This is a genomic window from Enterococcus sp. AZ120 (assembly GCF_050546165.1).
GTDB lineage: Bacteria > Bacillota > Bacilli > Lactobacillales > Enterococcaceae > Enterococcus > Enterococcus faecalis.
Window position 1 is genome coordinate 2,327,672 of record NZ_CP172950.1, and the last position, 230,686, is coordinate 2,558,357.

The window sequence follows — 230,686 nt, forward strand, 5'->3', positions numbered from 1 at the left end:
CTTGCTTAAACGGCCACACTTGTTGTTCATCTTCTTTCAAGACCGCTTTTCCTTCAAAAATATAGGTTCCTGGACGAACATCTTCTTTCCCGAAATCTAAATGGAAGTTCATCGTCGAATTTGGCGCAAAACGAACACTTGGTAAAATCCGTTTGGCATATTCTTTCGTTTCGCCTTTTTTCGTTACTTTTCCTTCTAAACGTACTTCAGGAAAAATAGCGGATGTCGGATTCTGAATAACCGCTTGGACCGATTTATTTCCTAAAGCAATGGTCGGAACTAATTTAACTAATTGAAGAGTCTCTGCTAGATACATCGGTGTATCTTCTGACATTCGTAAAGCAATTGCTACATTAAATCCATATCGACTGGTTAAACCCGTTGATTTTCCTTTTTCTTCCTTTTCATCTTCTGCAAGCGAAGCATAAACACCACCCAAAACTAATCCTTGGAAACCATTCGCTGGAATTTCGACAGTCATTTTGGCTGTTACGGTTTTCTTAGCGGGAACTTTTACATGTTCCTCAGGTAATTTAATTAATGTTGTCAAGGGTACTTTTAAACTTGAATCTGGTTTTTTCTCGAAATCATTGTACACAATTAAACCATTGTCATTCGTCACAGCATTCGCCAAATTTAAATCAATCGTCAATTCTTCATCTGTTTTATTAATTAAAGATAATTCGACTTCTTGTTTCTGTCCTGGTTTTACAATGAGATCGTAGTAGGATTGCGTATTTTTCGCTTGATTCTCAGGAATATTGGGTTTAACTGTAAATTTTGTATTCATGTTGTCATCCGCTTCTTCTGCTTGTACAGCAGAAGGGATGCTTAATGCCATCACACAAATAAAAACTGTGACGATTAGCCAGCGCATTGTCTTCATTATTTGTTCCTCCTATGTATCGAAAAGGAGCCGTGCACCACTGCGCAGCTCCTTTTCTAGTAATGCAGTATTCTCGTTAGTAACTTTTTATGGCGCAGCCACTAATGTCCAAGTTACGTTACCTGTATACGCACCATTTGTAATTTGTGAACTAGGTGTTGTAATGTTTAATTTTACATTTGATAATTCAGAATCCCATGTACCTTGACCTTTACCAACTGCTGCTGTAGCAATTGATACAGCTGCTCCACCTACTGGAATAGTTGTTCCAGCAAATTCAGGACTTCCTGGATCTGCTGCAAAGGCAGCTACATCACGTGAGTATGTTTTTGCTGTTTCATCGTATTTCGCTACTGCTCCTGTTTGTGCAAAGGTAATTGAGCCTTCTAAAGTAGCAGTGCCATTTTTCATTTCAGCAACGCCGGCAGTAACTGACCAACCCGCTTGTGTTCCACGAACATCCCCAACGGCATAACGTTTTGTTTGGGTACCTGTCGCATCTAACGAAATCGCTGATAAATCAGAACTAACTTCTGTCGAAGCAAATTTGAATTCTGTTGGAACATATAACAAATCAAAATTTGTATTCGAGCCTGGTTCTGGTTCTTGTGTGCTTCCGTCATCTCCATCACCCGTACCGCCTGGTAATGAACCACTTGTCATCTCTACGTTTGCTGGTGTTGTACCAGTCGTTGTTGCATGTGCTGCTGCAGGAGCGATGCTTGCCCCTAAAATTGCCGTTCCTGCAAATAAAGTTACCAATGTTTTTTTCTTCATTTTACTCTCTCCTTTATATCTTGGTTAATTAATGAATAAAAAAGTGAAAAACTTTTCTATCTCAGTAGAACGTAAACTAAGTATAGCGAAAAAAAGACTGCTTGTGATTTCAAATTTTAAACACCTCATGCAAAAAAAATGAATTTACTATAACAGCAAGGTTCCAACGACTTTTTGTGTCTTTGAAAACGTAATTTTCAAAAAAGATATTGTTTTTTTTCATATATAAAGTGGTAATTTTATAAAAAAACAGCGAGAAAACGTCAAAACATTAGTAACAAACACTAACATTTTGACGTTTTCTCGCATTTATTAAATCAAAATTTCCTCAATATTTTTAAAAAAAATAGTGAAAACTAAAATTATATCGTTTTCATAGACAAAACGTACATTTTTTCTTACGAAAATTGATAATCACTCGCTGACTATTCTCTAATCAAAGCTTGCGTTGTACAGCGGAAGGAACCACCTAACATTCTAGAAACATGGTAATCAATTGCCTCAACTTTGATACCTTTTGCTTCTATTTGAGGAATTAAAGTTGTAAACGATTGGTCCGTTATATACGTTTCTTCGTTAAGCGGTAGACCATTTGTCACTAAATACGCTGCTTCTTGCAAAGTAACGTGAATTTTTTCCCAGTTTGCTAATTGCGCAGGAAGTCCATCCAAAAAGGCCTCTTCACAAACAATCATCAAGCCTTCTCTCAATAAGCTCAACGCACAATCTAAGTGGAGAATATGCGGATGTAACCGAACCGGCACCACTTCATAACCAAAATGACCAATCATATTGGCTAACCACTGAATTCCTGCTAGGTTACTTGCCAAGCCAGAGTAGCCCACAAAAATTGTTTTTCCTAGAACTAAAACATCGCCGCCTTCAATAAAGGGACCTGCTTCACTTAAAGCCCCTTCAGAAATGTCAGGTTGTGGCGCAGCAAAATAATAGCCTTCTGCTTCTTGTGTCCACTGCTGAATAATCGGACGAATTGGTAAAATTTCTTGTCGACGGTGTTGAAATCTTAAGTTTCCTTCTATTAAGAGATTGCCAATTGTAAAAAAAGGGTCCCGTGAAAAGAAGTTACTATATCCTACGCCCAATTCCTTGCCATGTTCTTTTTCATAGGTTGTCAATAAACGTGGACGAAATACTTCTACGCCATAAGATTCTAATACTCCTTGCATGACTTCTTTTTCTTTTTCCCAACGCACTTGTTGTTCTGGTGCAAAGTCTGCTAAATCACGCCCTTCATTATTCTGTGTTAAACGGGCATTTTCCTCTGTTAAAAAAGTCGTATCCGCTTCATCAAATTTATCTGGTAAACAAAATTGCGATTGTGCTAAAACAACTGAACGCAACGGTGCAAATTCACTTTCAACATGCATTTTTTTCATTATTTGACCTCACTTTTATCTGGTTACCTTCATTATAACAGAGATAAAATTTTTATGCCTTCAATGAAGAAAAAGCAGAACTTCTATACGTTCTGCTTTTTCTTCATTTTGTTATTTACCAATACCTTTATCTTTAATCTCAGCTTTTTGCCCGGTGCCATCTACTAAGCCAAAAATAATCTTCGCTTGGTCTGTATTATCAATTTGTCCTGAAAAAGCTTCTGCTTGTGGGCCATAAGCATAGACATTTACATCTTCTCCTGTGTGTCCGCCAGTAGTCCAACCAGTATTCGAACGTTCATCAAAAATCTTTCTTAATGCCTGAGCGATTTTTTCAACATCTTTTGACTCCGCCGCTGTTTTCACTGCTTTCAATTCAGCCTCACTTAATTGAAAATCAATATACTCAGTCACTGTTTTTTCCACATTACCATTTTTAATAATTTCTTCTGCCATGAAATCAGGCGTGCGTTTTGCCGCATGTAAAGGCTCCGTCAACCAGTTGTATTGATCTCCTTTGCCTAAAGACAAGCCACCTGTTGAATGATCTGCAGTTGTAACCACCAATGTTTCACCATCTTTTTTGGCAAAATCGATGGCCTTTTCAAACGCCGCTTCGAAGTCTTGCATTTCGCTCATCGCGCCAACAATATCATTGCTATGCCCGGCCCAATCAATTTGACTACCTTCAACCATTAAAAAGAAACCTTTTTCATTTTTATCTAACCGTTGAAGAGCCGCTTCTGTCATATCAGCTAATGAAGGGACTTCTTCCGTTCGGTCAATCATTTTAGGTAGCCCGCCTGGTGCAAACAAGCCTAAAATTTTGTCGTCTTGGTTCTCATTTAACGACTTTTTGTCTGTGACATGACCATAACCCGCTTGGGAAAATTCTTTGACTAAATCACGATCTTTCCGGGCAAATAATTCGGAGCCGCCGCCAAGTAACACATCGACTTTGTGTTGTCCGTCGATTTGATCATCAAAATAGTCATCGGCGATTTCTGCCATGTTTTTGCGTGAAACATTATGTGCGCCATATGCAGCAGGGGTTGCATGTGTTATTTCAGATGTTGCTACAAGCCCCGTTGATTTCCCCACTTTTTTCGCACGCTCCAGCACTGTTTCTGTTTTGGACTTGTCATTATCGAGTGCTATAGCATTATTATAGGTTTTTACTCCGGCAGCCATCGCTGTCGCTGCGGAAGCTGAATCGGTGACATTCTCTTCTTCATCTTCTGGATAAGTGGCTTGCTGTCCGACTAAATAGGTATCAAAAGCTGTTTGGGGAACACGCTTGTCTGAGTGATTGGCTTTGAAATAGCGATAGCCCGTTGTATACGGATTCCCCATGCCATCTCCAATCATAAAAATAACATTTTTTACTGGTGCTTTTTCGGATTCAGTTGCCTTCGCTTCAGCAACCTCTGTTTGTTTTTCGCCGCTTTTTTGTTCAGATAAATTTGTACAACCCGCTAATGTTGTGAATGTTAATAAGGTAACCCCTAGCAAAGCTCTTTTCTTCATTTCCTTGTTTCCTCCTTCATATCTACCCATACATTGACTATAACAAGTCTTAGTTGATTTCTGATAAATAACAAGTAAACAAAGTGTTAAGTTGTTGTATTGCTTCTGTTAAGTTCCTTATTTGTCGCGTCTTGCTGCTCTTTTTTCGGCCTCTTTGCGTAATTGTTTCTGCGCTTTTTTTGAGCCGCGTTCAATATCTTTGAGTTTCTTTCGTTCATGGAAATCTGTAAATAAACTTTCTAAATCATAGTCTTGCGGATATAGATCTTGTGCTTTCGCTTGTAATTTCAACCGTCTTCGTGGTACATTTTCAATTTTATCATTCACAAATACTTGGATTTCTTGTTCACCCTCATCTGTAAAAACCAACCCAATTTGTTGTGTTTCTGTCAATAGGACACGATCACCTTTTTGATAACGGTCTGTTTCTTCTACAAACGTGGCAAAGGTCGTTTCTTTTGCTTTCAGGGGTTTAAATAGACTTCGATTAGTAGGGTATTCTTTCCGCTGAATATAATGAGCCGCCTTTTCAATGAGCTGTGGCTCCATCTTCATTTTACGTGCAATCCAAAGAGCCTGACTATCGCCAACTTCACCAATTTTCAATTGATATTTGGGCGTTAATGTTTCACGATCGAAGGCCATTGCGGCGGGCACAAAATCGTCATGCTCTTGGGCAAAACGTTTAATTTCACCATAATGGGTCGTTGCAACTACCAAGGCTCCCTTTTGATACATCGTTTCCATGATAGCAATCGCTAAGCCAGCTCCTTCGTTCGGCTCGGTACCACTGCCAATTTCATCTAATAAAACAAGCGTGTGTCGCTTAACATTACGCAACATTTCCGCAATATTTTTCATGTGCCCAGAAAAAGTGCTTAACGCATTTTCCAGATTTTGCTGATCACCAATATCGACAAAAATTTCATCTAATACTGGAATCTCTGTGCCTGCTTGTGCTGGAATTTGCAACCCAAATTGTGTCATGACAGTCAATAAGCCAACTGTTTTCAAGACAACCGTTTTACCACCAGCATTGGCACCTGTAATGACAAGTCCTCGATACTCTGCTCCTAAAGAAAACGTCAATGGTACTGCGTGTTCTAATAAAAGAGGGTGTTTTCCTTGAACAATGCGCAAGCGTTCTTCTTTGTTTACTTTTGGCGTAATCCCACCAATTTCGCGACTATACTTTCCTCGTGCAAAAATAATATCTAAGGTGGTCATTGTATCGACGGCTTGATCGACAAGTCGTTCTTGCTCATTAATTAACCCAGTTAGTTCCGCCAAAATTTGATATTCTTCCGCTGTTTCTTCCGCTTTTAAGAGTGTCAATTGTTCATTTAATTTACTAATTGCTACAGGTTCAATAAAGACCGTTTGTCCTTTATTGGATTGCTCAATGATTGTGCCTGAAACCTTATTTTTATAGCTAGCTTTGATTGGTACCGTGTAATGTTCCCCTTTTTTCACCATCATATTTTCTTGAATATACAGTTGATTATTTTTATTACGTAAAAATTTGGTGACTTTTGTTTCAATGTCTTGTTGGCATTCATTGATTTGACGCCGGATTTTCCGAAGTTGTCGAGAAGCATCGGTGGCAACTTTTTGATTATGGATTTTCGTATAAATTTGTTCTTCAATTGCTCTGAAATCAGCTAAGTGCTGACTGTAACTAAATAGGCGTGGTGTTTGGTATTGATTTTTTTCAAAAAACTTCTGGATTCGCTGACTACTTCTTAAAAAGTCAGCCACCTCAATCAATTCGTTTGGTGTAAGGATTAAGCCTTTTTTCACTTGTTGAAGCAAGCGGGTAATTTGGCTCAAGCCCATGAAAGGGACGTGTTGTCCGCTATCAATAATTAAGCGGGCCTCGGTTGTTTCCGTTAAGCGGGACTGCACTGTTTCTAAACGTGTTGCAGGGACCATTTTCGCCAACCGTTCTTTACTATACTCGCCAATCGCACGTGTTTGAACTTCTTTAAGAATTGTTGTAAATTGTAATTTTTGAATGGTTTCATGATTCATTTGTTTTTTCTTCCTTTCTATCACGAAAAGAATACCTGGCGCCTTTAAATAAAAACCAGTTTCTACAGAAAAAAGAGGACAGCGTTCTACCGCTGTCCTCTTTATCATTGGATAAAGGTTACTAAAGAAACCTCTTCTAAAGGAGGTATTTAGTAAATGAGATGACTAACAGGTATCACTTTCTAAGCACACCAAATAAACCTTGCTTGGTTCACTGGTTATTCAACTTATCAATTAGATACCTACGACACTCACCAAAATACCCCACATTCATTTGTTGGTTTTTATTTATTCTCCACTTGAGAGTAGCAAATCTGGTGGAGAAAGTCAACTAAAGATTGGCCCTTTACTTATTCAATGTGTTTTTCATCATGGTTAGTAACGTTTTCACGTCTTCTGTTCTAGTGTCCCCTGTTTCTTGATCGATAATTGAGCTGTAAACATGAGGAATGATTTTTTTAACGCCGGCATCCACCGCAATTTGAACAATTTCTTCAAAGTTTTCTAAATCAATGCCCCCTGTTGGTTCTAAATAAAAGTCATACTTGGCACAAGCTGCTGCTACTGCTTGATATTCTTCTTTGTGAGCCAAGCCTTTCATTGGGAAATATTTAATGGAACTGCCCCCCATGTCTTTCAACAATTTGATGGCGGTTTCGATAGGCACTTCCGCCGCTGGCGCACCCGAGCTTAACGGACCTGTCGCAATGTTGACATAGCCAACTTTGCCTGTGGGTGAAACCAAGCCATTAATCACTGTTTCGTCTTGACGCAGTAAGGCCCGCGAAGCGCCGACACCTGTGAAGACTTGGTTCACGTGTTGCGGTTGTAGAACTTCTGATAAGCGAGCCACCATTTGACTTTGATTAGGATCGCCAGCCCCTAAGCCGACAGATAAAGCGTTGTTGGTTGCTGCTTGGTATTTTTTCATATCGTCAATGGCTGCTTCATCGGTTTCATAGTTTTTTGAAAGGACGCCTAACACAACATGCCCTTCTGCTGCTTCATAACAGGCTTGGGCATTTTCTACTGAATTGGCTAAGACATTTAAACAAATGCGTTCTTCTAAATAATTAGGTTTTAATGACATGACTTATTTCTCCTTTGTGTCCATAATTTCTTGTAATCGTTGCACGATTTTGTTCATTTCTTCTTGATTGACAGAACGAATGTCAAATTCAATGATGCCATTGTTGGCTTGATATTCTCGCGTATAAATGGCTGGACTTTCTGCTTTTAATGCTTGGATGACTTCCTTAGCGGTTTTTCTGCCGTCCACTTTGACACTGGCGCGATAAATGTCTCGTCCGGCGCCATCTTGGACGATTTTAGCGGTTAAATCTGACAGGTTGTTGATGGCTTCAACAAACGGTTTTAAGCGCTCTTGCATCGAAGCCCCTGATTCACTGCCATGTGCCAAGTATTCTTCCACTGCTTGCGTAAAGCCCAGGATATTGTCTTTGCCAATTTTCATTGCTCGACCAATGCCTTTGCCTTGTAGGCGCACCCAGTCAATGTATTCTTTTTTCCCGACCACTAAACCAGCACTTGGCCCTTCAATGGCTTTGGCGCCGCTGTAAATCACCAAATCAGCACCTGCTTCGGTGTATTTGAAAAGATCTTCTTCTGCTGCCGCGTCAACAATTAGCGGCACCTTGTGGCGTTGCGCCACTTTGGCCGCTTCGGCCACCGTCAGCATACTTTTTTGCACGGTATGGTGGCTTTTGATGTATAGAATGGCCGCTGTTTTTTCGGAAATCATCATTTCCACGTGTTCTGGACTGCACATGTTGGCGTAGCCAGCTTCCACCACTTGGCCGCCGCCTTGCGCTACCATGACTTCTACAGGCGTGCCGTAGTCCACGTTGTGCCCTTTAGGTAAAACAATCTCCCGTTGTTCGATCTTTTCTGTATAGGGATGATACGCGTGGTACAAGCTGCCTTTTCCAATCAATGCAGCCACCGATTGGGCAATCCCCGCCGAAGCCGAGGAAACGATTTGGGCATCTTCTACCTTCAACAAGTTGGCTAAAAAGGCCCCTATTTGCACACTAAGTTCACTCATTTCAAAGAAATGTTCGCCGCCGAATCGTTGAGCTGCTAGGACTGCCTCCGAAACTTTGGAGACACCTAGAATGGTCATTTTGCCAGAAGCATTGATGACTTCTTTTAAGTGAAATTTTTCGTAACTATTCATTATTTTCTCCTTTATAACAAACCAAAGAATGAAGTGACCAAACTAACTAAGACAATCGTGCCGATAATGATACCGTAACGTGGGCCTTTTTTTACCATGAAGAAATAAATAGCCATGACTGCTGCTAAAGGAAGTAACCCTTTCATAATTTGATCTAGAATATCTTGTAAAACAATCGTGGCACCGCCAGTAACTTTAAACGTCATCGGGCTAGCAATTTTAACATAACTCGCACTTAAAGCGCCCATCATCATCATTCCTAAAACATTTGCTGAATAAATGACTTGCTTAATTTTGCCGTCTTTTAACAAACTTAAGATTGAATTACGCCCTAATGTATAGGACTTATTCACTAACGTCCAACTGATGTATAATGTAATGGCTGTGTACAGAACCAACGGACCGATACTTCCAATCACGTTACCTCCTTTAGCCATTGGAATAAAAATGGAAATGATTAACGGCATTAATGCTGCCCAAATAATCGAATCGCCAATCCCAGCCAGCGGACCCATCAGCCCAGTTTTAATCGATGTGATCGCCGTATCAGAGATCGCTGCGCCATTGGATTTTTCTTCCTCCATAGCAATTGCAATCCCTTGAATGGAAGCCCCTACTGTTCCTTCAGTATTAAAAAAATTCAAATGACGTTTCAGAGCTTCTTTTTGTTGTTCTTCATCGTCTGCGTAAAGTTTTTTAATTGCAGGAATCATCGATGCACAAAAAACTAAACTTTGAAGACGTTCATAAGAATTTGATAATTCACAGCCTAGTTGATAAATCCAAAAGGCTTTGGATAATTCTTTTTTAGTAATTTTTTTCTGTTCCAATTGTTGTTCATTTGCTTGTGTCATTTGTTCCATTATGCTGCCTCCTCACTCAATGCCTTGTTTCTAACTAAAAAGGCAATACAGATTCCTAAAATAGCGACGGCCATAACTTCTGCGCCAAAATATACTACTGCAACAAAACCAATTAAAAAATAAGGAATCAAATTTTTCTTGCCAATTACCATAATTGTTAAGGCGAAGCCTAACGCTGGTAAAATACCACCCATTACTTCAAAGCCGTGCATCAACCATGCTGGGATAACTTCTAAGACTTTATTCACCACGGATTGACCAAAAAAGTTCGCCGCAAAAACCAAAGGAAAGCGAATTAAAAATCCCGCTAAAGCTGGATAAACAAACGCAGCTCGGTAAATCCCCCCATAATTTAACTCTTCCGCATATTTATCAGCCATATGCACCCACGTCGCATTGATGGTGCGCCGTAATTGATCCATAAAGACGCCTAACACACCAAAAGGAACAGCTAGTGCAACAGCCGCCTCGGCATTCATTCCCACACCTAAAGCAATCGGAATCGCGATTGCTGAAGCTAAAGCCGGATCACTAGGCACATTGCCGCCCGGTGTGGAGGTGACTCCGAGATAAACAAGTTGAATCCCCGCCCCCACAACCATTGCTTCACTAAGTTTTCCTGTTGCTAAACCAGCCACCAACGCTGCGCCTAATGGCTGAGACAGCATGCCTGAAAATGTGTACCCAAAACGCAAACGTGCAAACCAATAATAAAGTCCCATAATAATTGAAACACCTAAAACGCCCATATGATTCTCTCCTTTTTCTCTGATTATAGTGATTGATATTTTTCAATTAATTTTTGAATTGGTAGGGGATTTTCTTCGGGAATCGCTTGGAAGAAAACATGGATGCCCTTCGTTAAAAGTTCAGTCAAAATTGCAACATCTTCTTCAGATAAATTGATATTTTTTAAAACATTTTTCCGATTTGGTCCGCCACCTAAGCCACCAACTTGAATCTCCTCTTTAATAATTTCTTGGTCCACCATCGCTTTTAAGGTCGTTAAATCTGGCACTAAAAATAACACCTTTTTCTCTTCCTTTTCTTGCGATTCCCAATATTCTTTGGCACTTTCAATCCCTTTAATTACTACAGAAACCCCTGGAGGCGCTGCCATTAAATAAATACTTTGTAAAAATTCATCTTGCTCTAGTTCATCACTCACTACCAAAATTTCATTTGCACCTGATTGTTGTAACCATTTAGTCACTACTTGTCCATGGATTAAACGGCTATCAACTCTTGTTAATACGATTTTTGACATTCTGTTCACCTGTACTTTCTTATTTTGGAATTTCTAAAATTTGACAACTGTCTACTGCTGCTTGTTGAATCATCTCTGCATCTTGTAAACGAAACCCAGGACCACTTTGTTTCATGACGGATTCTAATAATAACGATGTGCATAATCCTGACACGATCAGGAGGTCATAATCTTTTGATAAACGTAATGCAACGTTACTAGGTGTGCCACCTTTAACATCTGTTAAAATTAGCAGTTGGTTGTGCCACGTTAACTGGTCAATTTTTTCTGTGACTCGTTCTAAATAATCCCCCAGTGAATCCTCTGCTTGTAATGCAACTTCATGTACATTTGTGACTTCTCCAACAATCATCTGGACGCTTTTGACTAATTCCAAGCCCCAACCATTGTGTGTTAAAAGTAAAATTGGTTCATTTTCCATAAACAAACTCCTTTGCTAATTAATCATTTTATTAAAAGCAATAAGTGTGCCAACTTTCATTTCCGTTTGAATTAAGCCTTTTCAAAGAGCAATTCATAAATATAGCGCACTTCCAAAGGTGGAATCAACAGATTATAGGACACTTCAAGCGGTCGAAACGCCATTTTTATGACAGATACAGCTTCTGGCAACTCTCGATATGACACTTCATAAGCTGTCGGGTCATATTCTGGATTCAACAATTGCCGTTCTAACATACAAGCACAATGAATGATAAAACGAAGTAAAATCTTTTCGTCACTTTTTATTTTAGTTTGCAAGCAAATGTCTGAATAAATCTTAGCTAATTCGATTGAAATGGTTGTAGGATTCAAAACCGTTAGTAAGTCTGTAATAGCTTCGATTGATAATCCTTGAATATATTTAGCTGAAACTTTTTTTAGTAACTCTTGGTTTTGTTTTTCTTCTAAATGATGGCCTAATAATTCGAAAACTAGCTGAATGCCCCGCTTCGATAGTAAATCTTGTAAAGAAATAAACGGAATATCTGGCACTTCTGTCTTTACGGTGCCAATGATACCAACGATTTTCTCTTCTTTCCGAACAAAAGAATGCAAGCGATCAATGTCTTCCACTTCTCTTTTCTCTAAAGTAATGATGCGTACATTCGTTAGTAATTCATTGGGAAAAGTTTTTAGTAACAACTGTTCAATTTTAATAGCAGTCCCCATGCCAGTTAGACAGGAAATAATGAGAACTTTTGCCTCGTTGAAGCGACCTTTACTGCAAATCAAGGCGCGATGATTTTTTTCTTTTAAGACTGGTAATAGATACTCAAATGCCGTCGATTCATAAATGACTTCTCGGGCCACTTCTAGCAATGTTAAGAGATTGATATTGCTAATTAGCAGCACTTCCATTTGAAACGTTTGACTGATAGCATTACCAAAGTAAACCAGGGAACCGATGTCCACCATTAAAATAATTTTTTTATACTGATTTTGCTTTACAATTGCACGGACTTTTTCTAATGTTTCTTCCACTGATTGATTAATCGGCATATCAACTGCACGCATGACCGTTGTTGAAAACAGAAGGTTGGTGTACTCAACCATGCTGCTGGCCGTCGCGGCACCATGTGCAACGACGATAACGCCACAGTTTTCTTCAACTGAGTGCGCTCTTTTTTTAGCTGTGACTTTACGAATAAATAGATCAAAAAAGAGGATTTCCGTATCAGCAAAAGAAATCCCAAACAATGTTTGTAGAAAGTCCACCATGGTCTTAGCAGCTTGATACTGGGTTACTTTGCCAGAATAGATATTTTTGGTATCTGAATAAAATGTTTCATTCATTTGTGCAGAATAAAAAACAGCAGAATAAAGGTGGACAATTAAAATATTCTGGAAATCCTCTGTCAATTTTTCTTGGATTAATTGTTCAAAAAAGACAATGGCTTCTTGAATTTTTGGCTGCAATGTTTCGTCAATGGCCTCTATGGCTAGCGGTTCTTGAGCAAAAATATCCATATCATAAAGTTGCTCGACTTTGTTTTGCATGATTGCTAGCGCATCCTCTGTCGAAAGAGTTAATTTTTTCAAATCCGCATATTCTTTCAATAGAAAATTATAAAAACGATCATTTTTCAGACTTTCCGATTTGAGTAACTCTTGACTGCTTAAATAAAAATGGTTGTATTGAATCGTGAGGCCATCGTTAGGTATCCACTCATTAAAAGCCAGCAGACTTTCTACATCAGGTTGCTCTTTGACTGTTCCCTCGTTTGCTTCAATGCAAATAGTTTCCGTTAATTGATCGAACACTTCTAAATAGGCTTGTGCGCTCATAAATTGAATCGCCGCTTTCAATTCGCCAACGTTGGCTTCAAAATGAGTAAATGTTAATTGTTTCAACGCCTCATAACGAATATGGATATTCTTTTGAATCCGTTGACTTTCTTCTAAGAAAAAGGACAAAATCAATTGAATTTTTTCTTTCAAAGAGCGCTCGGCTAAAGCTGGAATGGCTAATGTCACAGGGATCCTTCTTAAAAACGTTTTCAAAAAATGTTGATTGACGGCTTCGGTTGTTGCAAAAATAAATTTTATCGATACATTTCTTTGTTTTTCGGCTTCGCCCATCCGTGTAAAATACCCTTTATCCAAAACTGTAAACAATTTTTCTTGGCCTTCGCTCGTTAATCGATGGACTTCATCTAAAAATAAAAAACCGCCATCTGACAACTCCACTAAACCTTTTTGGTCATTGACGGCACCAGTGAAACTGCCTTTTTTATAGCCAAACAGATGCGAAGTTAATAATTCTGGATTGTTGAAATATTCTGCACAATTAAAATAAATAAACGGAACTTCTTGGTTCATTTTAACTTGATAAAATTGGTGTAATTGTTCTGCAATTAAGGTTTTCCCCACCCCAGATTCTCCAGTAAGTAAAATATTCAAGCCATTAGGCGGATATAAAATAGCGGCTTTCAACTTCTTGATGACGTCTGCTAAGCTCCCATCAAAACCAATTACGTTCGCAAATGGATTCATTTTCAGTAGCTGCTTTTTCTTATGTATCTGTTCTGTCTGTTGATAAATATCCTCTTGCAGCGAAGCGAGGGAATCATAGCACGTGCTACTTTTAAAAAAAGGAAACTGTTCCTCTAAGTAGTCTTTATCAAAAAATAACACTGGTCTAGATTTAACTTTAACGACTTGGTCTTTTCTCACTAATTCTGAAAGCTCTTCACTAACAGCGGTTCGGGTATAGCCAGAGGCCTGACTTAATTGCGAAGCCGTTGCGGGTAACAAGGTTGCTTTGCTACTTGGATTTTGTACGTGAAACTGTTTTAACGCTTGATGAATATTATCAATTCTCATAGTCTTTTCCCCATTTCTTTTTTTATCCAAAAGTTAATTTATTATACATTAAAACGGAAGCGGTTTCTTATCTACCATAAAAAAAATCAAGTCTTTAACCAAAAGATTAAAGACTTGATTTTTATTCTCCGTATTGTACAAGTTGTGTATTTTCACAATGAAAGTCCAAGAAATCTTGGATTTTTTTACCATTGAAGTAGTTATCAATGACTCGCATGACCGCATTGTGGCAAACAAATAGGTAAGTTTCCTCTGAAGCCAAGGCTTCCTCAATCAGGGGATAAATTCGACCCGCGACATCTAGGACTGATTCCCCTTCTGGAAACGGCAAGGAAATCTCAGAACGATTTTCTTGGAAAGCCGTTGTTTCAATCGGTTCACCATCATAAATGCCAAAATTCATCTCAATTAAACGAGGTTCTGTTTCAATCGTCAATTGATTTCGTTCCGCAATTTTACGGGCTGTTTCTTGCGCCCGTTTTAAAGGCGACGCCAGTAAACGGTCGATTTGAATTCCTTGTTTGGCAATTTTTTCAGCTACCAATTCCGCTTGTTGATAGCCTTTTTCGGTCAATTGCGCTTCCGCATGACCACAAATTCTACGGGCCACATTATAATCTGTTTCACCATGTCTCACTACGTACAGCATTTTTCCACCTCAGTTTTTTGTCTTGTATCTATTTTATCTGAAATTTGGTCACAATAACACCCTATTTAGCGGTAACTTTCTGGTAATTTAAATTTGCCTTCTTGCTCAAACTGTTCGCCTACTTGGAATAAGAGATCTTCACGTCCACGAGCAGCCAGCAATTGAATGCCTAAGGGTAACCCCGTTGCCGTAACATGTGTGGGCAAGCTGATGGCTGGTTGTCCTGTCAAGTTAGCTAGTTGAGTATACGGTGTTAGCTGTAAACTTTTATCAAAATAATCATAGATTAATTCAGCTAGCTCTGCTTCTGTTAATTCTGCTGCTTGCTCCATTCGTTGACGAATGTGCTCACTTTGCAAATCTTCGTTAATTTTTGGTGCTGAAAAAGCCGTTGTTGGTGATAAAAACAGATCAAATTTTTGAAAAAGTTCTTCCATCGTTACTGCTGCTTGATCCCACAACTGTAATGAATGAACATAGGTGGCTGCTGGAATCTTTTGGCCGAATTGATGCATGGTCCATGAAAAAGGTTCGATTTCTTCTTTACGAATTGGGCGCCCGAGCCCCTGTTGAATGCTGTTCATCATTGCTGTAGTTTCTGCGCCGTTCATTTGATAATAGGAGCGAATCAGCGCTGCACCATCGACTGGATAAGGAATCTCAATGATTTCATGACCAGCGGCTGCCAGAAAATCAGCCGCTTGTTTCGCCGCTTGTGTTGCTTCTGGCGAAATCATTGAGCCGATAGGCGAAGCGGTACACAGAGCAATTTTTAGCCGTTGTTTTTTAGTGTGTGTTTGCCATTCTGCCAAGGGCGCTTGGTAGGGGGCGCCACTGTGGCTACCACGTAGGCCATAGAATAACGCTTTGGTGTCTCTCATAGAAATAGTCAACGCAAAGTCAATCGAGGCACCTTGCCAGCCTCGCCAGCCTTCTGGGCCGACAGGCATGGAGCCACGGCTAGGTTTTAAGCCAATTAAGCCACTAAAAGAGGCGGGAATTCGGATGGAGCCACCGCCATCGCTAGCGCCGGCTATAGGAACAATCCCGCTAGCGACAACTGCGGCAGCGCCGCCACTGGAACCGCCTGGCGAATGTTCCAGGTTCCAAGGATTGCGGGCTGGCCCGTAAAGCGCAGGGTCCGTAATATTTTTAAAGCCAAACTCTGGGGCGTTGGTTTGTCCTAAAGGCATCAAGCCAATCGTTTCTGCTTGTTTGACAAAGTTAGAGGTCGTTGTTGCAGTACTATTTTTAAAAAGTTGCGAGCCGGCCGTTGCCGACCACCCCGCTTTTTCTTGGCCTAACATTTTCAAAGGAAATGGCAAACCAGCAAATAGTGTGTCCTGCTGTTTATTTTTTTGATAAGTTGCTTCTGCTTTTTGGCTGTCAAAGGTTACAAAGCCATTGATCTTTGGATTTAACTTTTGGACTTTTTTCTCAATATCCTTTAAGAGTTCTGTGCGACTTACTTTCTGTTCTTTTAATTGTTGTACCCAATATAGTCCGTCTTTCATACAGACCCACCTCCTATACTATTCCTTATTAGTATAGCATGGTTTTTAGGGGTCATCCTGTGATGGTGATTTTCATTCGTCAAGTGCTTCTCTAATTTAAGTAAATAATTCGCCAATGTAAGGAAGCAACTGCGGATGCAGTTTGTAGCCTTTATACCGTGTATTTTGGATACCTTGTTTTTTAAAGCCCCCTACTTGAATTTTTTTATTTAATTTTGTCAGCTGTTTGGTCATTTTTTTTCGATTATTGGCTGTTTCTTCTGTGTCATATATTAATTTACAAAGGCGTTCCATTGGTAAGTGTTCTTTTGGCGTACTATACAAGACAGCCAGTAGTGCACGTTCTGCGGCTGTTAGCTTTATCCCCTCTACATCTAACTTTTCATCTTCTCGTTGGATGGGTTTATTTAATTCTGCCAAAAGGAGATTTTCTCTTAATGTATCCAAAGTCGCATCCAATCGTAACCAATTGAGAATGCCATATTGATAGCTAATGCTCAATTCTTCCGAGGTAGGAATATCTTCCGAGCGAAGAAACAACGGCGTTTTAACTCTGGCTAATTCCTTTAGATATAAATATTGTTCTTTGCGAGGAATCGTTTCGCTGAGAATGATGGCATCAAATTTTCGATAAAACAAATGACTTTCCTTAATTTCACCAATCAGACACGTCGTACAAAAAACTTGGTGATCTAAATGCTGTAAGCGGTTTTGAAAAGCAGTTTCTGATAAAATATTTTTTGTGATGACCATTATTTTCATTCTTGATTCCTCCTTAATTCTTTTTTGGTTCAAAATTTTCTCAATTTTCGTGTTTTGTTTTGATATATTTAGTATACTGGAATTTTTTCGAATTAAAATTTAGAAATTTACAAGCAAATCAGTCATTAACAGTCATTCCTGTAATCCCCGATTTATAAAGGATTTCCAATAGTCTTATTTAAAAAATGTTTGTTATTTAATCCTCAACGTGCTATTTTTTTAATTTTTTTCTTTTTTATTTAGCTGACAAACGTCAAAAGGTTGGTAGCTAATATCAACCTTTTGACGTTTGTTAGCTACTTTCTCTTGAAATCTTTGGATTTTTTTCTACTTTCACTAAAAAAAACAGCCAAAAATGGCTGTTTCTTTGCTATTTATATTTATTTCATAATATCGATTAAGTCTTTTTTTGAAGCTGCCGAGGCAGGGAAATAGCTAAATACAACCCCGATAAAGACAGAAATCCCAATGGCTAATGAAACGGTCATTAAATCTGGTCGAACAGAAAACGGTAGTGCCATTGAGGCTAAGTAGGCAATAATCATTCCTAAAAGATAACCAGTAATTCCGCCGATTAAGGTCAAGGCAATCCCTTCTGTTAAGAATTGCTTTTTAATATCACTGGCTGTCCCGCCCAATGCACGTCGGATACCAATTTCCTTAATCCGTTCTGAGACCGAAATGTACATCATATTCATAACGCCGACCCCAGCAATTACCAGTGAAATAGCCGCAATTGCGGAAATAAACAAGGTTAAATTATTTAATAAAGAGCCCATTTCTTTGATGGTATCTTTAACATTATATTCTTGATACGTCCCGCTGTTTTTCATGGTTCCTTGTTGAGAGAGAGTTTTTATTGTTTCTTTCAATACTTGATCTGGTTGGTAGCCAGGTGCCACTGTTAGCTTCAACGTAGATGTATCTTTTAGCTTGCCGAAATAATGTTCATAGGTCTTTTTTGGAAAATAAAGTAATGAGTCATCATTACCTGGACCAATGGCACCGCTGGTATTGGTTGTCACGCCAACAATGGTAAAAAGTTGCTCTTTATATGGAAAAGTTCGATTAACTGCTGCAGTCGGGTCTTGGTAGAGTTCTTTGGCAACCAGTTCATCCACCACCACTGTTTTATCCATTTTTGCATTGTCTCCATCATTCAGTTGGCGTCCCGCCAACAATTCTTTGGTGGTTTTGTTGGCAAGTTCATAGGTTACGGAAAGATTTTTCGGTCCTGCTTGAAAATTCAGTGTGCCTTTTTGGGCGCCATCAACTTCTCTTTGATCAAAATCAATTTTTTCTACGCCAGGAACCATGCGCACGACCCCTAAATCATTGTCGGTAAACATCGCTTGGTCACTAAACATATCCGAAGTGTTGTAGGCCGAAAAAGAAATCTTTTTCACATTTTCTTTTTGTTTTTCAGCAGATAATTTATCGACCATGTCTTCTTTAAATCCGTTACCGATAGCCACGATGGTAATCACCGAAGCGATCCCGATGACAATCCCTAGCATCGTTAACAAGCTGCGTCGCTTATTTTTCAAAATGGAACGGAAGGCGGTTTTCCAAATAATTGAACGTTTCATGTCAGCACCTCCTCTAAAATCTTTCCATCACGAACTTTAATCAAACGATTGCAGTATTCAATTGTTTCTTCATCATGTGTCACTAAAATAATGGTGACACCTTCATTGTTTAATTGCTGAAAGAGCGTTAAAATTTCTTCCGATGTTTTACTATCTAAAGCCCCAGTTGGTTCATCTGCAATAATAAAACTTGGCCGATTGACAATCGCACGCGCAATGGCCACACGTTGTTGTTGTCCGCCCGAAAGTTGTTTTGGATGCTTCTTGCCTTTATCTGGCAAGCCGACTTTTGTCAGAACTTCGTGGACACGATCTTTGGCTTCTTTTGGGGTTAACCCACTATATAAAAGAGGTAATTCAATGTTTTCTTCAACTGTTAGTGTTTCAATTAAACTAAAATTCTGAAAGACAAAGCCGACTGCTTCATTTCTAATTCGGGATAGTTCCTTATCAGAAAAGTCGCCAATTTCACGGTCTTCAAATAAATACGTTCCTTCAAACTTTTTATCAATAAAGCCTAGCAAATTAATCAAAGTCGATTTCCCAGAACCAGAAGGACCCATAATCGCTAAAAATTCTCCAGCGTCTACTTGGAGGTTAATATCATCTAACACATGCAGTGTTTCTTCTTCGGAATAATAATATTTATGAATATGGGCTAGCTTAATCATTGGCAGCTACCTGAACATCTTGATTATCTTTTAATTCTTTATTGGGATTGGCAATCACTTGGTCTTTCCAATTCAAGCCACTTTTGACAACTTTACGACCTAAATTTGTTTCTGTTTCAATCGGTGTTTTTTTCGCTTTGCCCGCTTTGTAAACATAGACAAATTCTTTTTGGCCTTCTTTTTGGATTGCTGCTGTCGGTATAATCATTTGCTTTTGCGGCACAGCGATGCTAGTAGACAAGCCTTCTGCCCAAGGAAAATCACCTTCTACTGTAAATTGATAACTCACTACTGGATTGCCTTCATTTTTAGCTATTGGGGTTTGCGCAATGGAAACAATTTTGCCTGGTGCTGATTTGCCTGAACCAACGGTCGTCACTGTTACTTCTTCCCCTGTCTGTAATTTATCGTAATCATATTCGGTTACTTTTCCTTGAATATTTTTCTTTTGTGTTGCAATTTTAATGACTGGTTTGTCGGTACTACTCATGGCACTAGCATCAACAGTGACTTGGCCATCAATTGGTGCTGTAACAACTGTGTTGACTTTGCCACGTGTTTGTTCAAGCGTGTTTGCTGCTCCGACGGCATCACTGTTGGCTAATTGAAGGGCTTGGTTAGCTTGGGCGACTTCACTATTCGCAGCACTAACGGCTTCATTCAATTGCTGAATTTCCGCATTTAGTGTTTCTTTCTCTTCAGCCTCTTTTGCGGTGTTTAATTTTTGCTTGGCTGCAGCAACTTTGTTTAACGCTTCATTGTATTTTTGAGTGGCTAAGTTAACGTTCTCTTGTGCTTGTTGAACTTGAAGATTGTTCCGATTAACGGCATTCGCTTGTTCTGTTTCTGTGGCTTGGATGTCTGAGTTATTGTACGTTAACAATGGACTATCTTTCTTGACTTCTTTACCATTTTCAACATTTATTTCGGCAATTTTTCCTAGAGAAGGATCAAAGAAAATATCCCGAGTATCTAGAAAACTCACTTGACCATCTAATTTTAATGAGGCCATTTCTGTAATGGTATACGTTGTGTATTCAGGTTCAACTTCTTTTGAAGAAAAAACTGTTTTTGCTCCGATAAATCCGACGACGACCACTGCGGCACCAATACCGAACCACACTTTTTTATTTCGCTTCTTCTGGCCTGACTTTTTCATTTATTTGTTCCTCCTTGATTTCTGTTGACGAGTTTGTCATTTTATTTAGTATATAATGAATAAAAAAACTGGTCCCTTCATCTTCCTATCATTCCTCTTACAGTTTTGACACATCTTTATCTAACAAAAAAACGTTTATCCTGTGTAAAAGGATAAACGTTTTTTGTTATTTTATTGTTCTAATTGACCCAACCAGCCAGATGTACCACCTAGAACATTGGTTACTTGATACCCTTGTTGACTGAGAAACGCACACGCTTGTGCGGAGCGCGATCCCATTTGACAAATCAGATAATAGGGTTGGTTTTTATCTAATTGCTGATAATTTTCGGTTAAAGTACTTAAAGGTAAGTTGATGGCCTGAGGGACATGCCCCAGTTGGTATTCCATTTCTTCTCGTACATCAATAATCGGTAATTTTTTTCGTTTTGCTTCCTGATAAAATTCAGGCATGCCAATCGTGTTATACATTTTCTAGTTCCTCCGGTTTTACCATTCGATATAGCGCAAAAGCACCATCTAAATTTTTGGCTGAGATGCCTGCTTGTTTTAGCATCCGTTCTGCAATATAACTACGCAAACCGCTGTGACAACTAACAATGTACTCCGTTGACTTGTCTAATTCCTCCAAACGTTCTCTTAACTCATTTAAAGGAATAGAGACAGCATTTTTAAATTGACCATTGGCTTGTTCAGCGGGATTACGGACATCTAATAAAACAGCCCCATTAGCTAATTCGTTGGATAACTCATACCATTGAACGTTTTCACTCAATCCTTCTGCAAGGTTCATCGCTGCATAGCCTAACATGTTCACAGGATCTTTCGCTGAACCAAACGGCGGAGCATAGGTAAACTCTAATTCAGGCAAATCAAAAATAGTTAACTGTCCTTTAATAGCGGTCGCAAGAATATCAATCCGCTTATCTACGCCCTTTGCCCCAATTCCTTGTGCGCCATAAATTTCCCCTGTCGTAGGATGGAAAACTAATTTTAACTGAAGATCTGTTGCGCCAGGATAATACCCCGCATGGTCTTTTCCACTGATATGCACAACAGCTGTTGTTAGTCCAGCAGCTTTAGCAGCCCGTTCGCTTAAACCAGTTGAAGCAGCGGTTAAATCAAAGACTCGCACAATGGCGGTCCCAATGCTTCCTTGATTTTTTCTCTCTAACCCAGCAATCACATCCGCTACTTGACGTCCTTGGCGATTGGCGGGAGAAGCTAAAGAAATCAGCGCATCTTCTTGAGTGATTTGTTGTTTCACTACAATAGCATCCCCAACCGCATAAATATCGGGTTGATTCGTTTGATAGTGTTCATCAACAACAATACCGCCACGTAAACCAGTTGCTACACCTGCTTCAACTGCTAAGGTATTTTCTGGTTGGACACCCACCGACAAAATGGTTAAATCAGAAGCTAATGTTTGACCGTCTTCTAAGCGAATCACTTGCCCTTCTTCTTCAAAAGCAACCGCAGATTGTCCCGTAATTACTTGAACATTGTTTTTACTTAATTCAGCTTTGACAAAAGCGGCCATTTCTTCGTCTAAGGGCGGTAAAACATGAGGCGCTTTTTCCACGAGAGTGACTTCTAATCCGCGTTTTTGTAAGTTTTCTGCCATTTCCAAGCCAATGAAGCCTGCGCCAATCACGACGGCTCGTTTTGTTTCTGGTGTCAAGGCTGTCATAATTTGATCTAAATCAGGAACATTTCTTAATGAAAAAACATTTTTGGCTTCTGCCAATCCTGTAATTGGTGGCACAAAAGGTTTCGCCCCTGGTGATAAAATTAATTTGTCATAGTGTTCTGTTAAAATTTCTGTTTCATGTTTCACTGTGATCACTTTTTCTATTGGATCAATCGCTACGACTTCATGGTGAGGACGAACATCTAAATTAAACCGTGCCTTTAACGCTTCGGGTGTTTGAACAAGCAGTTGCTCTCTTTCTGCGATTTCGCCAGAAACGTAGTAAGGCAAACCACAGTTTGCAAATGAAACAAAAGGGCCTTTTTCCATGACAACAATTTCAGCATCTTCCATTAAGCGACGTAAACGTGTCGCTGCTGACATGCCACCAGCCACGCCTCCGATAATTACAATTTTCATTTATTTTCCTCCTTTAATTTGACCAAACCATTGGGACATCCCGCCACGAACGTTAATCACGTGATAGTTTTTTCTCGCTAAAATTTTGGCCGCATTTTTGCTGCGCATGCCGGACTGGCAAATCACATAGACTTCGTTAGCGGATTTGTTGTAGGCGGGAATTTTGTTAAGTGGGACATTAATCGCTTGTGGAATATGCCCTGCGCGGTATTCGCTAGGTGTCCGGACATCTAATAACGTTATCTCTTTAGATAAACGTGACTGCAATTCCTTTGTTGAAATACTTGGCGTTTTTTTAAACAATTGAAATAACATCTTTTTCTCCTTCTCTTATATACCTTACGGGGTATATTTAACATGAAAAAGTTAGACTTGTCAACTGAAGAGATTTCTGCCATTTTTAGATTCAAAGAAAAGATAGTTGACAAAAATACCTCGTGTAGGTATATTTTAAACCAATCACTACTCTTAAGGAGGGGCAAAATGACTGAAGAAAAAAAGAAAGTGCTGAATCGTTTACGCCGCACAGAAGGTCAAATTCGCGGGATTCAAAAAATGATTGATGAAGAAAAAGAGTGTATCGATGTTATCACTCAGTTGAGTGCGGTCCGTTCTAGTATTGATCGCGTAATGGGGATGATTGTTGCGGAAAATTTAAAGCATTGCTTTGAAAATCCTGAAAAAGATCCTAAAGAACAAGAAGAGCGATTAGCACAAGCGATTAATATGATTGTCAAAAAGTAAAACAACGCAAACTTATTCAGCGAAAGATAAGTTTGCGTTGTTTTTTTATTTATTAGACGAATCTGCCCCGCGTTTTTTTAAATTGACAAGCATAAAAAGAATCGTGCCAATTAGTAAAATCACGACGGCGATATAAAAGCCCATGACTTTCGAACCCGTTGTGTCTGAAATTTTCCCAGTTAAAGCTGGGGCAATCACAGATGACATCATGCCGAAAAAGTTAAACACGCCCAAAGTAGTGCCAATTCCAATTTTTGGTGCATTTTCACCTAGCCAAGAAATAATAATCGGTTCTACAGCTAATTTTCCTAAGAACCCATACATAATTAAAGCAATTAATAACAACGTCGCATTACTTACTTGTACAGTTAACAAGAGCATGGCTGTTGCTAAAAATTCTAAAACAACGATGAATTGAACTTTTTTATGCATGTACTTATCCGCCAACCGACTAAAAAATAACGCTCCTGGAATAGAGGCAAATGCGACCAGTGAAGAGGACAACCCTATTGCTGCTCCTTGGAAACCACGTTCGGTACTTAAAAAATTAGGTAACCAAGTCACAATCATATAATATGCATAACAAGTGCCAAAATATAAAATGTACGCAAATAGCATATGTGGCGCAAACAGTTTTTTAAAGGGCACTTTTTCTTTTACCGCTCCGTTATCTTTTTCATCAACAACGGTTGGCTGAATCAAGGCCATGTCTTCTTTATGATTGCGAATAATCACTTGAAAAGCCACTAACATACAAATAATCATAAAGGCGGAAATGTACATCATCACTTGCCAAGGTAATCCTTTTTGGGCAACTAAATAACTAGATAAAATCATCCCTAAACCTGAACCAACTGCTGAACCACTGTTGACAATAGCTGTTGCAAAACTTTTTTTGGCTTGAGGAATGTTTTGCGACGTCAACGAGTAAGCCGAGCCATAGAAAGAACCACATCCTAAGCCTGCCAATAAGCTACCTAAGTAAATTGTTCCAATCGTTTGGGCTTGGGCAATCAGTAATGCTGCCAGCGCAAACAAGATAAATCCTGGAATTAATACACGTTTTTTCCCAATTTTGTCTACCAAGAAGCCTGCAGGAATCTGCATGACTACGTAACCGAGAAAATAAAAGCTAGAAATGGACCCTAGGGCCGTATCGGAAGCGTTACCATTTAGAGACGCGCGAATTTGTGGATAAACGGGAGAAAGCGCGGAACGATAAATCCAGATTGTTACCCAGCCCATACATAGTAAAATAACGATTTTTTTCCAATAAGCCAACGAACTTTTTGTCTTGTCTGTCATTTTCTTTTCCTCCACCAATCATTTTTTTGGTTAACGTTTCACAAGGAACAAAAGCACTACGCTTTTTTACGTAGTGACCTTTGCCTTACCTTCTTTTTTAGTTTAAATACTCAGCCAATGCATGAGTACTACCGCTACCGCCTTCAAATTGATAACCTTGGTGTTTCAATACAGTCTCAAAGGCACTTAAGAAATGCAACACATTGTCTTCGCGACTGCTGTAACCCATATTACCGACCCGCCAAATTTTTCCTTTTAAATCACCGAAGGAAGAGGCAATTTCAACTTTAAAATGATCCAGTAATAAGCTCCGCACTTTTTCACCATCAATTCCTTCTGGAATGACCACAGGAATGACTGTTGGTGTTTTTGTGTCTAACTTCCCGAAAATTTCTAAGCCCATTTTTTGCAGACTTTCAACTAAAATACGATCGTTTTTCCGATGGCGTGCGTAGACATTTTCCATGCCTTCTTGAAGTAACAAGCGCAGCCCTTCATGTAGCCCATAAATCATTGTAGTCGCTTCTGTATGGTGATTTAAGCGCTCTGGTCCCCAATATTTTTCTAATTGCGATAAATCCAAGTAGTTACTTTGAATGAACCGTTCATTCCGCGCATCCGCGCCAAGCCCTAACTCTTTTTGGTAACGGCCCGCCAGATAATCGGCTACACGTTGGTTGTAGGTAATCAAAGAAAGGCCTGAAGGTACGCTGACACATTTTTGAGTGCCTGCTACCGCAATATCAATCTTCCAATCATCGACCTTTGTTTCGACACCGCCGTAAGTCGCCACCATATCTACTACGAAGAAAATTTCATTTTCCCGACAAAAGGCGCCAATTTGATCCAGCGGTTGCATTTGTGCATTCGCCGTTTCGCCGTGGACCATCGCAACAATTTTTGGTTGATGTTCTTTAATCGCTTCAATCACCGTTGTTTGTTCAAACGGTGCGAGCCAGTCCTTTTCTAAATAAATGACTTCGGCCCGGGCGCGTTCGCAAATTTCACCTAATAAATAAGCAAACCGGCCATACGCAGGCACAAGCACTTTGTCGCCTGGCTCAATCAATGCAAATAACCCCGCTTCTAAGCCTGAACGTGACGTGCCATCAATGGCAAAGGCTTGTTGATTCTTTGTGGCAAAAGGTACTTTAATCATTTCCCGAACTTCGTCCATGATCTGTAGAAATTCTGGATCAAATTGCCCTAAAATTGGTTGACCCATTTGACGAAGTACCGATGGATGGGCTTCGACTGGTCCCGGCGTCATGATTGTTCGCCGTACAAAATTTGGTTGTTGATACATAGTAATCCCTCACTTCATTTTTAATTCTTCTCTTTTATTATCTTTGGAAAAACTCAGAAATTCATTGTTCAATTTGCACTATTTTGACTTTGTTTTTTAGACATATTCAATAACTATCTTTTGTACTCCTTTTTATTCTTCGCTATACTATAAAAAAAGGAGGTTGTTGTGATGAAAATATTAGCTGAGGTCTTGGCTTTACCAAGATTTTCTGACTTACAATTATTATCGTCTCACTCAAACTTAACACAGCCCTTGGAAAGTGTAGAAATCACGGAAACACCTGATGTGGCTGATTTTATCCCTAAAAATGTCATGATTTTAACAACGGCAATGATTTATAAAGATGATCAAGAAAAATTGAAACCTTTTATTGACTCGCTAAAACAAGCAGAGTGTACGGCTTTAGGAATCAAAGTTGGGCGGTTCCTTGACGAAATTTCACCAGAAATTGTTGCCTATGCCAGTGCCGTTGATTTGCCCCTGATTAAAATTCCTAGCACACAGCCACTAGGCGGGTTGTTGCATGAAATTGTAGGCTATCTTCGTGATAGCAAAACCGAACAGATGTCTGTAGCATTTGACATACAAAAGCGTTTTTCAACATTATTAATGCAAGATGTTGATGCTACGCGCTTCATCGCTGAATTTGCGAAAATTTTAAATGCGCCAATTATTTTATTAAGTCCTTGGCAACAGGTGATTGCCCACTCGAATTATTTTTATGGCAATCAAAAATCGGCGGAGTTTTTCATCGAACAATTATCAAAAGACCACTTTCAACAATTGGCACAAGAAAAGAAAATCTTTCGTTTACAGGATGAGCGACAAGAAAACATTCAAGTAGCTGGCTTTCCAATTCGTGTGAACGATTATTTTCCCTATTATTTATTGGTCTTATCTCCTGAACAGATTCCTTATCCTATTTCTGAATTTGCCATTGATCAGGCCATTTTAGTTTTGACTTTTATGTTATTTAAAAACCAGAAAATTGCTGAATCTTTTGAACATCTCAAAACAGACTTTTTGGACCGCTTGCTTGATACACATCAAGAAACGCTGAGTAAACATCAAAATTGGTTGGAACTTTGGAAAAATTATCGTTTAATCAACAGTGATTATTATCAATTAGCGATTGTCTACGGCGTGACTAAACCAGAAAATGAAACCCATATTCGTTATCAGCAAGCGGAAGGGCAACTAATTTTCCAATGGCTCAAAGAACAATTGCCGGAAATCCTGCCAGATGTCGCCTTGTTTAAATTAAAAAATCAAAATAAAAGTATCTTGATTTTTCAATCTAAAAAAAATGACCATTTGATGATTTTGCAAAACCTCGCTGAACGTTTGCAACAGGCTTTGCCTATTACCATTCGCTTTGCTTTAGGCAATGCTTATGAAAACCTAGAAGATTTGCCTAATTCTTATATTGAAGCTTCTTCGACATTAGAGGCTTCTTTACACGCTCAAAAACCAGCAACTGTGCAATTGTTCCATCCCAAAGGCCTAGCTGGACTTTTTGAAAAGATTGGCACTGAAGATGTTGAATACTTTTGCCAGCAACAATTGAAAGAGTTGGCCTATCCGACGGAACCGACGTTACAAGAATTACGAAAAACCTTGAAAGTTTTTTTAGATTTCAATTGCGAAATTACTAAAACGGCCAACGCTCTTTACCTACACAGAAACACCATTAAATATCGCATGAATCAATGTGAAAAATTATTAGATACCTCTATTCAAGAGCCTGAGACGAGTTTACTCTTACGGGTAGCGTTGGAACTTTCAGAAAAATAATTAACAGGAAAATAGCCGAATAAAAGTAACGTCTACCAAGAAGAAGGACTCTACCGTTCACCACTGCGTGTTCAAATCCTATTGTTCCGAGGTCATTACTTTACATTCGGCTTTTCTTTATAATTCTGGTTCACGATTGGCATCTTTGGAATAAACGTACATTAGCGGTTCTTCACGACCAACCGCATAGGCTGCTTGTGGCACATAGGCACTCATGAAAATATAGTCCCCTTTTTCCACTGGATACCATTCGTTGTCCAAATTGTACATCCCTTGGCCACTAATTAAATACGCGCCATGCTCTTGGACATGCGTTTCAATGTAGGCATGACTAGCACCTGGTTCAAAAGATAAGATATGCATATTCATATCAAAGTCAAACTCTTTCGGCAATAAACTCCAAAGTAAAACGTCTGTCATTCCTTCATATTCTTCGGGTTGTTGGTCATGAATTGACCCAACCACTTTATAAGGTTGATGGCCTGCCAACGGCTGATAGCGTTTTTTATATAAGAAAACTTCTGTGTCCGCTTCCTGTGCGTTCGCTAAATACATTTTCATTTCAGGCGTAAAGTAGGCGTAGCCCCCGGCTTCAAGTTCATGAGTTTCTTGACCATCTGAAACGCGCAAACGACCGTCAATGACATAAACCAACGTTTGGATCCCGTCGCCACCAAAACCAGTTGTTTGTTGACCATTTTTATGAAACGTAGCAATGTAATCCACAAATGTCGCACCTAATTTAGGCGATCCCAAAATGGAAATATCGACATTTTCAAAACCAGGTACTGCATTTTGCACCAAACCATCATGGGGAATAATGGCGTAATTGTCTTTTTTTATCACAGCTCTTGATGTTAACAATTCTTTTTGGTAACCAACTCGATTATTTTTATAACCCATCACAATTCTTCCTTTTCTATCTTATTTATACGCTAATTCATATAAGGTATCTGCTAAAAGCTTGACGCCTTCAACCAAATCTGGAAATGCCGTTGCTTCTGCTGGATTATGACTAATCCCACCAATACTTGGCACAAATATCATCGCTGTCGGGTAATGGGGCGCAATAATTTGCGAATCATGCCCAGCACCACTATGCATCATACGATACTGATACTTGCCTTCTTTGGCTTTTTGTTCAATAACTTCTACAATTGCTTGATTCATCGGTACAGGGGCTTCATCCATCCAGCGGTCAATCGCAATCGTCAAGCCTAATTCTTGAGCAATTGTTTTCATCCGTTCTTCTAATTCACCGGTAAAATGTCGTAAAAAAGCAGCGTCGGTATGACGGCAGTCAATTGTAAATTCCACTTCTCCAGGCACCACGTTGACTGTATTGGGTTTCGGAATGACTTTACCGAATGTTAAAACTAACGGATCCCCAATTTCGTTCGCACGATCAATGGCTTCTGCACAAATTTTAGCAAAGCCGTACACCGCATCATGACGGTAACTCATTGGCGTAGTGCCTGCATGATTGGCTTGCCCTTTTAAGTTAACCGTGTAGCGACGTTGCCCTACAATACTATGAACAACACCGACTTGGAGCTTTTCGTTCTCTAAAATATTGCCTTGTTCAATATGAATTTCGACAAATGCTTCAATGTCCTCACGTCTAGTTTGCTCCTGCCGAAAATCAAAGCCTTGGCGATGCATCTCATCAACAAACTTTTTGCCTTCGTTGTCAGAGATATCGACTACTTCTTCACGTTTGGCTTCACCAACGACATTTTTGCTTCCCCAGAAAACCGTTGGAAAACGACTCCCTTCTTCTTCAGCCATGGAAAGCACTTCTAAAGAACGCCGTGGTTTCCCATATTTATCTAATAAATATTGAACAGCCGTCATGGAAGCAATGACACCATATTGACCATCTAATGTCCCACCATTAACTACTGTGTCGATATGTGACCCAGTTAAAATCGTTTCCTGAGGAAATTCCGTTCCTGCCACTCGACAAAACAGATTCCCGACTTCGTCAAATTGCGTTTCCAGTCCAAACGCCTCAGTTTGGCTTTGCACATACTTTTGTGCTGCCAACCACGAATCTGTATAAAGTAAGCGTGTCATCCCTCCAGCAGGATCACTCCCAATTGCTGACAACTCTTCGATTCTTTGTTTTAAAACTTTTTCCAAGTCCATCACAAAACCTCCTGACTGATTACACTCTGATTGTAAACGTTTCCCTAGTCATCTTCATTGTACTTATCAAACAAAATCAAGCCTTTTTTTGTGCAAAATAACCAACGAACATCCTCTAACTCGTGGACAGAGGCGCTAATTCAATCACGCTTCTGTCCTTTTTCATTTCTAAAATAGGTGTTTAATTTTTGATAAATACGCCGTTAAACGCCTCGGTTACCCCAGTTTCTTGTGCGTAAATTGTTTCGCCTCTTAAAATTGTTTGAATCACTTGGGCCCAAATTTCACGACCAATGTAAGGACTAATTTTATTTCGGTATTCTAAATCTTCTGCTTTTAAGATATACGGCGCATTAGGTTTAATTAGTACAAAATCGGCATCCTTACCAATGCTGATGCGGCCCTTTTGTGCTAAGTGATAACGGTCAGCTGGGTTTGCTGCAATCATATCCGCGAATTGTTTCAAGGATAAACCACGTTTTTGGACGGCTTCATCGAATAACACATCGACGTTATTTTGAACACCAGAAATGCCGCCCCAAGCTTCAAAAGCATTGGTTGTATCTTTTAAGTCTGGCGTACAAGGAGAATGGTCAGAGGTTACAAACGCGATTCCGCCTGTTTGCACGTGGTTCCATAAGGCGGCTTGTTGGTCCGCGTCACGAATCGGCGGCGAACATTTGACAACTGGACCAATGGCATCAAGTTCATCCGTGGTAAAATATAAATAATGCGTACATGTTTCACAAGTCACATCTATCCCTTCTGCTTGGGCTTTTAAAACTTCTTCCACACCTTCTTGACAAGCCACATGACAAATATGAATCCGACAACCTGTTTCTTTGGCAAATAAAATAGCTTTTTGAATCGCTTCAACTTCGGTAAACACAGGACGTGTAGCTACATATGCTGCTAAAGTCGTTTCGCCATTTTGATAAGCTACCGCGCCTAATTTATCCGTAATTGGCGCATTTTCTGCATGGATTGCTAGCACTTTGCCAGTTTTGGCGACTTGTTTCATTCCTTCATATAGTGAATAATCGTCGACATTTTGAAAATCTCCTTCAATTGAACGATCGCCGCACGTTCCTAAAAAGCATTTATAGCCGGAAACGCCTCCTTCATCAAGTTCCTGAATCCCGCCAGCCAAGTTGGTCGGGACCACGCCCCCAAATGACCCTACATCTACTTTTAGTTTATTTTCTCCTGCCTTGTATTTGATCTCAAGAGAGGTCTTATCCACAGTTGCTGGAATCTGATTTAAAGGCATTTCCATAAAGGTCGTCACGCCCCCTTTGGCACAAGCGGCCGTTCCTGTGACATACCCTTCCCATTCATCGCGGTAACCACCACCAGGATCGGTAATATGAACATGGGCATCCACCATCCCAGGACTAACGACTAAACCCGTCGCATCAATCACACGTTCTCCTGACAAGTCTTGCCCAATCGCTACGATTTTTCCTCCTTGAACGGCGACATCCGTAATGACTTCTCCAGTTTCTAAAATAACTAACCCGTTTTTAATCACTAACTCTGCTTGCATTTATTTTCCCTCCTGATAAGCTGTTTCTTTCACTTTTTTTGAATCCCAAGTCCATTTTTTTAACACTAAGTACAGCACAAAACCTGTGGCAAAGCCCACAAACCACGAAATATCAGCAATGATTTTAACCTGTGGAATAAATTGACCACTTAAGGAAAGAACCAACGCCAGAATAGTAGCGACATACGCCGGCTTGTTTAATCCGTAAAAAGGATTGGCTTCCTCTTTTTTGTATTTGTCTACGTATAAAGCATTTAAATCAATTTGTTGCTTTTGAACAAAATAATAATTCGCAATCATCACACCAGCGACTGGTCCTAAAACAGCCCCAATTGCGTTCAGAAAAATAAAAATACTATCGGCGTTTTCCATCAGTTTCCAAGGCATAATAAGAAAGCTGATAACACTGGCAATCATGACGCCTTTTTTATACGTCATTTTTTTAGGAAACAGCGCCGCCAATTGATAACCTGCCGGAATGATGTTCCCCGTTGCATTCGTTGAAATAGTCGTTAATAAGAAAACCGACATGGCTAAGACCACCACTGCCACATTATCTAAACGATCAATAATGTTTAAAATATTCCATTCTTGAATTCCAAAATACAGCGAACCACCTAACAGAATCACCACACTGGAAAAAGCGAAAATCCCATAACCAACAACTAAACCTGCTGTTTGCCCCACAATCTGAGCACGTGTCGAGCGCGCATTCTTAGTAAAATCCGCCACACTCGCACCAGGCGCTGACCAAACGGCCACAACCGAGTTAAAAATAATCAGATACGCCACAAGTGGATTGACTGAACGAATCGCACCAGAAACTTGATAGGACAAAATTGGTGTTAAACCGCCCCCAGCTCGAATGGCCCAAATCGTTAATCCAATAATAACGACATAAATCAACGGACTTAAAATGGCGGTAAACCGGTTCAAAATTTTGCTACCACCGAAACCTATTGCCACATTTAAGAGCCAGAAAAGAGTAAACGCCATTAATTCAGGTAGCCTGAGACCAAAAAACTGGAATGATCCACCAATTTCTAAAAAGTTCGGCCAAAATTTCCCGAGAATAATTAATAAAGCCAGCGATCCTGTAAATGTTTGCAGACCAAACCAAGCAATCGCGGCCACACAACCTCTTAAGAACCCTGGCAGTTTTGCCCCGAGACTACCGTAAGTAGACTGTAAGTGCATCGCAAAAGGAATGCCATATTTAGAGCCAGCCACGCCATTCAAATTCATGAAAGTTGCTACAATGAATGAGCTTAACACAACTGCCAACATAACTTGCAGCGGCGATAAACCTAAGAAAATAAAGCCGCCCACTGCTGCATAATTCGGGATATTATGAATCGAACCCATCCATAATGTAAAAAAATTGCGCGCGCCCATTGTCCGTTGTTTCGGGCTACTTGGCAACAAATCCTCATTGTAGCCACGTGCTTTCATCGCTGTTTCTTCTTGAGCTGTTACTTGAGACACATTTTTCTCCACGACAAACTCTCCTTTTTATTAAAAATTTTTTTCTATTAAAACACCCTGCCTTCTCTTTTTTGTCACTTTTGCACAAACATGCGTACTACTCTCATCACACAAATTGTAAGCGCTTTTTATAACAACAATCATTAGTTACCCCAACTAAATAACAAACGATTCTTTGTTCACTTTGAACGAAAAAATAGCAACCTTTTTTATATCGTCCTCTCACTCTAGAAAGTAAGAAACAAATCTTTTTATTCACATATTATGTACAACTTCTCTTTTCAAATGCTGAAATACGCTTATTATTAAAAATGACATAAATAAATTATACAGTTAAATGAAATCCAACACAACATTTTTTAATCAAACACACACAAATCAGATAAACTGAAGTGGATTTTCAGGAAGAGACCCATCCTGAAAAAAGACACTGACAAAAGAGTTTTCTCACAAGATCGACAACTTTTCACAGATTCAAAATCTTCTTTTTCAATTTTTACGTTTTAAAAAATAACATTTTGAAAATAAAAAATTGCTTAATTTTAGTCAAAAAAATAAACAAAGATTTCTGATTTTATCAGAAATCTTTGTTTATAAATTTTCTTGCTACAATTCCTTTAACAAAATAAAATCCGTCTGTTCATCGTCTCCCATAAAAAACGAATGTTGACTATAATAACGGTAGCCAATCGTTTTATAAAATGCCCGCGCCGCATCATTGTGTTCCCAGACACCTAGCCACAGTGCGTTTTTACCAAATTCACGAGCTTTTTCTTCCGCCAGTTCTAACAATTGTGTTCCCAGCTTCTTTCCTTTAAACGCAGGCAAAATATACAATCGCTCAACCTCGAGCTTTTCTGGCCCCATCGGTTCCGTTTGTGCCTTCTCACGATTTAATTTCATGTAGCCAGCTAATTGATTATCGACAAAGATAAAATAAAAGTCAGAGTGGGGATTAGCCAATTCCTTTTGTAATTTTTCTAAATTGTAGGCTTCTACTAAATAGGCTTGCATATTTTCTGGGGTATTATATGGTCCGAAAGTATCTGTATAAGTTTCAATGCTGATTTCTTGTAACGCTGGTGCATCTTCTATTGTTAATTTTTTTATTTCTCCCATCAATCAGTCGTCCTTTCCTTAATAATTTCGAGTGTTCCCTTTTTTGACAAATTCCCAATCTTCGCTGACATTTTTACGCATCCGGACTAAGTACTCTGCCAATTGTGAAATTTCCACTTCTGACAAGCCTTGCAAAGCAACTTGATTCGAGTGTTGATTTTCGCGCACAATGATTGGATAAACGTTTTTCCCTTTTTCTGTGGCATAAATCCGCTTAATTTTTTTGTTGCTTGCATCTTCTTGACGATAAATGAAGCCTTGTTCTTCCAAACGCTTAATCGCCCGCGCCGCTGTGGTTCGATCAACTTTAATCAGTTCGGCGATCTTTTCTTGGATAATCCCAGGATTTTCACAGATCCTGACCAAATAAAGATATTGTCCTCGTGTTAAAGATAATTCCTTAAATTCGATATTACTGATTGAATCTAAGGCGCGCGCAATCATGCCAATTTCTCTTAAAATATCTATCACTAGGACACTTCCTTTCGCTAATATTTTATGATTGTCATTACTTTAACTTATTTTTGTTGCAAATGCAACAAAAATAAGTATAAAAACTACAGATTTAAACAATTTGAGCATTCGTGAAAATAAAATAATTATTTCTTTTGTTATATTAACAAGTAAGATAAAATTAGTTATAGCGTCTATAGGAGGAATAGTATGAAAAAATTATTTTGTGTTATTTTAGTTATTTTTTTAACAGGTTGTAGTTCTCAAAAAGCGAATGAACCTAAAAAACAAGAAAATTCTACCAATCATACAACATCAATGAAAAGCAGTGCTAATCATTACAGTTCTAGCACAGAAACAAGCTCTAATAATAAACTAAAAGAAACTTCAGAAAGTGCCAGTACCACTCAAGCTTCGGCAAAGTCTAAAAATGAAGTATCCACAAATGTCGAAGAAGCAAATTCTTTAGAAGCAACACCTTATGCTGTCGATCTTAGTAGTTTAAACAATCCACTCGTATTTAATTTTAAAGGAATGAATGTGCCAACTTCAATTACGTTAGAGAACTTAAATTCAACACCAACTGCTACCTTCCGAACTAAATTGTTTGGGGCTGAAAATGGTCAAGTGAAAGAAGCCATTAATAAATATGAGCTATCGATAAATACAATTCCTACAAAAGAGATTAGAATATTTTCAGCGGCCGATAACAGTATTCGCACCGTTAAAGTAAATACAGAATTAATTTTAGGAACTAATATTTCTTCAAACGATGAACAAAATAGATCGGGCACTTTATACTTATTCAACAATAAAAATGGTTCGATATCTTTAATCACTCCTAACTACGCAGGCAATGTTACGGATGATCAAAAAGACGTTATGCTAGAAGTAATTCAATAAATAACAAAAAAAATAATAAAGAGAAAACTTCATACTTAGAAGTTTTCTCTTTATTATTTTTTTAGGAACTCCTCTAGAAACTCGTTTTAGTCCCCACTTATTTTTCTTATTTCTTCACCCATTAAGCCCGCGATAGAAAATAGAACATTTTATTTGAAAATGAATTATTGTTCTGCAATATGCACCGTTTGTAAAAATTCTGCGACTGAGAAATGGTATTCTTTCTCTTGATTTCCTTGAATGGTTCGAATCATTTTTTCAACTTCTGGTTGCAGAGCGGCAAATTGAACTTGTTGTCCACGACCTTCTGCTGCAAGACAAAATTCTTCTAAAATATCTAACGCCGTACTATCAATGCTAGGAACTCCTCGCATTGAAAATACTACACCACTTTTTGTTTCCAATTGCAGTAACGTTTGTTTCAATCGTTCAGAAGACATGAAAAATAACGGGCCACTCAAATAAACCACCACCCAATTTTCCGTACAATCGGTCGGTACTAGCCCCATTCTTGACCAATCAACTTCCTCGACATTAATCGTAATCACGGCACTTTTCGCAATGAAAAACAGGCAACCCGCTAAGACCCCTAAAACAATCGCTAAACTCAAGTCAAAAATAACGGTCGCTACCATCGTTAAGAAGAATAAACATAAGGCTGTGTGGAAACGTTTCTGGAAGAATTCTTTAATCACCGACCATTCATTCATTCGCCACGCTGTCACCACTAAAACACCAGCTAACGCAGGCATGGGAATTTTAGACATGACTGGCGATAAAAGCAACATCGATAACAATAAAAAGACTGCATGAAAAATACCCGCTAAACGTGTTTGCGCACCAGATTTAATCACTACGCTCGTGCGGGCAATCGCTGCCGTCGCAGGCACGCCACCGAAAAATGGCAAAATTAAGTTGCCAATTCCTTGTGCCACTAGTTCCTGATTACTGTCTAATGGTTTCCCTGTCATGCGACCAGCCGAAGCGCCACAAAGCAAACTTTCAATCATACCTAACATAGCAATGCTAATCGAAGGCACCAAAATATCCTGAAACGCACTTAATTGAAGCGAACCAAGTTCCAAACGTGTATCACTAAAAATACTTGTCGGAATTTTCCCTACAGTGGCCACTGGCAGTTGAAAAACCACTGTTGCTAAAGTAGCTAAAATAATCATCACCAATGAAGCTGGTATCATCGCATTCCACTTTTTCGGAAAGAACACTAATCCAAGCACCACTAAAATCGACATAACCGTCGTTGGTATACTTAAATCAAAGCCCAATGAACGATAACTGCTGATTTTCTCAATTAAATTGTGGCCTTCTGAACGAACCCCAAAGAAATTATCAAGCTGCCCCAACGCAATAATAATAGCAATTCCTGAAGTAAACCCGGTAATGACCGGTGACGGAATAAAAGAAGTCAAGCTCCCTAAACGCAAAATCCCTGCTAAAAGCAAGAAAATTCCCGCCAAAAAGGTGGCCAACAAAATCCCTTGCATGCCATGCACTGCCGCAATTGACATTAAAATAGCTGCCATCGCACCTGTTGGTCCTGAAATTTGATAAAACCCACCTGAAAGGCTCCCAATCACAATTCCAGCGATAATCGCCGTGATCATGCCAGCTGCTGCAGTGGCGCCGCTAGAGACCCCAAACGCTAACGCTAACGGCAACGCGACGGCTGCGACAGTCAAACCTGCCAAGAAATCTTTTTTCAATTTTTTTTGATTATACCCTTTAAATTCATCCCTTATCATTTGTGTGTACTTTTTAAACATTCGCATCCTCTTTTCATGAAATTTCCATTCTAAAGATATCATATTTTCGGAAAGATAATAAGGTGTTTTGTGAAGGAAATCGCTAAAAAATTTTTTTCACCTCATTTAGACAAAATTGTCTAATATTTTAGGAATTTAGCCACCGCTGTTTCCTAGAGTATGATATGCTTAACTAGTAAACAGGCTTCACAAACTTACATTAATTGGGGGAAACTATTATGTGTACAGGCATCAAGATTATTTCCAAAACAAATGATATTTTTTATGGACGTACGATGGATTTTACGTTTGACTTTTTTGGCAACGAAGATCCAATTGCACCAAAAATCCCTACTCTAATTGCTCAATTTCCAAAAGGTACAGTTCTAAACAGCCAACTAACTCCTTGGACGGCAAAATATGCCTTTATGGGACTAGCAATGTCAGGCACAGATCAACCAGCGAACGATGGTAAAACCGTCAGCCTTGCTATCACAGATGGTATCAACGAAGCCGGCTTATCTGGTGATATTCAATATTTAATGGAATCTTCAACAGCACCTGCTGAAAGTTTAGCAGATCGTGGTTTAACACCTCATATTGCAGAAGAAGTACTCGCTTATATTTTGAGTAATTTTGAAAGCGTTGACGAAGTAAAAGTAGCTTTTGAAAAAATCGGCCTGTTAGATCAAAAATTCCAACTTGATTCATTGGGGGAAGTTCATTTTACCTTACACTGGACCATTAATGATAAAAATAATAATAGTATCGTTTTGCAACCAACAGATAACGGAGCGTTCGTCATTTATGATTCGCTTGGCGTAGTCACAAACAGCCCAGAATACAATTATCATTTAACCAATGCACGAAACTATATCGGGATGCGCAACTATGCTATTAAGGAACCTTACACTTTAAAATCAGGCGCAACACTTGACCCAATTGAAGGTGGGACTTCTTACGGACTATTAGGAATCCCAGGAGACTTCACTTCGCCGTCACGCTTCATTCGTGCGTTATACTATTCTGACAATCTCCAAGAATTTGATAGCTCTGAAGGGATTATGCAACTCTATCGCGCCTTCCAAACAGTGATGATTCCTCGGGGGATTGGCCATTTAGGTCAAAGTAATTCTCTGTCTGATTTCACACATTATTGGTCAGGATATGATGTGACTAATCTAACCATGTATGTCCAACCAGAAAGTACTACCTCATTTACAAAATACACTTTGGATCCAGCTGTAACAGAAGTTACTACTTTTGCTGTTTCTAACGAGCTACTACTAACAGATTTAAATCAATAAAAACACAAACAACGTCTCTGACCAGGTAATTGGTCAGAGACGTTGTTTCGTTCATTTTTCAGATAATGCGTTATACAACGGCGCTAATTCTTGAAGCGCCTGACAACTTTTTTCTTCAATCGTTTCAAGCTTTCCCGTCGCGAACCACAACTTACCAATCTGAAATGAGCGATTGCCTATCCGCTCTTCTAGAATTTTCCGTTGTTTTTCATCTGCTAAATAATCTTTTAAAGGCAAATGGTCCACTAGTTCATGCTCTTCCTGCGGCCAAATATAATAGCCTTCGCAGTCGATGGTTTGACTCCAAGCTTCTAAACGATTAAGCAATTGATTGTAAGCGACGACTGAGCCTGTCCGCTCCTCACTTTTGTAATGTTGAAACATCAAATATACTTGAAATTGCTTTTTATTTAATAACAACGCCAGACAAGCATTTTCCGCTTGGCGTTGCTCACTGCGATACGCAGCCCAGAAATGACTGCGTAAATTCCAGCCGTTGGTCCAGCTTTCGATTTTCGGCTTAGTGATGCCGAGTTCAGCTGGTAAACCTTGAGCGATTGCGAGGTTTAAGGCTTTCCACTTTTCCCAATGTTGCTTGTAGGTTTGCTTTAAGGCATCGATTTCTGCTGATGTTTGTTGCTCTTTGAGTTGTTTAAATGTGAAGATTTCTCGGTTGAATAGATTGAAGTCTTGATGAGACAAATTCATGTGATTCTTCCTCCATCATCGTAATTCATCCTCCAACGGTACTAAATATTCATCTAACGTTTGACGCCAAGCACGCTTCATTTGTTGCGGGTATTTAAATGGTTTTGCTTCTGGGTGCGTCGCTTTATATGACTCGAAGTCTTTGCTGCTGATAATATCCCCCATGTTTGGGATTGGGTTCATACCAATCATATATTGAATAGCGGATGAATGAAGTTGATCTTCTGAAACAAACCATTCTTGCGCAAATTGTGCAATCACTTGATTTCTAGTCCCTGTGAAGTAGCGTCTTTTCAAAACAAATACATCTTCTTTTTGATCTACTTTCTCATTATCCATTGCATTTAAAATTTCCCGATACACTTCTTTAACACATTCCGTTTTATTCAATTTTTGCAAAGCCTTTTCAATTTCTTCACGAACGCCTTGGCTATTTGCAGAATAATTTCCTAATAATTGATCAATATAAGAAGAGTCAATGTCGTACATTTTGGCATGATTATCGCTGTAAAATTCAATCTCCGAAAAATCATTCTCTGGTTTTGGCTCTACTTCTATTAAGGAGCCTTTGATTGTTTCGTATGTTCCTATCTGTTCTTCAATCAAATGGACTTGCTCAGCTAAAGCTGGTGATTTTTCCATTTCATCATTATATTCATCATAGGTCACTAATGCTTCATAGCTATTACTTAACGCTTGAAATGATTGAACATAATCAATTCGCACATCAATCGGCTGATTCTCATCTATCTCTTCTGGATTAAATTCTTGCATTTTACGAAAGGCTTTTTTAAAACGTTGTTTTGATTCTTTATAGGTTGGATAGATTAATCCAGATTCTTCTTTTGCTTCTGAATAAAGACGAGTCGCATTTGCGACATTTTGTTCCATTGTGTGAGGTTTTCGGAAAGTAACCACTAGGCCTTTTGTTTTATCAGGATAGGTACGATTAGTTCTTGAAAATGCTTGAATCAAATTGGCGTATTCTAAATTACGATCGACAAATAACGTTTGAATCGTAGGTGCATCAAAACCTGTTAACAGCCGATCAACCACAATAACCAAATCAACATGACGGCCAAATTCTTTAAACTCTGCTTTTTTACGAGCTAAGCGATTGTTGATGTCTCCGTTATAGCGCTCAATGTCTTGTAAGGTCCATGAAGTACCATAGTACGCATTATATTCGGCCATAATTTTTGCTAACTCGTCTTGCTGTGCGCTACTATTCTCAGCGTTTTCTTCTAATGAATAAGTAATGGCAATTCGAGGAAAATCAGGGTCTTCCATCGTTCTCCCTTGACGAATCTGATGCTTAGGAAATTCTTCTTCTAACCAATTTTCTTTCGCTGTCATTTTTTTAATGGCATGATAATAACGTTTTGCCATATCAATTGAACTTGTTGTTAAAATTGCTGATTTTCGAGGGCGACCATTCCCAAAATCAAATTTAGTATAAGCATTATTGGGGCGGAACATTTTATGAATGACTTCTTGAATATGCTTATCATTTTCATAAATAGAACGATCCAACATTTTCTCTTTTTGAATGTTGTCCATTGCTTCTACTTCATTCGCTAACTCTTCTGGCGTGTATTCTGCATATTTGGTTTCGTTAGACAAACCATCATAGATTTTTTTATACAACGACTCGCTATCAATCGTATCTTCATGTTCCACTTGAAAGCCCAAAACAGCTTTATCTTCTAACGCATTTTTGATTGTATACGTATGTAGAACTTCTCCATATTGGTCGTGTGTCGTTCTGGCTAGTTGTCCTTGCGCTTGCTTTTTATTTTCTTCAAAAATCGGTGTTCCTGTAAAGCCAAACCAAGTAGATCTAGGAAATACTTTTTTAACATCCATCATATTTTCCGCACTAACTGCTCGGTGGCATTCATCAACAATAAAAACAATATGTTGCCCCATTAATTTTTGAAAACGATTTGTCCCCTTCTGCTCTTCTTGTTTTCGTGCATATTTCAAAGCAGCATCCAGCTTTTGACGCGTTGTCACAATGACTACGTTAGAGTTCGCATCGGCCAACAATGTTTTACTCAATTCTTTGGCACTGCCTGTCCCGACAATCAGACTATTAGCTTTACCATCACCTGATGAAATCCCTGTGTTAAACTCCGAAGCAAATTTAGTAAACTCACTAGTTGTCTGATTATCTAAATCTTTTCGGTCCAAAAGCATAATCGTCCGATCAATCCCTGGTTTACGCGCTAATAATTTAGTAGAAACGAAACTGGTTAATGTTTTTCCAGAACCTGTAGCATGCCAAATATAGCCGGAGGTGTGCTTACTAGCGGCAACATATAAGGCTTCAATCGCATGAATTTGATAAGGATGTAAAACCATTAATACTTTGTTGTCTTGTTCTTCACTAACAATCGTATAATCGGCAATTAAGCGATGGGCATCTGGTATATTTAGCACTTGGCGACAGAACTCATAAAGATTTTCAACTTTTTTATTGTCTTTTGTTCGCCAACTAAATAAGAATTTTTTATGCATAAATTGTGGTAGCGCATTCGCAAAATAGCGAGTGGTTTGTTCATTGGAAACAACAAATAATTGCAAAGTTGAAAAAATATTATTACGAAACATACCTTCCTCGGCATACTTTTTAATTTGATTAAATGCTTGAAATACCCCATCTTTCGCTGTCACTTGTTTCAATTCGATTTGGACAATAGGCAACCCATTAATTAATAATGTCACATCAAAACGACTATCATGCTTTGCAGAATTAGTGTTCTTTTTTGCAATTTGATTCACGACTTCATAACTAGAAATCCCCCCACCAATATCACGATTCGAATATAAAATCAAGCTCATCGTTCCTAGAGAAGCATCTTCTCGTTCGATGGTAATTTTCGCAATACCATTTTCCCCTTTTAACCATTTGGCTGCTTCAAAAGGCGTACGTGTTCGTTCTAATAATCCTGTTTTTATGCGTTCAAATTCTTGGTCTGTTAAAGGGTGTTCCCCAATTGCGGCTAAATTATTTTGAATGATTTTTTCACGTAAATTACGCCATAAATCTTGTTCCGATTTTAAATCTGCTCGATACGTCCACTGATTGCGATCTTCCCCAAGAATCGCAATTAACTTGTTTTCCACTGTTGCTTCATCGTTGACACTTAGCTTCATAACCTGACCCTCACATTGTTTTATTTAATTAAATTATATCATTTTGATAAATTTATAACTATATTTTGGTGAAAAAACTTATGATGATTGGGAACTGTGTAAATTAGATGATTTGCTCAATGAAGTTAAACGCCCTGTTAAAATAGAAGATCATAAAGAATATCAATTGGTCACTGTGAAACGAAGAAATGGTGGAGTTGTATCACGTGGAAACTTTAAAGGGGAAAATATCCTTGTAAAAAATTACTTTGTATTAAAAAAAAATGATTATCTAATTTCGAAACGTCAAGTTGTACATGGAGCTAATGGAATTGTTCCTGAAAACATGGATGGAGCGGTTGTTTCAAATGAATACCTAGTTTCAGTTGGAAATGAATCTATTAAAACAGACTATCTAACGATTATCTCTCAACTACCGCAAATGTATAAGTTGTTTTTTCTTAGTTCATATGGAATTGATATAGAGAAACTTGTTTTTAATGTTGAAGATTGGAAAAAGCGAACTATGCTTGTTCCAAATATAGATGAACAAGTCAAAATAGCTTCTTTTTTTAAGATAATCGACGATACCATCACACTTCATCAGCGTAAGCTTGATCAGTTGAAAGAGTTGAAGAAAGCGTATCTACAAGTAATGTTCCCAGGAAAAGATGAACGAGTGCCGAAGTTACGGTTTGCTGCTTTTGAGGAAGGATGGGAACTGCGTAAGTTAGGAGATATTACTAAAATCAGTACAGGAAAACTTGATGCTAATGCTATGGTCGAAAACGGTAAGTATGATTTTTATACTTCTGGCATTAAAAAATATAGGATTGATGTACCAGCTTTTGAAGGCCCTGCAATTACAATTGCAGGCAATGGAGCCACAGTCGGCTACATGCATTTAGCAGATAATAAGTTCAATGCTTATCAGAGAACTTACGTGTTGCAGGAATTTGTAGTAGATAGAAGCTTCTTGTTTTCAGAAGTTGGGAATAAACTGCCTAAGAAAATAAATCAAGAGGCTCGGACAGGGAATATTCCGTATATTGTTATGGACATGTTGACTGAACTAAAGTTATCTATTCCACAGGATGAAGCTGAGCAATCAAAAATCGGTTCATTCTTCAAACAAATCGATAAGACTATCGCTCTTCATCAAAATAAATTAGAGCAATTAAAGGACTTGAAAACATCTTACCTCCAAAACATGTTCATCTAATTCAATCCCAGTTACTTCTACATGTAGCAGTAACTGGGATTGTTTACACAAACGATTGTTCAAAGTTGTACAATGTCATCGAAAGGAGTATCCTTGTTATGAGAAAGAAAGGAGGACTATCATTGGCAAATAGCTTGCAAGAAGAATATCAAAAACTTGTGAAAATGAACTATCCTGAACTTGTCACGTACTTAAATAATAAGTATGGTCCAGTTCCGGGTTCTTATTTCAGGACTCCAACTTGTAAATCTAAAAATCCTAAAATTACTCGGTCAATGGAGGGATTGGAAATTCATCATGTTGGAGAGGATAACTATCCGAATTTATCAACTACAGATTATGCTCTAGTTGCGCCATGGGAAGAACAATTACCTGACCGTTTAGTTTATTGTAATTTATTGGAACATACTTTACTACACACTTTGATTTCAGAAAAATACGGAACGGCTCAGCCTTATTTTACGTTTAAAGCTCAGCTTGTTCAAGATATTATTAATGATTATGAATTTCAAAAAGATTGGATAAAAGTTGTTTATTCGCAAATGAAAGACAATAAAGAATTGTTAATCGAATTGTATGATCGTGTAAATGCAAAATCTTTACTTAACTTATAACGAAAGAAGCACTCCGAAATTTGGAGTGCTCTTTCTACATCAACATCGCCAAATGGCGCATAATTTTATCGTTATCCTGATTCTCTAATTCCTGAATAATATGCAGATAAGTTTCTTGCGTAGTTGTCATACTAGAATGGCCTAATCGAGTCGCCACGCTGGCAATTGAAACACCAGCAAATAATAATAACGAGGCATGTGTGTGGCGTAAGCTATGGACAGTAATCACTGGAATCTGTGCACGTCTACATAAGACTTTTAAGCGACTATTAATCGTAGAATTAAAGACACGTCCTTTCACAAAAATTGGTTCCATTGGCGGCATATTTCTTATCAATTGAGAAAATTGCATTGCTGTTTGCCAGTCAATTTGTACTTTGCGTTTAGAAGATTCATTTTTTGTTGATTGGAAAAAACCAGTAGGGTTCTTATAATTCCATGTTTTTTCAATGGTTATTTTTTGCTTAGAAAAATCAAAATCTTTTGGCGTTAGCGCCAATGCTTCGGAAAAGCGTAGGCCCGTTTTAACTACCAATAAAATAAACCAATCCCAGTTTAGCTGCTCACCTAACTCTAATTCTTTCAAAAGAGCTTGAACTTCAAATTGATTTAAAAATTTTGATTTTTTAGGACGTGGTGCTTTTCCTTTAATGACAATTTTTCGTGTTGGATTTTTTGAAATAAGTCCTTCATCGACTGCATCTAAAATTGCTCCTTTTAATTGATGATGAAAATCCATGGTTGTCTGCCGTTCGTGGGTTAACGCATAGTCATTTAATAACTGCTGATACCGTTGCCTATCCAAATGTTTTACTTTTAAACCAGGTGCCAACTCAGCAAGCCGTTGTTCCGCAATATAATATTTTTGCAACGAAATATCCCGAATCGCCCCGACTTTATAAAGCTCCACCCACTCACTGAAATATTCATGAAATAACTGCTCTGTTCTCTTTCTCTTAACCAAAATAAAACCTCCTTGATAATTGTTGATGAACGAATCATCTTTTTTATTATCTCGGAGGTAGGAAAGTGTGTAAATATTCAGTTTTATATGAACATATTTTGGAGATAGGATTTTTTTAAAGAAATCATCGTGTCAGTTAGATTTTGTTGCAAGATAATTCTATTATCTAAATTTGATAAAATATCAGCCATCTGACTCTGTTCTTCAAAAGAAGTCATCCATATAGGAAATATTGAACTAAAGTTTTTAACTACATGAGGAATATTAGGTGTTCTATAATTATTATAGATATTATTTTGATTATCCAAAAGCTGTTGATAGATAAATTGGGAATTAGCACATTCTTTTAATTGATATGCTTTTAATGTCGAACCTAACACACCTTTAAATCCATAATAAACTTTTCCAGCTTTAGAACCATCCCATAATATTATGATATCCCTTTCTGAAACGTCTGGTAATGCCTTAGTATAGATTGGTTTTCCACCGTTTAACCTATTAGCATCTAAATATTCTACACTACCATTACAAAGATTTTCCACTTTTGCTTTACCTTTAATTTGCTTCTCTATAATATTCTCTAGCTTACACAGTTCCCAGTTTTCCTCAAAGTTAGCAAATCTTAACTTAGGAACTTTATTATTTTTAGTATTTGTTGGAACGAACATCAGCTGTAAATACGCTGTCTTCAACTCTTTCAACTGCTCTAACTTACGCTGATGAAGAGTGATAGTATTGTCAATTTTACGTAACAAATTACTAATTTTTTTCTGTTCATGAATATGTGGAATATTTATTTTTATATTTGAAAAATCGTCATAATTAATATTGAGTAAACCGTCCATGCGTGCACCTGATGAAACCAATTTTCCTAATTCCTTATCAGGTTTTTTTGTGGCAAATATATATTCTAAAAAGTCAGGATCTGAATTTTTTGTGGATTTGAAACTATGATACACTCGGGGCACTAATGCTTCTTCATAAGTTTTAAGTGAAAAAACGGCTCCATATTTAGCAAGTTTAGAATTGCCATGATTGTAAGAAAGTTCATTCTTCAATAGTAATGTATAATTTTTTTGTTCTTTTCCAGCGATGTTGCCAGAAAATCTATCTTTTTGATTTAGCCATCCTTGACCGGCAGATATAGTTAGGGTCGGCAAATCCATTCTTCCGTCATTGCCTTTTACACGTTCAGTTATTTCTTTCAACTTACACAGTTCCCAATCTTCCTGAAACCCACGGAAACGGAGCCGAGGGACCTTTTTCATCTCGTCCCTCATCCTCCAAACACCTCTTTCGTAGCATCAATCAGTGCTTGTGTTTCTTCCGTTACCACTAGGTCATCAAGCATAGCTAATAACTCAGCTTCTACTTTTTTTATTTCCTGGTTTGTGGATTTGATTTCATTATTTAATGCCACCAAATCTACAGGCGGTTCCTCCTCGAATGTATCCACGTAGCGCGGGATATTCAAGTTATAATCATTTTCAACAATTTCTTCAAAAGTCGCTACATGCGCATATTTTTCTACATCTTGACGTTCAATATAAGTTGAAACAATTTTGTCAATATGTTCGGTTGCTAATTTATTTTGGTTTTTCCCTTTTGTGAATTCTTTACTTGCATCAATAAATAAAACATCTCGATTGTCACGATTTTTCTTAAGAATAATAACCGTAGTCGGGATTGATGTACCAAAGAATAAGTTGGCAGGCATGCCAATAACTGCGTAAATACTACCATCTTCTAATAATTTTTTACGAATAACACCTTCGGCAGCACCACGGAAAAGAACCCCATGCGGCAAGACAATCGCCATAGTTCCTGAATCTTTTAAATGATAATAACCATGCAGTAAAAAGGCGAAATCTGCTTTCGATTTCGGTGCTAATTTGCCATAACGGTTAAAGCGTGAATCATCTAAAAATGAGGCATCTGCCGACCATTTTGCCGAATATGGAGGGTTCATTACTACTGAATCGAAGGTGTACGGCTCATCGGTTGGCCAATCTTTATTGAGCGTATCTCCATTTCGTAAGTTCATATCTTCTGCTTCCACACCATGCAAAATTAGGTTCATTTTTGCAAGATTGAAAGTAGTCGTATTCAGCTCTTGTCCATGATACTTGACACTTTTTGGATAATTCAAGTAGTTACGGACATTCAGCATTAACGAGCCCGAACCCATCGTTGGGTCAAAAACACTAAACAACTTTTTATCTTCCTGACCCAACGCTACAATCCGCGCCATCATATCCGAAACTTGATGCGGAGTGTAAAATTCCCCTGCTTTTTTTCCAGCTTCAGACGCAAATTGCGAGATCAGGAACTCGTAAGCATCGCCAATCACATCGCCTTCATGGGCAGTGACATCAATATCATTTAATTTTTTTAATACTTCCGTAATTGTTACATTTCGTTGTTGGTCATCGGAACCTAATTTTTTCGATTGTAAATCAACATCATCAAATAAGCCATTAAATTGTTTATAATTTGAAGATAAATAAACAAAGGCTTTTTTCAAGTCATCTAATTGGAAAATATTTTGTTTTGCCTGTTCTGCTAAACTGCTAAATAAATAATCTGGCTCAATATCATAACTTAATGTATCGACTAAGGTATCAACTAAGTCTTGACGAGAGTCCTCATCTTCTAGCAATTCTTTATACAGCTCTGTTTGTTTTGTTGGCGTATCATATTCTTCTAGCGACTCATCTGCTAATGTCACTACTGTTTGTAATAATTTATCAGATAAATATTTATAAAAGATTAATCCTAATAAGTAATTCTTGTACTCAGACGCATCCATTTTACTTCTAAGATTGTCTGCAGCGCTGAATAACCGTTGATTTAATTCTGCTCCCACATTTATAACCTCCTATTTATTCAAGACAAATAAAAAAAGACTTACACAACCTTACAGTGTAAGTCTTTTTTGATAGAAAAGCAATATCATCGACAAATTTTCACTACTCGAATTCCACAAACAACGCCACTTCCAGCGCCAACAAGTCCACTTCCTTATCAAAATCCAACAGCACTAGCTGTTCAATTTTCTCCAATCGCTGTAACAAAGTATTACGATGAATAAAGAGTTTTTTGGCTGTTTGAGACAAGTTTCGTTTTGATTGAAAATAGACATTCAGTGTATGGACAAAGTCGGTATGTTGCTGTTGATCACTTTTCTGCAATGGTTGAAGATATTTTTTTCTGAGGGTTGCTTGTCCTTCTTCTAAAAAATAACGTTGCAATGTCTGTCTAAGATGAAAATTCGCGTAGGAAGCAATCCTCATTTCAGGTTTTTCTGCAATGAATTGACGTTGAAAGGCTAAAACGTCAATCGCTTGTTGATAAGATTCATGAATCTGGGTCAGACCTTGAATCTTAGGTCCTATTGTTAGGAAAAGTTCCACATCTTCTTGTACTTTCATTAACTGATTTATGCTACTTTGTGCTAGGCGTTGCATCATTTTCAGATAATCGCCTTCTTTTTCAGGTGGATCTTCAACTAATAAGACAAAGGAACTGTCAATTTCAATACAAACAATTTTTTGTTTGTCCCCTAAAATAACTTGGTTTAGCTGGTTACCTAAAATAGACATTCTTTCTTGCCTTTGGCGTTCATTTAAGGTTAATGAAATTAGCAAAATTGCATAGGGCTTATCTATTGCCAAGCGATAATACTGTTGAAATTGTTGGAAAACAGCTTGATCCCTCTTTTCATGCGCAATCAGCTTAAAAAATAATTCGTTTCGTTGTTGGTATTCTTCAAATTTCCGTGAGTATTCCAATTGCAATTGTAAAAGTAAGTAATGAGCTGTGATTTTAAAATGAGCCACATCGACTGGCCGTAATGGGGCCAAGGTGTTCCAGACGAGTAAATAATATAAAATAACATTTTTCTTTTTAATTGGATAAATTTCAATTGGCACCACTTGGTTCTGGAGTTTCAACTGTAAATGAATCGGTTCTTGATAAAAGCGTAATGATGGATGACTTTGTTCAAGTAATTGTTTTTGGAACTCTGAGGTTTCTTTTCTATCTTCTAAAATGCTAGAAATACGAATTGGATTTTTAGGCAAGTCAAAAAAATTAACTCCTTCAAAGTGGTCATTCAATAACAAGACAGGATTTTGAATGGTTTCTGCTAGATCCTGCAGCAAATGAAAACTGCTACTTCCCGTTTCTAAGATTTGATAAATTTTATTATGCAATGCGGTTTCTTGCGCATTCATGTCAAATTGTTCTAACGTGACACGACTTTTCAACACGTCAGCAATTTGCGAAAAGGTGTAATTGTAAGGAATTGCTAAAATAGGAACGTTCATTTCATCTGCTAATTTGATTAGGTCTGGTGGAACTTCTTCAAAATAACGTTGGGTTTTAAATCCTAAGGCAGCACAATGGTGTTTGGCTAGTTCTTTCAAAAAATTTTTCTGTAATTTCCGATCATCTTTAAATATGTACCCTGTCGTTAACAGCAGCTCACCTGCTGTTAGCCAATCTAAAATATCAGGATTTTCTAAAATATTGACTTTTAAAATCGGTTGGTCCTGATTTTTATGTCCTGCCACTAAGGTAATGCCAGGTAATTCTTCTAACGTTAATAAATCACTCACTTTTAACATCATTTATCCTCCCAATGTACAAATTGTCCATTCAAACTTGTAAATCAATGTCATTTTTAGCAATTGTTTAGCGTGCTGGATTCTTTTATTATGAAGTCGTGAAAGCGCTATTAAAAAGGAGGTCGTTGGAATGACAAAAATTTTAGCTTATGACCAAACGATTTTATCGAAACTCCCTCATCAAACATTGACTAGTTTGCAATGTTTTACGCACGCTATTAATTATGGTCATGTAGACACCCAAGAAATTCTCTTGACCATTTCAACGCATCCCGAACATATAGCACCTAACACGATTATACTCGATGAAAAAAAACTTAGCCATTTCGCTGATTTACCTGTCCAAATTGAGCCCCTGTTTATCCGGTTAGGCCGACGACAATTAACACTAGCCGATGCCCAAATTTGGCAACCAACGCCACTTTATTTAACACCCAGTAAAACAAAAATAGCTATTTTTTTAACGTATATTCAGCAAACTCGTTTCAATCCTTGGCAAGCGCTTTTTCCTGCTTCGCCGTCAACCTTTCTTTTTGATTCTTATAGTCGGACCCAGATTCAAAAAGAAATGATTCATTTTCAACAGGCTTGGGAGCAAAAATCTTTTAAAATAGCTCTTGATTGTTTAACGAAGATTTTGGGATTGGGGATTGGTTTAACCCCCACTGGCGATGATTTTATCACAGGATTACTTGCTAGTTTTTCTGCATTACAGCAACTTCCCTCGAATTTCCAACAGCTGGCTGTGCTAGCCAAGGAACGAACGAATGCGGTCAGTTATGCGGAAATCCATGAAGCAGTGAACGAGCGGTTTTCTCAGCTAGTTCAGCGTGTTTTTTTATCAATTGAAAGTGGAAATACAAACGAAATGGCTCAAGCGGTTTCAGCTTTAGAGGAGGTGGGCTCAACTTCAGGAAGCGACATACTTTGCGGCATTATTTTTGGTTTAAAACTATTTTGTGAGGAGAATAATCATGACAATTCAAACAGTAATTAAAGAGAACGCCTATTTTGATTCAGTTACTTTAATGACCATTTCAACACGAGCCAATGAACTGGCTGGAGTTAAAACCGCAATGATTGGGATGGGAACCGACATGAATCTTGAAGTGATTCGGAATGTTGGTTTATATACACCCGCCTTGGATCATGTTACAACGGGCGATTTATTAATTGTTTTAGATCTTGATGACCAAGCGAACTCAGAAGAAATTTTACAGCAAGTCGACGAGTTATTTACGAAGAAAAAGAAAACCGCTTCTTCTGAAGTAACCTATAAGACGTTAGATTCAGCCCTTCATGAAGAGCCTGATGCCAACTTAGTTGTAATTTCTGTCAATGGAAAATTTGCTGCACGAGAAGCGCATAAAGCTTTAGATCAGCAAAAACACGTCATGCTCTTTAGTGATAACGTGACGGTTGACGAGGAATTAGCGTTAAAACAAAAAGCACACGAAAAAGAACTGTTTGTGATGGGCCCTGATTGTGGAACAGCGATTATTAATGGCGTCGGGTTATGTTTTGCTAACGAGGTACGTTCAGGAGATATTGGAATTGTCGGCGCTTCTGGTACAGGCAGCCAAGAAGTTAGTGTTCAAATCCATAAATATGGTTATGGGATTTCACAATTAATTGGTACTGGTGGCCGTGATTTGTCTGCTGAAATTGGTGGGCTGATGATGCTTGACGGGCTGGATGCTTTAATGGCTGACGAACAAACTAAGGCAATTTTGCTTATTTCTAAACCGCCTGCTCCAGAAGTAACAGAGAAAATTTTAAAAAAATTAGCTGTTTCAACTAAACCAGTTGTTATTTATTTTATCGGCAGTGAACAAACGGAACGAAAAATAGACAACGTCACTTTTGCTACTTCTTCTCTGGATGCAGTTCAAAAAGTGATTCAATTTAGTCAAACACAGGAAGCGGAAACCAGCCTCTATCAAAATCCGACAGGCGCAACGTTAACAGCCATCCAACAGCAACAAGCCCCTTCTCAAAAATTTGTTCGTGGGTTGTTCTGTGGTGGCACTCTTTGTGATGAACTTTTATATGCTTTAACAGAAGTCTCTGATGATGTTTATAGTAATATTCATAAAATTCCTGAACGACAATTAGCAAATCCTGACCACAGCCAAGCACATACATTGATTGATTTCGGTGATGATCGTTTCACAGAAGGCCGCCCACATCCAATGATCGATCCGACTTCTCGGATTACTCGCATTCTTCAAGAAGCCAAAGATCCTGAAGTGGCAGTTTTAGCGTTAGATTTTGAATTAGGTTATGGTTCTCACGAAAATCCTGTTGGCGTGTTAGCGGAGGCGTTAAAGGAAGCCAAAGCAATAGCGAAAGCAGATGGTCGTGAGTTAGCCATTATTGGCTATGTTTTAGGGACCGAAGAAGATCCACAAGATATTCATGAACAGCGGAAAATTTTAGAAGATTTAGAGGTTCTCGTTGTCGACAGCAGTCATCAACTTTGCGAAGCCACCAAAACTTTTGTAAAAGGAGCGAACGAACATGAGCAGAAATGATCTTTTTAAACAGCCTTTAGATACGATCAATGTAGGCATTGACTTTATTCATGAAGATATGAAAAAACAAGGGATTCCTTCACATCAAGTAAATTGGGCACCGCCAGCCAATGGTGACCCAGAGCTATTAAAATTATTGGATCAATTAAAAAATCCAACACTTTATGAAAAAATCCAACAAGCCAACGAAGAAGCGGTTACCCGCATTATTCAATCAAAACCTATTTTAGTGGGATTTGATAAAGCAATTAATGTCATGCCCGATATGACTGAAACGACCATTTTACATGCTGGGCCACCCATTACTTATGAAAATATGTGCGGACCGATGAAAGGTGCCGTTCAAGGAGCGCTTGTTTTTGAAGGATTAGCAAAAGATCTAGCTGATGCCGATCGGGTTGCTCGTTCTGGCGCGATTACGTTTTCTCCTTGTCATGAACATGATGCCGTTGGTTCTATGGCTGGCGTGACTTCTCCGAATATGTACGTTCATATTATCAAAAATGAAACGTACGGCAACACGGCTTTTACTAATTTAAGTGAACAATTGGCGAAAGTTTTACGATTTGGTGCAAATGATCAATCCGTCGTGGATCGCCTGATTTGGATGCGCGATGTTTTAGGTCCATTACTTCATGATGCCATGACTTTTTGTCCAGAAGGCATTGATTTACGCTTAATGCTTTCGCAAGCCTTGCATATGGGCGATGAGTGCCATAATCGCAATGTAGCCGGAAGTACGTTGTTAGTCCAAGCATTAACACCTTACATGGTTCAAACTGATTTTTCTCGTGAACAATTAAAAGAAGTATTTGAATTTCTTGGCAGTTCTGACTATTTTTCTGGTCCAACTTGGATGGGTGCCGCTAAATGTGCGTTAGATGCTGGTCATAATGTGGAGAATAGTACAATTGTCACCACCATGTGTCGCAATGGGGTCGAATTTGGAATTCGTGTCAGTGGAATTGGCGGAAATCACTGGTTTACGGGGCCTGCCCAACGGGTGATTGGTCCGATGTTTGCTGGTTACACACAAGAAGATGCTGGTTTGGATATGGGCGATAGTGCTATTACAGAAACGTATGGTGTTGGCGGATTTGCTATGGCAGCTGCACCAGCAATTGTCCCATTAGTTGGCGGAACAGTGGCAGAAGCATTGAATTATTCAAAAGAAATGCTGGAAATTACTACGAAAGAAAATCCCAATGTCACGATTCCTGTTTTAGATTTTATGGGGATTCCTTCAGGCATCGATGTCTTAAAAGTCTTAGAAACAGGGATGCTGCCTGTCATTAATACTGCTATTGCTCATAAAGAACCGGGGATTGGTATGATTGGCGCTGGATTGACTAATCCGCCAGCAAATGTCTTTAACGAGGCACTAAAAGCTTTAGTAGCTAAAATAAACTAATTTCAAAAACTTAGTAAAATGTCATTTTTTTGGAGCGATCATATGAAAAATAAATCGATCAATTACGAAGCCGTTTTAGCTCTTGTTGTAAAAATTTTTTTGGGAATGTTCCTGTATTGGATCATGAATGGCTTTCGACATGTGTCTAACTTTTTTCCTTACAATGACGTAGTTACCAAAGTGAATCAGCAGGGATTTTACAAATTTATCTATTTTGTTATGAACTTCACGGAAGGGGAATTTTACGGTGGACTTTTTACAACGCTTTTCTTACTAATCGGCGGTCTGATTGCTTGGCAACTTTATCGGAAAAATTCAAAATGGCAGGGATTTGCAATTGCTGGTGGCTCTGGTGCTTGGCCTTGGGTACTTGCTTCTCAGCTACTTTCCCTCTTTTTAACTATTTATGTTTTTGATTTTACACGCTTTTTTACAAAAGAAGTGTTGTGGTTACCAACGTTTATTGTGGTTGTCGGCACGCCGCCAGCTTTAACGCTCGTTTATGGTCCTGGCTGGAAAAAATTAGGAACGATTTCTCTGTTGAGTGCGCTTTTCACCTTTCCGTTTGCCAATTGGCTGAATGCGCAATTGATGCCCCTTTTAAATGTACCTGGGACAGTTTCCAACGTTACCACAATGGCTTTTGTTGGCTGGATTGTTTCAGCCATCTGTCATCAACTTCCTTGGATGGTTCCTTCTGTTGCACCAATCGCTCAGAAGCGGCAAAAACAACCTAAAATTGAAAATACGCAAACCTTTCAATGGTCAATACGACGCACTTTTGCTGACTTCTCCGAAGCTTGGTTTTATGGAAATGAGTTAGTTGGAGGTTTGGTAATTCTAGGCGTTTTAACAGATTGGTTTGTCAATATTAATCATATTACAAATGGTTCTGGCTTGGTTCCTGACATTTTAATGGGACAAATGATTGCTTCGGCTGTTGGTGTTTTTCTTTATCGAAAACATTTCGCTGAAGAAGGTTGGTATCCAACGTTTATGCCACTGGTCAGCATTGTTCCTGGTGTGATTTTAATGATGGGTGGTGGCTTTTGGCTTTCCCTGACCATCGCCGTTTTAGCAGGAATTAGTGCGGCCCCTGTCGGTAGCTATATTGCTAAACGATTACCTCCGTTTGTTCCTGGTGCTGTCGGCTTTGTATCAGGAATGGCTGTTGTAACCATTTTATTGTCAGCCGTTTTGCATACATTTGATATTTTTGTATAGTGGATAAAAAGAAGCGAATGACGATTCACTTCTTTTTTTAATTGACCAATCCCCTTTTTATCCGTATTCTTAAGCAAAAGGAGGTTTTGCCATGTACTCCATGTTAAAACGTGTGATAACGGAAAAAGATTTGCTTCGGCAAATTCGTTTGTTGGAACAGTTGTTAAATGTTCCCCAGCTGACAGCCAAGCGTTTAGCCGCGCAAATCCAAACAACAGAGCGAACCGTTTTTTCGGATTTACAGTATATTCGCAGTCAATTACCCGCCGACTGGTCCATTGAAACCGATAGCAGTGGTATTCGGTTACGCAATCAGGGGAATGCGCAAACCAATGAGCTTTGGTCATTATTTTTACCTCAATCCATTAGTATTCAACTATTAAAAGAGCTACTATTTACGAAAGAGTTAGTGACAACTTCTTTTTTGAGCACTAGTGGTGTTTCTTATGAAACTTTGAAGCGACATATCAAAAAAATGAATCAGGCCTTACGTGATTTTCATTTAACGATTCAATTAACCACAACGACCATTCAGCTAATCGGGGCAGAAAGCAATATTCGGATTTTTTATCATCGCTTGTTGGTGCCTTTTACTCATAATAATTATTTTTTTGACGATTATTCTATTCATGAGGAGCATTATTTTCAATTTTTGAAACAAGTTTACAATAGTGAGTTGACGGTGGAAACGGAAGAAATTTTTGGCGCTTGTTGGTTTTTTATTAACACGATTCGCAACAAAGCCAATTGCCGAGTGAGTCAATTTTCTTTTGACTCAAAAGATGTCTTGTTTCAACTTTATCAACCGTCCTTGGCAAAACTTTATGCTTCTGAAGGCATCTATTTGCAAGGAGAAGAAAGTTTTTTCGCCTTCTTTTGTTTCTTAGAAAGTTGGAATTACGATAATGTCTATGGCGAAACGTTGGCTTCTGCGCTCCACACTCATTACAGTCAGCTGCGAAAGTCGTTACAACAGTTTGTCACTAATTTGTCCACTGAAGAAGCCCGGCCTGATTTAATCCAAACAAATTTATTGGATAATCTGTTATTGTTATTCATTAAATATACCGAGTCCCCAACACTTTCTGAGCAATTTCAATTGGAATATCAAGAATTAATGACTGAACAAGCCGCGGAGGACCTTGCGTTATCAAAGAGCAACCAAGAACTTTTGGAGATTTTATCTCGCTACACCACGATTGAAGAACCAACTTATTTTCTTAGTTTGGCTTCTTTGTTAGAAAAACAAGCCAGTTATTCTATTCAGGCGCAAACGATGACTGCCTATTCCCTCTTTCAAGGGGAACCTGCTTGGAAAGCTTTTTTACAACAAGAATTAGCTGCTTATTTAGGTACTCGTGTGAAATTACAAGCTATTGAATATGTGGAACTAAGCCAGTTGACGTTAAATGAAGCCGACATAATTATTTCCAATTTCCCCTTGGATCATCTTGATCTTCCTGTCTTTTATCTCTCTTTAATTCCAACAAAAAATGAACTCCGCCGACTAGCAGAGCTCACTCTTCATTCTTATTTTTAAAGGAACTAGCGAGGACATTCGCTAGTTTTTTGGCTTTCTTTCGTCATGAATCGTTTGGTTATATATTTTTCCCCTTCAACAAGGAAAAACAGACTCACAACATGGACGAAAATCATTGCTAATTGAAGGCCATTTAAAGAAGTTGTGCCAATTAATTGCTGCGCTACTGGCCAGTAAACTACTAGCGCTTGTAGTAAAAAGAGGATTCCTAATGAAGCAAACAACACTTTATTTTGGAAAAAGCCTGTGCTTAACGACGGATCAACCAACTTACGACAGTTGATCATATACGCTGCTTGCGCTAAGACGATACTTTGTAAGAGGAACGTTTGCTGTAAGGCTTGGCCCTCAAATTGTAATGCCATAAGGTAACCTGGTACCATAATGAGTACCGACACATAGACGATTCTAAAAATACTGTACTTTGTTAAAATGCCTTCGTTGACATCTCTTGGTGGTCGTTTCATGGTATCAGCACTCGCTTTTTCAAAACCTAATGCATAAGACAAAGTAATCGTAGTTACCATGTTTACCCATAATATCTGGACAGGTGTCAACGGTAGAGGATGATTCATTAAAAGCGCCCAGACAACAATTAAACCTTGTGCCAAAGAAGTTGGCAAGAAGAAAGTAATCGTCTTTTTCAAGTTATCAAAAATGCGGCGTCCTTCTTTCACGGCCTTAGCAATCGTATGGAAATTATCATCTGCCAAAACCATATCTGCGGCTTGTTTGGTTACTTCACTTCCTTTAATTCCCATGGCAATTCCGACATCGGCTTTCTTTAGTGCTGGCGCATCGTTTACACCATCGCCGGTCATTCCGACAATTTCGCCATTGTTTTGTAACGCCGTGACAATTCGTAATTTATGTTCTGGCGTCGTTCGTGCAAATACATCGACTTTTTGAACGTGCTGAGCTAATTCTTCATCTGACATAACATCAATTTCTAATCCTTCAAGGACTTTTTTCGTATGCTTTAAACCAACCTGCTCGCCAATGGCTTGCGCTGTATCTTTATGGTCTCCGGTAATCATTTTGACGGAAATACCTGCTTCTTGAGATTCTTTGACGGCTTGAATGGCACTTTTTTTTGGCGGATCGATGATGCCTGCCAGTCCAGCAAACGTCAATCCTGACAATGTTTCATGTGTCAGTTCCTGTTGTGACGTAACTGTCTTATAAGCGAAACCTAATACCCGTTGTCCTTTTTGCGCTAATTGCGCAGCTTGTGCTTGCCAAGCATCTTTTTGATTATCAGATAACGTAGAAAGTTGTAACAATACTTCTGGCGCACCTTTGACATAAATAATTGAACCTTCTGCTTGCGGATGGCGAGTGGCCATGTATTTATAACTTGAACTAAACGGAATTTTCTTTTCTACAGGGCGTAAAGACAGTTGATCCTGATCAACATATTGTAGTAAAGCTAACTCGGTAGGATTCCCCTGCAAGTCGGCGATTTTTTGTTGGTCTTGTAATTTCAATTCTTGACAGTTGGCCATAATCTCTTTGACAATGGTCATTTCTTCAGTCACTACATCCATTACCGTCATTTCATTTTTAGTTAGCGTTCCTGTTTTATCTGAACAGATAACTGTCATTGAGCCTAATGTTTCAACGGAAGGCATGCCTTTAATAATCGCATTTTCTCTAGCCATCTCATGAACACCCATCGATAAAATCATCGTTAACACAGCAGGTAAGCCTTCTGGAATCATTGCTACAATTAATGCAATCATCGCAGAAAATAAGAGGCTCCATTCCATGCCATGACGAAAAGTGGTAAAGAAAATCAGGAACAAGATCAAGACCATAATCCCTTGGAAAATTTGCTTGTTTAATTGGTGCATTTTCCGTACGAGCGGCGTTGTTTTTTGATCTACTGACTGCAACGCGTGATTAATTTTTCCAACTTCAGTGGAATCTCCTGTTTCTACTACAACACCTAAGGCCGAACCTGCTTGGACAAGTGTTCCTGAAAAAGCCAAATTCTTTTGATCGCCTGTTGGCAATTCCTCATTCAAGGAACCGGTAATTTTCCCCACGGCTTCTGATTCGCCTGTCAAAATTGATTCTTCAATCATCAGATTATGAACATCAAATAAGCGCAAATCTGCTGGGACTACATCGCCAGCTTGTAACGTGACTACATCTCCTAGAACCAATGTTTCAGAAGAAACGGTTGTTTTTTGTCCATCAATTAGAACGACTGCCTCTTGGCCCATCATCTGTTTCAGGCCGTCTAATGATTCTTCTGCTTTACGCTCTTGCCAATAACCGACAAAGCCATTGACAAGTACCACTAGAAAAATGATACTTCCTTCGACCACTTCGCCTGTGGCAAATTTTAGAATTGCGGCAGCGAGTAAGACCACCATTAGTAAATCTGTAAAATGTTTGGCTAGCTTTTGCCATGTTTTCAGTTGTTGTTTTTCTTCAATTTTATTTGGACCATTCGTTTGTAAACGTTGCTGACGTTCTTCACTAGAAAGACCCGTTTGCTTCGTCTTATTCTGCTCGATTACTTTTGTTGAGGAAAGTTGATACCATTTCATTTCGTGTACCTCCTATTTACTTGATACCTTTATTATAGAGAGGATTTTCTTCACAAAATGGTCGATAATTTCAGTGGCCCCTGAAAAAAATGGGGCCGAGATTATTAAAGAAAGGAACAACCCGCATTTTAGCGGGTTGTTCCTTTCTTTTAAATATTTTCTTGTTCGACCACCAATTGACTTTTGCCAATTAACGCTTTGACATCAATAATTTCACCATTTTTACGTCGGTCTGCTAACTCAACTGAGGTGGTAAACAACAAGTCACTAGAAGAGTTCAACGCTGTTTCAATGGAATCTTGGACTACGCCGACGATAAAGCCAACGCCGACGACTTGCATGGCAATGTCATTGGAAATGCCAAACAAACTACATGCAAGCGGAATTAACAACAAGGAACCACCAGCAATTCCTGAAGCCCCACAAGCAGAAACAGCGGCGATGATACTCAACAATAATGCTAAATAGATTGGCACGGACATGCCTAATGTGTGGACTGCCGCCAATGTCATAATGGTAATCGTAATGGCTGCGCCGCCCATATTAATCGTTGCGCCCAGCGGAATAGAGACCGCATAAGATTCTTCATTTAAATCCATTGCTTTCGCCAATTCCATATTAATGGGAATATTGGCCGCAGAACTGCGTGTAAAGAATGCGGGAATCGCACTTTCCTTTAATACAAAAAAGACTAACGGATACGGATTTTGCCGAATATTCCAAAAAACAATCGCTGGATAAACGACTAAAGCAACCACGGCCATCGTACCAATTAACAATAATAGTAACTGACCATACTTGGCTAACCCTGCAATGCCTGTTGTTGCCACCGAATGAAACACCAAACCTAGAATTCCAATTGGCGCAATGCCGATAATCATTTGAACGACCGTGGTAATCCCTGTTGAAAGATTGGCAATCACATCCTTGGTAGCGACCGAACTTTGACGTAACCCAATACCGATTAATGAGGACCAAAATAAAACAGATAAATAATTGCCTTCAATCATCGCTTGAATCGGATTTTGGACAACGCTTGTTAACACATTACTTAAAACATCACTAAGTTGCGTTGGGGCTGCTTGCGCTTCCTGCGCCGCCTCCAAGACAATCTTAACGGGAAACAGATAGCTTGCCGTCACGGCAACAACAGCTGCCAAAAATGTCGCTAACAGATACACAACTAAAATTGATCCAACATATGTTTTCGCCCCAGCCTTTTGTTGGGCTAGCGACGCAATAATTAAAACAAAAACTAAAATCGGCGCAATTGCTTTTAAGGCGCCCACAAACAATTCACCAAGAACGCTGATGAAGGTCCATTCTGGCACCAAGAAACCCAAGGTGGTTCCAATCACAATCCCTATCATGATTTTTTGAATTAACGATAATTTCCGAATCGCTTTGACCATTCACTTCACGCTCCTTTAAAATAAAATACAGTTTGGGACATACTACCATAATTATTAAGATAAAAAAAGAGTGTTTCTCAAAAAACTTTCATTTTTCGAGAAACACTTGGTCAACTCATCAATTTCGTCTATTTTTCTGAAGACTTTTCCGCTGAATGTTCTTTGTTTTTATGGTGATGGTGGTGATGACTTTGTTTAGAATACAAGTAGGATTTTGCTACGACCGAAATAAACATAGCCATAATCCCCAAGCCTACTGTAGCATAAACCATGGTGAAAATTTTTCCCAAGTCAGTAACTGGATGCACATCTCCATAACCAATCGTGGTTAACGTCATGAAACTTAAATATAACGAATCTAATGGCGACAATTTTTCCACTGTTGAATAAAAAATAGTCCCACTCAACAACGTGGTTGCCAGTAAAAAGAACAAGGCACGAGTGTCTTCTTTTTTTAAGATACCTAAAAAAGATGAAAATAATTTTTTGACAGAAATAAGTAAAGATAGCAAAAAAATGACCTCTTTCTATTGTTAATCTCTTCTTAACGTTAGCACTTTTTAGATGAAGTTCAACTTTTTAATTGGTGTGGTTAAAGAAAATTTATTTTTTGTTATTTATAATACACTTCATCTAAAAACAACCCTTGTGCAGGAGCCGTTTCACCTGCGCCTTCTCGGACTTTTGTTGCGAACAATTCATCAATTATCGCTAATTCTTTGGTGCCTGCACCAATTTCTAAAAGTGTCCCAACGAGGATGCGGACCATTTTATGCAAGAAACCATTGCCCACAAAAGTGAACTGTAACATTTCGCCGTTTCTTTCAATCGTAATCTTTTCAATCGTTCGAGTAGTCGATTTTTTGGTTTTTTTCAATGCTGAAAAACCAATAAAATCATGGGTCCCTATTAATTTTTGGCAAGCTTGTTCCATTTTTTCTTGATCCAACGCTTTGGGAAAGTGAAAACTATGATACCGTTCAAAGGCATTAGGAATTGGGCTATTCCAAACATAGTAGCTGTATTGTTTGCCTGTGGCGTTATACCGTGCATGAAAACGTTCAGGCATTTCTGTAACTTCTTTAACAACAATATCGCCAGGTAAATATCGATTTAAAAAGGATAACATTTCGGTTGTTGTTAGTGAACTAGTCGTTTTAAAATTCGCTACTTGACCACGTGCATGTGTGCCGGCATCCGTTCTGCCTGAGCCAATAATTTCAATCGGTTCACCCGTCATTTGTGTTAAAATACTTTCAATTTTCCCTTGAATCGTTTTCTCTGAATTACCTAGTCGTTGCCAACCTGAGTATCTTTTACCATCGTATTCAATGGTTAATTTTATGTTGCGCATGGGCGAAGCTCCTTCGTATTCTTTTTCTCTCTTATCATAGCAGAAATAAGTGGATTTTTCTTCTTTTCCAAGAATAAAACACCTCTTTTCTATAGAAAAGAGGTGTTTTATTTAGTTTAATCCTGCAATTTTCAATTCTTCAACATTCGCTGCTTTAGCATTTTCAGTCACTACGGCTTTAAATGTCACTTGGTCGCCCTCTTTTAAGAATAGCGCCAGCGGACTGTTATTAGTCGTTACGCTAAAAATGGTTTTTTCATCTTCTAGTAAAAATGAAACTACCGTTTGCGCTTCCCCAGCTACTACTGAGACACGAGCTACTTTACCTTGCATCGTTTTCAAGTTGGCTTTGTCTGTATTTTCATTGTTACTTCCTTTGGTTACTAACTCAATTCGATAAGCGTCTAGTGCGCCTTGTGCCGTGTCTGCATCAATTACAATATCATTATCTACAGCATTTATATAGACATATTTTTTGAAAATCCCTTTACTGTCCATTAACGAAACAATCCACGTTGGCACGCCATCAATGTTATAAAGGACTGGCATACTAGCTTTCCATTTCTTTTCTGGATAAATTTTTGAGGCGATAGAAATGGCGCCATCACTATCCATAATGCCGACTTTAGTATCACGATAATACGTAACTTGACCTGTTCGGGCATTGATTAAGGAGTAACCTAAAGCGGAATCTTGGTCTTTTTCACTACTTGTAAAGTCCGTAAAATAAAGCAACTGGTTCCCTTCCTTGTTCATCATCGGCGTAATTTGTCCTGATGCATAAATACCATTTTCAGTTGGAATTTTAACATCTTTTTTGGCACCAAACATTGTCTGGTTCCACCAGCCTTGACTGTAACGACCAAAGAATTCATTTAAGCTATTCGCCGCTGAACTAGTAATCGGCGCATCAACGAAACTTGGGGCTTTTTTACTGTCATAAACTTTAACTTCTCCTGTTGTAGCATTTAATACCGCCGTTTTAAATTCATTATAGTGCATGCGACCAGAAACCCCATACTCTTTGTAAAGCGTTTGAATATAGTAAGGATTCCCTTGGTCGTCCAGCTCTAAATTGATTGTGCCAGTTGCTGCATAACCTGGATAAGCGGAATAAATTTTTCGTGCGGCATCTTTGCCAAAGTAAGCTGAAGGAGTATAAACAATTGGTTTTTCTACAAATTCTGGCTGTGCGTTGATATCTGTCGCACTAATGATGAAATAGCCAGGTACTTCCCCCAGTTTTAGCCATTTAAAGAAGCCATTAAATTCGACTGTTGCTACATAAACATACTCGCCATTGACAACTTGTGCCGTTATACCATCCAAAGTAAACATATTGGAATTGGGAATGACAGAAAATTTCTGTAACATTTTTCGTTTCGCCGTTTGTGGTGCAATCGCAATAGGTGTTTCTTTCGCCGAAGTTAAAACTTCAGCTTTTTCTTCCGTTTTTAAAGGAATCGTTTGATAAATTTCATCAATAGAAGAAATTCTGGTAATACTACTGACAATGGTCAACAAAATCATTGCCAAAACGGCAACACCCAAAATTTTGCCAGACCAGTCTTTGTTAGCCGTTTTGTTGGTATTCTTTCCTACTTCTTTGCGGCCCTTTTGGATACCAGGAACTTCGACTTTACTAGCTAAGCGTGTACTTAATAACACCCCACTAGCAATCACTGCGCCAATCAGATTAATCCATAACACGGTTGAAAGATTTTTACTTGGCAAAGTCACAAATAAAAAGATACCTAACAAGAGCAATTCAATCGCCATTAATAGAATGGTCCCCTTACTCTTTTTCCCTTTATTCGCTACAATTTTGGCGCCATTCGCAACTAAGATCCCGATACCAAAAAATAACGTTAACCCAATAAAATTAAAAAACATTCACTTGCCCTCCTCATAGATAAGTAAAAAAAGTGCTCCCACGCATTGTAGAAGCACTTCCTGTGATCCATTCTATTATAACGTTTTCTATTTTTACTGACAATATCGTTGAAGCAAAATCAGTCGGAAGGCTTAGAGTTCTGAAAAACGTTTATTTCTCTGGCTGAATATAAGGAACGATAGGTGCGGTCACGCCAATTGAAGCCCCACGAACAAAAGGTTCATTTTGTAAGGCTTTGAAATTTTTAGTTTGTCCGGTGAGCATGACTCCCCAAATAGGTAATTTTTCGACTTTTTTATTTTTATTTTGTTGGATAAACTTTTGGCCTTCTTGGTTGTCAGCAAACAAGGGGGATTTTTCTAAGGTTTCAAAAAAGTGTTGCTTGTCGTTTTCAGGATCAAATATTTCGTTGTGATCGTCCATGCTTAATTGAAAACCATAAGGCAGCGTACCAGAAGGACCTTCTGCTTCATTAGCCGTTTCGGAGTAAACATAGAGCCAAACTAAGTTGACATTGCTCGGTAACATTTTGCGGACTTCTTCATATGGATAAGGTTTATCAAAAGAAATCGCCACTTCCGCTACTTGGTTTTCCATTTTATCTAATTCACTTAATTCGTTTTTGATACCACCATAGTAATTGGTAATCGCTGGGTTATAAAAAGATGCTACTTTCTGCTTGGTTTGTCGGTTGTATTCATAAAAATTCTTAGAAGAATAATAGCTACCAGGATAGACTTCATTCCAGTCAATCGAATTTCTGAAAAAGCTATATCTGCTACGTAAATTACTCCACTCCACCGTGTAACCATCAATATTTTTTGAACGATTGGTCACAACTTCGCCCCCAAAAGGCGAACTATTAGCAATTACTTGGGAATCTAATTGAGTGTTTGGTGAAGCAATCATTTCTTGATCATTAATTACTTCTAGTAGGGTATGATAGTTTTTCGTCGAAAGTTTATCCATTCCCACAAAAAAACCGACAAACAATACGGCAAAACTAACAACGGTTATTGCACCAATCACGATAAATTGTTTTCTTTTCGCTTTACGAATACTTTTTTTTAAATCCACTTCTATTCCTCCAGTTCTTTTTTTAGTTTTTGACGTGTGCGATACAATTTTTTGCGAACATTTTCAACAGATAATTCTAAAATCAACGCAATCTCGGCATACGATAATTGATAATAATATTTCAAAAGCAATAGTTCTTGTTCCTCATCTTTTAAGGAATCGATCAATAATAATAACTCTTGCCCTTCCATTTTTTCTATTGATTGCACAGGATGACTGTTTGCCACAAAAGTGCGTTCTCGTTTCTTTTTTCGATACATCGTAATGTAGTAATTAAATGTTACTCGGAAAAACCACGGGCGTAGATTTTCTGATGTAATTTCAGGTAATATTGAAAAAATCGTTGTATACGTTTGCGACACTGCATCTTGTGCATCTTCAAGACTTGCTCCTCGGCGAATCAAGACTTGGATGACTTCTTGCCCCAAAGAAAATAGTACTTCGTCAAAATTTGCCTCCTTTTTCATCTGATTTCTCCTTTCACTTATACAACGTTTCAACTAGGGAAAAAGTGGACAGTCCTTCGTTCATTATTTTTATGTATTTTTTCTCTCAATAAAAAATACTCCTGCTTAGGCAGAAGCATTTTTGTTTTTGCTTATTTATCATTTTCCAATGACTAATCTTCGTGTATAAACGGCTTGCCCAGAATGCATCACTGCATCATCAATCGCTGAAACTAAACGGACTTGTCTAGTCACCGGCGGGGTCCAATTTTTATCAATCACGTCTGACAATTGTTCTTCTTTGATTTGGTCTAAATAGCTTTTGGTAAGTGCCACACTAGCAGCCAAATAGTCACTAAGCAATTGCTTTTCTGCCACCACGACTTTCGCCGCTTCTTCTGGTGTGTGATGCCAGTCTTCTGTCTCATCTGGCAAATCCAAGGCAAATTTTTCTGTCCAGTGTTGGCTAAGCCATAACGGCTCACTATGATTAAGTGCGGAAATTTGTAGGTCTAATTCTCTGGCTGTGTGCCACATCAGCCAAGTAACAGACTTGATTAATGGAGCGGGCATCGTGTTTGCTTCGGCAACGGTCATTTGCGCAAGTGTTTCTTCAAAACGTTCATGCGCTCGGTCAAGGGTTTCACTAGAAAGTTGAGTGACTTTCATAAAAATACCTCCTTTGTGTTGGTGCCTGTTCTTTCGTTTCTATTTTCTATTATACTGCAAAAGAATCCGTTGTAGTTCTTTTTTGGCTGCGGTATCTGCGGAAAGGGTAAAGATCACTTTCTTTCTTCAAAAATAACACCCCCCTAAGTAAAAAAGAATTGACAATTCTCGTAGTTTCCCTTAGTATGTGGAAAAGTACCTTTAAGATAGTCCGAGAGGCTAACAAGGCAAAGTTCTGTAAAATTCTGTATTTTTGTATAGTGAATGATACGAGATGTCTTGCCCTTTTTTTGTGTGCAAGGCTTTTTTTGCGCGGTGCTTAATCAATTTATTTGGGAGGCAACAAAGTGGAAAAGAAAAAACGTGAAGTGAAAGGTATCTCATTTACCAAAAAAATGGTGATTTCATTGGTGGGAGGGTTAATCGTTGGGCTCGGCTTTTTATTTTTAAGAGAGCACCTTATTCGCAGCAATCAAGGCGCTGTGTGGCAGACAATCAATCAGATTCTTTTCCAAGATATTTCAGATCTTGAAAAAGGACAATCTGCGATTGGGCTTTTCTATATTATTGGTCAACTATTTATCAACGGCCTACAATTAGTGATTGTGCCGATGGTCTTTACTTCAATTACTTTAGCCATTTGTCATATTACCGATACGCAAAAATTAGGACGAATTTCTTATAAAACAATTTTTGGCTTTTTATCGATGTCACTGATTGCGCTATTAACGGCTGGAATTGTGGGCTATAGCGTATATTTAACTGGTGCTTTTAATGTGTCGTTATCTGAAACGCTAGCTCCTATCGAAGTAAGTACGAGCGGCAACCCATTAATGGTGATTGTCAATGCTGTCACGAAAAATATCGGTTCTGCATTTAGCGACAATGGTGCGATTTTAGCCGTTGTTGTGTTGGCAGTGATTACTGGTTTATGTATTAATGCATTAGGAGATAAAATTCGTATTTTCAAAAAATTAATTGAAGAAGTCAATGCGATGGTCACGTTATTTTTAACCTTTGTAATTACTAAATTTGCTCCTATCGCCGTCTTTATGTTGTTAGTTCGGACGTTTGCTTCTTACGGGATTGATTATTTAAAACCAGCGTTAGTCTACGTCGTAACAACGACAGCGACGCTCTTAGCCTTTTTGATGATCGGTTACCCATTATTTATCTTATTTGCGACAAAATTAAATCCTGTTCCTTTTATTAAAAAGATTATGAAAGTTGTGGTCTTTGGATTTTCTACTTCTTCTTCGGCAGCCACTTTACCGTTAAATACAAAAACAACGGTTGAAGAGTTAGGTGTCGACAGCGATGTTGCCGCCTTTGTCTTGCCGTTAGGAATGACTATTAATATGAACGGCACAGCGATTATGCAAGTAATTGCGGCTATTTTTGTGGCGGGCGTAGCTGGTTATGAAGTGACACCAGCTAATATTGCCTTGATTGCCATTTTAGCTTTAATGTCATCTATTGGTACACCGGCGGCACCTGGCGCTGGCGGAATTATCCTTTTCACTATTTTAACTGGTTTAAACTATAACAATGAGATTGCGATTGCGACGTATTCATTGATTTTAGCCATTAATCGTCCAATCGAAATGCTCGTTACTAGCCTAAACGTGGTTGGTGATAGCGCCACTGCGATTTATGTCGCACATTCGGAAGATTTGTTGGATGAAGCCACTTATCTGACTGATGTCGCTGACTTGCAAAATGCGGAAGCGGAGTAATTAATGAAAAAGCAGACTTCTTGTATGGAAGTCTGCTTTTTTATTATGTTTTTAGTGAATCCGTAATTTTTTACTTCTTCGATTTACTTTTACGAAAAACTAAAAGACACCCACTGGCGATAACTAGAAGACCAATAATCACAAGCGCGATCGATTTCTTTTCTCCTGTGCTCGGTAAAAATTGGCTAGCTTTTCTGAAACCACCTTGGCTTGATGGCTTAACTTGTTTCGTACCAGTTTGATCAACTCCTGTACTAGTATTTAAGTGTCCATTATTCCCCCCATTTTTTTGCTCCTTTTTATTTTCCCCACTATTTTTCAATGTTAATTGCTTCACTGCCGAACGTAGTTCTGCTTCTGCTTGGTCTACTTCTGCTTGCGTTGCTGTTGTTTGATCTGCCACAGTTTGTGCTTGCTTCAATGCTTCGCTGTAGGCTTTCCAGCTACTTGCGGTGTAGTCTTTTTCTTGGTGTTTCTCGTTTTCTTTGATGATTTTCAACAAGTTGGTTTTATCTACTTCTTTAGTTGGCACTTTTACCAATTGCTTCACCGCCGAACGTAGTTTTGCTTCTGCTTGGTCTACTTCTGCTTGTGTCGCTGTTGTTTGATCTGCCACAGTTTGTGCTTGTTTCAATGCTTCGCTGTAGACTTTCCAGCTGCTTGCGGTGTAGTCTTTTTCTTGGTGTTTCTCGTTTTCTTTGATGATTTTCAACAAGTTGGTTTTATCTACTTCTTTAGTTGGCACTTTTACCAATTGCTTCACTGCCGAGCGTAGTTTTGCTTCTGCTTGGTCTACTTCTGCTTGCGTTGCTGTTGCTTGATCTACCACAGTTTGTGCTTGTTTCAATGCTTCGCTGTAGACTTTCCAGCTGCTTGCGGTGTAGTCTTTTTCTTGGTGTTTCTCGTTTTCTTTGATGATTTTCAACAAGTTGGTTTTATCTACTTCTTTAGTTGGCACTTTTACCAATTGCTTCACTGCCGAACGTAACTCTGTTTCTGCTTGGTCTACTTCTGCTTGTGTCGCTGTTGTTTGATCTGCCACAGTTTGCGCTTGTTTCAGTGCTTCGCTGTAGGCTTTCCAGCTACTTGCGGTGTAGTCTTTTTCTTGGTGTTTCTCGTTTTCTTTGATGATTTTCAACAAGTTGGTTTTATCTACTTCTTTGGTTGGTACTTTTACCAATTGCTTCACTGCCGAGCGTAGTTTTGCTTCTGCTTGGTCTACTTCTGCTTGCGTTGCTGTTGCTTGATCTACCACAGTTTGTGCTTGTTTCAATGCTTCGCTGTAGACTTTCCAGCTGCTTGCGGTGTAATCTTTTTCTTGGTGTTCTTTTTGTTCCTGAATTAATTTTTCTAACGCTTCTTTCGTTACTTCAGGAGTTGTTTTAACTGTGATTGAACGCGAGCTGCCATTTAACCCCGCACTATTTAAAGTGATAATATTTTGGTCAACAGAAATTTCTGGGTCCGCTGCGACTACTTCAAGAATGCCCTTATCAAATTCAATAGAAACGGATGCATTATTTTGTAAAGGATTCGCAAGAGTTAAGCGATAAACACCGTTATCAATTTTTTCTGAAATAACCGACATTGGATCATACGCATACAGTCCTGCAATTTCTTGGTCATTATTCCATGTATTCATCATGACATAATTACCTGCTTCAATGGCTTGTAAGTTTGCTGTATTTTCTAGAACAGTATAGCCTTTGTTTTTAGAAAGAGCTGCGATTTCTTCATTCGTTTTCCCAACCACTGTTAAATATTCGTAAGTACCATTTTCAACAGTCTTGCCATAATTTTTACTAATTTTAGCAAATGTATTTGTATAGGTTTTATCATTAACAAAGTATTCGTTAATATCTCCGTAGCGACCAGAGCGTTCTTCTATTTGAACATCAAGCGTATTCATTGAATTAGGAAAAACATAGCCAATGTTATTCAATGGATTCGCTGCGCTTAAACTAATCCAAGAATTATCTTTGTCTGAACCTTGGTTAAGCTTCACTTCCTGTGGATGAATCATCCGATTATCGAGGATTGTTTCAATCGAAGCATCTGTCGTACCAGTAATGCCACTTCCCAAATTAATGATTTGACCATCTAATAAGAACCAAGATTTTTTAGCAACTAAGTTCATTCCTTCATTACTTTTATCTAAAAACATTCCTATAGAGGCAACCTGTCCATTATTTGAGCCACCTACCCATGACTGGGGACTGCGTTTCCCTGTATAAGCACCATTTACCAATTCTCTTGTGTCAACTGTCGTTCCTGGTAATCGATATGGATCGATCGTTGCCCAGTATCCTTCATCAAACTGAGCAAAGTCTTGATTGTATAAATAAAGCATGCCGTCTGCTGTATGCCAGCCTTTTTTATTTTCCGTATTCCCAAATTCATAGTTTCCGACACGTTGTGAATACATACTGATACCCACCGCATATTCGTTATTTTTCTGTAGGACTCGATCCATCGAACCATATACATTTAAAGATTGCATTGGTGTCGCTTGGGCAGGTGACGCACTATTCACCACATTTTTCAAGTCAATTAACGCTTCAAAATCTCTTGGTTTTTTAAAGAAATGATAGTATGACCCACTTTGTTGAAGCCACGTTTGGATAGATGTATAAATGTCATTTCTTAAATTTTCTGGTGCAAATTTTGCAATTAAGGTTAAATTAGCTATTGTTTCTTTACCCGATTCAAACTCTGTAGTAAAAGGATTCGTTTCTGGCGCTCTGGAAATACTTCTACCAGAAACCATCGATGGCATTTTTCCATTTACCATCAATTGTAAGTAACCTTTATCAACAACATTAAATAAATTACTAATGTTAGGGTCATTCATCTCCCAGTCGGAACCTTGTAAAATAGTCTGAATTCGTCCAAACCCTTTTAGCAACTCATTCCCGTAACTGCCGTTGTACGGAAAATAACCATGTTGAATCAAGGAACCATCAGGATATAAGCCATCACCAGAGGAAACACTTTTTAAAACGGACGGAACAGCTTCTTGTACTTGTACTAGGCGTTGATTATCTTCTAACAAAAGTCCAGTACCTAAAACGGTGATTGAAATATCTGTTAAGTTAGCTCCTGTTGCACGATAAATTGGCCATTGTATGTTTGGATCTTTTGCATACAGCATCAGCGGAGCAGTAAATTTATTTAATTTTTCTGCATCTGTATTCAATAGGTCATCATGTAATAAAATCAATGTATCTGTTAGCGGCTGCGCGGAACCAATTTGCCAATCCCACCAGTTACCTGTGTAATACGTTCCATTGTATTTTTTTGTATCAATCATAAATTCAATGCCTTTAACAATCGCATCATAAACTTCCGGTTTTTCAAAAAGCTCACTTGATGGTTCATAGTAGCCTAACGCTAATTTTTTAATATTGGTAAATTGAGTCGTGTAATCAGCAGACACTGTATCCGATGGTTTTCGTTCCCACAGATACCCACGATCTGCTGCTTGATTAAGCGTTTGCCACAATGCTAAACTCTCCGTAGCAATCTGGGCACGATACTGTTGCACATCTGCATCGTTATCATACTGCGTTGTACCTAACAATCGCATTTTCCATTTTGCTCGCATTTCCGCATATTGTTTATTTTCTGCTACAACAGTCACAGGAATTGTATCACTAATTTCTGTTCCTTTAATTTTGACTGTTACTTTCGCTTCACCACTCTTAACTGCTGTTAAATTACCCGTTTGGTCAACCGTCACAATAGTAGGATCACTACTTGACCACTCAATCTGATCCTCTGTGATATCTACTCCAGCTGGTGACACTTCAAAGGCTAGCTGTTGCTTTCTTTTTTCACTAATAGTCAGGTTCTCTGTTAAAAGTTTAATCGCTTCTGGCAGTCGTTTTTTTTCATATGCTTCAAACGAAATAATACTTGAACTGTAAAATTGCTTATTTGTGTGTTGCCACATTTTCATCTGCTGATATTTTACAAAACGTGCTTGTACATTATTGCCATCAATATATTTTTTAGTAGGTTGGCCACCTTTCCCATTCTCTTCTTTAAAGATAGATTGATAGCTTTCACCATCTGTTGAAACTAAGATTTCATACACAGGACTTTCTGCATGCAACTGTAAAACGAGTTCGCCAATGTTTTTTACTTCACCCAAATCAACAATTAACCATTGTTCATCTTGCTTATCAGCGGACCAGCGTGTTGTTTCATCGCCATCGACAGCTTTTTCGCCAACAAATTGAGGGTATTTCCAATTCTCTCCAATTTTTCCTCCTTCCACACCAGAATATGTCACTTCTTTTTGTAAAAATAAATCAGTTATTTCTTCTGCAGATGCACTCATCGCAGTTAGCGAGAAGCCTGTAAGCATGAAAGCAACAACGACTATTATTTTTTTTATCATATTTTTCCCCATATCTTTCTATTTTTAAGCAACCAATCCGACTTTTCCAAACACTTTTTTCTGATAATTTAATCAACTTCCTCCTCTACTAAGTATTCTATATAAAAATTAGGCATGAAAAGACAACCTAAAGTAATTACTTCAGACAGACTTTTCATGCCTAGTTTTCCCTAGTCACATGAAATATTATACATGTTTACGCTTTCACTTTAAGGTAATTTTTGGTTACTGTCAATAGCGTTTTCTTCATTAAAGAGCTTATTCAACTTTTCACGTTAAAAATATTGATTTTTATGATAATCCCTTAATTTTTTCTCATTTTAAAATAATAATCATGGGTGCTGAACCTGTTTCTGAGGCACAACAATCGGACAATTTTAAAAAAAACGAGAGGAATGACCATTGTTTTTTGCCATTCCTCTCATTTTTATTTATTGTTTGAACGGTAACGTTTCTCTCAATCCAGTTTGATTGAATTTTTTTATTTTCTATCAAACAAACAGACTAAAGATATTTTACTTCATATGTTTTTCAAGCAATGACTTGATTCATAGAACTTACTGAGCAACCAGCCTACTTCCTATTTATGATACGGTTCCCCTTTCATAATCCGAAAACCACGATAAATTTGTTCAACTAATACCAAACGCATTAACTGATGTGGATAAGTTAAGCGGCCAAAAGAAATTTGTTGGTTACTTCGCTGAAGGACTGAATCACTGAGACCTAAGGAGCCACCAATGACAAAGGTTAGATTACTTTTGCCACTAATCCCTAATTGTTCAATTTCTTTTGAAAATTCTTCACTAGATAATTGTTTGCCCTTAATGGCTAAAACAAAGACGTATTCGTTGTCATTAATTTTCCCCAAAATACGTTGGCCTTCTTTTTCTTTGACTTGAAGCATTTCAGCGTCACTGAGTTTTTCTGGGGCTTTTTCATCTGGTACTTCAATGATTTCCATCTTGGCATAGCTATTTAAACGTTTCAGATATTCATTAATGCCTTGAATCAGGTATTTTTCTTTCAGTTTTCCGACTGTTACTAGTTTAATTTTCACCTATTCCACTACTTTCTCGTTTTCTCTTCTTTCTTATTTTAGCACGAAGTTTGGCTACTTTCCACAACGTTTCCACATACTTATACACATATACACAGAGTTATCCACAGAACAAACTAAAAAATTACTTTATTTAACAGCTTTTTCAATACAAACACATATTCGCCACTGATTTGTCCACATTATCCACATTCTGTGGATAACTTTTCTGAAAACTGTACACAGAGTTATTCCCGATTTGTTCACATTTTTCTGTGTATAACTTTTTCATTCGTATTTTTTCTGTAATTTTTCCCTAAGTTGTTCATAAAAAATTCAAAGCTATTCGATAGACTAAAGGAGTAGGAAACAGATATACTTAATATAGAAAATTCAGATGCACTTATTGGGAGGTTATTTTATGCAACGAAAAGATGTTACACCTAATTCAGATAAAAAAAGTTTATTGCAAAAATTTGGGATTGGTTTAGCTGGCGGCTTACTTGGTGGCGCCCTTATTCTAGGAGGCGCTTATTCTGGGATTATTCCCACACCCAACGGCGGAAATAATGCGGCGACGACGACGTCCACTAATCACGGCGACACAAAAGTCAGCAATGTAAGTTACAATGTGTCTAGCGATGTCACAAAAGCCGTGAAAAAAGTTCAAAATTCTGTGGTTTCTGTCATTAATATGCAAAGTGCTAGCAACAATTCTTCGGCAGATGATCCTTTTGGGGGATTGTTCGGTGGGAATGAAGGTACTCAAGACTCTTCCGGCAACAATGGTAACGATTTAGAAGCAGCCAGTGAAGGTAGTGGGGTTATTTATAAGAAAGATGGTAAAACGGCTTATGTCGTGACAAATAACCACGTCGTAGATAAAGCGCAAGGATTGGAAGTTGTTTTATCTGATGGTACCAAAGTGAAAGGCGAATTAGTCGGAACCGATGCTTACACGGATTTAGCCGTGATTAAAATTTCTTCCGACAAAGTTGATCAAGTCGCTGAGTTTGGAAATTCTAGTAAAATCACAGTCGGTGAGCCTGCTATTGCAATTGGTTCCCCTCTAGGCTCTGATTATGCTAACTCTGTCACACAAGGAATCATCTCTTCTGTGAATAGAAATATTACCAATAAAAACGAGTCTGGTGAAACCATCAATATTAATGCCATTCAAACCGATGCTGCCATTAATCCAGGAAACTCTGGTGGTCCACTAATCAATATTGAAGGACAAGTCATTGGAATTAACTCAGTAAAAATTGTGCAATCAACTAGTCAAGTGAGCGTTGAAGGGATGGGCTTTGCCATTCCAAGTAATGACGTAGTCAACATTATCAACCAATTAGAAAAAGATGGTAAAGTGACGCGGCCAGCTCTCGGGATTACGATGTCTGATTTAACAGGTATCTCTTCACAACAACAAGAACAAATTTTAAAAATTCCAGCTTCTGTAAAAACTGGCGTAGTGGTTCGTGGTGTTGAAGCAGCGACCCCTGCTGAAAAAGCTGGATTGGAAAAATACGATGTTATCACGAAAGTTGACGGCCAAGACGTAAGCTCTACTACAGATTTACAAAGCGCGCTTTACAAGAAAAAAGTTGGCGACAAAATGGAAGTGACTTATTATCGTGGTTCTAAAGAAATGAAAGCAACCATCGATTTAACCATTGATAAATCAGCTTTAACACAACAAAATAATCGCAGCAATCAATAAAAGAAAGAAACGACCTGTTGTCTGAACAACAGGTCGTTTCTTTCTTTTATTCTCCTACCGCAAATGCAGAACCAACTTCTGCATCAAAAGGCAATTCTAAGATTCCTTTTTTAGCAGGTGCATTTGGTAAACGTAATTCTTTTGCTGAACAAATCATTCCAAAACTTTCTTCACCACGTAAAACCCCTGGCCAAATCATTAAACCATCAGGCATCATTGCGCCTGGTTTGGCCACAACTACTTTTTGTCCTGCTTTGATGTTCGGTGCGCCACAAACAATTTGTAAGATTTCGCCGTTGTCTACTTCTGTTTGTGTGATAGATAAATGATCTGAATCTGGGTGTTTTTTACATGATTTGACAAAGCCGACCACAATTTTAGGGGTGTCGTCTTTTTCAAGTATTTCTGAAAATCCCGCATCTTTAATCGCTGTATTGACTTTTTCAATTTGTTCGTCGGTTAAAGTCACTTGGCCGGTGCCATTAATGTCACCTAGAAGCGCTGAAGCATTGAAAATATTCCAAGCTACCACTGTTTCTGGCGCCTCAACTAAACTTACACGTGCCACATCGCCGACACGTTTTACTTGGTTTTCCGCCCCTTGATCGTCCGCAACGATGACAAGTAAGACATCGCCAACGTGTTCTTTGTTATATGCAAAAATCATTTCTGTTCCTCCTCTGTCGTTTTCCTGTCTTATCTTATCAAAAATTGACCCCTTGTGCATACTTTTTTGTCGAAAAACTAAAAGACTTGGAAAATATGTCGCTACGACTTATTCTCCAAGTCCTCAATTTTGAGTGACAAGCCGCTGATCCTTTGAAAAAACAAAAGAAACGTAGGGTCAACTCTCTATTCAATCAATAACTTTTTTTACTTATTTTTCTTCAGAGTGAACAATTAAGACATCGCAAGGGGCTTGACGAATAATGTAGCTACTGACGCTTCCCATGACCACACGTTCGACTGCGTTTAATCCTGATTGTCCCACCATAATTAAATCAACATTGTATTTTTCAGGTAATTCATGACTCATGACTTCTTTGGGTGAACCAAACATGGTAACTGTTTCAACATTATGAAAATCAACGCTTTCAGCATACTTTTTACAATCGGCCATTAATTCTTCCGCAGCGGCTGTTTCTTGATCAATTAATTGATCATTTAACGTCGAATACCCCATCATTGTATACACTTGATTTTCTAAAATATTTGCAACAATGACTCGGCTTCCGTTTCGACGAGCAACCTCAATTGCACGTTCATAAGCTAAATTGGCTTGATCACTACCGTCTACGCCGACAAGAATATTTTTATACATTTGTTCTTCCATTTTCGTCACCTTCCCGATGGAGGCTGATTTAAAAGGCTTCTTTGACTAAGAAACTAGAGTCAAAAATGAATTTAGGACCCTTACGCAGAACGCCCTTTTGTCCAGCTGATTCTCTCTTAATTTAATGGTTCCTCTGGTTCATGAAAATTAGCCTAAGCTAGTTAAAAATGCACTGATTTCTTCTTTTGTTTTTCGGTCTTTGTTTACTAAGCGTCCTAACTCTTGACCGTTTTCAATTACGACAAAACTCGGAATACCAAAAATATTCCACTCGGCAGCCACGTCAATAAACTGATCACGGTCAACTTCGATAAATTGAAACGCTGGAAATGCTTCTTCAATTTCAGGCATGACTGGTTTAATGAAACGACAGTCTCCGCACCAATCAGCAGTAAAGAAGAAAACATTTTTACCTTTTTCAACATAAGTTGCTAGTTCTTCTAATGAATTGGGATAAATCATTTAAACATCCTCTACTTTCCGTAAACAATTGTATTAACTGTTGATTTATCCAAGCCACGTAATGCTTGTAACAACATTTCCCGCGCTGCTTCATAATCCGCAATACTAAACATTGTTTGATGCGTATGGATGTAACGACCACAAACGCCGATGACTGTACTTGGTACACCATTATTAGTTGTGTGCGCTGCCCCAGCATCCGTTCCGCCTTTAGAAACAAAATATTGATACGGAATATTGTGTGTCGCTGCTGTATCTAATAAATATTCACGTAAGCGAGGCAATGTGATCAAACCTGGGTCGAAAATCCGTAATAACGTTCCTTCACCTAAATGACCATACGTCCCTTTTTTCGTGTGAATATCATCTGCCGCTGAACAATCCACCGCAAAGAAGATATCTGGATTAAATTTATGAACAGATGGTTTAGAACCACGTAAACCAACTTCTTCTTGTACGTTTGCTCCAGCAATTAATGTGTGGCCTAATTCTTCATTTTGTAACGTTTCCAATGCATCTAATACCAACGTACAACCATAGCGGTTATCCCATGATTTACTGATAATATTTTTGCCATTGGCTGTTTTAATCGTTTCTGTTTGTGGAACAATGGAATCCCCTGGACGAACGCCAAAGCTTTCAGCTTCTTCTTTTGAAGAGAATCCTGCATCAAATAACACATCAGAGACTTCTAATTGTTTTTGACCACTCGTACCACGCAACAAGTGTGGCGGAATAGATGAAGAAATACATGGATAGTTCCCTTTACTTGTTTTTAACGTAAAACGTTGTGCTGAAACAACATAGGGATTCCAGCCACCTAAAGGAACCACTTGGAATAAACCATTATCGTTAATTTGAGTTAACATGAAGCCAACTTCGTCCATGTGAGCTGCTACCATTACGCGTGGCGCTGCTTCCACTTTTGAACGTTTAATCCCAAAAATACCACCTAAACCATCATATTGAACATCGTCCACTAACGGGGTGATATGTTCTTTCATGTACGCGCGAATATCGTCTTCAAATCCGCTGGTTCCTTGTAATTCAGTTAATTCCTTGATTCGTTGAAATGTTTTTTCTTCCATAGATGTATGTCCTATTGCTTTTGATTTGTTGGAAATTACGCCAACCAAGCGTCACTTTTTCTCTAAAAAGTCACTTTATCCTGTCGATAAAAATAGGTACTCCTTTCATATGATTTCACTCTTATTATAACGCAAATACTAGAAAATGCACATCGCTTTCTCTTTTTAAACGTGACAATGAGAATGCCCTAAAAGAATGATTGAAAAACTTTTTTTATTTCTCAGCGGCCCCTTCTCTATGGTAAAATAAGAGTGATACTGACAAAAGTAATAGTAAGCAGAAACCGACCAAGGGAGGTCATACAAATGAACGAAGAAAATGAGTTGACATACTTTAAAGGCGGCTTAGCGCTAGGCGTTGGTCTTGGTTTAGTAGGCGGCATTGCCTCAACCTTGTTCTACCATAAGAAAAAAACAATCTCCGCTGATCTCGTCTTAGAAAATGTAAAAGCTGCTTTTTTAAAAGAAGGACCGATTGAAGGTTCGTGGATTGAGTTTGAGAAAAAGCCCTTGCGGAAATTCGCCATCCACTCCAAAACATATACTGGAGGAATTTGCCGCATTGAAGACGACGGCATTGTTCAATACGAATTCACTGCAGATGCCTACACAGGAACTGTCATTGACATCCAACGATTAAAAGATTAAAAAGATTGTTACAAAAGCACTTATTTGCTTTTGTAACAATCTTTTTTTCTTCTCATTTGTTTTTTGTAAAAGGGATGTTTATTTTATGTCAAAAAAATCAAATCAATGATGAATAAATACTCAAAAATCGAATGTTTTCTGCATGGAAATCACCTCAAATCTTTACTTATCAACGTTTGTCCACTTTTTTCATAAAAAAGATTAGACATTTTTTAAAAATTGATAAAAGAATAATCATTTCTAACGATTTTTTAATTTCTCCTTTTCATTTTTACATTATACTGAGAGTATTGCTAAAAATGAAAAGGAGCGTGTCAAATGAAGAAATCTGTTTTATTTACTTCATTACTTGTATTATCAAGCTTAGCTTTAGCGGCCTGCGGCGGTGGCAGTGACGATAAAGGAGCAAGCAACGGCGGCAGCGACAACCAAGTATACACAATGGTTGAATCCCAAGAAATGCCTAGTGCCGATCCGTCCCTTGCGACAGATGAAGTGAGTTTTACCACTTTAAATAATGTCTACGAAGGAATCTATCGTTTAGATAAAGACAACAAACCCGCGCCTGCTGGTGCAGCCGAAAAAGCGACTGTTTCAGAAGACGGTTTAGTTTACAAAGTTAAATTACGTGAAGAATCAAAATGGTCTGATGGCAAACCAGTTACTGCTGCAGATTACGTTTATGGTTGGCAACGAACAGTGGACCCTGCCACTGCTTCAGAATATGCCTACATGTTTGAACCAGTAAAAAATGCTGAAAAAATTTCTAAAGGGGAACTACCTAAAGAAGAATTGGGCATTAAAGCAATCAATGATCATGAATTAGAAATCACTCTAGAAACAGCAACACCATATTTTGACGATTTATTGGCTTTCCCTTCTTTCTTGCCGCAACGTCAAGATATCGTTGAACGTTTTGGTAAAGATTATACAAAGAGTAGCGATAAAGCAGTCTACAATGGTCCGTTTACGCTAACTGAGTTTGATGGTCCCGGAACAGATACTAAATGGTCTCTAACTAAAAATGAAGAATATTGGGACAAAGAGACTGTCAAGTTAGATAAAGTCGCTATCAACGTGGTGAAAGAAGCCCCAACTGCCTTAAATCTTTATGAAACTGGTGAAGTGGATGATACGTATTTATCTGGCGAACTGGCCCAACAAATGCAAAACTCGCCTGACTTGGTCCAATTAAAAGCCGCTTCTTCTTTCTATTTAGAAATGAATCAAGCAGATGAAAAATCACCATTGACTAATGCAAACTTACGTCGTGCTATGTCTTATGCCATCGATCGCGATTCATTAGCTAAAAATATTTTAGCTAATGGCTCTCTTCCTTCACAAGGCTTCGTTCCTGTGGATGTCGCGAAATCACCAAAAACGGGTGAAGACTTTGTTAAAGAAGCCGGCAGCGACAAATTAGTCAAATACGACAAGAAAAAAGCTGTGGAATACTGGAACAAAGCGAAACAAGAACTTGGTGTTTCCAACTTAACGGTTGATTTAATGGTAGACGACTCTGAAGGCGCTAAAAAAATGGGCGAATATCTTCAAGGATCACTATCTGATACTTTGGAAGGCTTAAAAGTAACTGTGACGCCTGTCCCTATGGCTGTTCGCTTAGATCGTACCTTAAAAGGGGATTTCCAAATCGCTGTTCGTGGTTGGAGTGCCGACTATTCAGACCCAATTAACTTCTTAGATTTATTAGAAAGCTCAACTTCTAATAACCGTGGACGTTACAGCAATCCTGAATACGATAAATTCATTGCTGCGTCCAAAACCACAGATGTTAACGATCCTGAAAAACGCTGGGAAGATCTAATCAACGCTGAAAAAACAGTAATTGCTGATATGGGTGTTGTGCCAATTTACCAAAAAGCAGAATCACACTTACGTGCACCAAACGTGAAAGAAATTATTTATCATCCAACAGGTGCTAAATACGACTTCAAGTGGGCGTATAAAGAATAATCACTCGATTAAATTTAGAAAAAGATTTGGAACAATAGCGATTTTGGCTATTGTTCCAAATCTTTTTTATATAATCCCGATTAAAGAACCTAACAACCCAAAAATCACAGTAAAAATAATTAAAGCAATCGGCGTGCGTCCTTTTTTCAACATAATAAAACAAAACAGCGTAAACACTAACGGTAATAAATTGGGCATGATTGTATCAAACAATTGTGTTTGAAGGTCTAACTTAGTGTCTTTCAAGCGAAAAACAAAAGTTGTCGTTAATTGTACACTCTTCGGAATCAACGCGCCCACCACGGAAATTCCTACAATTGTTGCTGAACGAGATAATTTTTTAGTACTTTCGCTTAAAACTGAAATTGCTTTGACGCCCATTTTATAACCTAGATTAATTAACCCAATTTTGGCAGCCATATACGGAATATTAAATAACAACAAGAAAACAATTGGTCCTAAGATATTGCCTTCTAATGATAGTTGTGAACCAATCGCTGCTGCAATCGGCAAAACGGTTAAATAAAATAACGCATCCCCAATTCCGCCTAACGGGCCCATCAACGCTGTTTTAATCGCTTGAATGGATTTTGGTGATTCTTTTGACTCTTCCATTGCAATAATCACACCATGCATGAACGTCACCAATTGTGGATTCGTGTTCATAAATTGTAAATGATTTTCCAAAGAAAGAGCTAAGTCTTCTTTATCACGATGAATCTTTTTCAATCCTGGAATTAATGAGTAGGTCCAGCCGCCTGCTTGCATTCTTTCATAATTAAATGAAGATTGTAGCAGATACGAACGGAACATTATTTTTTTTAACTCTTTTTTTGTTATTACTTTTTCGGATATCGTATCATTATATGTTTCTTCAGATGCCATCTTCTTCAAACCCTCCATTATTATTTGATGCAGTGACTGTATTATTTCTTTGTGCGTAAAATTCATATAAAGCAATTGCGACAGCTAAACCTGCAACCGCTAATGTATCTAACCCTAAATAGGCAGCCATAACAAACCCAAAAATAAAGAACGGTACGTAGGATGTTTCCCACATCGTTTTTAATAACATGGCGAAACCTACTGCTGGCATCATACCACCTGCAACGCTCAAGCCATGAATACTCCATTCGGGTAGAATAGAAATGAAACTAGATGCTTTATCAGCACCAAAGAAAATACATAAAAACACTACAAAAAAATAACAAATGAATAAAACGATTGGTAAAAAACTAGACATTCTTTCGATGCCTCTTGTATCTGCTTTTTTTGCATAAGCATCAAATTTATGCATAATTGGTGACATCGCTGTATATAACAAGGTAATTAACGCTTGCGCTGCAACTGCGAAAGGAACAGCCAAACCTACGGTCACTTGTGGGTCAGATTTTGTGATAATTGCTAACGCTGTTCCAATAACTCCCCCAATTACTACGTTGGGTGGTTGCGCACCGCCGATTGCTACTGCACCAATCCAAACTAACTCTAGCGTTGCTCCAGTGATTAACCCTGTGTTGACATCTCCCAATATTAAACCAACAATCAGCCCTGTAACAATCGGACGATGAATATGTGTCTGTAAGACAAGCTTATCAACCCCTGCTATCCCAGCCCAAATTCCTACCAAAATTGCCTGTACTAACATTTTTTTCCTCCTATTAGACTTCGTCTACTTTTTATAAACTGTTTCACCATTTACTAAGGTTTCTAGCACTTCGTATTTCTCATCAATAATTGTAAAATTACCTAAAAGCCCTAGTTTGATTTCTCCCATAGATTCGTTCACATTCAACAAACGAGCTGGATTTTTCGTGACTGAATTAATAGCAATCACTTCTGGAAGTAATGCTTTTTCAACAAGGTTGCGAACCATATTATTTAAATGGTTCGTACTTCCAGCTAACTTGCCATTGGCTAAACGGACCACATTTTGTTCATCAATAACCATTTCGATCCCTTTTTCTGGTTTTGGATAAACGCCTGGTTGACACCCTTTGGCCCAGATAGAATCTGTCACAGCAATTAAATAGTCCTTGCCTTTTAGTTTGGCTAACACACGTACTAATGAATAATCAACATGTACCCCATCAGCAATAATTTCAGCAAACGTTTCTTCACTATCCAAAGCAGCAACTACTGCGGTTGGTTTCCGGTGACTGATATCTTCCATTCCATTAAACGTATGGGTAAAACTTTTTGCACCTGCTTCGACAGCTGCCATTGCTTGTTCATAGGTTGCAGCCGTATGGCCAATTGAAATGACTACATCATGTTCATGACAATATGTAGTCAAGGCATTCTCTACATCATTTTCTGGTGCCAACGTCATTAATTTTATGTGCCCTTTTGCTAACTCTTGCCATTTTTTAAATGTCTCAACGGATGGTTTTACTAATAACTCTGGATTATGAGAGCCACGAAATTCTTCAGAAATCATTGGTCCTTCCGCATGAATCCCTAAGATTTGTGCTCCGTTGGTTCCTTGGTCTTCCTCAATAAATGAACCAATCACTTCAAATGAATGTTCCAAGTCTTTTGGAAATGTTGTTGACGTTGTTGGTAAAAAAGCTGTAATCCCTTCTTCTGGAAGGTAAGCTTGCCACTCTTTGATAAATTCATGATTGGCATGATTGGCATCCCCACCATGCCAACCATGATCATGAATATCAATAAATCCTGGAAGAATGCGCTTTTCTCCGTATTCTTTGTCGACAGCTTTTTCATTGTACGGTAGAATTGCAACAATTCGTTGTTCTGACACTTCAACTTGAGCTGGTTGAAATTGTTCGTTAATCCATACGTTTTTACTTTGAATAATCATTCTTCCCACTTCTTCTCTTCAAAATTATTGTCCAACATTACTTTTTTATGAAAATAATGCATCTAAACTTTCTTCTGGTGTTGACGGTACACGTTGAATCGAAAGTTTAACACCTAATTCTTGTAGCTTTTTAAAGGCGTCTACATCTGTTTTATTAACGGCAACAGCGGTAGCTACTTGTTTTTTGCCTTCTTCCATATGCATATTACCAATGTTTAATTTTTCAATTGGCACACCACCTTCTACCAAGCGCAATGCATCAACAGGATTATCAACTAACAGAAAAATCTTTTGTCTTTCTGAGGCTTTATGAATGACCTCAATCGTTTTCTTAATGGAAAAAAAACGGGTTTGTACTTCTGCAGGGGCCGCCATGTTTAACAATTGTTGGCGCATTGTATCCTCAGAAATTGCATCATTTGCGACTAAAATTAAGTTGGCGCCTAAAGAACCGTTCCATTGTGTTGCGACTTGACCATGAATCAAGCGATTATCAATTCTTGTTAATAAAATATTCGGCATAGTGCTTCCTCCTCTTTTCTAATTGGTTAAATTCCGTCTGCTTCTTCTTGAGTATTTGCTTGTGGTTGTTCTAGTTTTTTATGAACAATTCCGTCTCTGGCTGAATCTGTGACCATTGAAACAAAATCTTCTACGTTCGTGCTGATTGTGCGTAAGGCAAGCCCTTCAAGAACCATCGGTAAATTTGTTCCTGCTAACACTTCGACATTTGGATAATTACTTGCGACAGTCATTGAAATTCTAAATGGTGTGCCACCTAAAAGGTCAGTTAAAATGACCACTGCTGGACACGTCTCCAGCATAGAGTCAACGGCTTTACGGATGTTTGACTCTAATACATCAAGCCCTGTATCATTGAAAAAAGGGACCGCCTGAATATTTGGTTGTTCTCCTGCAATCATACTAACTGATTGATGCATTCCAGTTGAAAATACCCCATGTCCCGTTAAAATAAGACCTATCATTTATTCTTTCTCCCCTAACTATTTACTGAGCTTACTATTTAATTGGATAAGCAGAACTTATTCCTCAAAGAGTGTAACAATTCTTGTAACAATTGAGTATGCTTTCCCATGATTTTGGACGATGATTTCTATTTAAGAACATGTCCCTATACAGATACAAGGCGTCCCAACTTAAATATGCTTTTGAAAAAATGCTCGATTACAACCGTTAACCCAAACGAGCCAACAAATGTACCCATATACAACACAAGAATAACCAAGCTGACTGGTTGATTGGTTAAAAACGGATGGACCAGTTTCAAGACCAATTGAAAAACAAAAACATTCGCTAAATAACTACGATACGCATAAGTGGCTATCCATTTAACCATTGGTAAAAGACGAATCTTTTTGGCTATTCCTTGTGTTCCCAAATAAAAAACCAACCCGATAATCAGTAAACTATAGGCACTTTGAAGAGGATCCAAATAAGGTAGATCGTTCGGTGTCATCTGTGTTCCATCAAATAAATTCCCTTGGACTGCCTGCCAAAAAATAAAAAGAAACAACAGAAATAGCACCACTCTCGTCTTTTTCAAGAAAGTAAAAATTCCCCCCTGATACTTCGCTGCGATGACCCCGAAAATACCATAAATGAGATAACTAAGCCCTGAACGATCTATTAAGTACCAAAGAGAAGTTTCTGCATATGGAAAAATCATTTTCTGGTACCAGAAGCACCAAAGGATATGCGCACCGATTGTAAAAAAGACAATTGGTAAAATCACTTTTTTGTTTTTTGTAATTCTTGTTGCCAACCAAATAAAATACGGCATAAATAATTGGAATTGCAACATCATTACGGCATACCATAGATGTGCCGCGCCATCACCACTGAGAACTTTTCCTAGAAATCCTAGGGGCGTTTCATAGGGCATTCGTTGTTGTAAACTAGGAAAAGCGTATAGATAGAGACTGGACCAGACCACATACGGAAGCACCAATTCATAAAATTTTTCCTTTAAAAATTCAAGATACGATTCAGCTTGACTCTTTAACACCATGTTGTAAATAATTGCAAAAATAAACATGGGTGCCGAATATTTAGACATTCGGTAAAAACTACCGATTGAATTCATTGCTTCCGTTTGCGGAGAATGTGTCAACACATATGATAAAACCGTTTGTAAAATAACTGATGCTACAGCGAAAACTTTTAAAAAATCGCTGATATTCAGATTTATTGGTTGTTCTTTACTCATGTACGTCCTCTTTCTTTCAATAATTTAGCGTGTAAGTAAGCGCTCGGATTAAGAACTTACTCACACGCTATTCACGCTTCTTTGATTTACATTGCTAGCGATTCATAATTGGCTAACAAGATGCCGCGTTCTTCAATCGCTTCTTTGACTTCTTGGGACGTTAATATTTCCACTTCACGAATGCGAGGCATACAATACCCTGATTGCTTTTGTAAAATAGTATCGATAAACGCAGGATGACAATTGATTTCAAAGACCTCTCCTTCACTACAAACAACCATATCAAGCAATTGCAAGATGGTTTCAGTTGAAATCGCCTTGTCATAAAATTGGTACAACATTTCATCTGGCGTGCGAACATCCTGATATAACTCTAAATAGTCTTTTGTTTCAATACTTCTTGAAGCGTTACGTAAAGGTAATTGATATTTGCGAGCAAGTGCCAAAGCCACACCTAATAACTTTTCATTTTTTCCATGAACGTTATGATGAGAATCAATATGATCAGGGTGTCTACCACTTTTCATAAATGAAATAATTTGAGCATCCCATTCGTTATAAACCTCTTCTAAATTGACTTTTTCTTCAAAAATCGATTGATGCCAAAAATAACCAGCTTCATCTACTAAGGAAGGAACCATTTCTCGAGGTAAAATAGGTTTTGCTTGGTTCAATGTCAATGTTAAATGGACACCGATAGCTAAAGTCGGTGCACTGATTCGAGCACTCTCCATGGCCTCTAAAAAATAAGGAGAAGTTGGTAATGCAGTTGTTGAAGTAACCACGCCACGTTTGTGTGCTTCAATGATTCCTTGCGTTACCGCTGGCGTGTAACCAAAATCATCAGCGTTGATAATTAATTTTTTATTGCTCATTTTTCCCCACTCTCTCTTCTGTTTCATGAATTTTTAGTTGTTTCTCTAATTGATTGTAGCTAAGTAGCGCCTTTTTTTATAGCTAGTTTTCTGATTGAGTGCTATAATCTACAAATAAGACCATGTCCCTAAAAAAGGACATTACGTTCACAAATGACAGGAGGGATCAGCATGCTGTTTTTAACCTATGATCCACAATTAAATCCAACAGAATTAGAGATTTACAAGTATATTAGCCACAATATTGAAAAAGTTCCTTATATGACAATTCGAGAATTAGCAGATGAAATTCATTTCAGTAAAACGGCAATCTGGCGTTTTTGTCAAAAATTCGAGTGTGAAGGCTATACAGATTTTAAATTTAAATTGAAGAATTATCTAAGCGAACGAAAAAAAACAGCCCAACCAAAATCTTTAGATGAAACAATGCTGATTCATTTTTTACAACGCTCATCAGAAGAATTATTAGAAGGACGGATTGTTCAAGCTGCGGAATTGCTGGCAAAAAAAGAATTTGTTCTTTTTATTGGCGAAGGAACGTCCAAAGTCCTAGCTGAATTTGGTGAAATTTATTTTTCCAGTATCTACAATTTATCTGCTTCTGTATCCCACCTTTTTTCCCATCCCGTTAGCAAATTATCCGAAGAAACGGCTAAAAAAGTGGGTGTTATCGCCTTATCAGTTTCGGGTGAAACACAAAAAGTTCGGCAAAATATTGATTATTTTATCGAAATGGGGATTGATGTAATTGCTATTACAAATAGTGAAAAAAGCACGATTGCTCAACTTTCAACAGTCACGATCCCCTACTATATAACAACCGAGAAAAGTTCCATTGCAGACGTAACGTCCCAACTACCTGCACTATTCTTAATAGAAAAGTTGGCGAAAACTGTTTCAACGATGTTAAATGAGTGTCCATAATCACTGCAAAAAAAGGAAGGAACTAGCCATTCATTTTGCTAGTTCCTTCCTTTTTAATTCTTCTATACTTATTTATACTGACACGTTTCTAAATGATCATTCACCAATCCCGCCGCCTGTAAAAAGGAATAGACTGTCGTGGCACCTAAAAATTTAAATCCTCGTTTTTTTAACGCTCGACTAATCTGTTGCGATAATTCCGTGGAGGCTGGAACCTCTTCTGGGTGCTGCCAGTGATTAACGATTGGTTGCTGATCGACAAAGTTCCAGAGGTAGCGATCAAAGGACCCAAATTCTGCCTGAACTTCTTGAAAAACTTGCGCATTCGTGATGGTCGCTTGAATTTTTAAACGATGACGAATCACACCAGGATTTGCTAGTAAAGCTAAAATTTTTTTCTCATCATATTGCGCAATTTTCCGATAATCAAACGCATCATAAGCTGCTCTGAGCGTTTCTCGTTTATTCAAAATAATCGCCCAGCTTAAGCCTGCTTGCATACTTTCCAAGGTCAATAACTCAAATAACTGTTGCTCTTCATGAACTGGACGTCCCCATTCATCATCATGATAGGCTTGCATCTCTTCAGTTGTATCCGTTACCCAAGTACATCGCTCCATTGTCCTGCCTCCTTTTATTTGCTAAAAAAGATGCGAACAAAGGGTACTGCCTGTTGTTCCACACCTTTTCTTATTCCTAATAAAATGCCCAGAAGTTTAACGCTTCATTCATCACTTCTTCGGCTGTAAATGTCCGTTTTGAATGGCCCTTTTCTTCTGAATCGTTTGGATCATTAATCCAGAAATCGCCTTTTTCATCCACACCACTCATCACCATAATGTGACCAGTTGTAGTGAAATAGCCCGGTTTTACAGAAATAATGACTGGATGACCTTCCTTCAAGAAAGCTGCCACTGTTTCAATATCCCCAATTTCTTGACAGTTATAGCCTTTCATTTCAGCATATGCACTAAAAATAGACCACGCCGTCCCTTGTCCTTCCATAAAGAAGTCATTTTTTGCCCAAGCTAACACATCTAGAGGAGTAACTTCTTGGTGATCCATGTATGAACCAACCATTGCAAGCGACACAATCGCACAGCCATTAATTTCGATTGTATTCGGCTTATCTACATTGCCAAATCCGTATGCGGTGTCTTTCCATTTAGCATCTGTCTGCAATTCTAACGGCAAATCCAGATGTCCATTATATTGCTTCTTTTCAATTTCTTGATTGACCTGTTGTCCATAGCTTAAAGGTTTGACTTTTTTCTCAATTTTAACTGGTGCTGGTTCTTTTGTTTTACTTGATTCAGCACTAGCTTTGACATATGAATCATCAAACCAACTTGAAAACCCACCTGATTTCATCGGCGAAAACTGCGCTAACAACCCGCCAAAGCCAAACGATACCAACAACACCGTGAGAACTTTTTTTTGGTAACCTGATGGTTTTTTTGACATACTATTCATCCTTTTCTATCTATTGACTACATCCGATAATCTTATGTATTTCTTATATGCTCACACATTATACTACTTTCTTTTTCGAAAAACAGAAACGTTGGTAAATTCTCATAATTATTGAAGGCGAACATATTTTCTTGAATTTTATCACAAAATTAGGTAAAATACAGGTAATTAGTCATTTGAGTTTTATTCTATTTTATTCGTAAAGGAGGCAGAAGAATGGATCAACATAAAGCTACCATCAAGAGCATTTCTAAACTGATTACGCTCTCTTCCCAACATTTCTTTTCGGCATTTTTAGAAGATTCTCAAGATCAAAAGAATAAAGAAAAGGAACGCAGTGCGCTTTTACAAGAGCTCCAAGTCGCTGCCGCCCAAAAATCCTTAGTGGTCTTACAATTGAAAGAAGTCCCTACAGCGCATAAATTCGAAACGGTGATCGGCTGGATTGTCTCAAAAAATATTTCGGACAATATCGTCGTTCGTTTACAAACGGATGAACAACAGTTGCGCATGATTCCTGTTGCTTCTGTCATGAAAGTCAGCACGTTAGCTAATCGTCACCAACGTCAAATTCACTAGAATATTGAAGTCTTTATAAAATAAATGGAAACCACCAACCCTGGCGATTGCAGGTTGGTGGTTTCTTTTATTTATGACTTTAGTCAAAATCCCATGAAACTTCTGACTTAGGACTCAACTTATTTCTTAGGAACAAATAATTGCGGTGCTACTTTTGCCAATAAGCCTAGAACTAGACTTACATATAAACAATTGACGACGGTACTTGTACCGTTTAGAACAAAGGAATAGAGATATGGGCTCATTCCTTCTGGTGCATACATGCCCCAAACCAATACACCCGCCCAAAAATGCCAAAACCAGCGGGCGAAGACTGCGACAACACTTCCTAAAATAATCGTACGAATGGCTGATTTTAAACGATTCGCTTGAAAATACAGTTGAATTTTTCTAGCGAATACGCCACCCATTCCTCCAAACGCAAAAGCAAAGGGATATTCAAAAATAATCTGCGGAACGGACAAGAAATTTTTCATGGCTGTACCGAGAATAATATTTAACATGCCCCAAACAAAGCCTGCTGCAACTCCAGGAAGCAACCCACGACGAAACGAATAAAGAACTAATGGGACCATTCCCAACGATAGGTCCAAGCCACTATTGGCAAATTCAATCGGTAAAAAAGAGAGGGCCATTGCCATTGCTGCGACGACTGTTCCTTCTACCCAAATACGTAAATCCATTTTTCTAGCCAAACAAATTTCCTCCTATGTTCTGACGCTCTCAACCACTAATACATCGTTATTTTACCATAGGGACTTTAGAAAAACACGTTTGTCGAACAAGCAAAAAAATAGCTGATCAGCATTTAAGGGAATCAACTCCTACTCAAACGCATGCCAGCTACTTTTTATCCATTAATCGTCCCGCTCAGTTGTCAAAATTTTACCAGAATGAGCATCGATTTTTACCTCTATTTTTTGTTGGCCCTCTTTCACTTTCACTTCCCAATAGGTGATTCCTAATTCTTTCTCTAACTTCCAATCTGTTGCCTGGCCGACTTTCGCTGCTTTTTCAGCCAAGGTTGTGGCTTGTTCTCTGGAAATGATATTTGTTAAATCAAGTGCCTCTTCTTGCATTTTAACGCCATTTTGTTCATCGGCATCCAAGGTTTCGACTTTTTCTTTTGTGAATTCGCCTGTTTCTGCGTTCACTTCAACTTGATATTCTTTTTGCTGATCCACGCCTTCTATTTCATAAAAATAACGTCCAAAATCTGTATCTAACTGCAGACTTGTTATTTTAGCTTCTGGATATTTTTTCTCAAATGCTGTCGTTACTTTTTCTAAAGAGACAGCTACCGCACTTGTCTTCTCTGATGTCGTCGTTGCTTCTTGTTGTACGGATGAACTTGTTTCAGTAGTTGATATTACTGTTTCTTTTTGTTCATTTGTTGATGAAACAGCTGTGGGTGTTTTGGATGTACAGCCAGCTACCAAAAAGAGTGCCAAGCCAGTCATAGAGCCATAGAGTATTTTTTTCATTAAACAACCTTCTTTCCTTTTTATCATTTTATTATACTTGATTTCTCATCCAAATCATAGCTACAAAAAAAAGCCCTACTTTAGTTGATAAAGTTAGAGCTCTCTCAGCCTTCATGGGCCAACATAAAAATTTCACCGAAATCATTCTCTTGTTCAATGTGCCAAATGCGTTTTTCACTATTATAGACAAGCGTTGCCAAAATTTCTTCTTTTTGGTAAGAGGTATTTTTCATCTTGCTAAGTGAATCTTCCACCAAGTAAATAGGAATCCGATATTCTTCTTTATCCACTTCCGTTTGTTGGAAGCAAAAAATAACACCTTCTTGCAAGATACCTTTCATATTTTTAAGTAATTCAGGACTTAATTTTTCGACAGGCGTATTTCGTTTAAAGAAGGCCTTTTTCTGGTTCACTTTCTCTAAAACAACACGTGTAATTTTATCAGCAAAGATTCGATAAAATTCATCAATATAACGATAATAGACACGCGTCATCTGATCTGCAAATTCAAAAAAGACAAAATCATTTTGTAGCTTATAAAAGAAAGGCGAATGCAAACTATTCTTCATGTGTCCAAAATAAAGAAGTTCCGAAATTTCTAATGGCGTTAGCTCTTTTAGCATCGTCACATCGGAAAAGTCAATCCATTTAATTTCTTCAGTCATCCAACGACGTTGTAGCGATTGAAAATAGCGATTGACGCTTTCTTCTCCGCGAATAATTTTCAAGCCTGAATGCATATCGTATTCGCCAGCTTCGGCAGAAGGATCTAATAATAGTAAGTTCTGTGGATGATGCACAATTGAACGAACAAAATCGGAATGGGTAATTCCTTTAGATAAAACCGCGTTGCTGGTTACATCTATATGTACATAAATTAAATCAAGCAAATTCCCATCTCCCCTCTACTAGCCTCCTTACCATTTTACAATATTTTCAAAAGAAAAGCTTGTTTCTTTTACTTTAAAATTCCATTACAAAATGAGGATTTTTTTGAAAAATCAATCGATTCAGTTGTTTTTTATTAAATTAAGGTCCGGCCAGCTTACCTATTCCCCAAAGAAAATAAATAGGTTTTTCAAATAAATTGTGGTAAACTTGATACATTAAAAGGAGGGAGAATATGCGCCCAAAAGAGAAAAAAAGAGGAAAAAATTGGTTAATCAACAGCTTATTAGTTTTACTATTTATCATTGGCTTGGCCTTAATTTTTAACAATCAGATACGCAGTTGGGTGGTTCAACAAAATAGCCGCTCGTACGCCGTTAGCAAGTTGAAACCAGCTGATGTGAAGAAAAATATGGCTCGTGAAACAACGTTTGACTTTGATTCAGTTGAGTCCTTGAGCACAGAAGCGGTGATGAAAGCCCAATTTGAAAACAAAAACTTACCTGTGATTGGTGCCATTGCGATACCAAGTGTCGAAATTAATTTGCCCATTTTTAAAGGATTGTCAAATGTCGCTTTATTAACTGGTGCCGGGACCATGAAAGAAGATCAAGTCATGGGGAAAAACAATTATGCCTTGGCTAGTCATCGAACGGAAGATGGCGTTTCCTTATTTTCACCTTTAGAAAGAACCAAAAAAGACGAACTCATTTATATCACTGATTTATCTACTGTTTATACATACAAAATAACTTCTGTAGAAAAAATCGAACCAACCCGTGTTGAGTTAATTGATGACGTTCCTGGTCAAAATATGATTACCTTAATTACCTGTGGCGATTTACAAGCAACGACGCGAATTGCTGTTCAAGGAACATTAGCAGCAACGACGCCTATTAAAGACGCCAACGACGATATGTTGAAGGCTTTCCAATTGGAGCAAAAAACCTTAGCCGATTGGGTGGCTTAATAAAAAAATCCTTGAAAAGTGTCAAAACTTTTCAAGGATTTTTTGCTTTATTTCATCGCTTGGCGTTCTTGCTGTTTCAAACGAGCAAAACCATAACGAATACCTGCAAATAATAAAACTAACGGAGATAAGAAAACAGAGATCATTAACCATTCACTTGTATACATACTACTAAAAGATAAATGATACGTGACAGCATACACTAGCGGCAGACTCATTATCAACAATAAATAATACAAACTCAATTCAAAAACATAGGATAAATAACTACTGTTCATCTTACTTCCCTCCTGTCTCTTTTTCCCTGAACAATTTGTTAACACTATTGTACCAAGGGGAAACAGAAAGTACTATCGGACTATAGTCCTAATCTTTCAGCTGTGCTTTTATTTTTTTCAACCATTCTGAGGTACCTGCTTCCACTAAGCGGTAAGTTTCCTCAAAATCACCAGTATAATAAGGATCAGGTACGTCCATGGTTTCTTTACCAGCCACAACTTCCATAAATAAATGAATCCGCCGTTGCTCTTCTTGAGGAGCTAATGCTTTTAAATCTGCCACATTATTCGCATCCATCCCAATGATATAGTCATATTTTTTAAAATCACTTGGCTGGATTTGTGTTGCCCGCATTCCTTGATAGGAAATTCCTTGTTGTTCCAAAATTTTTCTGGTTCCCTTATGTGGCTGACTGCCAACTTCCCAGTGGCTAGTAGCTGCTGAAAACACTTGAATAGTCGATTCTAAACCGGCTTGTTGGACTTTCTGACGAAAAATCGCTTCTGCCATTGGCGAGCGACAAATATTGCCCAAACAAACAAATAACACAGTTACCACAACGTTTCACTCCTTCATAAAACTTTTTATCCTTCACACATTACTCATTGGCTTCTTGTTCATACAAATGATAAGCCATAAATTCTGTATCTTTCGCTAAACGGAATAATTGCGTCGCCATTTCCAAAGGAGTCTGAGGATATTCCTCAAGAATCCATTTCGTTAAGACGCCGCTACATCCATAGGAAAAGAAATTCGCATAAAATTGTTTGTCTTTATCTGTTAAATGGTTCTCAACATCGACTTGTTCAAATAATGAAATAAATAAGCGATTGGTCGAAGCGGAAAAAACATTAAGAAGAACTTCTGAATCTGAGGTCACCGTTGTATAGTAGAAATGGCTCTTCTCTTTAATCGCTTTTAATAACTTCAGGGCTTGTTCCTCCCAGTTTTCCAAACAAATATCTGTTTCTAAGTAAATCAATGCATCGTGACGATAAATCCAACGTAATAAATCATATTTATCTGTAAAGTGATAATAAAATGTTTGGCGATTCAAGCCCACTTTTTTGGTAATATCTTGGACACTTATTTTACGAAAATCCTTTTGTTCACATAATTCTATTAAAGCTGAAGCGATTGCTTGTTTTGTATCGTGCGTTCCGCTCATGCTGATTCCTCCGCTCCTAATATGTATATACCTCTATAATTGCAAAAAAACGGCCAGATTACAATATTTTCAGATACATTTTATGCATATATTTAAAATTAAATGAATAAAAAAAGCGGCAACTAACGATTTTTGTTAGTTACCACTCCTTGTTATCAATTATTAATAGATGACTATTTAGCCTGGAAAACGCCATACAACAGCGCGGAATCCAGCTGGTGGTGCTGGTGACCAGTTAGAGTTAGAAGAAACATAACCAGATCCTCCTGGGTTGTTTGCTTCAACGATTTGGACACTTCCACCACTTACACCTGTAACTAAGACAGTATGCACGCCACCAATCCAGCTATCTGGACTATAGGCACTTTCATATTGAACAACATCGCCTGGTTGCACGTTACTCCAGCTAACTTGTGTTGCGCCAGAAGCAACATAGCCACTGTTTGGACCACCATAACCGAAGTTAATACCGCCTGCCGCTAACCAGCGACGAACAGATACTAAACATTCACCTGGTTGATTCCAACCTGTTGCATAAGAATTACCAACATCTGCTAAAGCTGCATTAATTGCGGCTTGTTTTCCTGAAGTCACGCCACCATTCCCTGGTTTTGCTTCATTACCTTTTTCAGGAGTCGTTGGGTTAGTTACAGGAACTTCTTTTTCTTTTTCAGGTGCTGCTGCAGGTGTTGTTACAACACTTTCTGTTTCAGTACTTGAAGTTGTTGTTTCTTGCGTTGTGGTACTTTCAGTAGTTGTTGATGATTCTACTACTGGTGTTGCGGCTTTTTCTTCAGCGGCTGATGCTGCTGCCTCATTGGCTGCTTTTGTTGCTTGCGCTTGCTCTGCTGCCGCTTTTTGTGCTGCGGCTTGTGCTTGCGCTGCCGCTTGTTCTTCTGCTTTTTTAGCAGCTGCACGTTGGCGTGCTTGTTCTTCTGCTAAACGTTTTTCCGCTTCTTTTTTCTGTTTAATGAAGCCGTCTTTTTTCCCTTGTTCTTCAGAACGTTGTGCTTCTAAATCATTTTTAGCCACTTCTTGTTGAATCTTCAATGTTTTTAATGATTCTGTTTTGTCATTTAATTCTTTTGTTGCTGCTTCTAATTCAGCAATTTGTTTTTCAACATTCTTTGTTTTCTTTTCAACAGTCGCTTTGTCTTCTTTTTGTTGTTCTAGTAATTCATTGTTGGCGCTCATCATTGTTGAGACCGCTTGAACGCGACCAATTGCATCTGCTACTGAATCTGCATCTAAGACAGCATCAATAATTGAATCACTTTGACCATTCACTTGGACATCGCGTGCTTGTTTTGTCATTTGTACTTCACGTTTTTGAATACGGACATTCAAATCAGAAATTTCACTATATAATTTAGATACTTCTGATGATAGCTTGTTCTTTTTAGCTGTTAATGTATCGATTTGTTTGGCCGTTTCAACCATATCATTTTCAATCGCGGCAACTTTTGCTTCTGCATCTGACATTTGGCTAGTTAACGCATTAATTTTTTGATCTTGTTGTTGAATCTTTGTATCGTATTCATCTGCAAATGCTGCGGATGGCAACGCTACGCTTGTTAATGTAATGGAACATACCATTAGAGCCGATAATACACTTTTCTTCAATCTGTTGTCCTCCGAAAATCCTTTTTTGTTAAGCTTTTTTATTATTTATTAAAATTTGAATAAATTTCTCTTTTTCAACGATAGAGCAATTGTAGCACAGCTGTATGTCACTGAGATAATATGGATGTTACAGTAATATTTCAATTTTCTTCTTGTAAATGACAAAAAAAAGCTTCACTTTTTTCACAACTTTCTTCAAGGCTCCAGGGTAATCTTCTCATTGTTTTGTTATTTAAAGAAAATAAAAAAAGCGAAAAATGCTAACAAATGAGCATTTTTCGCAAACGAACAAAATTTTCAATTTTTATTTTACGGAAAACAGTTTTTTCAGTGGATAAGATAAAATAACATACCACACCATGTTCAATAGCAATGTAGGGCCCAACACACGTGTAATAAATAAAATTGGGTTGACATCTGCTAAATGAAAGGCCACTTGAATCAGTACCGCAATCAGTTCATACAACGTGGTAAAAATAACGATCCCAAAAAAACCAGTTAGTAAATTTGTTTGAATTACTTCTTTAAATGTATACATCAACATAACCGAAAGCGTCAGTGCAACTGTATAAATCCCGATAATGCCAATGTAGTAGCTATCGCAAATAAAGCCTAAAATTAACGAAGTAATTAATAAATAACGTTTAGAAAAATTAGGAACGGCAAACATAAACGCAAGTAATAGCAGATGAGAACTGGCGAAGTAAACATTACTTGTCCACGTTTCAAAAGACTTTGTTAAATGAGCATCAATTAACATTAAGAAAAACAAGAGAATAGGTGTGACGTATTTTAAATACTCTTTCCGAATCATTCGCTTTCCCCTGCCGATCTTTTCACGACCGTCACAACAGAGATACCATAGACATCCGCATAAGGTTTCACATACACTTCACGATCTAAACCAAAACTATCTGGTTTCACTTTAATAACTGTCCCTACCGCTAAATCGGCTGGGGAATTACCACCTAAGCCAGAAGTCTGAACGACATCTCCTTCTTTCAGAGTGGCATCGCCAGTTAATTGTGACACAATTAATGCATTCGTCTTATTGTCGTAATTTTTAAGTAAACCAAATGATTCGCCATTTGCGGAAGTTACTCGCACAGGGAAATGGTTCGAGTTAACATTTTTAGACGTTAGTAGTTCCACTTTTGCAGTCGTTGCATTGACTTCAATAACACGCCCCACTAACCCTTTTTGCGCCATGACCGCCATGCCCGCTTCAATGCCGTCATTGGTTCCTTTATCGATAATTAATAAGTCTTGCCAAGTATCAGGCGAACGCGTAATGACATTCGCAGTTACTTTTTCATAGTTGGCCAACGTTTCGTTCAGATTCAATTCTTGTTTTAAACTATCAATTTCACGTTTATAGTTATTGTTTTGGACAGCTAATTCATTATAGCTATCAATTTTTTCTTTTAGACGTTCGTTTTCTTTAAACGTGTTAATTAAATTGCCCATTGAAGACAAGCCGTTTTCCACCACACGAGCTGGAAAAGAAATCACACGATCCACCATACTAACGCTATTATTGACGCCACCTTGAACGACATTGGTTTTGCCTTTTTCAGAACGTTGCGCAGCAGTTAAACTAATAATGGTTACTAAAATAATGACTAAAATTAAGGTAATGATTATATTTTTATTTGGATTAAATTTTTTCACAAAGACACCCCAGATATTCTTCAGACTGATAGTATTAATTTTACCACTAATTGACTATAAACAAAAGAGTTGGCGATCGTCTTTAGCTTTTTTTATCATTTCTTTTTTAGGGCTTGTTTTCAACGAAAAAACCAACGAAAAGAAAGGAAGCTTCCTTGGTTTTCGTTGGTTTAAAAAGAAATTATTTTTCTTTGTTTTCTTCGTTTAATAATGCTTTTCTTGACACGTTGACACGGCCTTGTTTGTCAATTTCAGTTACTTTGACAAGGACTTCGTCGCCTAATTTCACGACATCTTCAACGTTGTTCACACGTTCGTTTGCTAATTGAGAAATATGGATCAAGCCATCTTTGCCTTTAATTAGGTTAACAAACGCACCAAATTTTTCAATGCGGACAACTTTTGCTAAGTAAACTTGACCGACTTCAACTTCTTTGGTTAATTCTTCAATAATCTTGATGGCTTTTTTAATCATTTCAGCATCTGATGAAGCAATACTTACGTTACCGTCTTGATCGATATCAATCTTAACGCCAGTTTCATCAATGATGCTGTTGATTGTTTCGCCACCTTTACCAATGACATCTTTAATTTTCGCTGGTTTAATTTGAATCATTTCAATTTTCGGTGCATATTGACTTAATTCTTCACGAGGAGCAGCAATCGTTGTTGTTAATTCTTCTAGAATTTCCATCCGTGCTTTCTTCGCTTGGTCTAATGCTTCCGTTAAAATTTGTTCTGTAATTCCTTGGATTTTGATGTCCATTTGTAAAGCAGTGATTCCGTCTTTCGTTCCTGCTACTTTAAAGTCCATATCGCCAAGGTGGTCTTCTAAACCTTGAATATCTGTTAAGATTGTATAATTTTCGCCATCACTAACAAGACCCATTGCAATACCTGCAACTGGCGCTTTAATTGGCACACCCGCATCCATTAATGCTAATGTTCCCGCGCAAATACTTGCTTGTGAAGAAGAACCATTTGATTCTAACACTTCTGCTACTAAGCGGATTGTGTAAGGGAAGTCTTCTTCTGATGGAATAATTTGTGCTAAGGCACGTTCACCTAACGCACCGTGACCGATTTCACGACGACCTGGTGAGCCCGCGCGTCCTGTTGAACCAACAGAGAATTGCGGGAAGTTATAATGATGGATGAAACGTTTGCTATCTTGGACACCCAACCCATCGATAATTTGATGTTCCCCTAAAGGCGCTAATGTACAAACGGACAAAGCTTGTGTTTGACCCCGAGTAAATAAGCCAGAACCATGCACACGTGGTAAAATACTTACTTCTGATGATAAATGACGAATTTCGTCTAATTTACGGCCATCCGGGCGAATCTTATCGATCGTAATTAACTCACGTACGACATCTTTTTCAAGATCTTCCGCAATTTGTTTCACTTCTTTTAGTAATTGCGCTTCTTCTTCGTGTTCCGCAAATTTTTCAGCGTAAACTTCTTTGACTGTATCTTTTACTTTGTCAATTTCAACTTCACGTGCTAATTTTTCTTCCGTCATTACGGCTGTTTTCATTGTATTGTAGTATGCATCAAAAATTTCTTTTTTAAGATCAGCGTCCACTTGTAATAAGTCCACGTCCATTTTTGGTTTACCTACAGCGGCAACAATTTCTTCTTGGAACGCCACTAGTTCTTTAATGGCATCAAAACCGAAAAGTAAGGCACCTAACATATCTTCTTCTGATACTTCTTTGGCACCACTTTCAACCATGTTGATGGCTTCTTTTGTTCCAGCAACAGTTAATTCAATATCTGTTTGTTCCGCTTGTTCTACCGTTGGATTTAAAACATATTCGCCATTAATACGGCCAACGTCAACACCAGCAATTGGTCCATCAAACGGAATATCTGAAATTGCTAACGCTAAGGAAGACCCAAACATTGCAGCCATTTCTGGTGTACAGTCTTGCTCCACACTCATAACGATGTTCGTAATTTGGACTTCGTTACGGAAGCCTTCTGAGAACATTGGACGAATAGGACGGTCGATTAAACGAGCGGTTAATGTCGCACGTTCACTTGGACGACCTTCACGTTTAATGAAGCCGCCAGGAATTTTTCCTACCGCATACATTTTTTCTTCATAGTTTACAGTTAATGGGAAAAAGTCTACATCTTTTGCTTCTTTAGAGGCAACAGCAGCACTTAAAACGACCGTATCGCCGTAACGTACTAAGACAGCTCCATTGGCTTGTTTGGCTAATTGGCCGATTTCTACTTCTAGTGGGCGGCCGCCCCAAGTTGTTTTAAAGACTTGTTTTTCTGTCATAATTCTTCTCCTTTACTCTTGCTCTTTGGAAAAGTCAGACGGCTACTAAACAAATGAAAAAGTAACAAGTCGTTGCTGCTCTTTCATTTGGTTAGTAGTTCCTAAAAACTTTCCAAAGAGGACCTTCAATAGTGACAATAAGATAAAAAGCGAGATTCTGATTGAACCTCGCTTTATACGTAATGATTAACGACGTAATCCTAAACGTTGGATCAATTCGCGGTAACGTTGGATGTCAGTTTTACGTAAGTAAGCTAACAAGTTACGACGGTGACCGATTTTTTTCATTAAACCACGGTAAGAATGGTGATCTTTTTTGTGTGTACGCGCATGTTCGTTCAATTGGTTAATGTCTTCAGTTAAGACAGCAATTTGTACTTCTGGAGAACCAGTATCTCCTTCATGACGTGCGTATTCTTTAATGATTTCGTTTTTTCTTTCTTGTGAAATTGCCATTTGTTCCACCTCTTTCTCTATTATTCGTCTGATCACTGAGTGAAGCGTTGGTGATTCGCTAAACCAAGTGATAGATGGTGTGTTTCCACACAAGCTTACTTTACAGGAAACACCGCTAAAATGCAAGCTTAATCTCTATTATTCGATAGTTTTTTTAAACAATCTAGCCCCTTTTTTGGTGATTTTGTGATACACTAAATGGTGGTAAACAACTGATTATTTCAGCGCATGAATAAATAAAAGAAGAATTTTTTTATGTTTCAAAGGAGGAACCATTGAATGATTACAATGAAAGATATTATTCGTGAAGGGAATCCCACACTTCGTGCTGTGGCAGAAGAAGTGCCTGTCCCTATCACTGAGGAAGACCGACAATTAGGCGAAGACATGTTGACTTTCTTAAAAAATAGTCAAGATCCAGTCAAAGCCGAAGAATTACAATTACGTGGTGGCGTTGGTTTAGCTGCACCACAATTAGATATTTCTAAACGAATTATTGCTGTCCATGTTCCTAGTAACGACCCAGAAAACGAAACGCCTTCATTAAGTACGGTAATGTACAACCCTAAAATTTTGAGTCATTCTGTGCAAGATGTATGTTTAGGTGAAGGGGAAGGCTGTTTATCTGTCGATCGGGATGTACCTGGGTATGTCGTTCGCCATAACAAAATTACCGTCAGTTATTTTGACATGGCTGGCGAAAAACACAAAGTTCGTTTAAAAAACTACGAAGCGATTGTGGTTCAACATGAAATTGATCATATTAATGGCATCATGTTCTACGATCATATTAACAAAGAAAATCCATTTGCTTTAAAAGAGGGCGTTTTAGTCATCGAATAAAAAAAACTGGGCCGTTTGTTTTCAGACAAACGGCCCAGTTTTTTTTAAATGGCCTTCATTTCTTTTAAGGCTTTCCAAATCCCATCATTATCATTTGTATCTGTGACCATTGTGGCCACTTTTTGAATGGAAGGACTCGCGTTGCCCATTGCGACGCCAATCCCTGCATGGCTTAACATTTCTCGGTCATTTTCGCCGTCCCCAAAGGCAATGATATTTTTTGCATCAATGCCCACACGTTTAGCTAAATACGTTAACGTAGCTGATTTTGAGCCATCTTTAGGCACAACATCTACGCTATGTTGATGCCAGCGAATAAAGCGAAATTCTGGGTATTCTTCTTCAAACGTACACTGATCTTCTGCGTCATAAAAAGCCAGCGCTTGGTAAATATCATTTTGACGATAAAAGTGTTCATCATAAGCAGGTGAATGAAAATGAAAAGAGTTCATCGCAATTTCCATTTTTTCAGCACGGTGCTGGTTGCTCTTCTTAATATCATCTAAACCCACACAAGCAAATCCTAAGCCGCGTTGATCACTGTCTTGTGCCAAACGTTCCAACGCTTCAGCGTGCAACAAATTTTGATAATATTGCTCATGATCCACAAAAGCCGCGGCGCCATTACATAATACGTAATTGGTAAAATCTAAATCCCAAATCACCTCTTGCGCCATATAACGACTTCTGCCAGTTGCCAGCGTAACTAAGTGTCCTTGCTCCCGCAATTTTGCTAGCGCTTCTCTCGTGCTATCCAATGCTTTCTTCTCCGAATTTAACAACGTCCCATCAATATCAAATGCAAAAAGTTTTCTTTCCATCATTTCTCCTTATTCGCTCGCTTTCGCTAAATATTTACTGCCTTCTCGTTGTGCTAAAGGACTCAACACTAATTCTTTCATCAATTCCTCGACCCATTGCGGATTCGTTTTACTATATTGGCGTAATGACCAGCCAATCGCTTTTTGAATGAAGAACTCCTCTGTAGTTCTATCATAAATAATCGCCTTTTTCAACAGGTCCTGATTGGTCTTTTCTTTCAACATCAACTGTAAATTCAGCGCAACACGCCGATTCCAGAAATTTTCAGCGCCATAAAAAAGGGCAAAAATCGTTGGCAATTCAGTCAGATGCAACGCCACCCACGACCCAAAAAATTTTCGCCAAGCATCCACACTGTCCCACCACGCTTTTTGTGGAACATAGGCTTTAAACGCTACGACCTCTTCTAATGAAAATCTCCGAACATTTTGAAGGGCTAAATCAATAGCGACATACTGATATTCTCGTTCTGTTTTTTGATAGTAAGCCTCAATCTCTTGGCATAATTTTTCCTTTGGCCACGTATGACTTTCTTTTAAAAGTTGTTTACTTAACGCTTGACGTTCTGGGGCGGGGATGCCTGCAAAAACAAATTGGTGTTTCATATAAGCAGACATTTTTGCTGCTGTTTCTGGGTTCTTCTGAAATTGAAGTGTGTCCATTCCTTCGCTCCTTATAATAAAAAAACTATACTAAAACAGTGTACCATGTTTTAGTATAGTTGGTTGGTCAATTAATCAAAATACGTTAAGTTTTTGTTGTCTTTATCTAACCAGGCATAGCCGAGACCCATAATTAAGCCACCACCGATAAAGTTACCGATAAAGGCCCAGAACAGATTATGAACAACATTACCAGCTGTGAAAGCTTCAATTGCGCCGTTCGAAGCAAAGTAAGCTAAACTGAAGGCTGGGAAGTTGGCAATCACGTGTTCAAAACCAAGGAACGCAAAGATAAAGATAATGAAAATAATGGCCGCGACTTTGCCGGCGTCATCTTTCATTCGCATACTCACTAATACGGCTGTATTAACTACAATATTGGCGAACATAGCTTCAACTAAAATCTGTAGGGTGGTTTTTTCTAATTTTCCAGCAATCGATGTAAAAAAGAAACTATCTTTTGGCAAATCTTGGAACGGTACTGTAAGTGATACCAAGAAGCCAAACAAGACGCCACCAATTAAATTGAATAAGATACAGGTAAATAAAATTTTTGCAGCTAAGGAAAAGTTGACTTTTTTACGATAGACCCCAACAGTCATGTACAACATATTCGAGGTACCAAGTTCGGCATTCATATATAAAATCATCACAAGTGACCAACTGAACATGAAGGCGTAAAGCATTTTCCCTAAACCATGAGAAATTCCTTCTCCTTTAATTGCGATTGCAAAAGCAACGGCTGTTCCCAACGTTAAAAATAGACAAGCAAGCATTGCACGAACAGCGTAGCGGGAAAAGCTGTTTGAGAATAAATTCACTTTCTTGTCGATGGATTTATCAATTTGTTCAAACAATGGTGAACCAGACTTCATTGTAAACTCCCTTTCATTCCGTTTTCAACTTATATTTTCAAAACATCTCCCCTTATTCTAATGAGGAAAAGTGTTTTTGTCTACCTTTTTTTCAGATTTCACTTTAAAACCTTGACGTTTCCTATCCTATTAAGTATACTAGATTTTGTGTAAAATAATTGCAGCAGAAGAATAATAACTCGTCAACAGTTCATTGCCAAACTTGGTTCAACTGCGTAACCGCGGCTGCAAAGGCGAAGGTTGAAGAATGAACTGAACGAATATGAATTTTTCATCTAATTATTTTACTCCAAAAAAACATTTATTTATTGGAGGAATTTTTAATGTCTCGTTATACTGGACCATCATGGAAAGTATCTCGTCGTCTAGGTATCTCTTTATCAGGTACTGGTAAAGAACTAGCTCGTCGCCCTTACAAACCAGGACAACACGGACCTAACAGCCGTGGTAAAGTTTCTGAATACGGAATGCAATTAACTGAAAAACAAAAATTACGTCATATGTATGGCATGAACGAACGTCAATTCCGTACGTTGTTCATTAAAGCAAGCAAAATCAAAGAAGGTAAACACGGTGTTAACTTCATGGTTTTACTAGAACAACGCTTAGATAACGTTGTTTACCGTTTAGGTCTTGCAACTACTCGTCGTCAAGCACGTCAATTAGTTAACCATGGTCACATCACTGTAGACGGCAAACGTGTTGATATTCCATCATACCACGTTGAAGTTGGTCAAGTGATCGGTGTTCGTGAAAAATCTCAAAACATCTCAACAATTAAAGAAGCGGTTGAAGCAACTGTTGGACGTCCAGCATTCGTAAGCTTTGACACTGAAAAATTAGAAGGTAGCTTCACTCGTTTACCAGAACGTGATGAACTTTACCCAGAAATCGACGAAGCACTTGTCGTTGAATACTACAACCAAAAACTTTAAGATTTCAAAAGGTCGAACTACGGTTCTTACCTTCTTTCAAAACCTTGCCTTTCTTGGGCAAGGTTTTTTTCTTTGCCCTCTTTACAAAATTGTTTACTTCCGCTAAACTATTGTTAACCAAATAAAAATAATTGGTTAACAATAGAAAGTGAGGCTTCTTATGAATAAAGCATCGTTACGCTCTTTAATTTTAGCAGCAGAATTCGCTGTGATTATTGCTGTACTTTCACAATTTACAATTCCATTGGGGATTGTCCCCTTAACTGGACAAACATTTGCCATCGGCTTAACCGCTACCGTTTTGGGCAAGCGAACGGGGACCTACGCTATTTTAATTTACTTCTTATTAGGATTAATTGGTTTACCCGTTTACGCTGGGATGTCTAGCGGGTTCGGTGTACTCTTTGGACCAACTGGCGGCTATTTAATCGGCTTTATCTTTAACGGCTTATTAACTGGTTATATTTTAGAAAAAACAACCTTTAACTATACTTGGGCCATTATCGCAAATATTGCCGGTGCCTTAGTTACCTTAGTTTTCGGCATGATTTGGTTGAAATATTCCGCAAATCTGCCGTGGCCAAACGCTTTCGCTGGCGGGTTTGCTCCGTTTATTATTCCTGGTATCATCAAGGCTGTCGCAGCTGCTTATGTTGGTATTTTAATTCGCCAACGCTTTATGAAACGTTTTTTAGCACACCTTTCTTAAGGGGAAAACTTTTTTCTTTTCCTTGTCTGTAGTACACTAAAAGGACAAAGGAGTGAAGTCCATGTCCTCATTATTAAAACGATTGGTTCAGTTGGTTTTGTTAGTCGTCGCTGTCTTGCTAATTCGACACTATGTGTTCTCCCCTGCTGCGGTGAACGGCTCTTCAATGGAACCAACACTTCATAACAACGACCGTTTATGGGTGACCTCGATTAAAAAGCCTCAGCGCTTTGATATTATCGCTTTCCCTAGTCCTCGCAACGGCCAACGAGTAGCCAAACGTTTAATTGGTTTACCTGGCGAAACAGTCGAGTATCGCGATGATACCCTTTATATTAATGGTGTATCACTCAGTGAAGATTACTTAGCAAGTGCTAAACGAAATGTCTCTAAAAATGAAAATTATACCCAAGATTTTACGCTAGAGACCTTAGAAGCCACCCAATCCCTGACCGTTCCAGAAGGCATGTATTTTGTCTTGGGGGATAATCGCCCGCGCTCAGATGACAGTCGTTACTTTGGCTTTGTTAAACAAGCGAGCGTGGAAGGTGTTTTGACTTTTCGTTATTATCCATTAGATAAAATTGGCTTTCCATAAAATAGTAAACCGCCCCCAAAAAGTTAGACTTTTTGAGGGCGGTTTACTATTTTTTTAAGGTCCAGTGACTAAGTTCCACGTCACCGTTCCTTGATATTTCTCATTTATTTTCCCTTGATTGGCAGGGACTTCTAATTTCACATTGGCAAAATCAAAATCTAATTGATAGACATCATTACCTGTAAATTGGTTATTAAGAATTACTGGTGTAGATGTACCGTCACTCGTCAAAGTTAAGGCTTTCGTAACCCCAACTTTATTTGTTAACTCTGTGACTTGATTATAGTTTTCGATTGCTATAACATCCGCACTTCCTAATAATAAACGCGTACTAGTTGGCAAACTATCAGCTGATGCTGTTAACTGTGACAATTGTGCTGTTAACTGCCAATTAGGTTGGCTTGTCTTTATTCGTAGATATGGATTACGTGTGCCGTTGCCATAGTAATCAGCTGCTTTTTTCAGTCCGTACTGCTTAGTGCTACTGTTAATCGTAATTTTCCCAAAATCAAACGTTGGTGTACTAATGAAACCTTCTTCTACTGGTGTTGGCGTAATCGTTTGATCTTCTCCTTGAATACGTACAAAGTTACTAGCTGTCACTGCAGAAAAGTTTCCACTAGCTGTCATTTCTGCGGTTAAAAGTTGTCTTGGTTCTCCCGTAATTTTCGCTGTGTTCACTGTCACTAAGGCTTCGCCGTTCACAGGAATCTCTATATCTAAGTTAACTCCTGCTTGCCATTGTTCTGCCGTCACTGGAATAATTTTATTTGGTGTATTACCAATGCGAACAGCTAATTGTGTTGGTGGTGAAATACCTGCCGCCCATTTGGCCGTTGGAGCTAGTTTAACGTTGGTCAATGGAACTTCACTGGTATTTTTTAGTTTAACTATCCACATCATAGAAGCTTCATTTGGGATCACTTCTAGTAACCGACTAACCGTCATTTCTGCTGTTGGTTGGACTTCCCCATAGACCGCTGTCATGTCATCTTTATCGTCGTAAGTCACGGCGTAACTTGGTGTTTTAGTCGTTGTCAAGGTGCCTGGTTTGGTTTTACCTTTGTACCAGCCTTTGAACTTATAGGATTTATCTCCTGTTGTATAAGTGTCTGGTAAGGCTTTCGTACTAGCATAAGTGAAATTATCACTGTCAATCACCGTTTGTTTTCCTTGCGTGAAGCCTGTTGGCGGTGTAATTTTAGCGCCGCTTGGATCCACAAAGTTTTCAGTGACACGACGGTTTTCTAAATAATAGTAGATTGTTCCCTCTGGAGAAGCTAAGTTATAGTTTTTTCCGACTGTCCCTGAATAAATTCCCATAGCATACAACGTGTTATTCGGGTCCCATGTCCAAAAAGCTCGTCTGGTTCTAAAAAAAGTTCCAGCGTTAGTTAATTTGAAGGCTTCTACTCCGTCAGCTTGAGAAACAACCGTATATGGCGCTTCTATATTTTTCCGGATCTCTTTGGTCATAGGATACTTTGTTTTATCTCCCGTATAAGTAGCTAGCGGTGTAATCGACATTGTCTTATATTGTTTAGGAATTGTATGATTAACAGACCTTGCACCGTATGTCTTAAGCTTATCTATCGGGAAATCATATGACTTGCCAGGAATCGATAATTTTTTTAATTTACTCATCACTTCATCAGTTCCTTGAATTTTCCCTAATACTGTTGATTCAGTTTCGTCACTTTCACCTAATTCGGCTTCTACAGAAAAGCCTGCTGTATTCAATAGGTTACCTGCCTCATCAACATAACCAAAGTAAACATCTTTGGCTGGTAAATTATACGTTTTCATCACGACTTCTTCATAGACTACCGTCAAATCATCATCATCATTATAAGTGACTGGATAACTGGGAGCTTTGGTCGTCGTCAAGGTGTCTGGTTTGTTTTTACCTTTGTACCAGCCTTTGAACTGATAGGTTTTCGTGCCGACTTTATAGGTATCTGGCAAATCTCCGCTTTGCTTAAAGGTGTACGAATCACTAGTAATTACTGTTTTTTTCCCTTGGGCGAAACCTGACGGTGCGGTGATTTTAGTACCATTGGTATCTACGAAGTTTTCCGTAACACGACGATTTTCTAGGTAAAGATACATACGTGCATTTTCATCTAGTGTATAGACACTCGGTTCTACTCCTTTACCAGTAATAGTCGCACTTAATAGTGTTGCAAGTCTAACATTTGTAGGCATTGATGACCAGTATATACCGCTCATCGTAAACTTTTGTGGATCTGTTGTCGGGTCAAGACCAATTCGCCATCCAGTTGTATCGATGTCACTTTTGACACCACTTCTTAAACTAAGACGATACGTTTCTGGAATAGAGTAGGCTGTACCTGTATAATTTGGGCCAGGTTGATACGTTACGGTTTTATACATTTTGGGCAACGTAAAGGTTGCATTGCGAACTCCATATTGCAACGGCGTAGGTCTTTCTGTATCGAAAACTCGACCTGGTATAGTGATTTCTTTTACTGCGCTATTATTGTTAGTCGGGACTGGGCCAATTGGCGTCACTTTGCCATCCGCAACCTCAACTAATTCTCCAGTAAAGCCATAACGATCAGCAAATGTCAGCCCCCCTGTTTCATTGATAAATAGGACACGATACATGCGATCAGGCAAAGTCACTGGATTTTGAATCGCCTCATACATCACTGTCAAATTGTCATTCCCATCATAGGTCACCGCATAGCTTGGCGCTTTAGTCGTGGTCAAGGTACTTGGCTTGGTTTTGCCTTTGTACCAGCCTTTGAACTGATAGGTTTTGCCGTCTGCTTGATACGTGTTTGGCAAAGTACCACTTTGTTTGAAGGTGAAGTCATTGCTGGTCATTGGTGTTTTCTTGTTTTGGGTAAAACCTGTTGGCGGTGTAATGGCTACGCCGTTAGCATCTACGAACTTTTCGGTGACTTGTTTACGGGTGACTTTGTAAACCATTTTTGATTTGATTGTATTTGTCCCATCAAATCCACGTAACGCAATAGAGTTATATCCGGTAGCTACCCAATCCGGATAGCCACCACTGTTTATCGACAAGGTAGTTGGTCGCGTGATTCCAAAAGAACCCAACGTATTTTTTTGGAATGTCCTATCCTTATTTGTTTCACTTATTGGCGTTACTCTTCCTTCCTCAATACTATCGTCAAAAATACCTGTCGTTGTATTAAATCCTTTGTACATATACACATACCAGTAACTGCCTGCTGTATCATCATATTCAATGCTCTCCACAAATTTCAATGACGTCGTAATAGTTAACCTGTCTAAAATAAACGATACGCGATACTTGGTACCAGGAGTTGTTCCACCAGCACCATATTTTTCTATGAATTGCGGAGTCAAGGGAAGCCCTGCATTATTATTGATACTTAAAATATAGGAACCCACACCATTTGCCTGACCATACAGTTTATCATAAGGTGCAGGTAAAGGTCCATCTGCGCCCCCACTTTGTGCTAGATAATTTCCCGAAAAACCTAAGGGTGTTGTAAACGGCGCACCAGTTTCATCCACAAAATCATACTGAACTTTCGGATAAACAACTGTTTTTAAGGGGATTCCTCTCGACTCAATTTTGGGTGAATTTGCCTCTGAGGAGGATGTCGGAGCCTCGGTTGATTGCACAGTTGCTCCTTGATTGTTCTCTTCTGAAGTATCCTGTAATGCAGCATCCATTTCGTTATGTACTTGTTGATTCTTGGTCTCTATTGCCTGTTCGGTTTGTTCTGTTGCTACTTTTTTCTCTGTTTCTGTACTTGTTACTGGTTCAGCTGTTTCTTCTGTCTGGTTACTTTCTTTCGGCACAGTTTCTGCAACAGCTGTGACTCCCGCGAATGAATTCACTAATAACGAGCAACATAATCCAAATGTTGCTAAGTGTTTAAATTTAATCTGTTTCATGTTGCTCCTTCTTTCTATGTACCATTCCCGCCAAGCACAATTAAGGCTCTTCTCCTTTTTATGTATTGGTTTATTGTTCATTGGTATATGTACATCTTTTAATTTTCTCCATTATTCTATCAAAAAAAGGCGGACTTGAAATTTCAAATTTTGCTACAGACAAGTGACTTTTCCGACGATTCCTATTATACCAAGGCGGAAGAGTCCTTTTTCACTGGAAAAATGCGCGAAAATCAAGAAAATCTGCCATTTCGCTACTGATTCTCAGTTAAATTCCTTAATCTTTATAAATAAAAGCTCAAAATGTTAGTGTTTAATACTAACATTTTGAGCTTTTCTCATGATTTTTTTACTATTTTAAGGACCTGTCACTAAGTTCCACGTAATTGCGGCTTGGTATTGTTGCCCTTTGACCCCTTGATTGGCTGGCACTTCAAGTTTGACATTGTTGAAGGTGAAGTCCAACTGATAAATATTACTCCCAGTGAATTGCTGGTTGGCAATAATCCTAGTGGCCGTGTTGTTGGCATTCAAACTAATGGTACTCGTAGTACCGACCGCATTTTTCAACTCGGTAGGTTGGTTGTAATTTGAGAAACTCGAAACAGGAGCCGCCCCTAACAATAAGCGGGTCGCTGTAGGCAAGCTGTCTGTCGCTGATTTTGGTTGCGACAGTTGCGCCGTTAAGCTCCAATTCGGTTGGGTTTTCTTGATCCGCAGATAGGGATTGCGTGTGCCGTTGCCATAGTAATCAGCGGCTTTTTTCAGGCCATGCTGTTGCGTGCTTCCCGCTACCCCAACTTGACCAAAATTGAAGGTTGGAACACTGATGAAGCCTTCAGCCGTTGGTGTTACAATTGCTTGATCATTGTCTTTCACACGTACGGTGGCCGAAGTAGAAACACCACTGTAATTCCCACTGGTGGTAATCCCAGCGCGCAAGACTTGCCCCGCTGTCCCCGTCGCTTTCGTAGTGAACTGAACCGTGGCAGATTTTCCTACGGGAATGTCAGTGCCTAAGCTAACACCATTGGTCCACGTAGTCGCTGTGACGGGAACTGTTTTTGCGGTTCCGCCAGCTGGCGTGACAATCATGGCGGTTGGTGCTGCTAAGCCAGTTGTCCAAGCGGTTGATTTCTTGATGGTCGCCGTGGTTAGTGGCGCTTGGCTTGTATTGGTAATTGTGGCACGCCAGGTGACATTGCCGCCGCTAGTCACGGTTTCAGCGGTAAGGCGAGTTAAAGCGACACTTGCTTTCGGCACTTCTTCCTTATACATCGCCGTCATGTCGTCATTGCCATCAAAAGTTGTATTGTATGTTGGCGTAGTGCTGGTTGTTAAAGTATTAGGCTTGGTTTTACCTTTGTACCAGCCTTGGAAAGTATAGGTCTTGCCACCTGCGGTATAAGTTGCTGGCAAGGCTTTTGCGGCTGTGTACTTGAAGGTGTTGCTAGTCATGGGAATTTGATTCCCTTGCGTGAAACCTGTTGGCGGCGTGATTTTAGTGCCGTTGGTGTCCACGAAGTTTTCGGTGACTTTGCGGTTGGTTAGATAGTAGTAAATTGGTTTATCTAACATATGATATAATCCTTTGTTAATTGAGTTAGCCGGATCATAAACGATTTCTCGTAAATTATAAGGCACCTGGACGTCTGCTGGTGCAGCTGCCGTTGTTTGGTTAAAGATAAAAGATTGATTATTACTTTTCTTTAATTGAAACAATTGAGGTCTGTTACTTAACGGAGTTGTAGAAGTATTAACTTTTATAGTCGGAAATGGATACGCTGTATCAAAGGTACCATTCTTGTTATAAACACTTATATTTTCATAATACTTGGGTATTTTAAATGTTAAGTTAGCGGCACTATATTGTGAATGTCGCCCATTCATTATTTCTAAAGAATGGCTAGGATAAACAATCTCTTTCAAATTATTTTTTGTTAGTGCGACTTGCCCTTTTTCAATATTAGTTGTTTTCCAACCATCGACAGATGATAACAGTTCTCCATGCCAATTGTCATACGTCAAATCAATCGTTGAAGCATCTACTCGTTTGCCAGACTCGTCTACGAACCCGAATTGATAGGTCAGCGCTGGGAAGTCAAAAAACTCAATCTCCTCATACACCACCGTCAAATCATCATCATTGTTATAAGTCACCGCATAGCTTGGTGCTTTAGTCGCGGTCAAGGTGTTTGGCTTGGTTTTGCCTTTGTACCAACCTTTGAATTTGTAGGTTTTGCCACCTGTTGTGTAGGTGTCAGGTAAGGTACCAGCTTGTTTGAACGTGAAAGCATTGCTGGTCATTGGTATTTTTTTATTTTGCGTGAAACCTGTTGGCGGCGTGATTTTAGTGCCGTTGGTGTCCACGAAGTTTTCGGTGACTTGTTTACGGGTGACTTTGTAGTTCATCGTATGTTTGTAATTAGTAGTCCCATCAAAGCCCATCAAAGTTACATTTCTTTGATTAGGCTGATCTTTCCCACCTATTCTTAACAAACGCGGTATTGTGGAAGCAGATCCATTAGCTCCAAAAATAGCATTAATAGAAAATCTCTGATTAGTATTTTTGATAAAAGCTCTTTCTAAAGGATGTAAAATATTAGGGAAATCAATCAAGATTGGGTCTATACCAACATATCCGACTAAATAATCAGCAGCTTGCAATGACGTATTCATCACTTCAATCTTATCTACATATTTCAACTCATTGGTGATTGTTAAATCGTGTAACCCGTATTCACGCTTATCGTAGACATCCCCTGTTACATTTCCGTCATAAGTAGCCGAAATTGGAATACGTGACTGTGTTTCAATCTTATATTTATTGGATTGACTAGGATCTTTTGAACCAATCATCGGATACAGATTTCCTGTTGTTTCAAATATATTGACAATTTTTTTTCTTAAAAACTGTGTATAATTTCCTGAAAATGTCAAAGGATTAGTAAAAGCTTCCCCTTGTTCATCGACAAATTCAGCATAGAAACCTGGATAAACCCATGTATCTCGTGGAACGACTTCCTCATACACCACGTTCAAATCATCATTATCGTTATAAGTCACCGCATAGCTTGGTGCTTTGGTGGTGGTCAAGGTGTTTGGCTTGGTTTTGCCTTTGTACCAACCTTTGAACTGATAGGTTTTGCCGTTGCTTGCTTTGTAAATCTCTGGCAAGGTGCCAGCTTGTTTGAAGGTGAAAGCATTGCTGGTCATTGGTGTTTTCTTATTTTGGGTAAAACCTGTTGGCGGTGTAATGGCTACGCCGTTAGTATCTACGAACTTTTCGGTGACTTGTTTACGTGTGACTTTGTAATTCATTGTTTGGTGATACGTCAATGTGCCGTCAAAGCCCACTAATATTATGTCCCTCCCTAGTGCCGACACTGTACCATCTGTACTCATCATCGTTAATACGTCATTAATTGATGGAGCCAAAGCTACTGAATTTAGAGAAAAGATATTTGCACTATTTTTAGAAAATGTTCTATCCCTCTGAGTCAAATTGGCACTACCGTAATTACCAAATTGAGGTATTTCAGATACTTGTTGATCACTGTAATAAGTCCTTCTTATAGTACCGACCGGAGCAACAATACTGTCGACATATTTTAGTGTGTTATCAATCTTTAATTGTTCAATCGCGTACATATTCACAGCGTAACCTGCTGGTAAATTTGTGAGAAAATCGTACGGCATAGGAACCGCTGCATTGACAGCTACTCGATATTGTCCACCACCTGCATTAGAAGAAACAATTGGATATCTAGTAGCGTATGGTCGCCACTGACTAGTTGCCGCGTGACGTGCTAATTTATAATACGTCCCTGATAACGTTAAGTTTTCATCAGCGAAAGCTTTTCCTGTTTCATCCGTAAAAGCAAAGGTCATTCTCGGATAAATTACTTGATTATTCGGCACCCAACGTGGAGAAATATTCTTTTGTCGGTCACTCTCACTACTCTTTTCTGCAGGTTGTTCTGTGGTATCTGTTCTCACCTCTGGCGTTTCCGTTTGTACTTCTGCTTCGGCTTGTTCCTCCGCTCCCTTCGTTTCTGCTTCCCGACTCGTTTCAGTCGTTTCTTGACTGCTTTCCGTACTTGCTGGCGTTGCGCTACTTGCTGATGTTGCTTCCTTAGCGCTACTTGCTACTGTCGGACTACTTTCAATCGTGATGTTTTCCGCAACTGCGGTCGCGCCAGAAAAGGCGTTAATCACTAAAGAACTACACAAGCCAATGGTTGCTAATCGTTGCCACTTAGTTTGCTTCATGTCGTCCCTTCTTTCTCTGGACCATTCCGACAAGACCAATCAGGACAAGACCAAGAATGCTAAGATTTGCCTGACTCTTGCTCCCTGTACGAGGGAGCTGCGAGCCAGTTGTGGTGGTCTGTGTCGAACCACCACTTCGTTGATCTCCTTGCAGAGGACCAGCTGGTTCCTTGGGATCCGCAGCTGGCTCATCTGTTTTCGGTGGGGCATCTTTAGGAGCGGGTGTTGCCGGATTTTGGTAAAATTCAATTCCCACCGAACTAGAACCACCCTCAGATGCTTCAACATTTATAAAAAAACTAGGGGAAAATAGTAAACACGCAATTATTAAATAACGCTTTTTTTTCATTTAAAAACCTCCTTTTAACTCATTCACATTCTTCTATATAAAGAATGCGTAAACAACCTTTTTCATACCTTTATAATAGCAAAGAACTCTTTGTTCAAAACATCATTTTTTTTCATTTGACAACATCTATTCGCGAAAATCCCTTATTAAGCAAGGGTTGCTACTCTTGTTATTTAAACAAAAAAGGCTATCAAAACGTACTTTTCCATAGAAATCAGCCAGTCATCCCTTAATTTTTTTCAAAAAAACTACAGAAAAGCTCACAATGTTAGTAATTAAAACTAACATTGTGAGCTTTTCTCATTTTTGACGATTGGATAATTCGATAAAATAACACTAAAACACAAAATAACTGTCTGTTTCTCTTATTGGGCAACAGCTAATTGATACAATGGCAGGAGTTGTTGATAGGTTGCCAACATATAAGCGCGTGCTTTTTCAGGGTTTTGCCACAAGTCACTATCTTTGGGAATGATGCGCCCAATTTCAAACTCACCTTTTTTTACATCTCTAAAACGAGTTAAGGCTTTTTCTAAATCCGTTTCTGGCAGCGGAGTAATTTGAGGAACCGTATGATCCAAGGAAACATACGTATCTTCTGGTAATGCTTGGAATAATTGCTGATTCTCTAAAAAGGCTTGCGCAATCTGCTTTTCATTTTTAGGATTATCAATGAATGACAACCACATAAACACATAGTCGCCCCAAATGCCTAATTGAAAATGCGGCTGCATTTTATACCCGCGCTTATTCGGACTAAGTGCTGACCAAGTATTTTCTGGCGGATACACGGTGCGACGGCGATGTTGCGCAATATGGACAAACAACTCCGTTCCTAGTTCAGGCGCTAGTTGTTCGGCAAAATACGTGTCTAATTCTTGAAAAATCGGTTGAATTTGCGCACGGATAACCGCCATTCGTTCATCTAATCCAGCAACTTCAAAGGCTGCGAATTCTTTTTCTGTAAACATCAACATTTCTCTAATTCCTCTCTTAACTTGTCTTCCGCTTCTATTTTTGTCGATTTTGCCATGTTTCCAGTGTCATCCCACGATAAACATCTGTGACAATTTTCCCTTTACTAATTCGAGCATTGGGTAGTGTTCCTTCGTAGGTAAAACCAATTTTCTCCATGACACGACCAGAAGCTGGATTGTCTTGATCATGTAAAGCAAAGATTCTCATGAGTTTCATTTTTGCAAAACCCAGTTCAACTAACGCCGTCGCGGCTTCAGGCATGTAGCCATTGCCCCAAAAGGCACGGTTCAAGACATAGCCTAATTCTCCAATATTATTGGTTTCATTGACCCGTAAATCAATCGTGCCAATCATTTTGCCCGTTTCTTTCACTTCGATCCCATATTTTCCTAAAGGTTCCCCCATAAAAAATTTAGCAATGTTTTGTCTTGTCTCAGCGATTGTTTGATTTTTCAAAAACACATAGCGGACCGTTTCCTCATCTGAAGCATATTCGTACATATCTTCTGCATCGGCTAATGTGACAGGTCTTAAAATCAAGCGTTCGGTTTTGATTCGTTGGTTTTCTGCAAAAATCAATGGATAATTCATGAGCAAAACTCCCTACTTTTCTACATACTTTACCGAAAAACAGCGAAACACGCAAGGAAAATCGGCATTTCCCTTGCGTGTTTCTTTAATTAGCGTTTAAGCGAATGATGGCAATGATCGTCTGAACAGCTTTGGCCATTGATTCAACGGTAATGAATTCATATTGCCCATGAAAATTCTCGCCACCTGTAAATAGATTAGGCGTGGGAATGCCCATGAAAGAAATCTTAGAACCATCTGTCCCGCCACGAAATGGTGTGATGATTGGTTCAATGTCACAACTTTCCATTGCTTGGACGGCCAATTCTACAGGAGTCCAATCTTTTTCGATGATTTCCTTCATATTATAGTATTGGTCTTGGAAAGTAATTGTTAGTCTGGGTTTATCCGCCAGCGCATTTAAACGTTGGACTTGTTTTTCCAAAAATTGCTTTCTCGCTTGAAAGTTTTCTTGATCATGATCCCGAATGATATAGACAAGTTCTGCTTTTTCAATACTTCCTGTAAATTTATTGAGTAAATAAAATCCTTCATTTCCACGTGTTTGTTCTGGCACTTCCTTTTGCGGTAGTGATTGATCAAGTTGTTCGCCTAATTTAATGGCATTTACTAACGAACCATAGGCCGTTCCCGGATGGACACTGGTTCCCTCAATTGTTATCACAGCTTGCGCGGCGTTAAACGTTTCATACTCGAAATGCCCCACGCGGCCACTGTCGATTGTATACGCAAAAGCGACTGGGAAGTTCGGCGCATCAAATTGATCGGCCCCGCGTCCAATTTCTTCATCTGGACCGAAGGCGAGCCAAACATCCCCCCGCGCTACTTCTGGATGTGCCAAAAAATACTCAACAGCAGCTAAAATCTCGACAATTCCCGCTTTGTCATCTGCTCCTAAAAGTGTGGTTCCGTCTGTAGTAATCAACGTTTCCCCTTGATACTCTTTTAAATTGGGAAATTCAGCAACCGATAAAACGATGCCTTGTTCTTGATTCAAGAGGACATCTTGGCCATCATAATTAGTGATGACTTGGGGACGAATATTTTCTGCTGAAAAATCCGCCGTATCCAGATGTGCAATCAACCCAATACTCTTCGCTGCAGGTTGGTTACCAGGCAACCGTGCCGTTAAAAAGCCGTTTTGTTCGTTATAATGCACATCGGCCAAGCCTAATTCATGAAGTTCTGTTTCAATCATTTTGGCTAAAACCACTTGACCGACCGTCGTCGGTGTGGTTTGACTGTTGGCATCTGAACGGGTGTTAACTTTCACGTAAGTTAAAAATCGTTCGACTAATTTTTCCATTTTTTACTCCTTCTTCCTGAATCATTCTGTTAAATAAGCATTGCGCAAGTGGAAATAGTCCCCATACAAGTGATAACTAATGCCTTTCAATTTAGGATTGATTAGATAATTTGAGGCACTTTGATACAGCGGTACTTGGGCAGCATCTTGGTTCAACAAGATGTCTTCCGCTTCTTTGTATTCTGCAAATTGTTTCTCTGGATTATTGGCATTAATCGTTCGCGCATCTTCTACCAGTTGGTCGTATTTGGCATTATGATAATTGCCATAATTGTAACTTGATTCTCCCGCATATAAGTTAAAGTAAGAGTCTAATTCACTACTGCCGGCAATCCATCCTGAAAGGGACAACTCATAATTTTTTTCACGTCGCGATTGATTCACATTATTACTTGGTTGCGATGAAATGGTAATTTCTAAACCTGGCAGATTTTCTTGCAACTGACTTTGAACATATTCAGCAATTCGTTTTCCTTGATCTGTATCTGCCGCCAGCAATGAAAGTTTCACTTTTTTACCGACATCCGCTTGGGCTTTCGTCCATTCAGCTTGAGCTTTTTTGACGTCATTTTTCAAATATTCGCCACTGTAAGCTCGGAAATCTTCATCTGTTTCTGGATTCGCATAAAGTTTACTTGGAATCAATCCGTTGAGGGGTTTTGACCCATCGTTTAAGACACTTTGTGTTAAGGCTTCTTTATCAATTGCTTGGCCAATCGCTTTTCGTAAATGAACATTCGCTAATGGCGTTCCTTCTTTTTTGTTGAAATCTAAGAAGTAGTTGGCCACATCTGGATGACTGACATAGCCTGGATCATCTTGATATTGTTGAACATATTGTCCGTTAATGCGAACTAAGTCTAGTTCATTCGCTTGATATAAGTTAATCCCAGTATTATCTTCTTTGATTGTGCTAACCGCAACTTCTTCCAGTTTCACTTGATCCGCATCATAGTATTCTGGATTTTTTTTCAATGTCCAAGTATCTGAAGTCGCATCCCAATTGGCTAGCGTAAATGGCCCGCTATAAAGTAAATGTTCACTATCCAAGGCATAATCTTTACCTTGCGCTTCGACAAATTTTTGATTTTGTGGCGCTAACCAAGCAATCGAAACGACTGCTAAGAAGGAAGGTTGGGCCTGTTTTAATTCAACAATGAATTCTTTGTCATTAGGGGCTGAAATCCCTAATTCATCGACTGACTTTTCACCGTTGCGTATTTCAAAACTATTTTTAACACTGTCTAGTAAATAGGCATTCGGTCCAATCGTCGCTGGTGTCACCAGTTTTTTCCAAGAATAAACAAAATCTTGGGCCGTAATTGGCTCGCCGTTGCTCCACTTAATCCCCTCCCGCAAGGTAAAGTGGTACTTGCGCCCATCGTCACTAATCTTGACATCTTTAGCTAGAGCTGGCACCGTGGCACTATCATCATCAAACCGATAAAGGCCTTCAAATAAATGTTGTGCCATTGTAAAGGTATTTTTATCTGTTGTTTGTGTTGTATCCAATGTTGAGATTGGTGCAGGTGAACTAATACTGATTTTTTGTTCAGCTGCTAAATTTCCCGAATCTACTTTCTCTGCCGCTTCTTTGGTTCCGCCACATGCGGCTAAAAGAAACCCTGTTGCAATCAAACCTACTACTTTTTTCCCCAATTTCATGTTGTTGCCCCCTCATATTTTTTAAACAAATAAAAAAAGCATTCGTCCTAAAAAGGACGAATGCTTATGCAATCGCGGTACCACCTTTGTTGATCTCTTCGCTAAAAAAGATCCGCTCGTTTCCAGTACAATCATACTGTAGCGCTATAACAGGCGCACCTGAATTGGTTTAAGCGAACGGCTTCAACCAACCTGTTCAAAGGCCATTTTCCCCTTTAACGTCACTACCTCTTCTCACCAAACGAGGCTCTCTGCAAGCTATTTTAAAAAGTACTTTCCTTCTCATCACATTTTGTTCTTTTATTTGTTTCATCAATCATACTGATTTACGGATAGTTTAGCAAACATTTTCGAGGCCGTCAACTACATTTTTAATTTAAAACTTTTTTGTTTTTCATCAAGAAGGTCGGGACAGAAGTGTTTAGCTCCGAGAAATAAGAAGAAATTTCCGAAAATTGTTCTTTAATTTTTGGAGAATTTCAGCTTATTTCCGAAGGAGTTGCTTTTGTTCCCGCCGTTTATCAGCTTTTAAGCCTAGGACAAAAATCCAAAGTGATTTTTGTCCTAGGCTTTTTTTTACTCTAATCCTTTTTTAACATCTTCTATCATCAAATGCATTGATTCTAATCCACCACCGCTTAGATACCAAACATCTGGTTGAAGCATAATGACTTTATCATTTTTACCAGCATCGGTTTTTTGAATCAATTCGTTTGCAGCGACGTTATCTTTTGAATCGTCGCCACCAATTGCTTTGGTGCGATCTACCACAAAGAGAATCCCAGGATTTTTTTCTAAAACATATTCGTAAGAAACACTTTGCCCATGAGTGGAAGCTTCAATCTTATCGTCTGCTGCTTTGAAGCCAAATGTATCATGAATTAAACCGAAACGAGAGCCTTTTCCGTAAGCAGAAAGTTGTCCTTCGTTAACTAACACAACAAGCGCATTATTCGCGCTAGCTTCTGCTTGTTTTTTCACGTCAGCAATTTCTTTTTCTAAGCCGGTTATTTTTTCTTTGGCTACCTCTTCTTTATCAAAAATAGTGCCTAACGTTTCGATATTTTGTTTCGTTGATGCCCAAGGATTTTTGGCATCTACAGCTAAGTAAATGGTTGGCGCAATGGCTTTTAATTGTTCTTGATAGTCTTGTTGACGACCAGAGATAATAATTAAGTCTGGTTTTAGTTGATTGATTTTTTCTAAATCTGGTTCTTTAATGCCGCCTGCTGATTCAACTTTTTGGTATTTTTCCAAATACGCAGGGATATTTTTAGTTGGCGCACCTACCACGCGGTCACCGACACCTAGTGCATCCATTGTATCCAAGGAACCATTATCAAAAACAACGACTTTCTTAGGATTTTTGGGAACGGTTAATTGACCATTGGTGTCTTTGACTGTGACTTCCGTTTTAGCTGTTGTTTCTGTTGTTGCAGAATCTGCTGTTTTTTTATTTGTTTGACAAGCACTTAACATTAACAGTCCCATCATTGAAACTGCCATCATTGCTAAAAATTTCTTTTTCATTCTTTTCCTCCAAAAACGTTATTTTTAAATTGCCCGATTTAGTGATAAAGACAAAAGCGTTTTCCTTCAATTTCACAAATCCGGATATTCATTTCATAAAGATCATTTAAAATACTTGTTTGAATAACTTCTTCTGTTGCGCCATGCGCATAGAGCTTTCCGCCTTTCATGGCGACAATTTCATCTGCATAGCTTGCGGCAAAATTAATATCATGTAGAACAATCAGAATCGTTTTTCCTAGTTCATCTACTAAGCGTTTAAGAATCTGCATCATTTGAACCGCATAATTCATGTCGAGGTTATTTAAGGGCTCATCCAATAAAATATAATCGGTATCTTGGGCTAAAATCATGGCAATATACGCCCTTTGTAATTGGCCCCCAGAAAGGGTATCAATGTATTCTTCCGCCATTTCAGTTAAGCCCAATTGTTCCAGTGCTTCTGTTACTTTTTCGTGGTCAGCGCTTTTTAAGCGACCTTTGGAATAAGGAAAACGACCAAAATTGACCAGTTCTCGCACAGTTAATTTAAGTTGTACACCGTTGGCTTGTTTTAAAAGGGCAATTTTTTGTGAAAAAGCCGATTGCTTCCAGGTTTTTACTTCTTGCTTGTCCAGATAAATTTCCCCGGTATCTTTGGGAATTAAGCGACTCATCATGGCTAGCAGCGTGCTTTTCCCAGCGCCATTTGGTCCAATAAAGGCCGTTAATTTGCCTTCAGAAATAGGTAAATCAATGTCTGAAACGACAAATTTATCGCCATATTTTTTTGATACATCACTCATCTGGATCATGTGCGTTGCTTCCTTTCTGCAATAATTTTCCATATAAAATAAACGCCCCCAACAAATTGAATCACCACACTGAGCGGGGTATTCAAATGAAAGACCTGTTCAACCATCAATTGACCGAACACCAGTAAAAAGACTGCTATTAAACTCCCTGCCACAAACAGTTCTCGGTGGCGATAGGTTTTCATGAATTGATAACTCATATTGGCCACGATAAAACCTAAAAATGTAATCGGTCCCACTAATGCTGTTGATAAGCCGACCAGACTACTGATCAAACACAACAACACTAATTGAAACTGATTCACAGCAATCCCCAAATTCTGGGCTTGATGGTTCCCTAAATGTAAAACGTCTAAACGGTAACTTTCCCGCCAAAGTATCCCACAAATCATGAGTACCGCCACACCAACGAAAACGAGATACTGACTATTGACGTTACCAAAACTGGCAAACAACTTTCCTTGGAGTAAGTCGTATTCGTTAGGATCCATAATCACTTGTAAAAACGTACTAATACTACTGAAAAAAGTACCTAAAATCATGCCAATCATCAATAATAAAAATAAATCGGATTGATTTTTGCGTAATAGAAAATACGATAAACTAGTACTTAAAAACACCATTAAAAAGACGTTCATCAAAAACGACCCAAGACTTACTTGGCCTAACGCTTGTGCGCCTCCTAAAAGAAAAAATAACACCGTCTGCACAAAGACATACAAGGAATCCATCCCTAAAATGTTTGGCGTTAGGAAATGATTTTGCGTGACTGTTTGAAAACTAATAGTTGAAAAAGCCGCAGCGATTCCAACAAAAATAAAAGCCAATAACTTTTTGCCTCGTAACGCCAAAGCAAAGGACCAATTGCCATACGTGTTATAAGTTAAATAACAAAGGCTCACAATTACTACGGCAGCTAAAAGCAAAAGTAATGAAAGCCATTTTTTTAAAGGCCGTTTCATTGTTTGCGCCCCCTTAGTAATAATAAAATGAACAAAATGCTCCCTAATGTTCCGACAACCACGCTGACAGGAATTTCATAGGGGGCAATCAATACTCGTGCTAAAATATCACAGATTAACAAGAACAAACTCCCGCAAATCCCAGTTAACCACAAGGTATTTTTCATATGATCGCCATAACGTAAAGACACGAGATTAGGAATCACAACCCCTAAAAACGGAATATTCCCCACCATCAATAAAACGATGGCACTTGCTAAAGCAACCAGCGTCAAACCTAAAAACTGAATTCGCTGGTAATGGACGCCAAGACTATTTGCAAATGCTTCACCCATACCAACGACAGTGAAATGATAAGCAAATAAATAAATAACAAACCACAAAGGAATCATTAAGAATAACCATTCATAATTCCCTTTCATAACTGTGGAAAAATTTCCTTGTAACCAAGCAGACATATTTTGAACCAATTGGTATTGATAGGCAAAAAATGTGGCAATTGAGCCTAGAATGTTACCAAACATCACGCCCACCAAAGGGACCATCACTTGATTCTTACTTGGTAATAATCGAATGAGCGCTAAGAATAATAAGGTCCCGCTTAGCGCAAAAATAAAAGCAATTGCCGTTCGATAGAGAAACGGAGCTGTTGGGAAAAATAACATTGCGACTAAAATACCCAACCTTGCACTATCGGTTGTTCCAGCGACACTAGGAGCGACAAATTTATTTTGTGTGAGTTGCTGCATAATCAATCCAGAAATACTCATCGTACTACCAGCAATGATTAAACTCAACGTGCGGGGAACACGGGTGGTAAATAAAACAAATTGTTGCTGCGCATCTAATTGAAACAATTGAGAAAGTGCAATGTCCTTCACCCCTATCACTAATGACAATAAGCTGAAAAGTAATAGTAGAACAAACAAACCAATCTTTTTCATGAGAAAACTCCATTTTTATTTAATTGAGAATGATTCTCATTCTTAGTTACAGTGTATGAGAAAACCATCACAAATGCAACCACTTTTTTTCCTTTATTAAAAACTTCTTCTCAAGCCGACTGACCAACGACTTATCTAAGATATGCTATAATGGAGGGAAACGTTAGGAAAGGAGTGTTACTGAATGGCGAATGATGACTTACAACAACGTCTGGATAAAGGAATGTACGGTACGCCCCTCGTTAATCCTGAAGAACAACACAAATACATGGGCACATTTCGTGAACGCTGCCGTCTCTCCATGACCGTCGCTGAAATGAAAGATGCACAGAACCAAAAACATTTATTAGAAGAATTAGCGAAGCATCCTGAAGTTACAGTACTTTTAAATGGCGAAATCTCTTCTGACCTGCAAAGTACCTATATTAAATTATTAAATCAGCATGGCGCAAACTTTAAGATTGTTAACAATTTTGTGGAGAACAACCCTGACTCTCTCGGCTTACTGTTAGCTGAAAAACATGCAGTCGATGAACCTGTGATTGACGTTACAGAAAAATATCCTCAAGCAACAGAAACGCCAAAAGAAGAGCCAACAGCTAAAAAAAGCTTTTGGCAAAAACTATTTCACTCATAAAAAGCTCAAGGAAAGTTATGAGCGCTTCCATTTTAAATAGAATTATGCTATTATGAAAATGAAAAAGAGAGGTATGCGGGTACATACCTCTCCTTTTATACCAACACCAGTTATAAGAACTGGTGGCTTACTGAGTTAAGTTTTGAATCTTAACCGTTCGGCCTACGAAGCTTGTGAACGGTTATTTTTTATTGTTTTTCGTTGCTTCAAGGATACCGAAAATCAGTAGTGCAACAAACGCTGCAAAACTAATCATCAATTCCAATGCCGCTTCGATTGACAAAAAAATGCTCCTTTCGTTAAAGTGCATCGGATACACATAGGCATCACCTGCCTCTCTAACTCAGAGCCACCGTCATACAACTTTCATTGGTAATAGTTTTAGTATAACCTATTGGGTTCACCAAGAAAACGTTTTTATAAAGAATACCGCCAAAAAATCTATTATGAATTTTTTGGCGGTATTCTTTTTTTATTGAACCACTTCTGGGTATAAAAGTTTTAAAACGTCCATTGTCAAACGGCGTCCTTTTCCAGCGTAAGGATACACATGCATGTGCATGGCTGGATTAAAGTTTGCTTCGATAATCCCGTACGTTAAGCTATCACGTGTGCCTTTTACGTCTTTGTCAGGAATGATTAAATCAATGCCACAAATTTTGGCTCCTAAAGCAGCTACGGCCTCAATGGCGATTTGTTTATAACTATCATCAATGACATCGGTCATATCAATCGAATCCCCGCCCGTGCTAACATTAGAATTTTCTCGCAAGTACACGATTTGCTCTTTTTCTGGCACAGAATAGATAGTTAAACCTTGTTCTTTCAACATTAGTTTTTCTAAATCATTTAACTGGATTAATTCTAGTGGTGCACGGTGATTGGTCCCCCGCAATGGATCACTATTTTTAGCGGCCACCAATTCTTCTACAGTGTGTTTGCCATCTCCGGTAACATTGGCTGGCACGCGCAACATGATGGCTTTTACATCATTATTTAACACAAAGAACCGATATTCTGTTCCAGGTAAAAACTCTTCAATTAAAACCGCTGTGTCCTCTTTAAAAGCAATCCGTAACGCTTCCGTAAAGTCTTCCAACGAAGCGCCTTCTTTAAAAATGGTAATTCCTAAACCGTAATTCGTTGATTTTGGTTTCACGACAAACGCTTTATTGGCGTAGCGTAAATGTGCTTCTTGTGCCTCAATAAAAGATGAAAATTCTTCACCGCCAGGCACATGGAACCCTGCTGCAGACAAAATTTTCTTTGTCACGGTTTTGTTTTCCATAATCAATGGTACCACGTAGTTATCTTTGCTAGTCATGTTGGCATTTTTGACGTATTCAATGTGCTCGCCATGTTGCAGTTTCAAAAATTGTTCTTTTTCATCTAAAATTTCGATTTCCAAACCTTTTTGAATCGCATCAAATAAGAAAATTTGTGTGGATAATTCCATCTCACGGAAACCAGCTAATTGATAAGGGCGTTCAAAGGCCATACTTTGATATTGGTTTCCAAAAATATTTCCCAGTTCACTGTTGGAGTTTTCTTGAATAATCGTCCACATTTTGCCAGAAACGGTGTCTTGTGGATTCCGCAGTTGTTGATAATACTTACCGACAACTTCTTTGCCTTTGCGAATGCCTAGAGCATCTAACATATCAATCATTTCTGAAAAAATCCGATCGCCTTCTGCAATTAACTTAATCGTTTCATGAGGATGACCAAGAGCCACTTGTTCATTAAAAATATCGCCAGTTTTTACCCATTCATCCGCTTCTTCTTTTTCATCTGTCCACAATAAATACAACATGAAATAATGTAAGAAATCCACGGTATCTTCCACAATGCCTAAACGCGAAAAAGGATTTAAGTCTAAATTACGCAACTCGATATAGCGAATACCTGTTTTAGGCAGATCAGACATTTGTTTCCCGCCACGTAAGCGCACAGGCGCATAAAATTCTTTTTCTTCAGAAAGTAAACCATTTTCCACCATGCGATGAATATCTTCTAAATAGCGTTCCAATGAGGCATACGATACTTTCACATTGTCATGATTTCTGTAGCCATACGTACTATTCCGAATACTGCGAATAGGTTCTTGCGGTTGGTCGTCATAGACCCTAAAGTAGCCGTCTTCACTAACTGGCGAAGCCCCAAAAAGATACGTAATTAACCAACGATAACGTAAAAAGTTACGGGCAACTTTCATGTATACTTTCGTTTTAAATTGTTTGCAATCTGTCACTTCGGATTGTTCATCATATAATTGCTGAATCAGGGCTTGGTCATATTCAAAATTAAAATGAATTCCGCTGACCATTTGTTTTCGTTTGCCATACTCTTTTGCCAAATAACGACGATATAACACTGCATCATATTGATCTAATTTAGCAATTTTAATCTCTTCATCTTTTGTTGGTAATTGTGGCGGCATACTTAATGGCCACAACATTTCATCTTCTGGAATCGAACGACGAGCAACATCGTGAATGGCATCTAAAAAACGAAGCATTTCTGTGCCGCTATTTGCTACAGGCGTGATTAGTTCTAATTGTGTTTCACTAAAATCTGTTTGAATATATGGATGATAAGAACGGTTACCAAAAACCGTGGGATGATCAGTTGTCGCTAAAAGCCCTTCTCGTGTACTACGTTGGTTTTCTTTTTCTAAACCAAAACGAGCCATCAATACGTAAGGACGAACATTTTTCTTTTGCATTAATTCTCTATAATTCATCTTGTCGCCTTTCTTTCTACAAACTATCTGTTTCTCTTACTATTATATAGGAAAACGAGTAAATATGCTGTTTTTTTGAACGTTCACTTGGGAATTTTCGAGACACTTTTAGAGAGCGCCTTTTTCCGTTATACTCAAAACAACTAGTTTATAGAAAGTGGGGATTGCTCATGAAAAATCGTGCATTACTTTTAATTGACTTTCAAAAAGGCATCGAAAGTCCGACGCAGCAATTGTACCGTCTACCAGCAGTGTTGGATAAAGTCAATCAGCGTATTGCTGTCTACCGCCAACACCATGCGCCCATTATTTTTGTTCAACATGAAGAAATCGAATTAGCTTTTGGCTCAGACTCTTGGCAACTTTTTGAAAAACTGGATGCACAACCTACAGATTTTTTCATCCGCAAAACGCATGCGAATGCCTTTTACCAAACAAATTTAAATGATTTACTGACGGAACACGACATTCAAACGTTAGAAATCGCTGGTGTCCAAACCGAGTTTTGTGTGGACACTACAATTCGGATGGCTCATGGTTTAGGCTATACGTGTTTGATGACACCGAAAACCACTTCCACCTTGGATAATGGACATTTAACCGCGGCACAAATTATCCAACATCATGAAGCTATTTGGGCTGGCCGCTTTTTGACTTTTTTGAGCCTGTGACAAAAATCACTTTGGATTTTTGTTCCGGGCTCAAAACCTGATAAACGGCGGGAACCGAACCAACTCCTTCGGAAATAAGCCGAAATTGTTGAGAATCACGAAGAACGTAGTGATTCGATGATGAACAATACCTACTTGGTCCCCAAAAATTAAAGAGCAATTTTCGGAAATTTCTTCTTATTGCTGAGAAACACTATTTGCAAAGCAAATAGATGTTAATCAGTACCTACTTGGTTCTCGGAGCTAAACGGTTCTGTCCCGACCTCTTTTCCAAAAAATTGTTTGTTCACTATGTTTTCTTGTCGTATTTCATGTTAGTATAAGGAAAAAGTGTTCAGTTGATTAGTTGAAGATTTAGAGTGTGGGACATAAGTCGATCAGGCTTGTCTCTCATGTTCTGTCTTTTTTTATGTCATCATTCACTAAACTAATAAATAATTGGAGGTATTTTATGAACAAATTTTTTACAGCCCAACGTTTAAAAGACACCGCCTATGTAACAGTCGGTGCATTCATTTTGGCCATTTCAATCAATGCGGTCTTATTGCCAAATAAACTTGTCGCAGGCGGAGCCAATGGCATTAGTATTGTTATTAATTATGTTTTCGGGATTAGTCCCGCCATTGTTCTTTACGCCATCAATATTCCTCTTTTAGTGCTTTGTTTCTTACTTCTTGGGAAAGAGGTCGGTGTCAAAACCATTTATGGCAGTCTTATTTATCCATTTTTTGTAGGAATTACTTCGGGGATGCCTGTTTTAACACATAATATTTTTCTAGCAGCATTATTTGGCGGTATTATTACAGGTGCTGGCCTAGGCTTGGTTTTCCGTGGCAATGCTTCAACTGGTGGGACAGCAATCATTTCACAAATTGTCAATAAATACTTCAAAGTTTCCTTAGGTATTGCTATTTTATTCGTCGATGGTTTAGTCATTTTATCAGCAATGTATGCTTTTAATGCAGATATTGTGCTATTCTCTTTAATTTGTTTATTTACAATTGGTCGTGTCGTTGACATGATTCAAGTTGGTCTGGTTCGCTCGAAGAATGTGATGATTATTTCACCAAAATATGTCGCTATTCAAGAACGCTTATTACGTGAACTAGATAAAGGTGTGACCTTGGTGCCAATCGAAGGCGGTTATCGAAGCGCGAAAGGCATGCTCTTAATGACTGTCATTCGTGAAAAAGATTTTCCCCGCTTAAAAGAAGCCATTCTTGATATTGATGAAGAAGCTTTTTTGATTTCAATGAGTGCGAGTGAAGTCTACGGAAAAGGATTTAGCTTGAAAAAAGTAGCTGATTCTTATGGTGTTGAAGCAACTAATGCCAATAATTTACAATAGTTTTTTGTAGGGAAAGAGCCGCAAAATCTGTAGAGATTTTGCGGCTCTTTTTACATCTTCATCCAGACAGGTTCTAAGCTATTGCCATCCAAATCTTGCACTTCTAAGCCATACATTTGCTCTTCTGGTATTCCCATATCAACTCGGTAGCAGTTGCCTCCGTTAGCTTTGGCGGTTTCGCCAAACTGTTTTACGGCTTCGGCACTCTCTAAACTAAAGGAAATTAATGCTCCACTGGTTGTTTGCGCATCAATAATTTGCTTTTCTTGGATAAATTTTCCATAAAAGTCATGGTTCAACAACATAATCCAAAATTGATCATCCCACATCATCGAACTAGCTTCCTCTGTTGAAAATTCCTCGTTCTTTTTGAATCCAAGTTTTTCATAAAATGCTGTAGAACGTTGGACATCCGCTACTGGGAAGTTAACAAAAACCATTGTGCCCATGTGATTCATCCCTTTCTTTTAATCATCTACGACAGCTAAGTGTGCGTTGCGACAAAATCAACAAGCTTGTTTGATTTATACTAGCATATTCATAAAAGAAATGTTACTAAAACGTTTTCTTAAGGTAATTCTCGATAAGCCAAGTGCTGAATGATTTCACTATGTTGTGGATAATCGTTTAACAATTCCGCTTGAGTAAATAACTCGAAGTCTTCAAACTCAAAGCCTGGTGTAACCACACAACTGACTAACGCAAATCCTGTCGCTACTGTAGAGCCAAAGATTGTGCCGGCAGGAACTGAGAACGAAAGCTGTTGCCCTTGAACTAAGTCTTTCCCTAACTGAACAGCTTGATACGTTCCATCAGGAAAAATACAGTGAACGGTTAACGGCTGACCATCGTGAAAAAACCATAATTCATCCGCTTTTAAACGATGAAAATGTGACGGACTTTCTGTATTTAATAGAAACAAAATCGCTGTATGCAACGCCCGTTCGCCTCGTTTGGTCGGAATCAATTGTTCACTTTTATTGGTTTGTTTAAAATAACCGCCCTCAGGATGCGCTTCTAATCCTAACTTCTCAATCCACATTTGTTCTGTCATCTTCTCCCTCACTCCTTCATTTTTTCAGAAACGATTTAGGAAGAACTTAGAACATCCGTCCCAATCCTAAAATAAACGGCGGGACAGGAGTAGCTTCTTCATTCTTGAAGCTAAATACTCCTGTCCCACGTTCTTCCCAAACCTGTTATTTTCTACAACTAAACATCTTTTAATAAGCCTTTAAATAAGCCCATTGCGAAATCGTTGGCATTAAATGGTTCTAAATCGTTAATGCCTTCACCTAGACCAACTAATTTCACTGGCAAGTGTAATTCATTCCGAATAGCAATGACAATACCACCTTTGGCTGTTCCGTCTAGTTTGGTTAAAACTAAGCCAGTGACATCGGTTGTTTCTTTGAACTGTTTGGCTTGTGTCATCGCATTTTGCCCAGTAGTTGCGTCCACGACTAAGAGAACTTCGTGAGGCGCATCTGGAATTTCTCGTTGGATGACTCGTTTGATTTTTTCTAATTCCTTCATTAAGTTGACTTTATTTTGTAAACGACCTGCTGTATCCACTAGCAAAACATCGGCCTGTTCTGCCTTGGCACGTTCCACTGCATCGAAAACGACCGCTGCGGGGTCGCCGCCAGCATTCCCACGCACAACTTCAACGCCAGCCCGTTCACCCCAAACAACTAATTGATCGATGGCGCCCGCTCGGAACGTATCGGCAGCGGCCATTAAAACTTTCTTTCCTTCCAACTTGTATTGATGGGCTAATTTACCAATGCTGGTTGTTTTACCAACTCCATTAACACCGACAAATAAAATCACGGTTAAGCCATTTGGCTGTAAGTTAATCGCATTATTTTCATTAATTCCTGCTTCTTCATACAAATCAACCATTTTTTCAATGATGGTATTTTGAACTTGAGCTGGTTTTTTCACGTTTCGCAGTTTCACTTCTTGTCGCAAGGCTTCTGTAATTTTTAAGGATGTATCAAAGCCTACGTCTGCACCAATTAACGTTTCTTCTAATTCTTCAAAGAAATCTTCATCGACGCTTCGGAAATTAGCAAACAATTCGTTCAACCGTTGACCAAATGTTTTACGCGTTTTTTCCAAGCCTTTTTCATATTTTTCTTGGACTTGCTCTTCTTTCGACTCTTCAATTTCTTCTGAAACCTGCGTGTCTGTTGGTTCTGCCAACGGAGTTACGACACTACTTTCTTCCTCAGGCGCTTCCACAACAACTTCTTGTGTTTCCTCTGTCAGGATTTCTTCTGGCTCTTCTTCTAATGCTTCTTCTACGCCAGCTAATTTTTCCATTTCAGCGTTATCTGTTAAATCGGCTGTTTCTGTGACTTCTTCCGCTGTCGTTTCTGGCGTTGTTTGCGCCTCTTCTGCTGCGGTTTCTTTTGATTCAGCAGGCGCTGATTCATCACTAGGTGTTTCGTCTACTGTTTCGTCAATTATCTCTTGTTTTTCTTCTTCCTTTTTTTCAGCGGAAAAAGCTTTTTTAATTTTATCAAAAAATCCCATTCTTATTGGCCTCCTTCCAACGGCGTTAAAATATATTTTTCGACCGCTTTGGCAACGCCATCTTGGTCATTCGTGTCTGTAACGACATCTGCGGCTTCTTTAACTAATGGAATCGCATTTGCCATGGCGACACCTAAGCCAGCGTATTCAATCATCGGTAAATCATTTTCTTCGTCCCCTAGGGTCATGATTTCTTCTGCACGGATTCCTAAATCTTTGGCTAACAAGGAGATACCATAGGCTTTCGTAATCCCTTTTGGCATAAATTCTAATAAGTTATTTCGCGTTTTAATAATTTCAAAGCGCTCATAAAAAGAGGCCGGAATTTCCTTGATGCGTTCATTTAAATACGCTTCATCAATCGCAACAACAACTTTATTATAAATTCGATTCGGGGTTAACTCTTCTAATTTGTAGGACTCAAAGGTTAATAATTTGTTTAGAGAACTATAAATTGAAGGATAATTAGGTGCAGAAGGCAATTGCATCACGACCTCATCGGATAAGACATCAAACGGCATGTTGAGTGTGGTTGCTAATTGGTACAGCTCATGAATCGCTTCCAAGGGCATCAATGTTTTCTCAATAATGGCCCCTGTATCATTTTTTTGAACCAATCCGCCGTTAAAAGTAATGCTATAATCGCCTTCCTCTTGTAAACCTAATTCTTCTAAGTAAGGACCAATAGCTGCCAAAGGTCGACCTGTGCAGATAACAACTTTCACGCCTGCTTGTTTCGCAGCCATCAGTGCTTGTTTATTCCGTAAAGAAATCTCTTTTTGGCTATTTAATAATGTTCCATCTAAATCAATAGCAACTAATTTTATCAAACGTTCGCTCCTCCTTGCTTCTGGCTAATTGCTTTTTTCAATTGCGCCACCTTCTTTGACCTCTTCCAAGCGAACTGAAACGATTTTTGAAACCCCAGATTCTTGCATAGTCACGCCATATAAAACATCTGCGGCTTCCATTGTCCCTTTACGATGCGTCACCACGATAAACTGTGTACCATCTTCAAATTCGCTTAAATAATGGCCAAAACGAGCAACGTTGGCTTCATCTAAAGCTGCTTCTACTTCATCTAAAATACAGAACGGAACTGGTCGAACACGAATAATTGAAAAGAGTAATGCAATCGCCGTTAATGCCCGTTCGCCTCCAGACAACAAGCTTAAATGTTGTAATTTTTTCCCTGGTGGTTGCGCCTCAATCTCAATCCCTGTATTCAAGAGATCCTCTGGATTGGTTAGCACCAGTTCTGCCCGTCCGCCACCAAACATATTAGGAAATACCACTTTAAACTGGCCACGAATTGCTTCAAAGACTTCTTTAAACCGTTCTTTCACTTCTTGGTCCATTTCATCCATGGTTTCAAATAATTGTTCTTTCGCATTTAATAAATCATCTCGTTGACTGACTAAAAATTGATGGCGCTCATCGACTTGTTCAAATTGCTCGATGGCACTTAAGTTAACAGGTCCTAACCGCTCAATTTCTTGTTTTAGGCGTTTCACTGTTTGCTGCGCTTGCGCTAAATCATCGATTGGGAAATACGCTTCATAGGCAGCTTCAAAGGTTAAGCTGTATTCTTCCTGTAAGTAACTTAACGAGCTATCTAATTGCATTTCTGCACGATTTTTTAGGACTTCAATTTGTGTTTTATCTGCTAAATACTGTTGTTGGCGTTTGTTTTCTTCCGCTAATTTTGTATCTAACTCGTCTACTTCTTCTTGCAACGCTTGTCGTTGACTACGTGCCGTTTGTAAAGAGGTTTGCAACGCTGTTTGTTTCTCCGCTAATTGAGCGACTTGTGCCGCTAAGCCTTCTTCGGTTAACTGGTGATCGCTAGAATGGCTACTTAATTGTTGTAGCTGTTGACGGATGGCCGTTTCTCGAATCAACAATTCGTCCAATTGTTCTTGTTTGTCTTGCTTTTGACGAGCAAAATGGGCACATTGTTCCGCCGCTACTGCTTGTTCTGCTTGAACTGTCGTCAAGCGTTCTTGCGCTTGGGCTTTAAAGGTTTCCATTTGGCTAGCTTCTTGTTCCACTTGTTTCATTTCAGCATCTAAACGTTCTTTCGTTGCCGTTAAGTTTGCTTGTTGCTCTGTCAATGTGGCTTTTTTCGTTTGATATTCGGTTAAGAATTGATGTAATTCTCGTGATTCATATTCAAACAAGCGTTTTTCTTTTGTTAAACGAGTAATCGTTTCTGTTTGATTGGCTAATTTATTGTCAATTTCTTGTTGTTTTAAGCGATTTTGTTCACCAGCAGAGCGCAACATTTCTGCACGTTCCGTGGCTGTTTTCACTTCTTGCGAGAGCGCTTGGACTTCTTGTTCTACACTTCTTAGTTGTGTTTCTAATTGAGTCATTTGTTCAGTAATTGTTTGAAGTTCTTGCGCTTGTGAAAATAGGCTTCCTTGGTTGCCACGTTTATTGGCTCCCCCAGTCATCGAACCGCCAGGATTCATCACATCGCCTTCCAATGAGACAACGCGATATTGGTAATTGACTAATTTTGCTAACTGGTTGGCACTCGTTAAATCTGCCGCTAAAATCGTGACGCCTAAGAGATTTTGAATAACGGTTTGTACTTGTTCTGGATAACGAACTAATTCACTGGCAATCCCCACGAAGCCCGGTGCACCAGCCAAACGATTCTGAACCATCGCCGATACAGAGCGCGGCTTAATGGTAGTCAATGGTAAAAAGGTTGCCCGGCCACTGTGTTGTTGTTTTAAGAAGGTAATGCCTGCTCGACCATCTTTCTCATTTTCCACAACAATATGTTGCGCCGCACCACCTAGGGCCGTTTCAATCGCCAACGTATATTCTTTAGGCACTTCAATTAACTCAGCCACTGCGCCAACAATCCCAGTTAATTGGTTTTTGTGACGCAATACAGCTTTCACGCCTTGATAGAAGCCAGCGTAATTTTCTTGAATTTCTTGCAAACTTTTTTGGCGTGCCTTCGCTTGTTGCACTTGATTCATCGCTTGGTACATATCGTTTTGACGCTGTGCTAATCGTTCACGCTTAGCTTCAAGCGTTGCTTTCAACGCAGTGTATTCTTCCAGTTGTTCTTGTAAGCCTTGTTTTGCAACTTTTTGCTCTTTTTCTAGCGTCTCTTTCATTGCAAGAGCTTCAACCATCTGTTCTTCTAGCGCTTCGTGTTTTGCTAGCGATTGTTGATTTTTAGCTGTTTCTTGTTGATATTGTCGTTCTAAATATTTTAAGTCATTGGCTGTATTGGCTTGTTCTTGCATGACTTCCACATACTGACTGCGCAATTCTTCCATCAATTCTTTAGAAGACTTACTATATTTTTCCACATCTTTCGTTGCCAAAGCCAATGCTTCTTTTAACGTCTGACGTTGTGCCGTTTTTTCTGCGATTGCTGTTTCCAGCGTCTGCAATTCTTCTCGATAACGAACAATTTTTTCGGCCGTTTCTGCCAATGTCTCTTCGTATTCGCTTGCCGTTTGGGAGGTGTGTTTAGAACGTTCAATTAAAACATTTTTTTGTCCTTCTGCTTGTTTCAACGCTTCTGTCACTTGTAATAATTGTTGTTGTTCCGTTTCAATTTGTTCATCTAAACGATTGCGCTTGCTGCGTAAACGTACCAATTTGCCTTCTAGGTCATGGACTTGTTTACTTGCGCCAGCTAACTTTTCTTCAATGGCTGTTAATTCTTGCGTTTTCGTTTCCCAAATAGCTTTTGCTTCTTGAATTTCGGTCACAGTTAAATTGACATCAATTTCGGTAAGTTCTTCTTTCAAAGCTAAATACTTTTTAGCCGCATCTGCTTGGGCGGCTAGAGGAACTAATTGGTCTTCCAACTCGTAAATGATATCTTGGACACGGCTTAAGTTGTCCTCGGTTTCGAAAAGCTTTTGTTCAGCTTTTTTCTTTCGTTGTTTGTATTTTAAAACGCCCGCTGCTTCTTCAAAGATCCCACGACGGTCTTCAGGTTTACTATTAAAAATCGCTTCAACTTTCCCTTGTGAAATAATTGAAAAAGATTCTTTGCCTAACCCTGAATCCATAAATAAATCTTGAATGTCTTTTAAACGGCACGCTTGTTTATTAATAAAAAAGTCACTTTCGCCCGTTCGTTTTAAACGACGGGTGACACTAATCTCACTATAATCCAATGCTAAATAATGGTCGCTGTTGTCTAACGTCACGGTAACTTCCGCAATATTTAGCGGCTTACGACCTTCCGAACCGGCAAAGATAATGTCGTTCATTTTGCCACCGCGAAGGTTTTTCGCAGATTGTTCACCTAATACCCAGCGAACGGCTTCCGTGATATTACTTTTCCCACTTCCATTCGGACCAACCACTGCTGTCACATCATCTTCAAATTCAATAATGGTTTTATCTGCAAATGATTTAAATCCTGTAATTTCAATTCGTTTTAAATACACGAATATTGCTCCTTCCAGCCTTACTGAGGAATACTTTTCAGTGCCCGCTCAGCGGCATCCTGTTCAGCTAACTTCTTCGATTTTCCTTGGCCTAACCCAATGAGTTCACCATTCATGTAAACTTCAGTGAAAAAGGTGCGGTCATGAGCAGGGCCTTCTTCTTTAATTAAGCGATATTCAATTGAAACATCGCCTTTGCGTTGTAAAACTTCTTGTAATTGTGTTTTGTGATCCATCTCATGTGAAAAAGCACCGGCATCAATTTTCGGAAAAATAACGTCTTCAATAAATTTCTTGGCTGCGCCAACTTTTTGGTCTAAGTAGAGGGCACCTAAAAAGGCTTCAAATAAGTCACATAATAATGATGCACGTGTTCGTCCGCCCGATGCTTCTTCTCCTTTACCTAATAAAATGTAGTTGTCGAAGTGACATTCTTTCGCAAATTTGGCTAAACTATCTTCCCGAACGATGGCTGCGCGCATCTTCGTTAATTTTCCTTCTGGAAGTTCTGGGAATTTTAAATACAAATATTGTGAAACAATTAATTCTAAAACTGCATCTCCTAAAAATTCAAGACGTTCATTATCGGATAATTTTAAATAGCGATGCTCATTCACATAGGATGAATGAGTAAAAGCTTGCTCTAATAGATTGACATCATGGAAAACAATGCCGTAACGTTCTTTTAACTCTGTTGTTAACTGATTGTCCATTCTCCACATTCCTTTACATTTATTTACACCTTGTTTCATTATACTTTTTTTTTCACTTTTTTTAAATGGTTCTATTCAGAAAAAGCCTGTTATTTACTGTGTTCTCATTATTTTTTAGAAAAAAATAAATAAATCACCTCTCCAGCTATCAAATCAGCCACTGCTACCCCATAAAAAAAGAGAAAACGTAGCAACGTTTTCTCGGAATTTTTTGAATAAACGTACCAGCAAGAGACAATAAAAAAGCATTCAGTTATTCACTTTCACTAAATATTAACATCTCATTTAAAGATTGGGATAATTCTTCTTTTTGTCGTCTTTTTAATTTGGTTTTAGTCGCATCATGATTCTTTACTGTGCCTATATGAACCTGCACCTCTTTCTTATTATTTATAGCAACAATAAAAGGTACAGAAAGCGACTCATCCCCAGTATATTTTTGATAAAATTTTTGTAATAATTCATCATCATTTTCTGTATAGTCATCACCACGAGTATTTACAGCATAAGCATTCATACTTTCCTTCTCTAATTCTTTATCTAGTATTGGTAATAATTCTAGACACCAAGGACAAGTCGGAAAGCCAAAATAATAAATTCCTTGTTGTCTGTTCACCAGATTTTCCATTATTTTTGAAGTATCAGTATGTACAAACTGTTTTGTCTCGTCATTATATGATACATACTTATTTTGATTAAACGCTAAGTAATAACCAAAAACAAATATAATCAAACTAACAAGAAAAATAATGAACACTTTTCTTTTTTTCATTTATTTCTCCTCCTAAAAATTTGAAAAATTGAAAGCAAAATTATTTCTCCATCTGCAGTAAACGGTAAGAGATTAAAAATATTACTAATACAAGATACTTTTAAAATCACAGTATAATAATTTAATGGCAAAATTATTCCTACTATAACCAAGAAAAGCGGAGATATCGCTGAAATCAATAAATTATCTAGAGGATTATTTCTGTTCGTATACACCACTTTAAATGGGTATAGACCAACTCTCTTTATATAAGCATTGTATTTGAAGAATTTGGCTAAAATAAAATGTAACCACTCATGTACAAGTAACACGACATATATTGACAACACATACAATATTGATAACTTAATAATCATATTTTCTTTTTTCCAAATAACCCAGTCAAAATATAGACAACTAACAATAACAACAAATAGAGTACTAATACCTTAATTGTCAAACCAAAAGTAGTTGAAATTTCATGTTTACTTATACGATTATCAATCGTAATTCCTAATAAGGTAGTGACTTTCGTTGATTCTGTGCGACTGGTATGGAATAGCTCCCATAATGTTTCGATCACAAGAACTAACAAATAGATAACTGTTATACTTCCTAAATATTTACTATTCTTTTTCATTTCTCACCTTCTTAATTACTAACAAATGCAAGAGTACTAAAACAATTAGAATCAACCAACCAAAAGAGCGATTTGTCAATAAACTAACTAGAACAAATACAATAAATAATAACAATAATGAAGTCGTTTCATTTAAACTTCCTTGTGATTTTGGAAATACATATCCCAAAATTATAGCTACTAATGATAACGACAACGCTGTAATTAGTTGAGCTAACTCCCCAAATCCCCAAAAACAAAGTAGTAACAATGGCATTGCCAACATTATCACTAGCAATAGTTGACTCAACCATTCATTTCTAATTTTTATTCTCAATAAATCATATTGTTTTCTGAAATCAGCAGTAATATCTCCATAGCTTAATAATAAAACGCCTGAAAAGGCCATAACAGTTGTCAAAATGAATAACATTGTTCTTAAACCACTTTGGAAAAAAATAACCAACATAACAACTGTAGTAAAACTAATAAAATACCAATTCGCTTTATAACGAAATATAACTTTATTTAAGAATGGAATGTATATATATTTTGAATGTTGAGACATTTGATTTTCAAGAATACTAATTAGTCTTAATAGGCCTATACTAATAAGCATTAAACATACCACTATTAGAAAAAAAGTGATAGGAATCATATAGGAGATACTCCACAATTGGTTTGCTAGAAATAATTCTAAACCATAACGAAAATCAAAAAAATAAAAAGTAGCAAAAATCATTAATAAACTATCACCTATCACTTTGAGACTATTAATTTGTTTCACTCTTCGTTTCAAAAAGAATGTAAACAAACAATGTATAAACTCAATCACCCCAATTACCACTAGATAAAAAAGATGCTGAACAATAAAAAAAATGACATATTCAATAGGAACAGTCGTCACAAGTTTAATAGCTGGCGTAGAAATGATCATAACTAATTCATAAAGCAATATCATAATTACAAATTTGAATAGCATAAAAGATAAGCTGATGTCTTTCTTTCTAAAAGGCAATGTTTTCACAAAAAATAAGGAGTTTTTATCTAATGCAACAGTATTATCAACTAAAATATATGCTATTATACCTAAAACAAATGTATTACTAAAATAACTATAAAAAGTTATTTTTCGACCTTGTTCTATCAAAATATGACTAATTTTTTCTGAATCTGGTACAATTCTAGCTAGTTCACTCATATTATAAAAAAAGTATGCAAAATAGATAAAAAATACACACACACCTATTACGATGCGAGTACTCTTTTTTGACAAAATAGAGTGCTTGAGCAAACCTCGTAAAGCATTATCAATAAATAACTCGATTAATAGGATGATATCCTTTGATGTATTTAATTTTTTCATGAATTTTCTCCGTACTTATCACTTCTTTTTCTAAATTCTCTGACGCCCCTAAAAATGGAGTTAAATTGCCATTGGACATCAATAAAATATTCTCTGAAAACCTTTCAATAATTAATTTATTATGAGAAATAATCACTATCCCTACTTCTCTAGATAAATTTTCAAACAGCTCTAACGTAAGCAATGTTGTCTCAAAGTCAAGTCCATTAAATATTTCATCACCTAATATATAATCAGTGTTAGCTAGTGCTGCTGCAACTATTTGTATTTTTTTCTTCATACCAAATGAGTACGATTCTATTAAATTAGTTCCAGCAAATTTTAAATCAAATAGTTCTAAAAAATCATCTATCCGTTCTATATCACTACAGCGATATCTTGATAAAACAAAGTTTAAGTACTCTTTACCCGTCATATAATTAGGTAGATAAAATTCCGATGGTATATAGAATATACATTCTTTAAACTTTTCAGAATCATTAGAATAGCTCTCAATAAATACCTTTCCAGACGTTGCATCTTTCAATCCTACAATACAATCTAATAAAGTAGTTTTCCCACTTCCATTTATACCTACAATCACACTAACTCGGTTTTTAGGCAATGAGATAGTTATATTATCTAAAACTTTCCTATCAAATTTTTTTGTTAAATTTTCAATTCTTATCATAAGTTTCTTAACAAGAAGCCTCCATAAAATAGAGGCTCCTTCCTCCTTAAATATCAACGTTTACAATTGAAGGTAACGTGTACCAAGTCGGGAACACCAATTTTAATACTCCCAGCAAATGTTCCACCTACCCAACTACAGTAAACTGCATAACCAATACAGCCAATCACTGAAAGTAATATTACAACTGCCCAAACCCATTTTACAGTTATTTCTTGTGAATATTTTGATTGCAATGCAAGCAAATAATTCTCCATATAAAGTGGCATATCCATTCACTCCTTTCTTTAAATATAAGTTTTAGTTATAAACAATACCAAACACACCTTCAAAAACTAACTAAAACTTAATCTAATTGTAACTTATCGTTCTTTATACGTAAAGGGAGTATTATATATATAATAAAAAAAATAACATTTCATAACAAATGTGTAGATATACACACTAAATAAAATAAAAAAACAGAACCTCCCATCAAAAACCATACTGCATAAAAAACAATTCATCTATAACAAAAAATAACGCATACATATAAATTGTAATTACTTAAAGTAACAAAAATTTTCACATAAAATAAGATGGTCTAAGAAACTATCCTATCCAAAAAAACAGATTCTAGAAGAGCTTTATGTCTTCTAGAATCTGTTTTTTTATTTCCGTGAGTCTGCTGTGACACCCACCGTTGCCCATGGATTATCTTTCGTATCAACTGCCCAAGTAAAGTCAACTACACGGTCGTTGACAGGCAAGACTTCATTTCTGTAAAGCGTTGGGATTACAAACGCTTCATCAATGGCATACTCTTGCCAATCGTAGAAGGCTTTTTTACGTTTTTCTTCATCAAATGATGCTTTTGAATCAATCGCATCAAGTAATTTAGTATTTTCTTCTGACTCAAAACGTGTATAGTTAAAGGCTGAGTTTGGACCATATAAGCCGGTTGGTGAAGGATCTGAACCTGTGCCCCACGCGCCTTGATAGATATCTACTTCTGGGTCATCATTTTTCAATTTATCATAGAATGCTTGGAAATCAATTAAGCGTCCTGTTGTATACGTTACGTTTAAGCCAATTTCTTTCCATTGTTGGACATAGTAATCAGCAAGTGGTTGTGCAGTTTCGCCGCCTGACATTGAAGCAAACTTGATTTCTAGTGGTTTGCCTTCTTTGTCTTCGCGAATGCCATCGCCGTCTACGTCTTTATAACCAGCATCGTCTAATAATTTTTTCGCTTTGTCTAAATCAAGCGTATAGCCTTTCGCTTCGCTATCATGCAAGCTCTTGAAGACTGGTGGGATTAACGTTGTTGCCCCTGTTCGTAAGCCGTTGTAGAATTTTTGGCCGACTGCATCATTGTCAATTGCATAGCCCATGGCTTGACGTAAGCTTTTATCTGCCATTTTAGCTTTTGGATTGTATTTCACTGTATTGGTTTCTTTGTCAAACGTACCCATTTTAAAGCCAATATACGTGTAGGCTTGTTCGGGACGTCCTAAGATTTGATACCCTTCAGTATCTTTGTATGTTGGATACGTATCTGTTGGCATTGATAATGCGATATCGTATTGTTTCGCTTTCATCGCTTCTACAATACTCGCAGAAGGAACAGATTTGAACACTAATTTATCTAATTTAGGTTTACCACCGTAGTAATGCTCATTTGGTAGGTATTCAACAGATTCACCTGTCACAATATTACTCATGTAGTATGGTCCAATAGTTACAGGGTTTTTACGAACTGCATCGCTTGATTCCATGTCTTTAACAGCAATTCCTTCAAAGGCATGTTTTGGTAAAACAGAACCCCAAACACCGCCACCTAATTGTTGCATTCCTGGGTGAACTTCTTTATAAGTGATTTTAACTTCTTTATCATTGACTTTTTCTATGCCAGAAATGGTTGGCGATTTACCATCATGGTAGTCTTCCATGCCAACAATATTCGTAAAGTTATCATCATAACGAATCCCTGTATAGTCTTTATGACCAATGACTTCATAAGAGAAAATCACGTCATCGGCTGTCACATCTTTACCGTCAGACCATTTCAAATTGTCACGTAATTTAATGGTCGCTGTATTGGCATCTTCATCTAATTTCAGATCCGCAGGACCCCCATCGACAATCTTAAAGTCGGCATCATTGTTAAATAATGGCTGTACTGTTGGAAGCATGTATTGTGCATCATAGTTGTCTTGATAAAATTCTTGCTGGAAAAGTCCTTGGAATTGTGTATCCATAACTACAGCGACATCTAATGTCCCGCCATCAATTGCTTTTTTATCATTTTTAACAGCGATTGGCATTTTTGAAATGTCTTCTGTTTCCGTTGCTTTATTGCCCCCGCCTTTATTGCCGCCACCACATGCAGCTAACCCGAATACTAACACAGAAGCTAACGTGATTGCACCTAAAATCCGTTTCTTGTTCATCTCTTTTCCTCCCTCATTTTTTGGCTAATTAGCCTAATCGTTGTCGTGCATCTGCTGAGCGCTTAAATGCTTGTCCAACATAGTTTATACTTAACATCAAGACTAAAATTAGAATTGATGCAGGTAACCAAACCCATTGTTTATTGACTAATACGTCCCCACTGCTGGCGTAGCCAATTAAGGTTCCTAAACTTGGGACACTTTGTGGTAACCCGAAGCCTAAGAAAGTTAACGTTGTTTCGATCCCGATATTGGCCGCGAAATTAATCGTTAAGTTCGTAATAATTAACGAACTTAAATTCGGCATAATTTCTCGAAACATAATTTTAAAATCGCTTGTTCCCATTGTCTTAGAGGCACTAACGTAATCTCGGCGCCCTTCAGATAACGTTTTACTGCGGAACAACCGCGCTTTTCCAACCCAATAAAACGCACACATAATCCAAATAAAGGACCAGATACTATATTTAGGAATCACGGAAACGAACACAATAATAATTAACATAATTGGCAAAATCATAATAAAATCCACGATACGCATCAAAATATTATCAATCATGCCTCCATAATAACCGGAAATAATCCCTAAACCGACCCCGATAATAGACGTAATAATCGTAATGGCAAAACCGATTAAAATCGAGTTCCTAGCCCCGATAATCAATTGTCCTAAAACATCACGACCCCCTTCATCGGCACCTAAAATGAACTTGGTGCCATTCATTGTAACGGTACCTGGTTCCGCATATTTATCTAAAATACTTACATGCATAACGGCACTTTGGTCTAACACTAACGAACCGATAAAAACGGCTAATAAGATAATAACCAAAAGGATTAAAGAAAACATCGCCATTTTTTCTTTGACGAATTCTCGCGCAATCATCCGAAAGCCCATTGGTGGAATACTTTCTTGTAAGACTTCTTCTCTTTTTTCTTCTGTCAATTCCATTTTTATCACCCTTTCTTCGTGTTTTTTCTACTGAATTCGAATTCTTGGATCAACAATACTCATTACAATATCAGAAATTAAGGTTCCGATAAGGGTTGCCAATCCCAAAATCAACACGAGAGCGGTAATAACGGAATAGTCACGTTGAATGATACTATCAATAAATAATTTTCCAATTCCTGGGAAAGCAAAAATCTTTTCAATAACGACTGATCCGGCAATCAAAGCAGTAATTTCATAACCTAATTGAGAGGCAATTGGTAATGCTGCATTTCTAAAAATGTGTCGATTAAAAATTTTATTCGTTGGCACTCCTTTTGAACGAGCAGTACGAACAAAGTCCATGTTTTTAACATCAATCACTTCACTCCGCAAATATTGAATAGTGACCGCTGTCCCTAGCAACGCTTGAGTGACCCCTGGTAAAATTAAATGCTTCAGTTTATCTAAATAATACGGCCACGTTCCCTCAGCCAAACCAACAGTCACGGTTCCACTCGTTGGGAACCAGTCTAAGCGATACCCAAAAATAAAGAGCATAATCAAGGCAAAGATGAATAATGGCACGGCAAAACTGAAGAAGTTATAGATAACCACCATTTTGTCAAACCATGAATTTTGGTAACGGCCAGCAATTAAACCGAAAGGAATGGCGATTAAATACGTGATTATAACTGACACAGCAGCCAATGCAATCGTATTCCCCACCCGACCAGCAATGAGCGTGGACACAGGTAATTTAAAGATAAAACTATGACCAAAATCTCCATGTAAGGCATTGCCAATCCAACGGAAATATTGTTCGTACCAAGGATCATTTAACCCGGCAGCTTCGCGCATGGCTTCAATCACTTTCGGGTCTTGGTTCGGATTAATCAATCCTGTAAACGGATCACCTGGCATCATTTTAGCCAACAGGAAAATCAAGACACTTAAAATAATCACTTGCGGAATCATCAATAACAAACGGCGTAAAATTGTTTTCCACATTATTCAGCACCTCCATTTTTTAACGCTACTTGGTGGGTTGGACTAATCGCATGTAAGTTATAAACCCGCCCATTTTCATCATAATAGTCTTTATGATTTTCCCGATACTCTTGCTCAACTCTTCTTCGTTCTTCTTTGTGAGCTTCTCGGTTCGCTACGTCAATTTTAGGAATTGCTGAAAGTAAGCGTTTGGTATAAATGTGTTGTGGATTAGTGTAAATATCTTGGCGTGTACCGATTTCTACAAAACGGCCTTTGTACATAATGGCAATGTTGTCACACATATGTTTAACTACGCCCAAATCATGGGAAATAAATAAGTAACTTAACCCATATTCCTGTTGAATGTTCTTCATAAAATTCAATACCTGTGCTTGCACAGATAAGTCCAGTGCTGAAACAGGTTCATCTGCAATAATTAATTTTGGGCTGGTAGCCACCGCTCGGGCGACGCCTAAACGTTGGCGTTGTCCACCAGAAAATTCATGAGGATATTTGTACAACGCATCTTCTGGCATCCCCACAATGTCCAACAAACTTTTGACTTTTTTCTTTTCTTCTTGGTCACTTAACCGTTCAAAATTTCGAATTGGTTCGGCGATAATATCTAGTACTCGTTTTTTAGGGTTTAAACTTGACATCGAATCTTGGAAAATCATTTGGACATCTTTGTTGTATCCAATCGCTTTTCGACTTCGCGGCTTGGTTACATCTTGTCCTTGATAAATAATTTCACCATTTGTAATTTTTTCTAAACCAATAATTGCTTTTCCTGTCGTTGATTTTCCAGAACCCGATTCACCAACTAACCCATACGTTTTACCTTGTTCAATCATGAAATCCACACCATCAACCGCCAAAACATGATCAGTGATTCGATTGAAGAAGCCGCTGCGAATTGGATAATGAACTTTTAAATCTTTAATTTGAATAATTTCTGTCATTACGCTTCCCCTTCCCCGTCTCTAAAATGAAAATGTTTATAACATGTACAACGAACAAAATGATTCGGTGCAACTTCATGTAATGTTGGATTTTCTTCATGTTCCGATGCATCAATCCAAGGAATTCGTGGGGCAAACCGACAACCTTTTCTAGGTAATTTGGTTAACGAAGGAACAATCCCTTCAATCACATGAAGTTCTTCTTCATCTGAATTCTCTTGGGGAATGGACTGAAGTAAGGAACGTGTATATGGATGTTTCGGATGACTAAACAATTCTTCAGCAGTGGCTACTTCTACAAACTGACCCGCATACATAACCGCTACACGATCAGCCATTTCCGCAACTACACCTAAGTCATGGGTAATTAAAATAATGCCGCTCCCTGTTTCTTCTTGCAAATCTTTTAACAAATCGAGAATTTGTGCCTGAATGGTAACGTCTAAGGCCGTTGTGGGTTCATCTGCAATTAAAATCGGTGGTTTACACGCGATTGCAATGGCAATAATCACCCGTTGGCGCATGCCGCCAGACAATTCATGAGGATACTGTTTCCCGACACGCTCTGGGTTGGGAATCCCCACTTGATCTAACAGTTCAATGGCCCGTGCTTGTTTTTGTTGTGCGGTCATTTTGGTATGATACGTGAGACTTTCTTTAATTTGGTCTTCAATTCGCATGAGCGGATTCAGTGCAGACAACGGATCTTGGAAAATCATCCCAATATCGTTTCCTCTGACTTTGTTGTACAATGTTTCATTAAACGTAGTTAAGTTTAAATTGTTGTATAAAATTTCCCCAGTAATTTTGGTATGATTGGGATCATGTAAGCCCATAATCGTTGTTGCTAAGGTACTTTTTCCACAACCAGATTCTCCGACGATTGCCAGAATCTCATTTTTCTTCAATTCAAATGAAACATCATCGACGGCATTATAATAATCATCTTTGATTCTAAATGCTGTTTCTAATCCTGAAACCTCTAGTAATTGTTCATTTCCTTGCATCCATACGCACCCCTTACGTCCTTTCAAAAACATTATATAAATTAACTAATATTTAATGATAGCACTTTCTAATTTTTATCAATGTTAATTTACAGCTCATTGTTTTTTCATAATTTTATAGAATTATTCCATAAAAAGCAAGATAAAATAACTTTTTTCGCAGTTATTTTTTTACATGTATGATTTTTTTTACAAAAATATGTGTAAAAATAGCCTTATTGCTTAATAAAATAACCATTATGTACGCAAAAAAAGTCGATTAACAGGAATGTTAATCGACTTTGTCTTATTATTTTTTATGAATTACTCACAATATAATCTACAGCGGCACCAACTGTTTCAATTTTTTCTGCATCTTCATCTGAAATCTCTGTTCCAAATTCATCTTCAAGTTCTAAAACAAACTCCATTACGCTAATTGAGTCAGCGTTCAAATCATCTTTAATGTTTAATTGATCTGTTACTTGATCCGCTTCAATATCAAAGTGGTTTGAGATAATCTTCGCTACTTTTTGAAGTACTTCTTCACGAGTCAACTGTATTCACCTCCACTGCTTTTGAAAAAAGGTTCTTTCTTTTACTAAAACGCTAAGATACATTGTACTCACAATTTGGGTATTTGTCCATCTTTTTTTCATTTGAGTAACAAACTGATGTCAAGACAATTGCAAATTACTCTGCTTTGCCTTCATAATATTCCACTAATTGTGGGACAACTTGGGTTTCTAACATTGTATGAATTTGACGAATGGTGTAGCGGACGGCATCAGGACCCGTGGCCCCATGCGTTTTAATGACTGGCGCTTTTAAGCCAAATAAAACCGCCCCCCCATGTTTTGAGTAGTCCATTTCGTCTTTCATGCCACGCAACGCATTCTTTAATAATAAGGCGCCCATTTTTCCTTTGACACCTTCAGAAAGAATCGCTGTTTTCAGCAAACTCATCATGTTCATAGCTGTGCCTTCGATGGATTTTAAAACGGCATTTCCTGTGAAGCCATCTGTCACCACCACGTCAGCTACGCCATTTAATAATTCTCGTGCTTCAACGTTTCCGACAAAATTAATCGTTTCATCTGCTGCTAACAATTCGAAGGCTTTTTTCGTTAATTCACTGCCCTTTGTTTCCTCAGTTCCGTTATTTAATAGACCGACACGAGGATTCTGAACGTTCCGAACTTTTTCAGCATAGAATGAACCTAAAACGGCATACTGAACCAAATGTTCTGGTTTATTGTCTGCATTGGCTCCTAAATCTAACATGTCAAACCCTTTGTCTGGTTCTCCCATGACAGGTAAAGTTGACATCAAACCGGGACGTTCCACATTTTTGATGCGGCCGACAATGAACAGACCCGCTGCTAATAGCGCTCCGGTGTTGCCTGCAGAAAAAATCGCATCGGCTTCCCCATTTTTAACTGCTTGCGCTGCTAAAACCATGGAAGCAGTTTTCTTACGACGGATTGCTTTAACTGGCTCATCGTCACTAGCAATTTTTTCATCGGTATGAATAATCGTAATGTTTTTTTCATCGGTGATGTATTTTTTTATTTCGGCTTCTTTTCCATATAATTGAAATTCAATGTCTGGGAAGTCTTGTTTGGCTAGCATAACCCCTTCAACAATTGCTTGTGGGGCGTTATCTCCACCCATTGCATCTACAGCAATTTTCATGAGTGATTCCCTCCTACTTTTTTGTTTCCTAACAAGTATAACATATTTTTTTCAAAGAAATACGCATTGGCTTTTACTTTCTGGCTTCAAAAATTACCTCTTCTAATCGAAAAATTGGGCTGCCTCATCTTGGGGTTTCACTCGATTGGCTAAGCCTTGATAAGCAGGATATTGCCACCATTCTTTCACTTGCCATAGGGCACTTGCTTCTTGGCGCGCAACTTCTAAAATGTTAAAGTCCGTCACGATATCTCCTACCGCAAATTGAGGCACCCCTGATTGCCGTGCACCGAACACTTCCCCAGGTCCGCGAAGTTCCAAATCACGCTCACTCAAGACAAAACCATTGGTGGTTTCTGTCATGATTTTCATACGCTCAACGCCCATTTCATTTTTCGGATTGGCTACTAAAATACAATAAGAAGCACTGGAGCCACGCCCAACACGTCCCCGTAACTGATGTAATTGTGCTAACCCAAACCGGTCCGCATCCATAATTAACATCACCGTGGCATTTGGTACATTCACGCCAACTTCAATAACGGTGGTAGAAACCAATAATTGTAGCTGATTGTCTTTGAACTCCTGCATAATGTCATCTTTTTCTTGGTTTTTCATTTTACCATGTAGTAATCCCACTTGATATCTTGGGGAATAAAAGCTTTGCATATGTTCAAAAATTTCTGTTGCGTTTTTCACATCTAAGGCTTCGGATTCTTCAATCAAGGGACAAATAATATAGGCCTGATGTCCTCGAGCTAGCTCTTTTTCCATCCATTCTAAAACAGTATCTAACTGCGGCGGCCGAATCCAACGTGTTTCGATTGGAATCCGTCCAGCTGGCATTTCATCAATGATTGATACATCCATTTCGCCATAGGCTGTAATGGCCAGCGTTCGAGGAATCGGAGTGGCCGTCATAAATAGAACATCTGGTTTTAAGCCTTTTTCTCTTAATATTTTTCTCTGATTCACACCAAAACGATGTTGCTCATCGGTGATTACCAAACCTAATTGATGGAAACTGACATCTTGTTGTATCAAAGCATGGGTCCCTACCACAATGTCAATCTCGCCATTGGCCAGTTCTTCGAGAATTAGACGACGTTCTTTCGTTTTGGTGGAACCTGTTAATAAGGCCGTTCGCACTTCTAATGGATCAAACAACTGCTGTAAGCTTTCCATGTGTTGCTGCGCTAAAATTTCAGTCGGAACCATTAACGCCCCTTGAAAGCCAGCGGTCATGGTGGCGTATAGCGCAATCGCAGCCACTACCGTTTTCCCACTCCCCACGTCACCTTGAAGCAATCGTTGCATATGCTTTGGACTTCGCAAGTCTCGACAAATTTCATTGGTCACTTTTTTTTGGGCGCCTGTCAATTCAAAAGGCAGTCCTTGGGTGAACGTTTTTAAGCGATCCACGTCATATTGAATAGCTAAACCATTTTTTTCCGCTTTTTCTTGTTTCTTCAGTCCTTGCATTTTAAGTTGGAAAAGGAAAAACTCTTCAAAGACTACTCGTCGTTTAGCTTGATGGCTTTCTTCTGGATTACTGGGAAAATGCATCGCCCACATTGCTTCTTTTCTAGGCATCAAGCGGTACTTTTCTAATAAATCATTCGGTAAAATCTCTTCAATCAGTGAACCATACTCTTCAAAAGCAGTGCGGATTAACTGAACCAACGTGCTTTGGCGGACTTTTTTATTCACATGATAAATGGGGGCGAAATCTTCATTGTCTCCTTTAGAAGCTAAGATTTTCATGCCATTTAATGATTTTCTCTTGGCGTCCCATTTGCCATAAACAGCAATTTCTTCGGAAAGAACTACTTTGTCTTTTAAAAAAGGTTGATTGAAGAAGGAAACATTAATGACCGCATGTTCTTGCATCATTCGAAACGTTAACCGGCTCTTCTTATAACCGTACCGACTAACGACTGCTTCCGAAACCACTAGCCCTTTTAGCGTAACTTTTTCCTGATCCTGAATCTCGCTTAAATCCTTTTCTTGGATATCATCGTAGCGGAAGGGATAATACGTCAATAAGTCTTCAATTGTAGCAATCCCCAGTTCTTGTAAATTTTCAGCACGTTTTGGGCCAACACCGGGCAATACGCTGACTAAATCTGTGATGTCCATAAAATCCCCTCCTCATTAATATACGCAAAAAAATGGATCATTCATTAAATCGAGGTCGGGACAGAAGTGTTTAACTCCGAGAAATAAGAAGGAATTTCCGAAAATTGCTCTATAATTTTTGGAGAATTTCGGCTTATTTCCGAAGGAGTTGCTTCTGTTCCCGCCGTTTATCAATTTTTAAGCCTGGAACAAAAATCCAAAGTGATTTTTGTTCCAGGCTTTATTCGTTTTTATTTTTTCATCACGAAAACCTATTCTGCTGAGAATAAGTATGGATACACAGGTTGTCCACCTTCATGAAGTTCTGTTTCTAGTTCATCGTTTTCAGAAACTAAAATAGCGATTAGCTTTTCAGCTTCTTCAACCGAACCATCTTCGCCGACAATAATTGTCACGATTTCAGTGTCTTCATCGATCATGCGGTTCAACGTGTCTAATGATGCATTAAAACGATCTGCTTCAGAAACGACGATTTTACCATCAATCATTCCTAAGAAGTCATCTTTTTTAATTTCAACGTCATCAATGGTTGTGTCACGAACAGCTGTGGTTACTTGACCACTCACAACGCTGTCTAACATTTCCGTCATACTTGCTTTGTTTTCTTCTAATGATTGTTGATCATTGAAAGCTAACATTGCTGTCATTCCTTGAGAAATGGTTTTAGATGGAACAACCGCTACTGGTACATCGGCAACTTCTGCTGCTTGATCAGCTGCCATAAAGATGTTTTTGTTATTTGGTAAGATAATGACTTGCTCTGCATTCACTTCTTTGACTGCTTTTAAAATATCTTCCGTACTTGGGTTCATTGTTTGGCCACCACTAATAATGTAGCTTGCACCTAAACTTCGGAATAATTCTTGAACGCCTTCACCGGCTGCAATAGCAATCACAGCAAACGGTACGCGAACTTTTTCAGTCAACGCTTCTTGCTGAGCATCGCGTTCAACTAACGTTTCATGTTGTAAACGCATATTGTCTACTTTTATTTTTACTAACGAACCAAATTTTTGGCCGTAGTTCATCACTTCACCTGGATGCTCAGTGTGTACGTGAACTTTGATAATTTCGTCATCGTTAACGACTAATAGAGAATCGCCTAGTTCATTTAAGTAGTTTCTGAATGTTTCATAATCAAAAGCGCTGTCCACGGTTGGGCCTTCGCCGATACGAACCATAATTTCTGTACAATAGCCAAATTTAATGTCTTCTGTCGCAACGTGACCACTAACACCACGGTGATGTTCAGCATTAACCATTTCGTCCATTTCGGCAGGACTTGGTTCATAGGTTTCAGTTGGTAAAAATTCACCACTAAGCGCTTCTAAAAATCCTTCATAGATAAATAGTAGTCCTTGACCCCCACTATCTACAACGCCGACTTCTTTTAGGACAGGTAATAAATCAGGTGTTTTCGCTAAGGCACGTTTAGCACCTGCTACAACAGCTGTCATAACTTCGATACAGTCATCTGTTTCTTTCGCTTTACGTTCACCAGAACGCGCCGCTTCACGAGAAACAGTTAAGATTGTTCCTTCAACGGGTTTCATCACTGCTTTATACGCTGTTTCTACACCATGTGTAAATGCAGCGGCCAAGTCTTTGGCATTTAATGTTGTAACCTCAGGAATTTGTTTTGAGAAGCCGCGGAATAATTGAGATAAAATAACCCCAGAGTTTCCACGAGCACCCATTAATAACCCTTTGGATAACGCACCTGCTAATTCTCCTACTTTTTCAGAGCGAGAATCGGCCACAGCCTTTGCACCACTGGTCATTGATAAGTTCATATTTGTTCCTGTATCACCATCGGGTACAGGGAAAACGTTTAATGAGTTGACATATTCTGCATTTGTGTGCAGACGAGTCGCACCTGCCTGGACCATTTCCTGGAACTGACCTGCGCTGATTTCTGTTACATTCACCTAAAAAATCCTCCTTCAGATTTACCGCTAACGGCAACACACGACTTTCTTGTGCAATTGCATCGTTGACAGTACACTACCTCTAATCCGGTAATACACGAACTCCTTGAACAAAAACGTTAACTGAATTCGCAGTGACACCTAATAATGTTTCAAGATTATATTTTACTTTTTCTTGGACGTTACGAGAAACTTCAGAAATTTTTGTACCATAACTAACAATCGTGTAGACATCCACTGCGATTCCGTTGTCTTCTTGACGAACAACGACACCACGTGAGTAATTCTCACGACGTAAAATATCGTTTAAGTTATCTTTAATTTGATTTTTGCTTGCCATTCCGACAATTCCGTAAATATCTGTCGCAGCTCCGCCAACTACTGTAGCGATCACATCATTGGTAATCTCAATGGTACCTGCGGGTGTTTGAATTTTTACAGCCATTGATGAAAGCCTCCTTATAAGAGCACATTCGCCCTATTTTCTTCCATAACATTTTATCATATCCAGCCTTTAATTAAAAGGAAGTTCGTCAGATATTATAGACCCTTCCTCATAATTACCAACATTTGTACAATTTACAACGTTTGTCGTGCATTGTCAATGCAGAAAAAGACAAGATTCGACTTGGTTCATTGAATCTTGTCTGCTGATTTTAGAGGTTTTTCATGGCTCTCACTGAGACTAAACATCTTTCTCCATTACTCATTTCGACAATCCGTTCGCTTTTTATAACTTTACTTATATGCTTGCGGTTGATTAAATATGATTTGTGACAACGATAAAAGTCATTAGACTGTTCTTCAATCTCCTTTAAGGAACCATAAAATTCAATTTCTCCGTTTTCAAGATGTAAAACAATTTTATGCGATACGGAAGAAGATTCAAAAAAAATGATTGTTGTCATATCTACAGACCGAATGGTATCGCCGTCCTTAAATTTAAATAATTTTTTTGTATCTCCACGTTCACTAGTTATACGTTCATGAGCCAATTGAATATTTTCACAGATTTTCTGCTGTAGATGTTCTTTGTTGTCTTTAATGATATAGTCCAGCGCTTCCACTTTATACGTAAACGTCAGATAGGACAGTTCCCCATGTGTTGTGACAAAAACGATTTTACCTAAATTATCGTAGTCTCTGATTTTAGCTGCTAAGGTTAATCCTGACATTTCATGTTGTAAATCAACATCTAGAAAATATAACCCAATTATTCTAGACTGACTTTTGACAAATTCAAGTACTTCTAACGGATTTCCTGTTGAAAAAACCAGTTCCATATCAAGACTTTCCATCATTATGTAATTTTTAACATAGGTTTCCAACATTTGTCGTTGTCGCCAATCATCTTCGCAAATAATAATAGAAATCACCTTATTCGCACCTCCTATTGTTTTCAATCGTCAATTTTTGAGTAAACCATCCATCACTAATGGAGGTAGCTAGTTGAACATTATTTAGGGATTGAAGCAATTCTTGAACATTACTCAATCCCATTCCTCTATCAGTGCCTTTTAATGAAAAACCGCGTTGCTTAAGTAGATGGAATTTTGGTAAATTTTTCCTACATGAATTTTGGATAATAATATGTACAGCAGAGGCATCTTTATATACAGCGATTACAAGCTTACCCTCACCTAAAAATTCGATTTCTTCTATAGAGTTATCTAAAAAAATACCTAGTATTCTAACCAAAGAAATTGAATCAATGGCTAATTCTTCAATTGGTTCAGTCACTTCTAACTGTACATCCATTCCTTTTTCTTGCGTTGAAATCAACTTAGACACAAGGAGACTTTTAACTTCTCTTACTCGAATGTTTCCAATCGCTTCTAACTTGAACCCATTTTGATCAATGCATTTTGATGCTTTCTTTATTTTACTGAAATAATAGTCATTAAGACTCTCGTAATCTCCACTTACAATAAAATCTTCTAATGAATTTAGGATATTTTTATAATCATGCCGAAACTTCCGAATCTCCTTGAATTGTTTCTCCATTGCCTCCATATATCTCTGATTTTCTAAATATTCTGTTTCCTTCTGTTGAATATCATATTTATTTTTGAGCGAACTAAGATACACAATAAAAGAAATTAATGAAACGACTAAATAGAGCGTGAGAAAGATTGAATTTACTACAATTATTTCCTTGTTATTCCCCAAATATTTTCCTAAAACCAGGCTGGTATAGTAGATAATCATTGTGCCGATTCCTATCAAATTAAAAAGCAGAAGACATTCATTGATAATAGAAAACTTTTTTTCTAGTTTTTTTATCCCCTTTATCATTAATATCGTCAGAATTACTGATAGTGCTAGCCGAAATGTACTATGTAAAAACATAGTTAAATTACTTGAAAAAATTAGTTCTGTGCCAAATATTTTTTCCTTTATAAAGGATACAAACTGACCACTTATAGCTGAAATAATGACGATATAAGAATTTATACCTAAAACTTTAATAAGGCTTTTAGAGATAAAAAAATAACCTAAAATTATTATACTCAAATAAATCCAAGCAAATCCATACATTCCTATAGCAGAAATTATTTTGCCATTCAAAATTGCGATAACCATCAATCCGAAAATACTATGTAAAGTAATTTTTTTATTAAGCTTTACTACTTTTGACTTTAGATAATTAAAGAACACTTGAACCACTGCCGTGATATTACTTAGAATAAAAACAAACCTCGCCAAATTAAAACCTCCTTATATTTCAGTTAATAAAAAAAGTATATACTCTAATAAAAGACAATTCAAGCTTTCTTTATAAGTGAAACTGAGAAAAAGTAGATTTCGGTGCCCGACTATTACGCTATAAACAAAAATTGTACACTCGCTATACTGAGTGTACAATTTCAATTACTTTTTTATTTATCAAAATAAATGTTTTATACATGAGAGTTGCGACAAGATTTTTTATACTCATCTAACATAATATTTCCCAGATTTAAACGCTTTTTTGAAAACATTTATAAGTTTATCTCCACTATAAATAAATACGCCCCCTTGATAAACACTTTTGCCTAGAAACGCTAAAATCATAGTAAAGACCAGATTAATTCCCATCGCTACTGCAAAAGCATTTAACGATGCATCCCCCAGCATATAACGTGCGTACATGACTATCGGTGATAGATACGGTATATAAGATGAAATGATAGTCGCTTGGTTACTTCCTAATCCAGCTGCAAGAATCATTACCATAAACATCGCAATAAATAAAGGAATAATCAAAATATACATCAACTGTTGAACTTCCTGAACAGAGGAAACAACAGAACCTAAAATAGCAGCCGTAACAGAATATAGCAAATAACCTAAAACGAAACATATGATAGCTAAGATGATTGCTTGACTATTTTTGCCTTCACTCAAAAAGTCAAATACTCCTGTACTATCTCCAAAAATTCCATAAGATGCATACGCAGCCCCAAAAATTGCTGCTGCTTGCGTTACCCCAACTAGCCCAATGCCAACAATTTTACCAATTAAATGCTGAACTGGTGTAATTGTTGTGAGTAAAATTTCCATAACTCTTGAACTCTTTTCCACCGCAATGTCTTGGGCAACCATTGTAGAAAAGAGCATAACTGCAATGTAGAGAATAAAACCAACAATATAAACTAGTATTAATGTTTGAACCGAATTATCTTGATTTCCAGCTAAAGATTCTAAGGATAAACGTGTGCTTTCATTCAAAAACTGTTGTTGCGCCGCATCAATATTTAATTGATTTAATTTAATCGATTGATTTACAGTGGTTACAAGACTTTGTAATTGTTCAGACACATTATATTGGAGAGCTCCTTCGTAATAAATTTTTCCTTCGTATAGACCAGCGCTACTCTTTTCAATTTTCAAAATGGTTTTACTCGCTCTATCTTTCAGCTCTTTCTCAGCATCTGATAACTTTTGACCGCCGTCAACAAAGTTCAGATTGGTACCTTTACCAACTTCTTTCAGCATAGTAACAGTCTCTTGATTATTTGAAACAACAAGGATGGTTTCTTTACTTGGTTCCTCTTTTTTTAGAATCCCTTCATAATTCATTCCCAAAAATGTCCCTACTATCAAAACCAACAGTATAATAACAAACACTTTTGACACGACTTTTTGTTTGTATGTTTCTAAAGCAATCGTCACTATATTTTTCACTTTACTCACCCACTCTTTCTAGAAAAATATCATTTAACGAAATTGGCTCAATTCTGAATTGCTGAATATTTTCTGATTGAAAAATAAATTTTTGAATTTTCTTCGCAGTACATTCATCTTTTACATAAAAAGAAATAACATCATTTTCTTCTTTATACGATTCTATTTCAAAATCTTGTTTTAATATTTCTCTGTCAAAATCAGCCTGAACAATCACTTTTCTTTTATCCGTTTCATCTTTGATTTCTTTTAAATTTCCTTCTAAAAGAACCTCACCCTTTTTCATCATACAAATGTTTTCACAGATTTCTTCTACGTTTGCCATTTGATGAGAGCTGAAAATTATCGTAGCACTATTTTCCTTCAAAAAAAGAATTGCTTCTTTTAGTTGATTCGCATTAATCGGGTCTAGCCCAGAGAATGGTTCATCCAAAATGACAAGCTTGGGTCCATGAATGATCGACGCAATAAATTGAATCTTTTGTTGATTCCCTTTTGACAATTCACTAATTTTTCGATCTACGTTCTTTTGTATCTTAAAAAAATCCAGCCAAAAGAGGATACTTTTTTCAATTTCTTTCTTTTTCATTTTACGGAGCTTCCCAAAGAAAGTTAATTGTTGTCTCACCGTTCTTTTCGGATATAGTCCACGCTCTTCTGGAAGATAACCGACCTCTTTAGCATCAAAGCGATCAACTTTACGTCCCTGCCATGTTATTTCCCCTTCATCAGGAGAGTAGATGCCTAAAATATGGCGGAAAATAGTAGTTTTACCTGCACCGTTTGCGCCTAAGAAGCCGTAAATTTCGCCTTCTGGAATAGTCAAATTGATTCCTTTAATAATTTCCTGCTCATTCATTTTCTTTTTCAACTTTTTAATTTCTAAGCTCATATTTTCCTCCTTTTTCATTTATCTAAGTACTTTAATTATATTAATCAAACACGGAACACTACATTTTTTTCTTGAACTCTTAAATTTTCATCTTTATCGTCTTACGTTTGTGCATGGATTTCTTAAGTATTTAAAATCAGACAATGAAAAACTATCACCTGACAAGCTACTTTTGTTGTTAGTCACTAAAAATCTTCTTGCAAATCAGTGCCTAATATGATAAATTAAGTTAGTATGAGCTGAATATTATCGCTCCAAGATCAAGGCAAAGGAGGAAACTTAAAATGGCAAAAGTATGTTACTTCACTGGTCGTAAGACTTCAAGTGGTAATAACCGTTCACATGCGATGAACTCAACAAAACGCACTGTGAAACCTAACTTACAAAAAGTTCGCGTATTAATCGATGGTAAACCTAAAAAAGTTTGGGTGTCAACTCGTGCTTTGAAATCTGGTAAAATCGAACGTGTTTAATAAACTTAAATAAGCAAAGCTGGACGTTCGTTGTTCGGCTTTTTTTATTGCATAAAAAAAGAGGTTGGACCTTCATCGCATTGATGAAGGTCCAACCTCTTTTTACTTGTCTTTACTTTGAATAACCGCAATCATCCCTGCATCGAAGGAAAAAGCAGCGGCTTCTTCGATAAATTCATTACTTGCATACGATGTTGGGTAAGGAACATCTTGATTGGTTAATAAATATTTACTGCGTCGTAGCGTCAAGTTTTCTACAGGCGTCAAACAGCAGTAGGCCAGATATTCTTTATCTGGCTCTTTTGGTACGATATACGAACCAGGGGCGTAATACTGGATGCTATTTTGACGATCGCATAGACGGATTTGACGAAGTACGCCTTGAAATCGTGGTTCAAAGGGTAACCAAAGATTGGCTAACAGGTGGTCAATTCTGCCCCCTGTCGCACCGATAATCGTCATCTCTGCTTGTGGAAATCGTTGTAAAGCTTCTTGAAGCGCTAATTGTGTGTCTGTATCATCTTTTTCAGCAGGTGCTTGAATGAGTGTTTCGGCAGTTTCTTGGACAAAATGGTATTCTTCTCGTGATAATGAATCAAAATCGCCCACCGCTAATTGTAACGGTAAATCGGCCTCTAATAAATGGAGACAGCCGCGATCAATACCTACGAAATAATCATACGTAGCTGGTTCAATGGTTGGCCAATCACTTGGATTGCCCCCAGCTACCAGTAAGACACGACTCATTTGTCTAGCACTGCTCTCAGTGCATCGATTCGTTCTTGAGGATTTTCAGCATTATAAATGTAGGAGCCTGCAACGAACACTTCCGCACCAGCTTCTTTGCAACGTGCGGCAGTTTCAGGAACAATCCCGCCATCGACTTCAATTTCATAGGTGTATCCTTTTGTTTCTTTCCATTCTTTTAATTGAGCAATTTTTTCTAGTGAGTTTTCAATAAATGATTGTCCGCCAAAGCCTGGATTGACAGTCATTACCAAGACTTGATCTGCCAAATCTAATACATTTTCGATCATCGAAAGTGGTGTCCCAGGATTGATGGTTACGCCAGCTTTCACACCCGCATTTTTAATCATTTGTAAGGCACGATGAATATGGGGTGTTGCTTCTTGATGGACAGTAATAATATCCGCACCGGCTTCCGCAAAGGCATTGATATAATTTTCAGGTTGTACAATCATCAAATGAACATCCAATGGTAGTTTTGTCACTGGACGAATCGCTGAAACGATATTCGGTCCTAAGGTAATGTTGGGCACAAATTGACCGTCCATGACATCAACATGAATATAATCTGCTCCTAATTCTTCTACTAAACGGATATCTCTTTCTAAATTGGCAAAATCGGCACTTAAAATGGATGGTGCTAGTTTCATTTGGCTCGCTCCCTTTATATTTGCTATGATTTTTTCTTATAAACAGGTCGTCGATTCTCGATTTCCATTAAAAACTGTAAATAATTTTCGTAACGACTCGTCGCAATGGTTCCCGCTTCCACTTGACGTTTCACTTCACAACCAGGTTCTTTGTGGTGCATACATTCACGAAACTTACAGTGAGAGGCCGCGGCAACAAATTCAGGAAATTGCTTTGGTAATTCCACTGCTTCCATCTCCAAGAAATCGATGGCACTAAATCCTGGTGTATCAGCAACCAAACCGTCGTATAACGGAATCAATTCCACGTGACGGGTCGTATGTTTGCCCCGTCCTAAAGATTGGGAAATTTCCGCAGTTGCTAATTGTAATTCTGGTGAAATTTGATTCAACAATGTTGATTTTCCAGCGCCTGATTGTCCCATAAAAACAGTCAACCGTTCTGGGAAAAAGCGTTCTAATTCTTTGGTGGCTTCTACGTCTTCCGAAGCGATCACCGCATAACCTAACGCTTCATAAATCTGTTTAATTTCAGTGACTTGTTGACGTTGCGGCTCATCTAATAGATCAACTTTCGTTAAATAAATAACTGGTTCTATATCCTTATACTCTAAGCTGACTAAGAAACGATCCAACAAATTAAACGAAAAATTTGGCGAAACCATACTCATGACAACCACACCTAGATCCACATTTGCAACAGGCGGGCGCACTAATTCATTTCGTCTTGGTAAAATTTCCAACACATAACCATCTGTTAAATTATCGCTTTCAAAAAGCACTTCATCTCCCACGAGTGGCGTAATTTTTCGATTACGAAAATTCCCTCGCGCTCTTGTTTGATATGTTTCTCCATCTGCGTATACATAATAAAAACCGCTTAACGCTTTTCTGATTTGACCTTTCAGATAAACCACTCCTAACTACTTTCGAATATACAGGATAGTGGCAGAGAAATCAAGGGAGCCTCTCGATTCTATTAATTAAAAAGAGCCTAGGACATAAGTCGAAATGACTTACCTTCCTAGACTTAAACCTTAAGATAAACGGCGGAACAGGAACAGCTTCTTCTTATTGCTGAGAAACACTATTCGAAAAGCAAATAGATGTTAAACAGTACCTACTTGGTTCTTGAAGCTAAACACTCCTGTCCCAACCTCTTGTCTTAATTACTCGTACTACTTTCACTAGTGGTGCTTTTTGAATCATTTGCTTTTGAATAATAAACCGTAACAGAGTCGCCTTTTTTGACTTTGCTGCCAGCGGATGGGCTAGTTCGTTCAACGACTTGGCCATCGCCAGAGCCAGATAATCCTTGTTCATTGATTTTAAGACCAGCGTTATTGATGCTGTCTTCTGCAGCTTTTGGCGAATAACCTGAAATATCAGGAACAGTTACTGAGTCACTGCCTTTGCTGACATGTAAAGTAATCGTGTCATTTTTCGGATCAACAGCGGTACCAGAAGCTGGTTCTTGACTAATCACGGTATCTTTTTCAACTTTGTCGCTTTCTTCGTCCACTCGTTTAATTTGAGATTCTGGGATACCTAAAGCAATTAAGCGACTTACCGCATTATCGTAAGAAATTCCGCTATAATCAGAAAGTGTCACTTTGTCGCTACCTTTACTTACATATAACGTCACTTGACCATTTTTAGGTGTCACGGTGCCCCCTGGTGCGGGGTCTTGCGTAATGACTAAACCTGGTTCTACCGTATCGCTTGCTTGGTCGACACGCGTAATTTGAGATTCAGAAATGCCTAACTGTGCCAGTGCATTTACTGCATTTGTGTAAGAATAACCGGCGTAACTAGGCAAAGTAACCGCTTCTGGTCCTTCACTGACCGTTAAAGTGACTTTGTCTTTTTTCGGATCAACTTTTTTACCTGCAGCTGGTTTTTGTTTAATAATGCTATCCGTAGACACAGAATCACTGTATTCTTTTTTCGTTGTAATTTGGTCTTCTGAAAACCCTAGTTTTTTCAAGGCTTCGACAGCAGATTCATACGATTCGTTTGTATAATCGGCCATCTCAATTTTTTCTGTTCCAGAGCTGATGTACAAAGTAACAGATCGGCCTTTTTTCACAGATGATTTTGCTTCGGGGTCTGTTTTGACCACCTTGCCTTCTTCAATCTTATCATCGGGAATTTTTTTGGTTTCACTATCGACTTTCAGCCCGGCACTTTGTAGCGCTTGTGAAGCGTCCGCTTTCGTTTCATTTGTAACATCAGGAACTTCAACGTCTTTACCACCCGACATTGCAAAGGCTAAGCCACCTATTGCTAAAGCAATTAATGCCGCAATTGCTAAGCCAATCCACAATTTTTTACGGTTTTTCTTCGGTGGTTGTTCAGCTAAAATGTCATCTGCGATATCTTCTGGGACTTCGACAGGCGTTGTCTCTTCCGGTTCAGCGATGTCTTCGGGAATCGGAGTTAATACTTTCGTTTCTCCTAATAAAGCCGTTGGTTCCCACGCAGGTTCGTTTAAACGACTGGCTGACAAGGACGTGTATAAGTCTTCTGCCATCTCATTCGCTGTTTTGTAGCGATCGCTTGGGTCTTTTGCTGTTGCATGACGAACCACATTTTCCAATGATTGAGGAATCCCTGGATCAAACATTTTGACAGAGGGAATTTCTTCTTGAAAATGTTTTAAGGCAATCGTTACGGCTGATTCACCATCAAAAGGTACATTCCCTGTTAGCATTTCATAGAGAATAATTCCCACAGCGTAAATATCTGATTGGTTGGTCGCCATGCTTCCGCGCGCTTGTTCTGGCGATAAGTAATGCACCGAACCTAACATTGTGTTCGTTTGCGTAATTGACGTTTCTGACAAGGCAATCGCAATCCCAAAGTCAGTAATTTTGACTGTGCCGTGTTCGTCAATCAGAATGTTTTGCGGTTTTAAATCCCGGTGAATAATTCTATGTTCATGTGCCATTGCGACAGCAGATAAAATTTGTTGCGTAATGTCCACAACTGTGGAATAAGGAATTGGGAAATGCGTTTGGATGTAACGTTTTAAGTCCATTCCTTTCACATATTCCATGACTAAATATTGTAGTCCATCTTCTTCGCCTACATCGTACACACTGACGATATTCGGGTGAACCAGCTCAGTTGCGGCTAGTGCTTCACGCTGAAAACGTCGGATGGCGGCTTGATCGTTTTGGAAGTCAAAGCGCAAGACTTTTACTGCAACGTCTCGGTCTAAAATTAAATCGTGTGCTAAATAGACGTTGGCCATGCCGCCGCTTCCGATGCTGCCAATAATGTGATATCGACCATTCAGCTTCTTGCCGATTTCTATCATTGGTTTTCCTCCTTCTGTTCGTCAAAGTGTATCACTAACACGGTAATGTTATCTAAACCACCCGCTTCATTTGCTTGGGCAACGAGTTGGCTTAATTTGGATTCTAAGGGATCTGACGTCTCTAAAATCTCTAAAATTTTTGTCTCAGGAACCATATTGGTTAAACCGTCCGAACATAACAGTAAATAGTCATTAGGCAGCCATTCATGATTGGTTACATCGACTTCGACAGTACCAGGCATTCCCAAAGAACGTGTTAGGACATTTTTTCGTGGATGATTTGCAGCCATCTCACGAGTAATCTCCCCTGATTTTACTAGTTCATTCACTAAAGAATGATCTTCTGTTAATTGTAACATGTGTTGGTCACGAACTAAATAAGCACGACTGTCCCCCACATTTGCTAAGACAAATGAATCCGGTAAAAGAATGGCACCAACCACGGTTGTCCCCATTCCTAAATACTCTGGTTTCGATTGTCCGCGTTCATAAATTTTTTCATTTTCCTTTTGAATTGCTTGAATTAACCACTGTGCAGATTTTTCAGCTGAGTCGACAGACGCATTGGACCAACTCTCACCTAAATTATTGACTGCCATTTGGCTAGCGACATCACCTGCTTGGTGACCACCCATGCCATCTGCTAAAACAGCAAAGGTTATGTGTTGTTGGTTCTCAAAAACGTTGGCATAATCTTGGTTCGTATTTCTTTTGCGACCGACATCTGATTGAACGTTGATTTCCAAATTATTTCACCTCATTTGAACTAACTTTCCGCATACAGCAAATAAAGAAGCCATCTGTCATGTATTGATGGGGATACAGAACCAGTTCTTGCTCTTTTACTACTGCTTGGACGTTTTCATTTGCAACAATTTCAATTTTTTCAAATTCAGGGTGTTTGGCTAAAAAGGCTGCCACCACTTCCTGATTTTCTTCTGGCGTAATAGTACAAGTGCTATAGACCATTATACCCCATTGTTTTAGTGTTGGGGCAACACTTTCTAAGATTTCTAACTGAATTTTAGGTAAATTTTGAAAATCATTAGCCGTTTTATGGTATTTAATGTCTGGTTTACGGCGCATTAGCCCTAAGCCTGAACATGGCGCATCAACTAAAATCCGATCAAAGGTTTCTGCGGGAAATTCTTCGGCCACTTGTCGCGCATCAAGCTTTTCTGCTTGGACGACATCCGCCACATGGAGGCGTTGCGCATTTTCATTAATTAGCTTAATTTTGTGCGCATGAATATCTAAAGAAGTCACACGACCACCTGCTTCAGCCTCTAAAAAAGTTGCGATATGAGTCGTTTTGCCGCCAGGAGCCGCACAAGCATCCAAGACACGATGATGCGGTTCAATTTGCATCGCTGGAGCCACGAGCATAGAGCTTTCATCTTGAATGGTTAAACAACCGTTAATAAACAGTTCACTACCAGCTAAGTAGCCTTTTTCAGCGACAACACCATAAGGGGAAAGTTGACTTTCCTTCGCGGCAATCCCTGTTTCTTGTAATTCTTCCAGCGCTTCTTCTCGTGAAATAAACCGTGTGTTTACTCGGCCACTCGCATGGCTTTTTTCAAATAATGATAAACCTAACTGCCGTGTTTCTTCTTCGCCTAATTGGGCAAGTAATTTTTCTGTTAACCAACGTGGCATGCTAATTTCCGTTGCTAAACGATCAACTGGATCGCTAATTGCGGCCAAACTAGGTGCTCCATTTCGTTGGAACGCCCGCAGCACGCCATTCACGAATTTACCAATCCCAGGATTGCCACGACGTTTGCCAATTTCAACCGCTTCATTAATGACTGCATGATCGGGCACTTTATCTAAATAAAGTAATTGATATAACGATAAAATCAATAAATTTTTCACCCAATTATCGACTTTTTGCGGTTTCTTAACAAATGGTGATAAGTAGTATTCCAACAATAATTTGCGACTAATTGTGCCGTAGACAAGTTCTGTAAACAAGCGGCCATCTTTCTCGCTTAGTTCTGATTTTGTCATCATTTCATTAAGTAAAAGATTGGAGTACGCCCCACCTTTATCCACACGTTCGATGGTTTCTAAAGCAACGTATCGAACAGAACGTTTTAATTTCTTGGGGATTTTTTCAGCCATTTTTGTTAGTCCACCTTATCTTTTTCTGCGACATTTTGACCAACGCCATTTAAAAATTCTTGAATCGTTAATTGACCTTTACCTGCTGGTTGCAGGCGATCAATTTGAAGGACTGTCCCTTCACCACAAGCAATCCACAGCGCTTTTTTACTACGTTGGATAATCGTTCCTGGGGCGCTGGTTGTTGTTTCAGTCAGTGGTGTCACTGCCCAAATTTTCCAGTTGGTCCCTTGGTAGGTTGTGAACGCTGTTGGCCAAGGACGCATACCACGCACTTGGTTATCAATTGCCTCAGCGGTTTTTTGCCAGTCAATTCGTTCTTGTTCTCGAGTAATATTTGGTGAAAAAGTAGCCTCTTCTTCCACTTGTGGAATAGGCGTGATTTCGCCAGCAATTAGCTTAGGTAACGTCTCTAATAAAAGTTCTTTTCCTAGAATGCTTAATTTTTCAAACATGGTGCCTACATCATCTTGTTTCGTAATCGGAATTGCACGTTGCGATAAAATCGCGCCAGCATCCATTTTTTTCACCATTTCCATAATCGTGACGCCTGTTTCTTTTTCTCCTTCAATAATCGAGTAATGTACAGGTGCGCCGCCACGATATTTTGGTAAAAGTGAGGCATGGACATTAATCGCACCTAGTTTGGGCGCTTTTAAGATTTTCTCTGGTAAAAATTGACCAAAGGCTGCTGTCACAATTAAATCTGGTGCTAAGTCAATCACTTTTTCCATTTCAGGAGAACCTGAAATTTTCTCTGGTTGTAAGACTAATAAGTTATGTTTTAAAGCTGCTTCTTTGACAGGCGTTGGGGTAATCACTTTTTTTCGGCCAACTGGTCGATCTGGTTGCGTGACAACCGCTTGAACGTCATAGCCTGCCTCGATTAAACTTTCTAAAATCGGAACAGAAAAGGCTGGTGTGCCCATAAATACAATTTTAGTCATCAAAATGTTCCTCCATATACGCTTCTAAATCTTCTGGTGCAATTTTCTCAATCATTTTATCGATAAATAACTCGCCATTCAAATGATCAATTTCGTGTTGAAAAGCTCGAGCTAAATAGCCGTAAGCCGTAACTTCCATTTCTTCACCTTCACGGTCAAAATAACGGACAGTCACTTCATCTGCTCGTTCAACGGTTCCATATGTTTCTGGAATACTTAAACAGCCTTCCACATCAATACTGGTTCCCTTTTTTTCAATAATCACTGGATTAATTAGTTCAAAACGACCAGATTCTTCATCGATTTCAATCACTGCCATTTGCAAATTTTTACCAATTTGCGGGGCTGCTAAGCCAATCCCATCATGGGCCAGCATTGTTTCATACATATCCTCTAGTAGCTGCACAATTTCATCGGTAATAATCGTCACAGGTTGAGCCTTCATTTTTAAGTGTTCGTTCGGGTGAATCACAACTGGATAGCGCATAAGTGCTCCTTTCAAAGCTGTATTTTTTAAATAAAATTCATGGGTTCTGCATCTATGGAAAGCTTTAAACCACGAGCCGTTGCTCGTTGTGTATCGGTTAAAATTTCTTTCAATAATGGTTGAAGCATTGGTTCTTGTTTATACTTGATAATCACTTGATAAAAGTATCGATTATTGACACGCATAATTGCGTTGGGCGTTGGTCCCAGCAAAATAGCTTGCGGCGATAAGCCTTGTTTTAATTTCGTCGCGATTTGAAACATTTGTTTCGCTGCTTCATTTTCTTCAGGATGGCTAGCCGTAATTTGGACCGTAAAATAGTACGGCGGATAATCCCCACGATGACGAATATACATTTCTTTTGTATAAAAATCTTCATAATCTTGGGCTTTTGCCAATTGTATCGCATAATGCTCGGGGTTAAAAGATTGAATGATGACTTCTCCCGGTTTTTCAGCACGACCAGCTCGGCCACTGACCTGTGTCAATAACTGGAAGGTCCGTTCACTGGAACGAAAATCGGGTAAATTCAAGGCGGTATCAGCATTTAAGACACCGACTAACGTCACATTTGGAAAGTCCAGTCCTTTGGCAATCATTTGTGTGCCTAATAAGATATCCGCTTGTCCTTCACCAAATGTTCGCAAAATCTTTTCATGCGCACCTTTGCGTCGGGTCGTATCAACATCCATTCGGAGAATACGACTGTCTGGTAACAACGTTTGTAATTCTTCTTCTACTTTTTGTGTGCCTGTTCCGTAGTAGCGAATTTTATCTTGGCCACAGTTAGGACAGCGATAAGGAATCCGTTCTTCATGTCCACAATAATGACATTTCATTGTTTTGCTATCCATATGCAAAGTTAAGGAAATATCACAATTCGGACACGGCAACACATAGCCACAATCGCGACACATCACAAATGACGAATAGCCACGGCGATTAAGTAGGAGAACACTTTGTTCGTTTTTCTCTAAGCGTTCTTGGAGTTTTTCTTGCAACGACATGGAAAAAGAAGAGACATTGCCATTTTCTACTTCTTGCCGCATATCCACTACATCAATCGTAGGCAAGGTTGCCGCTTGATTGGCACGCTGTGTTAATCGTAACCGCTGATAAACATTTTTTTGTGCGCGAGCGCGTGATTCCAAGGACGGCGTGGCACTGCCTAAAACAACAGGGCAATGATGGTACTCCGAACGCCAAATCGCTAAATCTCTCGCGTGGTAGCGGGGGGTTTCTTCTTGTTTATAACTTGCCTCGTGTTCTTCATCAATAATGATCACACCGATGTTTTCGATTGGCGCAAAAATGGCAGAACGCGCGCCAACCACCACTTCCGCTTCTCCTCGTTCAATCTTCCGCCACTCATCGTATTTTTCACCTTGCGATAAGCCACTGTGCATTACAGCAACATGTTCGCCAAAGCGACTTTTAAAGCGTTGCACCATTTGCGGAGTTAAAGAAATTTCAGGGACAAGCATAATGGCTGTTTTGCCTTGGTTAAGAACTTCTGCAATGACCTGTAGATAAACTTCTGTTTTCCCACTTCCTGTAATACCTTCCAATAAGTAGGTTTGGCTTTGCTGTTCTTGGACCGATTGTAAGATTGTTTCCACAGCCACCTGTTGTTCTGCATTCAAAGATAACGCAGTCGTTTTTTCAAACGTCTGATTAGCAAACGGATCACGATACGCTTCTTTTTCAATGAACGTTAACCAGCCGTTTTTGGCCGCTTCATTTAAAAGCGCGGTACTGAAACCTAATTCTTTCATTTCCTTCACAGCGGTGACTTTTTCAGTGCCCAAGCGTTGTAAATAGTAAAGAAGTTGCTCTTTCTTCTTAGCTCCCTTGCGTAACCCCAAACGAATTTCCTCTAGTTGTTCAAATTCCTTAGCGGCTTGAATGAAGCGGACCATTTTGACTTTATTTCTCGTCGTAACTTCGTAGCGAATATCGACTTTTTGCTGTTTACGCAACGCCATTAGTTGAGGCAAAAGCCCACGTTCTTGCGCTTGGTCCCACGAAATTTCCTCTAAACCATAAAATAACTGATCTTGTAATTCTTCAGAAAGCTCATCCGTTAAATAAATATATTTTTGGTAATCGGCACGCATTACGCTAGGCAACATGGTTTGCAAACAAGTGATTTTAAAAGCAAACGTTTTTTCCTTCATATAATCAGCTAAAGCCAACATTTCTGTATTTAAGACAGGTTTTAAATCCAACACCGCCACTAGTTCTTTCAACTGAACATTGGTTTCGTCAAGAACCGTTGCAGCCATTGGTTCAATGGCTAAAACAAACCCTTGAACATGCCGATTACCGTTACCAAAAGGCACTTCTACACGCATGCCGACAGCCAATTGCTCATTTAAATTTTCAGGAACTAAATAAGTGAATGGTTGATCGGTTTGCATCGTTGGTACATCCACAATAACTTTGGCTACTTTTTGCATGGTGCGTCCTCCTTTTTATGTAAATTCTCTTTGCCTATTGTACTAAAGATTGACTGATTTGTCTTGTGTGTCTCGCTGGCACCTTTCAGAATAAACGAAGAGAAAGCCTCTGAAATAGACAGACGGCTTTCTCCATTCGTTGACAATCATTCAATTAATTTTTTTCGTCACGTAAACGGTTTTCTAATTCTTTTTGTTCTTGTTCACGTTGGCGTTTGCGTTCTTCACGTTCAATGCGTAGACGTTCGCGTTTTTCTTCAGGATTTGGATCACTGATCACTGTTCCTGCTTCGATTTCTTCTAACGCACGACCCACACTTTTTACAGAATCAAAGGATTCAACGGTTGGTTGAACGCCTTCATCTAATTCATGCGCACGTTTGCTTGCTAAAATAACCAAAGAATATTTTGAAGGGACTTCTTTTAATAATGAGTCAATTGACGGTTTTAACATCATAAGGCTACATCTCCTCTAACATTTTAATATATTTTCCAATTACACGGTCAACACGGAAGTGCTCACTCGCGATAATGTCTTTAATTCGTTGCACGGCTAAAGGAACTTCATCATTCACTACCGCATAATCATACAGCGCCATCATTTCGATTTCTTCTCTGGCCACAGCCATTCGTTCTTCAATCACAGACATTTCGTCTGTTCCGCGGCCAATAATTCTTGATTTTAATTCCGCTAAATCGGGGGGTGTCAAAAAGATAAATACGCCATCAGGCACTTTGTCTTTGACTTGTTTAGCCCCTTGGACTTCGATTTCTAAAAAGACGTCTTTGCCTTCATCTAGCGTCTGGTTAACATACGTTAATGGTGTCCCATAATAGTTACCAACATATTCCGCATATTCCAACATTTCTCCAGCTTCAATCATCGCTTCAAATTCTTCTCTTGAACGGAAATAGTAATCTACTCCATCCACTTCGCCTTCTCGCTGTTTCCGAGTGGTCATTGAGATTGAATAGTGAAAATCATTTTCTTCACTGTCGAAAATAGCCTTTCTTACAGTCCCTTTCCCCACTCCTGAAGGACCTGACAATACGATTAATAACCCGCGCTCTGACATAACGACTTCCTTTCAAAACATAATTTCACAGTATTAGTTCTATTTTGCACTTTTTTTCTGCAATTTTCAAGACTTTCTTGGAGATTCACTGAAAAAATAACATTTCTTCTTTAATTTGGCTTTCATAACTTGTTCTTTTTTTAAACAAATTACCTAGAATTCCTATACAGGCAGCCATTTTTTAAGTAAAATGAAGTGATGACTCCTTTAGGATGAAAAAAACGTGAATAAGAAAGGACTGAGAAACATCGCACGAATTAAACCATTTACATTGTTTCTGCTAGGCTTAGTTGTCAGTTGTGGGGCCTTTTTTGCCCAACCTACTGTGACTCATGCAGAAGAAGATATTACCGCGATTGCTAAAAAAATGGGGACGACTCTGAAAGCGGATGGCATTCCCAAAGCAGCCATCGTTGTTGATGCTGATTCTGGAGAAATTCTCTGGTCGCAGCAACCAGATTTAGCGTGGAATCCTGCCAGTATTGCCAAAGTGATGACCATGTACTTGGCCTTTGAAGCAATGGAGCAAGGAAAATTTACAATGGATACGACTGTGACTGCTACGCAAAAAGATGTCGATATTTCTAAAATATATGCCATTAGTAATAACAAAATTACGTTAGGTGTGGCTTATCCAGTCCGTGAACTGTTAAAAATGATTGCTGTCCCCTCTTCTAATGTGGCGACTCTCATGTTGGCAAATTTAATTTCAGGGAACCAGCCTACTGACTTTGTTCATTTAATGAATCAAAAAGCGGCTGAACTAGGGATGACAAATACTACCTATTACAACTGCAGTGGAGCGCAAGCAAGTGCCTTTAACGGCCTGTATCAAATGCAAGGAATTGACCCAAATGGCGATAACGTCTCTACAGCTAGAGATTTAGCTTCACTAACCTATCATTTTCTGAAAAATTATCCAGAAATTTTAGAAATCACCAATAAACCAGTGGTGAAAACAATGGTCGGCACGCCTTACGAGGAAACGTTTGAAGCGTACAATTATTCTTTACCAGGCGCTAAGTATGGTTATCAAGGCGTGGATGGTTTAAAAACAGGCTCTAGTCCAACAGGCGGCTTTAACTATATTGCGACTGTCAAACAAGGAGATTTCCGTTTAATTGAAGTCATTTTAGGCGTTGGTAATTGGCAAAACCAAGATGGTGAATACGAACGGCATGTTGCTGGGAATGCTTTGCTGGACTATGCCTATACGACATACGAACGCAAAAAACTTTTAGACAAAGGACCACAAACCATTGATCACAAAAAAGTCACTTTGGCTAACGATTTATACGGTGTCGTTCCCAAAGGCAGTCAGCCTACTTTTAAATTAGTAGCAGGGCAGGTGCAAGTCGACACGCCTTTGACATTGTTAAATAGTACTGTTCAAGCGCCGAAAGTGGCTTACCAAGAAGTTAAGCCAAAACAAACAACAGCTGAAGCTGCGGAAGAATCAAACGAACATTCTGGGGATACCACCGTTGCAGAACCGAATCATTTTATTCCCAAATCGATTGCCACAAGTGTTTTAGTCCTTTTCGGGCTGATTTTCTCAGTAATTACCCGTCAGCTTCAAAAACGTTTAGAACGTCAGAAAAAACACGGCAAAGAAAGCAGTAAAACTGCAGCCATGCGGACAATCTTTTTAAGTGCCGCAGTTCTTTCTTTCCTATGCGCCGTTGGCTTGTTTCTTTTATTCTAATTATAAAAAATACCACCAAGCGTGAAATGCTTGGTGGTATTTTTTATAAGCCCATATTAGAAAGCGTATTGACCACGTTCATCAATTCATCGCGACGACGAACTTGTTTGTCGACAGGGCCGTCAACTTCTTTCACGTCAATGCGAACAACAAAGTGACGATTCAAAGTAACAAACGTGTCTTCGTTAATTTGGATATTTAATTCTGTTTCAGAATAGCTTGCACAAGCATCTTGCCAGACGTCAAATGGTTCTCTGTCTGAAGCGACTTCTGTTTTTACCACAGAACGACCACTTAATTCTTGAAAGGTTACATCATAAAATTTAGTCATTGCTTTCACCTCTGTCATTTATTCGTTACTTCTATATTATAGCGTTTTCTGGAAAAACACGAAACCATTTTCTCTATTCGACATTTTGAATTTGTTCACGAATCTTTTCTAAGGTTGTTTTCATTTGAACGACACTATTTTTTATTTCAATTGGACTTGATTTCGAACCAATCGTATTGACTTCACGGTTCATTTCTTGAATTAAGAAATCTAGTTCTCGGCCCACTGGTTCTGTTTCGTCAAGCAACTGATGCAACTTATCAATATGGATATCCAAACGATCCAATTCTTCATGAATATCGCCTTTTTCCAATAAAATGGCCATTTCTGTTAATAAGCGTGTTTCATCCACTTGGCTACCTAACCATTCGTTTAATTTCGCTTCAAAACGTTGACGGTATTCTTGTTCAAAAACGCCCACAAACGCTTGCAGCTCTTGAATTGATTGGGTCAACACTGCTACATAGTCAAGCAGGATTTGTTTAATTTGCGTTCCTTCTTGCACACGGCTTTGGTCAAGACTAGCGATGGCTGCTTCAAATGCTTGAACAAGAAATGGTTCAAATGTCTGATCAGCAATTTCTGCTTCCACTATTTCGACAAAATCATTTTGCTTTAATAAATGGTTGACCGTGTCCCCTGCATCAAACGTTGCTTCCGGATAGTTTTCCTTTAAATGTTGATCTACCGAATTTAATAATTGATCAATTAAGTCCCACTGCACGCGCACTTCTTTTTGATTGTTGCCGATTTTTTGGAGATTTACATAGACTTCCACACGTCCACGTTTTAACGTGCGTTTGATTACTTGCCGAATCACCAGTTCATAGGCATTCAGTTCCTTTGGCATACGCAATTGAATATCTAAAAACCGCTGGTTGACACTTTTGACTTCGATATCCAATTGATAATTTTCATTTTGAATGGTCTTTTTTCCAAATCCAGTCATACTTTTCATTGACAGGGTGCTCCTTTTACATGGATTTAATTGTTTTGCTTAATTCAGCAAATTCTTCGTTAGTTAAGGTGATGCCTTTACCCATTTTTTCGTGATCAGGGGCCCACTCACGCAAATCAAATTTTGGTGGACGACCATTCCAACTAATTAAATTCAATTCTTTACGCCAGCCACGAGCATTCTCAGATAACACAGCGACTTCTTCTAAAATTTCATATGAAAATTCTTCTTTCATAACATTCACTCCTTGTTAGTATTCCTTAGGTTATTGTACCATCTTTTCCTCGACACTTAAAATACACATCTCTTTTCTATCACCCTGTCTATATAAACATACGCAACTTTTTCAAAAAATCAGTAAAAAAAGCGACAACTGCTCGTTTCAATCGTGTCAGTCACCGCTTCTCTGTCTATTCTTTTTCTGTATAAAGATCCACTACTTCAAAACTTTGGCAAACTAACAGCATATCGGGATAAAATTGTAACTGATAGGGGGCCAGTTCTTCTTTAAAGAACCGCGCATGCTCTTCATACCAATAATCCAACGTCAAATCTCCTTCACCTTCCGCTTGCGCAAAAGATTCTGAGACCTTGTTCATGGGCATAATTTCAACTTTGGTTGTTCGAATAATAGCCAGCGGTTGAGACTGACCATCTAAAATTATGTCGTATTGACCAGCTTTAGGGAGTTGTTCTTCTTCCATCTTATAAATATCTAAAGAAGAACATGTCGCTGTCTTACGACCAGAAACAACCAATTGACCCAAACGATTACCCATCTCAGAAGAGCCATCACCAAACATCCACACATCGGGCATCAACATATCTAATTCATGTTTATCTAAAAAGTTTTGCCAGAACACTTCTACATTTTTTAACATCCTTTGCTCTCCTTTTTATTTTTACTTCACGCAACCTTCTTTCACTAATTATACATAACTGATTGCTTTTCTCCTATACTATTTTTACAAAATGAAAACTAAAATAATGTCAGTAACATTTGGACAGAAAAAAAAGAGAGCGTGGGACAAAAATCACTTTGGATTTTTGCTCCACGCTCAAAAACTTATAAACGGCGGGAACAGAAGCAACTCCTTCGGAAATAAGCCGAAATTCTCCAAAAATTACAGAACAATTTTCGGAAATTCCTTCTTATTTCTCGGAGTTAAACGCTTCTGTCCCGACCTCATCTTTTTATTTTGCTTGTCGTTCTTTGATTTTCGTAAGTAAAGATTGAACATGCTGGCGTGCCGAAGCTTCATCTTCTTGAAGCATCTTTTCCGATAAAATAAAGGAGCCGCCCACTGCTAATACTTCTTTGGCTTCCACATACTCTATAAAGTTTGTTTCATCAATCCCACCAGTTGGTAAAAATTGAACATCATAAAACGGACCGCTTAAACTTTTGATGGCTTTTAACCCGCCGTAAATATCGGCTGGGAAAAATTTAACCACTCGTAAGCCATACGCCAGCGCTCGCTGAATCTCCCCAGGCGTAGCTGTTCCTGGAAAAATAGGCACCTCGTTTGCCAGACAAAAATCAATGACTTCTGGAACAATCGCTGGGGAAACAATGAACTGTGCACCGTTCGCTACTGCCTCTTGGGCTTCTTTCAAGGTTCGAACAGTTCCTGCGCCTACTATTAAATTCCCTGAAGCAGCAAGTTGTTTGATGGCAGGCAAGGCCAGCTGACTCCGAAAAGTGACTTCAATAAACGGTAATTCGTTTTCTACTAAGACTGATTCTACTTGTGGCAAATAGCGTAAATCTGTTGCAGTGTATAGTGGTAAAAGTTTACATGTCGCTAATTGTTGATACAGTTGATTTTTTTCAACTTTTGTTTCCATTCTGTCACTTCCTATTTTGTTTGGCTTTGGTTGCTTCGTACAGTCCTTGAATATAGGTCAACCCCATTGCTCGATCATATAAACCATAACCAGGCATCGCTTTTTCATCCCAAATTGCCCGCCCATGGTCAGGGCGAATAACGCCTTCATACCCTACGTCTACCAGTGCTTGCATTAATTCCGCCATATCTAACGAACCAGCGACACTCGGATGCGCCGTTTCTTCAAAACGATGCTCACCTAAATACTTCACATTGCGGAAATGAACAAAATTAATTCTGTGACCTATTTCACGAATCATAGTAGGCAAATCATTCGTCGGGTCCGCACCGAGGGAACCTGTACAAAATGTAATCCCATTTGCTGGTGAGTCCACCAAGGAAAGGATCCGTTTTAAATCCGCTAAATTTTTAGTGATTCTTGGCAAACCAAAAATTTCCCAAGGTGGATCATCGGGGTGAATCCCCATTTTGATATTTTCTTCTTCACAGACAGGAATCACACGTTCTAAAAAGTAGCGCAAATTTTCGACCAAATCTTCTTCTGTTACGCCGGCATACATGGCTTTCAATTCTTGAAATTGTTGCAAACGCTCCTCTTCCCAACCTGGTAACCGGAATCCTTTTGATTGACTGTGAATTAATTGATACATGTCTTCTGGCTGCATGTTCTCTACCACAGCTTGATCAAATAACAACGATAAGCTACCATCTTCATTCTCATACGCTAAGTCCGTTTTAGCCCAACCAAAAATAGGCTTGAAACTGTAGCACACTAAGGAAATTCCACATTTCCCCAAGTTACGTAACGTTTGGCGATAATTATCAATATAATGGTCTCGTTGATCCGTTCCCGCTTTAATGGCATCATGAATAGCGACACTTTCAATTCCTAAAAGTGCCAATCCTTCTTGTTCTACCGATTGTTTAAGTGCCTGAATTTCGGCTACTGTCCAAACATCACCTGGTAGTTTATTTAACAAGGTACCGACAACACCAGTAATTCCTGGAATCTGTCGAATATGTTTTAACGGAATGGCATCGCCTGCCGCTCCGTACCATCTAAATCCCCATTTCATTGCTTTCACCCTTTACTACATTCTTAAAAATCATCGTCCTCATCCTCTTCATCCTCAAATGAAGTCATAGAAATATCCCATGCTTGCACACTTTCTTTGCCTTGCGCAACAATCGCTTGCGCCGCTTCAGCAATCGGTGTGCCCAATAATTGATGGTTTATCGCTTCTAAGACCATTGGTAGGTTGGTACCACTCACCACAAAGATTTTCTTTTGTAGAGCTGGTTCGAGTTCGTTAATCACCAAAACTGCCTGATTGTAAGGACTCGCACTTAATAAGTCAACCATGACCAACACGCCATCCCCTTGTTGGACGTTCTCAATCGCTGTTTTAATTTGTCCGCCTAGTGCTTGGACATCGTCGCCACTATTTAGATTAACGGTTTCGATATTTTCGGTTGCGCCCATAATCACGGTAGCTGCGTCTTTCGCACCGTCACTTAGTGCACCGTGTGTAGCAATCACAATCCCTAACATAAAAGTTCCTCCTTCAGTTCAGTGGCTTGAGTCATTACTTCAAACAGTCATGCAATGACTCAAGCGACTGGCCTTTTTTATAAATTAAATTTGCCTAAAACCTCTTTTAAACTAGTTTTTGGTGCAGAAGGCGTTGCTTGGAAATAAATATCTTCTACGCCATACACCTCATGTAGTTCTTTTAATTTTTCAGCATCTTCTTTGTTTAAATAAACTGATTTGGTTACTAATAAATCTTTTTCTGGATTCTTCTGTGCAATACCGCCGATATTTAACTCCTTCATAGGGACTCCGTGTTTTACTAAGTCATAAATTACAGAGACGGTTTTAGCGATTAAAATACAGTTGTACTCTTTGAATTGGTATTCATCCCAATAAAATTTGGCTTTTTCCGGCGTAATGACAATGGTTTTTTGTCCTGTCCGACTGCCTGCACTTTTGTATAAATCACGCATAAATTTATCCTTTGCCACCACTTCATCGACAACGAAAATGGAATTAACACCACTTTTTTGGGACAAGGTCACCATCACTTGTCCATGAATTAATCGTTCATCTACTCTTGCTAAATTTACTACGCCCATCTGATTCACGTCCTTTTCTTTTTATAAAATACCGACTGTTGCTAAGACAATTAAAATACCTGTTAACCACAATAATGCTTGCGTAACTTTCAAGCCTTTTTTCGTATAGAACCAATACACGCCCATTACAACAGCTAGCGGTAAGAGTCCTGGGACAATCTGATCAAGGATATCTTGGACCACAAACTCACGGCCAGAAAGTTTAAATTGAAGAGTTGAAGAAACTTTGACATAATTACCAGCTAAAATCCCCATCATGAACAACCCTAAAACAGATAACATTTCAATGGCTTTTTGAATCCCAGCACTTTGCATTAAGCCTGTAGCATTCCGCCCCATTTTGAAGGATTGTCTCGCAAAGAACACACCTAACAGTACTTGATAAAGGGCAAACGCGACAAAGGGGAAAATCGCACCTAATGCGCTACCTTGTTGCGCCCACGGCACCGCAATCGCAATAAAAATATATTGAACCGTACCTGAGTCAATCGCATCACCAATCCCAGCTAACGCGCCCATCAAGCCAGCTTTGGTGTTATACATTAAATCATCTTGCATCATGATTTCGCGGCCTTCATGTTCTTCTTTGGCCCGCTCTTGTTCCATAGAAGCCATCAGCCCAGTAATGACCCCGCCGCCCCAACTTAATTGCGTATTGAAAAACAGCAGTTGACGCATATAAGCGGCTTTTAATTGTTCATCGTCTTTATATAATTTCTTTAAAAGTGGCATCATTGCGTACAATAACGAAGGCGCCAAGTAACGTTCAAAGGAATGGGGAATTTCATTGGCAAAATGCCAACGGAGATAGGCTTTTGTAACATCTTTATTGGTAATTTCTTCTGGTGCTAAATTCGTTGTTTTCGGCACGACTTTTTCTGTTGTTTCCGTCATTTCAGTTCCTCCTTTTTCTTTTAAAACCCGTCATCGTAATCGTCATCATCATCAAAATCAGTGGTGGCACTGGCGGAACCAGCACTTTCTGCTACAGGTTTGCCTTTTTGGACTTGCACAAAAATTAACGCAATAATTACGCCAAAGATGGCATACGTTACCATGGTAATTTCCAATGACTTAAAGACGATACTCATGAAGTATGCAAGGAAAAAGAAAACCAAGAAATCTTTTCGACCAATGACATAGACCGTTGTCGCAATCCCAATTGCGGCTAAACCACCACCGACTACTTCTAACACGTGAATCACAACGGTTCCTTCTAATGCTTTAATAATATCGGCAATGACTGGTGCCCCTAGATAAAGAGCAAAAAAGACTAATGGAACGAATAAAATAAATGAGGCAATCGTTGGATACCAGATAATTGAGCGGGCAATTTTTTTAGAATTTAGTTCAGCCACCGCACGATCGGTATACTTCCCTAAAAACGTGTTAATAAAGAAACGGAATTGATATAAATAACTTCCTAAAAGACCGACAGGAACCGCTACGGCAATAGCCGCTTCCGGCTTCAAATTCCCTAGCAACGCAACTGGCACAGCAATCGCTGCCGCAATTGATGGTTCTGCTGGCATAGAGCCACCTGGTGAAAAAACACCCATGTAAATCATTTGTAATGCTGCGGTGACAATCATCGCTTTCGGGACATCGCCCATCACTAAACCTGCTACTAACCCTGTCATTAAGGGCGAGAAACGCAACGTTAACGTTGCTCCTCCTCCAAGCCATCTGGACATAATTGCTGCCACCCAAAGCGCCATTATCAAACTTTGTAAAACACTTAACGTTTCCATAGTTCCTCCTTCTTATCCTTGGTTTTGGATATACTTTTCTAGCTCTTCAATCCCTTGACGTAAACGTTCTTCCGAAATCTCAATAGGAATTAAATGAACCTTTTCTTTTGAATCAATAAATTGAACCATTGCATCGAGTACTGCTTCTTCTTCTGGGTAAAGGCCCATTTGTCGTAACGACATGGGCAAGTTTAGCTCTTGATAAAAAGGGATTAATGCGTCTATGATGGCCCACCTTTTTTCCAATGCTAATTGATAGAAGATGCCGTAAGCTACTTTTTCGCCATGTAAATAGTCATGACTTTTTGGTAAAAATTTACTCATAGCATCATGCATGGCGTGTGCTGCTGCATTGCGGGCGTATTTGTCGCCGAAGCCGCCGACTAATCCAGAAACAGCGAAAACAATTTCTGAAAGATGGACAAATTCAGGCGTGAGTTTGCCCTCATCCATCGCTGCTAAGGCTGCTTTTGAGTCCCGCATAATCGCTTCTTGCGAAAGCTTGGCGGTCGCTCCCGCTAATTGTAAAAAGGGTTCCCCTTGCAAATGGGCTTGGCGTAAAATGGTCTCTGATTCATACCATTTCGCTAACGTATCAGCTAAACCAGCGACAAAATAATCACGGGGCGCATCAAGAAGCAACTTAGGATCAGTGATTAAAAACGCAGCTTGGCGAAAGAAATGTTCCGTTTTGCCTTCGGCCGCGCCATTTTCTTGATACATCACAGCTAACGGTGTCCACGGCGCACAGTTACTAGCCAAAGTAGGGACCAAGCCAAAATTCAGATTGTTTAAATGGGCGCTGTAGCCCACTAAATCGGCTAACTTACCGCCGCCGACTCCCAGAAGAAAGTCAATCTGGTGTTCCTTTATTTGCTGTGAAATTTGTTCGGCGCCAAAATAACTACATTCTCCTGTGTAAGTGTGATAGAAGAATTGATACTCTGAATCTGCCAAGAATGGTAAAAATGGCTGAGCTTTTTCAAAGGATACGGTGCCATGCACCACCAAAATTCGTTGGGCGTGATATTCCTTGAAAAGTGACGGCACCGAAGCTAAGGCGCCTTCGTGGTAACGATAAAATTGCGGTCCAACTTTCACTTTTAAATCAGTTAACATGCTCCTCCTCCTTCTTAACTAACGTAACGACTGACTTCTTGCACTGCCCGTTGAGGTAAAATACCTTGCACCACGTCTTCCACATCTTGCACGCATTTTTCTCCCATCGCTTGCAGGCATTCCATGGTATAAGCGGAGGTGTGCGGCGTCATTACTACATTTTCAAACGCAAGATAAGGATGATTTTTCCGACCTGGTTCCTCTTCTAAAACATCTGTCCCAAGCCCAGCAATTTTGCCCGATTGTAAGCCGACAATCATGGCTTCTTCATCAATCAAGGCGCCTCGTGCGCTATTGGAAAGATAGACGCCGTCTTTCATCTTGGCAATTTCCGCCGAGCCAATCATGTGATAACTTTCTTCAGTTAAATTGGCACATAAACAAATGATGTCAGCTGAAGCTAGCAACGTATCTAAGTCTACTTTTTTTGCTCCATAACTTTGCAGATAAGTGGCGGATTTATAGGGATCATACGCTAACACGTCACAGCGAAATCCGTTTCGTAACGTCTCCACGACACAACTTCCTGTGTTCCCAACACCAATGACACCCACAGTTTTGTTAAATAACGTCCGACCGACAAAATTCGCTCGTTTTTCCCATTGATCTGCTTTAACGCTGGCATCTGCAGCCACGGTTTGCCGTAAAACAGCTAGTAAATTTGTGACGTTGTTTTCCGCCACGGCATCTCGTTCTACTAAAGCTGGGATGATGGAAACAATTGTGTCATGCTGTTTTGCAGCGTCTAAATCGATGTTGTTATACCCAATACCGTGGCGAGAAATCAGCAACAATTCATCTTTATGTTCAAAAAATTCTTTCGTGAAAAATGGCGTCACGCTAGCAATAATAATCGTATATCCTTGTAAACGTTCCGCTAACTCTTTGCCACCAATTTCACTGTCGACTGTAAAATGCTTCACGGTGCCTATTTTTTCTAAGCGCGTCAAGTGTTCAGGAAAAATTTGACCAAAACTACTGGAATTCACTATGGCAATTTTTTGTTTTTTTAACATGACTAAACTCCTTTACTGACTTTTTACGACTTCATGCCCGCCAAATCCTTGTCGCAAAGAAGCGACCACTTTGTTTGAAAAATGATTTGCTAGCATACTTTCATTTCGAGTAAATAAGGACAACGCCGTAGTTGGGACGGGCATCTCCAAACGCAATGCTTCTTCAATCATCCATTTGGCTTCGCCATTTGCTGCCACTTTCCCTTCTAGATTGGCTAACGTAGGATTTTCCGCAAAAACCTCTTTCGCTAAGCCCATCAAGCGAGCTTCAATAATCGAGCCGTGATTCCACACATCGGCTACTTTCTCCAACGCAAAATCATATTCGGCAGCTTCTAATAAATTGAATCCTTCGCCCATGGCTTGCATCATGACGTACTCAATCCCGTTATGCACCATTTTCAAATAGTGACCAGCTCCTGATTTCCCAGCATAAAGATACCCTTGTTCACAAGCTAAATCTTCAAAAAATGGGGTTAACACCTTGACGGCTTCAGGCGCACCGCCAACCATTAAACACGCTCCTTCCCGCGCTCCTTTGATGCCACCAGAAGTACCACAATCAATAAAATAAATTCCTTTTTCCTTAGCAAATTGAGCATTCGCAACACTATCATGAAAATTTGAATTGCCACTATCCACAATGATATCCTCTGGTGCTAATTGCTCTACCAATTCTGCCACTAATTGATTGGTAATCTGACCAGCGGGGGTACTTAAAAAAATCACCCTCCTTTTGTTAAGCGCTTTCAATAGTTCCGGCAACGAATCTACAACGGAAAGCCCCTGCTCTCTAGCAGTCGCTCTTGCTTCCTTTGTCACATCAAAGCCAATAATGGGCCAGCCTTGTTCGTGAACATTTAATGCCATGTTCAAACCCATTTTCCCAAGTCCAATAAAGCCAATGTCCATTTTTCTTTCACCTGCCTCTTTTGATACTTCAATCATAAAGGATAAAAAAAATAATGTAAACGATTACACTAATTAAAAAATATTTTTTATTTTTTAGCAAAAATCTTGCCTGCTCAAAAGGTAAAACGTTTTTATTTTTAAGGAGCTTTCATACAAAAAACACAAGTAAATCTCTTGGTATCACGTTCTTTTTACTGGCTACTTTCTTTAGTTGAGAGAAGTCTTTTCAAGACCCCTTCATTTTTCAGAAAAAAGATTATTTATTTTTTTTGGGCTTTTTTTAAAGAATTTCTTTTTTGTGGAGAAAAAGAGAAATTGTATTTGTCCTCTTTTTCCACTATAATCAGTCTATACCAACAATGAAAAGGCATTCATTTTATTTTAAAAAAAATAAGATTGGAGGAACGTGTTAATGAAAAACCACTATTTGGATCAACGGATTCGGATCAAAAAACCGAATTTGAGCCTCACAGAAAAGAAAATTTCCGATTACTTTGTTCATTCTGAATCATTATTGACACAAATGACGTTAGAAAGTCTTGCCAACGAAATTGGCGTCTCCCAATCTTCCGTGTATCAATTTGTAAAAAAGATTGGCTATTCTGGGTTCCAAGAATTTAAAATTGATATCGCCAGGAATTCTAATTATCAGCCGACTTTTCAAAACGTCAATAGCGTGAATGGCGCCGATGATATTTCACCAGATGATGATAGTATTACGATTGCTAAAAAAGTCTTACAAGCCAATATTTATTCCCTCAGTAACGCCACACAGTTCTTAACAAAAGAGCTGTTAGATAACGTGTTGGCTTTGATGTACTCTGCCAAAACGCTTCACTTTTTTGGGCAAGGTGGCTCCTCGATTGTGGCTTTTGATAGTTTCCATAAATTCATTCGGACCAACTATCGGTGCAACTACATTTTTGATTACCACATGCAGTTAAGTTTTGTCACAAAATTAACCAGTGAAGATTGCGTGTTTATTTTTTCCCATTCAGGCAAAACCAAAGAATCAATCAACCTAGCACGACAAGTTAAAAAAACCAACGCAAAAATGATTACGTTAACTGGTAACAGCGGTTCAGAGTTGGCAGGCTTGTCCGACGAAGCAATTATTGTCGTCACCGAAGAAGGCTTGTTTCGTGCGGAATCCTTGGCTTCACGGATTAGTTACTTAACGGTAATGGATATTTTATACACAAATACGATGTATCACAATTTTGATCAAAATGCCGATTCCTTGAAAAAAATCCGTGATAACATTAGCACGACTAAGACCGATCCGCATTACTTGTCGTAAAGAAAAGTCTTATTTGTTAGTAGTTGCTTCTGCTCCCACCCTTTATCATTTTTAAGCCTGGAACAAAAATCCAAAATGATTGATGTCCCAGGCTTTTCCTTTGAAGTTTTAATCCTTGGCTTTCTCAGTGCAACTACTCAGGATTTATATTTTTTATCCTTACGAACAGTATCATTAGAATCATCCAGATATCGACTACTCTGAAAAGTAGATTATACTCATACAGCCAAGTTGCTTGCGAACAGACAAGAAAGACTGAAAATATAATGGGTAGGCAAAATAACCTATCTTCTTTTTCCGTTATTGAAATAATTAATAGCGTTAATAAAAATAAAGGAATAAAGAGGAAGTGCATAACCATTTGAGTAACAACTATCGATACAGTAATCGTGTGCTTGTCAAATAGCTGAACTAGTATTGGATTAAACCAAACAATGGCGACTATTACTAACGAAAAATATTTAGTCACGCTTTCCAGCCTTATTACATACAACAATCCAAAGAAAATTAGTAAACTAATAATGATATCTTTATAAGTAAAAAAATGTTCATAATTCATAATTTTTTTCGTTTCATCTCCACTCAACTTGCTTAACTATTCAAGGTTTAGGTAAATCACGTTTCCCATTTTCTCACATGATCGTTCAAAGAAACAGAACGTTGTTTGGTGTTTTAAAACGTAAAAGTTGAGCAACATATCCTGTCTAAACATTTACTTGGCAGTTTATTTATAGAAAAATTGTTACTTTCCAAATTTTTGTATGCTTTTTAGAAATGAAACCAAGCTTATGTTTTAATGTTTCTTATGCAAATCATTAAAACGAAATCCCCCAAATTTCGCAACTCTTATCATTTCAGATTGTGATGTTCGTCCAATTAAAAAGTGATAGTACTTCTTAACGTATCGTTATTAAATTTTAAATTCAAAGGGGCTACTCTCTTTAATTTTGTTTCTGATTTTTTCTAAAAGTACTGTTATGTAAGTAATAAGTTCTATACTGGACTTGTAATAGAAAATAAATTTAATTCTTTACAAAAATTAGTATAAGAGAACCCCTTTTTTCATTCTACGACATCATTAGCTGACGATATATAGCAAATTACAAACTAAGTTAATGACGTAATCTTACTTTTTTCTTCTTTTTTTCTTACTTTTTTCTGCCTGTATTTTTTTAAAAAATTCTTGCCTATCTTCTAATTTCCAAGTACCCTGTTCTGTTCTTTCATATATCCAAATTTTTGTACACCGACAGGCGTTACGAAACGAGGTATGTTGTTTCGCTTCTTTATCCTGAGCAAGATTTAAACAAGAACGAGGAATTGAGAATTCTGGATGATCATGATATAAGCCAATCCCTAAACCAATCTTAGGCGTACTGATTGTGTTCGTCATAGGAATTGTTCTTAATTGTCCGTCAGCGCCTATTCTGACCACATCTGTCTTTATGCTTTTAATGTATTTCAATACCTGAAGCTTATCTTTTACTTTTCTTGTACTTTCTACCCAACATTTTGAAAAGTTCAATTTATTTCTTTTAAAGTCTCTATAAAATTCAATAGCATACTTACTTTTCGTTCTTGACTTAGAGGTTTCTCTTTCATTAATATCATAATAACTTATCCCAATTAAGTGCAGAATACTCTCTCTAGTAAAACAAACTTCTAGTTTTTCTTGTTTACTTTTCACGTTTCTTTTATAGAAATAAACTATTTTTTTATTAACAACTTCTACATCTAAAATTTCTAAAACGGCAATAAGTTCATCAAATAAATCTTTACAACTTAAATCACTTGCCACTAATTCTGTTAATCGGAAAGTTTTAGTTACTTTAGCTTCACCCATTCCATCCCTCCTCTACGTTTTCATTTTGATAAAAAAAAACAAACGTGCAAAAAGCACGTTTGTTGAAATATCTCATAAGAGGGTGCATTATTTTCAGCTTTCGCCTAGGCTCCTTCTAAGCCTTCGTACTTTAAATAAATATGCTGATAGTTTATCAACCCTCTGGCTACTAAATGTATCAGCCTCTAGATCCTTTGTTCATAACGACTTGAAACAGTCAGCTATGAATTGAGAAGTATCATTGGAGTGTCATGCACCGTGACACTGAAAGTAAGTTTTCGATGATTGGCTCTATCATCACTCCAGATAATCTGGTACCCTTTCAGGTGAGTTTTACCTCCAGAAATTCTATATGAGCCATAAGAATTTCTGACTTCTTTCATCCACATTATAGCTAAATCATAGCCTCTTGTCAAATAAAAGCAAACAATTGTTCTCTAAATTCAAACAAGATATCTATTCCCACTGAACAGAAAAAAGATTCACCAATTTTACCTTTGAACCTTTTTTCATTTATGCTTTTATCAAGCAATTTTTTTATATGGTTACATCGAACCTTTAAAAACATCTTTATTCTTAGCAAAATAATCAACACCAGAGTAAATGGTGAAAATCAAGCAGGCATATAGCATGATTTGATCTAGTGGTAGATGAAGTGCTGAAAATGGAATGTTGTTAATGAATAGTAAAATAATTGCAACCATTTGGGTAGCTGTTTTTACTTTTCCTGGCCAAGCTGCTGCCATTACTTCGCCATGTTCGACTAATAACAACCGTAAACCAGTTACTGCCAATTCACGACAAACAATAATTGCTACAATCCAAGCGGGTACTTTGCCTTGACCAACTAAGACGATAAAGGCGGTCATCACTAGCATTTTGTCCGCTAATGGGTCCGCAAATTTTCCGAAGTTCGTCACCAAGCCTTGCGCACGGGCAATTTTGCCATCCAACCAGTCTGTAAAACTAGCAACTGCAAAAATAATCGCGCCCACTAATTGGGTAACGGCTAACGTTGTGTCGCCAAAACTAATCGTTCCCCAGTCCATTGGCACTGACACAATAATAATAAAAATCGGAATCATAAATATTCTTAAAACTGTTAATTTATTTGGTAAATTCACTTCAATTGCCCCTTCCTTCTCCTGTTCTATTTTACGTTATCTTGCTGGCAGTGTCACGAAAAAAAGAAAAGAATCTGGAATAATTGCCGTTTGACCGTTTATTCAGAAATATTCTTGCCTTTTTTTAGAAAGAGCTGGTAATAGCCTAAACCTAAATTAATCATTCCAATCAATGTGATACTGTCTAAAAATTTAGAACCATAGATAAAGTAGAAATACAGTTGTAAGCCAACAATCAAGAAGCCCATGACCAACAGAGCGATTGAAAATATGGTGATAAGATTAAATTTTTTATTAACTATTTTAAGCATTGATAACCCCTTCTCTCTTGAATTATTATTGTCGTCTTTTTAACCATTCGCTGTTAATTATAAAAGAAAAGAATCTGGAATAATTGCCGTTTGACAGTTTATCCAGATTCTTCTTACACCATTTCTAACGATACGTAATCCCTAATGTAACATCCTTACGAATTAAAACTGGCGTTTTTTCCAGTGTTAAATCGGCGCCATCGACTTGGATGGCGACGTTATTTGAGGCGCCTAGAATCAGTGTTGCATTGGCGGCATTCGCAGGTAAAGCTGTTGTTTGGGTCTCTCCTGCTTGCAGGGTGTGTTGGTACGTATAGTTGCCATCGACCATCACGCCAATCCAGCAAGAGCCTTCAGTCCCTTTAAAGGTAATGTTGATTGGACTATTCGCATCTTTAACCGTTGCAGTCACTTGATTGTTAGCATCGCTCACCACAGCCACAGCTGTTTTCTTCTCTGGTTCGCTTGAAGAAGACGGCGGTGTACTACTTTGTGTGCTACTTTCTGGGGCTTGACTTGATTCTTTGGTTTTTTCCACACTGGCACTAGTTGCCGGTGTTTGAATAATCGGTTCGGCTTTTTGATCTTGCCACATAATATACAGCACTACGACCGCAATGGCTAAACCAATTAACGAAAAGGCAATGGCCGGTAAGTTCCGCAGTAACCAACTGGATTGCTTTTCTTCGTCATGCAATTGCTTACGTGACCCTTCAAGCTCTTCATACACTGGCTTGGGTTCTTCGACAATTGCTGGTTCTTTGCCATCATAGATATCTACCAATTGATTGCCATCTAAGCCGACCGCACTTGCATATTGGCGGATAAACGCCCGCACATAAAAGGTGCCTGGTAAGGACTCAAAATCGTTTTGTTCAATAATTTCTAAATATCTTTTTTGAATTTTTGTCATTTGTTGCAGTTCATCAATTGAGATGTTCTTCTGCAATCTTGCTTCTTTTAGTGTTTCTCCAATATTTACGCTGGCCACTCGTCCATCTTCTCCAGTCTATTTTGTTAATTTATCGATTGTCTCATCAGTCTTTTTCAATTGCCAAGGAAAACATTCCCGTCCTTTAAGAATACCACAAAAGAAGCCAACTGAGGATAACAAAATTGAAAGATTTCAAAGATTTTTCTTTTTCTTAAACAGTTGGTTTATTGCTCGGTTTCTCCTTTAGGATACATGTAGAAACGGCTCAATCCTTCTTCACGAATCAAGGTCTCTGCTACTTGGCGGACGTCGGCTAATTGAATGCTTTCAATGACTTCAATCTTATCAAACAGCGTGGTTTCCCCAAACAATGATTGTGAAAATTGGTTGGCGATATACTCTAAAGAGTTTAAGGATTGGAAATATTTACCAATCATTTTTTTCTTCAATAAGGACAAATTTTCTTCCGTTAATTCTGGACTTGTTGTGGCAGATAATAAAATAGCTTCAATTCGTTCTGCTAAGACTTCTGGTTGCTCACTATCGCCGCCAATATCCGCAAAATGGAAACTGCGATCTAAATTAAAGTCATAACTAAAACTATCATCTAACAAGCCTTCATCATAAAGAGCCAAATAGTTTTGAGAGGTATTACCAAACAATAATTGTAACAACAAGTTCACGGTGACTTGATATTTCATTAAGTCACGACCCGTTGTTGGCACTTCATCTAAGCCTTTCAAGCCAACAAGCACTTTTGCCCGTGTGACTGCCATTTCAATGGCGCTCTCTTTGACAATGTCAGCAGCTGTTTCTTCAGGAAAATGCCGACGAATAGGTTGGGCGGCAGGAAACTCTTTCGCCGCTTGGTTTTCACGAATGAAGGCCATTAACGCTTCAGGGTCCATTTTTCCTACCACGAATAAGGTCATATTACTTGGATGATAAAACGTATTGTAGCATGTATACAAATCTTCTGCGGTAATCTCCGCAATACTTGCCACTGTACCGGCAATATCAATATGCAATGGATGTTTCGGATAAAGGTTGCCTAAAATGCCAAAGAACAAACGCCAGTTAGGATCATCTAAATACATTTGAATTTCTTGTCCGATGATACCTTTTTCTTTTTCGACCGTTTCCTTCGTGAAATACGGCGATTGCACAAAATCAAGCAACGTTTCTAGATTTTGTGTCACTTGATCCGTCGTTGAAAACAAATAACTCGTTTTCGTAAAACTGGTAAAGGCATTCGCTGAAGCCCCTTGTTGCCCAAATTTTTGGAAGACATCGCCATCTTCTTTTTCAAACATTTTATGTTCTAAAAAGTGGGCGATTCCGTCAGGTACTTCAATCATTTCCTCTTGACCAATTGGCACGAACGTATTGTCAATGGAACCATAATCGGTCGTAAACAAGCCATACGTTTTTTGGAAATCATTTTTCGGCAATAGGTAAACTTTTAAACCATTCGCCAGTGTTTCTGTATACAATGTTTCTTTAATTTGTGCATAGTCTTTTTTAATCATTTTCCGTTTCTCCTTCCAAAAAGAAGATCGCTTGAAGTTCCAAACGTTTGGCTACTTCTTGGATTTCTGGAATAGTCACGGCATTGATCCGCGCAATCCATTCCTCCGCCGTTAGCATCGTCTGCGGCATTAATTGGTTCAAGTATTCTTTTTCCAGCCACGCGCCTGCATTATCTAACGCTAAGATATACTGATTTTTTAACATTGCTTTCGTTTGTTCAATTTCTAATTCGCTAATCTTACCTAAGCGAATATTTTCCAATTCTGTCGAAATCAAACGCAAGACCTGATTCCGATTTTTGCCATCGATTCCTGTTTGAACCGTCATGAAGCCACGGAAAGTGTCGATACTACTAGAAGCATAATACGCTAAATGCTCTTTCTCACGGACATTCATAAATAATTTAGAATGCGGGAAACCGCCAAAAATTCCATTAAACACTTGCAACGCAAAATAATAGCTATCGCCATAATAAATATCCGTGTTGTAAGCCAAGTTTAATTTCGATTGGGCTAACACCTCACGCTCGGTCCGCTCTTCAATCACGTTGCGAATTGGTTGATTGTAGAAAATCGCGGCTTTGCCTTCTTCACGAGGCGTAAACGGTAATTGCTTGAATAACGGCACTAGCTCCGCCTCATTGACATCGCCTAAAACAAAAATATCCACTTGATCTTCCGCCAGCATTTTTTGATAATACGCTGCTAATGACGCCGCTGTTTCCTCAGCTAACGCCGCAACGGTCCCGAAACTAGGGATTTTTTGATCCTCCGATTGATTAAAATAGACACTTTGAAGCGCCAAAGAAGCATAGGTTTGCTTATCCTCCACAATACTTTCCAAGTACGCTTTCAAGTTCTCTTTTTCCCGTTGGAAGGTTTCCGCCTCAAATTGACCTGCTTGAATATTGGGGGCAAAAATAATTTCCTTCAAAAAGTCCACCGCTTCGGCGAGAACCTGACTATCCTGTAAATAATGATCATTGACAATGTTCATAGAAATATTAAACCAATGTTGATTGCCTTTTTTGGAAACGCCAATCCCAAAGCTGGCGCCGTAAAGTTCCGCCAAACGCTCACTTAACTTGACTTGATTCGGGTAATTCAAGCTGTTGGTTTCCATCAAACTGGACAACAGCGTTCTTTTTGTAATGGTTTCATGATTTAATCGTGTATTAAAGCGGACTAAAAGACGCACCGTTTTATATTTTTCTGTAGGAATGACGTGTAAATTCACGCCTTTAACTAATTGAACAGACATTGCCGCATCGCTCCTTCATTTGCTTCATCTTACCTAAAGAATGCTGTGAAATATATGTATCGCGTAAATTCTAAAGCATTTTTTAATGTTTTTTCCAATAGCTCCATTATAACACAGCTTCAGGTGCTTTCTGAATGATAAGAGTTTTTCAGTTCAAATTTTCAAGAAGATTCGGTATACTGTTTTTAAAGTGAGGAGGGAAAAAAGAATGATTAAAGAATTTAAAGAGTTTATCATGCGCGGGAGTGTCTTAGACCTAGCCGTTGGTGTTGTCATTGGTAGTGCGTTTACAGCGATTGTGACACAAGTGGTGGAAGGCTTGATTACCCCGTTAATTAGTCTGATTTTTGTCTTGACGACTGGGAAAAAGAGTGCCGACGATGCATTGGGTGCCCTTGTTTATAAAGTCGAAGGCGTTGAATTCAATATTGGTAGCGTGATTAGTGCACTTATTACATTTTTAATTACGGCCTTCGTCCTCTTCTTGATTGTCAAAGCGGCCAACAAAATGAAAAACCGCGGCAAAAAAGAAGAAGCGGCAGAAGAAGAAGTGGTACCAACGAGCGAAGATTACTTAAAAGAAATTCGCGACTTGCTAGCGGCGCAAACACCGCCTGCTGAAACTGTCAAAACAGACAGCACCGTCACAGAGAAATAAGCAAAAAGTCATCCTGAGGGGATGACTTTTTTGTTTGGACTTAGATTGATGGTCCTGCGACGAGGTTCCAGGTGATGTTGCCTGTGTAGGCTCCTGCTTTGATTTGTTGATACGGTGTAGTAACATTTAACGTCATATTATCAATACGTCCCAACCAAGTTCCCTGACCCTTACCAACAGTAGCATTTATTAATGTAGTAGCACCACCACCAATTGTCATGTTTGTCCCAATAAAGCTAGGTGCTGTTGGATCATCAGTAATGTTCATTCCATTTTGACTAGCCATTCCCCCATATAAACCCGAGCTAACATTGAACACAGCATAATACGGTGTCATTCCAAATTTAAACTCTCCATCTAATTTGTCTGCCCCGTTCTTCATTTCTGCTATTTCGCCCGTTACATGCCAGCCTTCTTTTGTTCCTCGTAAATCCCCCACCATTACAGATCGTGGGCTAGTTTGAGGTGAAACTGATTTAATAGACGTTAAATCTTCGCCAATTTTTACTGGAGAAAAATCAAAACTTCTTGGAATGGCTAATAAATCAAAATCTGTATTTGGTTTCGTTGGATCTGGATCTACACTTCCACCAGTATTATCCCCTTGATCTGGCAATGTTCCTCCGCCAAACTCCACCTGCACAGGCGTATTCCCTGTCGTCACCGCCTGTGCTGAAAGTGGTGCCAAACTTGCGCCAACTACGGCGCTACCAACCAATAAACTTGCCATTATTTTCTTTTTCATCTATGTACGCTCCTTTGTTTTCAATTCGTCTATAAAGTACAGAACAGCAAAAGTGACGACTGCTGTTCTGTACTTGATTCTTTCAATCTTTGTATTTAGATAGATGGTCCTGCGACGAGGTTCCAGGTGATGTTCCCTGTGTAGTTCCCTGCTTTGATATTGTTCGCTGAAGTGGTGATATTTAAAGAGGTACTAAACATTGTAAACTTCCATAGTCCTTGCCCTTTTCCTGCTGTTGCATTAGCTATAAGAACGGCTTCGCCACCTAAAGGCAGCGACCAATTTCTTGCATTAATAACTTCGGGTTTAGCTACTGGGTCGGCAAGATTAGCAGTTTTAGAAGTATACGTGTTAGTTTCCGCATCATAGTCTAATGAATACAAATTAATTGTACTATTTGTAATACTGCCTTCCAAACTCTCATCGCCGAGCTTCATACCCATCGATTGAGCAGTCAGATGCCACCCTTCTTTAGTTCCCCGCATATCCCCTACGCCAATTGCTTCAGCCTCTCCAGCAGCCTGAGTGATATCTGTATCTTTTTTATTAGGAATCGGTTGAGTTAAATCATCAGAAATCGATAGTGTTCCAAAATCAAATTCTCTGGGAATAAACAGTAAATCAAAATTGCTATTTGTAGCGCCTGGATCTGGCCTCACAGTGTTTCCATCTCCATTACCATCTGGCAAACTTCCCCCTTCAAATCCCACAGATACAGGCGTATTCCCTGTCGTTACAGCCTGTGCCGAAAGGGGAGCCAAACTTGCGCCAACTACGGTACTACCAACCAATAAACTTGCCATTATTTTCTTTTTCATATGTACATCTCCTTTAACATCTTGAATTCCCAGTGCGCCCTAGGTGTTTCTTCGGTGCTACTGAAGCTATGGCTTTATTATACAAGATTCCCCCTTGTCTGTGATTTTAAATATTGAACAGTTCTTGCAAAAAAACAACATTTCCTTTAAAAGCAACGTTTCCCCTTAGTTTAAAGGCTTTTTTTCAACACTTATTGATATTTTTGGCTGTTATTTAATGGTTTTTCCGAAAAAATGCTTTAATAAACAACGAGAAAACGTCACAAAGTAGAGGTCAAACTCTAACTTTGTGACGTTTTCTCCTAAAATCTTATACATTTATTCGCAGTTACAGCGAAAAAACCGTAATTTTTTATTTAATGACAGCCGTTTTTATATTTGTTCGTCACTAAGACTTACAATTTACGGCGACGAGCGAATTCCACAAACTTAAATTTGTTTAAGCGGTGACGAGATTCCGTATAGCCAAAACAGCGGGTATCTTCCAAGTTCATGATACTGCGGACCACGACAACATGATTGCCTTCCACTTCACCAATCAGCTGCTTGTCCATCTCTGTGAGCGGTTCCACGGTAATTTCTTTCTGGGCGTAACTAATCGCCAAGCCAAGGTCGTTTTCAAGATAATCGAAAATCGAATCTTCGGCACGGTGTTTCGGCAGTTCTGGGACAATCTCTTTAATCAAGTAATCAATATCTAAAATATCGACTTCCCCTTCAATCTCCCGTTGCCGAACTAAGCGCCACACAGGGGCCCCTTCCCTCCAACCAGTCAACTGAGCCAAGTTGCGCTCCACAGGAATTTCTTCTAAGGAAACCACATGAGTATGACTTTCAATATGTTGCGTTTGTTGTAACTCCTTGTAACTGGTCACCCCTGAAATAGGAAAATTAAACTTTTTAAAGTTGAGCACAATCGAGCCTTTGCCTTGTTTTTTCTGAATGTAGCCAGCGTTAATTAGTAAATTCAAGGCTTTCCGAATTGTTTCACGGGAAACATTGTAGGTTTCCACTAATTGATTTTCACTAGGTAATAAATCGCCTGGCTGATAGTCGCCTTGGACAATTTGTTGTTCTAATTCTAAAAATATGTCATGAAACTTGTTCATGCCGATCCTCCTCTACCAACAATTTCTTTTCTAAAAGCATAGCATATTCCCTCCGAAAAACCTAGAGCTGGTCAGAAAAATCCCCCGCACTTTCTGCCTTGCTTACGCCACAAACTCCCCCAGCCAAACCACTGCTTGACCGCCTTTTTTTCGGACCCAGCGTAGTCTGTTGCTGCCCCCTTCTGGAAAAGTTTTCCCAAGAATCTGGGGAAAATCCTTGTAATTCTGATTCGTTCATACTATACTGTAGTCAAACACAACATGTCTATACAAGTTTACGAGGAGGCGCCAAACATGACCATTTTAGAATTAACATTCGCAACGAACCAACTAACGACGACTTTTTTTAACCATAAATTGGAACCGCTTCACCAAAAAACGTTCCCTTTTGAAGCCTTGACTATCGAAGAAACGGTTCCTGAGCTGTGCCAATTGATTTTGGCAGAGGCTACGCCGATTCTGGGGGGGATTGTGGCTGATTTTCCAGCGGATTTCTTTTCGCCAGAGGAAACGTTGGCGCTGGTTCCGCAAGCGGTGATTCAAGCATTCGCGGAACAGTTGAACACGCCACTTTTAACGGCAGCCGAACAAGCGGCGGCACCGAATCTGCTGGAAGCATTTGAAGAAAAACGGCAGTATCTGGCTTGGCATTTAGACTATTATGGCTACGTGCCTGGGAAAAATGAATATGCGGTGGAGTCCCTGTTAACTGTCGGCAATGGCTTTTTAGGCTTGCGCGGCACGACACCTGAGATGACGATTTCTGATGATCATTATCCAGCGACCTACATTGCGGGGCTTTATAATACAGCGGCTTCGGAAGTTGCGGGTCAAGTAGTGGAAAATGAAGATTTCGTCAATGCTCCTGACAACCAACACATCGCTTTAAAAATTGGCGATGCCACTGACTGGTTAACGATTTCTCCAGACACGCTACAACAATTACACCGTCAATTGAACTTGAAAACGGGATTGTTTGTCGCAGAAATGATTTTGAAAGATGCGGACAATCAGCAAATTAAATTAACGACGAAAAAAATCGCCAATATGGCACAGCCGAATGACTATCATCTGCAATATACGTTTGAGCCGTTAAACTTTTCGGCCCCGATTACTTTGAAAACCGTCACGGATGGCAGTGTCTACAACTATAACGTGGCGCGGTATCGTAACTTAACAGCCAAACATTTTCAGGTGACAGCATTAAGCGCGCAGGAAAACAAAACCGTGATTGAGGTTTGTACCAATCAATCCAACTTGAGCGTCCGAGAAACGGCCTTGATAACCGGTGATTTTTTTGAAAAAGAAGCGATTACGATTCAAGAAGAAGCGGAAAAAATCGCCCAAGTGGTGACCGTGATGGCGCACCAAGGAACGCGCTATACGCTAGAAAAACAAGTCTATGTGCAAGCCAGCCACGCCGAACAAAGTTGGCAAGTACCGTTTACGCCGAAGGACTCTTTTGCGGCCGCCGCTCAGGAAAGCGCCCGCGCTTGGCAAACCCTTTGGCAACAAGCCAACATTACCGTGACAGGCGATTTGATGTCTCAAAAACTTTTACGGATTCACAGTTATCACTTGCTGGCTTCGGCTTCGCCTTTTAGTAACCAAGCCCAAGCATTGGACGTCTCGATTACCGCCCGAGGCTTGCACGGTGAAGCGTATCGTGGACATATTTTCTGGGATGAAATTTTTATTTTACCTTTTTATATTCAACATTATCCTGACACAGCGAAACAATTGTTGCTGTATCGCTACCACCGATTAGAGAAAGCGAAGGAAAATGCGGCGGCCAGCCAGTATCGTGGCGCAATGTATCCGTGGCAATCAGGACGTGATGGGCGTGAAACCACGCAAAAACTTCACTTAAATCCGTTGAATGGACATTGGGGCGAGGATCATAGTATTCTGCAACGACATGTGTCCTTAGCGATTGCTTACAATGCTTGGTTGTATTGGCATAGTACACAGGATCATGAATTTATGAAACAATATGGCGGCGAAATGTTGTTAGAAATCGCTCAATTTTGGAACAGCGCTGCGACGTTAGATGATGCAACAGGACGGTTCTTTATTGATAAAGTGATGGGACCTGATGAGTTTCACGAGGGCTATCCAGACCAAACGGAAAGCGGCTTGAAAAACAACGCCTATACGAATTTGATGGTGGTTTGGCTATTCGAAGAATTAACCAACATTTTGGCACTTTTCTCTGAGGAAGAACAGGCACAACTTTTTGCCAAAACTCAGACCACTTCGGCTGATTTAGCCCGCATGCAGCAAATTCAAAATTCACTGGAAATTGAAGTTAATTCTGACGGTATTATTGCGCAATATGAAGGGTATTTCGGCTTAAAAGAGATTGACTGGGCGGCGATGAAAGAGAAATACGGCAATATTTACCGCATGGATCGAATTTTAAAAGCCGAAGGAGAATCTCCCGATAATTACAAAGTGGCGAAACAAGCCGACACGTTAATGTTGTTCTACAACTTAGACAAAACTCGGGTGGATCAAATTTTAGAAGATTTAGGGTATCAATTGCCTGCGGATTATTTGGAAAAAAATCTTTTGTATTATCTAAAACGGACGTCTCATGGTTCGACTTTGTCACGAATTGTTCATGCCCAATTGGCAGAAATGGCGCAATTCCATGAGCTATCTTGGCAACTTTATCAAGAAGCGTTGTATTCCGATTATCGTGACATTCAAGGTGGCACGACCGCTGAAGGGATTCATACAGGGGTCATGGCTGCGACGATCCACGTTACTTTAGCGACGTATGCAGGCGTTGACACGCGCCAGAACGAGTTATCAATTTGTCCAAACTTACCTGAACATTGGCAAGCGCTGGCCTTCCAGTTTATTCATCAAGGCGTGACGTATCAATTTTCATTAACACAAACCAGTGTCACGATTACAGCAGATAAAGACACACAATTATTGGTTCAGGGCGCGTTGATTCCGTTAACCGCCGAACGACCAAAAGAAGTACATTATCAATAAAGGAGCGAACCACAATGACGATTGGATTTATTTTTGATTTGGATGGTGTCATTACTGACACCGCCAAATTTCATTATCAAGCTTGGAAAGCGTTGGCCGATTCGCTATGTATTCCCATTGACGAAACCTTCAACGAAACATTAAAAGGCATTAGTCGGATGGATTCCTTGGACCGCATTTTAGCCCATGGCCACCGTGAAAATGCGTTTACTCCAGCAGAAAAAGAAGCCTTAGCTCAGCAAAAAAATGACCACTACGTTCAATTATTAGAACATTTAACGACAGAAGATGTTTTACCTGGTGTCGTGCCATTGCTACAGCAAGCCCAAGCACGTCACATTCCCTGTGCCGTGGCTTCGGCTTCAAAAAACGCGCCCCTGATTTTGGAAAAATTAGGCGTGCGCGCGTACTTCGCCACAATTGTCGATCCCGACTCATTAAGCAAAGGCAAACCTGATCCTGAAATCTTTTTAGCCGCCGCTGACAGTATTGGCGTGCTACCGCAAAACGCCATTGGCTTTGAAGATGCCCAATCAGGCATTGACGGCTTGAAAGCCGCGGGCATCTATGCCGTCGGCTTGTCGGCCAGCCAACCCTTAATCGGAGCCGACATGCAAGTTTCTGAAATGACTGAACTAAGCGTTGATGCACTGCTCAATCGCTAAAGAATGACAAGAACCTTTAGCAGCAGGCACCTCTTTTCATCTACATTGTATCTATGCTAGAATGTAGATGAAAAGAGAGCTGCGTCAACATACCTCTCTAGTGTAGAGCCGTTTGAGACGGTGACCTTTTTATTGTCATTACACTCCATTATTGGATTAAAAAGGATTGAGTTGAACGTGGTTCTGTGGTAGACTTTTATTAGAAACAAGTAGATGTTTCTTGATGATCAGGCATCATAATAACTCAATACTGAAATCGGAAGTAATAGCCGATAGTTGGCGAGCAACAGAAAAACTCGATATAAAATTGGACGTAGAGCCAATAGTTGGTGAGCAACAGAAAAACCTGAATTATATTTGAAGTTTAAAGAAGGCAAGCTAAGCTTGGCTTCTTTATTTATAGGAGAAACTAATGATTGAGAAAAAAGATTTTGACACAATTAGAAAGGCGTTCTTAATTTATGACACCAACTTCAATAATCATATGTTCACTTATACATATCAACATCGGAAAACAAAGAAATTGTTAGAAATGAACGTTCAATTTGAAGCTGGGAATTTTATGCATTTATGCGGAGTTGACTATTATCAAATAGATAAACAAGGGAGCTGTAAATTTCGTTTTAAGGCTACTCAATTTTACAGAGCTTTAAAAAATAATAAAGTTTCACTGCGCGGGATTAAACCTAAAGATGATGGAACCACAGGCCAAAAATTACAAGTAATTCCTCTATTAGAAATGCTTATTTCTCCAGGTGTACGAATATGCGATGGAGGAAAATTTTATAATTTACAGTATGAAAAAGCAATTCGTTCAGGCAAAATGATTGTGGCGTTAACATGTAAAGAGAATAACAAAAAGTACGTTCCACAATCTTTATTATCGTTAATAAATCAGCCACGAAAGAGCCAATCGAAATCTTTAACTGAATCCCATGAAGTAATTAAAATAAGTAAGTCTGAGCTGAATAGCACCTCAGTAATTGAAGTTTACGATAAATTTTAACAAAAAAGCGGGCTAAACAGACTATAGGGAAAGAGAAAAAGCCCAGAGGTTTTTCTCCTCTTTAACAGCTTTTAGGATTGCACGGATTAACGCTAAATTTATTCGTGCTTTTCGGGAAAATGTGCTATAATGAAAACGAAAAGAGAGATATGCTTCAACATACCTCTCTGATGTAGAGCCGTTTAAGACGGTGACCAATTGTATTATTTAAAAATAACCGTACTGGTCAAAGTAGACGGTTATTTTTTCTTGTCATTTTTAAGCAATTTAACAATCAGCGCAATCAAAGCAATGGTAAACATACCAAAACCTAGGATCGTCTGAATTGTCTCATATGCTGACAAAAGGCCTCTCCTTTCTGTAAATTTTGGAAGTACGCTCATACGCACCACCTCACCGAAAGAGGAAAGTCTCTGCTCCTACGCTTCTCACTTTGTTGCGATGCTCGTCGCAAAGCGCATGTTCCTTTGCGCTTGCCTCCGCCTTAACTACTCTACACTTAGATTATACCATGTGAAACTAAAAAATAATTAGTTTTAAATATATTTTTTTAGGGAAATGTGCTATAATGAAAATGAAAAGAGAGATATGCTTCAACATACCTCTCTGATGCAGAGCCGTTTAAGACGGTGACCATGTTAATTATTTAAAAATAACCGTGCTTGGTCAAAGTAAACGGTTATTTTTTATTGTCATTTTTAACAGCTTTTTAGTTTCCAAGGACCAATACTTTACTATTAGCAACGAAGTTCACGGTCCTTTGTGCTTGTCTCCACGTTCATTTCTTTTGCTTATTGTTTAAATCCTACTAACGGAAAAATGAAATCAACGAATTTTATCCCCGCATAAAAACATAGGGCAAAGATCAAAATCTTAATTAAGATTTTGACAATTGGTCGTTCAGTTATCTTTTTCATTTGTATACTCCTTTCCAATATTTTTAAAGCTCCAACCTTTTTAATCTTTTTGACATCTATATTTTATCTAATTATAATAAAACTCACAATAGAGGAAGCATCATTTTTTCATTTCCTTTTTATTCCTTGATTAGTAGTTCAATTTGTAAACATATCATTCTGACAAAATAGAAAAGGAGGTTGTTATAGTATCGAAACAAAATTATCTACAAAGAAAAAAAACTTCTTTATCTCCTGTTCACTTTTTTGACAGCCCTACCCAGCATAGAAGCATTAACCGGAATGAGCTTAATAGCTATAAAAAATAACGAAAAAGCCTTGATTATCTTTGATAGTGTACTATCTTTAATTATTATTATCGTGCTGTCAGTTTTCTATAAAAAAATAGTAAAGAAAAAAAAGCAAGCTATCTTTAAAAGTCTATTACTAGCTATTGGCATGTTCTTATTTTCTATTATTCTAAATTTACTTTTCTCACGCATTCCTACTCCAGAAAATCAACATTATATTAATGAAGTCCGAAATGTAGCACCTGTTTTAATGGCCCTTCATACTAGACTCTTTTCACCTATAATAGAAGAACTCCTGACTCGTGGCATTTTTATGAACTTATTTTTTATAAAAAACACCTCTCGAAGTGTCTTATGTAAAATATTTTTTTCTGGTCTTTTTTTTGGTCTTAGCCATGGACTATTACCATCAATTTCCATGCTTTTTTATTGTGGAATGGGCTGGGTTTTAGCCTCTACCTATTATTTCTGTAATAACAATCTCACGTATCCTCTTGCGATTCATTTGCTATTAAATAATTTATAATACACAAAAAAACCGCCCACATCAGAAAAATGATGTGGGCGGTTTTTTGTAATTATTTATTTTTTGTTTCAAATAACGGACTAACTGGTTTGTTTTCGTGGATACGTTTAATCGCATCTCCAATTAATTCACCAACGCTGACTTCGTCAATTTTAGCAATTTTACGATCATCAGATAGGTAAATAGAGTCTGTTACAACTAAGCGTTCAATTGCTGAATCTTCAATACGTTGTAAGGCTGGTCCTGATAAAACGGGATGTGTACAAGAAGCGTAAACGTCTTTTGCTCCGGCTTCTTTCAATGCGTTTGCAGCAAGAGAAATTGTCCCCGCTGTGTCAATCATGTCATCAATTAAGACACATGTTTTGCCTTCCACATGACCAATGATATTCATTACTTCTGCTACGTTCGCTTTTGGACGACGTTTGTCAATGATCGCAATTGGTGCTTTTAAGAATTCTGCCAATTTACGCGCACGCGTTACACCACCATGGTCAGGGGAAACAACAACGACGTCATCGCCTTGAATGCCGTGTTCGATGAAGTAATCGGCAATTAATGGTGCACCCATCAAATGATCCACTGGAATATCAAAGAATCCTTGAATTTGGACCGCATGTAAGTCCAATGTCAACATTCTTGTTGCACCAGCTTTTTCAATCATGTTTGCAACAAGTTTAGCAGTGATTGGTTCCCGAGCACGTGCTTTACGGTCTTGACGTGCATACCCATAATAAGGCATAACCACGTTAATTGTTTTAGCACTCGCACGTTTTAACGCATCAATCATGATTAATAGTTCCATTAAGTTATCGTTAACAGGGCTACTTGTTGATTGAATGACGTAAACATGTGCACCACGAATACTTTCTTCAATATTCACTTGAATTTCGCCATCACTAAATTGTGTTACAGAGCACTTTCCTAGCTCCACACCCACAGCATCCGCAATTTTTTCTGCTAAGGGACGATTAGAGTTCAAAGAAAAGATTTTCAATCTTGGATCAAAATAATGTTTCGACATTAGAACCTCCACTTTCTATTTCAGCCAATTCGTTAAAACTGAACAATACTTTCCTTCTAAAATAATAGTAGTCCTAGCCAAATAAATCAAGAGATTTTCTGTATTTCATACAAGATATTCATCAAAAGTCGCTTTCTTCTAACTATTTTATCGTATTTGTCTAAAAAATGAGGATTATTTGAATAAAGAAAGGTACTCGCCATAGCCTTCTTTTTCTAAATCTGCCACTGGCACAAATCTCAAAGCTGCCGCATTAATGCAATAACGTAAGCCGCCTTCTTGGAGTGGGCCATCAGTGAAAACATGCCCTAAATGTGAATCCGCTTCTTGACTGCGAACTTCTACTCGGTGCATGCCGTGACTAAAATCAGCTTTTTCTTTGACGCCACGTTTTTCAATTGGTTTGGTAAAGGATGGCCAGCCGCAACCAGCATCGTATTTGTCCAGGGAGCTAAACAACGGTTCGCCACTAACAATGTCTACATAGATTCCGTCTTGGTAAAAGTCATCATATTCTCCTGAAAAAGGGCGTTCTGTTGCGTTTTCTTGTGTGACGGCATATTGAAGATCCGTCAAGGTTTGTTTTAATTCTTCTTCTGTTGGTTTTGTCATTCTGTCCACTCCTTTTCTTCTGTTCAATTTATTGGGTTCAATGATACCACGTTTGCCAAACAGGCACCTAATAGTTTGCATAGTAAAAGACAGTCCTTTCTCTTTTTGACGAATGAAAAGGACTGTCTTTTATTAGTTGAATTCTTTTAGTAGTCGGGCTACTTTGGCAATTGGTAAACCCATAATGGCGTAATAATCGCCAGCGATTGCTTCAATTAGTAATGCTCCTTGTCCTTGGATACCATAAGCGCCTGCTTTGTCGGCATACTCTGCGGTATCTAAGTAAGCATGGATTTCCGTGTCTGTCAGTGGATAAAACGTAACGGTTGAATGAACTGTCGCGGAACGCTCTTTTTCCCCTTGTTTCAACGTCACACTTGTATACACGTCATGTGTTTTGCCACTTAGGAGGCGCAACATGCGATAACCGTCTTCCCGAGAAGTGGGTTTGCCGAGGATTTCTCCCGCCAATGCCACAATTGTATCGCAGCCAATGACTAGTGCTTCGGGGGATTGTTCTGCTATAGCCGCTGCTTTTTGGGCAGCCATTTGCGCCACATATTCTGCTGGTAAGCCGTCTTTGCCAACAGTTTCATCGATATCGGCTGGTGCAATCGTAAAAGTTGGGACCACACGCTTTAATAACTCCTGACGGCGAGGAGATTGGGATGCTAAAATAATTTGCATAAAATGATGACGCCTCGTTTCTTTTTAATGGGGGTCTTGAATGCGTTTAAACATTCGTTCCATATCTGAATTCGTAAAATGAATCAGCACCGGACGTCCATGCGGACAATTAAACGGATTTTCGCACAAGGCTAAATCTTTTAATAGCACGCGTGCTTGTTGCTCGTTGAGGTAATGATTGGCTTTGATGGATCGCTTACAGCTCATCATAATGGCAGTTGCTTCACGGAATTTTTTCACGCTGACCGAGCCAGTTGTTAGCAACATGTCAATCATCTCGCGAACAATGCTTTCCTCTTCGCCTGCAGGATACCAAGTTGGGTGCGCCCGCACAATGAAACTATTTTGTCCAAAGTCTTCCAAATGGATGCCGACTTCCGCAAGGGTTTCTTTCTGCTCTTTAATTTTCAAGGCATCGCTATTTGGATAATCAATAACGATTGGTACCAATAGTTCTTGTAAATCATCACTGACTTCGCCAATTTTTTCACGGAAGTACTCGTATTTAATTCGTTCTTGGGCAGCGTGTTGGTCGATAATAAACAGGCCATCTTTGCTTTGTGCGAATAAATAAGTTCCGTGCATTTGACCGAAGTATTCTAGCTCAGGAAAACGTTCTGTCGGTCGTTCTTCTTCCAACTTGTTCAGGGCTTGTTTCAGTTCTCTTTGACTCGCAGCGCTATTGGCATCGAATTCTGGGTGAAGTTTCATTTCTTCTTGGAAAACCTCGTCAGCAGCCTCTGATGAACGCAGAGAAGGTTCTGAATCAGATACTTCAGTTATTTTCGTTTCTTCGGCTATTACCTGTTGCTCATTACTAGCTGTTTCCCAATGATTTTCGGAATCAACAGCTGCCGAAGAGGTTTCGTAAGCTGACGTTTCTTCCGCTACACTCGTTGATTCTGGCACTGGCGGCGCAAATGGATCGTCCATTGGGTCCACTGCTCTTTCTGTCTGGTTGACAGCTTCAGGGGCGCTTGAGGCTGGTGTTTCGTCTGTCGCATGTTCCGCATAGAAGCGACCCGTTGCGGGATTATAGCTTAAGCTGCCCGGTCGTTGTTTTACCGCAGGTTGTTCAGTCGATAAAGGAATTTCCATTTGTTCGGCTTTAGGTTCTGGCGGTAGTTTCTTTTTAAAACGCAAATTGTCTGCCGCATTGGGAATCAACTGTTCTTGGCTCAACACTTCTTGAATCGCCTGTTCAATTAATGCCATTAAATCTTTTTCTTTACTTAAACGAACTTCTTGCTTAGTAGGATGGACATTGACATCGACTAACAGCGGATCCATTTCAATTTCTAACACAGCAATTGGAAAACGCCCCACCATTAGTTTCGAACCATAGCCGGCTACAATTGCTTTATTTAACGCGAAATTTTTAATATAACGACCATTGATAATCGTTGATAAATAGTTGCGGCTGGCCCGTGTGACTTCTGGCAATGAGACATACCCTGTCAAAGTAAAATCAAGGTCTTTTCCTTCAATTTTCAACATTTTCTTTGCGGTGCTAATGCCATAAATTCCCGCAATCGTTTGTTTTAAATCGCCATTGCCTGTTGTACTCATCATTTTGTGGCCGTCATGAACCAAGCGAAAAGCGACTTTAGGGTGGCTTAACGCCAGACGATTGACAATGTCACCGATATTGGCCAATTCCGTTTGGATCGTTTTGACGTATTTCAAACGAGCGGGCGTATTATAAAATAAATTAGAAACGGTCATTTTTGTGCCTTTACGGAGGGCTGCTGGTCGGTTTTCTTCGACCTTGCCCCCTTTTAGAATCACATAGCTGCCTTCTTCTTCCTCAGCTGTGGCAGTTTCGACAATCATTTCAGAAACTGAGGCAATACTTGGTAAGGCTTCGCCTCGGAACCCCAAGCTGCGAATTCGGAACAAATCATCTCTTGTATGAATTTTGCTTGTGGCATGGCGTTTGAAGGCATTCAGTACATCTTCTTTGGCAATTCCTTCACCATTATCAATAATTTGAATGGTTTTCAAGCCAGCTTCTTCAATAAAAATATCAATTTGGGTGCTTCCTGCATCCAGTGCATTTTCCACCAATTCTTTGACGACAGAAGCGGGACGTTCAACAACTTCACCAGCAGCAATCTGGTTGGCTAGTTGTTCGGATAGTTCTTGAATTTTCCCCATTTCACGACCTCCTAACCGGTTCGGTTCCTAATTAGATACGTTTTTGCAATTGATGAAGCATGTTTAACGCATCTAGTGGTGTCATTTCTAATAGATTCATTTTCTTCAATGTGTCAATGACACTTAATTCTTCTGTTGAAACTTCTTTAAATAATGAAAGTTGCTCGGTTTCTTCATGGACTTCTGAAACTTCTTCATGATGAACTGAACTTGGAATCGTTGTTTCTTCCGCTTCTAAAGCGGATAAAATGGTGGCTGCTCGTTCTAAAAGCGGGCTTGGTAAACCAGCGATTTTAGCAACATGTATCCCATAGCTCTTATCAGCAGGTCCTTCCATCATTTTATGAAGAAAGACCACTTCGCCATCTTTTTCGACAGCGCCCACGTGAATATTCTTCAAGCCTTTTAAAGTTTCATCTAGAACAGTTAGTTCATGATAATGTGTAGAGAATAGCGTTTTGGCTTGTACTTCACGATGGATATATTCAATGATGGCTTGCGCTAGCGCCATTCCATCATAGGTTGCCGTGCCGCGTCCTAATTCATCAAATAAAATTAGGCTGTTAGGCGTGGCGTGCCGCAGTGCTTGGTTGGCTTCCATCATTTCTACCATAAAGGTACTTTGCCCTGCAATTAGATCATCAGAGGCCCCAATCCGTGTAAAAATTTGATCGAAAATTGGCATTTCAGCACTTTCCGCTGGTACAAAACAGCCAATTTGCGCCATGACCACCGTCAAAGCCAATTGACGCATGTAGGTACTTTTCCCTGACATGTTTGGTCCAGTAATCAAGAGAATATCTGTTTCTGGGTTCATGCGGATACTGTTTGGAATGTATTCTTGGTGCCCTAAAACTTTTTCCACGACTGGGTGTCGTCCTTCGACAATCGCCAAATTTTTCGTGTTACTTCTTAACGTTGGTCGAACGTATTGATACCGTTCACTAATTGTTGCAAAAGATTGTAAAACATCAACCGCACTAATGGTTTTAGCCAGTGTTTGCAACCGATCAATGTTCGTTTTCACTTGTTCTCTCACGGCCAAGAACAATTGATATTCTAGTTCAACTGATTTTTCTTCGGCTTCTAAGATTAAACGTTCTAGTTCTTTTAGTTCTGGCGTAATAAAGCGCTCCGCATTAGCTAATGTTTGCTTCCGCTCGTATTTTCCTTCTTCTAAATTCGCTAAATTTGACTTAGTGATTTCAATGAAATAACCAAAGACACGATTGTAGCCAATCTTCAAGTTTTTAATCCCTGTTTCTTGGCGTTCTTTCGCTTCTAACTCCGCTAACCATTGCTTACCATTGCGCATGGCATCACGGTATTCATCTAATTGGTCGTTATAGCCGTCCTTAATAACGTTTCCTTCAGTAATTTGTAAAGGGGCTTCTTCATTAATCGCCGTCGCAATCAATGCCACTAAATCTTCAACGGGGTTTAAGTCGACTAACAAATCATCCCATTCCCCTTGATTGATCCCGACAATTAACTGTCGAATCGTTGGTACTTGTTCTAAAGAGGTCCGTAATTGAATTAAATCACGCCCATTCACACTGCCGAATGCCACGCGTCCTGCTAACCGCTCTAAATCATAAACGTTCGTCAATGCTGCTTGCAAATCTAAGCGTTCAAAATAGGCATTTAATAAGGATTGCACCATTTCTTGACGCGCCTTAATTTGACGTTCCTGAATCAGCGGACGATCCAACCATTGTTTTAATAAACGGCCGCCCATAGCTGTTTTCGTTTCATCTAATAGCCACAAAAGAGTCCCTTTTTTCTGTCCTGTTCGAATCGACTGACTCAATTCTAAATTGAATTTAGAATAATGATCCATTTTCAAGAAATGATCTGGCTGATATTCCACAGCTTTCTGAATATGGGACAAGCTCCGCTTTTGGGTAACGGATAAATAAGATAATAACTTGCCTGTAATTTCAATTTCTAATGGATTAATCAGTTCATTGGTTAAAAAACTAAACTCGGCATTTTCTTCCACCGTTTCTTGTGTCGAAAAGATGATGTTTAAACGTAAACTTAAGTTCTCTTTTAACGATTCAGGAATCCCTGAACCTAGGACCATTTCTTTTGTTTGCAACGCAGAAGCTTCGTTTAAAACGCCCTCTTCATCAGCCAAGACTGCTGTTTTTAATTCGCCTGTACTCAAGTCTACATAGGCAAAACCGAACTGATTACCATCTGTTAGCACAGCGGTTAAGTAATTATTGTCTTTGGCTTCCAAGCCTTTACTATTCATCACCGTTCCTGGCGTTACCAACTGGACCACTTCTCGTTTGACCATGCCCTTGGTAGTCTTTGGATCTTCCACTTGCTCACAAATCGCTACTTTATAGCCTTGCTCAATCAACGTATCAATGTAGCCTTGCGCGGCATGATAAGGAACGCCACACATAGGAATCGGATCATCCGCATTGCGGTTACGACTGGTTAACGTCAATTCTAAGATTTGCGCTGCATTGATAGCATCTTCATAAAATAATTCATAAAAATCACCTAAGCGATAAAATAAAAACGCATCCTTGTATTGGGCCTTAATGGACAAATATTGTTCCATCATGGGTGTATTTTTTGTCTTTTGTGGCATTTAATTCCCTTCCTTCTCTAGCTCTTCGTTCACGCGGTATTGAATGAGCGCCGTGACATGTTGGACTAAGTCATTGGCTTCGATCAGTTGTTCGCGGTAGGCTACAACGAGTGGGTGCTCATCAAACTCTTTTGTTTTCGCATCAGCTCGTTGAATGGCTTCTTTTTCAGCAGTTGGTTTGCCATAGTGAGCAAATTGAACCGCATCTTTTTGCGCAGCTTTAATTTCTTCCACTAATTCTGTCAGCTTTTTGTTTTTCTTTACCTTTTCTTCAATCGCTTGGTAGCGCTGAATGACTTCATCTTGTCCAATTAAATGTAACAATTTTTCTAATTCTTTATTACTTTGTGCATCTAAATTCAACGGCTCCATTTTTTTCACCTTCATCTTTCACCGGCACTTTTTCTATAAGAGCAGAAAAAGTTAACCTCTTAATGATCCGAGATTAACTTTTCTTCTATTATTCTTGAAACGGGCGATCTTCGCTAATCTGAATCGGCTCAATCATCTTCGCTTGGCCCGTTTGGTCATCAATCTCTAAAATACAGGCAGATAAAATCGTCCGCCCTGTTTCGACTACCTCAAAGCGCTTCGGCAATGCTGTCATAAACTTCTCAATAATCGGTTCACGCTTCATTCCTAGAATCCCATCATAAGGACCGGTCATACCGACATCACTTAAGAAGGCTGTCCCTTTCGGTAAAATCCGAGCGTCATTTGTTTGAACATGCGTATGTGTTCCAACAACGGCTGAAACTTGGCCATCTAAAAACCAGCTCATGGCTTGTTTTTCGCTTGTCGTTTCGCCATGAAAATCCACAAAAATGAGCGGTGTCCGTTTGCGAGCGATAGCCACTAGCTCGGCGGCTTTCTTGAAAGGATCTTCCAATGGCACCATAAATGTGCGGGCCTGTAAATTAATCACCGCTAGTTCCAATTGATTGACTTTCACAAAAACCATTCCTTGACCAGGCACATCTTCTGGAAAGTTCGCTGGACGAACCATTTTCTTCGCATCATCAATGAATTCAAAGATATCCTTGTTGTCCCACGTATGGTTACCCATCGTAACAACATCGACACCATCTTGCAAAAATTTCTTATAAATCTTGCCAGTAATTCCCCGACCAGATGCCGCATTTTCACCATTGGCAATGGTCACTTGTGGACGATATTTTTTCTTTAATTTAGGGACATACGTTGCTAGGGCTTCTCTTCCTAAAGAACCGACAACATCTCCTATAAATAATATACGCAAAAAGGTTCCTCTTCTCTTTTTAACATCTCTTGTTTATTATAGTTGTTTTCGCTTTGAAAAGAAAGTTTTGGTTTTAAAAGATTAAAAAAAGTGTCTCAACGAACAATCCTTGCAATTGTTCGTTGAGACACTACACGCGATTCTTATTCGCTTTTTATTTTATTTCGCATAGTCAACGGCACGTGTTTCACGGATAACCGTTACTTTGATATGTCCTGGATAATCCAAGTCATCTTCAATTTTCTTCCGAATGTCTCGAACTAAACGAACAGATTCTAAATCAGAAATTTCTTCTGGTTTCACCATGACACGAACTTCACGTCCTGCTTGAACAGCAAAACTTGAATCAACGCCTTCAAAACTATTAGAAATATTTTCTAAGTTTTCTAAGCGGCGAATGTAGTTTTCTAACGATTCACTACGTGCACCTGGACGGGCTGCAGATAACGCATCTGCGGCTGCCACTAAAACAGAAATAACTGAGGTTGCTTCCACATCACCATGATGCGAGGCAATGGCATTAATAACTACTGAATTTTCTTTATATTTCGCAGCTAATTCTGCGCCAATCTCAACGTGAGAACCTTCAATTTCATGATCCAATGCTTTCCCAATATCATGTAGTAAACCTGCACGTTTGGCTAATTGAACATCTTCGCCTAATTCGGCGGCTAAAACGCCAGCCAGTTTTGCTACTTCGATTGAGTGGTTCAAGACATTTTGACCATAACTTGTTCTGAAACGTAAACGGCCTAAAATTTTAATTAAATCAGGATGTAACGTATGAGCACCTACTTCAAAGGCTGCTTGTTCTCCGTATTCACGAATCCGTTCATCCATTTCTTTACGTGATTTTTCTACCATTTCTTCGATACGAGCGGGATGAATCCGACCATCTTGGATTAATTTTTCCAAGGTCATTCGAGCGATTTCTCGTCTGATTGGATCAAATCCGGATAACACAACCGCTTCTGGCGTATCATCAATGATTAAGTCAATCCCTGTTAATGTTTCCAATGTACGAATATTACGTCCTTCACGACCAATAATGCGACCTTTCATCTCATCATTTGGTAAAGTGACCACGGAAACAGTTGTTTCAGAAACAGAATCGGCGGCGCAACGTTGAATTGCTAGGGAAAGCAAGTTCTTCGCTTTGCGATCAGATTCTTCTTTGGCACGTTGTTCTGACTCCTTGACCATCAAGGTTAGTTCATGATTCAACTCTTCTTCTGTTGACTTCATAATAATCGATTTTGCTTCTTCTTTTGAAAGGGAAGCAATTCGTTCTAATTCTTGATGTTGCTGATTAATTAAGTTTTCTACTTCTTTTTCTCGCTCATCAATTAATTGCTGTCTAGCACCAAGTTTCTCTTCTTTTTCTTCCAGTGAGCCTTCACGTTTTTCAAGAGAGTCATCTTTACGATCCAACGTTTGTTCCCGTTGAATTAAACGATTTTCTTGAGATTTAAGTTCTAATCTGCTTTCTTTCAACTCACTTTCAATTTCTGAACGATACTTCTGGTTCTCTTCCTTAGCTTCTAGCAATGCTTCTTTTTTCAGTGTTTCTGATTCTTTCCGAGCGTTCTCGAGAATACTCGACGCTGAAATTTTTGCACCATTTATTGCTTTATCATGACGTGACTTTGCAATAACAAATCCTAAACCAAGACCGACAATCAAACCGACGATAGCGAGGAGAATATTTAAAACCATATTTCCACCTCCATACTATCTTTTTGTTAATTCATATCTTGTAGTTTTTTGATAAACTAAAATCAATTATCAATATGCCTACTTGCATATTTGTGCATACACACAATTTTATTCTAATGTTTGTCGCGAAAGGTGTCAACTTAAAAAAGCCCTTTCTTTTGGAAAGGGCAGCAAATATTAGACAACGTCACATTTTTAGGTTTCCGCCGTCACGAATTGTTTAAATTTTAGAACAAACGCCGCATAGTCTGCTGTTTGACTAAGCTGCTTGATGTGGATGGGTTCGGACATGGACAACAGTCTATTTAACAATTTAGTTCTAAACAAAAAAAGACAACACCTGTCCTGTTCAGTAAGTGTTGTCTTTCTTCTTAACGAGTCGTATTCACTCGTTATCTATTCATCTAAGGGTAATTCTTCTTGACCTTCTGCTTCTTCTGTAATGGTTGAACCGTCACCGATGCCGTATGCATCACGGACCAATTTAGACACTTCTGCCATCATTTCAGGATGATCCGCCATGTATTGTTTGGCATTTTCACGGCCTTGGCCAATTCGTTCTTCTTTGTAGCCATACCAAGCACCACTTTTACTGATAAGGTCTTTTTCCACAGCCATATCTAGTAATTCGCCTTCTTGGGAAATACCTTGGCCATACATGATATCAACTTCTGCCACTTTAAATGGTGGCGCCACTTTGTTTTTAACGACTTTAATTTTTGTGCGGTTACCGACGATGTCTGTTCCTTGTTTTAACTGTTCTGCACGACGGACTTCTAGACGAACCGTTGCGTAGAATTTCAATGCACGTCCACCAGGAGTTGTTTCAGGATTTCCGAACATCACGCCAACTTTTTCACGAATTTGGTTAATGAAAATAGCAATTGTTTTTGTCTTATTAATTGAGCCTGATAATTTACGTAGTGCTTGAGACATTAGTCGAGCTTGTAAGCCGACATGGCTCGCTCCCATCTCACCATCAATCTCTGCACGAGGAACTAACGCAGCAACCGAGTCGATAACAACGATGTCAATCGCACCACTTGAAACTAAGGCATCGGCAATCTCTAAGCCTTGCTCGCCCGTATCTGGTTGAGATAAAAGTAATTCATCGATGTTAACGCCTAGTTTCTCCGCATATTGAGGATCCAATGCATGCTCAGCATCGATAAAAGCGGCTGTTCCACCATTTCGTTGCACTTCTGCAATTGCGTGTAAAGAAACAGTTGTTTTACCTGAACTCTCAGGACCATATACTTCAATAATTCGGCCACGTGGATACCCACCTACGCCCAATGCAACATCTAACGCTAAAGAACCACTAGGGATAGTTGAAATTTTTTGATCAGCTTTTTCGCCTAATTTCATAATAGAACCTTTCCCAAAGTTCTTTTCAATTTTTTTCAGTGCGGCATCTAAAGCCACTTTACGATCATCTGCCAATGGATAATCCTCCTTTAATTTATATAAACTTATTTTTCATTTCCTGTTAGTAGGTCTATCATATCTCTTTTGTACCAAAAAAGCAAGAAAAAACCGAACAAACATTCGCATATTTATTTTTTATTAATGATTCGGCGCCGCAAAAGATCTAACCCTCGCATAACCGCACTCTGTCTAATATAATTTCGGTCACGGTTAAAATGGAAACATTCTGCAACGGTTGGTTGGCCTTCTTCCGCCAGCCCAATCCAAACAGTGCCTGTCGGTTGACCTTCGATTGGGTCACCAGCGACCCCAGTAAATGATAAACCATAGTTAGATTTAGCTAACTGACGCGCTTTCTCTGCCATTTCTTTGGCACACGCTTCACTTACCGTGCCATGTTCTTCTAAAAGTTCATGAGAAATTCCTAAAAAGTTCTCTTTTGTTTCTTGCGAATACGTCACGAAGCCTCCCTTAAAAATCTTCGAAGCACCCGCAATTTCCCCCAGTGTACTTTGGAATAGGCCAGCGGTGAGGCTCTCAGCAGCCGTGACGGTTTGTCCGTTTTGTAATAACAAATCCACTGTTACCTTGGCTAAACTATTGTCATCCCCATACCCATAAAAATAGTCTCCCACTTTAGCTAAAACCTTTTCTTCCGTCGCGGTTAATAATTCTTCGCCAGCTACTAAGTCTTTTGTTTTAACTGTTAAACGAAGTGTCACTTCATTAGGCTTAGCATAAGGCGCAATGGTTGGATTCGTTTGGTGCGCAATCAACGATTGAATCTCGGTCACCAGCTGGGATTCACCAATGCCATAAAAACGCAAGACTCTTGAAATCAATTGTTCTTCTTGTGGAAACGCATTAATCAATAAAGGTCGTGCCGCTTGTTGAAACATCGGAATTAATTCATTGGGCGGCCCTGGTAAGAGCAAATAGCTTGTTGTGCCTTCTGTTACGAAAGAACCAACCGCTAATCCTGTCGGGTTTTGAAGAACTTGTCCACCTTCAATGGCTAACACTTGTCGTAGATTATTTTCCGTCATTGGCCGCTTAGACTGTTGGAAAAACTGGTGTAAGCGGTTCAATCCTTCTTGATCTTCTACTAATGATTTATGGAGATGTTGTGCGACAACTTGCTTGGTTAAATCGTCTTCTGTAGGTCCTAGCCCTCCACAAAGGACAATTAAATCACTTCTTTGTTCTGCTTCTGTTAGTAGCGTTTCTAAGCGGCCGCCGTTATCGCCAACAACGGTCTGATAGTAAACATCGATGCCTAGCGCAGCTAACTCTTCTGATAAAAAGGTGGCGTTGGTATTCACTACTTGTCCAAGTAATAATTCTGTTCCGACTGCAATGATTTCTGCTTTCATTGATTTCCCCTTCTCTAATAACATACGTAGTTAAACTCACTTTCCATTTTAGCACAACAAAATTTTTACAAAAGAATTTGAGCTTCAGGAAATAATTTTTTTATCAGGAAATTTATTAATTATTACGAAAAAAATGTTCATTTCCTCACAATACATTGTATAATAACGTTATATCGAAAGGAGAGAAATGAATGAGTGTAGTATTAGTACTTTTGGGTCTATTAGGGTTACTTGTCAGCGGGGGACTGACTATCAAAGCATTAATTAAGAAACAACCGAAAAAACAATATGGCTATACCGCATTAGCAAGTGCCGCTCTATTTATTGGTGGGGTTGCCACGACAGATTCTTCCCCAACGCTTTCACTTGATGCAGAGAGTGTTGAAACCGATGCCAATGGCTCAGCCACCATCAAAGGCGAATACGACGGCAACAGCAAACTAACGGCCAATGGCAAGGAAGTAAAAACGAAAGACAAAAAGTTTGCTTACAAAGTAAAACTGTCCGATGAAAAAACGCAAAAAATCACCTTTGTAGCTGAGAAGAAAGATACCAAAGTTGAAAAATCAGTCGAAGTCACACCATCAAAAGAATTTATTGCAAGCATCACAGATTCTGAACAAGAATTGGCCAAAACAGAAAAAGCCTTAGCTTACGCTGAAAAGCAACCTTCTCAGAAAAACTATGATGAAGCCGCAACCTTAGTATCTTCATTAAGTCAAGAATACGAGGAATACAATGATCGCCTTGAAAAAATCAAAGAAGCAGTACCTGTTGATGAAGCAGTTACAACTGCTGAAAAATCTAAAAGTAAAAGCGATTATCAAGCAGCTGAAAAATTAGTAGCTGCTGCCCCAGTTGGCAAAGAAGGATTTCAACAACGATTAACGACTGTTCAAACCGCTATCGCTGAAAAAGAAAAAAATGAACAATTAGTCGCCAGTGCAACTGCCGCTGTTGAAAAAGCTGAACAAGAACCAACCAATGAAGCTTACTATAATGAAGCGGTCAAACAAATTGACGCTTTAAACTCCCCAAATCAAGCTTTAACAAAACGGGTAGCCGTTGTTAAAACTCAATTAGATGCCCACAAAGAAAAACAACGAAAAGAAGCAGAAGCTCAGAAACTAGCCGCTGAAAAAGCGCAAAAAGAACAAGCCGAAGCGGCAGCAAAAGCGCAAGCTGAAGCAGAGGCGCAACAAGCCGCACAGGCGCCGGCGGAAGTCGAGACGGCTGCTGCAAATGCTGGTCCAGAAACAAGCGCAACTGTTCTTGTGACACCAACTGGCAGTAAATACCATGCACGCAAATGTGGAAATGGAACCTATACGGCAACTACGTTGGCAGATGCCCAAGCAAGAGGCTTAACACCTTGTTCTAAATGTTATTAATTTTTGTGTAAATAAAGACAGAAGCGAGAGATAAAACATTTTATCTCTCACTTCTTTCTTTATTTATGATTTTTTTCTTTTATTGATACACACTGATTCGTTGATTTGGGTGTGCATTACTTTCCACTTCATCTAACATGGCAACGGCGTAGTCTGCGTAACTAATGTAACTGTCACCTTGACTATTGGTTGTTAATTCTTCGCCAGCGACTTCATAATGGCCTGTCGCAGGACCATCAGCATCAAACATGGCTGCAGGACTAATATAGGTCCAGTGGATGTTTTGAGCTTCTTTCAATAAGTTTAAAGCTTCGCCCATCGCCGAAGCTAATGGCTGAATTTCTGCTGGGAATGATGGTGTATCTTTTAATTGAGTTGTGTGTTCTGGGTCCACATACAAGGTTCCAGCGCCCCCAACGACAAACAAGCGCGTTTTTTGATTGGTTAAAATCTCAATCAAATGTTTGGTAGATTTGGGGAAATCTTGCACATCAGGGAATCCTAAGGCACTAATTAATACATCAAACGCTTGAATATCTTCTGTTGTTAATTGATAAACATCTTTTTCAATGGTCGGTGTGCCATCTGTTATTTTTGAGGCATTACGAACGATGGCTGTCACGTCCATCCCGCGACGTTTAGCTTCTGCTAAAAGTAATTGTCCTTCTTTTCCTGTTGCTCCTAATACTGCTACTTTCATGTAAATCATCCTTTCATTTTTAAATAGAACTAAAATAGTTACATTTAATACTTTAAAAGTAGAGAGATTACTTATCTCTCTTAACTTCTATTTCATGAATCACATCTGCTAAGGTGATGCTTTTCAATTCTTCTTCCATTTTTTGTTGCACTTTAGTAAATTCAGTTTCTAGTACCGATTGGATATTTGCCCCAACGGAACAGTTTGGATTAGGATTTTGATGGATATTGAAAATCTCTCGTTCCAATTCAACCGCTGTATAAATTTCATACAGTGAGATCTCTTCTGGTTTCTTTAATAAGGTATTTTTATTGGCTCCACGCATGGAATGAATCAAGCCGGCTTTTTTTAATTGACTCATTAGTCGTCGAACAACGACTGGATTCGTATTCACGCTCGAAGCAATGTATTCAGAAGTCACTTGTTCTTGAGGACCTGTTTCAATCAAACTTAAAATATGAATCGCAACACTTAATTTCGTTGACATGGCCATGTCTAATCACTCCAAACTAAATGTAACGTTATTTGTTACATTTACAGAATACGCTGTTTCGTTTTATTTGTCAATGAGAAACCTCTGACTATTCAAAATAAAAATCATTTGTTGAAACAACACGGGCCCCAAACGGCATTAACGCTAATTTCGCCAATTTAAAGGATTGTTGCCCAAACGGAATACCGATGATTGTCAGACAAAGCAACAAGCCACTAATACAATGCCCAATTGCTAATGGTAGTCCACTGATAATCAGCCAAATAATATTTACCACCAAAGATACGCCGCTATCACTATACACGACTCGCTTTTTAAACGGCCAAAAGCTCAACCCCGCTAATTTAAAACATTGTAAACCAATCGGAATACCGATAATTGTAATACACCAAATCACGCCTGCGAATAACCAAGATAAGCCACCAAAAAAGCCGCCAAAGATGAACCATAAAATATTGCCAAGTGTTTTCATTCTTGTTCCTCTACTTTCCTCATTAAAAATTATGTATGTGAGTAAGTATACCACGAAAGCTTCTTTTTGTTTCAAACAATATTGTAAGGTTGCTGACTCGTTAAAAGACGAAGACGCTGTTTCATGATACAATGAAGAAACTAACGATAAAGGAGCAGACTTCATGGACTTACATTTAACCGTTGATCTAAAAAAAACAAAGACACTCATTGATTTAGCCGATCAGGCCCACTTAATCATTGAACAAACAACTAAATTACCGAAAAAAGAGGCAGCGATTCTTTTCTTGCTAAGAGATAACCAACTAGTTGCTTTAGGACTTGCTGAAGAAAAAGCTACATATAAAGAAGTTTCTTTTGATCACTCGATTTTATTGAAACCGACTTGGGACACAGAACTTGCCTATTTAGCGCAAGCTTTCCTAGATGATGCGAAAGAAAGTGGTTTAACATTGGAAGCAACCCCAACGACAGTCAAAATTCCGAAAAGTGCGGTAGCGACAGTGACTAACTATAAAGAAACAGTCACCTTTATCTTGGAACGTTTTGGCTACTCTCTGTTTAAAAAACCGGCGCCGAAGAAAGCCAGACCAGCCAAAGCACGCCACAAATGGACAAAAGAAGTCAGCCAAATTCCTTTTTATATTGATACTCGACAAAGCAAAGCAACTGTTTTTTGGCAAAAGCGCAATGAAATGCTTATTAAAGCTGGCGCGACAATGATGCCAGAAGCCCCTTTAAATAAAGACGGGTCTGTCGGTTTCTCCGCTAGATTTGGTGAAAAACTTCGTGATGAACGCAAGGGCCAATTTAAAGACTTTGTCACAACGGAAGATATCGTCTTAAAAAGCGTTAATGAAGTCGGCTTGTTTCTCTATTTTGCTGGAACAAACAGCTGGTTAGAGCTAGTTGATGAGAACGGCAAAACCTTAAATGAATGGACTGTGGTGGAATAAACCTTATAAAAAATGTCGCACCTGATTTTTATGATTCAGGCGCGACATTTTTTTAATTTAAATAACTTTTTGCTATCGCTTGATACTTATCAATCATATCTAAATAATTATCAATTTCGACATATTCGTCGACTTGGTGTGCAGTAGTGGTCACACCTGGTCCAAAGACAACGCAATCAAATGTATTGTCTGATTTAGTAAATTCAGCTAAGTCTGTGGTCCCAGCGCTTGTCACTAATGGTAATGGTTGATCAAATTGGGCTTGAATGGCTTGAATTAACGCAGAATCTTTCTCAGCTTTTACAGGAATTTTATTGTAATCAATCGTTAATTCTAACTGATGTTTTTCTTTTTTGTTCAATTCATCAACAATTTTTTGTAATAACGCAATAACTTGGTCGTTGCTGAATTCTGGAATTGAACGGATATTCCCTTGCAAGGCTGCTTGACCTGGAATACTGTTCACTTGTGTGCCACCTTTAATGACGGTTACATTGTGAATCGTTCGACCCAATTCAGGATTTTCATAGTTTGCTGTGACTTCCGCCATTTGTTGGTTTGCTTCTGTAATAAATTCGTTCAAATTATTAATCGCGTTAATGCCTTCTTCTGGCATCGAACTGTGGGCTTCTTTTCCGTGTGACACAACAGAATAGTTAATTGAACCCATGTGCGCATACATCAAGTTATAATTGGTTGGTTCTCCAATGACTAAGGCACTTAAATCATCCGCATAGCCTTTTTCAGTTAATTGGCCAGCACCTAGCTCACCGACTTCTTCACCAACTGTACCTAAAAATTTAACCGCTCCATTTAATGGAACTTCCTTTTCTTTTAATTCAATCATTGCTAAAACCATTGCGACTAAGCCGCTTTTCATGTCCGTTGAGCCACGGCCATACAATTTATTTCCTTCAATATGGGCCGCAAATGGCGGGAAAGTCCATTGACTTTCGTCCCCTTCAGAAACCACGTCCATGTGGCCACTAAACCCTAAGACTTTTTCTCGGTTTTCACCTAAATAAGCAACCAAACTACTACGATTTGGTGCATAAGAAACAAGTTCAGAAGGGATCTCATATTTCTTCAAAAGATTTTGTAAATAGATTGCCACTTCTTCTTCGTTTCCATTTACAGATTTAATTTTAACCACATCTTGTAAAATACTAATTTTTTCTGATTTTTCCATTGCCATTCGCCCTTTCTTGTTATGCTTAATTCTAGTGTACGCTTCTCTCAGTAAAACCGCAACTGACTTGGTTAGGTCAGTTAAAAACACGCGACATTTCTTAAAACTGTCGCGTGTTTTTTGCTGAGTTTATTTTAAATAATTAGGCGCTGCCAATTCATTCTCAATGACTTGATTAGGGATCACAAATTCAGGGGTGCCCATATAGTAAGGCGCAATCTCTCCTTGAGGAAACACAATCACTAATTGGTGTTTTTCATTGATATAGAAAGGTTGGTCCTTTTTAATTTTTTTGAAGGGTTGAACATCACTGGGGGCATCCTCTTTTTCGGACCAGTATATTTTATTGCTATCGTTCTTCATTTGGTCTGCTATTTGTTGTTTAATTTCACTACTAATGACATCAATGTAAAAATCATTTTTAAAAATTAAGGGGAGTGAAACGACAACATTGGCTCGTTTGTCGATGGTGTCATATTTCGTTGTCGTCGCAGAGCTGCCTTTAATTTCTGTGAAGGTTCGTTTGACCACTAGGAAACGACGGTCGTCCACGACTTTTTCATAATCTCCAGTGACTGAAACACGAGAACCATCAAACAATTGCCCTTTGACTTGTTGAAATTCTGTTTGGGCTTCTTTCAAGTATTTTTTGTTGAGCGTGTCGGCTACTGAAGATTCTTGGGATGTTTGGATTTTAGGGACATCGATGTTTACTTCACTTTCCTGTTTTTTCGCTGTCAACGTTTTGATGGTGACTAATTGAACAATTTTATCTAACACAGGAATGTTGCGGGCTGCTTCACTAAAACCTGGAAACAAATTGACTGATAAGACAAAGCCACAAGCCACCACTAGACTACTTTGCAGTGAGCGGTTTCTAAAACGAAGCCAGGTGTACCGCTTTTTCTCTTTATGAAAACGCGCTTTGACTTCCGCTTGTAGATCCGTTGGCAACGGTTGTTGGCGGTATTCTTTTGAAAAGTTTTTAACAACGCTTTTTACAAAATCTTCCATTATTTTTTCGCTTCCTTTCTTTTACTAATTCAATAGACTTCGGAGTTCATTCAAACTGCGGTACATCTTCGTTTTAATCGTGTTTTCGTTAATATCCAGGATCAAGGCGATTTCTTTTAGCGTAAATCCTTCAAAAAATTTTAATAGAATAATTTCACGATTGGGACTATCTAATTGATTAATAATTTCTTCAATTTCTAAAAAACTGCGTTGGGGATTATTTAAAAGGGCTAACACATGTTCATCTTTTTCAATATGAACGGCTTCTCGTTTCTTTTTACGCCAATAATCTGTCGCTACAGAAAGCAGAATTCGAAAGAACCACGCGTCAAAATCCTTAATATCGGGTCCTTTTTGGATGGCCTTCAGTGCCTTTTCAAAGCTTTCTTGAATCACATCCAAGGCATCTTCTTTCGAATGTGTATAGTTAAAGGCAATGCGATACATTTTTTCATATTTGGTATCAACAAGCGTTTCTAACGCGCGAATTTGTTTTTTTCTTTTCCAACCATCGAAAACCATCGATTTCTGGAACCTCCTTTCCTGTACACTTATATAGACGAATCACAAGCATAAAAAGTTTCAACTTTTTTATTATTTTTAATTTTTATATTCTAAAAGAAAAAGCGCGGTACAAAAATCACTTTGGATTTTTGCTCCACGCTCAAAATCTGATAAACGGCGGGAACAGAACCAGCTCCTTCGGAAATAAGCCGAAATTATCCAAAAATTAAAGAACAATTTCCGGAAATTTCTTCTTATTTCTCGGAGCTAAGCGGTGCTGTCCCGACCTTGTTTTCTTCTCCCGAGTGCGGTCTTAGTGCACTCAGCGTTTTAATAAAATGCGACCAATCAACAGGACGTGGTGGCGCTAGCCAAATAATTTGAGTAATCTCAGGCCAATCGACAAAATGAATATCCGATAAAATTAATTGTACACTTTCATCTACATGTGCTTTGAAAATGATATTCCATTCCGTAATTTTTTCAATATTTTTTTGTATCATACGATTATAGGCTTCACCAAAGGAAAAGTCGACACACAATGTAATCGGAGCCAAAACTTTTTTCAATGGTAACGCATCCACCATTAACAACAGATACCGATAAAATAAAAACTGTCTGGCATCCCAAACAGCGGGATTCGTTTTTTGTTCTTGAATAAATTGTCGACTAGCAGAAAAATACTCTGTATACGTTTCTGCAAAGTAGGTTATATCCATTTTGCGATAACTATAGTTTGCTTCTATTGGAAAATGGAACAATTTAAAATGAACGATTGTTACTTTTTGTTCAAAACCTCGCAGGACTTCCTCGGAAAGCTGAAATTGTATTTTTAAATAGCTTAACAAGTCACGATTCAATTGTTGAATTTCTGCAAATCTTTGGCAAAGTGCTGCTGAAGCTACTTGAAGCCACTCTTCAGCAATTAAAAATAAGAGTAAATAATTGCCTTCGTTTATTCGTTGTGGTTCTGGGACTTGAAGACTCTCTAACCAATTGAAAACATTCTGCTGATTGTCACCGGCTAATTGTTTTAACACTTGCGAATCTACTTTTTTCTCTACATAAAACTGTTGCTGCGTTCGTACTAAAGAAACCGCCAAAAAATGAAAACATTTAGCTTGTGCATAGCCCGCACGTTGATTAAGATGTACCTTCTCAGAAAAAAATAGCTCAAAGTTCCGAATCTGCTCTAAAACTTTTTTACCGTACAATGAAAAATCACGTTGGTATAATTGTAAAAAAACCAGTGTTGTTACTTCGCGTAAATTGGTTTCATTTCCCACCAAGTGAAATTCTTTATTAATTGTAATTTGATAATTTTCCAGCATTTTCTTTAATTCCTTGAACTCCTTATAAGCCAATGTGTGACTAACAAAGTGTTCTAAAGCAAACTCATTCACAGAATCAAAACGCTGAAAAAAGAAATCTTGAAACATAGCAAAACGTAACGACTCTTTAATATAGCAATCAATCAAAGTATCGGAAGTTTCCGTTCCTGATTCATTAAGCGTTAAGAAAATACCATCGCTCACAATTTGAAAATCCTCTGATAAACCAAATTCAATAAAATCGGCATTTAATTCAGCGACCGTTTTGTTCACGATAAATTCAGATAATTCTAACTCCTGCATTACAGTTTCTTTTGACTCTGTTAACATCGGTGCATTTTCCAGTAACTGAAATAAGGCGATTTTTCTTTTATCAACTTTATTTAAAAACATCATCAATATCATAGACTTCTCTCACATCCATTTTTTTCCCATACAATCCATTTCCTGAAAGAAAGTACCCAACCGCTGCTAAATAGCTTTCAGATTCTTCATCGCCGCCTGCACCAAGTCCGTTAGGAAAGACAAAATCTTTATTTACTTGTAAGGGATGAGCCGTTGTTTCTTTTGTTTGTTTCTTTTTTTCTTTTGACATTGCCGGTTTCTCCACAGGTTTGTCTTTTTTCTTGGGTGAAGGCTTTTTTTCTTCAGAAGGAACCGTAGTTTTTTGATCTTCCGGAGGGGTCGGCGCAGGTTGTTCCGGTTCTGACTTTTCCTGAGGGGTGATTGATTCTGGTTTTGGTTGAATTTCTTCCGTTGGTTCTAAGGGATTATAAATAGGTGTCGCCAATGTTTGAATTGGTTCTATTTCGACAGCCGTAAAAATTAGCAAAGAACTAAATAAAAAAAGATACTTTTTTCTCATGGCTTCTCACTCTCTCTACCTCTACTTTATGGGAAGCAATTCCTTGTAAAAGTACCTTTACTTTTACAAGGAAAACCCTTTTTGTCAATAGATAGCCCTTTTTATTACTCAGATTGTTGTTCTTCCTCTTTTTTCTTTTTACGATACAAGAAGAAAATCAATAAGAGCAGCGCTAGAATGATTAATGCAATCAGTAGATACAACCACCAATTGGTTCCTTTAATGGTTACGTCTTTTTCATTTAATTCTTTAGCGACGTCCCCAGAAATAGTAAATTCTTTTGTAAATTCCCATTTGTACAGGTACCGTTCTTCACCATTGGCGCCTTTGACTTGATAGGTGCCCTTTTCATCTTTTACACCATAGGCCGTTGATTTCAAGACATATTTCCCTGGCGTTAATCGTTCCCCTTTTAAAGAAATTGGGTAACTAAAGTTAGAGTTTGGCGCCACTTGCATATCCTCAGTATCGGATTGGTAAAGCGTTTCGCCTCCTTTTGAAACAGTGTTGATTAAATGTAATTGGTTTAAGTAGGCCGCTTGTGGGTTTTGTAAAGAAACATTGATGACGTTTCGCGCGTTGACTTGGCCTGGTTTAACCCCCAGTAATTTTAAATCTGGTTGAACCTTTGTCTCATTTTGCTGAAGAATAATAGCCACAACATAGGAGTATTCATTATTAATAGCTAACCCTTTTGATTGATCCGCAGAAGTCGTGGTTTCTTTCTTTTTCTCTTTGAGTGTTATGCCGCCAGCCATCACGCCATCAAAAGAATCTTTAGGCATCGTGATGGTTAAAGGTAAGGTCTTTTGGGAATGCTTCGGCAAGATGATTTCTTTCGGTGCTTCCACATAATCTTTTAAGTTAAAGCGTAAAGTTTTGTCAGGTTTGATCCCGTTTTGGCCATATTCTACTACGCCATTTAAATTCGTTGTCGCTGAGTTCACTGTATTTTCAATGGTAATGTCTTCATCTGTATCATTACGTAACTGAATTTCTACGGTTTGTTTGGCACCAGGCGCCATTTTTAAGTCAAAGTAGGTTTTTGATTTGTCCACTTGATTTTCGGGAATTGTTGGTGTGACCGCAAAATTAAATTCAGAAGCGTGCGCCTCCACGCCAATCCAGCCAAATAACATACAAGCGATTACCGTTGTATATACTTTCCATCTGTTCATATTCATTCTCCTATGTCTTTCATTCTTTGTTGTATTATAAGCACCAAAAGACCGAAAGATAAGCCAAAAATTTTTGACTTATATCCCGATCTTGCGTGTATGCTGTCGTTCTTAGTTTCCTGTGTTAGCAGGTGTATCTGTCAAAGTCCAAGTAAAAGTTGTCGTGTATTTTTTCGCATATTTTGTGGTTGAACCAGGTACTTCTAATGAAATACTTGTTTTAGCGGCATCTACACTATCGCCCCAGCTCATTAAGTACGTACCCGCACCTTCTTTATCGCCAGCAGCCATGACCACTGATTCAGCCCCAGTTGGGTTTAATTCAATCGTAGCTGGCGCTGTCGTTGGTTTTGCAGATTGTGAAGCTGAAACCACGCGTCCGTTGCTTAAAGTTACTTTGGCCGCTGTTAGTTCTTGGTTGGCTTCAGTTTTGAATTGACCATTTTGTTTTACTTTTAACGTCCAACCTGTTTCAGTCCCACGATTATCTGAGACTTGAACAAAGTTCGGGCCTTCTTGGTCGGCACCAGCATTATCTTTGTATTTTTGTGTTTCTGCATAGTAGGTCATATTTTTTGAGGTAATCGTTTGTTCCCCAAAAGATAAGCTAGATGCATAGTCAATGGATAACGGACCTGCTGTCCCTGGCTTAGGCCCTGTCGGATCAGTTGGATCAACTGGCGTAATTGGTTTATCCGGATCTGGATTCGTCGGATCAACTGGATTCGTTGGGTTCGTATTTGGTGCAAATTGAATCGCTCCGTTTGTTTGGTATTCACCACCGTCGACTGCTAATGCACTCATTGGTACAAGTGCCAATGCGCCTAAAGTTGTGGTTGCCATCAATGTCATTACTTTTGTCTTTTTCATTTATTTCCCTCCATTATTTACTGGTACATCTGAAAGTAGCCAAGTCAATGTTGTTTTATATTGTACTGCATCCTTAGGGGTTTTCCCGGGAACAGTTAGTGAGATTGCCCGTGTGATCGTGGCATTTACTTGCTGTCCTTGTTGATTTTTTTCGGTCACTTTTTCTGCTTGCCCCCACAGCGTGATCCACGTTCCGGCGCCGGTCTTTTCTGGGGCTTGCATGACAACAGTTTCTGCGCCCGCAGCATCTAATTGAATGTTTGCGGTAGCAGTTGGCGGCAATACGTCCGTCGCATTTGAGCGCACACTGGGCTCAGTAAAGGCAACGATGGCGCCTGTTAATTCTTTGTGTAATGTTTCTGCATTACGAAATTGACCATTTTGTTTCACTTTTAAAACCCAGCCAGCATTGGTTCCCCGTAAATCACTTACTTGTACATAATTAGCAGTTGCCAATTCACTTGCTGAACCATCTGGATTTTTATAGGTTTGCGCTCTGGCAAAATACGTTTGATCCTTATTCGATATCTCATTACTCCCAAAATCCAAACTTGAGGCATAATCGATGGAAAGTGGCCCAGGGGTACCTGGATTAGGTCCATCAGGATTCGTTGGATCGACTGGTCGAACTGGTTTTTCTGGATCGGGATTTTCTGGATTTACTGGATCCGTCCCATCTGTGCTTGGGGTAAAAACAATCGACTGTTCGCTATCAAAAACGACCGTCGCCGCTTCAGCAGGAACAGTGGCGCCAAGCAACATTGTTCCGAATAACAAGGAGTAGACGACTGTTTTTTTCATTTACTTAGCCTCCAACATTCGTTGGTACAGATTTCAATGTCCATGTTAAGGTCGTACGATATTCTTTTGCTAATTTAATCGCTTTACCTGGGACATTTAATTTCACGGCAGTAGCACCTTCTGTCGCATCTTTCCCAAAACGATAGACCCAAGTCCCCATTCCTTTGCCATCTTCTGCTTTGACTAATTCTACTTCTGTTCCAGGAACAAAGGTATGTGCTGCTGTTGGTGTTGGCGCGTATGCGGCATCAACAATCGATGTCACACCTGCATTGGCAATCGATAAAGCGGCCCCCACTAATTCTTCATTTTGGGCTGTTTTGAATTGCGCATTTTGTACAGCGCTTAACGTCCAGCCTTCTTGTGTCCCACGTTTATCCGTTACCTGAACATAGTTGGGACCTGTTGTTCCATCTTTAAATGTTTGAATTTGTGCGTAATAATCTTTCGTATCGGAAGTGATTTTTTGGGCGCCAAATTGAAAGCTTGAAGCATAGTCAATTGATAAGGGGCCTGCAGTCCCTGGTTTTGGTCCAGTTGGGTCAGTTGGATCTTCTGGTTCAACTTTTTCATCTGGATTGGTTGGGTTAACTGGCTTCGTTGGATCTGTATCTGGTTCAAATGTAATGGCGCCATTACTTGTATAGTTCACGTTAATGTCTTCCGCAAATGCTTGTTGTGTCGCTAGGACACCGCTAAATCCTACAATCCCTACTACTGCTAATACTGTTTTTTTCATCTTCTCTTCTCCTTTTAATAAATAATATGCCTATAGTGATAAGGCTGATTCCCAAATAAATAAATGGTTCTTGATTGGTGGTACCTGTCGCTGGTAATCTTCCTTGGCGCGACCCATATACGCCAGAAGAAAGGACGGATGAAGCGCCTCCGTCAGCTGGCTTGGTGGGTTCGGTCGTTGTGGAAGAATTACTTGTCGCTGTTGTCGACTCTTCTGCGGGATATTCATACGTTCCATAAAAGGAGACAACACCACTATTTTCATAAGCTGCTTCCCCAAACGCAGTGTCTGAATGACAGAAGCTGAAAAGACCTAAAAAACAACTAAGCAAAAGGTATTTTTTCATCTCACTTCTCTCCTCCTTGTTATGGTGCCATGACTAATGACCATGACAATGTCCCTTTAAATTCACCGACTTTTTGTTTTTCGACTGGCACAGATAGTTTAAGTCCCCGTTGGTTTGCCGCACCCCAACCTTGGTTAATTGTATAACTACCTGAACCTGAGCCTTCATTTTCTGTAACAACCGTATCTCCTTTATTGAGTAAAAATTCTCCTTTGTCTGTAACCAATGACAAATCTTCCAATTGATCTGTGCCGTTCGTTAAGGGATTCGTTACCTGAACATTCAGTTTCCAAGGCGTACTTTCTGTCCCGCGTGTGTCTTGAACGACTAAATCATCTGAAAGAGTTGGCCAGTAAACTTCTGGCTTGGCAGAAATTTTTTGTTTGCCAAAATCAATTGTTTTAGGTACTTTTTCTAACGTTAATTCACCTGAAATAGACACATTGATTTTTTTATTTAACGTTTCACCAGCTTCTGTAAATTGATAATTGGCTGGCACTGTTTTGGCTAATTCTTCTGGTTTCGCTTGCTGAATGGCTTGGAAGGTTGCGGCATCAAGACTTGGTGTTTGATTGGCCCGACCATCTGCGAAAATCACCGTTGCTTGTGTCCATTGTGCCAACTCGTCTGAATTCGTTAAGCCATTTGCTTCTTTTAATTTCAAATGCGCACTTGTCGCATACAAGGCAAACGAACGATCTTTGGCAAGGACACTTTCATTTTTCACAACAACTAAATGAACCGTTTTGTTTTGCAAATTATCTCCTGACGTCCCTGCTTCTAATTGAATATCATGTGTCCGCGATACAGTTTTTTCTGCTAACGGTGCTTGAATTTGTGGTAAATCCGTCTCTTTTAATGAGGTCTTGAAAAACGGCCGACCTTTTGCACCGAGCATTTCTATTACTTTATCAACAGTCGTTAGTTGCGCTGCCTCATCTTCTGTGACAATCACCGATTGCCCCGAAAGTTCCACTTTATTTGAAAATTGAACTTTCACCTGATAACTGTAGTTCATATTCGTCGCTTTCCATGAAAGCGGGGTGGTATCTTTTTGCTCTGGAATTTGCTCTATCGCGCTCCCAACTTCACTAGACTTAACCGTTCCTTGGTGCAACCAAGAACCTGTTACTTCGTCAGGAAGGAAGCTTAGGGTTGGTGTTAAAGCACTTGAGGTCGGAATCATCAAACGTCCTTTTTGAACTTTTTGTCCAGCTACTTCGGTGCCCCACGCTTGTAAGGTTAATGGCGCATTGCCGGCTTTGACCTCTTTTACATCATGAGAAATAGTACCTGCACCTGCCACAATTCCAGGCGTTTCCACTTCATAATCGATGATAGAGCCAGGAATTGCTATTCCATAGCCATTGGCGCCCTTGGTCACATCGTTATCGCCAATAAATGTTTTTCCAGTCGCTTTTTCAATCCCATGAAACGTTGTTGGCGTAAGTTTTGTAGCATTATTGACCGTTGGATTAATCGTCAAGACCTGATAGGCTTTGACATTTCCAAACCAAGTCCCTGTGCTATCCACCAAAGCAGTTGTATCTGTCGTTGGTTTAATCCATAAAAGTTCATCTTTTGTTGGATCGACAGCTTCAAAATCCGCAATGTTTACTTTACCTGTACCAGGAATTGTTTCTAATGTTGCATGATCCTGAACCGTTAGTTTGCTAGCTGAAATTAAATTGGCTGTGTTAGTGATCCCAATTCCAGCGTTTTTAGATAGATGAATTGATCCGAATTCATTGTAAGTCGTACTATGATTCGCGGCAGTAGCAGAAACGCCATTTTTGATGTTCCCACCATTAGCCATTAATTTAATGCCATTGGTGACATTCAATTCCGTAAAGTTGACAACGCCTAAGCCTGTCGCATTCAGTGGTTCTGTTTGATAGTTATTGGTGCCGTCAACGTTAGTCCCAAAGTTAAAGGCCACTTTATTTGAACTAGCATTCACAATTGCATTAGTGAAATTATCTGTTGATGAACCACCGGATAAACCGTTAATACTAACTGCACCTTGAACATTTGCGGTAACATCACGTAAGATTTTTCCGCCACTGATATTGGAATACTGTGTCGCATATAAATTTCCAATACTAGAACCCGCTGCTTGAATATTCATTGTAATCTTGCCGTTCTTGGTATACGCAGCATTGGTTCCACCATCACCGTAAATGCTGGCCCCATTTAGAGATTCCACACCTGTTTTAGTGAAAATATTTAAAGTAATTGTGTTTGATTCATCCGTTCCTAGTGTCGTATTTTGACCATAGGGCCGACCACCAGTAATGTAGGTATTACCAGGCAACTTAAACTCTCCGTTGTAATTTCTTAAATCAATTAAGAGTTTGGCATTTCCAAGAAGTGAGCCCGCATTGGTAATCCCACCTGAAAAACCGTTCGCGCCTGTCCGAGGAGTTCCTGAGAAATTTCCTCCGTAGATGCGATTGTCTGAATTACCAGTAATTGTATGGCCACCGCTTGCTCCATAAGAAGCACCCATCGAAGCATTAATTACTCCTTCATAAACCGTTACACCGACATTCCCAACATTTTTGGCATCATTCCAGCCACCGCCTGAAAGAAACCAATCGACTTGACCATTATTAACGATTGTTTGACCGTTTCCATAAACTCGAGCTGCTTGATAGCCTGTTCCTTCTAATGTGTCAGCAATCCCGCCATTCAATGTGTTAGAAGTATTGCCTTCAACGACACCTGAAAAAGAGCCACCATATGTCCAGCGAGCAATGGTATTATTTAAAACAGTCTTAGTATCTCCTTTTATATAGATATCCCAAGTATCATTACTAGCAGGATAGCCGCCGCCACCAACAATATCCCAACCTGAATTATTACCACGACTTTTATTGGTCGTTGAATAATCTAAGCTTGTCGGTTTTGCGCCTGAATAAGCCATACCATCGCCACCTAAGGACCCATCACCATTCGCTGTTCCCACTTCAATTGTTGTATTTCCTTCAATATAGCCGCCGCGGCCAGCTGCAGTTGAGTAAATTGCACCATTATTAAACGAACCGCTGACTAATTTAGAAGAAATATTTCCAAAAACTTTAAAAGCTGCTGCTGATTTGGCTAATTCTGCTCTTTGCTGTGGTGTATAAGCATCATACGTTGCTTCATTTGAGGCCCCAATTTGACTCTTGTTAAATTTCGAAACATTGTTACCAGCACCGCCGTTAAAATCATTAATACCACCAGCGGAATTCGTTCCTGCTGTAACCACATTCGTAATATCTCCGATGATCGTTCCAGAATATTGGTTGCCTCCTTCAAAATCTGCACGACCCGCACTATACAACTGTGTATTTAAATTTGTAGTAATTCCATCAGTCGTACGATTCGTTCCTATATCGCCACGGGAAGAGCCACCAATAAAACGTTGACCCGCTGTATACCAACGGCCATATCCAGAAATATCGTTTGTTACTTTTCCACCAATATTTCCGTATTGAACACCGCCATAATACGTACTTAATTGGAAACCTGTAGCAGCATTCGTAATCGCAACCTTTGTTGAGACGTTACCAGTAACATTCGCTGTGTTGGTTGCGTTGGTCCCATAACCGCCCCCATAAATTGAAGCAATTCTGCCACCAGAATCATTGACAACCAATGAAGTATTCCCAGTCACTGTCCCAATATTGGCGCCCCCACTTAATGTATTTAGTCCGCTCCGTGTATTGTTAATAACAATCGTAGGATTTCCAGCTAAATTACCACCATTTTGGTTTCCGCCATAGAAATTCCATGTGCCTGTACCTGTACTATTTACTGTTAAAGTTGGGTTTCCTGAAACATCTCCTGTATCCGTTCCACCGTATACGGTCAGACCGTTTCCACTAGAGCCGCCATTCAAGTTCAAACTGTAACCATTTAAATACATATTCGTACCTGTATAGTTTAGATTTCTCAAAGTGATGTTTGAGCCAAAATAGATATTTTGATTAAATCCTAACGTCTTAGAACCCGTTGGCGCCGTTTGATCCATACTAATCGGATCCGCGCTGTTTCCAGTAATCACTAAATGATTGACCTTGCCTTGCAAGGCGTAAAAGGTCATATTACTTGCCGTAACGGTGTCAGGAATCACTTTAGCGGTGGTCGCCGCACTCGTCGTAATATTGTTTCCTATATAAAGAGTGAAATCGCCATTGTTCCCCTGTTGATACAAATCAAACAAGGCTTCTTTCAAGCCAGCCTCTGTCGATGCATATTCTTTGTACGCTGCTCCATCTCCTGCAGGACTTGGCACAACAATCACTTTTGTTTTATCCGCAGGGGCAATTGTGTCCGCAATGGACTGATCAACTGAAACAGCTCTGGCCATGCGTGTCAGTTTCTGTTTAAAGACAGCCGTAAGTTGTGTATCTTCTGAAAACTCTAATTGAAGAAGTTCTTCATTTGTATATGTTTTGCCTTGATAAGACCAGCCAACGAAAGTCGCATTTTCCTCACTATTCGCCCATTTTGGTAATTCTTCTGTCCGAAGTGGCTGATTTTTTTCTTTTACCACTTGATAACTTTTGGCATCATTTAGAAACAAAGCTTGATCCGTTGTTTCAAAGGTCAACGTGATTTGCTTCTGCTCTTCGCTTGGTTTTGTTTCTGTGGAAGAGGTGGTTACTTTTTCTGTGATAGCACTAGATTCCGTCATTGATGACTGTTCTGTAGAATGTGCGCTGCTTTCTTTTGTTGCTTCACTTGTACTGGTTTCTGCTGTTTTTGGCTGTGTCTGCGTACGTTCTGTTTGTTGCTCCCCTTCAATCGCCCACGCTGAAACAGATAAAAATGGTTGTACAAGTAAACAAGTTGCCAATAAAACAGCGATTTTCTTTTTCATTAACTTCATCACTCCTCCCTCGAAGTAAACTTTCCACAACCAACCTATGGCTCAAGTATACGAAGTTTTCTTCTGATTTTTTTAAAGATATTTTCTTAATTTCAAAAAAAAAATTTATTTTTTAATTTTCTTTTTGTTAACTAAACGAATTTTTTGCTGTTTTTGTAAGATAAAAATGTTAATTTGTTCACAAAAATAACAAAAACGTTGTTTTTAACATTAAAATTAACAAACGAGTTCGTAGTATAGCACGGATTTTTTCTCATGTAAACATCATTAAATAAACATTTTTGTTTAATTTATACATATTTCCCAGCTGAAAAAATGACAAAAATAAATAAACAGAGGCCTTAGAAATATTTCTAAGGCCTCTGTTTATTTATACGTATTCACAAACTGGACTGTTTCTTGGTAACATTGTTTAGCTTCTTTTGTTTGATAGTCGAATTGATATTCATGGGTGATCGTTGCTTTCTTATCTTTGAAAAAGAGAGCTGAAACTGGAACATTTAAAGTTTTTAACCGCTGAACCAAGGCTAGTCCTTGCTCTTGGAATGAAAAGCTATTGCCATCTGTTAGATACGTCGGGGGAAATTCTTTGGTGACTTTATCCACTAAACTCACTTCTTGCAGTTCTGCACTCGTCTGCCAGTCTTTAGTGCCGAGCAAGGACCAAGCCACTGTTTTAACGAAAAATTTCATAAAACGATTATCACTTTGTTGGTTGGCCATTTGTTTCAAATCCACCGGACCACAATACGAGAGTGTGCCTTTTAAATGGCTAGCCGGCAACGCTGCAGTCATCCCTAGTTCTTTGGCATAGTTGGCATTGGTTTGAACTGTTGCATATTGTAGAGCAATCTGTGCACCCGCACTGTCCCCGCCAATAAAAAGCTTAGATAAATCTAACATGGGATACGCTTGTTTCTTTTCTAATAAAAATTGAACAAGTTCATCGACCTGCTGGAGCTGGCTTGGATAAGGTGCATCTGGTGCTAATTCATAATTCATTGAAATAAAGGCAACTGAGGAATCAGCCACTAAACGTGTCGCAAACTCTTTCATCCCAGACTTATCTCCTCCCACATAGCCACCACCATGGACCCATAAAACGACTGGTACCGCTTGTTTTGACGTTTGGGGATAATACAAATCAAAGGTATTCTTTTTTCTTGAAGAAGGGTATGTTTGATTTTCTTGCAATTGAACATTGGGTAATGCTTTATCATAGGGAGCTGAATCTTTTATTTCAACTTCGCCTGCGAATAACTGGTTGATGACCCAAGCGCCTGGCTTAGGGGATAATTGAAAGGCGAGAAACACGCCTAAGCAAATAACCACAAGGATCCCTAACAACCAAAGGATAAAACGTACGATTTTTCTTTTCACTCTATTCACCTGCTTTAATTTGTAGCAAAATTATAGCATGTTTTTTAGCCAAAGCGTTTATTTTGAAACAGCTTTTTTAGAATTTGATGTACTTTTATCATTTGAAATGCCCTCTTAAAAGC

The 230,686-nt window shown here is 38.8% G+C and carries 206 protein-coding genes and 1 other annotated feature (1 of these 207 only partly in view); of the genes, 35 read left to right on the plus strand and 171 right to left on the minus strand.

The genetic code is table 11. The annotated features are described in order from the left end of the window. From IGJ46_RS11175 to IGJ46_RS11275, 21 genes are all read right to left on the minus strand, one after another. Positions 1–886, minus strand: the 5' portion of a protein-coding gene (locus IGJ46_RS11175; protein WP_002394060.1) for a DUF916 and DUF3324 domain-containing protein. 248 nt of this gene lie to the left of the window's left edge; 886 of the gene's 1,134 nt are visible here — the first part of the coding sequence; it begins with the start codon at positions 884–886; its stop codon lies beyond the left edge, outside the window. A gap of 87 nt (positions 887–973) precedes the next feature. After that, complete coding sequence (locus tag IGJ46_RS11180) at positions 974–1,663, minus strand: WxL domain-containing protein (protein WP_002365278.1); 690 nt, start codon at positions 1,661–1,663, stop codon at positions 974–976. Positions 1,664–2,088: 425 nt separating this feature from the next. Then, positions 2,089–3,060 (minus strand): dimethylarginine dimethylaminohydrolase family protein, encoded by a 972-nt coding sequence (locus IGJ46_RS11185; RefSeq protein ID WP_002359145.1) that lies wholly within the window; start codon positions 3,058–3,060, stop codon positions 2,089–2,091. Positions 3,061–3,171: 111 nt separating this feature from the next. Beyond that, complete coding sequence (locus IGJ46_RS11190) at positions 3,172–4,617, minus strand: alkaline phosphatase (protein WP_002381148.1); 1,446 nt, start codon at positions 4,615–4,617, stop codon at positions 3,172–3,174. Positions 4,618–4,704: 87 nt separating this feature from the next. Next, positions 4,705–6,618 (minus strand): endonuclease MutS2, encoded by a 1,914-nt coding sequence (locus tag IGJ46_RS11195; RefSeq protein ID WP_002419334.1) that lies wholly within the window; start codon positions 6,616–6,618, stop codon positions 4,705–4,707. Positions 6,619–6,964: 346 nt separating this feature from the next. Continuing rightward, positions 6,965–7,708 carry a 2-dehydro-3-deoxy-phosphogluconate aldolase gene (gene dagF, locus IGJ46_RS11200; RefSeq protein ID WP_002361094.1) on the minus strand — a complete coding sequence of 248 codons (744 nt, stop codon included), beginning with the start codon at positions 7,706–7,708 and terminating at the stop codon, positions 6,965–6,967. Between the two features lie 3 nt (positions 7,709–7,711). Next, on the minus strand, positions 7,712–8,815 hold the full coding sequence (locus IGJ46_RS11205; protein ID WP_202229313.1) for a DgaE family pyridoxal phosphate-dependent ammonia lyase: 1,104 nt from the start codon (positions 8,813–8,815) through the stop codon (positions 7,712–7,714). An 11-nt stretch (positions 8,816–8,826) separates the two neighbouring features. Continuing rightward, the gene (locus IGJ46_RS11210; RefSeq protein WP_002355080.1) at positions 8,827–9,678 is read right to left on the minus strand and encodes a PTS system mannose/fructose/sorbose family transporter subunit IID; all 852 of its coding nucleotides are present in this window, start codon (positions 9,676–9,678) and stop codon (positions 8,827–8,829) included. Then, positions 9,678–10,427: a PTS mannose/fructose/sorbose/N-acetylgalactosamine transporter subunit IIC gene (locus IGJ46_RS11215; protein ID WP_002355079.1), complete on the minus strand. Its 750-nt coding sequence runs from the start codon at positions 10,425–10,427 to the stop codon at positions 9,678–9,680. Before IGJ46_RS11215 ends, IGJ46_RS11210 begins: the two co-directional genes overlap by 1 nt. Before the next feature lie 23 nt (positions 10,428–10,450). Then, positions 10,451–10,945: a PTS system mannose/fructose/N-acetylgalactosamine-transporter subunit IIB gene (locus IGJ46_RS11220; RefSeq protein WP_002355078.1), complete on the minus strand. Its 495-nt coding sequence runs from the start codon at positions 10,943–10,945 to the stop codon at positions 10,451–10,453. Between the two features lie 19 nt (positions 10,946–10,964). Further along, positions 10,965–11,366 carry a PTS sugar transporter subunit IIA gene (locus IGJ46_RS11225; RefSeq protein WP_002365282.1) on the minus strand — a complete coding sequence of 134 codons (402 nt, stop codon included), beginning with the start codon at positions 11,364–11,366 and terminating at the stop codon, positions 10,965–10,967. Positions 11,367–11,437: 71 nt separating this feature from the next. Beyond that, positions 11,438–14,251 carry a sigma 54-interacting transcriptional regulator gene (locus IGJ46_RS11230; protein WP_218391271.1) on the minus strand — a complete coding sequence of 938 codons (2,814 nt, stop codon included), beginning with the start codon at positions 14,249–14,251 and terminating at the stop codon, positions 11,438–11,440. Positions 14,252–14,372: 121 nt separating this feature from the next. After that, positions 14,373–14,900 carry a histidine phosphatase family protein gene (locus IGJ46_RS11235; RefSeq protein ID WP_002359138.1) on the minus strand — a complete coding sequence of 176 codons (528 nt, stop codon included), beginning with the start codon at positions 14,898–14,900 and terminating at the stop codon, positions 14,373–14,375. A gap of 65 nt (positions 14,901–14,965) precedes the next feature. Then, on the minus strand, positions 14,966–16,414 hold the full coding sequence (locus IGJ46_RS11240; RefSeq protein WP_202563516.1) for an amidase: 1,449 nt from the start codon (positions 16,412–16,414) through the stop codon (positions 14,966–14,968). Between the two features lie 96 nt (positions 16,415–16,510). Beyond that, positions 16,511–17,176, minus strand: a complete 666-nt coding sequence (locus tag IGJ46_RS11245; RefSeq protein ID WP_002359135.1) for a helix-turn-helix domain-containing protein — start codon at positions 17,174–17,176, stop codon at positions 16,511–16,513. A gap of 380 nt (positions 17,177–17,556) precedes the next feature. Then, the gene (locus IGJ46_RS11250; protein WP_002361089.1) at positions 17,557–18,765 is read right to left on the minus strand and encodes an ABC transporter permease; all 1,209 of its coding nucleotides are present in this window, start codon (positions 18,763–18,765) and stop codon (positions 17,557–17,559) included. After that, positions 18,762–19,436 carry an ABC transporter ATP-binding protein gene (locus IGJ46_RS11255; protein WP_002365285.1) on the minus strand — a complete coding sequence of 225 codons (675 nt, stop codon included), beginning with the start codon at positions 19,434–19,436 and terminating at the stop codon, positions 18,762–18,764. Before IGJ46_RS11255 ends, IGJ46_RS11250 begins: the two co-directional genes overlap by 4 nt. Then, positions 19,429–20,595 carry an efflux RND transporter periplasmic adaptor subunit gene (locus IGJ46_RS11260; protein ID WP_002359132.1) on the minus strand — a complete coding sequence of 389 codons (1,167 nt, stop codon included), beginning with the start codon at positions 20,593–20,595 and terminating at the stop codon, positions 19,429–19,431. The genes IGJ46_RS11255 and IGJ46_RS11260 overlap by 8 nt, the downstream gene beginning before the upstream one ends. A 171-nt stretch (positions 20,596–20,766) precedes the next feature. After that, a complete protein-coding gene (locus IGJ46_RS11265; RefSeq protein ID WP_002355066.1) occupies positions 20,767–21,066 on the minus strand; it encodes a rhodanese-like domain-containing protein in 300 nt (99 codons plus the stop codon). Next, a complete protein-coding gene (locus IGJ46_RS11270; RefSeq protein ID WP_113803397.1) occupies positions 21,059–22,708 on the minus strand; it encodes an FAD-dependent oxidoreductase in 1,650 nt (549 codons plus the stop codon). Before IGJ46_RS11270 ends, IGJ46_RS11265 begins: the two co-directional genes overlap by 8 nt. Further along, complete coding sequence (locus IGJ46_RS11275; RefSeq protein ID WP_002370047.1) at positions 22,709–23,023, minus strand: rhodanese-like domain-containing protein; 315 nt, start codon at positions 23,021–23,023, stop codon at positions 22,709–22,711. It abuts the gene before it with no gap. Positions 23,024–23,191: 168 nt separating this feature from the next. Between IGJ46_RS11275 and IGJ46_RS11280 the strand changes: the two genes are divergently transcribed. Next, positions 23,192–23,452 (plus strand): metal-sensitive transcriptional regulator, encoded by a 261-nt coding sequence (locus IGJ46_RS11280; protein WP_002355063.1) that lies wholly within the window; start codon positions 23,192–23,194, stop codon positions 23,450–23,452. A gap of 45 nt (positions 23,453–23,497) precedes the next feature. On the opposite strand, the gene IGJ46_RS11285 is transcribed toward IGJ46_RS11280, so the two are convergent. Further along, on the minus strand, positions 23,498–24,757 hold the full coding sequence (locus IGJ46_RS11285) for an MFS transporter (protein ID WP_002368361.1): 1,260 nt from the start codon (positions 24,755–24,757) through the stop codon (positions 23,498–23,500). Positions 24,758–24,854: 97 nt separating this feature from the next. Continuing rightward, positions 24,855–26,063: a pyridoxal-phosphate-dependent aminotransferase family protein gene (locus IGJ46_RS11290; RefSeq protein ID WP_002355061.1), complete on the minus strand. Its 1,209-nt coding sequence runs from the start codon at positions 26,061–26,063 to the stop codon at positions 24,855–24,857. A gap of 171 nt (positions 26,064–26,234) precedes the next feature. Here IGJ46_RS11290 and IGJ46_RS11295 point away from each other — a divergent pair, with 171 nt between their 5' ends. Further along, positions 26,235–27,860 carry a PucR family transcriptional regulator gene (locus IGJ46_RS11295; RefSeq protein WP_218391273.1) on the plus strand — a complete coding sequence of 542 codons (1,626 nt, stop codon included), beginning with the start codon at positions 26,235–26,237 and terminating at the stop codon, positions 27,858–27,860. Positions 27,861–27,977: 117 nt separating this feature from the next. On the opposite strand, the gene allE is transcribed toward IGJ46_RS11295, so the two are convergent. The 6 genes from allE to sylA form a co-directional block, all read right to left on the minus strand. After that, a complete protein-coding gene (allE, locus tag IGJ46_RS11300; protein ID WP_002384779.1) occupies positions 27,978–28,763 on the minus strand; it encodes a (S)-ureidoglycine aminohydrolase in 786 nt (261 codons plus the stop codon). Between the two features lie 21 nt (positions 28,764–28,784). Then, complete coding sequence (allC, locus tag IGJ46_RS11305; RefSeq protein ID WP_002383320.1) at positions 28,785–30,008, minus strand: allantoate deiminase; 1,224 nt, start codon at positions 30,006–30,008, stop codon at positions 28,785–28,787. 181 nt (positions 30,009–30,189) lie between these two features. Further along, positions 30,190–31,554 carry an allantoinase AllB gene (gene allB, locus IGJ46_RS11310; protein WP_218391274.1) on the minus strand — a complete coding sequence of 455 codons (1,365 nt, stop codon included), beginning with the start codon at positions 31,552–31,554 and terminating at the stop codon, positions 30,190–30,192. Continuing rightward, positions 31,555–33,051: an allantoin permease gene (gene allW, locus IGJ46_RS11315; protein WP_104842011.1), complete on the minus strand. Its 1,497-nt coding sequence runs from the start codon at positions 33,049–33,051 to the stop codon at positions 31,555–31,557. It abuts the gene before it with no gap. A 594-nt stretch (positions 33,052–33,645) separates the two neighbouring features. Then, positions 33,646–34,158 (minus strand): GNAT family N-acetyltransferase, encoded by a 513-nt coding sequence (locus IGJ46_RS11320; protein ID WP_002391365.1) that lies wholly within the window; start codon positions 34,156–34,158, stop codon positions 33,646–33,648. 18 nt (positions 34,159–34,176) lie between these two features. Beyond that, positions 34,177–34,629, minus strand: a complete 453-nt coding sequence (gene sylA, locus IGJ46_RS11325; protein WP_002371694.1) for a transcriptional regulator SylA — start codon at positions 34,627–34,629, stop codon at positions 34,177–34,179. Between the two features lie 192 nt (positions 34,630–34,821). Between sylA and IGJ46_RS11330 the strand changes: the two genes are divergently transcribed. Further along, positions 34,822–35,514, plus strand: coding sequence for a hypothetical protein (locus IGJ46_RS11330; protein ID WP_002370054.1), 693 nt, complete (start codon positions 34,822–34,824; stop codon positions 35,512–35,514). A 164-nt stretch (positions 35,515–35,678) separates the two neighbouring features. Here the strand turns inward: IGJ46_RS11330 and IGJ46_RS11335 are convergent, their stop codons facing one another. Next, the gene (locus tag IGJ46_RS11335; RefSeq protein WP_162781220.1) at positions 35,679–37,340 is read right to left on the minus strand and encodes a SulP family inorganic anion transporter; all 1,662 of its coding nucleotides are present in this window, start codon (positions 37,338–37,340) and stop codon (positions 35,679–35,681) included. 176 nt (positions 37,341–37,516) lie between these two features. Here IGJ46_RS11335 and IGJ46_RS11340 point away from each other — a divergent pair, with 176 nt between their 5' ends. After that, complete coding sequence (locus IGJ46_RS11340; protein ID WP_218391276.1) at positions 37,517–38,584, plus strand: choloylglycine hydrolase family protein; 1,068 nt, start codon at positions 37,517–37,519, stop codon at positions 38,582–38,584. A gap of 51 nt (positions 38,585–38,635) precedes the next feature. Here IGJ46_RS11340 and IGJ46_RS11345 read toward each other — a convergent pair whose 3' ends face one another. Further along, complete coding sequence (locus IGJ46_RS11345; RefSeq protein WP_104866573.1) at positions 38,636–39,292, minus strand: glucose-6-phosphate 1-dehydrogenase family protein; 657 nt, start codon at positions 39,290–39,292, stop codon at positions 38,636–38,638. 15 nt (positions 39,293–39,307) lie between these two features. Next, on the minus strand, positions 39,308–42,451 hold the full coding sequence (locus tag IGJ46_RS11350; RefSeq protein WP_016626310.1) for a type I restriction endonuclease subunit R: 3,144 nt from the start codon (positions 42,449–42,451) through the stop codon (positions 39,308–39,310). Between the two features lie 112 nt (positions 42,452–42,563). Here IGJ46_RS11350 and IGJ46_RS11355 point away from each other — a divergent pair, with 112 nt between their 5' ends. Then, positions 42,564–43,652, plus strand: a complete 1,089-nt coding sequence (locus IGJ46_RS11355; RefSeq protein WP_430613831.1) for a restriction endonuclease subunit S — start codon at positions 42,564–42,566, stop codon at positions 43,650–43,652. A gap of 98 nt (positions 43,653–43,750) precedes the next feature. Continuing rightward, positions 43,751–44,266 (plus strand): hypothetical protein, encoded by a 516-nt coding sequence (locus IGJ46_RS11360; RefSeq protein WP_218391278.1) that lies wholly within the window; start codon positions 43,751–43,753, stop codon positions 44,264–44,266. A 34-nt stretch (positions 44,267–44,300) separates the two neighbouring features. Here IGJ46_RS11360 and IGJ46_RS11365 read toward each other — a convergent pair whose 3' ends face one another. The 4 genes from IGJ46_RS11365 to IGJ46_RS11380 form a co-directional block, all read right to left on the minus strand. Next, positions 44,301–45,230 carry a site-specific integrase gene (locus tag IGJ46_RS11365; RefSeq protein WP_002368376.1) on the minus strand — a complete coding sequence of 310 codons (930 nt, stop codon included), beginning with the start codon at positions 45,228–45,230 and terminating at the stop codon, positions 44,301–44,303. Between the two features lie 83 nt (positions 45,231–45,313). Next, complete coding sequence (locus tag IGJ46_RS11370) at positions 45,314–46,510, minus strand: restriction endonuclease subunit S (protein ID WP_430613834.1); 1,197 nt, start codon at positions 46,508–46,510, stop codon at positions 45,314–45,316. Beyond that, a complete protein-coding gene (locus IGJ46_RS11375; RefSeq protein ID WP_218391281.1) occupies positions 46,507–48,096 on the minus strand; it encodes a type I restriction-modification system subunit M in 1,590 nt (529 codons plus the stop codon). The genes IGJ46_RS11370 and IGJ46_RS11375 overlap by 4 nt, the downstream gene beginning before the upstream one ends. Positions 48,097–48,199: 103 nt before the next feature. Then, positions 48,200–49,861: a PucR family transcriptional regulator gene (locus IGJ46_RS11380; RefSeq protein WP_218391282.1), complete on the minus strand. Its 1,662-nt coding sequence runs from the start codon at positions 49,859–49,861 to the stop codon at positions 48,200–48,202. A 127-nt stretch (positions 49,862–49,988) separates the two neighbouring features. Between IGJ46_RS11380 and IGJ46_RS11385 the strand changes: the two genes are divergently transcribed. The 5 genes from IGJ46_RS11385 (at position 49,989) to IGJ46_RS11405 (ending at position 56,567) form a co-directional block, all read left to right on the plus strand. Continuing rightward, the gene (locus IGJ46_RS11385) at positions 49,989–50,855 is read left to right on the plus strand and encodes a DUF2877 domain-containing protein (protein WP_002361070.1); all 867 of its coding nucleotides are present in this window, start codon (positions 49,989–49,991) and stop codon (positions 50,853–50,855) included. Then, positions 50,833–52,392 carry an acyl-CoA synthetase FdrA gene (gene fdrA / locus IGJ46_RS11390; protein ID WP_002378781.1) on the plus strand — a complete coding sequence of 520 codons (1,560 nt, stop codon included), beginning with the start codon at positions 50,833–50,835 and terminating at the stop codon, positions 52,390–52,392. Before IGJ46_RS11385 ends, fdrA begins: the two co-directional genes overlap by 23 nt. Beyond that, positions 52,379–53,803, plus strand: coding sequence for a DUF1116 domain-containing protein (locus tag IGJ46_RS11395; RefSeq protein ID WP_002355045.1), 1,425 nt, complete (start codon positions 52,379–52,381; stop codon positions 53,801–53,803). Before fdrA ends, IGJ46_RS11395 begins: the two co-directional genes overlap by 14 nt. Before the next feature lie 42 nt (positions 53,804–53,845). Beyond that, positions 53,846–55,027, plus strand: a complete 1,182-nt coding sequence (locus tag IGJ46_RS11400) for a hypothetical protein (protein ID WP_002359110.1) — start codon at positions 53,846–53,848, stop codon at positions 55,025–55,027. Between the two features lie 100 nt (positions 55,028–55,127). Next, positions 55,128–56,567, plus strand: coding sequence for a helix-turn-helix domain-containing protein (locus tag IGJ46_RS11405; protein WP_218391584.1), 1,440 nt, complete (start codon positions 55,128–55,130; stop codon positions 56,565–56,567). Between the two features lie 5 nt (positions 56,568–56,572). Here IGJ46_RS11405 and IGJ46_RS11410 read toward each other — a convergent pair whose 3' ends face one another. From IGJ46_RS11410 to gst, 8 genes are all read right to left on the minus strand, one after another. Continuing rightward, positions 56,573–59,125: a cation-transporting P-type ATPase gene (locus tag IGJ46_RS11410; protein WP_002394013.1), complete on the minus strand. Its 2,553-nt coding sequence runs from the start codon at positions 59,123–59,125 to the stop codon at positions 56,573–56,575. 149 nt (positions 59,126–59,274) lie between these two features. Next, on the minus strand, positions 59,275–60,537 hold the full coding sequence (gene sstT, locus IGJ46_RS11415; protein ID WP_002355037.1) for a serine/threonine transporter SstT: 1,263 nt from the start codon (positions 60,535–60,537) through the stop codon (positions 59,275–59,277). A 128-nt stretch (positions 60,538–60,665) separates the two neighbouring features. Next, on the minus strand, positions 60,666–61,049 hold the full coding sequence (locus IGJ46_RS11420) for a potassium channel family protein (RefSeq protein WP_002355036.1): 384 nt from the start codon (positions 61,047–61,049) through the stop codon (positions 60,666–60,668). Between the two features lie 101 nt (positions 61,050–61,150). Further along, positions 61,151–61,891, minus strand: coding sequence for a tRNA pseudouridine(38-40) synthase TruA (gene truA, locus IGJ46_RS11425; RefSeq protein WP_002355033.1), 741 nt, complete (start codon positions 61,889–61,891; stop codon positions 61,151–61,153). A gap of 111 nt (positions 61,892–62,002) precedes the next feature. After that, entirely contained in the window at positions 62,003–63,784 is a 1,782-nt protein-coding gene (locus tag IGJ46_RS11430) for a DNA-binding protein (protein ID WP_218391284.1), read from the minus strand. 151 nt (positions 63,785–63,935) lie between these two features. Further along, the gene (locus IGJ46_RS11435; protein WP_116593239.1) at positions 63,936–64,862 is read right to left on the minus strand and encodes an anti-sigma factor; all 927 of its coding nucleotides are present in this window, start codon (positions 64,860–64,862) and stop codon (positions 63,936–63,938) included. 2 nt (positions 64,863–64,864) lie between these two features. Further along, positions 64,865–65,329, minus strand: a complete 465-nt coding sequence (locus IGJ46_RS11440) for an RNA polymerase sigma factor (protein ID WP_002383292.1) — start codon at positions 65,327–65,329, stop codon at positions 64,865–64,867. A gap of 138 nt (positions 65,330–65,467) precedes the next feature. Beyond that, entirely contained in the window at positions 65,468–65,977 is a 510-nt protein-coding gene (gst, locus tag IGJ46_RS11445; RefSeq protein ID WP_002361063.1) for a DinB family glutathione transferase, read from the minus strand. Between the two features lie 332 nt (positions 65,978–66,309). Here gst and IGJ46_RS11450 point away from each other — a divergent pair, with 332 nt between their 5' ends. Next, positions 66,310–67,713 carry a dicarboxylate/amino acid:cation symporter gene (locus IGJ46_RS11450; protein ID WP_256356961.1) on the plus strand — a complete coding sequence of 468 codons (1,404 nt, stop codon included), beginning with the start codon at positions 66,310–66,312 and terminating at the stop codon, positions 67,711–67,713. A 70-nt stretch (positions 67,714–67,783) separates the two neighbouring features. Here IGJ46_RS11450 and IGJ46_RS11455 read toward each other — a convergent pair whose 3' ends face one another. Next, complete coding sequence (locus tag IGJ46_RS11455; protein ID WP_256356962.1) at positions 67,784–72,115, minus strand: polysaccharide lyase family 8 super-sandwich domain-containing protein; 4,332 nt, start codon at positions 72,113–72,115, stop codon at positions 67,784–67,786. Between the two features lie 580 nt (positions 72,116–72,695). Continuing rightward, positions 72,696–73,175, minus strand: coding sequence for a 23S rRNA (pseudouridine(1915)-N(3))-methyltransferase RlmH (gene rlmH, locus IGJ46_RS11460; RefSeq protein ID WP_002383290.1), 480 nt, complete (start codon positions 73,173–73,175; stop codon positions 72,696–72,698). Between the two features lie 400 nt (positions 73,176–73,575). Between rlmH and IGJ46_RS11465 the strand changes: the two genes are divergently transcribed. Beyond that, a complete protein-coding gene (locus IGJ46_RS11465) occupies positions 73,576–74,874 on the plus strand; it encodes a S1C family serine protease (protein WP_002368406.1) in 1,299 nt (432 codons plus the stop codon). 46 nt (positions 74,875–74,920) lie between these two features. On the opposite strand, the gene ytpR is transcribed toward IGJ46_RS11465, so the two are convergent. The 4 genes from ytpR to pepA all read right to left on the minus strand — a co-directional run bounded on the left by ytpR (position 74,921) and on the right by pepA (position 77,757). Beyond that, entirely contained in the window at positions 74,921–75,541 is a 621-nt protein-coding gene (gene ytpR / locus IGJ46_RS11470; RefSeq protein ID WP_002355018.1) for a YtpR family tRNA-binding protein, read from the minus strand. Between the two features lie 210 nt (positions 75,542–75,751). Further along, the gene (locus tag IGJ46_RS11475) at positions 75,752–76,207 is read right to left on the minus strand and encodes a universal stress protein (RefSeq protein ID WP_002385249.1); all 456 of its coding nucleotides are present in this window, start codon (positions 76,205–76,207) and stop codon (positions 75,752–75,754) included. Between the two features lie 147 nt (positions 76,208–76,354). Further along, entirely contained in the window at positions 76,355–76,669 is a 315-nt protein-coding gene (locus tag IGJ46_RS11480) for a thioredoxin family protein (RefSeq protein WP_002355015.1), read from the minus strand. Between the two features lie 11 nt (positions 76,670–76,680). Then, on the minus strand, positions 76,681–77,757 hold the full coding sequence (gene pepA, locus IGJ46_RS11485; RefSeq protein ID WP_002355013.1) for a glutamyl aminopeptidase: 1,077 nt from the start codon (positions 77,755–77,757) through the stop codon (positions 76,681–76,683). A gap of 306 nt (positions 77,758–78,063) precedes the next feature. On the opposite strand from pepA, the gene IGJ46_RS11490 reads away from it, so the two are divergent. Next, complete coding sequence (locus tag IGJ46_RS11490) at positions 78,064–78,405, plus strand: PepSY domain-containing protein (RefSeq protein ID WP_002355012.1); 342 nt, start codon at positions 78,064–78,066, stop codon at positions 78,403–78,405. A gap of 318 nt (positions 78,406–78,723) precedes the next feature. Next, positions 78,724–80,379, plus strand: a complete 1,656-nt coding sequence (locus IGJ46_RS11495) for a peptide ABC transporter substrate-binding protein (protein ID WP_002355011.1) — start codon at positions 78,724–78,726, stop codon at positions 80,377–80,379. Between the two features lie 66 nt (positions 80,380–80,445). Here the strand turns inward: IGJ46_RS11495 and IGJ46_RS11500 are convergent, their stop codons facing one another. The 7 genes from IGJ46_RS11500 to IGJ46_RS11530 all read right to left on the minus strand — a co-directional run bounded on the left by IGJ46_RS11500 (position 80,446) and on the right by IGJ46_RS11530 (position 86,332). Beyond that, positions 80,446–81,282, minus strand: a complete 837-nt coding sequence (locus IGJ46_RS11500) for a PTS system mannose/fructose/sorbose family transporter subunit IID (RefSeq protein ID WP_002396861.1) — start codon at positions 81,280–81,282, stop codon at positions 80,446–80,448. Continuing rightward, a complete protein-coding gene (gene agaW, locus IGJ46_RS11505) occupies positions 81,254–82,027 on the minus strand; it encodes a PTS N-acetylgalactosamine transporter subunit IIC (protein ID WP_002365326.1) in 774 nt (257 codons plus the stop codon). Before agaW ends, IGJ46_RS11500 begins: the two co-directional genes overlap by 29 nt. A 24-nt stretch (positions 82,028–82,051) precedes the next feature. Further along, a complete protein-coding gene (nagA, locus tag IGJ46_RS11510) occupies positions 82,052–83,203 on the minus strand; it encodes an N-acetylglucosamine-6-phosphate deacetylase (RefSeq protein ID WP_002386286.1) in 1,152 nt (383 codons plus the stop codon). A gap of 45 nt (positions 83,204–83,248) precedes the next feature. Continuing rightward, positions 83,249–83,725, minus strand: a complete 477-nt coding sequence (gene agaV, locus IGJ46_RS11515) for a PTS N-acetylgalactosamine transporter subunit IIB (RefSeq protein WP_002355007.1) — start codon at positions 83,723–83,725, stop codon at positions 83,249–83,251. A 26-nt stretch (positions 83,726–83,751) separates the two neighbouring features. Continuing rightward, entirely contained in the window at positions 83,752–84,189 is a 438-nt protein-coding gene (locus IGJ46_RS11520) for a PTS sugar transporter subunit IIA (RefSeq protein WP_002355006.1), read from the minus strand. 146 nt (positions 84,190–84,335) lie between these two features. Further along, positions 84,336–85,430 (minus strand): acyltransferase family protein, encoded by a 1,095-nt coding sequence (locus tag IGJ46_RS11525; RefSeq protein WP_002392675.1) that lies wholly within the window; start codon positions 85,428–85,430, stop codon positions 84,336–84,338. Between the two features lie 86 nt (positions 85,431–85,516). Further along, positions 85,517–86,332 carry a carbohydrate deacetylase gene (locus tag IGJ46_RS11530; protein WP_002410627.1) on the minus strand — a complete coding sequence of 272 codons (816 nt, stop codon included), beginning with the start codon at positions 86,330–86,332 and terminating at the stop codon, positions 85,517–85,519. A gap of 144 nt (positions 86,333–86,476) precedes the next feature. Here IGJ46_RS11530 and IGJ46_RS11535 point away from each other — a divergent pair, with 144 nt between their 5' ends. After that, positions 86,477–87,229 (plus strand): MurR/RpiR family transcriptional regulator, encoded by a 753-nt coding sequence (locus IGJ46_RS11535; protein WP_002365331.1) that lies wholly within the window; start codon positions 86,477–86,479, stop codon positions 87,227–87,229. A gap of 68 nt (positions 87,230–87,297) precedes the next feature. On the opposite strand, the gene IGJ46_RS11540 is transcribed toward IGJ46_RS11535, so the two are convergent. Further along, positions 87,298–87,849: a DNA-3-methyladenine glycosylase I gene (locus IGJ46_RS11540; protein WP_218391291.1), complete on the minus strand. Its 552-nt coding sequence runs from the start codon at positions 87,847–87,849 to the stop codon at positions 87,298–87,300. Positions 87,850–87,925: 76 nt separating this feature from the next. Beyond that, the gene (locus IGJ46_RS11545) at positions 87,926–88,702 is read right to left on the minus strand and encodes a peptidase C39 family protein (protein WP_002355000.1); all 777 of its coding nucleotides are present in this window, start codon (positions 88,700–88,702) and stop codon (positions 87,926–87,928) included. Positions 88,703–88,918: 216 nt separating this feature from the next. Between IGJ46_RS11545 and IGJ46_RS11550 the strand changes: the two genes are divergently transcribed. Then, positions 88,919–89,281 carry a hypothetical protein gene (locus IGJ46_RS11550; RefSeq protein WP_002354999.1) on the plus strand — a complete coding sequence of 121 codons (363 nt, stop codon included), beginning with the start codon at positions 88,919–88,921 and terminating at the stop codon, positions 89,279–89,281. A 119-nt stretch (positions 89,282–89,400) separates the two neighbouring features. Here IGJ46_RS11550 and thiT read toward each other — a convergent pair whose 3' ends face one another. The 3 genes from thiT to IGJ46_RS11565 all read right to left on the minus strand — a co-directional run bounded on the left by thiT (position 89,401) and on the right by IGJ46_RS11565 (position 91,655). Further along, positions 89,401–89,976, minus strand: a complete 576-nt coding sequence (thiT, locus tag IGJ46_RS11555; protein WP_002354998.1) for an energy-coupled thiamine transporter ThiT — start codon at positions 89,974–89,976, stop codon at positions 89,401–89,403. Positions 89,977–90,138: 162 nt separating this feature from the next. Beyond that, positions 90,139–90,792 (minus strand): PepSY domain-containing protein, encoded by a 654-nt coding sequence (locus IGJ46_RS11560; RefSeq protein ID WP_025191775.1) that lies wholly within the window; start codon positions 90,790–90,792, stop codon positions 90,139–90,141. Positions 90,793–90,869: 77 nt separating this feature from the next. After that, complete coding sequence (locus tag IGJ46_RS11565; RefSeq protein ID WP_002354996.1) at positions 90,870–91,655, minus strand: hypothetical protein; 786 nt, start codon at positions 91,653–91,655, stop codon at positions 90,870–90,872. A gap of 233 nt (positions 91,656–91,888) precedes the next feature. Here IGJ46_RS11565 and IGJ46_RS11570 point away from each other — a divergent pair, with 233 nt between their 5' ends. Continuing rightward, on the plus strand, positions 91,889–92,623 hold the full coding sequence (locus IGJ46_RS11570) for a class A sortase (RefSeq protein WP_002354994.1): 735 nt from the start codon (positions 91,889–91,891) through the stop codon (positions 92,621–92,623). A 47-nt stretch (positions 92,624–92,670) separates the two neighbouring features. Here IGJ46_RS11570 and IGJ46_RS11575 read toward each other — a convergent pair whose 3' ends face one another. From IGJ46_RS11575 to rpsO, 8 genes are all read right to left on the minus strand, one after another. Continuing rightward, positions 92,671–92,901, minus strand: a complete 231-nt coding sequence (locus IGJ46_RS11575; protein ID WP_002383277.1) for a hypothetical protein — start codon at positions 92,899–92,901, stop codon at positions 92,671–92,673. Positions 92,902–92,989: 88 nt separating this feature from the next. Beyond that, a complete protein-coding gene (locus IGJ46_RS11580; protein ID WP_002378799.1) occupies positions 92,990–93,460 on the minus strand; it encodes a low molecular weight protein-tyrosine-phosphatase in 471 nt (156 codons plus the stop codon). 40 nt (positions 93,461–93,500) lie between these two features. Then, positions 93,501–94,070, minus strand: coding sequence for a TetR/AcrR family transcriptional regulator (locus IGJ46_RS11585; RefSeq protein ID WP_002354991.1), 570 nt, complete (start codon positions 94,068–94,070; stop codon positions 93,501–93,503). Between the two features lie 177 nt (positions 94,071–94,247). After that, positions 94,248–95,666 carry a CHAP domain-containing protein gene (locus IGJ46_RS11590; RefSeq protein ID WP_002386276.1) on the minus strand — a complete coding sequence of 473 codons (1,419 nt, stop codon included), beginning with the start codon at positions 95,664–95,666 and terminating at the stop codon, positions 94,248–94,250. 331 nt (positions 95,667–95,997) lie between these two features. Continuing rightward, the gene (gene mreD, locus IGJ46_RS11595; protein ID WP_218391292.1) at positions 95,998–96,507 is read right to left on the minus strand and encodes a rod shape-determining protein MreD; all 510 of its coding nucleotides are present in this window, start codon (positions 96,505–96,507) and stop codon (positions 95,998–96,000) included. After that, positions 96,504–97,364, minus strand: coding sequence for a rod shape-determining protein MreC (gene mreC, locus IGJ46_RS11600; RefSeq protein ID WP_002383273.1), 861 nt, complete (start codon positions 97,362–97,364; stop codon positions 96,504–96,506). Before mreC ends, mreD begins: the two co-directional genes overlap by 4 nt. Positions 97,365–97,545: 181 nt before the next feature. Continuing rightward, positions 97,546–99,660, minus strand: coding sequence for a polyribonucleotide nucleotidyltransferase (gene pnp, locus IGJ46_RS11605; protein WP_002354984.1), 2,115 nt, complete (start codon positions 99,658–99,660; stop codon positions 97,546–97,548). A gap of 186 nt (positions 99,661–99,846) precedes the next feature. Beyond that, positions 99,847–100,116 (minus strand): 30S ribosomal protein S15, encoded by a 270-nt coding sequence (gene rpsO, locus IGJ46_RS11610; RefSeq protein WP_002354983.1) that lies wholly within the window; start codon positions 100,114–100,116, stop codon positions 99,847–99,849. A 279-nt stretch (positions 100,117–100,395) separates the two neighbouring features. Here rpsO and def (IGJ46_RS11615) point away from each other — a divergent pair, with 279 nt between their 5' ends. Next, the gene (def, locus tag IGJ46_RS11615; protein ID WP_002354981.1) at positions 100,396–100,959 is read left to right on the plus strand and encodes a peptide deformylase; all 564 of its coding nucleotides are present in this window, start codon (positions 100,396–100,398) and stop codon (positions 100,957–100,959) included. 44 nt (positions 100,960–101,003) lie between these two features. Here def (IGJ46_RS11615) and IGJ46_RS11620 read toward each other — a convergent pair whose 3' ends face one another. The 3 genes from IGJ46_RS11620 to IGJ46_RS11630 all read right to left on the minus strand — a co-directional run bounded on the left by IGJ46_RS11620 (position 101,004) and on the right by IGJ46_RS11630 (position 103,318). Continuing rightward, positions 101,004–101,780 (minus strand): HAD family hydrolase, encoded by a 777-nt coding sequence (locus IGJ46_RS11620; protein ID WP_002361040.1) that lies wholly within the window; start codon positions 101,778–101,780, stop codon positions 101,004–101,006. A 9-nt stretch (positions 101,781–101,789) separates the two neighbouring features. Then, positions 101,790–102,443, minus strand: coding sequence for a DNA alkylation repair protein (locus IGJ46_RS11625; protein WP_002354978.1), 654 nt, complete (start codon positions 102,441–102,443; stop codon positions 101,790–101,792). Between the two features lie 71 nt (positions 102,444–102,514). Next, positions 102,515–103,318: a formate/nitrite transporter family protein gene (locus IGJ46_RS11630; protein ID WP_002365340.1), complete on the minus strand. Its 804-nt coding sequence runs from the start codon at positions 103,316–103,318 to the stop codon at positions 102,515–102,517. 323 nt (positions 103,319–103,641) lie between these two features. On the opposite strand from IGJ46_RS11630, the gene rpsD reads away from it, so the two are divergent. The 3 genes from rpsD to lepB all read left to right on the plus strand — a co-directional run bounded on the left by rpsD (position 103,642) and on the right by lepB (position 105,560). Beyond that, positions 103,642–104,253 (plus strand): 30S ribosomal protein S4, encoded by a 612-nt coding sequence (gene rpsD, locus IGJ46_RS11635; protein ID WP_002365342.1) that lies wholly within the window; start codon positions 103,642–103,644, stop codon positions 104,251–104,253. 160 nt (positions 104,254–104,413) lie between these two features. Then, positions 104,414–104,962, plus strand: coding sequence for a biotin transporter BioY (locus IGJ46_RS11640; RefSeq protein ID WP_002354975.1), 549 nt, complete (start codon positions 104,414–104,416; stop codon positions 104,960–104,962). 61 nt (positions 104,963–105,023) lie between these two features. Then, the gene (gene lepB, locus IGJ46_RS11645) at positions 105,024–105,560 is read left to right on the plus strand and encodes a signal peptidase I (RefSeq protein ID WP_002385230.1); all 537 of its coding nucleotides are present in this window, start codon (positions 105,024–105,026) and stop codon (positions 105,558–105,560) included. Between the two features lie 54 nt (positions 105,561–105,614). Here the strand turns inward: lepB and IGJ46_RS11650 are convergent, their stop codons facing one another. The 11 genes from IGJ46_RS11650 to IGJ46_RS11700 all read right to left on the minus strand — a co-directional run bounded on the left by IGJ46_RS11650 (position 105,615) and on the right by IGJ46_RS11700 (position 122,869). Further along, positions 105,615–109,478, minus strand: a complete 3,864-nt coding sequence (locus IGJ46_RS11650; protein WP_218391294.1) for a WxL domain-containing protein — start codon at positions 109,476–109,478, stop codon at positions 105,615–105,617. Between the two features lie 357 nt (positions 109,479–109,835). Beyond that, positions 109,836–113,750: a WxL domain-containing protein gene (locus IGJ46_RS11655; protein WP_218391295.1), complete on the minus strand. Its 3,915-nt coding sequence runs from the start codon at positions 113,748–113,750 to the stop codon at positions 109,836–109,838. After that, positions 113,737–114,099: an LPXTG cell wall anchor domain-containing protein gene (locus IGJ46_RS11660; protein ID WP_002396851.1), complete on the minus strand. Its 363-nt coding sequence runs from the start codon at positions 114,097–114,099 to the stop codon at positions 113,737–113,739. The genes IGJ46_RS11655 and IGJ46_RS11660 overlap by 14 nt, the downstream gene beginning before the upstream one ends. Positions 114,100–114,464: 365 nt before the next feature. Then, positions 114,465–115,076, minus strand: a complete 612-nt coding sequence (locus tag IGJ46_RS11665; RefSeq protein ID WP_002359064.1) for a YktB family protein — start codon at positions 115,074–115,076, stop codon at positions 114,465–114,467. Positions 115,077–115,110: 34 nt separating this feature from the next. Next, on the minus strand, positions 115,111–115,668 hold the full coding sequence (locus IGJ46_RS11670) for a GNAT family N-acetyltransferase (protein ID WP_002396849.1): 558 nt from the start codon (positions 115,666–115,668) through the stop codon (positions 115,111–115,113). 85 nt (positions 115,669–115,753) lie between these two features. Further along, positions 115,754–116,974, minus strand: a complete 1,221-nt coding sequence (gene pepT / locus IGJ46_RS11675) for a peptidase T (RefSeq protein WP_002354968.1) — start codon at positions 116,972–116,974, stop codon at positions 115,754–115,756. 21 nt (positions 116,975–116,995) lie between these two features. Then, positions 116,996–118,639: a peptide ABC transporter substrate-binding protein gene (locus tag IGJ46_RS11680; protein ID WP_002359061.1), complete on the minus strand. Its 1,644-nt coding sequence runs from the start codon at positions 118,637–118,639 to the stop codon at positions 116,996–116,998. A gap of 49 nt (positions 118,640–118,688) precedes the next feature. Continuing rightward, positions 118,689–118,934, minus strand: a binding site (T-box leader). 281 nt (positions 118,935–119,215) lie between these two features. Further along, a complete protein-coding gene (locus IGJ46_RS11685; protein WP_002375576.1) occupies positions 119,216–120,169 on the minus strand; it encodes a siderophore ABC transporter substrate-binding protein in 954 nt (317 codons plus the stop codon). Positions 120,170–120,207: 38 nt separating this feature from the next. After that, the gene (locus IGJ46_RS11690) at positions 120,208–120,963 is read right to left on the minus strand and encodes an ABC transporter ATP-binding protein (RefSeq protein ID WP_002354962.1); all 756 of its coding nucleotides are present in this window, start codon (positions 120,961–120,963) and stop codon (positions 120,208–120,210) included. Beyond that, on the minus strand, positions 120,960–121,925 hold the full coding sequence (locus tag IGJ46_RS11695) for an iron chelate uptake ABC transporter family permease subunit (RefSeq protein WP_002371665.1): 966 nt from the start codon (positions 121,923–121,925) through the stop codon (positions 120,960–120,962). Before IGJ46_RS11695 ends, IGJ46_RS11690 begins: the two co-directional genes overlap by 4 nt. Continuing rightward, entirely contained in the window at positions 121,922–122,869 is a 948-nt protein-coding gene (locus tag IGJ46_RS11700) for an ABC transporter permease (RefSeq protein ID WP_002354960.1), read from the minus strand. The genes IGJ46_RS11695 and IGJ46_RS11700 overlap by 4 nt, the downstream gene beginning before the upstream one ends. A 184-nt stretch (positions 122,870–123,053) precedes the next feature. Here IGJ46_RS11700 and IGJ46_RS11705 point away from each other — a divergent pair, with 184 nt between their 5' ends. Beyond that, positions 123,054–123,506 (plus strand): YueI family protein, encoded by a 453-nt coding sequence (locus tag IGJ46_RS11705; RefSeq protein WP_002378959.1) that lies wholly within the window; start codon positions 123,054–123,056, stop codon positions 123,504–123,506. 181 nt (positions 123,507–123,687) lie between these two features. On the opposite strand, the gene IGJ46_RS11710 is transcribed toward IGJ46_RS11705, so the two are convergent. Continuing rightward, the gene (locus IGJ46_RS11710) at positions 123,688–123,789 is read right to left on the minus strand and encodes a putative holin-like toxin (protein ID WP_021164441.1); all 102 of its coding nucleotides are present in this window, start codon (positions 123,787–123,789) and stop codon (positions 123,688–123,690) included. 189 nt (positions 123,790–123,978) lie between these two features. Then, on the minus strand, positions 123,979–126,249 hold the full coding sequence (gene gshAB / locus IGJ46_RS11715; protein ID WP_218391297.1) for a bifunctional glutamate--cysteine ligase/glutathione synthetase: 2,271 nt from the start codon (positions 126,247–126,249) through the stop codon (positions 123,979–123,981). 170 nt (positions 126,250–126,419) lie between these two features. Here gshAB and IGJ46_RS11720 point away from each other — a divergent pair, with 170 nt between their 5' ends. Together IGJ46_RS11720 and IGJ46_RS11725 are read left to right on the plus strand one after the other, a co-directional pair. Beyond that, positions 126,420–126,920: a cysteine hydrolase family protein gene (locus IGJ46_RS11720; RefSeq protein ID WP_033596189.1), complete on the plus strand. Its 501-nt coding sequence runs from the start codon at positions 126,420–126,422 to the stop codon at positions 126,918–126,920. Between the two features lie 451 nt (positions 126,921–127,371). Next, positions 127,372–128,268 (plus strand): YitT family protein, encoded by an 897-nt coding sequence (locus IGJ46_RS11725; protein ID WP_002368434.1) that lies wholly within the window; start codon positions 127,372–127,374, stop codon positions 128,266–128,268. Positions 128,269–128,318: 50 nt separating this feature from the next. Here the strand turns inward: IGJ46_RS11725 and IGJ46_RS11730 are convergent, their stop codons facing one another. The 25 genes from IGJ46_RS11730 to IGJ46_RS11850 form a co-directional block, all read right to left on the minus strand. Beyond that, a complete protein-coding gene (locus tag IGJ46_RS11730) occupies positions 128,319–128,717 on the minus strand; it encodes a VOC family protein (protein ID WP_002354951.1) in 399 nt (132 codons plus the stop codon). A gap of 119 nt (positions 128,718–128,836) precedes the next feature. After that, complete coding sequence (locus tag IGJ46_RS11735; RefSeq protein WP_002381091.1) at positions 128,837–129,322, minus strand: cupin domain-containing protein; 486 nt, start codon at positions 129,320–129,322, stop codon at positions 128,837–128,839. Positions 129,323–129,480: 158 nt separating this feature from the next. Then, positions 129,481–130,809, minus strand: a complete 1,329-nt coding sequence (ftsY, locus tag IGJ46_RS11740) for a signal recognition particle-docking protein FtsY (protein ID WP_218391302.1) — start codon at positions 130,807–130,809, stop codon at positions 129,481–129,483. Positions 130,810–130,811: 2 nt separating this feature from the next. Continuing rightward, entirely contained in the window at positions 130,812–131,639 is an 828-nt protein-coding gene (locus IGJ46_RS11745) for a Cof-type HAD-IIB family hydrolase (RefSeq protein ID WP_002354948.1), read from the minus strand. A 24-nt stretch (positions 131,640–131,663) separates the two neighbouring features. Then, a complete protein-coding gene (smc, locus tag IGJ46_RS11750; RefSeq protein ID WP_002361019.1) occupies positions 131,664–135,242 on the minus strand; it encodes a chromosome segregation protein SMC in 3,579 nt (1,192 codons plus the stop codon). Positions 135,243–135,262: 20 nt separating this feature from the next. Next, positions 135,263–135,955 carry a ribonuclease III gene (gene rnc, locus IGJ46_RS11755; protein ID WP_002354946.1) on the minus strand — a complete coding sequence of 231 codons (693 nt, stop codon included), beginning with the start codon at positions 135,953–135,955 and terminating at the stop codon, positions 135,263–135,265. Positions 135,956–136,208: 253 nt separating this feature from the next. After that, positions 136,209–136,727 (minus strand): transporter, encoded by a 519-nt coding sequence (locus tag IGJ46_RS11760; protein WP_002368439.1) that lies wholly within the window; start codon positions 136,725–136,727, stop codon positions 136,209–136,211. Between the two features lie 352 nt (positions 136,728–137,079). Then, positions 137,080–137,346 carry a hypothetical protein gene (locus tag IGJ46_RS11765; RefSeq protein ID WP_002368441.1) on the minus strand — a complete coding sequence of 89 codons (267 nt, stop codon included), beginning with the start codon at positions 137,344–137,346 and terminating at the stop codon, positions 137,080–137,082. Then, complete coding sequence (locus IGJ46_RS11770) at positions 137,333–138,691, minus strand: hypothetical protein (RefSeq protein WP_002406483.1); 1,359 nt, start codon at positions 138,689–138,691, stop codon at positions 137,333–137,335. Before IGJ46_RS11770 ends, IGJ46_RS11765 begins: the two co-directional genes overlap by 14 nt. Next, complete coding sequence (locus IGJ46_RS11775) at positions 138,636–139,418, minus strand: ATP-binding cassette domain-containing protein (RefSeq protein ID WP_002378963.1); 783 nt, start codon at positions 139,416–139,418, stop codon at positions 138,636–138,638. The genes IGJ46_RS11770 and IGJ46_RS11775 overlap by 56 nt, the downstream gene beginning before the upstream one ends. Further along, positions 139,415–139,636 carry a hypothetical protein gene (locus IGJ46_RS11780; RefSeq protein WP_002368444.1) on the minus strand — a complete coding sequence of 74 codons (222 nt, stop codon included), beginning with the start codon at positions 139,634–139,636 and terminating at the stop codon, positions 139,415–139,417. The genes IGJ46_RS11775 and IGJ46_RS11780 overlap by 4 nt, the downstream gene beginning before the upstream one ends. A 375-nt stretch (positions 139,637–140,011) precedes the next feature. Further along, the gene (gene opp2A, locus IGJ46_RS11785; RefSeq protein WP_002378964.1) at positions 140,012–141,793 is read right to left on the minus strand and encodes an oligopeptide ABC transporter substrate-binding protein Opp2A; all 1,782 of its coding nucleotides are present in this window, start codon (positions 141,791–141,793) and stop codon (positions 140,012–140,014) included. Positions 141,794–141,821: 28 nt separating this feature from the next. Next, the gene (opp2C, locus tag IGJ46_RS11790; RefSeq protein ID WP_002365358.1) at positions 141,822–142,745 is read right to left on the minus strand and encodes an oligopeptide ABC transporter permease Opp2C; all 924 of its coding nucleotides are present in this window, start codon (positions 142,743–142,745) and stop codon (positions 141,822–141,824) included. A gap of 27 nt (positions 142,746–142,772) precedes the next feature. Next, complete coding sequence (opp2B, locus tag IGJ46_RS11795; protein WP_002354943.1) at positions 142,773–143,735, minus strand: oligopeptide ABC transporter permease Opp2B; 963 nt, start codon at positions 143,733–143,735, stop codon at positions 142,773–142,775. Next, the gene (gene opp2F, locus IGJ46_RS11800; protein ID WP_002354942.1) at positions 143,735–144,679 is read right to left on the minus strand and encodes an oligopeptide ABC transporter ATP-binding protein Opp2F; all 945 of its coding nucleotides are present in this window, start codon (positions 144,677–144,679) and stop codon (positions 143,735–143,737) included. The genes opp2B and opp2F overlap by 1 nt, the downstream gene beginning before the upstream one ends. Further along, the gene (gene opp2D, locus IGJ46_RS11805) at positions 144,679–145,719 is read right to left on the minus strand and encodes an oligopeptide ABC transporter ATP-binding protein Opp2D (RefSeq protein WP_002365359.1); all 1,041 of its coding nucleotides are present in this window, start codon (positions 145,717–145,719) and stop codon (positions 144,679–144,681) included. Before opp2D ends, opp2F begins: the two co-directional genes overlap by 1 nt. Before the next feature lie 263 nt (positions 145,720–145,982). Continuing rightward, the gene (acpP, locus tag IGJ46_RS11810; RefSeq protein ID WP_002354939.1) at positions 145,983–146,222 is read right to left on the minus strand and encodes an acyl carrier protein; all 240 of its coding nucleotides are present in this window, start codon (positions 146,220–146,222) and stop codon (positions 145,983–145,985) included. A gap of 136 nt (positions 146,223–146,358) precedes the next feature. Continuing rightward, positions 146,359–147,360, minus strand: a complete 1,002-nt coding sequence (gene plsX / locus IGJ46_RS11815) for a phosphate acyltransferase PlsX (RefSeq protein ID WP_002354938.1) — start codon at positions 147,358–147,360, stop codon at positions 146,359–146,361. 102 nt (positions 147,361–147,462) lie between these two features. After that, positions 147,463–149,499: an ATP-dependent DNA helicase RecG gene (gene recG, locus IGJ46_RS11820; RefSeq protein ID WP_002372822.1), complete on the minus strand. Its 2,037-nt coding sequence runs from the start codon at positions 149,497–149,499 to the stop codon at positions 147,463–147,465. A 251-nt stretch (positions 149,500–149,750) separates the two neighbouring features. Then, positions 149,751–151,427, minus strand: a complete 1,677-nt coding sequence (locus IGJ46_RS11825; protein WP_002354936.1) for a DAK2 domain-containing protein — start codon at positions 151,425–151,427, stop codon at positions 149,751–149,753. An 82-nt stretch (positions 151,428–151,509) separates the two neighbouring features. Beyond that, positions 151,510–151,872 (minus strand): Asp23/Gls24 family envelope stress response protein, encoded by a 363-nt coding sequence (locus tag IGJ46_RS11830; RefSeq protein ID WP_002354933.1) that lies wholly within the window; start codon positions 151,870–151,872, stop codon positions 151,510–151,512. Between the two features lie 211 nt (positions 151,873–152,083). After that, a complete protein-coding gene (locus IGJ46_RS11835) occupies positions 152,084–152,803 on the minus strand; it encodes a LytR/AlgR family response regulator transcription factor (RefSeq protein WP_002388606.1) in 720 nt (239 codons plus the stop codon). A 1-nt stretch (position 152,804) separates the two neighbouring features. Then, positions 152,805–154,133 (minus strand): sensor histidine kinase, encoded by a 1,329-nt coding sequence (locus IGJ46_RS11840; RefSeq protein WP_002403257.1) that lies wholly within the window; start codon positions 154,131–154,133, stop codon positions 152,805–152,807. Positions 154,134–154,361: 228 nt separating this feature from the next. Beyond that, entirely contained in the window at positions 154,362–155,603 is a 1,242-nt protein-coding gene (locus tag IGJ46_RS11845; protein WP_002370093.1) for an ABC transporter permease, read from the minus strand. After that, positions 155,596–156,486, minus strand: coding sequence for an ABC transporter ATP-binding protein (locus IGJ46_RS11850; RefSeq protein ID WP_002370094.1), 891 nt, complete (start codon positions 156,484–156,486; stop codon positions 155,596–155,598). Before IGJ46_RS11850 ends, IGJ46_RS11845 begins: the two co-directional genes overlap by 8 nt. Positions 156,487–156,770: 284 nt before the next feature. On the opposite strand from IGJ46_RS11850, the gene rpmB reads away from it, so the two are divergent. Next, positions 156,771–156,959, plus strand: coding sequence for a 50S ribosomal protein L28 (rpmB, locus tag IGJ46_RS11855; protein WP_002354928.1), 189 nt, complete (start codon positions 156,771–156,773; stop codon positions 156,957–156,959). Between the two features lie 102 nt (positions 156,960–157,061). Here the strand turns inward: rpmB and IGJ46_RS11860 are convergent, their stop codons facing one another. The 11 genes from IGJ46_RS11860 to gmk all read right to left on the minus strand — a co-directional run bounded on the left by IGJ46_RS11860 (position 157,062) and on the right by gmk (position 168,774). Next, positions 157,062–157,706, minus strand: coding sequence for a thiamine diphosphokinase (locus tag IGJ46_RS11860; protein ID WP_002361010.1), 645 nt, complete (start codon positions 157,704–157,706; stop codon positions 157,062–157,064). Continuing rightward, positions 157,703–158,356: a ribulose-phosphate 3-epimerase gene (rpe, locus tag IGJ46_RS11865; protein WP_002354925.1), complete on the minus strand. Its 654-nt coding sequence runs from the start codon at positions 158,354–158,356 to the stop codon at positions 157,703–157,705. Before rpe ends, IGJ46_RS11860 begins: the two co-directional genes overlap by 4 nt. A 23-nt stretch (positions 158,357–158,379) precedes the next feature. Next, a complete protein-coding gene (rsgA, locus tag IGJ46_RS11870) occupies positions 158,380–159,273 on the minus strand; it encodes a ribosome small subunit-dependent GTPase A (RefSeq protein WP_002378814.1) in 894 nt (297 codons plus the stop codon). Between the two features lie 248 nt (positions 159,274–159,521). After that, positions 159,522–161,678, minus strand: coding sequence for a serine/threonine protein kinase IreK (gene ireK / locus IGJ46_RS11875; protein ID WP_033597585.1), 2,157 nt, complete (start codon positions 161,676–161,678; stop codon positions 159,522–159,524). Continuing rightward, positions 161,675–162,424, minus strand: a complete 750-nt coding sequence (locus tag IGJ46_RS11880; protein ID WP_002354922.1) for a Stp1/IreP family PP2C-type Ser/Thr phosphatase — start codon at positions 162,422–162,424, stop codon at positions 161,675–161,677. Before IGJ46_RS11880 ends, ireK begins: the two co-directional genes overlap by 4 nt. A gap of 1 nt (position 162,425) precedes the next feature. Beyond that, complete coding sequence (gene rsmB, locus IGJ46_RS11885) at positions 162,426–163,805, minus strand: 16S rRNA (cytosine(967)-C(5))-methyltransferase RsmB (RefSeq protein WP_016626283.1); 1,380 nt, start codon at positions 163,803–163,805, stop codon at positions 162,426–162,428. Positions 163,806–163,810: 5 nt separating this feature from the next. Continuing rightward, entirely contained in the window at positions 163,811–164,752 is a 942-nt protein-coding gene (gene fmt, locus IGJ46_RS11890; RefSeq protein ID WP_002365369.1) for a methionyl-tRNA formyltransferase, read from the minus strand. Beyond that, positions 164,745–165,239, minus strand: coding sequence for a peptide deformylase (gene def, locus IGJ46_RS11895; RefSeq protein ID WP_002371656.1), 495 nt, complete (start codon positions 165,237–165,239; stop codon positions 164,745–164,747). The genes fmt and def (IGJ46_RS11895) overlap by 8 nt, the downstream gene beginning before the upstream one ends. A gap of 26 nt (positions 165,240–165,265) precedes the next feature. Next, positions 165,266–167,698 carry a primosomal protein N' gene (gene priA, locus IGJ46_RS11900; protein ID WP_002365371.1) on the minus strand — a complete coding sequence of 811 codons (2,433 nt, stop codon included), beginning with the start codon at positions 167,696–167,698 and terminating at the stop codon, positions 165,266–165,268. Positions 167,699–167,852: 154 nt separating this feature from the next. Next, on the minus strand, positions 167,853–168,155 hold the full coding sequence (rpoZ, locus tag IGJ46_RS11905) for a DNA-directed RNA polymerase subunit omega (protein ID WP_002354916.1): 303 nt from the start codon (positions 168,153–168,155) through the stop codon (positions 167,853–167,855). A 4-nt stretch (positions 168,156–168,159) separates the two neighbouring features. Next, the gene (gene gmk / locus IGJ46_RS11910; RefSeq protein WP_218391303.1) at positions 168,160–168,774 is read right to left on the minus strand and encodes a guanylate kinase; all 615 of its coding nucleotides are present in this window, start codon (positions 168,772–168,774) and stop codon (positions 168,160–168,162) included. Positions 168,775–168,997: 223 nt separating this feature from the next. On the opposite strand from gmk, the gene IGJ46_RS11915 reads away from it, so the two are divergent. After that, positions 168,998–170,479: a DUF1958 domain-containing protein gene (locus tag IGJ46_RS11915; protein ID WP_002389422.1), complete on the plus strand. Its 1,482-nt coding sequence runs from the start codon at positions 168,998–169,000 to the stop codon at positions 170,477–170,479. A 43-nt stretch (positions 170,480–170,522) separates the two neighbouring features. On the opposite strand, the gene IGJ46_RS11920 is transcribed toward IGJ46_RS11915, so the two are convergent. The 13 genes from IGJ46_RS11920 to gnd all read right to left on the minus strand — a co-directional run bounded on the left by IGJ46_RS11920 (position 170,523) and on the right by gnd (position 180,588). Continuing rightward, positions 170,523–170,828: a hypothetical protein gene (locus tag IGJ46_RS11920; protein WP_002383233.1), complete on the minus strand. Its 306-nt coding sequence runs from the start codon at positions 170,826–170,828 to the stop codon at positions 170,523–170,525. 55 nt (positions 170,829–170,883) lie between these two features. Continuing rightward, positions 170,884–171,768, minus strand: coding sequence for a YicC/YloC family endoribonuclease (locus IGJ46_RS11925; RefSeq protein WP_002413791.1), 885 nt, complete (start codon positions 171,766–171,768; stop codon positions 170,884–170,886). 16 nt (positions 171,769–171,784) lie between these two features. Continuing rightward, positions 171,785–172,003 carry a YdbC family protein gene (locus tag IGJ46_RS11930; protein WP_002381076.1) on the minus strand — a complete coding sequence of 73 codons (219 nt, stop codon included), beginning with the start codon at positions 172,001–172,003 and terminating at the stop codon, positions 171,785–171,787. Positions 172,004–172,178: 175 nt separating this feature from the next. After that, the gene (locus IGJ46_RS11935) at positions 172,179–172,649 is read right to left on the minus strand and encodes an ASCH domain-containing protein (RefSeq protein ID WP_002354908.1); all 471 of its coding nucleotides are present in this window, start codon (positions 172,647–172,649) and stop codon (positions 172,179–172,181) included. 313 nt (positions 172,650–172,962) lie between these two features. Then, a complete protein-coding gene (locus tag IGJ46_RS11940; protein ID WP_002354907.1) occupies positions 172,963–173,616 on the minus strand; it encodes a bifunctional 4-hydroxy-2-oxoglutarate aldolase/2-dehydro-3-deoxy-phosphogluconate aldolase in 654 nt (217 codons plus the stop codon). 4 nt (positions 173,617–173,620) lie between these two features. Further along, on the minus strand, positions 173,621–174,694 hold the full coding sequence (gene uxuA / locus IGJ46_RS11945) for a mannonate dehydratase (RefSeq protein ID WP_002388613.1): 1,074 nt from the start codon (positions 174,692–174,694) through the stop codon (positions 173,621–173,623). Between the two features lie 23 nt (positions 174,695–174,717). Next, positions 174,718–175,170, minus strand: coding sequence for a PTS sugar transporter subunit IIA (locus tag IGJ46_RS11950; protein WP_002354905.1), 453 nt, complete (start codon positions 175,168–175,170; stop codon positions 174,718–174,720). Positions 175,171–175,247: 77 nt separating this feature from the next. Continuing rightward, positions 175,248–175,754, minus strand: a complete 507-nt coding sequence (locus tag IGJ46_RS11955) for a PTS system mannose/fructose/N-acetylgalactosamine-transporter subunit IIB (protein WP_002354904.1) — start codon at positions 175,752–175,754, stop codon at positions 175,248–175,250. Positions 175,755–175,775: 21 nt separating this feature from the next. Further along, positions 175,776–176,648: a PTS system mannose/fructose/sorbose family transporter subunit IID gene (locus tag IGJ46_RS11960; protein WP_002354903.1), complete on the minus strand. Its 873-nt coding sequence runs from the start codon at positions 176,646–176,648 to the stop codon at positions 175,776–175,778. 20 nt (positions 176,649–176,668) lie between these two features. Continuing rightward, positions 176,669–177,505, minus strand: a complete 837-nt coding sequence (locus IGJ46_RS11965) for a PTS mannose/fructose/sorbose/N-acetylgalactosamine transporter subunit IIC (RefSeq protein WP_002354902.1) — start codon at positions 177,503–177,505, stop codon at positions 176,669–176,671. A 12-nt stretch (positions 177,506–177,517) separates the two neighbouring features. Further along, the gene (locus IGJ46_RS11970; RefSeq protein WP_002359028.1) at positions 177,518–178,624 is read right to left on the minus strand and encodes an iron-containing alcohol dehydrogenase family protein; all 1,107 of its coding nucleotides are present in this window, start codon (positions 178,622–178,624) and stop codon (positions 177,518–177,520) included. 14 nt (positions 178,625–178,638) lie between these two features. Beyond that, the gene (locus tag IGJ46_RS11975; protein WP_002354900.1) at positions 178,639–179,640 is read right to left on the minus strand and encodes a D-isomer specific 2-hydroxyacid dehydrogenase family protein; all 1,002 of its coding nucleotides are present in this window, start codon (positions 179,638–179,640) and stop codon (positions 178,639–178,641) included. 12 nt (positions 179,641–179,652) lie between these two features. Further along, complete coding sequence (gene gnd / locus IGJ46_RS11980; RefSeq protein ID WP_016627517.1) at positions 179,653–180,588, minus strand: phosphogluconate dehydrogenase (NAD(+)-dependent, decarboxylating); 936 nt, start codon at positions 180,586–180,588, stop codon at positions 179,653–179,655. A 376-nt stretch (positions 180,589–180,964) separates the two neighbouring features. Between gnd and IGJ46_RS11985 the strand changes: the two genes are divergently transcribed. Beyond that, complete coding sequence (locus IGJ46_RS11985) at positions 180,965–181,852, plus strand: MurR/RpiR family transcriptional regulator (RefSeq protein ID WP_002383224.1); 888 nt, start codon at positions 180,965–180,967, stop codon at positions 181,850–181,852. A 1,126-nt stretch (positions 181,853–182,978) separates the two neighbouring features. Here IGJ46_RS11985 and IGJ46_RS11990 read toward each other — a convergent pair. The 6 genes from IGJ46_RS11990 to yfmF form a co-directional block, all read right to left on the minus strand. Beyond that, positions 182,979–183,695, minus strand: coding sequence for a PBECR4 domain-containing protein (locus IGJ46_RS11990; protein WP_002354895.1), 717 nt, complete (start codon positions 183,693–183,695; stop codon positions 182,979–182,981). 545 nt (positions 183,696–184,240) lie between these two features. Beyond that, the gene (pgsA, locus tag IGJ46_RS11995; RefSeq protein WP_002365382.1) at positions 184,241–184,819 is read right to left on the minus strand and encodes a CDP-diacylglycerol--glycerol-3-phosphate 3-phosphatidyltransferase; all 579 of its coding nucleotides are present in this window, start codon (positions 184,817–184,819) and stop codon (positions 184,241–184,243) included. 98 nt (positions 184,820–184,917) lie between these two features. Further along, complete coding sequence (locus IGJ46_RS12000) at positions 184,918–185,130, minus strand: hypothetical protein (protein ID WP_002359021.1); 213 nt, start codon at positions 185,128–185,130, stop codon at positions 184,918–184,920. A 124-nt stretch (positions 185,131–185,254) separates the two neighbouring features. After that, positions 185,255–186,121 (minus strand): RodZ domain-containing protein, encoded by an 867-nt coding sequence (locus tag IGJ46_RS12005; protein ID WP_002419616.1) that lies wholly within the window; start codon positions 186,119–186,121, stop codon positions 185,255–185,257. Positions 186,122–186,288: 167 nt separating this feature from the next. After that, positions 186,289–187,593, minus strand: coding sequence for an EF-P 5-aminopentanol modification-associated protein YfmH (yfmH, locus tag IGJ46_RS12010; RefSeq protein ID WP_002354885.1), 1,305 nt, complete (start codon positions 187,591–187,593; stop codon positions 186,289–186,291). Continuing rightward, positions 187,586–188,854: an EF-P 5-aminopentanol modification-associated protein YfmF gene (gene yfmF, locus IGJ46_RS12015; RefSeq protein WP_016622583.1), complete on the minus strand. Its 1,269-nt coding sequence runs from the start codon at positions 188,852–188,854 to the stop codon at positions 187,586–187,588. The genes yfmH and yfmF overlap by 8 nt, the downstream gene beginning before the upstream one ends. A 208-nt stretch (positions 188,855–189,062) precedes the next feature. On the opposite strand from yfmF, the gene mscL reads away from it, so the two are divergent. Beyond that, positions 189,063–189,512 carry a large conductance mechanosensitive channel protein MscL gene (gene mscL, locus IGJ46_RS12020; RefSeq protein ID WP_002359018.1) on the plus strand — a complete coding sequence of 150 codons (450 nt, stop codon included), beginning with the start codon at positions 189,063–189,065 and terminating at the stop codon, positions 189,510–189,512. A 40-nt stretch (positions 189,513–189,552) separates the two neighbouring features. Here the strand turns inward: mscL and IGJ46_RS12025 are convergent, their stop codons facing one another. The 3 genes from IGJ46_RS12025 to treR form a co-directional block, all read right to left on the minus strand. After that, on the minus strand, positions 189,553–190,257 hold the full coding sequence (locus IGJ46_RS12025; protein ID WP_047648973.1) for a WxL domain-containing protein: 705 nt from the start codon (positions 190,255–190,257) through the stop codon (positions 189,553–189,555). A gap of 95 nt (positions 190,258–190,352) precedes the next feature. Further along, a complete protein-coding gene (locus IGJ46_RS12030) occupies positions 190,353–191,075 on the minus strand; it encodes a WxL domain-containing protein (RefSeq protein ID WP_016622581.1) in 723 nt (240 codons plus the stop codon). 395 nt (positions 191,076–191,470) lie between these two features. After that, positions 191,471–192,184: a trehalose operon repressor gene (gene treR, locus IGJ46_RS12035; RefSeq protein WP_002367455.1), complete on the minus strand. Its 714-nt coding sequence runs from the start codon at positions 192,182–192,184 to the stop codon at positions 191,471–191,473. Between the two features lie 261 nt (positions 192,185–192,445). Between treR and IGJ46_RS12040 the strand changes: the two genes are divergently transcribed. The 3 genes from IGJ46_RS12040 to IGJ46_RS12050 all read left to right on the plus strand — a co-directional run bounded on the left by IGJ46_RS12040 (position 192,446) and on the right by IGJ46_RS12050 (position 196,861). Next, entirely contained in the window at positions 192,446–195,190 is a 2,745-nt protein-coding gene (locus IGJ46_RS12040) for a glycoside hydrolase family 65 protein (protein WP_218391304.1), read from the plus strand. Between the two features lie 14 nt (positions 195,191–195,204). Continuing rightward, on the plus strand, positions 195,205–195,855 hold the full coding sequence (gene pgmB, locus IGJ46_RS12045) for a beta-phosphoglucomutase (RefSeq protein WP_218391305.1): 651 nt from the start codon (positions 195,205–195,207) through the stop codon (positions 195,853–195,855). 412 nt (positions 195,856–196,267) lie between these two features. Then, positions 196,268–196,861: a PBECR4 domain-containing protein gene (locus IGJ46_RS12050; protein WP_002385181.1), complete on the plus strand. Its 594-nt coding sequence runs from the start codon at positions 196,268–196,270 to the stop codon at positions 196,859–196,861. A gap of 239 nt (positions 196,862–197,100) precedes the next feature. On the opposite strand, the gene pepG1 is transcribed toward IGJ46_RS12050, so the two are convergent. After that, the gene (gene pepG1 / locus IGJ46_RS12055; RefSeq protein WP_002367458.1) at positions 197,101–197,244 is read right to left on the minus strand and encodes a type I toxin-antitoxin system toxin PepG1; all 144 of its coding nucleotides are present in this window, start codon (positions 197,242–197,244) and stop codon (positions 197,101–197,103) included. Positions 197,245–197,652: 408 nt separating this feature from the next. Continuing rightward, positions 197,653–197,778, minus strand: a complete 126-nt coding sequence (locus IGJ46_RS12060; protein ID WP_010821164.1) for a hypothetical protein — start codon at positions 197,776–197,778, stop codon at positions 197,653–197,655. Positions 197,779–198,060: 282 nt separating this feature from the next. On the opposite strand from IGJ46_RS12060, the gene IGJ46_RS12065 reads away from it, so the two are divergent. Beyond that, the gene (locus IGJ46_RS12065; protein ID WP_002385180.1) at positions 198,061–198,594 is read left to right on the plus strand and encodes a CPBP family intramembrane glutamic endopeptidase; all 534 of its coding nucleotides are present in this window, start codon (positions 198,061–198,063) and stop codon (positions 198,592–198,594) included. A gap of 52 nt (positions 198,595–198,646) precedes the next feature. Here the strand turns inward: IGJ46_RS12065 and IGJ46_RS12070 are convergent, their stop codons facing one another. From IGJ46_RS12070 to IGJ46_RS12115, 10 genes are all read right to left on the minus strand, one after another. Further along, positions 198,647–199,618 (minus strand): ribose-phosphate diphosphokinase, encoded by a 972-nt coding sequence (locus IGJ46_RS12070; RefSeq protein WP_002381060.1) that lies wholly within the window; start codon positions 199,616–199,618, stop codon positions 198,647–198,649. 174 nt (positions 199,619–199,792) lie between these two features. After that, the gene (gene msrB / locus IGJ46_RS12075; protein ID WP_002354871.1) at positions 199,793–200,230 is read right to left on the minus strand and encodes a peptide-methionine (R)-S-oxide reductase MsrB; all 438 of its coding nucleotides are present in this window, start codon (positions 200,228–200,230) and stop codon (positions 199,793–199,795) included. Positions 200,231–200,362: 132 nt separating this feature from the next. Then, positions 200,363–200,917, minus strand: coding sequence for a Maf family protein (locus IGJ46_RS12080; protein ID WP_002354869.1), 555 nt, complete (start codon positions 200,915–200,917; stop codon positions 200,363–200,365). 24 nt (positions 200,918–200,941) lie between these two features. Then, a complete protein-coding gene (gene mutL, locus IGJ46_RS12085) occupies positions 200,942–203,074 on the minus strand; it encodes a DNA mismatch repair endonuclease MutL (protein WP_002372766.1) in 2,133 nt (710 codons plus the stop codon). Between the two features lie 31 nt (positions 203,075–203,105). Next, positions 203,106–205,682: a DNA mismatch repair protein MutS gene (gene mutS / locus IGJ46_RS12090; protein WP_002354867.1), complete on the minus strand. Its 2,577-nt coding sequence runs from the start codon at positions 205,680–205,682 to the stop codon at positions 203,106–203,108. Next, entirely contained in the window at positions 205,683–206,069 is a 387-nt protein-coding gene (locus IGJ46_RS12095) for a RicAFT regulatory complex protein RicA family protein (RefSeq protein WP_002359008.1), read from the minus strand. A 73-nt stretch (positions 206,070–206,142) separates the two neighbouring features. Continuing rightward, positions 206,143–206,940, minus strand: coding sequence for a TIGR00282 family metallophosphoesterase (locus IGJ46_RS12100; protein WP_002354864.1), 798 nt, complete (start codon positions 206,938–206,940; stop codon positions 206,143–206,145). A 159-nt stretch (positions 206,941–207,099) separates the two neighbouring features. Next, complete coding sequence (gene rny / locus IGJ46_RS12105) at positions 207,100–208,656, minus strand: ribonuclease Y (RefSeq protein WP_002354863.1); 1,557 nt, start codon at positions 208,654–208,656, stop codon at positions 207,100–207,102. 396 nt (positions 208,657–209,052) lie between these two features. After that, positions 209,053–210,099, minus strand: coding sequence for a recombinase RecA (gene recA, locus IGJ46_RS12110; RefSeq protein ID WP_002354860.1), 1,047 nt, complete (start codon positions 210,097–210,099; stop codon positions 209,053–209,055). Positions 210,100–210,212: 113 nt separating this feature from the next. Beyond that, positions 210,213–211,457, minus strand: a complete 1,245-nt coding sequence (locus IGJ46_RS12115; protein WP_002354857.1) for a competence/damage-inducible protein A — start codon at positions 211,455–211,457, stop codon at positions 210,213–210,215. 191 nt (positions 211,458–211,648) lie between these two features. Here IGJ46_RS12115 and IGJ46_RS12120 point away from each other — a divergent pair, with 191 nt between their 5' ends. Then, positions 211,649–212,848, plus strand: coding sequence for a hypothetical protein (locus tag IGJ46_RS12120; RefSeq protein ID WP_218391306.1), 1,200 nt, complete (start codon positions 211,649–211,651; stop codon positions 212,846–212,848). A 79-nt stretch (positions 212,849–212,927) separates the two neighbouring features. Here the strand turns inward: IGJ46_RS12120 and IGJ46_RS12125 are convergent, their stop codons facing one another. The 3 genes from IGJ46_RS12125 to IGJ46_RS12135 form a co-directional block, all read right to left on the minus strand. Beyond that, entirely contained in the window at positions 212,928–213,557 is a 630-nt protein-coding gene (locus IGJ46_RS12125) for an NAD(P)-dependent oxidoreductase (RefSeq protein WP_002396808.1), read from the minus strand. 58 nt (positions 213,558–213,615) lie between these two features. Next, the gene (locus tag IGJ46_RS12130; protein WP_002383201.1) at positions 213,616–214,041 is read right to left on the minus strand and encodes an Rrf2 family transcriptional regulator; all 426 of its coding nucleotides are present in this window, start codon (positions 214,039–214,041) and stop codon (positions 213,616–213,618) included. An 88-nt stretch (positions 214,042–214,129) separates the two neighbouring features. Beyond that, the gene (locus IGJ46_RS12135) at positions 214,130–214,513 is read right to left on the minus strand and encodes a YccF domain-containing protein (RefSeq protein WP_002358999.1); all 384 of its coding nucleotides are present in this window, start codon (positions 214,511–214,513) and stop codon (positions 214,130–214,132) included. A gap of 163 nt (positions 214,514–214,676) precedes the next feature. On the opposite strand from IGJ46_RS12135, the gene IGJ46_RS12140 reads away from it, so the two are divergent. Continuing rightward, a complete protein-coding gene (locus IGJ46_RS12140) occupies positions 214,677–215,468 on the plus strand; it encodes a hypothetical protein (RefSeq protein WP_002367471.1) in 792 nt (263 codons plus the stop codon). Between the two features lie 52 nt (positions 215,469–215,520). On the opposite strand, the gene IGJ46_RS12145 is transcribed toward IGJ46_RS12140, so the two are convergent. The 12 genes from IGJ46_RS12145 to IGJ46_RS12200 form a co-directional block, all read right to left on the minus strand. Continuing rightward, positions 215,521–216,657, minus strand: coding sequence for an ArgE/DapE family deacylase (locus IGJ46_RS12145; RefSeq protein WP_002424922.1), 1,137 nt, complete (start codon positions 216,655–216,657; stop codon positions 215,521–215,523). Positions 216,658–216,786: 129 nt separating this feature from the next. Further along, the gene (locus tag IGJ46_RS12150) at positions 216,787–217,671 is read right to left on the minus strand and encodes an RsiV family protein (protein WP_002365402.1); all 885 of its coding nucleotides are present in this window, start codon (positions 217,669–217,671) and stop codon (positions 216,787–216,789) included. Positions 217,672–217,695: 24 nt separating this feature from the next. Then, positions 217,696–218,193, minus strand: coding sequence for an RNA polymerase sigma factor (locus IGJ46_RS12155; protein ID WP_002360979.1), 498 nt, complete (start codon positions 218,191–218,193; stop codon positions 217,696–217,698). Positions 218,194–218,429: 236 nt separating this feature from the next. Then, the gene (locus IGJ46_RS12160) at positions 218,430–219,911 is read right to left on the minus strand and encodes a helix-turn-helix domain-containing protein (RefSeq protein WP_010819086.1); all 1,482 of its coding nucleotides are present in this window, start codon (positions 219,909–219,911) and stop codon (positions 218,430–218,432) included. After that, positions 219,886–220,371, minus strand: a complete 486-nt coding sequence (locus tag IGJ46_RS12165; protein ID WP_002354843.1) for a hypothetical protein — start codon at positions 220,369–220,371, stop codon at positions 219,886–219,888. The genes IGJ46_RS12160 and IGJ46_RS12165 overlap by 26 nt, the downstream gene beginning before the upstream one ends. 104 nt (positions 220,372–220,475) lie before the next feature. After that, entirely contained in the window at positions 220,476–221,555 is a 1,080-nt protein-coding gene (locus tag IGJ46_RS12170) for a DUF916 and DUF3324 domain-containing protein (protein ID WP_014525057.1), read from the minus strand. A 105-nt stretch (positions 221,556–221,660) separates the two neighbouring features. Further along, the gene (locus IGJ46_RS12175; RefSeq protein ID WP_002383195.1) at positions 221,661–222,419 is read right to left on the minus strand and encodes a WxL domain-containing protein; all 759 of its coding nucleotides are present in this window, start codon (positions 222,417–222,419) and stop codon (positions 221,661–221,663) included. Next, entirely contained in the window at positions 222,420–223,220 is an 801-nt protein-coding gene (locus IGJ46_RS12180; protein ID WP_002392703.1) for a WxL domain-containing protein, read from the minus strand. Between the two features lie 4 nt (positions 223,221–223,224). Next, positions 223,225–223,959 (minus strand): WxL domain-containing protein, encoded by a 735-nt coding sequence (locus tag IGJ46_RS12185; protein WP_002354838.1) that lies wholly within the window; start codon positions 223,957–223,959, stop codon positions 223,225–223,227. Continuing rightward, positions 223,916–224,305 carry an LPXTG cell wall anchor domain-containing protein gene (locus tag IGJ46_RS12190; protein ID WP_430613853.1) on the minus strand — a complete coding sequence of 130 codons (390 nt, stop codon included), beginning with the start codon at positions 224,303–224,305 and terminating at the stop codon, positions 223,916–223,918. Before IGJ46_RS12190 ends, IGJ46_RS12185 begins: the two co-directional genes overlap by 44 nt. A gap of 19 nt (positions 224,306–224,324) precedes the next feature. After that, positions 224,325–229,184, minus strand: a complete 4,860-nt coding sequence (locus IGJ46_RS12195) for a WxL domain-containing protein (RefSeq protein ID WP_218391314.1) — start codon at positions 229,182–229,184, stop codon at positions 224,325–224,327. A gap of 366 nt (positions 229,185–229,550) precedes the next feature. Continuing rightward, the gene (locus IGJ46_RS12200) at positions 229,551–230,564 is read right to left on the minus strand and encodes an alpha/beta hydrolase (RefSeq protein WP_218391316.1); all 1,014 of its coding nucleotides are present in this window, start codon (positions 230,562–230,564) and stop codon (positions 229,551–229,553) included. Positions 230,565–230,686 lie beyond the last annotated feature (122 nt).

Excerpts from the sequence above, each read along its gene's own strand:
- fdrA (WP_002378781.1), top strand. The coding sequence starts at position 50,833 with ATGACAATTCAAACAGTAATTAAAGAGAACGCCTATTTTGATTCAGTT.
- yfmH (WP_002354885.1), bottom strand. The coding sequence starts at position 187,593 with ATGATTAAAAAAGACTATGCACAAATTAAAGAAACATTGTATACAGAA.
- IGJ46_RS11230 (WP_218391271.1), bottom strand. The coding sequence starts at position 14,251 with ATGAGAATTGATAATATTCATCAAGCGTTAAAACAGTTTCACGTACAA.
- IGJ46_RS11560 (WP_025191775.1), bottom strand. The coding sequence starts at position 90,792 with ATGATAAAAAGGAAAGAAGGTTGTTTAATGAAAAAAATACTCTATGGC.
- IGJ46_RS11545 (WP_002355000.1), bottom strand. The coding sequence starts at position 88,702 with ATGAATAGTATGTCAAAAAAACCATCAGGTTACCAAAAAAAAGTTCTC.
- IGJ46_RS11690 (WP_002354962.1), bottom strand. The coding sequence starts at position 120,963 with ATGATCCAGATGAGTGATGTATCAAAAAAATATGGCGATAAATTTGTC.
- IGJ46_RS12095 (WP_002359008.1), bottom strand. The coding sequence starts at position 206,069 with ATGAAGGTGAAAAAAATGGAGCCGTTGAATTTAGATGCACAAAGTAAT.
- agaW (WP_002365326.1), bottom strand. The coding sequence starts at position 82,027 with ATGTTAGTACAGGCAATTTTGGTAGGAATTTGGGCTGGGATAGCAGGG.
- IGJ46_RS11620 (WP_002361040.1), bottom strand. The coding sequence starts at position 101,780 with ATGGAAAGAAAACTTTTTGCATTTGATATTGATGGGACGTTGTTAAAT.
- IGJ46_RS11320 (WP_002391365.1), bottom strand. The coding sequence starts at position 34,158 with ATGGGAGAAATAAAAAAATTAACAATAGAAGATGCACCAGCGTTACAA.
- def (WP_002354981.1), top strand. The coding sequence starts at position 100,396 with ATGATTACAATGAAAGATATTATTCGTGAAGGGAATCCCACACTTCGT.
- mscL (WP_002359018.1), top strand. The coding sequence starts at position 189,063 with ATGATTAAAGAATTTAAAGAGTTTATCATGCGCGGGAGTGTCTTAGAC.
- IGJ46_RS11525 (WP_002392675.1), bottom strand. The coding sequence starts at position 85,430 with ATGAGTAAAGAACAACCAATAAATCTGAATATCAGCGATTTTTTAAAA.
- IGJ46_RS11670 (WP_002396849.1), bottom strand. The coding sequence starts at position 115,668 with ATGAATTATCCATTGATTTTTGCAGAAAACCAACGAATCAAAACCGAA.
- IGJ46_RS11215 (WP_002355079.1), bottom strand. The coding sequence starts at position 10,427 with ATGGGCGTTTTAGGTGTTTCAATTATTATGGGACTTTATTATTGGTTT.
- IGJ46_RS11220 (WP_002355078.1), bottom strand. The coding sequence starts at position 10,945 with ATGTCAAAAATCGTATTAACAAGAGTTGATAGCCGTTTAATCCATGGA.
- IGJ46_RS12125 (WP_002396808.1), bottom strand. The coding sequence starts at position 213,557 with ATGATTTACATGAAAGTAGCAGTATTAGGAGCAACAGGAAAAGAAGGA.
- IGJ46_RS11700 (WP_002354960.1), bottom strand. The coding sequence starts at position 122,869 with ATGAAAAAGATTGGTTTGTTTGTTCTACTATTACTTTTCAGCTTATTG.
- IGJ46_RS11255 (WP_002365285.1), bottom strand. The coding sequence starts at position 19,436 with ATGATTAAGCTAGCCCATATTCATAAATATTATTATTCCGAAGAAGAA.
- IGJ46_RS11290 (WP_002355061.1), bottom strand. The coding sequence starts at position 26,063 with ATGTATCAACAACCAAATTTTGTACGGCGAACAATCATGACGCCGGGA.
- IGJ46_RS12195 (WP_218391314.1), bottom strand. The coding sequence starts at position 229,184 with ATGAAGTTAATGAAAAAGAAAATCGCTGTTTTATTGGCAACTTGTTTA.
- IGJ46_RS11250 (WP_002361089.1), bottom strand. The coding sequence starts at position 18,765 with ATGAAACGTTCAATTATTTGGAAAACCGCCTTCCGTTCCATTTTGAAA.
- IGJ46_RS11685 (WP_002375576.1), bottom strand. The coding sequence starts at position 120,169 with ATGAAAAAGAAATTTTTAGCAATGATGGCAGTTTCAATGATGGGACTG.
- IGJ46_RS11650 (WP_218391294.1), bottom strand. The coding sequence starts at position 109,478 with ATGAAACAGATTAAATTTAAACACTTAGCAACATTTGGATTATGTTGC.
- gst (WP_002361063.1), bottom strand. The coding sequence starts at position 65,977 with ATGAAAGTCACTCAACTTTCTAGTGAAACCCTTGACCGAGCGCATGAA.
- IGJ46_RS11720 (WP_033596189.1), top strand. The coding sequence starts at position 126,420 with ATGAAAAATCGTGCATTACTTTTAATTGACTTTCAAAAAGGCATCGAA.
- IGJ46_RS12115 (WP_002354857.1), bottom strand. The coding sequence starts at position 211,457 with ATGAAAGCAGAAATCATTGCAGTCGGAACAGAATTATTACTTGGACAA.
- IGJ46_RS11185 (WP_002359145.1), bottom strand. The coding sequence starts at position 3,060 with ATGAAAAAAATGCATGTTGAAAGTGAATTTGCACCGTTGCGTTCAGTT.
- ireK (WP_033597585.1), bottom strand. The coding sequence starts at position 161,678 with ATGATAGAAATCGGCAAGAAGCTGAATGGTCGATATCACATTATTGGC.
- IGJ46_RS12025 (WP_047648973.1), bottom strand. The coding sequence starts at position 190,257 with ATGAAAAAGAAAATAATGGCAAGTTTATTGGTTGGTAGCGCCGTAGTT.
- IGJ46_RS11345 (WP_104866573.1), bottom strand. The coding sequence starts at position 39,292 with ATGAATTTGTCTCATCAAGACTTCAATCTATTCAACCGAGAAATCTTC.
- plsX (WP_002354938.1), bottom strand. The coding sequence starts at position 147,360 with ATGAAAATTGCTGTAGATGCAATGGGTGGAGATAACGCCCCACAAGCA.
- IGJ46_RS12150 (WP_002365402.1), bottom strand. The coding sequence starts at position 217,671 with ATGGAAGATTTTGTAAAAAGCGTTGTTAAAAACTTTTCAAAAGAATAC.
- rpe (WP_002354925.1), bottom strand. The coding sequence starts at position 158,356 with ATGAAACTAGCACCATCCATTTTAAGTGCCGATTTTGCCAATTTAGAA.
- IGJ46_RS11245 (WP_002359135.1), bottom strand. The coding sequence starts at position 17,176 with ATGAAAATAATGGTCATCACAAAAAATATTTTATCAGAAACTGCTTTT.
- IGJ46_RS11260 (WP_002359132.1), bottom strand. The coding sequence starts at position 20,595 with ATGAAAAAGTCAGGCCAGAAGAAGCGAAATAAAAAAGTGTGGTTCGGT.
- IGJ46_RS12050 (WP_002385181.1), top strand. The coding sequence starts at position 196,268 with ATGATTGAGAAAAAAGATTTTGACACAATTAGAAAGGCGTTCTTAATT.
- IGJ46_RS11985 (WP_002383224.1), top strand. The coding sequence starts at position 180,965 with ATGAAAAACCACTATTTGGATCAACGGATTCGGATCAAAAAACCGAAT.
- IGJ46_RS11570 (WP_002354994.1), top strand. The coding sequence starts at position 91,889 with ATGCGCCCAAAAGAGAAAAAAAGAGGAAAAAATTGGTTAATCAACAGC.
- IGJ46_RS11475 (WP_002385249.1), bottom strand. The coding sequence starts at position 76,207 with ATGGAAGAACAAATGTATAAAAATATTCTTGTCGGCGTAGACGGTAGT.
- IGJ46_RS11695 (WP_002371665.1), bottom strand. The coding sequence starts at position 121,925 with ATGAAACGGCCTTTAAAAAAATGGCTTTCATTACTTTTGCTTTTAGCT.
- IGJ46_RS12120 (WP_218391306.1), top strand. The coding sequence starts at position 211,649 with ATGAGTGTAGTATTAGTACTTTTGGGTCTATTAGGGTTACTTGTCAGC.
- pepA (WP_002355013.1), bottom strand. The coding sequence starts at position 77,757 with ATGGAAGAAAAAACATTTCAACGAATCAAGGAATTAACTGAATTACAA.
- IGJ46_RS11990 (WP_002354895.1), bottom strand. The coding sequence starts at position 183,695 with ATGGGTGAAGCTAAAGTAACTAAAACTTTCCGATTAACAGAATTAGTG.
- IGJ46_RS12040 (WP_218391304.1), top strand. The coding sequence starts at position 192,446 with ATGTCTATACAAGTTTACGAGGAGGCGCCAAACATGACCATTTTAGAA.
- IGJ46_RS12160 (WP_010819086.1), bottom strand. The coding sequence starts at position 219,911 with ATGATATTGATGATGTTTTTAAATAAAGTTGATAAAAGAAAAATCGCC.
- truA (WP_002355033.1), bottom strand. The coding sequence starts at position 61,891 with ATGCGCAACATAAAATTAACCATTGAATACGATGGTAAAAGATACTCA.
- IGJ46_RS12165 (WP_002354843.1), bottom strand. The coding sequence starts at position 220,371 with ATGAGAAAAAAGTATCTTTTTTTATTTAGTTCTTTGCTAATTTTTACG.
- rpsO (WP_002354983.1), bottom strand. The coding sequence starts at position 100,116 with ATGGCAATTTCACAAGAAAGAAAAAACGAAATCATTAAAGAATACGCA.
- IGJ46_RS11730 (WP_002354951.1), bottom strand. The coding sequence starts at position 128,717 with ATGGGCACAATGGTTTTTGTTAACTTCCCAGTAGCGGATGTCCAACGT.
- IGJ46_RS11930 (WP_002381076.1), bottom strand. The coding sequence starts at position 172,003 with ATGAAAGAAGAATTTTCATATGAAATTTTAGAAGAAGTCGCTGTGTTA.
- IGJ46_RS12185 (WP_002354838.1), bottom strand. The coding sequence starts at position 223,959 with ATGAAAAAAACAGTATTAGCAGTAGTAGGGATTGTAGGATTTAGCGGT.
- allB (WP_218391274.1), bottom strand. The coding sequence starts at position 31,554 with ATGCAAGCAGAGTTAGTGATTAAAAACGGGTTAGTTATTTTAGAAACT.
- IGJ46_RS11500 (WP_002396861.1), bottom strand. The coding sequence starts at position 81,282 with ATGGAGGGTTTGAAGAAGATGGCATCTGAAGAAACATATAATGATACG.
- gnd (WP_016627517.1), bottom strand. The coding sequence starts at position 180,588 with ATGATTGAAGTATCAAAAGAGGCAGGTGAAAGAAAAATGGACATTGGC.
- mutL (WP_002372766.1), bottom strand. The coding sequence starts at position 203,074 with ATGGGGAAAATTCAAGAACTATCCGAACAACTAGCCAACCAGATTGCT.
- IGJ46_RS11860 (WP_002361010.1), bottom strand. The coding sequence starts at position 157,706 with ATGAGTCGTGTCTTACTGGTAGCTGGGGGCAATCCAAGTGATTGGCCA.
- IGJ46_RS11190 (WP_002381148.1), bottom strand. The coding sequence starts at position 4,617 with ATGGGTAGATATGAAGGAGGAAACAAGGAAATGAAGAAAAGAGCTTTG.
- opp2B (WP_002354943.1), bottom strand. The coding sequence starts at position 143,735 with ATGTGGAAAACAATTTTACGCCGTTTGTTATTGATGATTCCGCAAGTG.
- IGJ46_RS11225 (WP_002365282.1), bottom strand. The coding sequence starts at position 11,366 with ATGGAAAATGAACCAATTTTACTTTTAACACACAATGGTTGGGGCTTG.
- IGJ46_RS11975 (WP_002354900.1), bottom strand. The coding sequence starts at position 179,640 with ATGTTAAAAAAACAAAAAATTGCCATAGTGAATTCCAGTAGTTTTGGT.
- allE (WP_002384779.1), bottom strand. The coding sequence starts at position 28,763 with ATGGGTTATAAAAATAATCGAGTTGGTTACCAAAAAGAATTGTTAACA.
- pepT (WP_002354968.1), bottom strand. The coding sequence starts at position 116,974 with ATGGAAAAATTAGTCGAACGATTTTTAACTTACGTGAAAGTTAACACC.
- IGJ46_RS11735 (WP_002381091.1), bottom strand. The coding sequence starts at position 129,322 with ATGACAGAACAAATGTGGATTGAGAAGTTAGGATTAGAAGCGCATCCT.
- IGJ46_RS11625 (WP_002354978.1), bottom strand. The coding sequence starts at position 102,443 with ATGGACACACTTCAATTTCAGAAGAACCCAGAAACAGCAGCAAAAATG.
- IGJ46_RS12030 (WP_016622581.1), bottom strand. The coding sequence starts at position 191,075 with ATGAAAAAGAAAATAATGGCAAGTTTATTGGTTGGTAGTACCGTAGTT.
- IGJ46_RS11950 (WP_002354905.1), bottom strand. The coding sequence starts at position 175,170 with ATGTTAGGGATTGTGATTGCTACACACGGTGCACTAAGTGACGGTGCG.
- IGJ46_RS11630 (WP_002365340.1), bottom strand. The coding sequence starts at position 103,318 with ATGAAGTCTGGTTCACCATTGTTTGAACAAATTGATAAATCCATCGAC.
- IGJ46_RS11405 (WP_218391584.1), top strand. The coding sequence starts at position 55,128 with ATGTTAAAACGTGTGATAACGGAAAAAGATTTGCTTCGGCAAATTCGT.
- pnp (WP_002354984.1), bottom strand. The coding sequence starts at position 99,660 with ATGACAGAAAAACAAGTCTTTAAAACAACTTGGGGCGGCCGCCCACTA.
- IGJ46_RS11640 (WP_002354975.1), top strand. The coding sequence starts at position 104,414 with ATGAATAAAGCATCGTTACGCTCTTTAATTTTAGCAGCAGAATTCGCT.
- IGJ46_RS11660 (WP_002396851.1), bottom strand. The coding sequence starts at position 114,099 with ATGAAAAAAAAGCGTTATTTAATAATTGCGTGTTTACTATTTTCCCCT.
- IGJ46_RS11680 (WP_002359061.1), bottom strand. The coding sequence starts at position 118,639 with ATGAAATTGGGGAAAAAAGTAGTAGGTTTGATTGCAACAGGGTTTCTT.
- fmt (WP_002365369.1), bottom strand. The coding sequence starts at position 164,752 with ATGACTAAAATTGTATTTATGGGCACACCAGCCTTTTCTGTTCCGATT.
- IGJ46_RS11770 (WP_002406483.1), bottom strand. The coding sequence starts at position 138,691 with ATGAAAAAATTAAATACATCAAAGGATATCATCCTATTAATCGAGTTA.
- IGJ46_RS11410 (WP_002394013.1), bottom strand. The coding sequence starts at position 59,125 with ATGAAATGGTATCAACTTTCCTCAACAAAAGTAATCGAGCAGAATAAG.
- IGJ46_RS12155 (WP_002360979.1), bottom strand. The coding sequence starts at position 218,193 with ATGGTTTTCGATGGTTGGAAAAGAAAAAAACAAATTCGCGCGTTAGAA.
- IGJ46_RS11340 (WP_218391276.1), top strand. The coding sequence starts at position 37,517 with ATGTGTACAGGCATCAAGATTATTTCCAAAACAAATGATATTTTTTAT.
- nagA (WP_002386286.1), bottom strand. The coding sequence starts at position 83,203 with ATGATTATTCAAAGTAAAAACGTATGGATTAACGAACAATTTCAACCA.
- IGJ46_RS11265 (WP_002355066.1), bottom strand. The coding sequence starts at position 21,066 with ATGTATAACACGATTGGCATGCCTGAATTTTATCAGGAAGCAAAACGA.
- opp2A (WP_002378964.1), bottom strand. The coding sequence starts at position 141,793 with ATGAACAAGAAACGGATTTTAGGTGCAATCACGTTAGCTTCTGTGTTA.
- IGJ46_RS11920 (WP_002383233.1), bottom strand. The coding sequence starts at position 170,828 with ATGACAGAGGTGAAAGCAATGACTAAATTTTATGATGTAACCTTTCAA.
- IGJ46_RS11925 (WP_002413791.1), bottom strand. The coding sequence starts at position 171,768 with ATGAAAAGTATGACTGGATTTGGAAAAAAGACCATTCAAAATGAAAAT.
- IGJ46_RS11360 (WP_218391278.1), top strand. The coding sequence starts at position 43,751 with ATGAGAAAGAAAGGAGGACTATCATTGGCAAATAGCTTGCAAGAAGAA.
- IGJ46_RS11205 (WP_202229313.1), bottom strand. The coding sequence starts at position 8,815 with ATGAATAGTTACGAAAAATTTCACTTAAAAGAAGTCATCAATGCTTCT.
- IGJ46_RS11280 (WP_002355063.1), top strand. The coding sequence starts at position 23,192 with ATGACTGAAGAAAAAAAGAAAGTGCTGAATCGTTTACGCCGCACAGAA.
- priA (WP_002365371.1), bottom strand. The coding sequence starts at position 167,698 with ATGCAAAAAGTAGCCAAAGTTATTGTGGATGTACCAACGATGCAAACC.
- IGJ46_RS11530 (WP_002410627.1), bottom strand. The coding sequence starts at position 86,332 with ATGAAACAGAAGAGAGAGTGGGGAAAAATGAGCAATAAAAAATTAATT.
- IGJ46_RS11760 (WP_002368439.1), bottom strand. The coding sequence starts at position 136,727 with ATGAAAAAAAGAAAAGTGTTCATTATTTTTCTTGTTAGTTTGATTATA.
- treR (WP_002367455.1), bottom strand. The coding sequence starts at position 192,184 with ATGAACAAGTTTCATGACATATTTTTAGAATTAGAACAACAAATTGTC.
- rnc (WP_002354946.1), bottom strand. The coding sequence starts at position 135,955 with ATGGACAATCAGTTAACAACAGAGTTAAAAGAACGTTACGGCATTGTT.
- dagF (WP_002361094.1), bottom strand. The coding sequence starts at position 7,708 with ATGTCATTAAAACCTAATTATTTAGAAGAACGCATTTGTTTAAATGTC.
- IGJ46_RS11370 (WP_430613834.1), bottom strand. The coding sequence starts at position 46,510 with ATGAGGGACGAGATGAAAAAGGTCCCTCGGCTCCGTTTCCGTGGGTTT.
- IGJ46_RS12140 (WP_002367471.1), top strand. The coding sequence starts at position 214,677 with ATGGACTTACATTTAACCGTTGATCTAAAAAAAACAAAGACACTCATT.
- IGJ46_RS11655 (WP_218391295.1), bottom strand. The coding sequence starts at position 113,750 with ATGAAGCAAACTAAGTGGCAACGATTAGCAACCATTGGCTTGTGTAGT.
- def (WP_002371656.1), bottom strand. The coding sequence starts at position 165,239 with ATGCGCTATCCAGTTGTGATTCACCCGAACGAACACTTAAAAATGAAG.
- IGJ46_RS12190 (WP_430613853.1), bottom strand. The coding sequence starts at position 224,305 with ATGAAAAAATACCTTTTGCTTAGTTGTTTTTTAGGTCTTTTCAGCTTC.
- IGJ46_RS11490 (WP_002355012.1), top strand. The coding sequence starts at position 78,064 with ATGAACGAAGAAAATGAGTTGACATACTTTAAAGGCGGCTTAGCGCTA.
- IGJ46_RS12065 (WP_002385180.1), top strand. The coding sequence starts at position 198,061 with ATGAGCTTAATAGCTATAAAAAATAACGAAAAAGCCTTGATTATCTTT.
- rny (WP_002354863.1), bottom strand. The coding sequence starts at position 208,656 with ATGGTTTTAAATATTCTCCTCGCTATCGTCGGTTTGATTGTCGGTCTT.
- rsmB (WP_016626283.1), bottom strand. The coding sequence starts at position 163,805 with ATGGCTGAAAAAATCCCCAAGAAATTAAAACGTTCTGTTCGATACGTT.
- rpsD (WP_002365342.1), top strand. The coding sequence starts at position 103,642 with ATGTCTCGTTATACTGGACCATCATGGAAAGTATCTCGTCGTCTAGGT.
- sstT (WP_002355037.1), bottom strand. The coding sequence starts at position 60,537 with ATGGTCAAAGCGATTCGGAAATTATCGTTAATTCAAAAAATCATGATA.
- IGJ46_RS11330 (WP_002370054.1), top strand. The coding sequence starts at position 34,822 with ATGAAAAAATTATTTTGTGTTATTTTAGTTATTTTTTTAACAGGTTGT.
- IGJ46_RS11520 (WP_002355006.1), bottom strand. The coding sequence starts at position 84,189 with ATGATAGGTCTTATTTTAACGGGACATGGGGTATTTTCAACTGGAATG.
- IGJ46_RS11665 (WP_002359064.1), bottom strand. The coding sequence starts at position 115,076 with ATGTTGATGTTTACAGAAAAAGAATTCGCAGCCTTTGAAGTTGCTGGA.
- IGJ46_RS11935 (WP_002354908.1), bottom strand. The coding sequence starts at position 172,649 with ATGTTAAAAAATGTAGAAGTGTTCTGGCAAAACTTTTTAGATAAACAT.
- IGJ46_RS11440 (WP_002383292.1), bottom strand. The coding sequence starts at position 65,329 with ATGAAAAAGGAGGCAAATTTTGACGAAGTACTATTTTCTTTGGGGCAA.
- mreD (WP_218391292.1), bottom strand. The coding sequence starts at position 96,507 with ATGATTCGGAAAGAGTATTTAAAATACGTCACACCTATTCTCTTGTTT.
- IGJ46_RS11585 (WP_002354991.1), bottom strand. The coding sequence starts at position 94,070 with ATGAGCGGAACGCACGATACAAAACAAGCAATCGCTTCAGCTTTAATA.
- IGJ46_RS11765 (WP_002368441.1), bottom strand. The coding sequence starts at position 137,346 with ATGAAAAAGAATAGTAAATATTTAGGAAGTATAACAGTTATCTATTTG.
- IGJ46_RS12070 (WP_002381060.1), bottom strand. The coding sequence starts at position 199,618 with ATGTCGAAACATTATTTTGATCCAAGATTGAAAATCTTTTCTTTGAAC.
- IGJ46_RS11285 (WP_002368361.1), bottom strand. The coding sequence starts at position 24,757 with ATGACAGACAAGACAAAAAGTTCGTTGGCTTATTGGAAAAAAATCGTT.
- IGJ46_RS11380 (WP_218391282.1), bottom strand. The coding sequence starts at position 49,861 with ATGATGTTAAAAGTGAGTGATTTATTAACGTTAGAAGAATTACCTGGC.
- IGJ46_RS11400 (WP_002359110.1), top strand. The coding sequence starts at position 53,846 with ATGAAAAATAAATCGATCAATTACGAAGCCGTTTTAGCTCTTGTTGTA.
- IGJ46_RS11180 (WP_002365278.1), bottom strand. The coding sequence starts at position 1,663 with ATGAAGAAAAAAACATTGGTAACTTTATTTGCAGGAACGGCAATTTTA.
- msrB (WP_002354871.1), bottom strand. The coding sequence starts at position 200,230 with ATGACAAAACCAACAGAAGAAGAATTAAAACAAACCTTGACGGATCTT.
- IGJ46_RS11430 (WP_218391284.1), bottom strand. The coding sequence starts at position 63,784 with ATGTTTTTTAATTTTATTGGGTTAACGTTATTTTTTGGTATCGGGATC.
- opp2C (WP_002365358.1), bottom strand. The coding sequence starts at position 142,745 with ATGGAATTGACAGAAGAAAAAAGAGAAGAAGTCTTACAAGAAAGTATT.
- pepG1 (WP_002367458.1), bottom strand. The coding sequence starts at position 197,244 with ATGAGCGTACTTCCAAAATTTACAGAAAGGAGAGGCCTTTTGTCAGCA.
- IGJ46_RS11295 (WP_218391273.1), top strand. The coding sequence starts at position 26,235 with ATGAAAATATTAGCTGAGGTCTTGGCTTTACCAAGATTTTCTGACTTA.
- IGJ46_RS11970 (WP_002359028.1), bottom strand. The coding sequence starts at position 178,624 with ATGTTAACTGATTTAAAAGTGAAAGTTGGACCGCAATTTTATCGTTAC.
- IGJ46_RS11395 (WP_002355045.1), top strand. The coding sequence starts at position 52,379 with ATGAGCAGAAATGATCTTTTTAAACAGCCTTTAGATACGATCAATGTA.
- IGJ46_RS11850 (WP_002370094.1), bottom strand. The coding sequence starts at position 156,486 with ATGAGCTTAGAAATTAAAAAGTTGAAAAAGAAAATGAATGAGCAGGAA.
- IGJ46_RS11940 (WP_002354907.1), bottom strand. The coding sequence starts at position 173,616 with ATGGAAACAAAAGTTGAAAAAAATCAACTGTATCAACAATTAGCGACA.
- IGJ46_RS11725 (WP_002368434.1), top strand. The coding sequence starts at position 127,372 with ATGAACAAATTTTTTACAGCCCAACGTTTAAAAGACACCGCCTATGTA.
- uxuA (WP_002388613.1), bottom strand. The coding sequence starts at position 174,694 with ATGAAATGGGGATTTAGATGGTACGGAGCGGCAGGCGATGCCATTCCG.
- gmk (WP_218391303.1), bottom strand. The coding sequence starts at position 168,774 with ATGTCAGAGCGCGGGTTATTAATCGTATTGTCAGGTCCTTCAGGAGTG.
- IGJ46_RS12130 (WP_002383201.1), bottom strand. The coding sequence starts at position 214,041 with ATGGCCATGTCAACGAAATTAAGTGTTGCGATTCATATTTTAAGTTTG.
- IGJ46_RS12145 (WP_002424922.1), bottom strand. The coding sequence starts at position 216,657 with ATGGAAAAATCAGAAAAAATTAGTATTTTACAAGATGTGGTTAAAATT.
- IGJ46_RS11540 (WP_218391291.1), bottom strand. The coding sequence starts at position 87,849 with ATGGAGCGATGTACTTGGGTAACGGATACAACTGAAGAGATGCAAGCC.
- IGJ46_RS11335 (WP_162781220.1), bottom strand. The coding sequence starts at position 37,340 with ATGATATCTTTAGAATGGAAATTTCATGAAAAGAGGATGCGAATGTTT.
- IGJ46_RS12060 (WP_010821164.1), bottom strand. The coding sequence starts at position 197,778 with ATGAAAAAGATAACTGAACGACCAATTGTCAAAATCTTAATTAAGATT.
- IGJ46_RS11830 (WP_002354933.1), bottom strand. The coding sequence starts at position 151,872 with ATGGCTGTAAAAATTCAAACACCCGCAGGTACCATTGAGATTACCAAT.
- IGJ46_RS11495 (WP_002355011.1), top strand. The coding sequence starts at position 78,724 with ATGAAGAAATCTGTTTTATTTACTTCATTACTTGTATTATCAAGCTTA.
- opp2D (WP_002365359.1), bottom strand. The coding sequence starts at position 145,719 with ATGTTTTTGAAAGGACGTAAGGGGTGCGTATGGATGCAAGGAAATGAA.
- pgmB (WP_218391305.1), top strand. The coding sequence starts at position 195,205 with ATGACGATTGGATTTATTTTTGATTTGGATGGTGTCATTACTGACACC.
- IGJ46_RS11480 (WP_002355015.1), bottom strand. The coding sequence starts at position 76,669 with ATGATTTATCCCAATTCATTAGAAGAACTAGCAACTTATGTTGAAAAA.
- IGJ46_RS12000 (WP_002359021.1), bottom strand. The coding sequence starts at position 185,130 with ATGCTTAAAATAGTTAATAAAAAATTTAATCTTATCACCATATTTTCA.
- IGJ46_RS11350 (WP_016626310.1), bottom strand. The coding sequence starts at position 42,451 with ATGAAGCTAAGTGTCAACGATGAAGCAACAGTGGAAAACAAGTTAATT.
- IGJ46_RS11960 (WP_002354903.1), bottom strand. The coding sequence starts at position 176,648 with ATGACGGAAACAACAGAAAAAGTCGTGCCGAAAACAACGAATTTAGCA.
- ftsY (WP_218391302.1), bottom strand. The coding sequence starts at position 130,809 with ATGGGATTTTTTGATAAAATTAAAAAAGCTTTTTCCGCTGAAAAAAAG.
- IGJ46_RS11590 (WP_002386276.1), bottom strand. The coding sequence starts at position 95,666 with ATGGTATGTTCCATTACATTAACAAGCGTAGCGTTGCCATCCGCAGCA.
- IGJ46_RS12175 (WP_002383195.1), bottom strand. The coding sequence starts at position 222,419 with ATGAAAAAGACAAAAGTAATGACATTGATGGCAACCACAACTTTAGGC.
- IGJ46_RS11705 (WP_002378959.1), top strand. The coding sequence starts at position 123,054 with ATGGCGAATGATGACTTACAACAACGTCTGGATAAAGGAATGTACGGT.
- IGJ46_RS11455 (WP_256356962.1), bottom strand. The coding sequence starts at position 72,115 with ATGATAAAAAAAATAATAGTCGTTGTTGCTTTCATGCTTACAGGCTTC.
- IGJ46_RS11965 (WP_002354902.1), bottom strand. The coding sequence starts at position 177,505 with ATGGAAACGTTAAGTGTTTTACAAAGTTTGATAATGGCGCTTTGGGTG.
- IGJ46_RS11385 (WP_002361070.1), top strand. The coding sequence starts at position 49,989 with ATGACAAAAATTTTAGCTTATGACCAAACGATTTTATCGAAACTCCCT.
- IGJ46_RS11550 (WP_002354999.1), top strand. The coding sequence starts at position 88,919 with ATGGATCAACATAAAGCTACCATCAAGAGCATTTCTAAACTGATTACG.
- yfmF (WP_016622583.1), bottom strand. The coding sequence starts at position 188,854 with ATGTCTGTTCAATTAGTTAAAGGCGTGAATTTACACGTCATTCCTACA.
- IGJ46_RS11575 (WP_002383277.1), bottom strand. The coding sequence starts at position 92,901 with ATGAACAGTAGTTATTTATCCTATGTTTTTGAATTGAGTTTGTATTAT.
- gshAB (WP_218391297.1), bottom strand. The coding sequence starts at position 126,249 with ATGAATTATAGAGAATTAATGCAAAAGAAAAATGTTCGTCCTTACGTA.
- IGJ46_RS11780 (WP_002368444.1), bottom strand. The coding sequence starts at position 139,636 with ATGGATATGCCACTTTATATGGAGAATTATTTGCTTGCATTGCAATCA.
- rpmB (WP_002354928.1), top strand. The coding sequence starts at position 156,771 with ATGGCAAAAGTATGTTACTTCACTGGTCGTAAGACTTCAAGTGGTAAT.
- opp2F (WP_002354942.1), bottom strand. The coding sequence starts at position 144,679 with ATGACAGAAATTATTCAAATTAAAGATTTAAAAGTTCATTATCCAATT.
- allC (WP_002383320.1), bottom strand. The coding sequence starts at position 30,008 with ATGGACTTGGAAAAAGTTTTAAAACAAAGAATCGAAGAGTTGTCAGCA.
- IGJ46_RS11235 (WP_002359138.1), bottom strand. The coding sequence starts at position 14,900 with ATGCTGTACGTAGTGAGACATGGTGAAACAGATTATAATGTGGCCCGT.
- IGJ46_RS11240 (WP_202563516.1), bottom strand. The coding sequence starts at position 16,414 with ATGAAAGACGGACTATATTGGGTACAACAATTAAAAGAACAGAAAGTA.
- IGJ46_RS11955 (WP_002354904.1), bottom strand. The coding sequence starts at position 175,754 with ATGGGCGTAGTAAATTTAGCAAGAGTAGATGAACGATTAATTCATGGA.
- IGJ46_RS11535 (WP_002365331.1), top strand. The coding sequence starts at position 86,477 with ATGCTGTTTTTAACCTATGATCCACAATTAAATCCAACAGAATTAGAG.
- lepB (WP_002385230.1), top strand. The coding sequence starts at position 105,024 with ATGTCCTCATTATTAAAACGATTGGTTCAGTTGGTTTTGTTAGTCGTC.
- IGJ46_RS12180 (WP_002392703.1), bottom strand. The coding sequence starts at position 223,220 with ATGAAAAAAACAGTCGTCTACTCCTTGTTATTCGGAACAATGTTGCTT.
- agaV (WP_002355007.1), bottom strand. The coding sequence starts at position 83,725 with ATGCCGAATATTTTATTAACAAGAATTGATAATCGCTTGATTCATGGT.
- IGJ46_RS11195 (WP_002419334.1), bottom strand. The coding sequence starts at position 6,618 with ATGAATCATGAAACCATTCAAAAATTACAATTTACAACAATTCTTAAA.
- ytpR (WP_002355018.1), bottom strand. The coding sequence starts at position 75,541 with ATGATTTTTGCATATAACAAAGAACACGTTGGCGATGTCTTACTTGTC.
- rpoZ (WP_002354916.1), bottom strand. The coding sequence starts at position 168,155 with ATGATGTTAAAACCGTCAATTGACTCATTATTAAAAGAAGTCCCTTCA.
- IGJ46_RS12170 (WP_014525057.1), bottom strand. The coding sequence starts at position 221,555 with ATGAATATGAACAGATGGAAAGTATATACAACGGTAATCGCTTGTATG.
- recG (WP_002372822.1), bottom strand. The coding sequence starts at position 149,499 with ATGGACATCACAGATTTAGTCAGCGTATTGCCCGGTGTTGGCCCAAAA.
- IGJ46_RS11275 (WP_002370047.1), bottom strand. The coding sequence starts at position 23,023 with ATGTTATTTCAATTGTTTAAAAAAACGCCAAGTATTTCAACAAAGGAA.
- mutS (WP_002354867.1), bottom strand. The coding sequence starts at position 205,682 with ATGCCACAAAAGACAAAAAATACACCCATGATGGAACAATATTTGTCC.
- IGJ46_RS11210 (WP_002355080.1), bottom strand. The coding sequence starts at position 9,678 with ATGGAACAAATGACACAAGCAAATGAACAACAATTGGAACAGAAAAAA.
- IGJ46_RS12135 (WP_002358999.1), bottom strand. The coding sequence starts at position 214,513 with ATGAAAACACTTGGCAATATTTTATGGTTCATCTTTGGCGGCTTTTTT.
- IGJ46_RS12080 (WP_002354869.1), bottom strand. The coding sequence starts at position 200,917 with ATGCAAATTATTTTAGCATCCCAATCTCCTCGCCGTCAGGAGTTATTA.
- IGJ46_RS11465 (WP_002368406.1), top strand. The coding sequence starts at position 73,576 with ATGCAACGAAAAGATGTTACACCTAATTCAGATAAAAAAAGTTTATTG.
- IGJ46_RS11270 (WP_113803397.1), bottom strand. The coding sequence starts at position 22,708 with ATGAAAATTGTAATTATCGGAGGCGTGGCTGGTGGCATGTCAGCAGCG.